At 69.7% G+C, this 222727-nt stretch carries 210 protein-coding genes, 5 tRNA genes, 8 pseudogenes and 3 riboswitches (2 of these 226 cut by a window edge); of the genes and pseudogenes, 97 read left to right on the top strand and 126 right to left on the bottom strand.

The annotated features are described in order from the left end of the window. Together ABCR94_RS06915 and ABCR94_RS06910 are read right to left on the bottom strand one after the other, a co-directional pair. A protein-coding gene (locus tag ABCR94_RS06915) for a DUF2637 domain-containing protein (RefSeq protein WP_347118155.1) crosses the window boundary here: on the bottom strand, nt 1–132 show its start. 768 nt of this gene lie to the left of the window's left edge; only the first 132 of its 900 coding nucleotides appear in the window; its start codon is at nt 130–132; its stop codon lies beyond the left edge, outside the window. Continuing rightward, nucleotides 129–446, bottom strand: a complete 318-nt coding sequence (locus ABCR94_RS06910; protein ID WP_347118151.1) for a hypothetical protein — start codon at nt 444–446, stop codon at nt 129–131. The genes ABCR94_RS06915 and ABCR94_RS06910 overlap by 4 nt, the downstream gene beginning before the upstream one ends. A gap of 680 nt (nt 447–1126) precedes the next feature. Between ABCR94_RS06910 and ABCR94_RS06905 the strand changes: the two genes are divergently transcribed. Then, nucleotides 1127–1885, top strand: coding sequence for a helix-turn-helix domain-containing protein (locus tag ABCR94_RS06905; protein WP_347118489.1), 759 nt, complete (start codon nt 1127–1129; stop codon nt 1883–1885). A gap of 2 nt (nt 1886–1887) precedes the next feature. Continuing rightward, nucleotides 1888–2361, top strand: coding sequence for an NUDIX domain-containing protein (locus tag ABCR94_RS06900; RefSeq protein ID WP_347118150.1), 474 nt, complete (start codon nt 1888–1890; stop codon nt 2359–2361). On the opposite strand, the gene ABCR94_RS06895 is transcribed toward ABCR94_RS06900, so the two are convergent. Together ABCR94_RS06895 and ABCR94_RS06890 are read right to left on the bottom strand one after the other, a co-directional pair. Then, nucleotides 2349–2921: an HD domain-containing protein gene (locus ABCR94_RS06895; protein ID WP_347118149.1), complete on the bottom strand. Its 573-nt coding sequence runs from the start codon at nt 2919–2921 to the stop codon at nt 2349–2351. The genes ABCR94_RS06900 and ABCR94_RS06895 overlap by 13 nt on opposite strands. Beyond that, nucleotides 2918–3175 carry a GntR family transcriptional regulator gene (locus ABCR94_RS06890; protein ID WP_347118488.1) on the bottom strand — a complete coding sequence of 86 codons (258 nt, stop codon included), beginning with the start codon at nt 3173–3175 and terminating at the stop codon, nt 2918–2920. The genes ABCR94_RS06895 and ABCR94_RS06890 overlap by 4 nt, the downstream gene beginning before the upstream one ends. Between ABCR94_RS06890 and ABCR94_RS06885 the strand changes: the two genes are divergently transcribed. Further along, nucleotides 3107–3289 carry a hypothetical protein gene (locus ABCR94_RS06885; RefSeq protein WP_347118509.1) on the top strand — a complete coding sequence of 61 codons (183 nt, stop codon included), beginning with the start codon at nt 3107–3109 and terminating at the stop codon, nt 3287–3289. The two genes, ABCR94_RS06890 and ABCR94_RS06885, sit on opposite strands and share 69 nt — an antisense overlap. A 557-nt stretch (nt 3290–3846) precedes the next feature. Here ABCR94_RS06885 and ABCR94_RS06880 read toward each other — a convergent pair. After that, nucleotides 3847–4164: a 4a-hydroxytetrahydrobiopterin dehydratase gene (locus tag ABCR94_RS06880; RefSeq protein WP_347118148.1), complete on the bottom strand. Its 318-nt coding sequence runs from the start codon at nt 4162–4164 to the stop codon at nt 3847–3849. 494 nt (nt 4165–4658) lie between these two features. Between ABCR94_RS06880 and ABCR94_RS06875 the strand changes: the two genes are divergently transcribed. The 3 genes from ABCR94_RS06875 to ABCR94_RS06865 all read left to right on the top strand — a co-directional run bounded on the left by ABCR94_RS06875 (nt 4659) and on the right by ABCR94_RS06865 (nt 6337). Beyond that, nucleotides 4659–4958, top strand: a complete 300-nt coding sequence (locus ABCR94_RS06875) for a hypothetical protein (protein ID WP_347118147.1) — start codon at nt 4659–4661, stop codon at nt 4956–4958. Between the two features lie 205 nt (nt 4959–5163). Next, on the top strand, nt 5164–5718 hold the full coding sequence (locus tag ABCR94_RS06870) for a hypothetical protein (RefSeq protein ID WP_347118146.1): 555 nt from the start codon (nt 5164–5166) through the stop codon (nt 5716–5718). A 31-nt stretch (nt 5719–5749) separates the two neighbouring features. Beyond that, nucleotides 5750–6337 carry a class F sortase gene (locus ABCR94_RS06865; RefSeq protein ID WP_347118487.1) on the top strand — a complete coding sequence of 196 codons (588 nt, stop codon included), beginning with the start codon at nt 5750–5752 and terminating at the stop codon, nt 6335–6337. A gap of 110 nt (nt 6338–6447) precedes the next feature. Here ABCR94_RS06865 and ABCR94_RS06860 read toward each other — a convergent pair whose 3' ends face one another. The 5 genes from ABCR94_RS06860 to ABCR94_RS06840 all read right to left on the bottom strand — a co-directional run bounded on the left by ABCR94_RS06860 (nt 6448) and on the right by ABCR94_RS06840 (nt 14071). Then, nucleotides 6448–7923 carry an FG-GAP-like repeat-containing protein gene (locus tag ABCR94_RS06860; RefSeq protein WP_347118144.1) on the bottom strand — a complete coding sequence of 492 codons (1476 nt, stop codon included), beginning with the start codon at nt 7921–7923 and terminating at the stop codon, nt 6448–6450. Between the two features lie 128 nt (nt 7924–8051). Next, nucleotides 8052–8516 carry an anthrone oxygenase family protein gene (locus ABCR94_RS06855; protein ID WP_347118143.1) on the bottom strand — a complete coding sequence of 155 codons (465 nt, stop codon included), beginning with the start codon at nt 8514–8516 and terminating at the stop codon, nt 8052–8054. Nucleotides 8517–8619: 103 nt separating this feature from the next. Then, on the bottom strand, nt 8620–10332 hold the full coding sequence (locus ABCR94_RS06850; protein WP_347118141.1) for a vWA domain-containing protein: 1713 nt from the start codon (nt 10330–10332) through the stop codon (nt 8620–8622). Between the two features lie 140 nt (nt 10333–10472). Beyond that, nucleotides 10473–11315 (bottom strand): ABC transporter permease, encoded by an 843-nt coding sequence (locus ABCR94_RS06845; protein ID WP_347118486.1) that lies wholly within the window; start codon nt 11313–11315, stop codon nt 10473–10475. Nucleotides 11316–11398: 83 nt separating this feature from the next. Further along, a complete protein-coding gene (locus ABCR94_RS06840) occupies nt 11399–14071 on the bottom strand; it encodes an alpha/beta fold hydrolase (protein WP_347118140.1) in 2673 nt (890 codons plus the stop codon). Between the two features lie 141 nt (nt 14072–14212). Here ABCR94_RS06840 and ABCR94_RS06835 point away from each other — a divergent pair, with 141 nt between their 5' ends. Continuing rightward, a complete protein-coding gene (locus tag ABCR94_RS06835) occupies nt 14213–14647 on the top strand; it encodes a GNAT family N-acetyltransferase (RefSeq protein WP_347118138.1) in 435 nt (144 codons plus the stop codon). Nucleotides 14648–14772: 125 nt separating this feature from the next. Then, the gene (locus ABCR94_RS06830) at nt 14773–15390 is read left to right on the top strand and encodes a DinB family protein (RefSeq protein WP_347118137.1); all 618 of its coding nucleotides are present in this window, start codon (nt 14773–14775) and stop codon (nt 15388–15390) included. Between the two features lie 22 nt (nt 15391–15412). On the opposite strand, the gene ABCR94_RS06825 is transcribed toward ABCR94_RS06830, so the two are convergent. From ABCR94_RS06825 to ABCR94_RS06805, 5 genes are all read right to left on the bottom strand, one after another. Next, nucleotides 15413–16336, bottom strand: a complete 924-nt coding sequence (locus tag ABCR94_RS06825) for an alpha/beta hydrolase (protein WP_347118136.1) — start codon at nt 16334–16336, stop codon at nt 15413–15415. Between the two features lie 169 nt (nt 16337–16505). Beyond that, nucleotides 16506–17093, bottom strand: coding sequence for a DUF4291 domain-containing protein (locus ABCR94_RS06820; RefSeq protein ID WP_347118135.1), 588 nt, complete (start codon nt 17091–17093; stop codon nt 16506–16508). Nucleotides 17094–17124: 31 nt separating this feature from the next. Continuing rightward, nucleotides 17125–17793, bottom strand: a complete 669-nt coding sequence (locus ABCR94_RS06815; protein WP_347118134.1) for a nucleotidyl transferase AbiEii/AbiGii toxin family protein — start codon at nt 17791–17793, stop codon at nt 17125–17127. Next, a complete protein-coding gene (locus ABCR94_RS06810; RefSeq protein ID WP_347118133.1) occupies nt 17790–18137 on the bottom strand; it encodes a transcriptional regulator in 348 nt (115 codons plus the stop codon). The genes ABCR94_RS06815 and ABCR94_RS06810 overlap by 4 nt, the downstream gene beginning before the upstream one ends. A 72-nt stretch (nt 18138–18209) precedes the next feature. Then, entirely contained in the window at nt 18210–18698 is a 489-nt protein-coding gene (locus ABCR94_RS06805) for a GNAT family N-acetyltransferase (RefSeq protein WP_347118132.1), read from the bottom strand. Nucleotides 18699–18865: 167 nt separating this feature from the next. Between ABCR94_RS06805 and ABCR94_RS06800 the strand changes: the two genes are divergently transcribed. Further along, nucleotides 18866–19558, top strand: a complete 693-nt coding sequence (locus ABCR94_RS06800) for a VC0807 family protein (protein ID WP_347118131.1) — start codon at nt 18866–18868, stop codon at nt 19556–19558. Between the two features lie 18 nt (nt 19559–19576). Here ABCR94_RS06800 and ABCR94_RS06795 read toward each other — a convergent pair whose 3' ends face one another. From ABCR94_RS06795 to iolC, 6 genes are all read right to left on the bottom strand, one after another. After that, nucleotides 19577–19909 carry an antitoxin VbhA family protein gene (locus ABCR94_RS06795; RefSeq protein WP_347118130.1) on the bottom strand — a complete coding sequence of 111 codons (333 nt, stop codon included), beginning with the start codon at nt 19907–19909 and terminating at the stop codon, nt 19577–19579. Between the two features lie 121 nt (nt 19910–20030). Beyond that, nucleotides 20031–21530: a CoA-acylating methylmalonate-semialdehyde dehydrogenase gene (locus tag ABCR94_RS06790; protein WP_347118128.1), complete on the bottom strand. Its 1500-nt coding sequence runs from the start codon at nt 21528–21530 to the stop codon at nt 20031–20033. Nucleotides 21531–21561: 31 nt separating this feature from the next. Further along, the gene (iolD, locus tag ABCR94_RS06785; protein WP_347118127.1) at nt 21562–23478 is read right to left on the bottom strand and encodes a 3D-(3,5/4)-trihydroxycyclohexane-1,2-dione acylhydrolase (decyclizing); all 1917 of its coding nucleotides are present in this window, start codon (nt 23476–23478) and stop codon (nt 21562–21564) included. Further along, on the bottom strand, nt 23475–24377 hold the full coding sequence (gene iolB / locus ABCR94_RS06780; protein ID WP_347118485.1) for a 5-deoxy-glucuronate isomerase: 903 nt from the start codon (nt 24375–24377) through the stop codon (nt 23475–23477). The genes iolD and iolB overlap by 4 nt, the downstream gene beginning before the upstream one ends. A gap of 72 nt (nt 24378–24449) precedes the next feature. Further along, nucleotides 24450–25316 (bottom strand): Cgl0159 family (beta/alpha)8-fold protein, encoded by an 867-nt coding sequence (locus ABCR94_RS06775; RefSeq protein WP_521976469.1) that lies wholly within the window; start codon nt 25314–25316, stop codon nt 24450–24452. A gap of 14 nt (nt 25317–25330) precedes the next feature. Further along, nucleotides 25331–26437: a 5-dehydro-2-deoxygluconokinase gene (iolC, locus tag ABCR94_RS06770; RefSeq protein ID WP_521976320.1), complete on the bottom strand. Its 1107-nt coding sequence runs from the start codon at nt 26435–26437 to the stop codon at nt 25331–25333. A 125-nt stretch (nt 26438–26562) separates the two neighbouring features. Between iolC and ABCR94_RS06765 the strand changes: the two genes are divergently transcribed. From ABCR94_RS06765 to ABCR94_RS06750, 4 genes are all read left to right on the top strand, one after another. Continuing rightward, entirely contained in the window at nt 26563–27489 is a 927-nt protein-coding gene (locus ABCR94_RS06765) for a sugar phosphate isomerase/epimerase family protein (protein ID WP_347118124.1), read from the top strand. 276 nt (nt 27490–27765) lie between these two features. Further along, nucleotides 27766–27963: a helix-turn-helix transcriptional regulator gene (locus ABCR94_RS06760; RefSeq protein WP_347118123.1), complete on the top strand. Its 198-nt coding sequence runs from the start codon at nt 27766–27768 to the stop codon at nt 27961–27963. A gap of 183 nt (nt 27964–28146) precedes the next feature. Further along, entirely contained in the window at nt 28147–28464 is a 318-nt protein-coding gene (locus tag ABCR94_RS06755; RefSeq protein ID WP_347118122.1) for a heavy-metal-associated domain-containing protein, read from the top strand. 91 nt (nt 28465–28555) lie between these two features. Continuing rightward, nucleotides 28556–30778 (top strand): heavy metal translocating P-type ATPase, encoded by a 2223-nt coding sequence (locus ABCR94_RS06750; RefSeq protein ID WP_347118121.1) that lies wholly within the window; start codon nt 28556–28558, stop codon nt 30776–30778. Nucleotides 30779–31241: 463 nt separating this feature from the next. Here ABCR94_RS06750 and ABCR94_RS06745 read toward each other — a convergent pair whose 3' ends face one another. Next, on the bottom strand, nt 31242–32531 hold the full coding sequence (locus ABCR94_RS06745) for a citrate synthase (protein WP_347118120.1): 1290 nt from the start codon (nt 32529–32531) through the stop codon (nt 31242–31244). Between the two features lie 182 nt (nt 32532–32713). After that, a complete protein-coding gene (gene recD2 / locus ABCR94_RS06740) occupies nt 32714–34954 on the bottom strand; it encodes an SF1B family DNA helicase RecD2 (protein ID WP_347118119.1) in 2241 nt (746 codons plus the stop codon). Between recD2 and ABCR94_RS06730 the strand changes: the two are divergent. The 3 genes and pseudogenes from ABCR94_RS06730 (at nt 34953) to ABCR94_RS06720 (ending at nt 36643) form a co-directional block, all read left to right on the top strand. Further along, nucleotides 34953–35688 (top strand): annotated as a pseudogene (locus ABCR94_RS06730) (DUF5753 domain-containing protein). The gene recD2 and the pseudogene ABCR94_RS06730 overlap by 2 nt on opposite strands. Next, nucleotides 35675–35899, top strand: coding sequence for a DUF397 domain-containing protein (locus ABCR94_RS06725; protein ID WP_347118116.1), 225 nt, complete (start codon nt 35675–35677; stop codon nt 35897–35899). The pseudogene ABCR94_RS06730 and the gene ABCR94_RS06725 overlap by 14 nt, the downstream one beginning before the upstream one ends. Before the next feature lie 276 nt (nt 35900–36175). Further along, a complete protein-coding gene (locus ABCR94_RS06720; protein ID WP_347118115.1) occupies nt 36176–36643 on the top strand; it encodes a DUF937 domain-containing protein in 468 nt (155 codons plus the stop codon). Between the two features lie 211 nt (nt 36644–36854). Here ABCR94_RS06720 and ABCR94_RS06715 read toward each other — a convergent pair whose 3' ends face one another. The 4 genes from ABCR94_RS06715 to ABCR94_RS06700 form a co-directional block, all read right to left on the bottom strand. Then, nucleotides 36855–37481 (bottom strand): hypothetical protein, encoded by a 627-nt coding sequence (locus tag ABCR94_RS06715; protein ID WP_347118114.1) that lies wholly within the window; start codon nt 37479–37481, stop codon nt 36855–36857. Between the two features lie 411 nt (nt 37482–37892). Next, a complete protein-coding gene (locus ABCR94_RS06710; RefSeq protein WP_347118113.1) occupies nt 37893–38753 on the bottom strand; it encodes a sugar phosphate isomerase/epimerase family protein in 861 nt (286 codons plus the stop codon). After that, nucleotides 38746–39909, bottom strand: coding sequence for a dihydrodipicolinate synthase family protein (locus ABCR94_RS06705; RefSeq protein WP_347118112.1), 1164 nt, complete (start codon nt 39907–39909; stop codon nt 38746–38748). The genes ABCR94_RS06710 and ABCR94_RS06705 overlap by 8 nt, the downstream gene beginning before the upstream one ends. Then, a complete protein-coding gene (locus ABCR94_RS06700) occupies nt 39906–41057 on the bottom strand; it encodes a Gfo/Idh/MocA family protein (protein WP_347118111.1) in 1152 nt (383 codons plus the stop codon). The genes ABCR94_RS06705 and ABCR94_RS06700 overlap by 4 nt, the downstream gene beginning before the upstream one ends. A gap of 95 nt (nt 41058–41152) precedes the next feature. On the opposite strand from ABCR94_RS06700, the gene ABCR94_RS06695 reads away from it, so the two are divergent. Beyond that, nucleotides 41153–42223 (top strand): LacI family DNA-binding transcriptional regulator, encoded by a 1071-nt coding sequence (locus ABCR94_RS06695; RefSeq protein WP_347118110.1) that lies wholly within the window; start codon nt 41153–41155, stop codon nt 42221–42223. A gap of 31 nt (nt 42224–42254) precedes the next feature. On the opposite strand, the gene ABCR94_RS06690 is transcribed toward ABCR94_RS06695, so the two are convergent. Then, a complete protein-coding gene (locus ABCR94_RS06690) occupies nt 42255–43127 on the bottom strand; it encodes a substrate-binding domain-containing protein (RefSeq protein ID WP_347118109.1) in 873 nt (290 codons plus the stop codon). 99 nt (nt 43128–43226) lie between these two features. Between ABCR94_RS06690 and ABCR94_RS06685 the strand changes: the two genes are divergently transcribed. Both ABCR94_RS06685 and ABCR94_RS06680 read left to right on the top strand, forming a co-directional pair. Continuing rightward, nucleotides 43227–44162, top strand: a complete 936-nt coding sequence (locus tag ABCR94_RS06685) for a bifunctional helix-turn-helix transcriptional regulator/GNAT family N-acetyltransferase (RefSeq protein WP_347118108.1) — start codon at nt 43227–43229, stop codon at nt 44160–44162. Continuing rightward, nucleotides 44159–44971 (top strand): sugar phosphate isomerase/epimerase family protein, encoded by an 813-nt coding sequence (locus ABCR94_RS06680; RefSeq protein WP_347118107.1) that lies wholly within the window; start codon nt 44159–44161, stop codon nt 44969–44971. Before ABCR94_RS06685 ends, ABCR94_RS06680 begins: the two co-directional genes overlap by 4 nt. 80 nt (nt 44972–45051) lie before the next feature. Here ABCR94_RS06680 and ABCR94_RS06675 read toward each other — a convergent pair whose 3' ends face one another. Continuing rightward, nucleotides 45052–46122 (bottom strand): EamA family transporter, encoded by a 1071-nt coding sequence (locus ABCR94_RS06675; protein WP_347118106.1) that lies wholly within the window; start codon nt 46120–46122, stop codon nt 45052–45054. A gap of 111 nt (nt 46123–46233) precedes the next feature. Here ABCR94_RS06675 and ABCR94_RS06670 point away from each other — a divergent pair, with 111 nt between their 5' ends. The 3 genes from ABCR94_RS06670 (at nt 46234) to ABCR94_RS06660 (ending at nt 50241) form a co-directional block, all read left to right on the top strand. Then, nucleotides 46234–47154, top strand: a complete 921-nt coding sequence (locus tag ABCR94_RS06670; RefSeq protein ID WP_347118104.1) for a LysR family transcriptional regulator — start codon at nt 46234–46236, stop codon at nt 47152–47154. Nucleotides 47155–47616: 462 nt separating this feature from the next. Continuing rightward, complete coding sequence (locus tag ABCR94_RS06665) at nt 47617–49443, top strand: glycoside hydrolase family 3 protein (RefSeq protein ID WP_347118103.1); 1827 nt, start codon at nt 47617–47619, stop codon at nt 49441–49443. Between the two features lie 183 nt (nt 49444–49626). After that, nucleotides 49627–50241 (top strand): hypothetical protein, encoded by a 615-nt coding sequence (locus ABCR94_RS06660; RefSeq protein WP_347118102.1) that lies wholly within the window; start codon nt 49627–49629, stop codon nt 50239–50241. Nucleotides 50242–50308: 67 nt separating this feature from the next. Here ABCR94_RS06660 and ABCR94_RS06655 read toward each other — a convergent pair whose 3' ends face one another. From ABCR94_RS06655 to ABCR94_RS06645, 3 genes are all read right to left on the bottom strand, one after another. Next, a complete protein-coding gene (locus ABCR94_RS06655; protein ID WP_347118101.1) occupies nt 50309–51733 on the bottom strand; it encodes a S28 family serine protease in 1425 nt (474 codons plus the stop codon). A 168-nt stretch (nt 51734–51901) separates the two neighbouring features. Further along, a complete protein-coding gene (locus ABCR94_RS06650) occupies nt 51902–52282 on the bottom strand; it encodes a hypothetical protein (RefSeq protein ID WP_347118100.1) in 381 nt (126 codons plus the stop codon). 133 nt (nt 52283–52415) lie between these two features. Further along, nucleotides 52416–56147 (bottom strand): ABC transporter ATP-binding protein, encoded by a 3732-nt coding sequence (locus tag ABCR94_RS06645; RefSeq protein ID WP_347118099.1) that lies wholly within the window; start codon nt 56145–56147, stop codon nt 52416–52418. A 166-nt stretch (nt 56148–56313) separates the two neighbouring features. Here ABCR94_RS06645 and ABCR94_RS06640 point away from each other — a divergent pair, with 166 nt between their 5' ends. Beyond that, nucleotides 56314–56697 carry a type II toxin-antitoxin system RelE/ParE family toxin gene (locus tag ABCR94_RS06640; RefSeq protein WP_347118098.1) on the top strand — a complete coding sequence of 128 codons (384 nt, stop codon included), beginning with the start codon at nt 56314–56316 and terminating at the stop codon, nt 56695–56697. Next, nucleotides 56697–57038, top strand: coding sequence for a type II toxin-antitoxin system RelB family anti-toxin (gene relB, locus ABCR94_RS06635; RefSeq protein ID WP_347118097.1), 342 nt, complete (start codon nt 56697–56699; stop codon nt 57036–57038). The genes ABCR94_RS06640 and relB overlap by 1 nt, the downstream gene beginning before the upstream one ends. Before the next feature lie 232 nt (nt 57039–57270). Here the strand turns inward: relB and ABCR94_RS06630 are convergent, their stop codons facing one another. Both ABCR94_RS06630 and ABCR94_RS06625 read right to left on the bottom strand, forming a co-directional pair. Continuing rightward, entirely contained in the window at nt 57271–58185 is a 915-nt protein-coding gene (locus tag ABCR94_RS06630; protein ID WP_347118096.1) for an IS982 family transposase, read from the bottom strand. Between the two features lie 27 nt (nt 58186–58212). Continuing rightward, on the bottom strand, nt 58213–58767 hold the full coding sequence (locus ABCR94_RS06625; RefSeq protein ID WP_347118095.1) for an ABATE domain-containing protein: 555 nt from the start codon (nt 58765–58767) through the stop codon (nt 58213–58215). Nucleotides 58768–58871: 104 nt separating this feature from the next. On the opposite strand from ABCR94_RS06625, the gene ABCR94_RS06620 reads away from it, so the two are divergent. From ABCR94_RS06620 to ABCR94_RS06610, 3 genes are all read left to right on the top strand, one after another. Next, complete coding sequence (locus ABCR94_RS06620; RefSeq protein WP_347118094.1) at nt 58872–59165, top strand: hypothetical protein; 294 nt, start codon at nt 58872–58874, stop codon at nt 59163–59165. Between the two features lie 25 nt (nt 59166–59190). After that, entirely contained in the window at nt 59191–60276 is a 1086-nt protein-coding gene (locus tag ABCR94_RS06615; RefSeq protein ID WP_347118093.1) for a DNA alkylation repair protein, read from the top strand. A gap of 190 nt (nt 60277–60466) precedes the next feature. Further along, nucleotides 60467–62059 (top strand): IS1182 family transposase, encoded by a 1593-nt coding sequence (locus ABCR94_RS06610; RefSeq protein ID WP_347118091.1) that lies wholly within the window; start codon nt 60467–60469, stop codon nt 62057–62059. 78 nt (nt 62060–62137) lie between these two features. Here ABCR94_RS06610 and ABCR94_RS06605 read toward each other — a convergent pair whose 3' ends face one another. The 4 genes from ABCR94_RS06605 to ABCR94_RS06590 all read right to left on the bottom strand — a co-directional run bounded on the left by ABCR94_RS06605 (nt 62138) and on the right by ABCR94_RS06590 (nt 63848). Next, nucleotides 62138–62707 (bottom strand): hypothetical protein, encoded by a 570-nt coding sequence (locus ABCR94_RS06605; RefSeq protein ID WP_347118090.1) that lies wholly within the window; start codon nt 62705–62707, stop codon nt 62138–62140. 165 nt (nt 62708–62872) lie between these two features. Continuing rightward, nucleotides 62873–63190, bottom strand: a complete 318-nt coding sequence (locus tag ABCR94_RS06600) for a hypothetical protein (RefSeq protein ID WP_347118089.1) — start codon at nt 63188–63190, stop codon at nt 62873–62875. Next, entirely contained in the window at nt 63190–63531 is a 342-nt protein-coding gene (locus tag ABCR94_RS06595) for a hypothetical protein (RefSeq protein WP_347118088.1), read from the bottom strand. Before ABCR94_RS06595 ends, ABCR94_RS06600 begins: the two co-directional genes overlap by 1 nt. Nucleotides 63532–63614: 83 nt before the next feature. Further along, nucleotides 63615–63848 carry a hypothetical protein gene (locus tag ABCR94_RS06590; RefSeq protein ID WP_347118087.1) on the bottom strand — a complete coding sequence of 78 codons (234 nt, stop codon included), beginning with the start codon at nt 63846–63848 and terminating at the stop codon, nt 63615–63617. Nucleotides 63849–63962: 114 nt separating this feature from the next. Here ABCR94_RS06590 and ABCR94_RS06585 point away from each other — a divergent pair, with 114 nt between their 5' ends. Beyond that, nucleotides 63963–64757, top strand: coding sequence for a helix-turn-helix domain-containing protein (locus tag ABCR94_RS06585; RefSeq protein WP_347118086.1), 795 nt, complete (start codon nt 63963–63965; stop codon nt 64755–64757). After that, nucleotides 64750–64971 carry a DUF397 domain-containing protein gene (locus ABCR94_RS06580; RefSeq protein WP_347118085.1) on the top strand — a complete coding sequence of 74 codons (222 nt, stop codon included), beginning with the start codon at nt 64750–64752 and terminating at the stop codon, nt 64969–64971. The genes ABCR94_RS06585 and ABCR94_RS06580 overlap by 8 nt, the downstream gene beginning before the upstream one ends. 76 nt (nt 64972–65047) lie before the next feature. Here ABCR94_RS06580 and ABCR94_RS06575 read toward each other — a convergent pair whose 3' ends face one another. The 4 genes from ABCR94_RS06575 to ABCR94_RS06560 all read right to left on the bottom strand — a co-directional run bounded on the left by ABCR94_RS06575 (nt 65048) and on the right by ABCR94_RS06560 (nt 70361). Then, nucleotides 65048–65965: a serine hydrolase gene (locus ABCR94_RS06575; protein ID WP_347118084.1), complete on the bottom strand. Its 918-nt coding sequence runs from the start codon at nt 65963–65965 to the stop codon at nt 65048–65050. A gap of 185 nt (nt 65966–66150) precedes the next feature. Then, nucleotides 66151–67836 (bottom strand): thiamine pyrophosphate-binding protein, encoded by a 1686-nt coding sequence (locus tag ABCR94_RS06570; RefSeq protein WP_347118083.1) that lies wholly within the window; start codon nt 67834–67836, stop codon nt 66151–66153. After that, the gene (speB, locus tag ABCR94_RS06565; RefSeq protein WP_347118082.1) at nt 67833–68810 is read right to left on the bottom strand and encodes an agmatinase; all 978 of its coding nucleotides are present in this window, start codon (nt 68808–68810) and stop codon (nt 67833–67835) included. Before speB ends, ABCR94_RS06570 begins: the two co-directional genes overlap by 4 nt. A gap of 42 nt (nt 68811–68852) precedes the next feature. Further along, nucleotides 68853–70361, bottom strand: coding sequence for a sodium:solute symporter family protein (locus tag ABCR94_RS06560; protein WP_347118081.1), 1509 nt, complete (start codon nt 70359–70361; stop codon nt 68853–68855). Nucleotides 70362–70582: 221 nt separating this feature from the next. Between ABCR94_RS06560 and ABCR94_RS06555 the strand changes: the two genes are divergently transcribed. The 4 genes from ABCR94_RS06555 (at nt 70583) to ABCR94_RS06540 (ending at nt 75415) form a co-directional block, all read left to right on the top strand. Beyond that, a complete protein-coding gene (locus tag ABCR94_RS06555) occupies nt 70583–72196 on the top strand; it encodes a PucR family transcriptional regulator ligand-binding domain-containing protein (RefSeq protein WP_347118080.1) in 1614 nt (537 codons plus the stop codon). 104 nt (nt 72197–72300) lie between these two features. After that, nucleotides 72301–73458 carry an acyl-CoA dehydrogenase family protein gene (locus ABCR94_RS06550; protein WP_347118079.1) on the top strand — a complete coding sequence of 386 codons (1158 nt, stop codon included), beginning with the start codon at nt 72301–72303 and terminating at the stop codon, nt 73456–73458. Between the two features lie 45 nt (nt 73459–73503). Then, nucleotides 73504–74376: an acyl-CoA thioesterase II gene (gene tesB, locus ABCR94_RS06545; RefSeq protein WP_347118078.1), complete on the top strand. Its 873-nt coding sequence runs from the start codon at nt 73504–73506 to the stop codon at nt 74374–74376. Between the two features lie 64 nt (nt 74377–74440). Beyond that, nucleotides 74441–75415 (top strand): cation diffusion facilitator family transporter, encoded by a 975-nt coding sequence (locus tag ABCR94_RS06540; protein WP_347118077.1) that lies wholly within the window; start codon nt 74441–74443, stop codon nt 75413–75415. On the opposite strand, the gene ABCR94_RS06535 is transcribed toward ABCR94_RS06540, so the two are convergent. The 3 genes from ABCR94_RS06535 to ABCR94_RS06525 form a co-directional block, all read right to left on the bottom strand. Next, nucleotides 75385–76164, bottom strand: a complete 780-nt coding sequence (locus ABCR94_RS06535; RefSeq protein ID WP_347118076.1) for a phosphatase — start codon at nt 76162–76164, stop codon at nt 75385–75387. The two genes, ABCR94_RS06540 and ABCR94_RS06535, sit on opposite strands and share 31 nt — an antisense overlap. 917 nt (nt 76165–77081) lie before the next feature. Further along, nucleotides 77082–77549 (bottom strand): hypothetical protein, encoded by a 468-nt coding sequence (locus tag ABCR94_RS06530; protein WP_347118075.1) that lies wholly within the window; start codon nt 77547–77549, stop codon nt 77082–77084. A 23-nt stretch (nt 77550–77572) separates the two neighbouring features. Continuing rightward, a complete protein-coding gene (locus tag ABCR94_RS06525; protein WP_347118074.1) occupies nt 77573–82186 on the bottom strand; it encodes a DUF6531 domain-containing protein in 4614 nt (1537 codons plus the stop codon). Nucleotides 82187–82522: 336 nt separating this feature from the next. Here ABCR94_RS06525 and ABCR94_RS06520 point away from each other — a divergent pair, with 336 nt between their 5' ends. Both ABCR94_RS06520 and ABCR94_RS06515 read left to right on the top strand, forming a co-directional pair. After that, nucleotides 82523–83176, top strand: a complete 654-nt coding sequence (locus ABCR94_RS06520) for a hypothetical protein (protein ID WP_347118073.1) — start codon at nt 82523–82525, stop codon at nt 83174–83176. Then, entirely contained in the window at nt 83164–84189 is a 1026-nt protein-coding gene (locus tag ABCR94_RS06515) for a hypothetical protein (RefSeq protein WP_521976301.1), read from the top strand. The genes ABCR94_RS06520 and ABCR94_RS06515 overlap by 13 nt, the downstream gene beginning before the upstream one ends. 32 nt (nt 84190–84221) lie before the next feature. On the opposite strand, the gene ABCR94_RS06510 is transcribed toward ABCR94_RS06515, so the two are convergent. Continuing rightward, nucleotides 84222–84827, bottom strand: coding sequence for an SACE_7040 family transcriptional regulator (locus ABCR94_RS06510; protein WP_347118071.1), 606 nt, complete (start codon nt 84825–84827; stop codon nt 84222–84224). 55 nt (nt 84828–84882) lie between these two features. After that, the gene (locus ABCR94_RS06505) at nt 84883–86073 is read right to left on the bottom strand and encodes a DUF418 domain-containing protein (RefSeq protein ID WP_347118070.1); all 1191 of its coding nucleotides are present in this window, start codon (nt 86071–86073) and stop codon (nt 84883–84885) included. Nucleotides 86074–86331: 258 nt separating this feature from the next. Between ABCR94_RS06505 and ABCR94_RS06500 the strand changes: the two genes are divergently transcribed. From ABCR94_RS06500 to ABCR94_RS06485, 4 genes are read left to right on the top strand one after another with little or no spacing between them, the layout of a single operon-like run. Next, a complete protein-coding gene (locus ABCR94_RS06500) occupies nt 86332–87948 on the top strand; it encodes a carboxyl transferase domain-containing protein (protein ID WP_347118069.1) in 1617 nt (538 codons plus the stop codon). Between the two features lie 13 nt (nt 87949–87961). After that, nucleotides 87962–90061: an acetyl/propionyl/methylcrotonyl-CoA carboxylase subunit alpha gene (locus ABCR94_RS06495; protein ID WP_521976467.1), complete on the top strand. Its 2100-nt coding sequence runs from the start codon at nt 87962–87964 to the stop codon at nt 90059–90061. Further along, the gene (locus ABCR94_RS06490) at nt 90058–90987 is read left to right on the top strand and encodes a hydroxymethylglutaryl-CoA lyase (RefSeq protein WP_347118068.1); all 930 of its coding nucleotides are present in this window, start codon (nt 90058–90060) and stop codon (nt 90985–90987) included. The genes ABCR94_RS06495 and ABCR94_RS06490 overlap by 4 nt, the downstream gene beginning before the upstream one ends. Before the next feature lie 6 nt (nt 90988–90993). After that, entirely contained in the window at nt 90994–92154 is a 1161-nt protein-coding gene (locus ABCR94_RS06485; RefSeq protein WP_347118067.1) for an acyl-CoA dehydrogenase family protein, read from the top strand. A 225-nt stretch (nt 92155–92379) separates the two neighbouring features. On the opposite strand, the gene ABCR94_RS06480 is transcribed toward ABCR94_RS06485, so the two are convergent. From ABCR94_RS06480 to ABCR94_RS06465, 4 genes are all read right to left on the bottom strand, one after another. Next, entirely contained in the window at nt 92380–93180 is an 801-nt protein-coding gene (locus ABCR94_RS06480; protein WP_347118066.1) for an amino acid ABC transporter ATP-binding protein, read from the bottom strand. Nucleotides 93181–93187: 7 nt separating this feature from the next. Beyond that, a complete protein-coding gene (locus ABCR94_RS06475; protein WP_347118484.1) occupies nt 93188–93976 on the bottom strand; it encodes an amino acid ABC transporter permease in 789 nt (262 codons plus the stop codon). A gap of 38 nt (nt 93977–94014) precedes the next feature. Then, a complete protein-coding gene (locus ABCR94_RS06470; RefSeq protein WP_347118065.1) occupies nt 94015–94848 on the bottom strand; it encodes a transporter substrate-binding domain-containing protein in 834 nt (277 codons plus the stop codon). Between the two features lie 436 nt (nt 94849–95284). After that, nucleotides 95285–96409 carry a PLL family lectin gene (locus tag ABCR94_RS06465; protein ID WP_347118064.1) on the bottom strand — a complete coding sequence of 375 codons (1125 nt, stop codon included), beginning with the start codon at nt 96407–96409 and terminating at the stop codon, nt 95285–95287. A 227-nt stretch (nt 96410–96636) separates the two neighbouring features. On the opposite strand from ABCR94_RS06465, the gene ABCR94_RS06460 reads away from it, so the two are divergent. The 7 genes and pseudogenes from ABCR94_RS06460 (at nt 96637) to ABCR94_RS06430 (ending at nt 103482) form a co-directional block, all read left to right on the top strand. Further along, nucleotides 96637–97677: an ABC transporter substrate-binding protein gene (locus ABCR94_RS06460; RefSeq protein ID WP_347118063.1), complete on the top strand. Its 1041-nt coding sequence runs from the start codon at nt 96637–96639 to the stop codon at nt 97675–97677. A gap of 11 nt (nt 97678–97688) precedes the next feature. Next, nucleotides 97689–97910: pseudogene (locus ABCR94_RS06455) on the top strand (SIP domain-containing protein); the annotation flags it as partial. 12 nt (nt 97911–97922) lie between these two features. Then, nucleotides 97923–98096 (top strand): annotated as a pseudogene (locus tag ABCR94_RS06450) (pyridoxal-dependent decarboxylase); the annotation flags it as partial. A 118-nt stretch (nt 98097–98214) separates the two neighbouring features. Next, the gene (locus ABCR94_RS06445; protein WP_347118483.1) at nt 98215–99639 is read left to right on the top strand and encodes a pyridoxal phosphate-dependent decarboxylase family protein; all 1425 of its coding nucleotides are present in this window, start codon (nt 98215–98217) and stop codon (nt 99637–99639) included. Further along, complete coding sequence (locus ABCR94_RS06440; RefSeq protein ID WP_347118062.1) at nt 99636–101123, top strand: lysine N(6)-hydroxylase/L-ornithine N(5)-oxygenase family protein; 1488 nt, start codon at nt 99636–99638, stop codon at nt 101121–101123. The genes ABCR94_RS06445 and ABCR94_RS06440 overlap by 4 nt, the downstream gene beginning before the upstream one ends. Before the next feature lie 47 nt (nt 101124–101170). Next, nucleotides 101171–102928: an IucA/IucC family protein gene (locus tag ABCR94_RS06435; protein WP_347118061.1), complete on the top strand. Its 1758-nt coding sequence runs from the start codon at nt 101171–101173 to the stop codon at nt 102926–102928. Then, on the top strand, nt 102925–103482 hold the full coding sequence (locus tag ABCR94_RS06430; RefSeq protein ID WP_347118060.1) for a GNAT family N-acetyltransferase: 558 nt from the start codon (nt 102925–102927) through the stop codon (nt 103480–103482). The genes ABCR94_RS06435 and ABCR94_RS06430 overlap by 4 nt, the downstream gene beginning before the upstream one ends. A gap of 51 nt (nt 103483–103533) precedes the next feature. On the opposite strand, the gene ABCR94_RS06425 is transcribed toward ABCR94_RS06430, so the two are convergent. Then, a complete protein-coding gene (locus ABCR94_RS06425) occupies nt 103534–105111 on the bottom strand; it encodes a beta-N-acetylhexosaminidase (protein ID WP_347118059.1) in 1578 nt (525 codons plus the stop codon). Nucleotides 105112–105372: 261 nt separating this feature from the next. On the opposite strand from ABCR94_RS06425, the pseudogene ABCR94_RS06420 reads away from it, so the two are divergent. From ABCR94_RS06420 to glmS, 3 genes and pseudogenes are all read left to right on the top strand, one after another. Further along, nucleotides 105373–105512 (top strand): annotated as a pseudogene (locus ABCR94_RS06420) (DUF4429 domain-containing protein); the annotation flags it as partial. Nucleotides 105513–105609: 97 nt separating this feature from the next. Further along, complete coding sequence (locus ABCR94_RS06415; RefSeq protein ID WP_347118058.1) at nt 105610–105894, top strand: hypothetical protein; 285 nt, start codon at nt 105610–105612, stop codon at nt 105892–105894. Between the two features lie 65 nt (nt 105895–105959). Further along, nucleotides 105960–107777: a glutamine--fructose-6-phosphate transaminase (isomerizing) gene (glmS, locus tag ABCR94_RS06410; protein ID WP_347118057.1), complete on the top strand. Its 1818-nt coding sequence runs from the start codon at nt 105960–105962 to the stop codon at nt 107775–107777. Nucleotides 107778–107905: 128 nt separating this feature from the next. On the opposite strand, the gene ABCR94_RS06405 is transcribed toward glmS, so the two are convergent. Next, nucleotides 107906–108487 (bottom strand): acetate uptake transporter, encoded by a 582-nt coding sequence (locus ABCR94_RS06405; protein ID WP_347118056.1) that lies wholly within the window; start codon nt 108485–108487, stop codon nt 107906–107908. 170 nt (nt 108488–108657) lie between these two features. Then, nucleotides 108658–109179 carry a universal stress protein gene (locus ABCR94_RS06400; protein WP_347118055.1) on the bottom strand — a complete coding sequence of 174 codons (522 nt, stop codon included), beginning with the start codon at nt 109177–109179 and terminating at the stop codon, nt 108658–108660. A 321-nt stretch (nt 109180–109500) separates the two neighbouring features. On the opposite strand from ABCR94_RS06400, the gene ABCR94_RS39025 reads away from it, so the two are divergent. The 4 genes from ABCR94_RS39025 (at nt 109501) to ABCR94_RS06380 (ending at nt 112361) form a co-directional block, all read left to right on the top strand. After that, entirely contained in the window at nt 109501–109983 is a 483-nt protein-coding gene (locus tag ABCR94_RS39025; RefSeq protein ID WP_521976293.1) for a hypothetical protein, read from the top strand. A 368-nt stretch (nt 109984–110351) separates the two neighbouring features. After that, nucleotides 110352–111587, top strand: a complete 1236-nt coding sequence (locus ABCR94_RS06390) for a helix-turn-helix domain-containing protein (RefSeq protein WP_347118054.1) — start codon at nt 110352–110354, stop codon at nt 111585–111587. A 5-nt stretch (nt 111588–111592) separates the two neighbouring features. After that, on the top strand, nt 111593–112195 hold the full coding sequence (orn, locus tag ABCR94_RS06385) for an oligoribonuclease (protein ID WP_347118053.1): 603 nt from the start codon (nt 111593–111595) through the stop codon (nt 112193–112195). A 93-nt stretch (nt 112196–112288) separates the two neighbouring features. Then, nucleotides 112289–112361, top strand: a tRNA-His gene (locus ABCR94_RS06380). 70 nt (nt 112362–112431) lie between these two features. Here ABCR94_RS06380 and ABCR94_RS06375 read toward each other — a convergent pair. Together ABCR94_RS06375 and ABCR94_RS06370 are read right to left on the bottom strand one after the other, a co-directional pair. Beyond that, the gene (locus tag ABCR94_RS06375) at nt 112432–112644 is read right to left on the bottom strand and encodes a hypothetical protein (protein ID WP_347118051.1); all 213 of its coding nucleotides are present in this window, start codon (nt 112642–112644) and stop codon (nt 112432–112434) included. Between the two features lie 79 nt (nt 112645–112723). Then, nucleotides 112724–113779 carry a LacI family DNA-binding transcriptional regulator gene (locus tag ABCR94_RS06370; RefSeq protein WP_347118050.1) on the bottom strand — a complete coding sequence of 352 codons (1056 nt, stop codon included), beginning with the start codon at nt 113777–113779 and terminating at the stop codon, nt 112724–112726. A gap of 261 nt (nt 113780–114040) precedes the next feature. Here ABCR94_RS06370 and ABCR94_RS06365 point away from each other — a divergent pair, with 261 nt between their 5' ends. The 5 genes from ABCR94_RS06365 to ABCR94_RS06345 all read left to right on the top strand — a co-directional run bounded on the left by ABCR94_RS06365 (nt 114041) and on the right by ABCR94_RS06345 (nt 119391). Further along, nucleotides 114041–115372, top strand: a complete 1332-nt coding sequence (locus ABCR94_RS06365) for an ABC transporter substrate-binding protein (protein WP_347118049.1) — start codon at nt 114041–114043, stop codon at nt 115370–115372. Further along, entirely contained in the window at nt 115372–116391 is a 1020-nt protein-coding gene (locus tag ABCR94_RS06360) for a carbohydrate ABC transporter permease (RefSeq protein ID WP_347118048.1), read from the top strand. Before ABCR94_RS06365 ends, ABCR94_RS06360 begins: the two co-directional genes overlap by 1 nt. A 140-nt stretch (nt 116392–116531) precedes the next feature. After that, a complete protein-coding gene (locus ABCR94_RS06355; protein WP_347118047.1) occupies nt 116532–117344 on the top strand; it encodes a carbohydrate ABC transporter permease in 813 nt (270 codons plus the stop codon). Between the two features lie 36 nt (nt 117345–117380). After that, on the top strand, nt 117381–118802 hold the full coding sequence (locus ABCR94_RS06350) for a GH1 family beta-glucosidase (RefSeq protein ID WP_347118046.1): 1422 nt from the start codon (nt 117381–117383) through the stop codon (nt 118800–118802). A 148-nt stretch (nt 118803–118950) separates the two neighbouring features. Continuing rightward, complete coding sequence (locus tag ABCR94_RS06345; protein WP_347118045.1) at nt 118951–119391, top strand: CBS domain-containing protein; 441 nt, start codon at nt 118951–118953, stop codon at nt 119389–119391. Nucleotides 119392–119485: 94 nt separating this feature from the next. Here ABCR94_RS06345 and ABCR94_RS06340 read toward each other — a convergent pair whose 3' ends face one another. The 4 genes and pseudogenes from ABCR94_RS06340 to ABCR94_RS06325 all read right to left on the bottom strand — a co-directional run bounded on the left by ABCR94_RS06340 (nt 119486) and on the right by ABCR94_RS06325 (nt 123365). Continuing rightward, nucleotides 119486–119779, bottom strand: a complete 294-nt coding sequence (locus ABCR94_RS06340) for a hypothetical protein (protein WP_347118044.1) — start codon at nt 119777–119779, stop codon at nt 119486–119488. Nucleotides 119780–119979: 200 nt separating this feature from the next. After that, nucleotides 119980–120876 (bottom strand): annotated as a pseudogene (locus ABCR94_RS06335) (chitinase); the annotation flags it as partial. 384 nt (nt 120877–121260) lie between these two features. Then, nucleotides 121261–122679: a sensor histidine kinase gene (locus tag ABCR94_RS06330; RefSeq protein ID WP_347118043.1), complete on the bottom strand. Its 1419-nt coding sequence runs from the start codon at nt 122677–122679 to the stop codon at nt 121261–121263. Then, the gene (locus tag ABCR94_RS06325) at nt 122676–123365 is read right to left on the bottom strand and encodes a response regulator transcription factor (RefSeq protein WP_347118042.1); all 690 of its coding nucleotides are present in this window, start codon (nt 123363–123365) and stop codon (nt 122676–122678) included. The genes ABCR94_RS06330 and ABCR94_RS06325 overlap by 4 nt, the downstream gene beginning before the upstream one ends. Before the next feature lie 99 nt (nt 123366–123464). Here ABCR94_RS06325 and ABCR94_RS06320 point away from each other — a divergent pair, with 99 nt between their 5' ends. Next, nucleotides 123465–124025: a superantigen-like protein SSL4 gene (locus ABCR94_RS06320; protein WP_347118041.1), complete on the top strand. Its 561-nt coding sequence runs from the start codon at nt 123465–123467 to the stop codon at nt 124023–124025. Nucleotides 124026–124050: 25 nt separating this feature from the next. Here the strand turns inward: ABCR94_RS06320 and ABCR94_RS06315 are convergent, their stop codons facing one another. Further along, nucleotides 124051–124920, bottom strand: coding sequence for a spermidine synthase (locus tag ABCR94_RS06315; protein WP_347118040.1), 870 nt, complete (start codon nt 124918–124920; stop codon nt 124051–124053). Between the two features lie 15 nt (nt 124921–124935). Further along, nucleotides 124936–125448, bottom strand: coding sequence for a hypothetical protein (locus ABCR94_RS06310; protein ID WP_521976285.1), 513 nt, complete (start codon nt 125446–125448; stop codon nt 124936–124938). A 337-nt stretch (nt 125449–125785) separates the two neighbouring features. Between ABCR94_RS06310 and ABCR94_RS06305 the strand changes: the two genes are divergently transcribed. Then, complete coding sequence (locus ABCR94_RS06305; protein ID WP_347118039.1) at nt 125786–127165, top strand: NsdA family TPR-like regulatory protein; 1380 nt, start codon at nt 125786–125788, stop codon at nt 127163–127165. Between the two features lie 40 nt (nt 127166–127205). Here ABCR94_RS06305 and ABCR94_RS06300 read toward each other — a convergent pair whose 3' ends face one another. Beyond that, nucleotides 127206–127802, bottom strand: coding sequence for a histidine phosphatase family protein (locus ABCR94_RS06300; protein ID WP_347118038.1), 597 nt, complete (start codon nt 127800–127802; stop codon nt 127206–127208). Nucleotides 127803–128068: 266 nt separating this feature from the next. On the opposite strand from ABCR94_RS06300, the gene ABCR94_RS06295 reads away from it, so the two are divergent. The 6 genes from ABCR94_RS06295 to ABCR94_RS06270 all read left to right on the top strand — a co-directional run bounded on the left by ABCR94_RS06295 (nt 128069) and on the right by ABCR94_RS06270 (nt 133771). Then, complete coding sequence (locus tag ABCR94_RS06295; protein WP_347118037.1) at nt 128069–129331, top strand: hypothetical protein; 1263 nt, start codon at nt 128069–128071, stop codon at nt 129329–129331. Then, complete coding sequence (locus ABCR94_RS06290; RefSeq protein WP_347118036.1) at nt 129322–130911, top strand: hypothetical protein; 1590 nt, start codon at nt 129322–129324, stop codon at nt 130909–130911. Before ABCR94_RS06295 ends, ABCR94_RS06290 begins: the two co-directional genes overlap by 10 nt. After that, nucleotides 130911–132266 carry an AAA domain-containing protein gene (locus tag ABCR94_RS06285; protein ID WP_347118480.1) on the top strand — a complete coding sequence of 452 codons (1356 nt, stop codon included), beginning with the start codon at nt 130911–130913 and terminating at the stop codon, nt 132264–132266. Before ABCR94_RS06290 ends, ABCR94_RS06285 begins: the two co-directional genes overlap by 1 nt. A 122-nt stretch (nt 132267–132388) precedes the next feature. After that, on the top strand, nt 132389–132730 hold the full coding sequence (locus ABCR94_RS06280; RefSeq protein ID WP_347118035.1) for a DUF8844 domain-containing protein: 342 nt from the start codon (nt 132389–132391) through the stop codon (nt 132728–132730). 287 nt (nt 132731–133017) lie between these two features. Continuing rightward, nucleotides 133018–133707 (top strand): hypothetical protein, encoded by a 690-nt coding sequence (locus tag ABCR94_RS06275; RefSeq protein ID WP_347118034.1) that lies wholly within the window; start codon nt 133018–133020, stop codon nt 133705–133707. After that, nucleotides 133698–133771: transfer RNA gene (locus tag ABCR94_RS06270), tRNA-Lys, on the top strand. Before ABCR94_RS06275 ends, ABCR94_RS06270 begins: the two co-directional genes overlap by 10 nt. 101 nt (nt 133772–133872) lie before the next feature. Here ABCR94_RS06270 and ABCR94_RS06265 read toward each other — a convergent pair. Beyond that, a complete protein-coding gene (locus tag ABCR94_RS06265; RefSeq protein WP_521976282.1) occupies nt 133873–135150 on the bottom strand; it encodes a M6 family metalloprotease domain-containing protein in 1278 nt (425 codons plus the stop codon). 316 nt (nt 135151–135466) lie between these two features. Between ABCR94_RS06265 and ABCR94_RS06260 the strand changes: the two genes are divergently transcribed. Further along, a complete protein-coding gene (locus ABCR94_RS06260) occupies nt 135467–137281 on the top strand; it encodes a putative bifunctional diguanylate cyclase/phosphodiesterase (protein ID WP_347118033.1) in 1815 nt (604 codons plus the stop codon). 263 nt (nt 137282–137544) lie between these two features. On the opposite strand, the gene ABCR94_RS06255 is transcribed toward ABCR94_RS06260, so the two are convergent. The 3 genes from ABCR94_RS06255 to ABCR94_RS06245 all read right to left on the bottom strand — a co-directional run bounded on the left by ABCR94_RS06255 (nt 137545) and on the right by ABCR94_RS06245 (nt 140295). Beyond that, nucleotides 137545–138621: an LLM class flavin-dependent oxidoreductase gene (locus tag ABCR94_RS06255; RefSeq protein ID WP_347118032.1), complete on the bottom strand. Its 1077-nt coding sequence runs from the start codon at nt 138619–138621 to the stop codon at nt 137545–137547. 130 nt (nt 138622–138751) lie between these two features. Next, the gene (locus ABCR94_RS06250) at nt 138752–139471 is read right to left on the bottom strand and encodes a maleate cis-trans isomerase family protein (RefSeq protein ID WP_347118031.1); all 720 of its coding nucleotides are present in this window, start codon (nt 139469–139471) and stop codon (nt 138752–138754) included. After that, nucleotides 139468–140295, bottom strand: a complete 828-nt coding sequence (locus ABCR94_RS06245) for a maleate cis-trans isomerase family protein (protein WP_347118478.1) — start codon at nt 140293–140295, stop codon at nt 139468–139470. The genes ABCR94_RS06250 and ABCR94_RS06245 overlap by 4 nt, the downstream gene beginning before the upstream one ends. 98 nt (nt 140296–140393) lie before the next feature. Between ABCR94_RS06245 and ABCR94_RS06240 the strand changes: the two genes are divergently transcribed. Both ABCR94_RS06240 and ABCR94_RS06235 read left to right on the top strand, forming a co-directional pair. Then, on the top strand, nt 140394–141344 hold the full coding sequence (locus tag ABCR94_RS06240) for a D-2-hydroxyacid dehydrogenase (RefSeq protein ID WP_347118029.1): 951 nt from the start codon (nt 140394–140396) through the stop codon (nt 141342–141344). Next, complete coding sequence (locus tag ABCR94_RS06235) at nt 141337–142746, top strand: amidase (RefSeq protein WP_347118028.1); 1410 nt, start codon at nt 141337–141339, stop codon at nt 142744–142746. The genes ABCR94_RS06240 and ABCR94_RS06235 overlap by 8 nt, the downstream gene beginning before the upstream one ends. On the opposite strand, the gene ABCR94_RS06230 is transcribed toward ABCR94_RS06235, so the two are convergent. After that, the gene (locus ABCR94_RS06230; RefSeq protein ID WP_347118027.1) at nt 142721–143233 is read right to left on the bottom strand and encodes a DUF3830 family protein; all 513 of its coding nucleotides are present in this window, start codon (nt 143231–143233) and stop codon (nt 142721–142723) included. The two genes, ABCR94_RS06235 and ABCR94_RS06230, sit on opposite strands and share 26 nt — an antisense overlap. Before the next feature lie 151 nt (nt 143234–143384). Here ABCR94_RS06230 and ehuB point away from each other — a divergent pair, with 151 nt between their 5' ends. From ehuB to ABCR94_RS06200, 6 genes are all read left to right on the top strand, one after another. Continuing rightward, nucleotides 143385–144317: an ectoine/hydroxyectoine ABC transporter substrate-binding protein EhuB gene (gene ehuB / locus ABCR94_RS06225; RefSeq protein ID WP_347118026.1), complete on the top strand. Its 933-nt coding sequence runs from the start codon at nt 143385–143387 to the stop codon at nt 144315–144317. Then, on the top strand, nt 144314–145054 hold the full coding sequence (ehuC, locus tag ABCR94_RS06220; RefSeq protein WP_347118025.1) for an ectoine/hydroxyectoine ABC transporter permease subunit EhuC: 741 nt from the start codon (nt 144314–144316) through the stop codon (nt 145052–145054). Before ehuB ends, ehuC begins: the two co-directional genes overlap by 4 nt. After that, on the top strand, nt 145054–145704 hold the full coding sequence (gene ehuD / locus ABCR94_RS06215) for an ectoine/hydroxyectoine ABC transporter permease subunit EhuD (RefSeq protein WP_347118024.1): 651 nt from the start codon (nt 145054–145056) through the stop codon (nt 145702–145704). The genes ehuC and ehuD overlap by 1 nt, the downstream gene beginning before the upstream one ends. Further along, entirely contained in the window at nt 145694–146518 is an 825-nt protein-coding gene (gene ehuA / locus ABCR94_RS06210) for an ectoine/hydroxyectoine ABC transporter ATP-binding protein EhuA (protein ID WP_347118022.1), read from the top strand. Before ehuD ends, ehuA begins: the two co-directional genes overlap by 11 nt. A 170-nt stretch (nt 146519–146688) precedes the next feature. Continuing rightward, nucleotides 146689–147447 carry an IclR family transcriptional regulator gene (locus tag ABCR94_RS06205; protein WP_347118021.1) on the top strand — a complete coding sequence of 253 codons (759 nt, stop codon included), beginning with the start codon at nt 146689–146691 and terminating at the stop codon, nt 147445–147447. 56 nt (nt 147448–147503) lie between these two features. Further along, nucleotides 147504–147577: transfer RNA gene (locus tag ABCR94_RS06200), tRNA-Lys, on the top strand. A 168-nt stretch (nt 147578–147745) separates the two neighbouring features. On the opposite strand, the pseudogene ABCR94_RS06195 reads toward ABCR94_RS06200, so the two are convergent. From ABCR94_RS06195 to ABCR94_RS06165, 7 genes and pseudogenes are all read right to left on the bottom strand, one after another. Further along, a pseudogene (locus ABCR94_RS06195) lies at nt 147746–147907 on the bottom strand (DNA-binding response regulator); the annotation flags it as partial. A 29-nt stretch (nt 147908–147936) separates the two neighbouring features. After that, a pseudogene (locus ABCR94_RS06190) lies at nt 147937–148053 on the bottom strand (hypothetical protein); the annotation flags it as partial. A gap of 162 nt (nt 148054–148215) precedes the next feature. After that, on the bottom strand, nt 148216–149127 hold the full coding sequence (locus ABCR94_RS06185) for an SGNH/GDSL hydrolase family protein (protein ID WP_347118020.1): 912 nt from the start codon (nt 149125–149127) through the stop codon (nt 148216–148218). 194 nt (nt 149128–149321) lie between these two features. Further along, nucleotides 149322–150995, bottom strand: a complete 1674-nt coding sequence (locus ABCR94_RS06180; RefSeq protein ID WP_347118019.1) for an AMP-binding protein — start codon at nt 150993–150995, stop codon at nt 149322–149324. 26 nt (nt 150996–151021) lie between these two features. Then, the gene (locus tag ABCR94_RS06175; protein ID WP_347118018.1) at nt 151022–151612 is read right to left on the bottom strand and encodes a lytic polysaccharide monooxygenase auxiliary activity family 9 protein; all 591 of its coding nucleotides are present in this window, start codon (nt 151610–151612) and stop codon (nt 151022–151024) included. Between the two features lie 136 nt (nt 151613–151748). Beyond that, a pseudogene (locus ABCR94_RS06170) lies at nt 151749–153020 on the bottom strand (SPFH domain-containing protein); the annotation flags it as partial. Nucleotides 153021–153055: 35 nt separating this feature from the next. Then, on the bottom strand, nt 153056–154360 hold the full coding sequence (locus ABCR94_RS06165) for a peptidoglycan-binding protein (protein WP_347118017.1): 1305 nt from the start codon (nt 154358–154360) through the stop codon (nt 153056–153058). Nucleotides 154361–154527: 167 nt separating this feature from the next. Here ABCR94_RS06165 and ABCR94_RS06160 point away from each other — a divergent pair. From ABCR94_RS06160 to glxA, 3 genes are all read left to right on the top strand, one after another. Next, nucleotides 154528–154601 (top strand) — tRNA-Lys (locus tag ABCR94_RS06160). 435 nt (nt 154602–155036) lie between these two features. Next, complete coding sequence (locus ABCR94_RS06155; protein ID WP_347118016.1) at nt 155037–156968, top strand: glycosyltransferase family 2 protein; 1932 nt, start codon at nt 155037–155039, stop codon at nt 156966–156968. Next, entirely contained in the window at nt 156965–158899 is a 1935-nt protein-coding gene (glxA, locus tag ABCR94_RS06150; protein WP_347118015.1) for a radical copper oxidase GlxA, read from the top strand. The genes ABCR94_RS06155 and glxA overlap by 4 nt, the downstream gene beginning before the upstream one ends. Before the next feature lie 97 nt (nt 158900–158996). Here the strand turns inward: glxA and ABCR94_RS06145 are convergent, their stop codons facing one another. After that, complete coding sequence (locus tag ABCR94_RS06145) at nt 158997–160022, bottom strand: glycoside hydrolase family 6 protein (RefSeq protein WP_347118014.1); 1026 nt, start codon at nt 160020–160022, stop codon at nt 158997–158999. A gap of 481 nt (nt 160023–160503) precedes the next feature. After that, nucleotides 160504–160631: riboswitch (cobalamin riboswitch) on the top strand. A 33-nt stretch (nt 160632–160664) separates the two neighbouring features. On the opposite strand from ABCR94_RS06145, the gene ABCR94_RS06140 reads away from it, so the two are divergent. Together ABCR94_RS06140 and ABCR94_RS06135 are read left to right on the top strand one after the other, a co-directional pair. Then, on the top strand, nt 160665–160883 hold the full coding sequence (locus ABCR94_RS06140) for a CbtB domain-containing protein (RefSeq protein ID WP_347118013.1): 219 nt from the start codon (nt 160665–160667) through the stop codon (nt 160881–160883). Between the two features lie 17 nt (nt 160884–160900). Next, nucleotides 160901–161674: a CbtA family protein gene (locus ABCR94_RS06135; protein ID WP_347118012.1), complete on the top strand. Its 774-nt coding sequence runs from the start codon at nt 160901–160903 to the stop codon at nt 161672–161674. A 10-nt stretch (nt 161675–161684) separates the two neighbouring features. On the opposite strand, the gene ABCR94_RS06130 is transcribed toward ABCR94_RS06135, so the two are convergent. The 13 genes from ABCR94_RS06130 to ABCR94_RS06070 all read right to left on the bottom strand — a co-directional run bounded on the left by ABCR94_RS06130 (nt 161685) and on the right by ABCR94_RS06070 (nt 174845). Beyond that, nucleotides 161685–162377, bottom strand: coding sequence for a class F sortase (locus ABCR94_RS06130; RefSeq protein ID WP_347118011.1), 693 nt, complete (start codon nt 162375–162377; stop codon nt 161685–161687). Between the two features lies 1 nt (nt 162378). After that, the gene (locus tag ABCR94_RS06125) at nt 162379–162942 is read right to left on the bottom strand and encodes a hypothetical protein (protein WP_347118010.1); all 564 of its coding nucleotides are present in this window, start codon (nt 162940–162942) and stop codon (nt 162379–162381) included. Nucleotides 162943–163079: 137 nt separating this feature from the next. Further along, a complete protein-coding gene (locus tag ABCR94_RS06120) occupies nt 163080–163859 on the bottom strand; it encodes an HAD-IIA family hydrolase (protein WP_347118009.1) in 780 nt (259 codons plus the stop codon). Nucleotides 163860–163935: 76 nt separating this feature from the next. Further along, nucleotides 163936–165471 (bottom strand): alkaline phosphatase family protein, encoded by a 1536-nt coding sequence (locus tag ABCR94_RS06115; protein WP_347118007.1) that lies wholly within the window; start codon nt 165469–165471, stop codon nt 163936–163938. Nucleotides 165472–165631: 160 nt separating this feature from the next. Beyond that, a complete protein-coding gene (locus tag ABCR94_RS06110; RefSeq protein ID WP_347118006.1) occupies nt 165632–166693 on the bottom strand; it encodes a 2-aminoethylphosphonate ABC transporter substrate-binding protein in 1062 nt (353 codons plus the stop codon). Nucleotides 166694–166722: 29 nt separating this feature from the next. Further along, entirely contained in the window at nt 166723–167520 is a 798-nt protein-coding gene (locus tag ABCR94_RS06105; RefSeq protein WP_347118005.1) for an ABC transporter permease, read from the bottom strand. Continuing rightward, nucleotides 167507–168319 (bottom strand): 2-aminoethylphosphonate ABC transporter permease subunit, encoded by an 813-nt coding sequence (locus ABCR94_RS06100; protein ID WP_347118477.1) that lies wholly within the window; start codon nt 168317–168319, stop codon nt 167507–167509. The genes ABCR94_RS06105 and ABCR94_RS06100 overlap by 14 nt, the downstream gene beginning before the upstream one ends. A gap of 238 nt (nt 168320–168557) precedes the next feature. Then, nucleotides 168558–169610 (bottom strand): ABC transporter ATP-binding protein, encoded by a 1053-nt coding sequence (locus tag ABCR94_RS06095; protein ID WP_347118004.1) that lies wholly within the window; start codon nt 169608–169610, stop codon nt 168558–168560. Further along, nucleotides 169607–170347, bottom strand: a complete 741-nt coding sequence (locus tag ABCR94_RS06090) for a phosphonatase-like hydrolase (RefSeq protein WP_347118003.1) — start codon at nt 170345–170347, stop codon at nt 169607–169609. Before ABCR94_RS06090 ends, ABCR94_RS06095 begins: the two co-directional genes overlap by 4 nt. A gap of 5 nt (nt 170348–170352) precedes the next feature. Further along, a complete protein-coding gene (locus ABCR94_RS06085) occupies nt 170353–171474 on the bottom strand; it encodes a TIGR03364 family FAD-dependent oxidoreductase (protein WP_347118002.1) in 1122 nt (373 codons plus the stop codon). Between the two features lie 103 nt (nt 171475–171577). Further along, nucleotides 171578–172366 carry a GntR family transcriptional regulator gene (locus ABCR94_RS06080; RefSeq protein ID WP_347118001.1) on the bottom strand — a complete coding sequence of 263 codons (789 nt, stop codon included), beginning with the start codon at nt 172364–172366 and terminating at the stop codon, nt 171578–171580. Nucleotides 172367–172559: 193 nt separating this feature from the next. After that, nucleotides 172560–173465: a hypothetical protein gene (locus tag ABCR94_RS06075; protein ID WP_347118000.1), complete on the bottom strand. Its 906-nt coding sequence runs from the start codon at nt 173463–173465 to the stop codon at nt 172560–172562. A 270-nt stretch (nt 173466–173735) separates the two neighbouring features. Then, on the bottom strand, nt 173736–174845 hold the full coding sequence (locus ABCR94_RS06070; RefSeq protein ID WP_347117999.1) for an ROK family transcriptional regulator: 1110 nt from the start codon (nt 174843–174845) through the stop codon (nt 173736–173738). A 56-nt stretch (nt 174846–174901) separates the two neighbouring features. Between ABCR94_RS06070 and ABCR94_RS06065 the strand changes: the two genes are divergently transcribed. Both ABCR94_RS06065 and ABCR94_RS06060 read left to right on the top strand, forming a co-directional pair. Continuing rightward, nucleotides 174902–176044, top strand: a complete 1143-nt coding sequence (locus tag ABCR94_RS06065) for a Gfo/Idh/MocA family protein (protein WP_347117998.1) — start codon at nt 174902–174904, stop codon at nt 176042–176044. Beyond that, complete coding sequence (locus ABCR94_RS06060) at nt 176041–176538, top strand: heme-degrading domain-containing protein (protein ID WP_347117997.1); 498 nt, start codon at nt 176041–176043, stop codon at nt 176536–176538. Before ABCR94_RS06065 ends, ABCR94_RS06060 begins: the two co-directional genes overlap by 4 nt. Nucleotides 176539–176645: 107 nt before the next feature. On the opposite strand, the gene ABCR94_RS06055 is transcribed toward ABCR94_RS06060, so the two are convergent. The 4 genes from ABCR94_RS06055 to ABCR94_RS06040 form a co-directional block, all read right to left on the bottom strand. Beyond that, on the bottom strand, nt 176646–177503 hold the full coding sequence (locus ABCR94_RS06055) for a fumarylacetoacetate hydrolase family protein (RefSeq protein ID WP_347117996.1): 858 nt from the start codon (nt 177501–177503) through the stop codon (nt 176646–176648). Between the two features lie 132 nt (nt 177504–177635). Beyond that, nucleotides 177636–178409: a YidC/Oxa1 family membrane protein insertase gene (locus ABCR94_RS06050; protein ID WP_347117995.1), complete on the bottom strand. Its 774-nt coding sequence runs from the start codon at nt 178407–178409 to the stop codon at nt 177636–177638. 166 nt (nt 178410–178575) lie between these two features. Beyond that, a complete protein-coding gene (locus ABCR94_RS06045) occupies nt 178576–178887 on the bottom strand; it encodes a DUF6412 domain-containing protein (protein ID WP_347117994.1) in 312 nt (103 codons plus the stop codon). A 183-nt stretch (nt 178888–179070) separates the two neighbouring features. Continuing rightward, nucleotides 179071–179892, bottom strand: a complete 822-nt coding sequence (locus tag ABCR94_RS06040; RefSeq protein WP_521976268.1) for a class E sortase — start codon at nt 179890–179892, stop codon at nt 179071–179073. 156 nt (nt 179893–180048) lie between these two features. On the opposite strand from ABCR94_RS06040, the gene ABCR94_RS06035 reads away from it, so the two are divergent. Further along, a complete protein-coding gene (locus tag ABCR94_RS06035) occupies nt 180049–181074 on the top strand; it encodes a YecA family protein (protein WP_347117993.1) in 1026 nt (341 codons plus the stop codon). Between the two features lie 197 nt (nt 181075–181271). On the opposite strand, the gene ABCR94_RS06030 is transcribed toward ABCR94_RS06035, so the two are convergent. The 3 genes from ABCR94_RS06030 to ABCR94_RS06020 all read right to left on the bottom strand — a co-directional run bounded on the left by ABCR94_RS06030 (nt 181272) and on the right by ABCR94_RS06020 (nt 183522). Beyond that, nucleotides 181272–182252, bottom strand: a complete 981-nt coding sequence (locus ABCR94_RS06030) for a YDG/SRA domain-containing protein (protein ID WP_347117992.1) — start codon at nt 182250–182252, stop codon at nt 181272–181274. 157 nt (nt 182253–182409) lie between these two features. Further along, nucleotides 182410–182724, bottom strand: a complete 315-nt coding sequence (locus tag ABCR94_RS06025; protein ID WP_347117990.1) for a hypothetical protein — start codon at nt 182722–182724, stop codon at nt 182410–182412. Between the two features lie 156 nt (nt 182725–182880). Beyond that, nucleotides 182881–183522 carry an ATP-binding protein gene (locus ABCR94_RS06020; protein WP_347117989.1) on the bottom strand — a complete coding sequence of 214 codons (642 nt, stop codon included), beginning with the start codon at nt 183520–183522 and terminating at the stop codon, nt 182881–182883. A gap of 213 nt (nt 183523–183735) precedes the next feature. On the opposite strand from ABCR94_RS06020, the gene ABCR94_RS06015 reads away from it, so the two are divergent. Beyond that, the gene (locus ABCR94_RS06015; protein ID WP_347117988.1) at nt 183736–184581 is read left to right on the top strand and encodes a helix-turn-helix domain-containing protein; all 846 of its coding nucleotides are present in this window, start codon (nt 183736–183738) and stop codon (nt 184579–184581) included. Beyond that, nucleotides 184581–184781 (top strand): DUF397 domain-containing protein, encoded by a 201-nt coding sequence (locus tag ABCR94_RS06010; protein WP_347117987.1) that lies wholly within the window; start codon nt 184581–184583, stop codon nt 184779–184781. The genes ABCR94_RS06015 and ABCR94_RS06010 overlap by 1 nt, the downstream gene beginning before the upstream one ends. A gap of 107 nt (nt 184782–184888) precedes the next feature. Here the strand turns inward: ABCR94_RS06010 and ABCR94_RS06005 are convergent, their stop codons facing one another. The 5 genes from ABCR94_RS06005 to ABCR94_RS05985 all read right to left on the bottom strand — a co-directional run bounded on the left by ABCR94_RS06005 (nt 184889) and on the right by ABCR94_RS05985 (nt 189775). After that, on the bottom strand, nt 184889–185857 hold the full coding sequence (locus ABCR94_RS06005; protein WP_347117986.1) for a hypothetical protein: 969 nt from the start codon (nt 185855–185857) through the stop codon (nt 184889–184891). 252 nt (nt 185858–186109) lie between these two features. Beyond that, on the bottom strand, nt 186110–187141 hold the full coding sequence (locus ABCR94_RS06000; RefSeq protein ID WP_347117985.1) for an NAD(P)-dependent alcohol dehydrogenase: 1032 nt from the start codon (nt 187139–187141) through the stop codon (nt 186110–186112). Continuing rightward, the gene (locus ABCR94_RS05995) at nt 187138–187407 is read right to left on the bottom strand and encodes a helix-turn-helix transcriptional regulator (protein WP_347117984.1); all 270 of its coding nucleotides are present in this window, start codon (nt 187405–187407) and stop codon (nt 187138–187140) included. The genes ABCR94_RS06000 and ABCR94_RS05995 overlap by 4 nt, the downstream gene beginning before the upstream one ends. After that, the gene (locus ABCR94_RS05990; RefSeq protein WP_347117983.1) at nt 187401–187829 is read right to left on the bottom strand and encodes a hypothetical protein; all 429 of its coding nucleotides are present in this window, start codon (nt 187827–187829) and stop codon (nt 187401–187403) included. Before ABCR94_RS05990 ends, ABCR94_RS05995 begins: the two co-directional genes overlap by 7 nt. Nucleotides 187830–188470: 641 nt before the next feature. Next, nucleotides 188471–189775 carry a DUF445 domain-containing protein gene (locus ABCR94_RS05985; RefSeq protein ID WP_521976463.1) on the bottom strand — a complete coding sequence of 435 codons (1305 nt, stop codon included), beginning with the start codon at nt 189773–189775 and terminating at the stop codon, nt 188471–188473. A gap of 310 nt (nt 189776–190085) precedes the next feature. Between ABCR94_RS05985 and ABCR94_RS05980 the strand changes: the two genes are divergently transcribed. Further along, nucleotides 190086–191378, top strand: coding sequence for an SGNH/GDSL hydrolase family protein (locus ABCR94_RS05980; protein ID WP_347117982.1), 1293 nt, complete (start codon nt 190086–190088; stop codon nt 191376–191378). A 36-nt stretch (nt 191379–191414) separates the two neighbouring features. Here the strand turns inward: ABCR94_RS05980 and ABCR94_RS05975 are convergent, their stop codons facing one another. The 4 genes from ABCR94_RS05975 to ABCR94_RS05960 all read right to left on the bottom strand — a co-directional run bounded on the left by ABCR94_RS05975 (nt 191415) and on the right by ABCR94_RS05960 (nt 194785). Then, a complete protein-coding gene (locus tag ABCR94_RS05975) occupies nt 191415–192128 on the bottom strand; it encodes a DUF1707 SHOCT-like domain-containing protein (RefSeq protein WP_347117981.1) in 714 nt (237 codons plus the stop codon). A gap of 68 nt (nt 192129–192196) precedes the next feature. Continuing rightward, nucleotides 192197–193162, bottom strand: coding sequence for an ABC transporter ATP-binding protein (locus ABCR94_RS05970; RefSeq protein WP_347117980.1), 966 nt, complete (start codon nt 193160–193162; stop codon nt 192197–192199). Nucleotides 193163–193167: 5 nt separating this feature from the next. Then, a complete protein-coding gene (locus ABCR94_RS05965) occupies nt 193168–193980 on the bottom strand; it encodes an ABC transporter permease (protein ID WP_347117979.1) in 813 nt (270 codons plus the stop codon). 4 nt (nt 193981–193984) lie between these two features. Then, nucleotides 193985–194785: an ABC transporter permease gene (locus ABCR94_RS05960; RefSeq protein WP_347117978.1), complete on the bottom strand. Its 801-nt coding sequence runs from the start codon at nt 194783–194785 to the stop codon at nt 193985–193987. A 208-nt stretch (nt 194786–194993) separates the two neighbouring features. On the opposite strand from ABCR94_RS05960, the gene ABCR94_RS05955 reads away from it, so the two are divergent. After that, nucleotides 194994–197435 carry a transglycosylase domain-containing protein gene (locus ABCR94_RS05955; RefSeq protein ID WP_347117977.1) on the top strand — a complete coding sequence of 814 codons (2442 nt, stop codon included), beginning with the start codon at nt 194994–194996 and terminating at the stop codon, nt 197433–197435. A gap of 14 nt (nt 197436–197449) precedes the next feature. Here the strand turns inward: ABCR94_RS05955 and ABCR94_RS05950 are convergent, their stop codons facing one another. The 3 genes from ABCR94_RS05950 to ABCR94_RS05940 form a co-directional block, all read right to left on the bottom strand. After that, nucleotides 197450–197770 carry a DMT family transporter gene (locus ABCR94_RS05950; protein ID WP_347117976.1) on the bottom strand — a complete coding sequence of 107 codons (321 nt, stop codon included), beginning with the start codon at nt 197768–197770 and terminating at the stop codon, nt 197450–197452. Between the two features lie 35 nt (nt 197771–197805). Then, nucleotides 197806–197873: riboswitch (guanidine-III (ykkC-III) riboswitch) on the bottom strand. A 46-nt stretch (nt 197874–197919) separates the two neighbouring features. Beyond that, nucleotides 197920–198255: a GroES family chaperonin gene (locus ABCR94_RS05945; RefSeq protein ID WP_347117975.1), complete on the bottom strand. Its 336-nt coding sequence runs from the start codon at nt 198253–198255 to the stop codon at nt 197920–197922. 53 nt (nt 198256–198308) lie between these two features. Further along, nucleotides 198309–198629 carry a DUF3618 domain-containing protein gene (locus ABCR94_RS05940; protein WP_347117974.1) on the bottom strand — a complete coding sequence of 107 codons (321 nt, stop codon included), beginning with the start codon at nt 198627–198629 and terminating at the stop codon, nt 198309–198311. Between the two features lie 137 nt (nt 198630–198766). Between ABCR94_RS05940 and bcp the strand changes: the two genes are divergently transcribed. The 4 genes from bcp (at nt 198767) to ABCR94_RS05920 (ending at nt 200857) form a co-directional block, all read left to right on the top strand. Further along, the gene (bcp, locus tag ABCR94_RS05935) at nt 198767–199234 is read left to right on the top strand and encodes a thioredoxin-dependent thiol peroxidase (protein WP_347117972.1); all 468 of its coding nucleotides are present in this window, start codon (nt 198767–198769) and stop codon (nt 199232–199234) included. Nucleotides 199235–199387: 153 nt separating this feature from the next. Beyond that, complete coding sequence (locus ABCR94_RS05930; RefSeq protein WP_347117971.1) at nt 199388–199726, top strand: hypothetical protein; 339 nt, start codon at nt 199388–199390, stop codon at nt 199724–199726. Then, complete coding sequence (locus ABCR94_RS05925; RefSeq protein ID WP_347117970.1) at nt 199719–200720, top strand: HNH endonuclease signature motif containing protein; 1002 nt, start codon at nt 199719–199721, stop codon at nt 200718–200720. The genes ABCR94_RS05930 and ABCR94_RS05925 overlap by 8 nt, the downstream gene beginning before the upstream one ends. 52 nt (nt 200721–200772) lie before the next feature. Continuing rightward, nucleotides 200773–200857 (top strand) — tRNA-Leu (locus ABCR94_RS05920). 60 nt (nt 200858–200917) lie between these two features. Here the strand turns inward: ABCR94_RS05920 and rdgB are convergent. From rdgB to ABCR94_RS05900, 4 genes are all read right to left on the bottom strand, one after another. Next, entirely contained in the window at nt 200918–201520 is a 603-nt protein-coding gene (rdgB, locus tag ABCR94_RS05915) for an RdgB/HAM1 family non-canonical purine NTP pyrophosphatase (protein WP_347117968.1), read from the bottom strand. Between the two features lie 61 nt (nt 201521–201581). After that, nucleotides 201582–201968: a DUF8711 family protein gene (locus tag ABCR94_RS05910; RefSeq protein WP_347117966.1), complete on the bottom strand. Its 387-nt coding sequence runs from the start codon at nt 201966–201968 to the stop codon at nt 201582–201584. Between the two features lie 116 nt (nt 201969–202084). Then, a complete protein-coding gene (gene rph / locus ABCR94_RS05905) occupies nt 202085–202825 on the bottom strand; it encodes a ribonuclease PH (RefSeq protein ID WP_347117964.1) in 741 nt (246 codons plus the stop codon). A gap of 81 nt (nt 202826–202906) precedes the next feature. Continuing rightward, nucleotides 202907–203140: a PTS sugar transporter subunit IIB gene (locus ABCR94_RS05900; protein WP_347117962.1), complete on the bottom strand. Its 234-nt coding sequence runs from the start codon at nt 203138–203140 to the stop codon at nt 202907–202909. A 223-nt stretch (nt 203141–203363) separates the two neighbouring features. On the opposite strand from ABCR94_RS05900, the gene ABCR94_RS05895 reads away from it, so the two are divergent. Beyond that, the gene (locus ABCR94_RS05895) at nt 203364–204674 is read left to right on the top strand and encodes a PTS transporter subunit EIIC (protein WP_347117960.1); all 1311 of its coding nucleotides are present in this window, start codon (nt 203364–203366) and stop codon (nt 204672–204674) included. Between the two features lie 287 nt (nt 204675–204961). Next, nucleotides 204962–206266, top strand: a complete 1305-nt coding sequence (locus ABCR94_RS05890; protein WP_347117958.1) for a PTS transporter subunit EIIC — start codon at nt 204962–204964, stop codon at nt 206264–206266. Between the two features lie 73 nt (nt 206267–206339). Here ABCR94_RS05890 and ABCR94_RS05885 read toward each other — a convergent pair whose 3' ends face one another. From ABCR94_RS05885 to ABCR94_RS05845, 8 genes are all read right to left on the bottom strand, one after another. Then, entirely contained in the window at nt 206340–207092 is a 753-nt protein-coding gene (locus ABCR94_RS05885) for an MBL fold metallo-hydrolase (RefSeq protein ID WP_347117956.1), read from the bottom strand. Nucleotides 207093–207645: 553 nt separating this feature from the next. Continuing rightward, on the bottom strand, nt 207646–208596 hold the full coding sequence (locus ABCR94_RS05875) for a PLP-dependent cysteine synthase family protein (RefSeq protein ID WP_347117954.1): 951 nt from the start codon (nt 208594–208596) through the stop codon (nt 207646–207648). After that, on the bottom strand, nt 208596–208874 hold the full coding sequence (locus tag ABCR94_RS05870) for a MoaD/ThiS family protein (RefSeq protein ID WP_347117952.1): 279 nt from the start codon (nt 208872–208874) through the stop codon (nt 208596–208598). Before ABCR94_RS05870 ends, ABCR94_RS05875 begins: the two co-directional genes overlap by 1 nt. A gap of 105 nt (nt 208875–208979) precedes the next feature. Further along, nucleotides 208980–209108 (bottom strand): putative leader peptide, encoded by a 129-nt coding sequence (locus ABCR94_RS05865; RefSeq protein ID WP_347117951.1) that lies wholly within the window; start codon nt 209106–209108, stop codon nt 208980–208982. 44 nt (nt 209109–209152) lie between these two features. Continuing rightward, entirely contained in the window at nt 209153–209962 is an 810-nt protein-coding gene (locus ABCR94_RS05860) for an ABC transporter ATP-binding protein (protein WP_347117950.1), read from the bottom strand. Beyond that, complete coding sequence (locus ABCR94_RS05855; RefSeq protein WP_347117948.1) at nt 209959–210999, bottom strand: FecCD family ABC transporter permease; 1041 nt, start codon at nt 210997–210999, stop codon at nt 209959–209961. Before ABCR94_RS05855 ends, ABCR94_RS05860 begins: the two co-directional genes overlap by 4 nt. Before the next feature lie 4 nt (nt 211000–211003). Next, complete coding sequence (locus ABCR94_RS05850; protein WP_347117947.1) at nt 211004–212014, bottom strand: ABC transporter substrate-binding protein; 1011 nt, start codon at nt 212012–212014, stop codon at nt 211004–211006. 50 nt (nt 212015–212064) lie between these two features. Continuing rightward, a riboswitch (adenosylcobalamin (AdoCbl) riboswitch) is annotated at nt 212065–212156 on the bottom strand. A 126-nt stretch (nt 212157–212282) separates the two neighbouring features. Beyond that, on the bottom strand, nt 212283–213392 hold the full coding sequence (locus ABCR94_RS05845) for a helix-turn-helix domain-containing protein (protein ID WP_347117946.1): 1110 nt from the start codon (nt 213390–213392) through the stop codon (nt 212283–212285). 139 nt (nt 213393–213531) lie between these two features. Between ABCR94_RS05845 and fabI the strand changes: the two genes are divergently transcribed. Further along, nucleotides 213532–214308, top strand: coding sequence for an enoyl-ACP reductase FabI (gene fabI, locus ABCR94_RS05840; protein WP_347117944.1), 777 nt, complete (start codon nt 213532–213534; stop codon nt 214306–214308). A gap of 181 nt (nt 214309–214489) precedes the next feature. Then, complete coding sequence (locus tag ABCR94_RS05835) at nt 214490–215053, top strand: dihydrofolate reductase family protein (RefSeq protein ID WP_347117943.1); 564 nt, start codon at nt 214490–214492, stop codon at nt 215051–215053. A gap of 364 nt (nt 215054–215417) precedes the next feature. Here ABCR94_RS05835 and ABCR94_RS05830 read toward each other — a convergent pair whose 3' ends face one another. The 4 genes from ABCR94_RS05830 to clpS form a co-directional block, all read right to left on the bottom strand. Beyond that, nucleotides 215418–215834: a M67 family metallopeptidase gene (locus ABCR94_RS05830; protein WP_347117942.1), complete on the bottom strand. Its 417-nt coding sequence runs from the start codon at nt 215832–215834 to the stop codon at nt 215418–215420. 109 nt (nt 215835–215943) lie between these two features. Then, nucleotides 215944–217377, bottom strand: coding sequence for an amino acid permease (locus ABCR94_RS05825; RefSeq protein ID WP_347117940.1), 1434 nt, complete (start codon nt 217375–217377; stop codon nt 215944–215946). A 335-nt stretch (nt 217378–217712) separates the two neighbouring features. Further along, nucleotides 217713–218312: a DUF2017 domain-containing protein gene (locus ABCR94_RS05820; protein WP_347117939.1), complete on the bottom strand. Its 600-nt coding sequence runs from the start codon at nt 218310–218312 to the stop codon at nt 217713–217715. After that, nucleotides 218312–218626 (bottom strand): ATP-dependent Clp protease adapter ClpS, encoded by a 315-nt coding sequence (gene clpS, locus ABCR94_RS05815; RefSeq protein WP_347117938.1) that lies wholly within the window; start codon nt 218624–218626, stop codon nt 218312–218314. The genes ABCR94_RS05820 and clpS overlap by 1 nt, the downstream gene beginning before the upstream one ends. Before the next feature lie 81 nt (nt 218627–218707). Here clpS and ABCR94_RS05810 point away from each other — a divergent pair, with 81 nt between their 5' ends. After that, entirely contained in the window at nt 218708–220036 is a 1329-nt protein-coding gene (locus tag ABCR94_RS05810) for a nicotinate phosphoribosyltransferase (RefSeq protein WP_347117936.1), read from the top strand. Nucleotides 220037–220248: 212 nt separating this feature from the next. Next, nucleotides 220249–220842: a nicotinamidase gene (locus ABCR94_RS05805; protein ID WP_347117935.1), complete on the top strand. Its 594-nt coding sequence runs from the start codon at nt 220249–220251 to the stop codon at nt 220840–220842. Nucleotides 220843–220919: 77 nt separating this feature from the next. On the opposite strand, the gene ABCR94_RS05800 is transcribed toward ABCR94_RS05805, so the two are convergent. After that, on the bottom strand, nt 220920–221237 hold the full coding sequence (locus ABCR94_RS05800; protein WP_347117934.1) for a hypothetical protein: 318 nt from the start codon (nt 221235–221237) through the stop codon (nt 220920–220922). Nucleotides 221238–221359: 122 nt separating this feature from the next. After that, a protein-coding gene (locus ABCR94_RS05795) for an immune inhibitor A domain-containing protein (protein WP_347118474.1) crosses the window boundary here: on the bottom strand, nt 221360–222727 show its 3' portion. It continues 990 nt past the right edge of the window; only the last 1368 of its 2358 coding nucleotides appear in the window; the start codon falls outside the window, past its right edge; the stop codon is at nt 221360–221362.

Genomic DNA, 222727 nt, shown 5'->3' with positions numbered 1-222727 from the left:
GAGCAGTGCGGCCGTACCGTCCGCGCCAACCGTCCGGGCCACATCGTGCTGCGCGTTCCACGAGACCCGGAAAGCCATCCCGACCACACCAACCAGAGCAGCGACCAGCAGGCTTTTGGAGAAGCGGTTCATGCCGCTTCCTCCATCCCGGCGGAACGGCCGGCGGCGCGAGCTGCGCGCAGAAACGGCACGGTGCGGGTGAGTGCGTCGGCGTACAGCGCGTCCCACGCGGCGACCTCGTCGCCGCCCTCACCAAGTTCGACCAGGTCCGCGATGACCTCGCGGGCCACTGTCTCGCGGGCTTCCCGCTCCTCCGGAGACTCGAAGGTGAGCGGGCCGCGAAACAGGACGCGGTCAAGGCCCATGGGCAGTTCGTCAAAGCCGAGGGCCAGCTCTTCGAACTCGATCGGATTCAGCACCTGGTGACTACCGATGTATGTACGCATGTCGATCTCTCCTGAGAGCGAAGGGACGGAGAAACCGGGCGTGGTCGCGGTCTTGGAGAGAGACGACCAGCCCGGCGGGGAAGTCCGGACCGGTAAAGGGGTCCGGTAGTGCCCCGGCCGGGAGTCGAACCCGGCCTTGCGACCATCGGGGCGGTAGTGCGAGACGAGCAGGGGAGGTAACCGGCCACAGCGCCGAAGCGCTCGCGGTGTGGTTGAACGTGCGCGGATCTCCTGTTCGCACGGCGCTGCTCGGTCCGGGGAGTGCCGAAATCCCGGAGTTCGTCGCAGCAACAAGGTGGGCCGTGCGGTTCTTTTGAGTCGGTGGCGTGTCCCCCTACGGGGTGTGGGACCCGGTTGTGACGGGGGTCCGGTCTCGGCCGACTGGTCTCCACTCGCCATCGGCCGGTGTGCTCACGGCCGTCTCGCTGCGGTGGATCACGCTGTTGAGTTTTCGACCGGTATGCAGTCCGAGGACCGCGAACCGATGCGGTACCTGTATTAGAGGTACTGCATGAGGGTTCCGTCAAGTAGCTAGCGGAACTTCTTGCTTTCGCGCCGGGACTCCCTGGCGCACCATCAGAATCTCTCCAGGTCAGGGGCGTTGGTTACCCCACCCATGGACACGTTGGTTCGATCTGGCTACCGTCAAGAGCTCCCAAGAAGTCCCACCGGGGGTGGAGATGCCCAACGAACGCTTACGCTCGGCGCTCTTGGCTCAGGGCCTGACCGTGCAGCAACTCGCAGAAGCGATCGAGGTCAACCCGAAGACGGTCGAACGCTGGATCACGCAGGGGAAAGTGCCGTATCGGCGTCACCAGTACGCCACCGCGTCCACGCTGAAAGTCGACGTCACAACGCTGTGGGAAGACGCTCGCGCCGTCGACACTTCGGCGGACCTGAGCCGCGCGGAGATCCTCACCGTCTACCCGCATCGCCACATGGTCCCGGCTGGCTTGTGGCGCGAGATGTACGGGCGCGCATCGCACCACATCGATCTACTTGCCTACGCCGGGCTGTGGATGTCCGAGGACCCGCAGTTCATGGGACTTCTCCGCATGAAGTCGGAGGCCGGGGCGCGGGTCCGCATTCTGCTTGGGGACCCGGGTTGCCCTGCTGTTCAGCAGCGAGGCATAGACGAGGGACACCGCATCATGGACGGGAAGATCCGCAACGCCCTGATGAACTACCGGCCTCTCTTCACCAGCCACCCCGACATCGACTTCCGTCTCCACGACGCGACGCTCTACAACTCACTCTTCCGCGCCGATGACGAGATGTTGGTGAACACGCATGTCTACGGCATCGGCGCGTACCTGGCGCCGGTCCTGCACCTGCGGCGACTCCCCGGCGGCGGTCTCTTCGACACGTACGCGAATAGCATCGAACACACCTGGACCGGCGGTCGCCAGGTCACGGACAACGACATCTCGGGAGCTTGAGCATGGGACGCATCGACTATCTGCACGACCCTGACGCCCCGCCGGCCAACTCGGTTGTGCCGTCCGTCGTTGCGTTCGTGCAGAAAGACACTGGCCAGGTGTTGATGATTCAGCGCTCGGACAACGGACGTTGGGCCCTCCCCGGTGGCGGCCATGACGTTGGCGAATCCATCAGCGACACAGTCGTGCGTGAGGTCTGGGAAGAGACCGGCATCAAGGCCGAAGTCGTCGGGATGTCCGGGATCTACACCGACCCTGGGCACGTGATGCTCTACGACGACGGTGAGGCCCGGCAGCAGTTCAGCATCTGTTTCCGCGCACGGCCAGTCGGCGGCGAGATCCGTACGAGCGACGAGACGACACAGGTCCGCTGGGTGGACCCAGCGGACCTGAAGTCGTACGACGTTCACCCCACGATGCGGCTCCGCATCGAGCACGCGATGGACCAGGGGCGGAGCACTCCCTACATCGGCTGACGCTGGACAGCTGCGAGACGTTCGAGGACGCGCGCCGTGCTGGCCAGGATCTCCGGCTCGGCGCGACGAATGAACGTCCCAATCAGACTGTCAGTCCCGTAGCGACCGGCGATCTCGTTCACCCGATCCACGGGATTCGTCGGCGCTCCGTCGGGAGTTGTATTCATGTCGCAGTAGCAGAGCGCGTCATTGAGGTGGCCGTGCTCGCGCGGAAACTCCTCTTCCAGTTCCTCACGCATGCCGCGCGCCTCCGCTTCCATCCACGCGCAGGAGTGGTGAGCGACGAGACAAACGAGACGCTCATCAGCATGGGCCACATCACGGAGGTACCGAGCGCCGTCCAACGGGTGGAAGCCAGTCTTGGCTAGGTCAGGTGAGTACCCGACGTCATGGAGAACCGCAGCAGCCTCCATCAGGTCCGCGTCGGCACCGAGCATCGGGGCGAGCGAGCGCGCCCGCTCCGCCACTCCTTGCGAATGTGCCCAGCGTCGCGGCAGGGGCTCGGCAAGCAACGACTCAGCGATCGGATAGGCCCAGTCGACCAGTCCTGTGGTGCTCAAGATGGGGAACGCTCCTCTCGACTGGGCAAGGCCCGTACGGTCCGTACCTTGCCCTGCCCACCTTCTGACAGCAGTCCGGCCGCTTCCAGCTTGTCGAGCGCCTTACTGATCGTTGGTCGCGCAACTCCGAACCTAGCGCTCAACGTTGAGGCGCTCGGAACTGCCGCCCCAACCTCTAGCCGCTCATGTTCGATCAGCTCCGCGATCCGGTCGGCCAACGGCCGGCGGTCCTCCGCCTGACCGTCCCGGAGCACTCTCCATCGGGCGCCCGGTACGGGCTCGGCTACCCCTTCCTCGCGCAGTACGCGGAAGGCTCTCAGCGCCACTCCGCGCGAGACGTCGTACTCGCGCATGATGTCGGCCAGTGACGGCAACTCCGTCATGCCCGAATCCTTCTCGATGTCCGCCTTCACTGCCTCAGCGATCTGCAAGAAGGTTCCCCGCGGGCTTGGCTGCGTCGACACTCGCTCTCCTTCTTCCGACGTCCGCCGTTCGTCTCCAGAGTCCCATGCGCCCGGGTGTACGTGGGGGGCCGCCTTGGCTTCTGGACTGACTGGCAGCCCGACCACGACGGCTCGCGGTATCCCTCAGCCGTATCCTGCCCCCACTCTTTTGATCTTCCTCCGGTCGATTGCGGGTCGAAGCGCCGCCAGCGCCGCCGGGAAATCGAAACAAACGCGCAGGTCGCAGGCTTGATCGCGGTGCAGTGTCCGCACGCCTTCTAAGCGCTTGGCCGCAGGTTCGAGTCCTGCCGGGGGCACACACTGGCTCTGACCAGCATCTTCGCTGGTCATCTTGCTTTTCGCGGGCACGCACACCGCACATACGCCACGCGCTTCCGCCGATTCGTGAATCGGCTACGGCCCTGTCACACCGCGCCCCCTCCCACCCGCAGGTGAGAGAGGGCGCCTTCGTGTGTCCGAGGTCAGTCGAGCGGCGTTGCCTGGTGGAGACCGGCGATCGTGTCGATCCGCGCCGCGAGGTCGAAGTCCGCCGCCGTCAGCACGTGGCCCGCGTCGTGCGTCGTGATGGCGAAGCGCACGTGGTCCCACCGCAGATCCATGTCCGCGTGGTGGCCGATCAGCCGCTCCACGTCGGCAACGTGCACGATCAGCGCCACACCACCGTGGTACCGAATGTCGACCGTCCGCGTGATCTCGTTGCCGACCTGCTCCCATGCGGGCAGCTGCTCCAGGCGCTCCGTGATCTCCTGATCATTCAGCGGTACCAGTCCTTGCGCCACGTCTTCCCCTCTCGGTCAATGGGGCCAGCAGCTCGCCGAGCTCCAGGCCGATCGGGGCATCCTGAAGTGCGGGTCATCGAGCATCTGTTGCCCGCGCGCTTGGAGCCCTGTGGCGGCGGCTTCAACGGTGCGCCAACCGCGACGGAGCCGAGCGGCTCTCAGCGCGTCGTTGCGGCCCATGACGTCAGTCTGCGGTGTCATTGCCGGTGCTCCTGGCCGTGGCCGCGACAGCAATTCGGGGCCGCCCCGCCTCATCCCGGCCTGCCAGAACTGCCGCAACCAGGTCGCGGCCGATGCTGCGGCGGCGCTGGCTCGGGAACACACTCGGGCCGAGTCGTGAGCGCCTGCGAGCGGGGCCGCCTACACATCCCCGGCCTCTGCTGGATCCCGAAGCCCGGCACCCCGAGGCGCTGCACCGAGCACGAAGGACACACAAACGCCCACTTCCACACCTACTCGCGCGAGGAGTGGCCGCACTACGAGGGTGAAACGCAATGAGCGCCCAGACGAAGCCACACGGCAGCGCGCACATCACCGGCGTGTGCCGCATCGGCGAGCACAAGGATTGCCACGGCAACGACGACATCAAGGCCGGCGGCGTTGTCGCGCTCAAGCTCCGCTGCGCGTGCGACTGCCACAAGCCGCTGCCCCGGCCGGTGGCCCGGCGGCGCCGACCGGGGCGCAAGACGCCCGCCCGCTACCGGTTCGGGGTCGTCCCGGTGGCGAGCAGGTCAAGATCCCCAGCTCGGCCCTGGAACTCCGTGAAGGACCCCTCGGGGCTAAACGTAGATTGATTCTTACGTAGAACTGATCTTACTTAACTGCGCCAGAGACAACCAACCCACACCGACGGCCCGTCCGGATGAGCCGTTCGGACGACGTGAGCTGTACGAACGACGTGAGCCGTTCGGACGACCCGAGTGGTGGCCCCCCGCGCGCAAACCTAGCCTTCTGGGAAGCAAAGGGGCATTCCCCCCCTTGGGATCTGGAGGAGTCGCTGTGCGTTCCATAGGTGCCCTACGTGTCGCTGCCACCGCTCTGCTCGGTGTCGCCGCCCTTTCCTTCCCCGTGCCGGTGGCTGTTGCCGAGGACGGGAACAACGACGTCACCTCCTTCGGCTTCACCGTCACCCCCTCGACCATCGCGGCTGGCGGCACCGTCACCCTGAACGCCACCGAATGCCAGGTGCCGACCGTGAAGGTGATGGCGCCGGTCTTCGACGACGTCACGCTGAACGAGGGGAAGCCGGGGACCGCGCAGGTCTACCCGGATGCCAAGCCCGGCGCCCAGTACGACGTGACCTTCGAGTGCAAGGGCGAGAAGGGGACCACGACCCTCACCATCGCCGGGGGCGAGCAGCACACGAACACCAGCACGGGTACGGGGACCGGCGATGTCCACAAGGGCGTCAAGGCCGGTGCGGGCGGTAGTTTCTCCGATGCCGATGGCGATCCCGTGCAGATCGCGGCGGGTTCCGCCGTGCTGGCCGGCGCCCTGGGCTTCGGGGTGTATCTCAGCCGCCGCCGGAGCGGCAACGCCGGTGACAGCGCCTGAGCCGGTGTCGCGACGGCGTGGTTCCTGGACGATGGTCGTGCTGGCGGTGCTGGCCGGGATCCTGCTCATACGCAACGGCACCTCCGAGGCCACCGACGGGCCACCGCAGCCCGACGCGGGAGCCGCGGTGCTCCGTACCGACACGCCGCCCGCCGATGCCCTCCCCCGGTCCCGGCCCGAGCGGGTCAGGATTCCGGAGATCCAGGTCGACGCGCCCCTCACCGACGTCGGCCTGGACGCCGACGGCTGGCTGGACGCGCCGCCGAAGGACGCCAAGAATCTCGCGGGGCTCTACACCGGGGCCGTCACTCCCGGCGAGGGCGGTACGTCGGTACTGGTCGGGCACGTCGACAGCGACGCCGGTCCCGCCGTCTTCTACGGCCTCGGCGCGTTGAAGAAGGGCAAGCACATCGAGGTGGCCCGCGCGGACGGCCGCGTCGCCGTGTTCGAGATCTACGGCATCGAGGTCGTCCCGAAGGACGGCTTCCCCGCCAAGCGCGTCTACGGCAACACGGGCCTGCCCGAGCTGCGGCTCATCACCTGTGGCGGCGGCTACTCGAAGAAGACCGGGTACGAGGGCAACGTCGTGCTCTACGCCCTGATGACAGAAGTGAGATAGCCGGCGCATACCCGGCCGTACCCGGGGCACCCGAGTGTGGAGCCCCGCCGCGCATCCCCCCGTCGCGGCGGGGCTCCACGCTCTCTCCCCCCGTCACCCCGTGTACGACATCAGCGGTTGAAGGACGCCCCCAGGGCCGCGCCCGGCGCCACCGTGCCCAGCGTTCCCGCGCCGAAGGTGAAGGACCCCGTGGCGGTGATGCCCGCCTTGGTGCCCGGCAGGACCCATACCGAGCCCGCGCCCGCGTTCTCGCCGGGCGCGCCCACGACCAGCTCCGAGCGGCCGTCACCGTTCGTGTCCACCAGCTTGACCGCGCCGCCGAAGCGGTCCCCGGCCTCGGCCGCGCCGCCGATCAGCGGCGTGTCCTGGTTGAAGCCCTGCGCCTTGGTGCCGGTCGGTCCGCCGGCGGCGCCGCGCAGGATGGCGACCGTACCGGCGGCCTTGAGGGTGCCCAGTGCCTCGCTGGGGACGCCGATCGCGATGTCGCCGTAGCCGTCGCCGTTCATGTCGTTGACGGAGACCGAGAAGCCGAAGGCGTCGACTCCGGCCTCGGCCGTGCCCGGGACGCCGGGGCTGTCCTGGTTGAAGACCTTCGTCCTGGCGCCCTGCGGGCCCGTCGCGCTGCCGGGGACGTAGGTGACCATGCCGCCCTTGTGGAGCGGGGTGTCGAGGTCACTGTCGTAGCCGTCGACCGCGCGGCCGGCAACGATGTCCGCGAAGCCGTCCTTGTTGACGTCACCCGTGGCCAGGTGCTCGCCGCCCTGGATCGAGCGGCCGTTGGCGCCGTTGACCGTCGAGGCGGGGGCCAGGCCCTGTGACGTACCGCGCCAGTAGAGGATGCGCCGGGCGTCGAATTCTTCGCCGTCGTTGACCACGGCCACCAGGTCGGTCGTACCGTCGCCGTTCACGTCGGCCGCGGCGGTGTCGAGGAAGCGGAGGTCGTTCATGTCGCGGATCTCGGCGGTGGCGCGGGCCGAGCCGTCGCGGCCGAACGGGCCCGAGAGGACCCGGACATGGTGGGATCCCGCGATGGTCACGACGTCCGCGGCGCCGTCGCCGTCGAAGTCCCCGGCCTTGGTCAGGCTGCCGACCGCGTCGTACTCCTCCTCGCCGGTCGCCAGCGTCGCACCGCCCGACAGGCCCTTCGCGCCGCCCCAAATAACGGACAGGGAACCGGCGTTGGACAAAGTCCCGTTGTCCTCGCCGATCGCCCCGACGACCAGGTCGGCGTAACCGTCACGGTCGAGGTCGGCCGTGCTGACCGACCCTCCGAAGGTGTCGCCCACCTCCGCGGTGTCCGGTATCCCGGCGGTGTCCTGGTCGAAGACCTGCTTCGACGCGGCCTTCAGGCCGGTCGCCGAGCCGTACATCACCGCGACATAGCCCGCCTTCGCCTTGCCGTTGACGGTGGCCGAGGGCGCGGCGAACGCGACGTCCGCGTAACCGTCGCCGTTGAAATCGTCCGCCCGGGTGGGGGCGGCGGGAGGTGCGGCGGAGGCGATCGTCGGCACGGAGACAACAGCGGACACTACGGCGGCGGCGAGGGCCGCGGCGGTCACACCGGTTCGGAACACTTTGGAAGGCACGCTGGCTCCTTGCATCAAAGAGGAGGCAGCTCGGACCGGTGCCCCCGCACACGTCACACCAGACACACGGAGTCGGCGGAAGGTTGTACGGAAAGCGCTTCCCCCAAGGCAACAGGGCTGTAACCGAGCTACAGCGCCGAGCCGACCACCAGCGCGAAGCCCGCCGTCACCAGCAGCGTGCGCATCAGGTGCAAGCGGTTCCAGCGGACCTCGAAGGCCTCGCGCACCTCGTGGTCGGCGGTGCCCTGGACCTCGGAGGCGGCGAGTGCGTTGTTGAGGGGGATGTTCCCGGCGGCGGTGATCAGGTGGTTGAGGAACACGCACACCGTCCCGGCGGCCAACAGTGCCAGCTCGGTGCCCGTCCGGTCGTCGACCGGGACGAGAAGCGCGGCCACCGGGAAGGCCACCGAGGCGAACATGACCGTCACGAACACGGCGCGCGGAATATCCTCGTTGATACGCCGCATCGCCACCACGAACTGCTCGTCCGTCAGCCGACCGAGGGCAGGCATGATCCCGGTCAGGAAAACGAGCATGAATCCGGCGTACAGGCCGGCAGAAACGATCGCGAGACCGAGCAGAAGAGGGGCCATGCCGGACATCATCGCCCGGCGGGGGGCGAGGGCGCAGCTCCCTTTTCGAGAGTTCGAGAGTTCGAAAGCTCGGGCGTATGGCTCCCCGCCCTTCATCGACCGCTCAGCCCTTCAGGCGGCTCGCCTGTCCGACCGCGTCCGCCAGCTTCCGCACCGCGCCGTCCTCGGTACGTCGCGCCAACGCCTCGGCCCGCTCGCGCAGTTCACTCAGCCCTGGTGATCCCGGGAGTGCGCCGCCCCGCAGTTCGTCCGCGAAGTACGCAGCGACCGCTGTGACTTGGAGACGCGAAGACGACGCCTTCCCGTCACCGCCCCCGTCGCCCTCGTCGCCCCACAGCGCGCCGTCGATCGCGTTCGTCTCGACCCGGCCCGACTCCTCGTGCGGGGAGCGCGACTTCGGGTCCAGCCAGCGGACGCTCGCCGTCGCCACATGTCCCGAAGCGCCGGGACGCATCCGTACGGCGTACAGCGCGGTCACCGTGTGGCCGGGCCCCACCTCGCCGCCGTCCACCCGGTCGTCGCGGAAGTCCTCGTCCGCGACCTGCCGGTTGTCATAGCCGATCAGCAGGAACTGCTTCACCGTCTGCGGGTCGAACGCCACCTGCGCCTTGGCGTCCCGCGCGCGCAGCTCGATGTGCGCGGGCAGTTGGTCGCAGAAGACCTTCCTGGCCTCCTCCTCGTTCGACACATACGTCGTGTGCCCGTCGCCCTTGTCGGCGAGCCGCTCCATCAGCGCGTCTCCGTACTGGCTGCCGACGCCGACGCCGAAGAGCGTGATGCCATGCTTGCGGCGGGCGTTGTCGATCCGGTCCAGGATCGCGTCGGCCGAGGTCTCGCCGGTGTTGGCGAGGGCGTCGGACAGGAGCACAACACGGTTGGTCGCGCCGGACCTTCGGCCCTCGACCGCCTCGTCGTAGCCGGTCCTGATGCCCGCCTCGACGTTGGTGGAGTCGGTGGGCTCCAGGTCGTCGACGATGTCGTGGATACGGTCGCGGTTGTCGCCGACGCGGGTCATCGGCAGCCGGGTCTCGGCCCGGTCGCTGAAGGTGACCAGGGCGATCGAGTCGTCGGGGCGCAGCTCATCGGTGAGGATGCCGAGCGATGTGCGTACGAGGTCCAGGCGGCCGGGCTCGGCCATGGAGCCCGAGATGTCGACGACGAAGGTGAGGGCGGCGGGCGGGCGTTCGCGCCCGGACCGCTCTCCCCTGGTCGCGAGTCCGACGCGTACGAGCGACCATTGCGCGCCGCTGTCCCTGCCGGTCTCCCCGTCGCTCTCCCCGTCGGCGTACTCAGCGGGGCCGTCGGTACGGTCCGCACCCGGCATCCGCGCCCCGTCGACCGTCACGGAGAAGCCGTTGCCGTCCGGCCGCGGATAGTCCTGCCGAAAGCTGTTGACGAACTCCTCCGGCCGTACGGTGTCCGGCGCGGGCAAGCGGCCGTCGGCCAGGGCGCGTCGGGCGTAGCCGTACGACGCGGTGTCCACGTCCAGCGCGAAGGTCGACAGATAGTCCGGCGGCGGTACGACGTCCTGCGCGTCCGGGGCCTTACGCTCCCCTTCCGCGCCGTCCTGCTGCCCCGGCGCGGCGGACGGCTGTGAAGGGCCGGGTGCGTACTGGCCCCCGTTCCCACCACTGCCGCCCTTCCCGCGGTCGGCCTGACTCCCGCCCCCACGTTGGCTCTTGGCCGCTTCACCGTCCGTGCCGGTGCAGCCGGTGAGCAGCAGACCGCCCGCCAGCACCCCCGCCACGAGTCCCCTGTACGTCCTCGTGTACGTCCTTGTGTACGTCGTTGCGTACGTCCTTGCGCAGAACTTCATCCCGCACCCCCTGGGTCGTCAGCACTTGCCCATGTGACGTACGGGGTGGCCCGAAAATGCAGTCGAAGGAGTTGCGGATGGATCTCGATGCGGCAACGGCGCGTGAAAAGCGGGGCGGTGGAAGTCAGCGGCCTCCCGGCTCAGGACACGATGTCCTTCCGGCTGAACCCCCGGAAGGCGAGGGCGAAGAGCACCAGCGCGTACGCCACCGAGACCGCCCCGCCCTTGAGCATGCCGCTCCATTCCAGGTCCGGCTGGAGCGCGTCCGCCCAGGCGTACTGCCAGTGCGCGGGCAGGAAGTCGCGCCAGGAACCGAGCGCGGTGACCTGGTCGAGGACATTGCCGACGATCGTCAGCCCGACCGCGCCGCCGACCGCACCCAGCGGAGCGTCGGTCTTCGTCGACAGCCAGAACGCCAGTGCTGCGGTGACCAGTTGGGAGACGAAGATGAAGGCGACCACGATCGCGAGGCGCGGCAGCGCGTCCCCGGCGGGCAGTGAGCCGCCCGTGGGCAGCTCCAACGGGCCCCAGCCGTACGCGATCGATCCCGTCACCAGCGCCACGACCGGCAGCAGCACCATCGCCGCCAGGCTGAAGCCCAGCGCCACGGTGAGCTTGCTCCACAGCAGCCGGGCGCGGGGCACGGGCGCCGCCAGCAGATAGCGCAGCGAGGACCAGCCGGCCTCGGACGCCACGGTGTCCCCGCAGAACAGCGCCACCGGCACCACCAGCAGGAAGCCCGCCGACACAAACAGGCACGTCGCGGCGAAGTTGGCGCCGGACGCGGTGGCGGTGTCCATCAGGGTCACCCGGCCGCCCTCGGCCTCGGGCGAGCCGCCGATCGCGAACGCCACGATCAGCACGAAGGGCAGGGCGCCGAGGATCAGTGCCATGACCATGGTGCGGCGCCTGCGCCATTGCCGGATCGCCTCCACGCGGAGCGGGAGGGTGTGACGGGCCCGGTATCCGGGGGCGGACAGCACGGGCTCGGCGGGCTCGACGGACTCAACCGGCTCAACCGGCTCGGCGGGCTCGACGTCAACGCTCTTGGTGCTGCTACTGCTGCTCACGCGGAGCCTCCGATCAGGGTGAGGAACGCGTCCTCAAGACGACGGTTCGGCCCGACACCCGTCAACGGCACGTCCAGCCGGACGAGTTCGCCGATGAGTGCGCTCGGCGATGCGCCGTCCAGCCGTACCAGCAGGCCTTCTTCGGTCCGTACGGCGGACACAATGCCCGGCAGCGCGGCGACCTTCCCGGCCACCGCGTCCGTCACGTCACCGTCCAGCGTCACCAGCAGCGTGTCGCCGCCGCCGGTGATCTCCGCGACAAGGCCGGCCTGCATCAGCCGTCCGCGGTCCATCACGACCAGATGCGTACAGGTCTGCTCGACCTCCGCGAGGAGGTGGCTGGAGACGATGACCGTCCGGCCGCCGGCCGCGTAGTTGGTCATGACGTCGCGCATCTCGCGGATCTGCGGCGGGTCGAGGCCGTTGGTCGGCTCGTCGAGGATGAGCAGGTCCGGCATGCCGAGCATGGCCTGCGCGATGGCGAGGCGCTGCCGCATGCCCTGCGAATACGTCCGTACGGCCCGCTCCAGCGCATCGCCGAGCCCCGCGATCTTCAGGGCCTCCTCGATGTGGGAGTCCTCGGCGGGGCGGCCGGTGGCCTGCCAGTACAGGTCGAGGTTGGCGCGGCCCGTCAGGTGCGGCAGGAAGCCCGCACCCTCGACGAACGAGCCGACGCGCGACAGGACGGGCGAGCCGGGCCTGATGGCCTGCCCGAAGACGCGGATCTCGCCGCTGTCGGGCCTGATGAGGCCCATCAGCATGCGCAGGGTGGTGGTCTTGCCCGCGCCGTTCGGCCCGAGGAGCCCGAGCACCTGGCCCTTCTCGACGCGGAAGGAGAGGTCGCGTACGGCGTACCGGTCGGCGGACTTCGCGTACCGCTTGGTCAGGTCCGTGATCTCCAGCGGCACCTCGGCGAGCGCCGGGTCGGGCGCGGGTGCGAGGGTGCGTCGCCGGGCGGTGAGCAGCAGCACGGCGGCCACGGCCAGGCCCGCTGCGGGCATCCCCCAGACCCACCAGGGCAGCGGGGTCGCCTGAGTCTTCGCGCCGGGCGCGGTGGGCACGGTGAGCGTCGAGCCGCCTTCGAGCGAGACGGTGTACTTCGCCGGTTCGACCGGGGATGCGTATCCGAGGTCGGTGGCGGCGAGGACGACGCGCAGCCGGTGTCCGGCCCTGATCTCGCGGTCGACGGCGGGGAGGGTGAGGTCGACGGCGGCGCCGTCCTTGGCGCCGGAGCCGGTGACTCTGATGGGCGCGACGAGCTGGTTGGGCAGCACCTGCTGGCTGCCGTCGGCGCTCACGTCGTACACCTTGGCGAACAGCACCGCGTCGGCACCGTCGGACGTGACCCTGGCCTTGACGGTGGGGCTGCCCGTGATGCGCAGGTCGGAGGTGAGCGGCGCGGTCTCGAAGCGGGCGTTCTGGCCGGGGAAGTCGAGGGAGAGCCCCACGCCGAGCCCGGACAGCTGGGAGAGGGCTCCGACGCCCGGTACGGCGGAGATGGCGGGGGGCGCGGCACCGGCAGGGTTGGCGAAGGTCTGCTCCGGCTTCCCGCCGAGCTTCAGGCCCTTCCGGTCGCTTTCGAGTCCGGGGTAACTGTCGCTGGACGCGCCGCGCAGCTGGGCGGAACCGTTGGTGGAGTCGACGCCCCCGGTGCGGGTGACGCGGAAGGACGGGCCGGTGTCGGCGCCCTTGTCGTCCTTGAGGTAGCGGTCGAACCACTGGGTGATCCGCCCCTCGACGCGGGCCGTCTCGCGGTCGCCGCCGTCGTGGCCGCCGGAGATCCAGTCGACGGCGACGGGTGCACCGTTGTCACCGATGGCCTTGGCCATGGCGTCGGCCTGGCCGAGCGGGAAGAGGGAGTCGCTCTGGCCCTGCACGATGAGCGCGGGCACCTTGATGCGGTCGCCTACGGCCGAGGGGCTGCGGGCCTCCAGCAGGTCGCGGGCGGCGGCGTCCGGGTTTCCGGCGACGGCGACCCGTTCGTACATCTCGCACAGCTGCTTCTCGAACTTCTCGCAGCCGCCGCCGGTATTGATGAAGATCCCGGCCCAGAGTTTCTTGAAGACCCCGTCGGGGAACAGCGCATCCGCGAGGTTCCAGTAGGTGATCTGCGGGGCGACCGCGTCGACACGCTTGTCGTGACCGGCGGCGAGCAGCGAGATGGCCCCGCCGTACGAGGAGCCGCTGACGCCGACACGCGGGTCACCGGCCGAGTCGAGCCGCACCCCGGGCTGCTCGGCCAGCCAGTCGATCATCTTGGATACGTCCTTGACCTCACCATCCGGGTCGTTGAGCCCGACCTCGCCGGTCGACCGGCCGAAGCCGCGCGCCGACCAGGTCAGCACGGCGTACCCGTTGCGCGCGAGGTCCTCGGCCTGCGCTTTTACGTCGTTTTTGCTGCCGCCGAAGCCATGCCCGAGGAGGACGGCAGGCCGCTTGCCGTCACTCCCACTGCTACCACTGCCACCGCCGTCACCGCCGCTCGCGGTGAAGTACGAAGTGTCGATTTTCGCCCCGTCCACGCTCATCGTCCGCTGCTCGTGATGCACGGCGGGCTGCCCGTCGGATGCGACGGCTGTCCAGGTGCCTGCGCCCACGACAACGGCGAGGGCGGCGGCCGTGCTGAGAAGCACCCGTCGCCCGGGCCGGAGGGGGAATCGAAAATCCATACTTGGAGCCTAAGCTCCCGCGCCCCCGCCCTAAGCTGCCAGCAGGGGGAGCCCGCAGACCTCCCCAGGGAGTACGGCGCCGCGCCCGACTACAGCGGCCGTGGTACGCCACACCCCCGGTCGCCCCCGAGGAGGCACGTCATGACGAACGGCACGGAGCCCCGTACGGAGATCCGGCGCGCGACGACGGTCGCCGAGCTGACCGCCGCCGAGCACCTCTACGACGGCCCGGCCCGCCCCGAGTGGGCCGAACGCTTCCTGGCCGCCCCCGGCCATCTGATGCTCATCGCGTACGTCGATGGGGAGCCCGCCGGCATGGTCTCGGGCATCGAGATGCACCACCCGGACAAGGGCACCGAGATGTGCCTGTACGAGCTGTCGGTCGACGAGCGCCACCGCCGCCGCGGCCTCGGCCGCGCCCTGACCCAGGCCCTGGCGGCGTACGCACGCGAGCTCGGCTGCTACGACATGTGGGTCGGGGTGGAGCCGGACAACAACGCGGCGCTGGCGACGTACCGCTCGGCGCAGGGGAAGGACGACGGGGAGTTCACGATGCTGACCTGGACGTTCGGATAGGTGCATGCGGCGCCAGGCCAGGTCGCCGAAAAGGGGATGCAGCGGGGTGTGGCCTGTGCCAGGGTGTCGATCCGGCGGCTCCTCGGCTCCTTCGAGGACCGGGCAGCGCACCCTAGGAGCGTCCTGTGATCCCACCCCGGCTGGTCCCGTTGCTGGAGCAGTTCGACTTCGCCTGCGAGCGCGTGGTCGGCCGCCTGTCGGGGCCTGTCATGGACAGCGGTGACGGCGCGGACACCAAGGTCGGCCCCCTCACCGACGAGGAATACCTCTGGGAACCGGTACCCGACTGCTGGTCGGTCCGACGGCGTACGAACGGCCCGGGAGCACGCGCGACGACCCTGGCCGGCACCGGCGACTGGGGCCGCGACGCCGCCGCGTACCCGCACCCGTGGCCGCCCCCCTTCACCACCATCGCCTGGCGCCTGAGCCACATCAGCGAGATGGTGGCGCTCCGAGCCGAGCACACGGCCGGTGAGCACACGAAGACCCGCGACGACTACCCCATCAGCGGGGACGCCCCAGGGGCGATCGCGGCCTTCGAGGAAGGCGCCGCAGCCTGGCGCAACGCACTGCTGAGCGCCGACGACACCGCGCTCGACACCTTGGGGTACTGCACCTATCCGCACGGCAGCGACGCCGAGGGCCCATTCATCGACATCGTGTGGTGGGTCAACCAGGAGCTGCTGCACCACGGAGCGGAGATCGCCCTGCTCCGCGACCTGCACCGGTCGTGGCAGCGCTGACGCGTGCTCCCGAATCAGATCCCTACGATTGCGTTTGCGTAATTCGGTCGCGCAGCCAGGACTCGACGCCGCTGAGCGCCGTCCTGGCCATGGCCGTGGGGTGGCCCGTGAAGCCGTGGGGCGACTCGGGGTAGACCCGGATCTCGACGTCATTGCCGGCCGCCGACAACCGACCTGCCAGCGCCAGATTGTCCTCCAGCAGCACGTCTGTGCTTCCGACGATCAGCAGCGTCGGGGGTAGCCCGCCAAGGGCGCCGTAGAGGGGCGAGATGTCGGGAACTGTACGGTCTTCCACCTGGCCGACGTACGCCTGAATGAAGTACTCATCCGCGATACGACGACCGGCCGGGGTCCGTGCGCTCAAGTCGTAGGTCCCGAACTGGAGCGCAGCGCCGACGAATTGACCAACGGCGCCTCTGTCCCTCAGCCGAAGCAGGGTCGCCAGGGCGAGTGTGGCTCCCGCGGAACTCCCGCCGATCGCAAGCCGGGACGTCCCGAAGCGAGCCTCAGCTTCCTCGACGAGCCAGAGCGCCACTGCTTCACAGTCGTCGGGCGCCGCCGGCCAAGGATGCTCGGGAGCCAGCCGGTAGTCGACGCTGACCACGGCGAGGCGCAGGGCGTCTGCGAGCGCGCGGTTGCGTTCGTCTCCTCGCGCTGCGGAGTCCATGTAGAAACCGCCGCCGTGTATGTCCAAGTAGACACCGCGCGGCGGACCGCCGACCGGCATGAAGATCCTGACGGGAACGCGCACTTCCGCGACCTCGACCGTCTCTTCGACGGCAGGCGGATCGGCGGCACGAGGAGCAGCCCTCCTCGCTCGTACGTCCTTGAGCTCCTCCAGCGTGCTGGGACCACGGCCTGCCGCCCTCAACCGGTAGAAGTCACGAGCCTCATCGACCTGTTCCGCGGGCACATCAGCGAACAGTGCGTCCAGCGCGAATCGCACGCGCCCTCCTCATCACTAGGGATCACTCGGGCCCCCTCGAAACCACTCGGTCTCAACTCCACGCTATCGCCGACCTACGGAGCCGGTTCCGCCGCACGCGAGGAACCCGCCGCAAGCCGCCGAGGGCGGCGCTTCGGGCTGCAGCCCGCCCTGAATTGCCTTCCGCTCCTCACCCCGCCGTGAGGTGCCCCAGCAGCTCTTCCCCCGCCGGGTACGGCGTTTCCTTCGGCAGCAGGGCGGACGCGGCGTCCAGGTCGCCGGACCGGACCAGGGCGTGGATCTCGTGGGCGACAGGCGTGACGTCCGTGATGGACACCGTCCACTCGTCCGCGTAACGGCCCGCTGCCTCGCCCGCCAGGCCGAGCTGGAGCGAACGGTGCGGCAGCGGGTTCAGGTGCAGATCGCGCTCCGGGTCCCACTGGACACGGGCCGGCGCCTGCCTCAACTCCCTCTTCCAGGAAGCCTCGTCGGGGTGGAGCCCACGTACGTAATGCGACATACAGGCGTTGCGCAGGGCCCACTCGAAGCCGTCGCGGGCGATCTCCACGGCCAGGACCGTCTCCTGGTTCTCCTTCTCGCCCCATCCGCAGCGGTACATCATCCACAGGAACGACGGCTTGACCCACGTCATGCGCTCCCGCTTCCAGGCCGCCGGGAAGCGGCCGTCGCGGGCTGCCGGGAGGCCGAGGGGCGGGGCATACGCCTGGTAGACGGTGACGGTCGTCTCCGTGTGGAGCGCGCGTATCACGTGCGTCATGCGCTACACGCACTCCTCTCGAAACCGCTCGTCATTCGTCATCCACGGTCAGTTCGTGCAGCCGTTCCGCGATGTCGTCGGCCCACATCTGGGCCCACCGGCGCAGGTCTGTGATGTCGGTGTCCTCAAGCCCGTACACCGCGAACTCGGTGTCGTCGATCCAGTCCGCACCGACGAGACGGGCCTGGAGATCGGTGAGGTCGAAGGTGTCGCGTGCATGTCTGCGGCCAAGCCCTTCGAGCTCGCTGTTGCTCCAGCGATCGGTGGCCGCACGGACATCGATCAGGTCGCGGGCGAGTCCGCGGTCGGCCAGTGCTCGGACCTTGGTGCCGATCACATCTTCGAGCGAGAGCACCAGGCCGTGCTCGGTCAGAACGGGTGGACGCCAGAATGTCTCCTTGAGGAGGTCCACCTCGCATTCATCGCCATTGGTGGGGTCGGTAACGATCAACCGAGCAGAGAGCGGATCAGTCTCCAACGCCCTCACGTGCCACCCTCGCTCTTCCAGCCCGGCACGCACTGTGGTGGCGATGTTCTCCATACGGGCGGGGCTCTCGGTGGCGACGTCGATGTCTTGGCTCAGTCGGTCGACCAGGCCGTGCGCCTGGACGGCGTACCCGCCGGTGAGTGCAAGCGGGTAGGCGTCGCCAACGGCGAGCACGTCGGCCAGGAGGCGCCGGTGCAGCTCTGTGAGGCTCACGCGGCAGCCGTCGCGCCAGGGGCAAGTTCGATGAAGGCGCTTTCCCAGACAATTCGGATGTCGCGGCTGATCAGCGAGCGCAGTACCGGCCAGATGTCCAGGAGCAGGTCCCTGTTGAGGTAGTGCACCAGATCGTCATGCATGCCCTCGGCCAGAACGATGCGGTAATAGCTCATCCGCAGCCTCGGCTGGTCGAGGTCGAACCGGGTGAGCCCTGACCACGCCAGGTGCAAGGGCAGGCTCACGGTGCCGTGGGCCGGGCCCATGAGCCTCGACAGATCGACCGGAAGCCGCCGCGTGAACTTGGCGCGACGGAGCTCTGAGACGTTGGGCGCTGTTGCCATGTCTCGATTATCCCGCAGGGGCGAGTCGGTCGCGTGACTTCGCACTGCATGTCCACGGCGCGCTGTCGTGGCTCAGAGAGCCAGGTGCATCGAGTGCACGCCCACGTAGCCCTTCGTGGGGTGGTTGAAGCCCTCGGGGAGCGTGCCGATCACCTTGAAGCCGAGCGATTCGTACAGCTTCACGGCGTACACGTTCGACTCGACCACCGCGTTGAACTGCATCGCCCGGTACCCCTCCACCCGCGCCCACGCCACGCTGTACTCGACGAGCGCGCGGCCCACGCCACGGCCGGAGTGCTTCGGGTCCACCAGGTAGGTGGCGCTCGCGATGTGCGAGCCGTTGCCCTGGTGGTTGCGGTTCATCTTGGCGGTGCCCAGGATCGTGCCGTCGTCGTCGACGGCCACGACCGTGCGGTTCGGGGCGGCCAGGTACCACCAGCCTCGGCCGTCGTCCTTGCCCAGCTCCAGCGGGTACGTGAGGGTCTCGCCCGCGGCGACGATCTCCTGGAAGAACGGCCAGACGGCGGGCCAGTCCTCGGGGGTGGCTTCTCTGATCAGCATGTGGACAGCATGCCCGCACCCGCCGTGTGGCCGCCAACCGTTTCCCCGCGCCTCCCGTGACAAATGTCCTGCGCAGGTCAGGACACGTGGCTCTGCGCCGCCAACAGGTCGGACTGACAGGCTCGTTCGTATCGAGGACGCAGGACGACAACACGGGGAGCAACACCATGAGCAGCAATCGGGAGCACACCGGCAGAACCGCCACCGGCGCAGGCATCATGCCGCTGATCGTCGACGCCGTCCTCCCGATCGCCTCGTACTACCTGCTCAAGGCGGGTGGCGCGAGTACCCTCGCCGCGCTTGCCCTGAGCAGCGTCGTCCCCGCCGTACGGACCGTGTGGAGCCTGGTCAAGGACCGCCGCGTCAATGGGCTGGCCGCGCTGATCCTGGCCGCCAACCTCGTCGGGCTGCTGCTCAGCCTGGTGGTGGGCGACCCGCGTCTGATGCTCGCCAAGGACAGCGGCATCACCGGCACGGTCGGGCTCGCCATGCTCGTATCGGCCTTCGGTGGACGGCCGTTGGCCTCGGCGCTGCTCACGCCACTGCTGACCCGGGGTGACGCGGCCAGGGTCGCCGTCGTGGGGCGGCTGCGGGCGGGCTCGGAGCGGTTCCGGCGGACCGAGACGCTGTTCTCGCTGATGTGGGGCGGCGCGCTGCTGGGCGAGAGCGTGGTGCGGGTCGTGGGCGCGTACACCGTGCCCATCGACACCATGGTGGGACTCGGCGGCCTGATCGCCGCGGTGACGATCGTGGTCTCGGGCCGGCTGGCGGTCGCCCCGATGGAGAAGGTGATCGCGAGTGAGATGAAGGCGGGCGCGGAGCCGATGAGTGGGACTGACGTTCCGGTCGACGCCCGATAATCTGTCCGCGCAGGGACGTCATCGTGCTCGAAATACCGTCGCACGCGCCACCGCTTCGTCGGCACTCAGCTCGCCGTCGACATATGCCTCGGCATCGCGGTCGGCCTCGGGTGAGGTGCGGAGCCCTTCGACTGCCACGGAAGCCGTAGCCGAGTCGACCCGCGCGCGTCTGGCTGTGCGGCCCCTCAACGCCTCGTACGCCTCGATCGAGAGCAGTACTCCCTGCGCCTTCCGGTGTGACCCGATGAGGACAGGCTCGGCCGCCGCACCCTCTTGCTCCAGATCAGCCAGTATCCGGGACAACCCCGCACGGGCATCGGTGACAGTAACTACCTCAGGGATCAGCTGCATACCGGTAAGGGTGCCGCTTTACGTACCACATTCTGTACAGATTTCGGAGTGTGGCGCGGCGGCCCGTACGGAGGGGATCCGTACGGGCCGGAGACCGGAGGCCGGGGGTGCCGGCAGCGGATCAGTGGTTGCGCGGGAATCCCAGGTCGACGCCGGAGGGCGCGTCCGCCGGGTCCGGCCAGCGGGTCGTGACGACCTTGCCGCGGGTGTAGAAGTGCACGCCGTCGTTGCCGTAGATGTGGTGGTCGCCGAAGAGCGAGTCCTTCCAGCCACCGAAGGAGTGGTAGCCGACGGGGACCGGGATCGGCACGTTCACGCCGACCATGCCGGCCTCGACCTCCAGCTGGAAGCGGCGGGCGGCGCCGCCGTCGCGGGTGAAGATCGCGGTGCCGTTGCCGTACGGGGATGCGTTGATGAGGGCGATGCCGTCCTCGTAGGTGTCGGCGCGCAGGACGCACAGGACCGGGCCGAAGATCTCGTCGCGGTAGGCGTCGGAGTCCGTCGGGACGTGGTCCAGGAGGGACAGGCCGATCCAGTGGCCTTCCTCGAAGCCGTCGACCGTGTGGCCCGTGCCGTCCAGGACGACCGTGGAGCCCTGGGCCGCCGCGCCCGTGACGTACGAGGCGACCTTGTCGCGGTGGGCCGCGGTGATCAGCGGGCCCATCTCGGAGGCCGGGTCGTTGCCGGGGCCGATCTTGATCTTCTCGGCGCGGGAGCGGATCTTCTCGACCAGCTCGTCGCCGACCGCGCCGACCACCACCACCGCGGAGATCGCCATGCAGCGCTCGCCCGCCGAGCCGTAGGCCGCGGACACCGCCGCGTCGGCGGCGGCGTCGAGGTCGGCGTCCGGGAGGACCAGCATGTGGTTCTTGGCGCCGCCGAGGGCCTGTACGCGCTTGCCGTGGGCGGAGGCCGTCGCGTGGATGTGGCGGGCGATCGGGGTGGAGCCGACGAAGGAGACGGCGGCCACGTCCGGGTGGGCGAGCAGCGCGTCGACCGCGACCTTGTCGCCGTTCAGCACGTTCAGTACGCCGTCGGGCAGACCGGCCTCGGACGCCAGCTCGGCGAGCTTCATCGAGGCGGACGGGTCCTTCTCGCTGGGCTTGAGCACGAACGTATTGCCGCAGGCGATGGCCAGCGGGAACATCCACATCGGCACCATGGCCGGGAAGTTGAACGGCGTGATGCCCGCGACGACACCGATCGACTGGCGGATCGAGGAGACGTCGACCCGGCTGGAGACCTGGGTGGACAGCTCGCCCTTGAGCTGGGTGGTGATGCCGCAGGCCAGCTCCACGATCTCCAGGCCGCGGGCGACCTCGCCGAGCGCGTCGGAGTGCACCTTGCCGTGCTCGGCGGTGATGAGCGCGGCGATGTCGTCGCGGTGGGCGTCGAGCAGCGCCCGGTACCGGAAGAGGATGGCGGTACGGGTCGACAGGGACGCAGTGCCCCAGGTCGCGTACGCGGCCTTGGCGGACGCGACGGCCGCGTCCACCTCTTCGACGGAGGCGAGCGCCACCTGGGTGGTCACGGCGCCGGTGGCCGGGTCGGTGACCGGGCCCCAGTTGCCCGACGCGCCCTCGACGGCCTTGCCGCCGATGAAGTGGTTGATCGTCTTCATCCCAGAACTCCTTGTATCGCAGGCGGGTCGGTCAGAGATGGCGGCGTCGCGCTGCGGCTTGACGGTCGTACTCCTCCCGGGCCTTGATCGTCGACGGTCGGGTCGCGGTCTCGGCCACAGGAACATCCCACCATGCCTGGGCCGGCGGCGGGCCCGACACTGTGTCTGCCGTTTCGGTCTCGACGTAGACACATGTGGGACGGTCCGACGAACGCGCCTCCGCGAGGGCTTCCCGCAGGTCACGCACGGTTTTGGCGCGGATGACATGCAGCCCGAGGGAGGCGGCGTTGGCGGCCAGGTCGACCGGGAGCGGCGCGCCGGTGTACGTGCCGTCGGGGGCCCGGAAGCGGTACGCCGTGCCGAAGCGCTCGGCGCCGACCGACTCGGAGAGGCCGCCGATGGAGGCGTAGCCGTGGTTCTGCAGGATCACGACCTTGATGGGCAGGCTCTCCTGGACGGCGGTGACGATTTCGGTGGGATTCATCAGATACGTACCATCGCCGACCAGGGCCCAGACGGGCCGGTGCGCGGCGGCGAGCTGCACGCCGATGGCGGCCGGGATCTCGTAGCCCATGCAGGAGTAGCCGTACTCGACGTGGTACTGGTCGCGGGACCTGGTCCGCCACAGTTTGTGCAGGTCACCGGGGAGCGATCCGGCGGCGTTGATGACGATGTCGTCGTGCGTGACGAGACTGTCGAGTACGCCGAGGACCTGGACCTGGGTGGGGCGGGCGTCCTCGTCGGGCACGGCGTACGCGGCGGTGACCCGCTCCTCCCACCGCGCCTTCGCCTCGGTGTACGCGGCCACGTGGGCGTCGGGGACGCGGTGGCCCTTGAGGGCCTGCGTGAGGACCTGGAGCCCGGCGCGGGCGTCCGCGACCAGGGGCAGCGCGGCCATCTTGTGGGCGTCGAAGCCGGTGATGTTGAGGTTGAGGAAGCGGACGTCCGGGTCCTCGAAGAGGGTCGAGGACGCGGTGGTGAAGTCGGAGTAGCGGGTGCCGACGCCGATCACCAGGTCGGCGGTGCGGGCGAGTTCGTCGGCGGTGGCGGTGCCGGTGTGCCCGATGGCGCCGACGTCGCAGGGGTGGTCGTACGGGAGCGAGCCCTTGCCCGCCTGGGTGGAGGCGACGGGGACGCCGGTGGCCTCGGCGAAGATCGCCAGGGCGGACTCGGCGCCGCTGTGGTGGACGCCGCCGCCCGCGATCAGCAGGGGCCGCCGCGCTTCCTGCAACGCCCTTACCGCTGCGGCGAGTTCATGCTGGTCGGGCTGCTGGGCCCGGACCCGCCAGACGCGTTCCGCGAAGAACTCCTCCGGCCAGTCGTACGCCTCGGCCTGTACGTCCTGCGGCAGCGCGAGCGTGACCGCGCCGGTCTGCGCGGGGTCGGCCAGGACGCGCATCGCGGCGAGCGCGGCGGGGATCAGCGCCTCGGGGCGGTTGACGCGGTCGAAGAACCGGGACACCGGGCGCAGACAGTCGTTGACCGAGATGTCGCCGGCGTACGGGACTTCGAGCTGCTGGAGTACGGGGTCGGCGGGGCGGGTCGCGAAGGTGTCGCCGGGCAGCAGCAGCACCGGGATGTGGTTGATGGTCGCGAGGGCGGCGCCGGTGACGAGGTTGGTGGCGCCGGGGCCGATGGACGTGGTCACCGCGTGCGCGGACAGCCGGCCGCTCTGGCGGGCGTATCCGACGGCGGCGTGCACCATGGCCTGCTCGTTGCGGCCCTGGTAGTACGGCATGTCCGCTGAGCCGGGCTCCAGGAGTGCCTGGCCGATGCCCGCCACATTGCCGTGGCCGAAGATGCCCCAGGTGCCGGCGATCAGCCGGTTGCGGACGCCGTCGCGCTCGGTGTGCTGCACGGCAAGGAAGGCGACCAGGGCCTGGGCGGTGGTCAGTCGGCGGGTGCGGCCCTTCGGGGGTCCGCCGGTGTCGGCTCGGGGAGTGGTCATCGTGGGTCCTCCGGTCCGTACAGCGGCAGGCGCGGGTCGACGGGCTGTGCGGGCCAGGTGTCGCGGATCCACCCATGGTCGGGGTGGTCGCGGATCAGCCACTGCCGCTCCTCCCCCGGGCCCGCCATGACGTTGAGGTAGTACAGGGTGTGGCCGGGCGAGGCGATGGACGGGCCGTGCCAGCCGTCGGGGATCAGGACGGCGTCGCCGGTGCGGACCTCGGCGAGTACGTCCGTACCGCCGGGGCGGGATGGCGAGACGCGGTGGTAGCCGAGACCGTCGCCGCCACCGGTTTCTGCGGTCTCCCTCCCCTCGATCTCGAAGTAGTAGATCTCTTCGAGCTCGGCCTCCTCGCCGGGGCGTTGCTCGTCGTGCTTGTGCGGGGGGTACGAGGACCAGTTGCCGCCGGGGGTGAGGACTTCGACGGCGATGAGCCGGTCGCAGTCGAAGGTGTCGGCGGCGGCGAAGTTGTTGACCTGGCGCGAGCAGTTGCCGGTGCCGCGCAGCTCGACGGGTACCTCCGGCGCGGGGCCGTAGCGGGCGGGGAGCTGTCGCTCGCACCTCGCTCCTGCCAGGGCGAAGCGGCCTCCCGCACCGGAGGCGATCTGGGCGTGGGCGTCGCGCGGCACGTACGCGAAGTCAGTGACTCCGCTGAACACGCTGTCTCTGCCCCGCAGTTCGATGATCTCTCCATCGACGAGGACCGTACAGCCGCCGGTCAGCGGCAGCACGATCCACTCGCTGTCCCCGGCGGTGAGCAACTGGGAGCCACCGGCGGCCAGTTCCAGCACGCGCAGGCTTGAGCGGCTCCAGCCGGCCCGCTCGGGGTCGATGTCGAGGGCGTACGGCCCGCGGGCCGAGGTCCCGGCCCGTACATGCATGTCGTTCATGTCATTCATGTCGTTGCCACCGGGGTGTTCATGGATCCTGTCGTCCGTCATGACTTGTCCCTACCCGTCCCTCACCGTCTCCTACAGCAGCCCTACGGCGGTGTCGACCGCCCCCGTCACGTCTCCGTCGGCCGGATAGAGCAACGAGCGGCCGACGACCAGACCCTGCACGGTCGGCAGCCGCAGCGCCTTGCGCCACTTCTCGTACGCGCCGTCCTGGTCGGCGCCGACCTCGCCGCCCAACAGCACAGCGGGCAGCGTCGAGGTCTCCATGACCCGGGCCATGTCGTCGGGGTCCGCGGTGACGGGGACCTTCAGCCAGGTGTACGCCGATGAGCCGCCGAGCCCGGAGGCGATGGCGATGGAACGGGTGACGGCCTCGGGGCTCAGGTCGTTGTGCAGCTTTCCCGCCACGCGGCGGGAGATGAACGGCTCCACGAAGACCGGAAGCCGCCGCTCCGCCATCGCGTCGACCGTACGGGCGGCGGAGTGGAGGGTGTCGAGGGATCCGGCGTCCTCGTAGTCGATGCGCAGGAGCAGTTTGCCCGCGTCGAAGCCGTGGCGCTCCAGGTCCTGGGGGCGGTGGCCGGTGAAGCGGTCGTCGAGCTCAAAGGCGGCGCCCGCGAGCCCGCCGCGATTCATGGAGCCGACCACGACCTTGTCCTCTAGAGCGCCGAGGAGGAGCAGGTCGTCGAGGATGTCGGCGGTGGCGAGCACCCCGTCGACGCCGGGGCGGGAGAGGGCGAGGCAGAGCCGCTCAAGGAGGTCGGCGCGGTTGGCCATGGCGAACACACGGTCGCCGACCCCGAGTGCACCGCGGGCCGGGTGGTCGGCGGCGACGATCATGAGCCGCCCGCTGTCGCCGACCAGTGGCCGGCGGCGCCGACGCGCGGCAGCCTCGGCGATGGCCTCGGGGTGACGGGTGCGCACCCGTACGAGCTCGGAGATGCGAATGCCGGCACTCACGACGCGGCTCCGGGGGCGGGGGGTGATGTGGGCGGGTGAGGCTGTGCGGGTTGCGGCGGGACTTCGCCACCCGCGAGCACCTCGGCGACCTCCGCCGGATACGGCATCGCGGAGGAGCAGGCCAGCCGGGAGGCGACGATGGCACCCGCCGCGTTGGCGTACCGCATGGTGGCCTCCAGGTCCCAGCCGGCCAGCAGCCCGTGGCACAGGGCCCCGCCGAATGCGTCGCCCGCGCCGAGCCCGTTGAGCACCTCCACGGGGACGGGCGGCACCTCGGCCGTCGTACCGTCGCGGTGGACGGCGAGGACGCCCTTGGGCCCCTGCTTGACGACGGCGAGCTCGACCCCGGCGGCGAGCAGGGCGCGGGCGGCGGCGTGCGGCTCCCGCTCGCCCGTGGCGACCTCGCACTCGTCGAGGTTGCCGACGGCGACGGTGGCATGGCGCAGGGCCTCGGCGTAGTACGTACGGGCCGCGCCCGGGTCCGCCCAGAACATCGGCCGCCAGTCGAGGTCGAAGACGGTGATCCCGGCGGAGCGCTCCTCCGCAGATCGCGCCCCCGCATCCTCAGTCCCGCTCCGCGCGGCCAGCGCCGCGAGCGTCGCCGCGCGGCTCGGCTCGGCGCTCAGGCCCGTGCCCGTCATCCAGAAGATCCGCGCCGAACGGATCGCGTCGAGGTCAAGATCGTCGGCGTAGATCTCCAGGTCCGGGGCCTTGGGCTGCCGGTAGAAGTACAGCGGGAAGTTGTCGGGCGGGAAGATCTCGCAGAAGGTCACCGGAGTCGGCAGGTCCGCGACGCCCGTCACCCACCGGTCGTCGACCCCGAACCGCCCCAGCTCCTGGTGGAGATAGTCGCCGAACGGGTCCTGTCCGGTGCGGGTGATCACGGCCGTACGGCGGCCCAGCCTGGCCGCGGCAACCGCGACATTGGTCGCGGAGCCGCCCAGGAACTTGCCGAAGGTCTCGACCTCCGCCAGCGCGACCCCGGCCCGCAGCGGATAGAGGTCCACTCCGATCCGGCCCATCGTGATGAGGTCGTACGAAGGCACGCCCCGAGAGGGCGAGTCGCTCGAATGTGAGCCGTACGAGTGCGAATTGGGCGGCATACGCGTCCCTCCGGTTCTGCGACGGATCCAGGTCTAGTCGGCCCGGCCGCGCCCTGTCAACATTTTGTCCTGACATTCGGACTAACCCTTGACACCCCTCTCGAACGGCCGGAAAGCTGGCGGCCATGAGCACTTCCCCCGCACCCGCTTCCGTGCCCGCGCTGACCCGCATCCGGATCGGTTCCGCCCCCGACTCCTGGGGCGTGTGGTTCCCCGAAGATCCGCAGCAGGTGCCGTGGGAACGTTTCCTCGACGAGGTCGCCGAGGCCGGTTACCCCTGGATCGAGCTCGGCCCGTACGGCTACCTGCCGACCGATCCGGCCCGCCTCACCAACGAGACCGCGCGCCGCGGCCTCCAGGTCTCCGCCGGCACCGTCTTCACGGGGCTGCACCGCGGGAGTGAGGTCTGGGACGAGACGTGGAAGCACGTCTCGGACATCGCCGAGCTGACCCGGGCCATGGGCGCGGAGCACCTGGTCGTCATCCCGTCCTTCTGGCGCGACGACAAGACAGGCGAGGTCCTGGAGGACCGCACGCTCACCCCCGCGCAGTGGCGGTCGCTCACCACGCAGACGGAGCGGCTCGGCCGTGAGGTGCGTGAGCGGTACGGGCTGAAGATCGTCGTCCATCCGCACGCGGACACCCACATCGACAGCGAGGAGAACGTCAACCGCTTCCTGGACGCGACCGACCCCTCCCTGGTCTCGCTCTGCCTGGACACCGGCCACTACGCGTACTGCGGCGGGGACAGCGTCAAGCTGATCGAGACGTACGGGGAGCGGATCGGCTATCTGCACCTCAAGCAGGTGGACCCGCGGATCCTGGCCGATGTGGTCGCGGACGGGGTGCCGTTCGGGCCGGCCGTCGGGCGGGGCGTGATGTGCGAGCCGCCGACCGGGGTGCCCGCGCTGGAGCCCGTACTGGCGGCGGCGCAGCGGCTGGACGTCGAGCTGTTCGCGATCGTCGAACAGGACATGTACCCGTGCCCGCCGGACAAGCCACTTCCGATCGCACGGCGCACCCGCCGATTCCTTCGCTCCTGCGGCGCGTAGACAGGACCTGCGGCGCGTGGACAGGACCTCCGGCGCATGGACAGGAGTCGCCCTGCACCCTCCCTCCCCATGCATCACAAATGTCTCATCCATGCGGTTCCTGTCACACATGTCTCGATTACGCGGGTCTTACGTCACAGGCCCTCAACAGCCCCTCCCTTCCCGTCACTCTGCGTCGTTCATCGGGCACAGGCTGAGTGATCGCCAGCGTTCGCGCCCCAGATCCCCCGATGGCCCCCCGGCCAACGCTGAGGCGCACGCAAGGAGGTGCCACCGATGACTGACCGCAGGCTCTGGTCGTACAAGGAGATCGCCGCACACATCAGCGTGCAGCCGGACACCGTGCGTTCGTACCGGAAGCACGGACTGCTTCCGCCACCCGATCACGTCGAGGGGGGCAAGCCCTACTGGTACGCGGACACCATCCGGACCTGGGTGTCACGCAGGCCTGGCAACAGAGGCCGCAAGGAGTGAGCTCGACGCGGGGCCCCGCACCACTCCTCCGAACGCCGGCACGGGCCCCGCGACACGATCCGGTGATTTGTCGCAGCCATACCCCCGAGGGGTATAGTGTGGTGTGCGTCAGTGAGTGACACGTACGCCGTGACACGTATGCAGTGACGTACGCCGTGACACGCCTTCGAAGAGGAGAACGACATGACCGCCGAGACCGAGACGACGACCGAGGCAACCCCGACCGGCTCCTGCTGCTCGCCGACCGGGTCCTGCCACGACAGTCCCTCGTCGGAGGCCGAGTCGGGCGCCGTCACCACCGTCTACCGGGTGACCGGGATGACCTGCGGTCACTGCGAGGGCGCCGTCGCCGCCGAGGTCTCCGAGATCCCCGGTGTCACCTCCGTGCAGGCCGTGTCCGCCACCGGTCTGGTGACCGTGGTCTCCAAGGCCCCGCTCGACGAGGAGGCCGTACGCGCCGCGGTCGACGAGGCGGGCTACGAGCTCGCCGGACAGGCCTGACCACTCCGCGGCACCCCGTCAGGCCGGGCCGTACCGGACCAGCTCATACTGGTCCCCGTACGGCCCGGCCTGCTTTCTGGAGCAACACATAGTGGACACCTCTCAGGTGGAGCTCACCATCGGCGGGATGACCTGCGCCTCGTGCGCGGCCCGCGTCGAGAAGAAGCTCAACCGCATGGACGGCGTTTTCGCCACCGTCAACTACGCGACGGAGAAGGCGCGGATCAGTTACGTCGACGGGGTGCTGATCCCCGACCTGATCGCCACCGTCGAGAAGACCGGCTACACGGCCGAGGAACCGCCGCCGCCCACCGCAGCGCCGCAGGAGCCCGCGACGGCCGGCCAGGACGCCGGGCTCGCCTCGCTGCGGCAGCGGCTGCTGGTCTCGCTCACGCTCTCGCTGCCCGTCATCGCGATGGCGATGATCCCCTCGCTCCAGTTCGACAACTGGCAGTGGCTCTCGCTGACGCTCGCGTCGCCGGTCGTCGTCTGGGGCGGGCTGCCCTTCCACCGGGCCGCCTGGACCAACGTCAGGCACGGCGCGGCCACCATGGACACCCTCGTGTCCATCGGCACGCTCGCCGCGTACGGCTGGTCGCTGTGGGCCCTGTTCTTCGGCCAGGCTGGCATGACGGGCATGCGCCACGGCTTCGAGCTGACCGCGTCACGCACCGACGGGGCGTCCGCGATCTACCTCGAAGTCGCCGCCGGAGTCATCACGTTCATCCTTCTCGGCCGCTTCCTTGAGGCGCAGTCCAAGCGGAAGGCGGGCGCGGCCCTGCGCGCGCTGCTCGACCTCGGCTCCAAGGACGTGGCGGTGCTGAGAGGCGGCAGCGAGGTACGTATCCCGGTCGCCGGCCTCTGTGTCGGCGACCGCTTCGTCGTACGCCCCGGGGAGAAGATCGCCACCGACGGCACGGTCACCGAGGGCTCTTCCGCGGTGGACACGTCCATGCTGACCGGCGAGTCCGTACCGGTGGAGGTGACCGTGGGCGACGCCGTCACCGGCGCCACCATGAACACCTCGGGCCGCATCGTCGTCGAGGCCACCCGTGTCGGCGCCGACACCCAACTCGCCAGGATGGCCCGCCTCGTCGAGGACGCCCAGAACGGCAAGGCGCAGGTGCAGCGGCTCGCCGACCGCATCTCCGCGGTCTTCGTACCCGTGGTGCTGCTCATCGCTCTGGGCACGCTCGTCACCTGGCTGCTGGTGACGGACGACCCGACCGCGTCCTTCACCGCCGCCGTGGCGGTACTGATCATCGCCTGCCCGTGTGCTCTGGGCCTGGCCACCCCGACCGCCCTGATGGTCGGCACGGGGCGCGGGGCGCAGCTCGGCATCCTGATCAAGGGGCCCGAGGTGCTGGAGTCGACCCGGCGGGTGGACACCGTCGTCCTGGACAAGACAGGCACGGTCACCACCGGCCACATGGAGCTCCAGGGCGTCTTCGCCGCACCCGGCACCGACGAGGCCGAACTGCTGCGCCTGGCGGGCGCCTTGGAGCACGCCTCCGAGCACCCGATCGCCCGCGCGATCGCAGCCGGCGCCGCCGCACGCGGGCCGCTGACCGTCCCGGAGAGCTTCGAGAGTGTCGCGGGGCACGGGGTGCGCGGTGTGGTCGACGGGCACCGCGTGCTCGTCGGGCGCGGTGAGCTGCTCGCCGAGGCCAGCCTGAAGCTGCCGGACGAGCTGGCCGCCGCGAAGGCCGACGCGGAGGCGGAGGGCCGTACGGCGGTGATCGTGGCCTGGGACGGGGAGGCGCGCGGCGTCCTCACCGTCGCCGACGCGGTGAAGGAGACCAGCGCGCAGGCCGTCACCCAGCTGCGCGCCCTGGGCCTCACCCCGGTCCTGCTGACCGGCGACAACCGGGCCGTCGCCGAGTCGGTGGCGCGCGCGGTCGGCATCACCGAGGTGTACGCCGAGGTCCTCCCCCAGGACAAGGCCGACCTGGTGAAGCGGCTCCAGGCGGAGGGCCGAAGCGTCGCGATGGTCGGCGACGGGGTGAACGACGCGGCCGCACTGGCCACCGCCGACCTGGGGCTCGCGATGGGCACCGGGACGGACGCCGCGATCGAGGCGGGCGATCTCACGCTCGTACGTGGAGATCTCAGGGTGGCGGCGGACGCCATCCGACTGTCGCGCCGGACCCTCGCCACCATCAAGGGGAATCTCTTCTGGGCCTTCGGCTACAACGTCGCGGCACTGCCGCTGGCCGCCGCCGGGCTGCTCAACCCCATGATCGCCGGATTCGCGATGGCCTTTTCCTCGGTGTTCGTAGTGACAAACAGCCTCCGGCTGCGTACCTTCACATGACGCACACAAAGTGACTCAGGTCACCGTGATTTGAGGGTAACCATATGGGCCACTCGCGAGTCTAAGTGGGCGATGCCAAGGACGTCTTGGGGGACGTTCACGAAATGTCTTGGGGGACATTTCGGGCAAGCGTAAGCCGGGGCACGTGCAACCGGGGAGCTTTGAGCGGCCCTCCCGTACGTACGGGTCCCGGCAGACCGCGCAAGAAGAGCTCCCGCAACCCACAGACGCCCGGCCGGATCCCGTGGGGGGAATCCGCTCGGGAAATGGGAAGCGCCCCGTATTGTCGACCCGTGGGGGGATCGGCAGCGGGGCGCTTTCCGCATTTCAGCGGGAGACGCGGTGGTGCGTCAGCGAGGTGGTCGGGGCGCGTCAGTAACCCTCGACCGGGGTGAACTCCCGCAGGACCTCACCCGTGGCTGTGCCGGCCCGGGGGATGCCCCCGGACCTCCAGCCGGTCGCGTCAGCGACCCTCGACCGGAGTGAACTCCCGCAGGACCTCACCCGTGTAAATCTGGCGCGGGCGGCCGATGCGCGACCCCGGCTCCTTGATCATCTCGTGCCACTGGGCGATCCAGCCCGGGAGACGGCCCAGCGCGAAGAGCACCGTGAACATCTCGGTCGGGAAGCCCATGGCCCGGTAGATCAGGCCGGTGTAGAAGTCGACGTTCGGGTAGAGCTTGCGCTCCACGAAGTACTCGTCGGCCAGCGCGTGCTCTTCGAGCTTGAGCGCGATGTCGAGCAGCTCGTCGTCCTTGCCCAGGGCGGAGAGAACGTCGTGCGCCGCAGCCTTGATGATCTTCGCCCGGGGGTCGAAGTTCTTGTAGACGCGGTGCCCGAAGCCCATGAGCTTCACGCCGTCTTCCTTGTTCTTCACCTTGCGGATGAAGTTGTCGACGTCGCCGCCGTCTGCCTGGATGCCTTCCAGCATCTCAAGGACGGACTGGTTGGCGCCCCCATGAAGCGGGCCCCACAGCGCGCTGATGCCGGCGGAGATCGAGGCGAACATGTTCGCCTGCGAGGAGCCGACCAGACGCACGGTGGACGTCGAACAGTTCTGCTCGTGGTCCGCGTGCAGGATCAGCAGCTTCTCCAGCGCGGAGACCACGACCGGGTCCGGCACGTACTCCTGCGCAGGCACCGAGAAGGTCATGCGCAGGAAATTCTCGACGTACCCGAGGTCGTTGCGCGGGTAGACGAAGGGGTGCCCGATCGACTTCTTGTACGCGTACGCCGCGATGGTCGGAAGCTTGGCGAGCAGACGGATCGTCGAAAGGTGACGCTGCTGCTCGTCGAACGGGTTATGGCTGTCCTGGTAGAACGTGGACAGCGCGCTGACCACCGAGGACAGCATCGCCATCGGGTGCGCGTCACGCGGGAAGCCGTCGAAGAACCGCTTGACGTCCTCGTGCAGCAGCGTGTGCTGGGTGATCTCGTTCTTGAAGGTCGCAAGCTCGTCGACCTTGGGGAGCTCACCGTTGATCAACAGGTAAGCCACCTCGGCGAAGGTGGAGCTTTCGGCAAGCTGCTCGATCGGGTATCCCCGGTAGCGCAGGATGCCCTGCTCACCGTCGAGATAGGTGACAGCGGATTTATAGGCGGCGGTATTGCCGTACCCACTGTCCAACGTCACCAGGCCGGTCTGCGCCCGGAGCTTCCCGATGTCGAAGCCCTTGTCGCCGACGGTGCTGTCGATCACCGGGTAGGTGTATTCGTCATCGCCGTACCGCAGTACTACAGAGTTGTCGCTCACGTCATCCCTCACCGACGTAGTGCCTCTTCTTCGAGGTGCCCTGACTGTCTCTACCATCCCCCACTTGGCTCAGGAGAGTGCACTCGGGGTCGACCATCAGGCCTATTGGCGGCACTCAGTGCCGCCAACCTGGTCATCCTGCCCTCTTCGCCCCAGTTACGAGAAGTCCTGGATGGCGTTTCCTACCAATGGTCCTCTATGAGACGTTTTGAGAGTCGGTGGTCGAGAGCCGTGCACCGCCTGCCCGCGGAGACCGTGCGGACAGCCTGGCCGATCGCTTTTCTGGAGCCGACGAGGACAACCAGCTTCTTGGCTCTGGTCACCGCCGTGTACAGCAGGTTCCGCTGGAGCATCATCCACGCTCCGGTGGTGACCGGGATCACCACCGCGGGATATTCGCTTCCCTGTGAACGGTGGATCGTCATGGCGTACGCGTGCGCCAGCTCGTCCAACTCGTCGAAGTCGTACGCGACCTCCTCGTCCTCGTCGGTCAGCACGGTCAGGCGCTGCTCGTCCAGGTCGAGCGAGGTGACCACGCCCAAGGTGCCGTTGAAGACCCCGTTGAGCCCCTTCTCGTAATTATTGCGAATCTGGGTGACCTTGTCTCCGACGCGGAAGACCCTGCCGCCGAATCTCTTCTCGGGAAGGTCGGGCCTGGCGGGCGTAATCGCTTGCTGGAGCAGGGCGTTGAGGTTGCCGGCGCCCGCCGGGCCTCGGTGCATCGGAGCGAGGACCTGGATGTCGCGCCGCGGATCGAGGCCGAACTTGGCGGGAATGCGCCGGGCCGCCACATCCACCGCGAGCTTTCCCGCCTCCTCCGACTCCTCCTCCACGAAGAGGAAGAAGTCCGGCAGACCCTGAGTGATGGGCTGGACACCGGAGTTGATGCGGTGCGCGTTGGTGACGACACCGGACTCCTGGGCCTGCCGGAAGATCCGGGTGAGGCGGACGGACGGGACCGGGCCGCCGTCCGCGAGCAGATCGCGCAGCACCTCACCGGCGCCGACCGAGGGCAGTTGGTCGACATCCCCGACGAGCAGCAGGTGCGCGCCCGGCGCGACGGCCTTCACCAGCTTGTTGGCGAGGAGGAGATCAAGCATCGAGGCCTCGTCGACGACGACCAGATCGGCGTCGAGCGGCCGGTCCTTGTCGTACGCCGCGTCGCCGCCCGGCTTGAGTTCGAGCAGGCGGTGCACGGTGGACGCGTCGGCGCCGGTCAGCTCGGCGAGGCGCTTGGCGGCGCGCCCGGTGGGGGCCGCGAGGACCACCTTGGCCTTCTTGGCGCGGGCCAGCTCCACCACCGACCGGACCGTGAACGACTTGCCGCAGCCGGGACCGCCCGTGAGCACCGCGACCTTCTCGCTGAGCGCCAGCTTGACGGCCGCCTCCTGCTCGGGCGCGAGACTGGCGCCCGTACGCTCCCCCAGCCAGGCCAGCGCCTTGTCCCAGGCCACGTCCCGGAAGGCCGGCATCCGGTCCTCGTCCGTGCGCAGCAGCCGCAACACCTGGGCGGCCAGGGAGATCTCGGCGCGGTGGAAGGGCACGAGATAGACGGCGGTGACGGGCTCGACGCCGTCAGGCCCGGGGACCTTTTCCCGTACGACGCCCTCCTCGGCGGCGAGTTCGGCGAGGCAGTCGATGACCAGGCCCGTATCGACCTGGAGCAGCTTGACCGCGTCGCTGATCAGCCGCTCCTCGGGGAGGTAGCAGTGGCCCTGGTCGGTGGACTGCGACAGCGCGTACTGGAGCCCGGCCTTGACCCGCTCCGGGCTGTCGTGCGGGATGCCGACGGCCTGGGCGATGCGGTCGGCGGTGAGGAAGCCGATGCCCCATACGTCGGACGCCAGCCGGTAGGGCTGGTTCTTCACCACGGAGATCGAGGCGTCGGCGTACTTCTTGTAGATCCGCACGGCGATCGAGGTGGAGACGCCGACCCCCTGGAGGAAGATCATGACCTCCTTGATGGCCTTCTGCTCCTCCCAGGCAGCGCCGATCAGCTTGGTGCGCTTGGGGCCCAGGCCGGGGACCTCCACGAGGCGCTTGGGCTCGCGCTCGATGATGTCGAGGGTGTCGACGCCGAAGTGTGTGGTGATCCGGTCGGCCATGACGGGACCGATGCCCTTGATCAGGCCGGAGCCGAGGTAGCGGCGGATGCCCTGGATGGTCGCGGGGAGGATGGTCGTGTAGTTCTCGACGGTGAACTGCTTGCCGTACTGCGGGTGCGACCCCCAACGGCCTTCCATGCGCAGCGATTCACCGGGCTGGGCGCCGAGCAGCGAACCGACGACGGTGAGCAGATCGCCGGCGCCTCTGCCGGTGTCGACGCGGCCGACCGTGTAGCCGGATTCCTCGTTGGCGTACGTGATCCGCTCCAGGACGCCTTCGAGGACGGCCTGGTGGGGTGCTGGCGCTGGGCTGGACATGATCCGACGCTACCGGGCGGCGCTGACAGCCCGGTACGGGGCCGTCAGCGGGATCATGGTCGCGGGGCCGCCCACACGCCTTCCGGGCTCAGGTCTCTCGGCATTCCTGGCCGGCCCCGGGGGCGATCCGCACCGCGTCCAGCCGGGCCCCCCGGCTCTCCGCGACCCGCGTGACGTCATGAAGCGACTCGCTCAACCGGCTCGCGAGGAAGTGCGCCGATGGCTGGTGGACCTGGAGACGAAGTATGCCGATCACTTCGCGGCTGTGGCCGAGCTGGAGCAACAGGCAATCTGTATCCGGCAGTTCGGACAGAGACGTTGTCATTCGAACGGAGCGTGCCCGGGTTCTCGACGGGCCGTTGCGTCCCGTCATTTGGACGCTGCTGGACGAGTCGGTCCTCCGGCGCCAGGTCGGGGGGCCACTCGTCATGGCAGAGCAGCTGCACCGGATCGCGGACCTGGCGGAGTCGGGGCGCCTGCGGTTGCATGTGCTGCCGTTCAAGGTGGGGGCACACGCACTACTGGAGAGCCTGCTCACTCAGATGGATTTCCAGGACTCTGCGCCACTCGCCTACGTCGAGGGCCTCTTTACCGGCCACTTGATGGACGATCCAGCCCTGGTGGCTGGGTGCCGCACGGCCTACGATCTTGCGCTGAGTGACGCGTTGTCCCAGCAGGAATCACTGGCCCTCGTCAGGGCGGTAGCAGAGGAATACGAACATGGTCCGCAGTGAACACACCGTTCCCGACTCCTCCACGCTGACCGGCTGGTACAAGTCCAGCTTCAGCGGCGGTGGGCAAGGTGAGTGCCTTGAGGTCGCGCGCGGATATGGCGACGTGCCGGTGCGGGACAGCAAGGCCTTGACCGGCCCCGCGGTGGTTTTCCCTGCGGAGGTCTGGTCATCGTTCCTCACTGCCGTCAAGGGCGGCTCTTTCATCGCCTGAATATGGCGACGCCAGGGCGGCATCCGGGCCAGGGACTTGACGAGGCAGCCGTAAAGTCCGGGCAAGGAACCCTGCAACTGCAGAGGCCCGGTCCGTCGACCGGGCCCCCCAGATCCCCCTCCGTCACAGGCCTCCCTGAATCCCCCCGGATCCACCCCCGGAAGCCCTGATGCCAAGTAGGACCCGCGTAGCGCGCGAAGGGTTGCACGGTGGATGGGATTTATTTGATTCGGGCACAAGGTGCCGACAAATGGTCATGGACGTAGCGTTTCGGTCATGAATGATGACTCGTTGCAGAAGGATGTACTCAGCGAGCTCGGCGACGACAAGCTCCAGGAGATCGCCGGGCTGCTGGGTACGGACACCGCCGGGGCTCAGGACGTCGTGCAGAGCAGCGTCAGCGCGCTCTCCGGCGGCCTGGAGGAGAAGGCGGTCACCGCGACGCCGGAGGAGGCCGAGGAGGTCCGCCTGGCCATCGCGGACGCCGCGGAACCTCCCCTCCAGGGCGTGGCCACGCTCGGTGGCGGCCTGGGCGGGATGCTCTCCGGCGGCCTGATGGGCGGTGTCCTCGCCAAGATCGCCAGGCCGGCCGCGACGGCGGTCGCTAAGCGGACGGGGTTGCCGGTGGCGTCGGTGACGAAGGCGTTCGAGATCGTGCTGCCGGTGGTGGTGGCGGTGCTTTCGAAGCGGGCCGCGCGGGGGAGCAACCAAGCCGGCAGTCACACCAACAGTGACTTCCACTAGGACCCCTAACAGACTCGCTGGACGCAAAGCGCTCGGCTGGGAAATCCCAGCCGAGCGCTTGTCCGAACTCTGTTCACCGCGCGTCAGTGATCACGTGGTGCGACGCCCTCCAGAAACCGCCGTCTCCTTGGGGCCCTTCTCACATCCATGTCCGTTCTCCAAGCCCCGAAGGGGTCGGAACGCGGGACTGGGTCCTCGCCCGGCGATCCGCTCAGCAGGGGAGAGTGCTGCGGCCGGCAGCCCCGGTGGCGCCGGTGGTGCCGTCTGCGCTGAACGTGGCGGCGGTGCCGTTGCCGCCGGGCTTGCCGGGGCATACCGGGCTGGCCGCCCCGCCGACGCCGCCAGTGCCGCCGGTGTGGCTGCCGCCGGCCGTGGAGGCGCCGCCGTTGCCGCCCTTGCCGCCGGCGATGCCGGTACCGGCATCGCCGACGCCGCCTACGCCACCTTTGCCGCCGGTGCCACCGAGGGTGGCGCCGCCGCCGGAACCTCCGCTGCCGCCGTTGCCGTTGGCACCGCCGGCGCCACCCGCGCCACCGGCGCCGCCGGTGCTTCCGCTGCCGTCGCCGTTGCCGCCGGAACCTCCGCTGCCGCCGTTGCCGTTGGCACCGGCGGCGCCACCGGTGCCGCCGAGGCCGCCGAGGCCGCCGTTGCTCCCCACGCCGTTGGCACCATTGGCACCGGGGAAGCCGAGGGCGCCGAGGCTGATGTGGGTCCGGGCGCTGCCCGCGTCGGCCTGGGCCGTCGCGGAAGCGAGGGCTGGGGTGGCGGCGAGGCCGACTACGGCGATCGCGGCGAGCACGATGGTCCGGGAAATGGCGGTGGTGCGCGTGAAGCGCATGAGGTACGCCTTTCGGTTTACGCAGTCGGAGAAAATCTCCAACTGACAAACGATCAGCTTAGGTTGGAATGACTTGCCTCACGCTCCACAGGATGAGCAAATGTCCAGAAATAGATGGATTGACCGAACTTTGGCCGGAAGTTCCTGTATCTGGTGCCGACACGGCCTCATGGAAAGTCCCAGTCCGCGGATATACCGGGCCAGTTGCGTCCTGTACTGCCCGACCATGGTGGCGGCCCCGTTCTCGCAGCGCCCCGTTCATCTGTTGTGATAGTCGGAGCCGGGGTGCGTGGGCGGGCGCGGCTGGTGGCGCGGCGCGGGTTGCCTGCGGCGTTTTCCCCTACCCGCCCCTTCCCGAACTGGGGCTCCGCCCTCGACCCCGGTCCTCAAACGGCGCTCAAAGACTCACAGTCAGCCCGTCCGAGAGCCCGGGGTTACCCCTACATGCGCCACGAACCGCTCCGCCACCTCCGCCAGGACCTCCGCTCCGTCCCGCGCCCACAGTGCCTCGTTGAAGATCTCGACCTCGATCGGGCCGTCGTAGCCCGCCGCGTCGACCCGCTCCCGGAACCACCGGAAGTCGACCGAGCCGTCACCCAGCTGCCCCCGGCCGAGCAGCACGCCCGCAGGCAACGGCGTGACCCAGTCGGCCAGTTGGAAGGCGGCGATCCGCGAGCCCGCCCGCGCGATCTCTGCCCCCACTTGCTCGTCCCACCACAGGTGATACGTGTCGACGACCACTCCCACCCGCTCCACCGGGAACCGCTCCGCCAGATCCAGCGCCTGCCCCAGCGTCGAGACCACGCAGCGGTCCGCCGCGTACATCGGGTGCAGCGGCTCGATCGCGAGGCGCACACCGCGCTCCGCCGCGTACGGCGCCAGCTCGGCCAGGGAATCGGCGATGCGTTCGCGCGCGCCGTGCAGGTCGCGGCTGCCCGGGGGGAGGCCGCCTGACACCAGGACCAGCGTGGCCGTGCCCAGCGTCGCCGCCTCGTCGATCGCCCGGCGGTTGTCGGCCAGGGCCGGGCCCCGGTCGTCGCCGGTCAGGAAGCCGCCCCGGCACAGGCTGGTGACGGCAAGACCCGCGTCGCGCACCAGCCGCGCGGCGCGCTCGACGCCGTACTCCTGGACCGGCGTCCGCCACAGGCCCACGCCCGTGACGCCCGCCTTGACGCAGCCCTCGGCCAGCTCCGGCAGCGACCACTGCTTGATCGTCTCCTGGTTGAGGCTGAGGCGGGAGATCAAGAGGGGAGAGAGGGAAGGGTCAGGCATTGGGGACTCCATGGACCGTTAGAAGTGCACGCATTCGGGACTCCGCCAGCCCCGGGTCCGGGAACAGGCCCAGCCCGTCCGCCAGTTCGTACGCACGAGCCAGATGCGGGAGCGAGCGCGCCGACTGGAGGCCGCCGACCATCGTGAAGTGGCTCTGGTGGCCCGCCAGCCAGGCGAGCAGCACCACGCCCGTCTTGTAGAAACGAGTGGGCGGCTGGAATAGATGCCGGGACAACTCGACCGTCGGGTCGAGGAGTTCACGGAAGCCCTTACTGTCGCCCGTGTCCAGCACCCGCACCGCCTCCGCCGCGAGCGGCCCCAGCGGGTCGAAGATGCCGAGCAGCGCATGGCTGAAGCCGTGGTCGTCGCCCGCGATCAGCTCGGGGTAGTTGAAGTCGTCCCCCGTGTAGCAGCGCACGCCGCGTGGCAGCCGGCGCCGCACCGCGATCTCGCGTTGGGCGTCGAGCAGCGAGATCTTGATGCCGTCGACCTTGTCCGGGTGGGCCGCCACGACCTCAAGGAAGGTCTCGGTCGCCGCGTCCAGGTCCGCGCTCCCCCAGTAGCCCTCCAGCGCCGGGTCGAACATCGGGCCCAGCCAGTGCAGCACTACCGGTTCGCGCGCCTGACGCAGCAGATGAGCGTACGTCGCGAGGTAGTCCTCGGGGCCGCGTGCCGCCGCGGCCAGCGCCCGTGACGCCATCAGGATGGCCCGCGCCCCGGTCGACTCGACGAGGGCGAGCTGCTCCTCGTACGCCGCCGTGACCTCGGCCAACGACCGATCCCCGACAGCCAGTTGGTCGGTGCCGACGCCGCACGCGATCGCGCCGCCGACCGCCTTCGCCTCTGCCGCCGAGCGCCTGATCAGCTCCGCCGCGCCCGCCCAGTCCAGGCCCATCCCCCGCTGCGCGGTGTCCATCGCCTCTGCGACGCCGAGGCCGTGCGACCACAGGTGGCGCCGGAAGGCGAGTGTGGCGTCCCAGTCGACCGCCGCGGGCGAGTCGGGCGACACGTCGGCGTACGGGTCGGCCACCACATGGGCAGCCGAGTAGACCGTCCGGGAGGCGAGCGCCGAGCCGCCCAGCGGGAGCGCGAGCGGCACGGCCCTGGGTTCGTACGGGCGGGTGCGCCCGTCGGCGTACGGCAGGAGGATCGTCACAGCGAGAGCTCCGGTACGTCGTAACGGCGGCCCTCGGCCGAGGACTTGAGGCCCAGCTCCGCCAACTGCACACCACGCGCGCCCGCGAGCAAGTCCCAGGTGTACGGCTCGTCCAGAGCGATGTGGCGCAGGAACAGCTCCCACTGCGCCTTGAAGCCGTTGTCGAAGGTGGCGTTGTCCGGGACGTCCTGCCACTGCTCGCGGAACGACTCGGTCGCGGGAAGGTCCGGGTTCCAGACCGGCTTCGGCGTGAAACTTCGGTGTTGGACACGGCAGTTGCGCAGACCGGCGACGGCCGAGCCGTGGGTGCCGTCGACCTGGAACTCCACCAGCTCGTCGCGGTGCACCCGCACCGCCCACGAGGAGTTGATCTGGGCGACCGCGCCGCCCTCCAGCTGGAAGATCCCGTACGCCGAGTCGTCGGCGGTCGCCGCGTACGGCTTGCCCTGCTCGTCCCAGCGCTGCGGGATGTGCGTCGTAACGTGCGACTGGACCGTCCTGACCCGGCCGAACAGCTCGTGCAGGACGTACTCCCAGTGCGGGAACATGTCGACCACGATGCCACCGCCGTCCTCCGCCCGGTAGTTCCACGAAGGGCGCTGCGCGTCCTGCCAGTCGCCCTCGAACACCCAGTAGCCGAACTCGCCGCGCACCGAGAGAATTTCGCCGAAGAAACCGCCGTCGATCAGGCGCTTGAGCTTGAGCAGGCCCGGCAGGAAGATCTTGTCCTGTACGACGCCGTGCTTGATCCCGGCGTCGCGCGCGAGCCTGGCCAGGCCGAGCGCCGCGTCGAGCCCGGTGGCCGTCGGCTTTTCCGTATAGATGTGCTTGCCCGCCGCGATGGCCTTCCTGACGGCCTCCTCGCGGGCGGAGGTGACCTGCGCGTCGAAGTAGATGTCGACGCTTTCGTCGGCGAGGACGGCGTCGAGGTCCGTAGACCATTCGGTCAGCCCGTGCCGCTCCGCAAGCTCCTTCAGTGCATGCTCCCGCCGCCCCACCAGGACCGGCTCCGGCCACAGGACTGTGCCGTCGCCGAGGTCCAGGCCGCCCTGCTCGCGGATGGCGAGGATGGAGCGGACGAGGTGCTGGCGGTACCCCATCCGCCCCGTGACGCCGTTCATGGCGATGCGCACTGTCTTGCGTGTCACGAATGTTCCCTCCGTACGGCCATAGCAAGCGCTTTCTATAGGCTATGAAGCTAGCCTGCGGACAGCGACTCGGACAAGACCCGGAGGACGACCAGATGACAGTGACCTTGGCGGACGTGGCAGCCCGCGCCCAGGTGTCGCCGGCCACCGTCTCCCGTGTGCTGAACGGCAACTACCCGGTCGCCGCCACCACCAGGGAGCGGGTGCTGCGCGCGGTCGACGACCTCGACTACGTACTCAACGGGCCGGCCAGCGCACTGGCCGCCGCCACCTCCGACCTCGTCGGCATCCTCGTCAACGACATCGCGGATCCCTTCTTCGGGATCATGGCCGGGGCGGCGCAGTCGCAGATCGGCGGCCAGGAGGGCACGGGCCGGGCGGGCGGCGAGAAACTCGCGATCGTCTGCAACACGGGCGGCTCCCCCGAGCGCGAGCTGACCTACCTCACGCTGTTGCAGCGCCAGCGCGCCGCCGCGGTGATCCTGACCGGCGGCGCGATCGAGGACCCCGGGCATCTGGCCGCGGTCGCGTCGAAGCTGGCGAAGCTCACGGACGCGGGCACCCGGGTGGTGCTGTGCGGCCGGCCGCCGCTGGGCGGGGACGACGACGGATCGTCGATCACCGCCGCACTCACCTTCGACAACCGCGGTGGAGGGCAGCGGCTGACAGAGCATCTGCTGGCGCTCGGCCACCGGCGGATCGGTTACGTCGCCGGGCCCGTGGAGCGCACGACCACCCGGCACCGGCTTGAGGGCCACCGCGACGCGCTGGCCGCTGCGGGACTCGACGCGGACCAGGAGCGGCTCACACTGCACGGCCCGTACGACCGCGCTTCCGGCTACGACGCCACCATCGAACTCCTGCGCCGCGCACCCGACTTGACCGCGATAGTCGCGGCGAACGACACGGTGGCACTGGGCGCGTGCGCGGCCCTGCGCGACCGGGGCCTGCGCATCCCGGCCGACATGTCGGTGGCGGGCTTCGACGATCTGCCGTTCGCGGTGGACGCGGTGCCGGCGCTGACGACCGTACGGCTGCCGCTGTACGAGGCGGGCGCGCGGGCGGGCCGCCTGGCCATGGGCCGCGAGACGCCGCCGCCCGGCGGCATCGCGTCGGTACCGGCGGAGCTGATGGTGCGGGGATCGACGGGGGCACCGCGGGGCTGAGGCGCCGACCGCCCGGCCCATGGCTTACGACTTACGGCGCCAGCGCCCGCGCCACCGCGTCGAAGAATCGGGCGTGCGCCGCGCGGCTGGCCGGGAGTTCCGGGTTCCAGGGGATGACGCGGGCGTCGCCGACGCGGGCCGGGTCCAGTGGGGCCGCGTTGGAGCGGGCGTCCGCCAGGGCGAGGTGCGGGGCGAGCGAGACGGCTTCGGACCAGCCGGTCGTCGACCAGTTCGCGCCGCCGCCCGGGGGCGGGTCGAGCAGCCGTACGCCCAGGTCGGCCAGGGCCCGCAGGTCGGGCCAGGCGTGCGGCCTGGCCAGGTGGACCTGGTCGGCGCCGGCCGCGGAGAGGGCCAGTACGCCGGGCGGGTCCGGTTGGGCCGCCGCGGTGCGCAGCCGCTCGCGTGCCGCGTCCAGGGCGGCCGTGGCCGCGGGGTCCTCCGTACCGCCGAGCGAGGCCGCGAGCGCGGCGAACCGCTCCCTGACCTCGTCGAGCGACCGCCCCTGGCCCACGTCGAGCACCACCAGCGGCACCTGCTCCTCCAGGTGCTTGGCGGCCTCGGGGGCGATGCCGTACGCGAGACTCCCGCCGTAGCTGACGGCCACGACGAGATCGGGAGCGGCGGCCAGCAGCCGCTCCGGGTCGAGGCTCTCGCCCGCCCCGAAGTAGGCCACTTCGTCGAGCGCGAGCAGACCGGACTTGGCCCGGTCGGGGGCGTCGCCGTCGTGGTAGGAACCGAAGATGCCCAGGGGGGTGATGCCGTGGTCCAGGAGGGTCGCTCCGGCCTGTATGTACGCGACGACCCGGGTGGGGCGTCGTGGGGCCGACGAAAGCTGTCCGCGGTCGTCGGTGAAGGTCCAGTTGCCTGCGCCTGTGGGTGCGGGTGTTGGTGTGGGTGCTGTCATGGTCCAGTCCTGCCCCACCGGGGTCTTCCGTACGCGGGCGAGCCGCCGTACCGTTGACTCAGTCAAAGAAGACACGCAAGCCCCGGAGTGGATCCGAGCATGCCCATTCATGAAATCCGCGCGTTCAACCGCTTCTACACGAACCTCATCGGCGCGCTCGACTACAGCAAGCACCTCCGCGCGCCGTACACGCTGACCGAATCCCGGGTCCTGTACGAGCTGGCCCACTCCTCCCGCACGGACGCGGTGGACCTGCGTGTGACGCTCTCCATCGACGCGGGGTATCTGAGCCGCCTGCTGACCAAGTTCGAGCGGGCGGGCCTGGTGGAGCGAGGTCCGTCCAGGACCGACGCCCGCCGCCAGCGCGTCACCCTGACGCCGCGCGGGCGGGAAGCCGCCGCGCTCCTCGACGAACGCTCGCGCGAAGCCGTGGGCTCGCTGCTGTCCGGCGTATCGCCCGAGGACCGGCCGCGCCTCGCGGCGGCGATGCGCATGGTCCGCGACCTTCTCGGCCGGACCGGGACCCGACCCCCCGAAGGGCCCGTTCTGCGCGACCCGGTCCCCGGCGACCTGGGCTGGATCGTGCAGCGGCACGGCGCGCTGTACGCCGCCGAGTTCGGCTGGAACACCGACTTCGAGGGGCTGGTGGCCCGCATCGTCGCGGACTTCGCCCAGGATCACGACCCGTATCTGGAACGGGTGTGGATCGCCGAGCTGGACGGACGCCCGGTCGGCTCGGTGATGTGTGTACGGGACGACACACCCGGCACCGCGCGCCTGCGGCTGCTGTTCGTCGACCCGGCCGCGCGCGGCCACGGCCTGGGAGAGCGCCTGGTCAAGACGGTGGTGGAATTCGCATACGAGGTGGGCTACCGGGAAGTCGTGCTGTGGACCAATGATGTGCTCGTCGCCGCGCGCAAGATTTACCAGCGAGCCGGCTTCACGCTCGTCGCCGAGAAACCGCACCGGTCGTACGGCGTGGATCTGGTCGGCCAGGACTGGCGACTGACCCTGCAGAAAGGAACAGCAACATGAAGTACGCCTTCTCCACCCTCGGGGTGCCGGGCATGCCGATGCGTGACGTGGCGCGCCTGGCGACCGCCACCGGCTACCAGGGCGTGGAACTGCGCGCCCACCCCGAGGAGCCGATCCACCCGGGCAGCAGCGTGAGTGAACGCGCGGACGCCGTGGCGGAGTTCGCCCGTGAAGGCATCGAGATCCTGACCGTGTCCGGATACGCGCGGGTGGCGGCGCCGGGTGAGGACCTGCCCGTGCACGAGGAGATCGACGGCCTGTTGCGTCTCGCCCACGACCTGGGCGCCTCCTACATCCGGGTGTTCCCCGGCGGCGGCGACGAGCAGAGCGCGGAGGAGGCCGACGCGACGGCGGCCCGCCGGCTGGGCGTGGCGGCCGAACACGCGGCGGACCTCGGCGTACGCATCCTCATGGAGACCCACGATTCGCACCGCACCGGCGCAGCCGCAGCCCGCGTGCTGGGCCCGGTCGGCCACAAGAACGCGGGCGCGCTGTGGGACGTGATGCACACCTGGCTGGGCGAGGAGACCCCGGCGGCCTCGCACGCGGTCCTGGCCCCCCAGCTCGGCTACACCCAGGTCAAGGACATCGCGTCGGCGGAGGACAAGACCCCGCTGGCCCTGGGCGCGGGCGTGCTGCCGCTGGCCGACTGCGTGGCGCAGCTGGCGGCGGCCGACGGCGGCCACGCGGACACCTGGCTGTGCTGGGAGTACGAGAAGCGCTGGTACCCCCAGGCGGCGGAGCTGCCCCCGATGCTGGCGGCGGGGCGGGAGTATCTGGAGGGGCTGGTGGCGGCGGCGCGGCGCTGAGGTGGGGCGCGGGCGGCGGGCGGCAACCTGAGTGGCTCACGCCCGGGCCCCGCGCCGCCTCCCGCGCCTGCTCGTGCCGCTCAAAGCGATTCGCGGCTGCCCGAGTTTCCGTACCTTTGATGCATGAGCACCTTGCGGGAAGAGCTGCATGCCCTGGTCGACCGGCTGCCCGAGGAACAGGTGGCCCCGATACTGGCCATCGTGCGGGAGAGCAGCCCCGCCGAGGACGGTGGCACGGAGTGGCCGCTGCCTGATTGCGTAGGCACGCTGTCCAGTGGCAAGGGTGACCCGGGCCGCCCCCGCCCCGCGAACGAGGCCAGTGCCACCCCGCTCACCAGCAGCGCTGCCGCGCACCAGCGCAGCGGGCCGACCGGCTCGCCCAGGAGCAGCGCCGCCGAGGACATTCCGAAGACCGGCACCAGGAGCGAGAACGGGGCGACGGACGACGCGGGGTAGCGGCGCAGCAGGTAGCCCCAGGCGCCGAAGCCGAAGATGGTCGTGACCCAGGCGACGTACAGGATCGCGCCCGCGCCGCCCCAGTCCAGCGCGCGCAGGGCGGCCAGGTCCGCCTCCGGGCCTTCGAACAGCAACGACAGGGCGAGCAGCGGCAGTACGGGCACCACACTCACCCACACCATGAAGTTGAGCGCGTCGGGCGCGCTCGCCTTGCGGGTCAGCACATTGGAGACGCCCCAGCAGGCCGCCGCGGCAACGACCAGCACGAAGCCGAACAGTGGCCCCGACGCACCCTCGTCCACGGCGGCGACGACGATCCCGCCGAGCGCCACGGTCATACCGAGAACCCTCAGGCGGCCGGGCCTCTCACCGAGGGCGAGCGCGGCGAACAGGACCGTGAACACCGCCTGGACCTGTAGCACCAGCGAGGAGAGCCCGGCGGGCATTCCCGCGTCCATACCGGTGAAGAGCAGCCCGAATTTCCCTACGCCCAGAGCGAGTCCGACGCCGATCACCCATTTCCAGGCGACCTTGGGACGGCCCACGAAGAAGACCGCGGGCAGCGCCGCGACGAGGAAGCGCAGGGCGGAGAAGAGCAGCGGCGGGAAGTGGTCGAGGCCGACTTCGATGACCACGAAGTTGACCCCCCAGAGGGCGGCGACGAGCGCGGCGAGAGCGATGTGTGCGGGGCGCATGCCTTGAGGATCGCCGCCTGCGACCATGTAGCACCAGCACGGATTCCTTCATGATTGAATTCAGTGTTGCTTATGAGTGAGCACGAGTGAGTACGAATGAAGGGGTGCGGGGTGCTCGATCTGTCCCGGCTGCGCGCACTGCACGCGGTCTCCGTCCACGGCTCGGTCGGCGCGGCCGCCATCGCGCTCGGCTATACGCCCTCCGCCGTGTCGCAGCAGATAGCCAAGCTGGAGCGCGAGACCCGTACGACCCTGCTGGAGCGGCAGGGCCGGGGGGTGGCGCTCACCGAGGAGGCGCGCCATCTGGCCGATACCGCGCAGGAGTTGCTCACGATCATGGAGCGGGCCGAGACGACCCTGGAGGAGCGCAGGGGGCGACCAGGCGGCCGGCTCTCGATCGGCGCCTTCGCCTCGGCGGCCCGCGGCCTGCTCCCCGGCGTACTGGCCGAACTGGCGCACCGACACCCCGCGTTGGACGCCCGGATGACCGAGGTTGACCCGCACCTCTCGGTGGATCTGGTGGCTCGGGGCGTGATCGACCTGGCTGTGGCGCACGACTGGGACATCGCCCCGCTGCCCGCCCCGGAGGGCGTGGAGCAGGCGGTCATCGGCGATGATCTGTGCGACCTCCTCGTGCCGGAGCGGCACCCGCTGGCCGCGCGGAAGTCCGCACGGCGTGAGGACCTTTCGGGCCAGCGGTGGATCTGCCAGCCGCCCGGCACGGTCTGCCACGACTGGCTGGTACGCACCCTGCGCGCCGCCGGCTGCGAACCGGACCTGGTGCATCAGGCGGAGGAGAACCACACCCAGATCGCCCTGGTCGCGGCGGGCCTGGGGGTCGCGATGATCCCCCGCCTGGGCCGCGGCCCGCTCCCGCCCGGCGTGCACGCCGTCTCGCTGGACCCGGTGCCGGTCCGCCGCCTCTACGCCCTGTGGCGCACGGGCGCGGCCCGCCGGCCCGCGATCACCGAGACCGTACGCACGCTCCAGGAGCACTGGCCGCAGGTGGGCGCGCAGGAAGGTCAGCAGTAGCCCGTCTCCCTGTCCGGCATCAACAGAACCATCATCAGAACTATCAACAGAACCATCCGTAACATTTCCGGAAATCCCCGCATTCCGGGGAACCTTAGGCGAACCGTTTCCGTCCAACATGCGTGCTGCCGGTGAGTCTCCGCAGAGCGGTGTCGGCCCTCGCTGCTGGCTGCGATCGCTGACTCCCCTCTCCACCCGCCTGCGGGCGGCAGCACAGCCGCCACCGGTGCGCCCCCCTTCGTATGCGCCGGTGGCGGCTCCCTGCCCGGCACGGGTTCTGGCGCGGGTCCCGGCACCGGATCCGCGCGCCGGTCCCCCGTTCGGCCGCTTCCTGGGGTCGGCAATGCCTTTCTCCTGCCGCGCCTCTTGACCTGGCAGTTATTTTCCGGATATCCGTGAGTCATTGGCAGTTTCTTTCAACTCCCTTGCCAAGCTTGTCGAGTACGGCCGGAAGGAGCTCACGTGCAACATCACCGCACCTCCAGACGCACCCTGCTCACCGCGACCGCCGCGGTGGCCGCCGCAGTCGCCACCGCGCCCGTCGCGGTCGCGGACACCTCATCGGCTTCGGTCAAGGACCGACCTCAGGGCCATCTGAAGCGGCTCATCTCCCGGATGAGCCTGGAGGAGAAGGTCGGCCAGCTCTTCGTGATGCGGGTGTACGGGCACTCCGCCACCGCGCCCGACCAGGTCGACATCGATCTGAACCTCAAGGAGATGGGGGTCAGGACGGCTGCCGAGCTCATCGCGAAGTACCACGTCGGTGGCATCATCTACTTCGTCTGGGCGCACAACACCCGCTCCCCGCACCAGATCGCCGACCTCTCCAACGGCATCCAGCAGGCCGGGCTCGCGCAGCCCACTCCCCTGCCGCTGCTCATCTCCACCGACCAGGAGCACGGCATCGTCGCCCGGGTCGGCAAGCCCGCCACGCTGATGCCCGGCGCGATGGCGCTCGGGGCCGGCGGCTCGCGTTCCGACGCGCGCAAGGCGGCGCAGATCGCGGGCGCCGAGCTGGCCGCGATGGGCATCGTGCAGAACTACGCCCCGGTCGCCGACGTCAACGTCAACCCGGCCAACCCGGTTATCGGCGTACGGTCCTTCGGCTCCGACCCGCAGGCCGTGGCTGAGCTGGTCGCCGCGCAGGTCAAGGGGTATCAGGGCGCCGGGGTCGCCGCGACGTCCAAGCACTTCCCGGGCCACGGCGACACCAAGACCGACAGCCACTACGGGCTGCCCAGCATCGACCACACCGCCGAGCAGTGGGAGCAGTTGGACGCCCCGCCGTTCCGGGCCGCGATCGCCGCCGGTATCGACTCGATCATGACCGCGCACATCCTGGTCCCGGCCCTCGACCCGGCCGAGGACCCGGCCACGCTGTCGCACCCGATCCTCACCGGGGTCCTGCGCGAACAGCTCGGCTACGACGGGGTCGTCGTCACCGACGCCCTCGACATGGCGGGCGTGCGCAAGAAGTACGGCGACGACCGTGTGCCCGTCCTCGCGCTCCTCGCGGGCTGCGACCAGCTGCTGAACCCGCCGAACCTGCCCGTCGCCTGGAACGCCGTACTCAAGGCCGTCCGGGACGGTGAGGTGAGCATGGCCAGGGTCGACGAGTCCCTGCTGCGGATCCTGCGGCTCAAGGAGAAGCTGGGGCTGCTGCGTGACCCGTATGTCTCGCACCGGGGGGTGGACCGGACCGTGGGGACCCGTTCGCACCTGGCGACGGCGGACCGGATCGCCGAGGAGACCACGACTCTGCTGGCGAACAAGGCGCGGCTGCTCCCCCTCAACCGGCGGCAGCACCGGAAGATCCTGGTCGTCGGCGCCGATCCCGCGTCCCCGTCCGGGACGACGGGACCGCCGACCACCGTCCTGGCCGACGCACTGACCGAGCTGGGCTTCACCGTCACCAGGCTGCCCACCGGGACCGCCCCGACCCAGGCGAAGATCAACGAGGCGGTGGTGGCGGCCGCCGCGGTGGACGCCGTGATCGTGGGGACGTACAACGTCTCGGCCACCAGCACGCAGCGCACGCTGGTCAGCGCGCTGGGGGCGACCGGGGTGCCCATCGTGACCGTCGCGATCCGCAATCCGTACGACATCGCGCAGCTCAGCGGGTTCGCCGCCAGTGTGGCGACGTACTCCTGGACCGATGTCGAACTGCGCGCCGCCGCGCGGGTGATCGCGGGCAGGGCGGATCCCGAGGGACGGCTGCCGGTGCCGGTGCAGCGGGCGGACGACCCGACCAAGGTGCTCCATCCGGTCGGGTACGGGCTGTCCTACTAGAGGTCGGGGACGGGCTGTCCTGCTGGAGCCTGCCGAGGGCACTGGGCAGGACTGCCCCATCCGGCGTACGCGCCGTACGTCACGCCCCCGGCGCACCGCCCCCGAGTGACGCAAAGCCCCCCGTGCGTCTGGCGTGCGCCCACCCCCACGGGCCACGCTGGGGGGAGGTATCGGGGGTTCGGCATGAGAATAGACCGGTTCACGGGGGTGGTGTGCGCCCTGCTGCTCGCCCTGGCGGCGCTGACCTCGTGTCAGAAGCCGTCCGGGCAGGACGGCTCGGCGAACGGTTCCACCGGCACGGTCACCCCTTCCGGGTACGGCGCGACCTTCCTCGGCGTCGGCGAGTGCAGCTCGCGCGGGCGTGACTTCCGCGAGGTGTCCTGCGGCAGCGAGAAGGCCTCGGCGCGGGTGCTCGACCGCCAGGACGGCCGCCCGGCCGAGGGGGCGCTGTGCCCGCCCACCACGGACTTCGTGCTGCACATCTCGGAGAGCAAGCCGGCCTTCGACGAGGACGGCGACGGCGCGGTGCCGCGCGGCTCCGCGTGCATGCGCAACCTCGAAGAGCCCCACCCGGGCGACCCGGGCCGCGGCGGCGGGCCGCGCACGGTGGTCGGCGACTGCCTCTACACGGCGCGCGCGGGCCAGGTGAAGGAGACCGCCTGCGACGGGTCGGGCGAGATCGCCCCGAGGTTCGAGGTGACGGACGCGGTGGTGCGGCGCGCGCAGTGCCCGCCGTCGACCCAGCTGTTCGTGCAATTGGGCGGGGCCAAAGCAGTGGGCTGCGCCCGCCGGGTGTGAATCCACCACGGCGGGCACAGCCCAGCAGCTCGGGCGCTACAGCCATACGGCTCTACAGCCGTACGTCTTACGGCCGCAGCATCGGCTCGCGCTCGATGTCGCGCTTGTCGAGCTTCGCGTCGAACTTCGCCAGCGGCTTCGCCTTCGCCGCGTCCTCCTGGACGGCCGCCGGAGCGACGCCCGCCCAGTCGAGGATCTCGGCGGTGGCCTTCGCCTTCTCGTCCGGCGCGAGACCCGCGACGTTGGCACCGTGGTTGGCACCCGGCGCGGTGTAGACGTAGGAGTCGCGCGCGCCCTTGCCGAGGCGGAACGGCTCGGCGCTCCACGGGTCGTTCTGCCCGTTCACGAACAGCATCCGCGTGGCGTTGTGCCGCACCCAGCTGTCGACGTCGCGCATGACACCCGGCTTGAACTTCATCGGGATGTCCCGCGGTACGTACGCACGCGGCGTGAAGTACTCGGGCCCGTACTTCATCAGGCCCTTGAGGTGCGGGTACTTGACCATCGGGGCGCCCAGCTCGGTGCCCGCCTGGTAGTAGTACGGCGTATACGTGTTCAGGCCCTGGTCCGTGTACGCGGAGAAGCCCGAGATGGAGTCCACATAGTCGTAGATCTCCTGGTCGGAGACGTCCGTCGCGGGGACGGCCGCACAGTCGGCGACCAGGCTGTACTGCCAGAAGGCCCAGACGAAGTCGAGGACCGTGGACTCGTACGCCTTGTCCAGGCTGCCGATCGTCTGGAAGGTGGCGCCGTTCGCGGTCGCCCACTCCTGGTACTTGTCGCGCAGCGGACCACGGCGCTCCAGCGCCTCGCGCTGCACCCCGTTCAGCTTGTCGCGGCACTCGCGGGTGCCGACGTCGCGGAAGAACCGGTCGTACGCCGAGTCCTCGTTGTTCACCACGTCGTTGGGCGCGACGTACGCGACGACGCCGTCCATGTCACGCGGGAAGTGGCGCTCGTAGTACGTGGCGGTCATGCCGCCTTTGGAGCCGCCCGTGGAGAGCCACTTCTTGGAGTAGATCTTCTTCAGGGCGGTGAAAATGCGGTGCTGGTCGCTCGCAGCCTGCTTGATGTCGAGCTTCGACCAGTCGGCCGGGCTGGGCCGGGACGGGGTGAAGAAGCGGTATTCCATCGACACCTGGTTGCCGTCGACGATCCGGGTCGGCTCACTGCGGCTGGGGTTCGTCGAGACGTTGTAGCCGCTGGTGAAGAAGACCGTCGGGCGGTTGGTGTCCTTGTGCAGCAGGGTTATTCGCTGCTTGAAGGTGCCCTTGGACGGGTGCCGGTGGTCAACCGGCTGAGTGTAGTTCAGTACGAAATAGCGGTAGCCGGTGTACGGCTTTTCCTCTATGAGGCTCATCCCCGGTATCGCGAGGATCTTGTCCTTGATGTCCGGCTCGGCGGCGGTGGCCGCTCCGGCCGGTGCGCTGCTGATTCCGACGGTGCCTATGAGCACCGCGAACGACAGCAGCCATCTGAGCGCTTTGCGCATTCGTTCTCCCCTGTAGTCACAGACGACCACGTGAACCTAGCGGCGCAACTGTCGCTCCACCAGACCTTGTTACGGGGAGGGTGAATGGGATACAGGGGACAACGGGAACAGCCGGAATCAGAAGAATTCAGAAGGAATCAGCGGGTATTGGCGGGTAATTGGCGCGAATCAGCAGAGAATCCAGCCGGTTGAAGCCTTCTTGTTGCCGACGAAGCCCACGGCCCGTACACAGCGGTTGAGGGCGTAGACCGTCACCGGGCCTGCCCGGACGGTGAAGATGCCGCTGTCCTTGGCGACTCGGCTGCCGCGCGCCTGGAGGGCGATCGACATCTTCTGCCGTACGCCGGGCCGCTTGGCCACGGTCATGGCGCACACGTACTGGCGGCTCTTGTAGATCCGCAGCTCGCCGGTGCGGAAGGGAACCGTTCTGACCTTGCGGCCCGAGCAGCTGGCCGCCGCTGCCTCCGCGCCCTGGCTGCCGGGACCCGCCAGGGCCAGGCCCGAAGCCGCGATCACCACGGCAAGTCCGTACGCCAGCTGCTTTCTCATTGCCCCGCCCGCCCCACTCGACCCGCTCGACCCTCTTGCCGTACCGAACACCCGTACCCCAATCCCCTCAGGAGCGTACGTGCGTACGGACGCATGGAGGGTGGGGGGTGGTTGCACCGGCGTGGCGGGCCGTTCAGACCGCCGCGGGCTCGTCCTCACCTATGAAGGCCCGCCACAGCCGCGCGTAGCTGCCGTCCAGCGCGAGCAGCTCGTCGTGCGTGCCGTCCTCGACGACCCGCCCGTGGTCCATGACCACCACCCGGTCCGCGCGCGCCGCCGTCGTCAGCCTGTGCGCCACGACCAGCGTGGTGCGGCGGCCGGTGAGGCGGTCCGTGGCCTGGTTGACCTGGGCCTCGGTGGCCAGGTCGAGGGCGGCGGTCGCCTCGTCGAGCAGCAGGACGTCCGGGTCGACGAACTCGGCGCGGGCCAGCGCGATGAGCTGGCGCTGGCCGGCTGACAGATTGCGGCCGCGCTCGGCGACCTCGTGGAGGTAGCCGCCTTCGAGGGTGGCGATCATGTCGTGGGCGCCGACCGCGCGGGCCGCCGCCTCGACCTCCGCGTCGCTCGCGCCGGGCCGCCCGTACGCGATGGCGTCACGGACCGTACCGGCGAAGAGGTACGCCTCCTGCGGGACGACGCCCAGGCGGTGGCGGTACGCCGTCATGTCGAGGTCGCGCAGGTCCGTGCCGTCGGCGGTGACCCGGCCGCTGGTGGGGTCGTAGAACCGGGCGACCAGCTTGACCAGGGTCGACTTGCCCGCGCCGGTCTCGCCGACGAACGCGACGCTCTGGCCCGCCGGGATGCGCAGGGAGATCCCGGTGAGGGCCTCCTCGGGCCCGTCGGCCGTCCCGTACTGGAACGACACGTCCTCGAAGGCGATCTCGCCGCGCAGCGACAGGACGTCCAGCGGCTCGGTGGCGGCCGCGGTCGATGTGGGCTCCTGGAGGAGCTCCTGGATGCGCCCCAGCGAGACGGTCGCCTGCTGGTAGCCGTCGAAGACCTGGGAGAGCTGCTGCACGGGCGCGAAGAACAGCTCGATGTAGAGCAGATACGCGACGAGCGCGCCGGCGGTGAGAGTGCCCGCCTCGATCCGCCCGGCGCCGACGATCATCACCGCGGCGGCGGCCACCGACGAAAGCAGCTGGACGAACGGGAAGTAGATGGAGATCAGCCACTGGCCGCGGACCCGGGCCTCGCGGTAGCTGCCGCTGCGGGCGGCGAAGCGCTCGGCGCCGCTGCGCTCGCGGCGGAAGGCCTGCACGATGCGCAGCCCGGCCACCGACTCCTGGAGGTCCGCGTTGACGAGGCCGACGCGGTCGCGGGCCAGTTCGTACGCCTGGACGCTCTTCCTGCGGAAGAAGTACGTGCCGAAGACCAGGATCGGCAGCGTCGCGAAGACGACCAGGGCCAGCTCCACGTCGATGACCAGGAGGGCGACCATGATGCCGAAGAAGGTGACGACGGAGACGAAGGCGGTGACCAGACCGGTCTGCAGGAACGTCGACAGGGCGTCCACGTCGGTGGTCATGCGGGTCATGATGCGGCCGGACAGCTCACGCTCGTAGTAGTCGAGGCCGAGCCGCTGGAGCTGCGCGAAGATCTTGAGTCGCAGCGAGTAGAGGACGCGTTCACCGGTGCGTCCGGTCATGCGCATCTCGCCGGTCTGCGCCGTCCACTGGATGACGACGGACAGCAGCGCGAGGGCGGAGGCCGCCCAGACGGCGCCCAGCGAGAGCTGGCTGACGCCCTCGTCGATGCCGTGCCGGATCATGACCGGCAGGAGCAGGCCCATGCCCGCGTCGATGGTGACGAGCAGCAGGCTGATCAGCAGCGGCAACCGGAAGCCGCGGAGTAGCCTGCGCAGCCCGTAGGACTCCTCGGCCTGCACGGCGCGGGCCTCGTCGATGTCCGGTACGCCGTCGGCGGGCGGCAGTGCGTCGACCTGCGCCAGCAGCTCGGGCGTGGCCGTCATGCCGGGGGCGTGGTCGGTCGCGGTGTCGGGCGCGGTCTCGTCACGCACCCACAGCTCGGGCGTGAGGCCGCGCTCGGCGTCGAACTCCGCGTCGAGCTCCGCCTGCACGGAGCGATCGTCGGGCTCCGCGACGGCCACCGGCGGCACGTGCCCCGGTGATACGCCGCCGAGCTCGTCGGGGTCGGTGAGCAGCCGCCGGTAGAGCGCGGAGCGGCGCTGGAGCTCGTCGTGGGTGCCGATGTCGGCGAGCCGGCCGCCGTCGAGGACGGCGATGCGGTCGGCGAGGTTGAGGGTGGAGCGGCGGTGCGCGATCAGCAGGGTGGTGCGCCCGGCCATGACGGATTTCAGCGCCTCGTGGATCTCGTGCTCCACGCGCGCGTCCACGGCCGATGTGGCGTCGTCGAGGAGGAGCAGGCGCGGGTCGGTGAGGATGGCGCGGGCCAGGGCGAGGCGTTGGCGCTGGCCGCCGGAGAGGCTGAGCCCGTGCTCGCCGACCGTCGTGTCGTAGCCGTCGGGCAGCTCGGAGATGAACCTGTCTGCCTGGGCGGCGCGGGCGGCGGTCTCGATCTGTTCCTGGGTGGCGTCGGGGACGCCGTAGGCGATGTTGGCGCGCACGGTGTCGGAGAACAGGAAGCTGTCCTCGGGTACGAGCCCGATGGCGGCGCGCAGCGATTCGAGCGTCAGCTCGCGCACATCGTGGCCGCCGATCAGGACCGCGCCGCGTGACACGTCGTAGAAGCGGGGCAGCAGCAGCGAGACGGTGGACTTGCCGCTGCCCGACGAGCCGACGACGGCGACGGTCTCGCCGGGCGCGATGCTCAGCGAGAAGCCGTCGAGGACGGGGCGGTCGGTGTCGTATCCGAAGGACACGTCGTCGAATTCGACGGTGGCGGGGGCGTCGGCGGGCAGTTCCTTGGTGCCGTCGGCGATGGCAGGCTCGGTGTCGATGAGCTCCAGGACACGCTCGACGCCGGCCCGTGCCTGCTGGCCGACGGTCAGCACCATGGCGAGCATCCGGACGGGCCCGACGAGCTGGGCGAGGTAGGTGGAGAAGGCGACGAACGTACCGAGGGTGATCTCGCCCCGGGTCGCCAGCCAGCCGCCGAACGCCAGCATCGCGACCTGCCCGAGGGCGGGTACGGCCTGGAGGGCCGGGGTGTAGCGGGAGTTCAGCTTCACGGTGCGCAGGCGCCCGGCGAACAGCTGGCGGCCGACCTCGCGGAGCTTGCCGATCTCCTGGTCCTCCTGGCCGAAACCCTTCACGACGCGTACGCCGGACACGGCCCCGTCGACGACGCCCGCGACGGCGGCGGCCTGGCCCTGGGCGTACCAGGTGGCCGGGAAGAGCCTGACGCGGCTGCGCTTGGCGATGAACCACAGCGCGGGGGCGACGGCGAGCGCGACCAGGGTGAGCGGCAGCGAGAGCCACGCCATGATCACGATGGAGATGATGAAGAGCAGCACGTTCCCGATGGTCATCGGGAGCATGAAGAGCAGGCTCTGGATCAGCTGAAGGTCGCTGGTGGCGCGCCCGACGACCTGGCCGGTGGACAGCTCGTCCTGCCGCCTGCCGTCGAGGCGGGTGATGGTCCCGTACATCTCGGTGCGCAGATCGTGCTGGACGTCGAGGGCGAGCCGCCCGCCGTAGTAGCGCCGGATGTACGTCATGACGTACACGACCAGGGCTGCGACTACCAGCAGCCCGGTCCATACGGCGAGGGAGCGGGAGTGCTCCCCGATGACGTCATCGATGACGATCTTGGTGATCAGCGGCACGAGGGCCATCACCGCCATGCCGCCGAGCGAGGAGCCGAGCGCGAGCATCACGTTCCGCCGGTACCGCCAGGCATAGCCCGCCAGCCGCCGTGCCCACCCTTGATCTGCCGCCGCCACTGCTGCCTCCCGGTCGTCCTGTGCTGCCGGAAGTCACCAACGCGGTGAAGTGCGGATTTCATCCCGCCGCAACAAACGTCAACCGTCGGACCGGCCGCCACCCGTCTGGTGGACTTCCCGATCATCCCATCGGGTCATACACTGGAGCATCTATACGTTCCAGTGTATGGACGAGTCCTTTGTGATCGAGATCGAGCCGGAGGTCCGGCTGTGGTTGATGAACTTGTCGGAGCACGACTACGAAAGAGCAGAACACGCCGCTGCCCGGCTGGCTGAGAGCGCGACGACGCTGTGCGAGCCTCACTCGCGCTATTTGGGGAACGGGGTGAGGGAGCTGCGATTCGACCTCGGCCGCAACCGCGACGCTGTCAGACTCACATACTGGCTCGCTCCGGGACGCCGGGCCGTGCTACTGACGGTCTTCCGCAAGACGAAACAACGCGAGGAAGCAGAAGTAGCCCGCGCCAAGCGGGCAAAGGCCGTCTGCGAGGCAGAACACGAACCTGCGCACGAAGCATTCGTCCGCGACGCACAGCGAGGAGAGCTGTAATGGTCAGTCACGCCCAGTGGAAGCTCACCAGGGACCGGAAGGTCGCTCAGGGCATCTCCGAAGATCCGGAAGTGGCCAAACTGCGCGAGGAGATCCGCATGTCCTGGGACCTCGGTCAGGCGGTCTACGACCGGCGGACCGAGCTGGGAATTTCCCAGACGGAGCTGGCGCAGCGCGCGGGCATGACCCAGCCGCAGATCTCCAAACTGGAGCTGGGCGGGACCATGCCCACGCTGCCGCTGCTCGCCCGGCTGGCGCGGGCAATGGAGGCCTCGCTCAGCGTGGAACTCGACGGGGACAGCTCCGTCGTCACATTCCGCGCCCGCACGACGGCCGCCTGACAGCGCGGTCCGACACCGCGGTCCGACACCGCGGTCGGACATCACGGCGGGACACCGCGGTCCTGACGGCACGGACCCGACGCCACGAATTCCTCGATGTCGAGGCCCGGGTCCTTGAGGCCCCCGATCGTGAGAACTTGGGCACTCTGATCATTCAGGCCGCCCTGATCCGAGCTGCCGTACGCCCTGCCTCGGCACGTTCATTACTGCCTAGATGATCGATCCCAAGGGGTCAGTGGTCATAGGCGGTCAGCGAGCGCAGGACGGGCTGTCCCGTGTAGTCGTTGTGCCAGATCGCTGCGGTCAGCGCGAGGATGCGCTGCATGACGCGGGCGATGACCCCGCCGGGTGTGTGTCCTCGATGCTGTTCGAGATCGAGCTGTCCCTTGAAGGTCTCGTTGACTGACTCGATGACCTGCCGCAACGGCTTGAACAGGGGTGCGCCGGGCCGTTCCGGCTGGCCCTTGCGGGCCGGCCGCAGTAGCCGGATGTCCTGCTCAGCCAGTTGATGTTCGAAGTCACGGCCGAAGTAGTTCTTGTCGCCGATCAGCGTCTGGCCGGGTCGGCTGGCGAAGAGGGCCGGTTCGGCGGCGAGCAGGTCCAGCAGGGGCTCGCGCTCGTCGGCCTTGGCTCCGGTCAGGGCGAAGGCGACGGGCAGGCCCTGGAGGGTGCAGACCAGGTGCAGCCGAAGGCCCCAGAAGAAGCGGCTGTGGCTGGCGCAGTACCCGTACTCGGCCCATCCGGCCAGGTCGGAGCGTTCGACGGTCTCGCGTGAGCGGCCACACTCCACCGGCGTGGAGTCCACGATCCACACGTCGTCGCTCCACACGGTGGTCTCGGTGGCCAGGAGCCGGGTGACCCGGCGGAGCAGCTCGGCCGCCTTGCGCAGGCGCTTGTTGTAGCCGGGCTGCTTCGGCAGGTACGGGAAGAGATGCCGTAGGTGGGAGCGGGCATGGCGGAGCCAACGGGCCTCGGAGGTGAAGCCGAGCATGGCTTGCATCATCGCGAGCGTGACCAGCTCGGCGTCGGTGAGTTTCGGGGCGATACCCACCGCCGGCCGCCACGGAGCAAGCTGCGGCGAACCCTTCAGCAGGTCGTCGGTCTCCGCATAGAGTGCGGTCGCGAGGGAGTCCAAGTCTGGTGTCACAACCTGACTTTGGGTTCCCTTGTCTCATCAGCTGTGGGTTCCCGTTTCTCGTGGCTGGCGCCGGGTGGACCTCGCCCGGTTGCCGCAGCCGAGGGAACACCATGCCTGGTCACGGCGCCTGGCCAGGAAGAACATGCCGCAACTGGGGGCGTGGCAGCGCCGCACCCGCTGACGGTCTGGACCCGCGGCCAGGACGAGCGTCTCGCGGGCGACGACGGCGTCGGCGCCGCCACCCTGTTCCTGCTGTGCGAGCAGGCCGTCGCCGGTCATCCGGAAGACGACGGGGGCGGACGAGGCGAGTTCGTTCAGGCGGGTCCGCAGGCTGTCGGTGAGCGGCCGCTGTCCGGCTGTCGCGTCCAGCGCGTCGCGGACCAACCCACGCAGCCGCTCCAGCTCCTCCAAGGAGAGGGCGGCCAATCTGCGGTCGGCGGCGCGGGCGCGCCACAGCCTGGTGAGTTCCCGATCGGCGAGGAAGTCGACGTCGCCGCGCCCCGGGCCTGCGCCGACGACGACGGTGTTGGCCAGGTCGAGGACCGGGTCCTCGCCGATCCACGGCATTTCCTGCAGGTCCCGGATGGTCATGCCCCTCAATCTACTGGATTCAGGTCAGCGAACCCGTGATAACTTCAACTCACGGATTTGATCCACCAAATCCGTGGGTCACGTGGTCGACGAAGGGTGATGCCATGAGTGCAACCATCGAGTACGTCAGGTTCGACGCCGACGACCCCGCCGCCCTCACCGCCCACCGAGAGCAGCTCGTCGAACTACTCAAGGGGCACTACGGCGACGGCTTTCAGGGCGCCTACCTCGCCCAGTTCGACGACGGCACCGTCCTGGACTTCATCATCTGGTCGTCCGCCGACGTCGCCGAGCGCGCGGCCAAGGAGATGCCGACCGACCCCCGGGCACAGGGCTTCTTCAGCCGAATCGGCACAGTGCACGAGATGCGGCACGCTCAGGTACTGCACACCGCATAGCCCCGAGATCAAGGAGAATGACGCTGTGCCCTCGGCAGACGAACTACTCAGCGCGGACACCGTCGCCGACCTCACCCGATGCCTTACGCGAGCCGGTGACGGGATCACGGCGCATGAGACCCGGGGGTGCGGCGCCGTCCTGGACGGGCTGAGCTTCACCGAGCGTGTCGCCCTGATCAGAAATGCCGTCCTAGCTGATCTTCCGGCGGACTACCCGGCCTTCGCGAACGTGTTGCGCGCCGCACTGAGGGACAGCGATTTCACCGGATGGATGATCTTCCCTGTCACCGAGGCCGTCACCGTACGGGGCCGGGACGCCTTCGAACCGGCGCTCGCCCTGCTGGCAGAACTCACCCCGCGCCTGACCGCGGAGATCGCCGTCCGGCCCTTCCTCCGTGCCGACCTGGAACGCGCGCTCCGGGTCATGACGCCGTGGACCGCGCATCCCGACCTCCACGTCCGCCGACTGGCCAGTGAGGGCACGCGGCCAAGACTGCCCTGGGCGCCCCAGCTTCCGGAGCTGATCGCGGATCCGACACCCGCACTGCCCCTGCTCGACGTGCTGTACCGGGATGACTCCGAGTACGTCCGCAGATCAGTGGCCAACCACCTCAACGACATCAGCCGTGACCACCCCGACATCGCCGCTGGTGTCGCGGCGCGCTGGCTGAGCGACCCGGCACCGACGACGACCCGGTTGGTACGGCACGGCCTGCGGACCCTGATCAAGTCCGGCCACGCCGGGGCCCTTACGCTGCTCGGCCACTTCCCGGACAGTCCCGTCGCTGTCGAGGGCCCGCACGTCCACGCCTCAGAGATCCGGGTCGGCGACTATCTGCTGTTCGACTACTCGGTGACCAACACTCACGATCAGACCGCTCACCTCGTCGTCGACTACGTCGTCCTCCACATGAAGGCCAACGGGACCCGCACCCCCAAGGTCTTCAAACTCACCACGCGGTCCCTGGCTCCCGGCGAGACGTGGCGCGCGACACGCAGACACTCCTTCAAGCCGATCAGCACACGGCGCTACCACCCAGGTGTCCATCTGGTGCAGCTCCAGGTCAACGGCCGACCCCACGGGGAAGCCTCGTTCACGCTGCACTGCTGAGGGCAACCGCCTCGCATCCCGCTTCGGTGGCGTATCCGCCATCGCGCCGCCACCCCAATGGGGCTTCCGCCACCAGAAACGGGAACCTGCATCCGCGCAGCTACCCCTTGGAATCAATCATCTAGAAGGCTGCTGAAAATCTTTTGCGTTCTGGCCCCGGGCCGGCAGGTCCGGGGCCAGCCTTGTAGGCATGCAGGGGGAATGGGCCGGGGAGCCGGTCGGGCCGGATGTGTGGGAGACCTGCCGGGAGTTGATCCCGGCAGGGAGCGTGTACGCGTTCCTGGCCGAGTACCGGGAGGCGTTGTTCCCTGCGGAGTTCTTCGCGGACATGTACCCGTCGGCCAACGGGCGGCCGTCGCTGCCGCCGCAGGTGCTGGCCTCGACGGTGGTGCTGCAGTCCCTGACCGGGCTGTCGGACTTCGAGTCGGTCCAGGAACTCCGCTGTGATCTGCGGTGGAAGGCGGCTTGCGGGCTGGGCCTGCACGACATGGCCTTCGATCCGTCGTTGCTGACCTACTTCCGGCGTCGGCTTGCCCGCTCCGGCGACCCGACGCGGATCTTTACCAAGGTCAAAGAGGTCGTGGCCGCGACCGGGGTGCTGAAGGGCAGGACGCGGCGGGCGCTGGACTCCACCGTCCTGGACGACGCTGTGGCCACCCAGGACACCGTCACCCAGATCGTCTCGGCGATCCGCCGGGTGATCCGCGAGGTCCCCGGCGCCGTCACGGTCGCCGGACAGTGGTGCACCGCCCACGACTACACCGACCCGGGCAAACCGAAGATCGCCTGGAACGACGGGGCGGCCCGGGCCGCGCTGGTGGACGCCTTGGTCACCGACGCCCTCAACCTCCTGGGCCGTCTGCCCGAACGCGAGCTGGGCGAGAGAGCGGCGAACGCGATGGGCCTGCTCGCCCTGGTCGCCGGGCAGGACGTGGAGCCCGCCGAGGACTCCGACGGATCCGACGGACGCTGGCGCATCACCCGGGGCACCGTGCCCGACCGCACCGTGTCCACTGTCGACCCCGACGCCCGGCACATCCACAAGAACCGCACCCGCCACCAGGAGGGCTTCCGGGGACACGTCTCCTTCGAGCCCGAGGCCGGACTGTTCACCGCCGTCGCCCTGACCAGCGGCCACGGCCCCGGCAACCACGAAGCCGCCGTCGCGCTCGACCTGCTGGCCGACGAGGACACTGCCGACGGCCAGACACTGACCGTGCTCGGGGACGCCGCCTACGGCACCGGCGCCCTGCGCGAACAACTCACCGAGGCCGGCCACACAGCGGTGATCAAACCGCCACCGCTGCGGCAGACCGTCCCCGGCGGCTTCACCATCGACGACTTCCACGTCGACACCGAGGCCGGCACGGTGACCTGCCCGGCCGGCAACACCGCGAACCTGGGCCGCGTCAAAGCCGACGGCAACCGGACGGCCCAGTTCAAGCGCCAGTGCGCCGGCTGCCCGCTGCGGGAACGCTGCACGACCTCCAAGACCGGACGCGCCCTCAACGTCCACGCCCAGCACGCACTCCTCGCCGCCGCCCGGCACCAGGCCGCCACCGACACCACCTGGCAGGAGGAGTACCGCCGCTGGCGGCCCCCGGTCGAACGCGCCATCGCCTGGCTCGTCGCCCACGGCCACCGCCGCGTCCGCCACCGAGGCGTCATCGCCAACAACATCGCCCTCCACCACCGCGCCGCCGCACTCAACCTCCGCCGACTGATCAAACTCGGACTCACCCGAGTCAACGGCACTTGGACCCTCATCCCGGCCACCCCATAACAAAGAGGGCCACCCGGCCCACGGCCGGACAGCCCCCTCAACAAGATTTTCAGCAGCCTTCTAGGCAGGCCTCGGTGATCAAGAAGTCAACTTGAACACCCGGCACACGTCCGGGTCCCCGAGCTTGGCGAAGAGCACGGTATGCCCGTCCGACCTGCCGACCTGGAGCTGGTCGACAGGCGGCCCCCCGCGCCGGCCGTAGAGGTCTTCGAATTGTAGCTCGATCTCGGCGTCTTTCCCGGGGGGATTCGGCATCTCCCAGTATCCGCGGCCGTCGAACGCGGGAGCACCCTTCTTCAGGATCTCTACGGCGTTCTCCTTGGGCCAGTTCTTCACAGTGAGGGTGAGACGTGCCCCGTTCGGGCCCGTGTAACTCCCGTACAGATCCGCCTGACTGACCTCGCCCGCCGGAGCGGGCCCGCACCGGGCGGCATCGCCGGAACACCCCGTGGTCAGCGACGCGAGGGCGGCGAGCACGAGGATGGCGGGGGCAGTCCTGCGCCGGCGGGCCCCGCTCACGGCGCTCAGGCCGAGCGAACCGGGGGTGCCGAGGGGCGCCGGGTCGAGCGGCCCCCAGGCGCCCGGAGGCAGCGGCACAAACGCCGTCGGTATGTCGTCGCTCGATTTCTTGTCCGGGCTGTCGCCCATCCGGCGCCACACCTTCATTCGTCCGGACGCCCCCGCGGGCGATCTTTCACAGAGGCTAACGCGCAGGTGAGGTGGGCAGGGCTCCGGGTTTGGGTTCAGGGGCTGCCGAATGGCCGGTCGTGTGAGGCCGCAAGTACGGATACGTCCCCGGGTTGGGCGAACCGGTCAGGCCCGGACCGCGGGGTCGCCGTTCGCGGGCACGAGAAGGCGTGCACCTCGGCTCTTCGCGACGCGGTGCACCGCGCAGAGGGATTCGGTCAGCTGGACGGCGAGGAGATGAAGCTCCCCGGGCGTCCACGCCCGCTCCTCCAGCATGCGCTGGGCCTCGTCGATGAGATCTGCGGCCAGGCCGAGCTGGATCGACTCCATGCTGTCGGCCACGCGGGAGACGGGCCCGGCGCTGTCGCTCACGAGGTAGCACGGCTTGCCTTCGGCACTGACCCAGGGCAGCAGCCGGGCGGAGGCTGTGGAGTAGACGTCCATCAGGAGACTCCCAGGCCGTGGATGTCGCGGGTGTCGAGGTCGATCCCGTAGAGGGCGAACCACAGATCGCGCCGCCGCTGCCGTTGGAGGCGTGCCTCTTCGCGGAGTTCGCGAAGTTCATGGACACGGAGATACGGACGTACGAGAGGGGAGTCCTCGCCGCGCAGGAACGGCCAGGCGGGCGGCACTGGTGGCGGTGGCGGTGGCGGAACGAAGGTGGCGGCGGTCACTGACGCGGCGACGCGATGGCGCCCGCGTGCGGGGAGGAGCAGCCTCAGCAGCGGCTCGAAGATACGGGCGATACGGTGGCTCATGTCGACCTGCTTCTTCAGGTGGGCCATGCCCCCGGATCGTTGGCTCGATCGCGGGGGTCCTTACGTGGGTGGCGGGTGGTCTCGTTGCGGCAAGCGGCCCATTGGCGCAGCTACTTGGTCGCACCCTTCGCGATGACGGCCGCCAGGGCGCGGGCCACGGGCGGCGAGCAGCGCCCCAACTCCACGAGGGCGTACGAGGGGTTTTCACCGCAACCGGCCGGCTTGACGTCCATGGCCGGGAACTGAATCCCGGCGAGCCGGAGGGCTCTGGCCAACTCGTCGCGCGCCACCTCGGCTTCGCCAACCTTGCCGGCTGCCGCTTGTCGTTCGGGTTCTGCTGCCATCGCCCAATCCCTTCGCTTTCGCTGTGTAGCGATCCACTCACAGGGTGAGATGGCGCGAGCTAGGCTCGCTAGAGGGCAGAGAGTGACGAAGCTTTTGTCGCACGGGAGTTGGCCATGACTAACACGTACGGTGACTGGCTGAAGGAACAGCGGAAAGCGGCAGGGCTGACGCAACAGCAGCTGGCCGACGCGGCGGTGATGACCCGCTCGCACATCTCGCACATCGAGGCGGGCCGCCGCGTCCCCTCACAGGAGGACGCTCGCCGCCTGGACAGGTCTCTGAACACGGGAAACGTGCTGAGTAGCTTTCTGCCGCAGGACGACTCGGCAGTCGCTGATCACTTCGAAGCAGCGCGCCAACTGGAGCAGCAGGCAGCAATCATCCGCGAGTTCGCTCTTTCTTACATGCCTGGCATCTTTCAGACGGAGCGGTACATGCGTGCGGTCTTGAGCGTCGCTTTCCCTCCCTGGAGTGACGAGGAGAGTGACAGGATCGTCGTCACACGACTTGAGCGCTCGAAGATCCTCACCAATCCAGTGACGCCCGTAGTGTGGGCACTGTTGGACGAAGCTGTACTGCGCCGCCCCGTGGGCGGTCCAGACGTCATGGCCGAGCAGATCATGCACGTAGTCCGCCTGGTTGAGAGCAGGCGCGTGCGTGCACACGTATTGCCTCTCGGCCTTGGCGCTCACCCGCTCCTGCACAGCATGGCGACCCTGATGTGGTTCGAGGATCAGCCCCCGGTGGCCTACACCGAAGGCCTACACATGGGCCAGGTGCATGATTCCCCGGCCCTGGTCGAACGGTTCCAGGGCGCCTACGATCTTGCGCTGAGCGACGCACTGCCGCTGAAGGAGTCACTTGCCCTCATGAGGGCGACAGCGAAGGAATACGGACACCATGACTAAGCGCACCATCCCGAACGCTGCCATGCTGAGCGGCTGGCGCAAGTCGTCCTATAGCGGCTCAGATGCGGGAAGCTGCGTCGAGGTGCTGGACAGCCACCCGTCGGGCGTTCCCGTCCGTGACTCCACGTTCCCTCACGGGCCGGCCCTGCTGTTCTCGGTGGCCGATTGGTCCTCGTTCGTCGCCGCAATCAGGACCAGCACCTTCCCCGCCTGATCCGGTTCGCCCCGAGCGGCCTCTGTCGTGTGACGGAGACCGTGTCACATCCCCAACGGCCGGTCTGACGAGCCGCTCAGGCCTTCGGCACCGCCGGGATCGCCTCGTGCGGGGTCTGCGTCGGGGTGTACAGGGTCGATGCGGCGGCCGTGGGGTTGAGGGCCTTGTGGATCGCCTTGGACACGGCCTGGATGGTGTTCACGCCGTCCTTCATGGCCGGGTTGTCGTGGGTGAGGACCGTCATCGCGTAGTTGTGGCGACCGCCCGTGAACGCGCCCATGGAGTGCACCCGCCAGCCGTGTGTGGAGCGCGGCAGCCAGCCGTTCTTGACCTGGATGGTGGCGGAGGAGGGGGCGCCCGCGGGGGTGCCCCAGCGCTGGGAGGAGATGACCTTGCGCATCAGGCCGAGGATGTACGCGCGCGAGTTGTCGCTCAGTACGGTGTTCTTCGCGGTCAGCAGGTCGAGCAGCTTCTGCTCGTCGCGCGCGGTGATCTGCGTCAGGCCCCAGTAGCGGCCCGCGCCGGGCACGGTGTCGGTCATCTTGGCCGCCGTCAGGAACTTCTTGATCCTCGTCGGGCCGAGCTGGGCCCACAACGCGCTGGTGGAGTCGTTGTCGGACTTGGTGATCATGGCGGTGGCGAGCTTGGTCTCGCGCGCGGTCAGGTAGCGGTTGGTCTTCTTGGCGTCCCAGAGCAGCGCGGCGAGGACGGTCGTCTTGACCACGCTCGCGGAGTCGTACTTCTGCGTGGCGCGCAGGGTGCAGGTGGTCTTGGTGGTGCGGTCGTGCAGCGAGATCGCCGTCAGTGACCTGCGCCCCCTGAGCGCCGCGGTGATGTCCTTGGTGAGCTTGTCCGCGAGCCCGGCCTTGGCCGAGGTGCAGGCCACCGTCGGCGCGGGAGCGGCGGCGGCGGGCGCCGCGGCGGACAGCGGCACAAGAACGGCCCCGGCCAGGGCAGTGGCTATTGCGGCGCGTGTTATTCGGTGGTGCGTCATGGTGTGGTTCCCCGTCCCCGTTGGTTACTGATTCAGATGACCCGCAGGGGGCGGAAAGGTTGTACGGGACGCGGATGTCCGTTCGATACAGGTTTGTAACGGGGGTTCGTAACGGGGGTTTATGACAGGGGCGGACGCCCGTGTGGGTGTGGGTGCGAGGAACGCCCCCGCACCCACACCCCACTTCAGCTGTCGCCGTTCTCCAGGTGCGTCGCGGCGAACATGCGCAGCAGCGCCGGGAGTACGACGACCGAGGGGCCCGGCTCCGACAGGGCCTTCGCCAGGTCGTCGCGCAGGGTTTCCGGGGTCGTGCGGGTCGCCGGGACGCCGAAGGACTCGGCCAGGGCCACGAAGTCCGGGCGGGACAGCTCCGTGCCGGTGCTCTCGCCGAAGGCGTCCGTCATGTACTCGCGGAGGATGCCGTAGCCCCCGTCGTCGACGATCAGCCAGGTGACCGGCAGGTCGTACTGGCGGGCCGTGGCGAGCTCCGCGATCGAGTACATCGCGCCGCCGTCGCCGGAGACCGCGAGGACCGGCTTCGTACGGTCGGCCGCCGAGGCGCCGAGCGCCGCCGGGAAGCCGTAGCCGAGGCCGCCCGCGCCCTGCGCGGAGTGCAGCGCGCCCGGCCACGCGGACCAGGCCCAGTAGGCCAGGATCGTCATGTCCCAGAAGCTGGGCGACCCGGCGGGCAGGGCGTCGCGCACCGAGGCGAGAATGCCCTGCTCCAGGTCCAGGTCCTGGGACGCGATCCGGGCCCGTACGGCGGTGAGGACGGTACGTACCCGCTCGGCCGCCGTCGGGTCCGGGCGCTCGGGGGCGGTCTCCAGGAGGGCGGAGAGCGCCAGGCGCGCGTCGGCGTGGATGCCCAGCGCCGGGTAGTTCGACTCCAGCTTGCCGAGGTCGGCCTCGATCTGGACGATCCGGCCGCGCGGGCGGAACGTGCCGTAGTTCGAGGACAGTTCACCGAGGCCCGAGCCGACCACGAGCAGGACGTCGGCGTCCTCCAGGAGGTCGGTGGTGTGCCGGTCCTCCATCCAGGACTGGAGCGACAGCGGGTGCTCCCACGGGAACGCACCCTTGCCGCCGAAGGTCGAGACGACCGGTGCGTTCAGGCGTTCGGCGAGCGCGAGGAGCTTGCCGGCCGCGTCGGAGCGTACGACTCCGCCGCCCGCGATGATCGCCGGGCGGGCCGCGGTGGACAGCAAGTGGGCTGCCAGCGCGGTCAGTTCGGGGCGCGGGGGCAGCTCGTGCGGGGTCGCGTCCATGGCCGTGACGACCGGCAGTATCGTCTCGGCGAGGAGTACATCCTGCGGGATCTCGATCCACACCGGGCCGTGCGGAGCGGTCAGCGCCGACTCCCAGGCCTCGGCTATGGCGGACGGGATCTGCGAGGCCGAGCGCACCGTGTGCACGGACTTCACGATGTCGCGGAACGACGCCTTCTGGTCGCGCAGTTCGTGCAGATAGCCGTGCCGGCCGCCGCCGAGACCCGCGGTGGGGATCTGGCTGCTGATCGCGAGGACGGGCGCGGAGGCCGCCGCCGCCTCCTGGAGCGCGGCCAGCGAGGTGAGCGCGCCGGGCCCGGTGGACAGGAGCAGCGGCGCGGCCTCACCGGTGACGCGGCCGTAGGCGTCGGCGGCGAAGCCCGCGTTGTTCTCGACACGCAGTCCGATGTACGTCAGCGAGGAGCGGCGCAGCGCGTCGAACATGCCGAGCGCGTGCTGGCCGGGCAGCCCGAAGACGGTGGTCGCGCCGAGTCCCTGGAGCGTCTCGACGACGAGGTCGCCACCGTTGCGGCCGGGGGGAGCGTTGAGCGCCGCGGTGGTCTGCGCCTCGGTGGGGCGCAGCACCAGGTCGTGGTCGTGGGTCACTTGGCCGCCCTGGCCGCCGAGATCTGACGGGACATGATCGTGGTCAGCTCGTACGCCGTGTGGGAGGCGGCGACGGAGGTGATCTCGGCATGGTCGTACGCCGGGGCGACCTCGACGACGTCCGCGGAGACCAGGTTGCAGTCGGCGAGACCGCGGATGATCTCCAGGAGCTCGCGCGAGGTCAGGCCGCCCGCCTCCGGGGTGCCGGTGCCGGGGGCGTGCGCCGGGTCCAGGACGTCGATGTCGATGGAGATGTAGAGCGGGCGGTCGCCGATGCGCTGGCGCAGCTGGTCGGCCACCTCGTCGACGCCGCGTCGCATGACGTCGGCCGATGTGACGATGCCGAAGCCCATCTTGGCGTCGTCGTCCAGGTCCTTCTTGCCGTACAGCGGGCCGCGCGTGCCGACGTGGCTGAGCGCCTCGGTGTCGAGGATGCCCTCCTCGACGGCCCGGCGGAACGGGGTGCCGTGCGTGTACTCGGCGCCGAAGTACGTGTCCCAGGTGTCCAGGTGCGCGTCGAAGTGCAGCAGCGCGACCGGGCCGTGCTTCTTGGCGACCGAGCGCAGCAGGGGCAGCGCGATGGTGTGGTCGCCGCCGAGGGTCATCATGCGGGCGCCGTTGCCGAGCAGTTCGTCGGCGGCGGCCTCGATGGTGTCGACGGCCTCGTTGATGTTGAACGGGTTCGCGGCGATGTCACCGGCGTCGGCGACCTGCGCGAGCGCAAACGGCGAGGCGTCCTGCGCCGGGTTGTACGGGCGCAGGAGCCGTGAGGCCTCGCGGATGGCGTTGCCGCCGAAGCGGGCTCCGGGCCGGTAGGAGACCCCGGAGTCGAAGGGCACGCCGACCACGGCGACGTCGGTCCTGCCGCCGACCTCGTCGAGGCGCGGCAGCCGGGCGAACGTCGCGGGTCCTGCGTACCGCGGGATGCGGGACGAGTCGACGGGGCCGCGCGGCTGCTGCTCGTTGCTGCTCATGTGAAGTGCCTTCTTTCCTACGCTTCGTTGCGTTTTGTGACTCTACCCGCGGGTGGCGGCGGGCTCCGACTCGGGTGCCGACTCGGGCTCCGACCCTGGTACCGACTCGGGTGCCGGTTCCGTGCCGCGGCCCGCCAGCCGCTCCCGCCAGGCCGCGAGCACCGCGGCGTCGGTCGGCGGAGTGAGCAGGCTGACGACGACGTACGTCGAGAGCGAAAGCAGCAGCCCGTAATAGATGGGCTCATTGGCGAGGATGCCGTAGACCGACATCAGGCCGACAACCGCGGTTCCGCCGACGACCACCGCGGCCAGCGCCCCGTGCACCGTGCCGCGCTTCCACAGCAGGCCGCCGAGGATCGGCACCAGGAGGCCGCCGACCAGCAGGTTGTAGGCGACGGTCAGTGCCTCCACCACATTGTTCAGCATGATCGCGATACAGACGACGCCGATGCCCATGATGAGGATGAAGATGCGGTTGCCCCGCACCTCGTCGTGATCACTGTCGGCGTCCCGGGTGACGGCGCCGCGCAGCCGCTGCCAGATGTCGTTGTTCGCGACGGTGGCACAGGCGATGAGCGCGCCCGACGAGGTGGACATCACGGCGGCCAGTGCCGCGGCGAGTACAAGTCCCCTTACGCCCATGGGCAGTTCGTCGCGCACGATGGTCGCGAAGGCGTCGTCGGCGTTGGCGAGGTCCGGGTAGAGGACCTTGGCCGCGGTGCCGATGACGGCCCCGGCCAGGGCGTACACCAGGCAGTACGTACCGGCGACCGTGCCGCCGTAACGCGCGACCTTGTCGCTGCGGGCCGTGAAGACGCGCTGCCAGATGTCCTGCCCGATCAGCATGCCGAACGTATAGATCAGCACATACGTGAAGATCGTCTCGCCGCCGATGCCCAGCGGGTCGAAGTACTCGGTGGGCAGCGTGGCCTTCATCTCGCTGAAGCCGCCGGCCTTGATCACCGCGATCGGCAGCAGCAGAATCAGCACGCCGATCGTCTTGACGACGAACTGCACCATGTCGGTGAGGGTGATCGACCACATGCCGCCGAGCGTCGAGTACGCGACGACGATCGCGCCGCCGAGGATGATCGACAGCGTGCGGTTCAGGTCGAAGATGACGTCGAAGATCGTGGCGTACGCGATGGTCGAAGTGACCGCGAGCATCAGGGTGTACGCCCACATGACGACGCCCGAGATGATGCCCGCCTTCCCGCCGCCGTAGCGCAGGTCGAGCATCTCGGAGACGGTGTACACCTTCAGGCGGGCGATGCGCGCCGAGAAGAATACGGAGAGCGCGAGGAGTCCGAGGCCGATAGCGAAGACCATCCAGGCGCCGGACAGGCCGTACTTGTAGCCGAGGCCGACGCCACCGATGGTGGAGGCGCCGCCGAGGACGATGGCGGCCATCGTCCCGGAGTACATGGTGGGGCCGAGGCGGCGGCCCGCGACCAGGAAGTCGCTCTTGGACTTGGCGCGGCGCATGCCCCACCAGCCCATCGCGAGCATGCCTACGAGATAGACGAAGATCACCGCGTAGTCGACAGCCATGGGCTTTCCTCCGCTTCGTGCACTTCGGGGACGGGGGGAGAGTGCGGGTGTTCGGGGAGTACGGGGTGCACGGGACGTACGGGAGCGTGGCGGCTGCTGGGGGTGTGGGGGGGCAGGGCCACGGCCCGTTCTCCGTGCGGTTGACCCTAGGTGGCCGAGAAGCGACGCTGAAGTGTACGTTTCATCCACTCCCAGCACCCTTTATGGATGGACCATCCACCATGCCGGATCAGACCTCACCGACTCCGCCGACCCCACCGACCCCACCGATCTCCCTCGCGGCGCTGCTCGCCCGCGAGGAGCTGGGGCTGCGCCAGGTGGCGGGGCCGACGAACACAGCCACCGGCGCGGACACGGACGCGGACGCGGTGGTCCACGCGGACACGGTGATCCACTGGGTGCACACCTCGGAGATGGCCGATCCGTATCCGTATCTGCTCGGCGGCGAACTGCTGCTGACGGCGGGCGTCCTGCTCAGCGACGCCGACCACTACGTGTCCCGCGTGGTGGCGGCGGGCGCCGCGGCGCTCGGCTTCGGCGTGGCGCCGGTGTACGACACGGTGCCGGACGCGCTGGTCGAGGCGTGCGGGCGGTACGGGCTGCCGCTCATCGAGGTCCCGCCGCAGACGCCGTTCACGGCGGTCGCCCGCGCGGTGTGGCTCCTGATGGCCCAGGCCCGCCACCACGAGCTGCGCCGGGTGTCGCAGGCCCAGCAGGGCCTGGCCACGGCTGCGGCCCGCCCCGACCCGGTCCCGGCGGTGCTGCACCAGCTGGCGACCCGGCTCGGCGGCGCCGGCGGCTGGACGGTGCTCCTCGGGCCGGGCGGCGCGGAGATCGCCTCGGCGGGCGGGGTCCCGGCGCCGGAGACGCGCGCGACGCTGAACCGGCTGGCGCATGTGGTCAACCCGTCGCTACGCGATGCGGTGGGGGGCGGGGGCGCGGGCACGCATTCCGGGGGCGCAAGCGCCGCCGAGGGCGCCCCGCCGCAGCGCCCCGCGCCCGCCTCCGCCACCGACTCCGTCGGTGACACCCACCTCGCCGCGTACGCACTCGCCGGCGGCCAGGATCTCGTCCTGGGTGTCGCGGCCGACCGGCGCGAAGGCGGGGACCACACCATCGCCGGGGTCGCCGCCGTCCTGCTCTCGCTGCTGACCACGCCCCACCAGGGCTCCGCCGAGGCCGGCCGCACCACCGCCCTGGTGCGGCTGCTGCTCGGGGCGGACGCCACCGCCGTGGCTCCGCTGCTCGGCGCGGGCGACTGGACCGTGGTGCACGCCCGCCCCGCCGCGCCGGGCAGCCCCGATCCGCTCTCCGCAGCCGCGCTGGCCGCCGACCTCGGCAGCGCACTGCTGGCCCCGGACGCGAACGGCGCCGTACAGATCCTGCTGACCGGGGACCGCGACATCGCCCCGCAGCCCGGCTGGACCCTGGGCGTCGGCCCGCCCGTACCCCCGCATGACCTGCCCGCCTCCGCCACCCGTGCGGCCCAGGCCTCGCACCGGGCCGAGGCGACCCGTCGCGACCTGGTGCGCGACCGGGGTGAGGCGGGCGCCGGGGTCACCTCCCTGGTCGCGCCCGACGAGGCCCGCGCCCACGCGCGCGTGCAGCTCGCCCCGATCTCCGCCTCCCCCGCACTGACCGGGACCCTGCGCACCTGGCTCTCGCTGCACGGCAGTTGGGACCGTACGGCCGTCGCACTGAACGTCCACCGCAATACGGTCCGCCAGCGCATCGCCCGCTGCGCGGCCCTTCTCGGCGCCGATCTGGACGACGCGGACGTACGGATGGATCTCTGGTTCGCGCTGCGCTGGCTGGAGGAGCCGGGCAAGGTGTGACGCACGGCGTACCACTTTGATCTGGACAGCCTCTGTGACCCACGGGTAACTTAAGCTGAGCAAGCGCTTAGCCGCGTCGACCGAAGCCAAAGGGAGGGCGTCCCGTGCGCCGTACTGTGTACAACGAGGACCACGAGGCGTTCCGGGACACCATCCGGGCATTCATCGAGGCCGAGGTCGTGCCGGTCTACGACGAGTGGTTCGCGGCGGGCCAGGCGCCCCGCGACTTCTACTACAAGCTCGGTGAGCTGGGCGTCTTCGGCATCGAGGTGCCGGAGGAGTTCGGCGGCGCGGGCATGGAGACCTTCAAGTTCGAGGCCGTCATGGCCGAGGAGACCGCCCGCGCGGGCGTCAGCTTCGGCGGCTCCGGTGTGCACGTACTGCTCTGCCTGCCGTACCTCAAGGCGTACGCGACCGACGAGCAGAAGAAGCGCTGGCTTCCCGACTTCGTCTCCGGCGCCTCGATGTACGCCATCGCCATGACCGAGCCCGGCACCGGCTCCGACCTGGCCGGCATGAAGACCACCGCCAAGCTCTCCGAGGACGGCACGCACTACGTCCTCAACGGTGCCAAGACCTTCATCACCGGTGGCGTCCACGCCGACCGCGTGATCGTCTGCGCCCGCACCGCCGCGCCCACCGCCGAGGACCGCCGCCACGGCATCTCGCTGTTCGTGGTGGACACCAAGGCCGAGGGCTACGCGGTCGGCCGCAAGCTCGACAAGCTGGGCCTGAGGGTCTCCGACACCGCCGAGCTGTCCTTCTCCGACGTCAAGGTCCCGGTCGACGACCTGCTCGGCGAGGAGAACAAGGGCTTCTACTACCTCGGGCAGAACCTGCCGCAGGAGCGCCTGGGCATCGCCGTCGGCGCGTACGCACAGGCCAAGGCCGCGATCCGGTTCGCCCAGCAGTACGTGCAGGAGCGCACCGTCTTCGGCAAGCCGGTCGCCGCGTTCCAGAACACCAAGTTCGAACTGGCCGCCTGCAAGGCCGAGGTGGACGCCGCCGAGGCGGTCGTCGACCGCGCGGTCGAGGCCATCGACGCCGGTGAGCTGACGGCGGCCGAGGCCGCGTCCGCGAAGCTGTTCTGCACCGAGGTCGCGCACCGCGTGATCGACAAGTGCCTCCAGCTGCACGGCGGCTACGGCTTCATGAACGAGTACCCGATCGCCCGCCTGTACGCGGACAACCGGGTCAACCGCATCTACGGCGGCACCAGCGAGGTCATGAAGATGATCATCGCCAAGGACATGGGCCTGTAGACCGGTAGATCAGCAACCTTTCCTCCGACCTGTAGAACTGCCTTCATGAATCCGGCACTTCACTCCCTCCTCGATCTGCTCGACCTTGAGCAGATCGAGGAGAACATCTTCCGGGGCGTGAGCCGCTCGGCCATCGTGCCCCGCGTCTTCGGCGGCCAGGTCGCGGCCCAGGCCCTGGTCGCGGCCGGCCGCACAGTCCCCCAGGACCGCACGGCGCACTCCCTGCACGCGTACTTCCTGCGCGCGGGCGACCCTGGAGCGCCGATCGTCTATACGGTCGACCGCATCAGGGACGGCCGCTCCTTCGCCACGCGCCGCGTTGTCGCCGTCCAGCACGGGCAGCCGATCTTCCACCTCTCCGCGTCCTTCCAGACGTACGAGGAGGGCCTGGAGCACCAGGCGGCCATGCCGCCCGCACCGGACCCCGAGACGCTGCCCACCGCCGCCGAGATGCTGCCGCGCTACGCCGAGCACTTCCGCGACCCGGGTGTCGTCGAGCGCCTCCTCGAAGCCCGCGCGGCGGTCGATCTGCGCTATGTCGACGCCCCGCCGTACGGCAGCGTCGGGCAGCCGCGCGAACCGAGGTCGCAGGTCTGGTTCCGTACGAACGGCAAACTTGCCGACGACCCACTGCTCCACCTCTGCCTCGCCACGTATGTCTCCGACATGACACTGCTCGACTCGGTGCTGCTCGCGCACGGCCGCGGCGGCTGGGCGACCGGTGACGTCGTCGGCGCCTCGCTCGACCACGCGATGTGGTTCCACCGGCCCTTCCGGGCGGACGAGTGGCTGCTGTACGACCAGGAGTCGCCTTCGGCGTCGGGCGGCCGGGGGCTGGGCCAGGCCCGGATCTACACACGGGACGGGCAGCTGGCGGTCACCGTCATCCAGGAGGGCGTGGTGCGCGTACCGCGCTAGCCCGGGACGGCGCCCAGGGCGGCATGGTTCGCGTCCGCCCCTGATCGGACATACGGTCCAAGACATGACCGAACCGGGCGAGCAGGGCCCACCCGTCCCTCAGGGTGAAAGCACCACCACCGTGATCGTCGCGGCGGTCACGAACCTCGGCATCGCCGTCGCGAAGGCGGTCGCCGGTGTCATCAGCGGCTCCAGCGCGATGCTCTCGGAGGCGGCCCACTCGGTCGCCGACAACGTCACCGAGCTGATGCTGCTCACCGCGCTCAAGCGCAGCGAGAAGCCCGCGGACGAGGACCATCCGCTCGGCTACGGCCCGGAGCGCTACATCTGGGCGATGCTCGCCTCCGTCGCCACGTTCGTCGGCGGCGCGGTCTTCGCCATGTACGACGGCGTCCGCACCCTCACCCACGGCGAGGATCTTGGCGACCCGCTCATCTCGTACATCGTGCTCGCGGTCGCCTTCCTCCTGGAGGGCTACTCGCTGCGCACGAGCATCAAGCAGGTCCGCAGCGAGGCGGCCCGCTTCGGCACCCCGGTCGGCCGCTATCTGCGCTTCACCCCCGACACGGCGGTCAAGGCCGTCGTGATGGAGGACTCGGCGGCGCTGGTGGGACTGCTGCTCGCGGCGGGTGGCCTGCTCGGCGGGCAGCTCACCGGTTCGGGCGTGTGGGACGGCCTCGCATCGATCCTGATCGGCCTGCTGCTCGTATACGTCGCCTGGGTCCTGGGCAGCAGCAACGCCCAGCTGCTGATCGGCCGCGCGCTGCCGAGGGAGATGCGCGAGATCGTACGGGCGGAAATCCTGTCCGTACCGCACATCATCGGCGTACTGGAGCTGACGACGCTGGTCCAGGGGCCGCACGAGGTACTGATCGCCGCGAAGATCGACTTCCGGGACGTGTCGAGCGCCGGGCAGATCGAGTGGGCCTGCGAGGAGGCGGAGCAGCAGCTGCGCGAACGCTTCCCCGCGATCCGTCGCGTCTATCTGGACCCGACGCCGGGGTCCGGTCAGAGCAGACCGGCCGCGTCCAGCAGGTAGGCCGTCATCGGGTCGTAGTAGCGCGGGTCGGTGACGTGGTCGTCCAGCGGGACGGTGACCTGGAGCGTCCCCTCGGCCTCGGCGAGGAAGAGCGCCGGATCATTGGAGTCGGCGTACCCCATGGCATCCAGCCCACGCTGCCCCGCGCAGCCCGCCCACCCGTGGTCGGCGACCACGAGGTCGGGCAGCGCCCGGCCCTCGTGCTCCATCCCGTTGAGAATGGCGCGCATCGGCTCCGGCGAATGGGTGTGCCACAGCGTCGCGCCGCGCTCAAGGACCGCGACCCGGGCGAACTGGAACACCATGCCCTCGTCTGCGGTGAGCCCACCCGGAATCTGTACGATCTCGCACCCTGCGGCCAACAGCGCCTCGGCGGTCTGCCGGTGTACGTCGAGCAGCCCACCGGGGTGCCCGGTCGCGAACAGCACCCGCTCCTTGCCGGCGGCGGCCTTGCGCAGCCGCGCCGCCATCCGCTCCAGGGCGTCGACCGTCAGCTCGGGGTCGATGGTGTCCTGCCCGGCGCGGTGCCCGGGATCGTCGCTGACCCCACAGCGCTCGGCCATCACGGCAAGCACGTCCTGCTCGTCCGCCCACCGGTCACCGAGCTCAAGCCCGAGCCAGTAGTGACGGTCGCCGTTGGCGAGCTTGCGGTAGTGGGAGAGGTTGTTGTCACGTGGAGTGGCGACGTCTCCGGCGATCCGGCAACGGACAAGATGGTCGACAAGGGCGTCTCGGCTGGGTATCGGCATAGGCCCATTGTGCCGCGCGGTACGCGGAGCGTGCCTGCTGTCTTGGAAGGTGGACGCGCGAAGAATCTCACCCCGGGACCGGGCTCCTGGGGACGAGCCTCACCGGGACCCTGCCGCCCACACGATCACCGGGACCTGCCCATACGAGCCGCAAGCGCGCGCTGCCCGCGAGCCGGCTGAACCACTGCAGGGCGCGCTGGGGCGACCGGAGCGACAACCGCAGCCCGCCGGAAACGGCGGACACATCGGCGCTCCCGTCGGCGTGAGCCAGCCCCTTCCGGCCGACCGGGGGTGGGCTGCGGCGGGGATACGGTTGCCATGCGAAGTCTCCGGTCCGGAGGAGGAGTTGGGGTGCTTTCCAAACCTAGCCAGTCGACGATAGAACTATCTCTGATCCGGCGATAGATTCTCAAACCGGCGAGCGGCACAGCGCCAGAGAAACTTGAGACCACTTCCCGGATCTCCACGTTTCTGATTCCTTCCTGATCCACAGCATCAGCTGCACGAATCCTGGTCTGAGGGGAGCAAGAGTGCCGACCGACACTGTCTGGCAGAAATCATCGTTCAGCGGGGAAGCCGCGAACTGCGTGAACGTCGCGATAGCAAGGCCTACGGGAGAGCGACGCACCAAGGACGGTCCTGTCCGAATTCCCCGAGCAACTCGGCGCGTTTCTCAGGGCGACCAAACGGGACCAGGCGTTCACGGACACAAGGGGCATCCACAAGCTTGCTGGATCGTGAGCTCCCAGCTTGCACCCCTCGGGCAGTCGACGGACCTCAATCCCGAAGTCCGGCTTCGGGAAATGCAAGCAACTCGCCCAGGCCAACTCCTCGGGGCGCGCTTCCCTCCGCCCCCCACCCGTGGAAGTGCCGACCAGATCGGTGACAATGGCGAAGAAGCGGGAGCCGATCTCCTTCTACGACCGTCGTCTGCGCAGGGCCCGCCAGGCATCCCCGACTGCTTCCACGGACCGTAGCCACCAGCCCTCCACCTGGTCCCGCACCTTGGTCAGCACCTTCCGTCGCTTGAACCACGGCGGCAGTTGCCGGAACGGCACAAAGTACAGCGTGTCGTTGATGGCGTTCTCGGCGAAGCCACCGGGGCCCTCAGCTCGCAGAGCGGCGTACAACTCCGGCGTCAGCTCGCCGTGGAGCCGCGCCACGATGCCCGCCGCGGTGAACGCGAGCTCCCGCCGAGTGGGGTCCAGCACCCGCATCGCTCGCACGATCCGCGGCGACGCCACCTCCGGCGGGCACCTGAACGCCAGCCCGATCACCGCCGAACCGAGGTGCTCCTCGCCGCGCTCGAATGCGGCGTCCACTGCGGTCGGGTCGTCGATGCCCGACAGACCCTCACCGCTTTCCCAGTCCCATTCGGACGCCATAACCAACCTTCGCACTTCGTCTGTCACCCGTCGCACTTGGGCGGGAGCACGCGCTGCTTCTTGGTGTTATTGATCATGCCTGCCCTTTTCAGCTTGGTCAGATGCCCCTCGGTGATGCCGTCTGACGGGTACGCGGACCGGACGTGGCCGTGGTAGATCTCCCTGACGATATTGCCGTCCTTGTCCATAATCGGCCGATGCCGGTCCAGGACCACGATCTCGTTGTTCACATGGTCCACCCCGAGACGCCGGGTGACATTCGGGTTGTTCGGATCCAGGTCGATGGACCTGTCCAGCGCTGCCTGGCCGTCGGAGGGCGCGCGGCTGACCTCGCCCTTGGCCGACGAGCTGCTCCCTGAACCGTGCTTCTTGTACTCCGAGTCGTCGTAGACGCGGATCGGATCGTCGCCCTCCAGGCCGAGCGGGTCGCTCCAGCGCAAGGGGTTGTCGACGTACGCGTGCTGGTTCGGGTCGGGTGCCAGGCCGAGCGGGGCGGGTGAGAGGTAGCTCGCGGTGTCCGGGTCGTAGTAGCGGGACAGGTTGTAGTGCAGGCCGGTTTCCGCGTCGCGGTACTGGCCGGGGAAGGCCAGCGGGCACAGGCCGTCGTCGCCGTCGGCCAGGGGCCTTCCCCACAGGCTGGTGGCGGAACGCCAGGCGATCGTGCCGTCCTCGGCGACGAGTTCGCCGGGGGTACCGACCACGTCGGTGACGATCGCGTAGAACTGCCTGCTGACCTCGTCCGGGTCGGCGGTGCGCCACCGGCTGCGCACCTGGGCCGCCGCGCGGTGGGTGCCTGGCTCCCAGTCCCAGGTGTCGGCCTCGGCCAGGCCGTCCCGGACCGTCTGCCGCTCGGCGAGGTTGGCGCGGTCCCAGGTGAAGAGCGTCTCGTCAGTGACCGAACCATCTTCGGCGAGACGTGACTTGACGGTGCGCCGGCCAAGCGCGTCGTACCGGTACCGCCACCTGCCGCTGTCGGGCGTCGCGGCCTCGGTCAGCCGGTCCTCGGCGTCCCAGGTGTACGCCCAGATCCGGCGTAGTCCGGAGAGCGTCCGGCGGATCACGCGGGTCACGCGCCCCTGGTCGTCGTGCTCGTACGTCGTGCGGCCCGCCGAGGTGACCTTCGTGCCGGAATGCTGCGCCGGGCCCTGAGCGTCCTGACCGGCGGGAGCCGGGTGGGAGGCCGCGGTGAGGTTGCCGAGGTCGTCGTAGGCGTAGGACTCGGTCCAGGTTCCGGCCGACACTCGCGTGACACGGCCCGCACGGTCGAGGTCGAAGCTGCGGCTGCCACCGAGCCGGTCGGTGATCCCGGTCAGGTGGCCGTCCGCACGGTAGGAGTAGGAGCGGGACTGCCGCACGACCGCGCCCTCGGGACGGCCGTCGTCGGCGCCGCCCGAGCGGATGACCTGCTCGACGAGTCGATGGCCGGCGTCCCAAGCCTGCGTCAGTGTGGCGGCGCCGCCCAGGCTCCGGGCGGTCTCTCGGCCCGCTGCGTCGTACGCGAAGGCCAGCTCGCCGCCTGCGGTGACGAGCGATGTGGGCAGGCCCGCGGCGTCGTACGACCAGCGGGAGGTGGCGCCGGAGGGCGTGGTCCGCTCCAGGCGTCGGCCCAGCGGGTCGTACGCGCTGGTGACGGTCCGGCCGTCGACGGACTCGGCGACGATCCTGCCCACCGCGTCGTAGGCATAGGCAACGCTGCTGTCGGGGTTCACGGCCTTGAGGAGGCGTCCGGCCGCGTCGTAGAGCAGGGATGTGACCGCGCCGTCGTCAGTGCGGTGCGACACCACTCGGCCTGCGGCGTCGCGGGTCAGCCGTACGGTCTGGCCGCTGCCGTTCGCCCGCTCGACCTGGCGTCCGGTCGGATCGCAGACATAGCTGAGTGTGCGGCCGTTGAAGTCGGTCTCGCCGGTCAGGCCGCCCGACGCGTCGTAGCGGTAACTCCATTCCTCGCCGAACGGGTTGGTTACCGCGGTGAGCCGCAACTCGGTGTCGTGGGTGAAGAGGTAGCGGGTACCGTCCGGGTCGGTCCTGGCACTGGGCAGATCGAACGCCCCGTACTCGAACGCGGTGGTGGACCCACCCGCGTCGCGGTGCTCGACGAGGTTTCCCTCCGCGTCGTACGACCAGGACTCCCGGCCGCCGTCGGAGTCCTGCCTCCACAGCAGCAGGCCCTCGGCGCTCCAGCCTTGGCGTACGGTCCCGCCGACCGGGTTCTCGATGCGCAGCACACGCCCGAACGCATCCCTGTGCACGGTCACGACACTGCCGCGCGGATCGACGACCCGGACCGGAAGCCCGGCCCCGTTGTTGTCGAACCGGAAGGTGTTGCCCAGCGCGTCCGTCTGCGTGATCCGGTGCCCGCGCTCGTCGTACGTGTACGAACTCACCGCGCCCAGCGGGTCGGTGGTGGTGAGCAGGTTGGTCCGGTCGTCGTACGCGCACTCCCAGCGCGTTCCGTCGGCTTCCGTGATGGCGACCGGCAGGAGGTCGTCGTTGTAAGCGACCTGGACGGTGGTGCCGTCGGGCCGGTCCTCGCGCACCGGCTGCCCGTTCTCGCCGAGGGTGAAGCGGGTCGTGCTGCCCAGTTCGTCGGTGTGGGACAGCAGTCGCCCGTACGCGTCGTGCGTGGTGTGAACGGCGAAGCCCAACGGGTCGACGACACGGGTGAGGTGAAGTTGCTCGTCGTGGTGGTACTCGGTGCGGTGACCGAGGCTGTTGGTCATCGTGGTCACGCGCCACACGTCGTCGTACGCGAACTGCGCGGACATCGCGCCGTCCTGGCCGATGCCGTGCTCCACACGGTCGGTGGGGCCGTCGTATCCGTAGCGGTACGAGCCGTTGTTCCGGTCGGTCCAGGACGTGATGCGACCGAGTTCATCGTACGTCAGCCGGTAGGGGCGGCCGGCGGAATCGGCTATCGCGGTGAGCTGGCGCTGCGGCTCCTCGTAGGAGTACGTGCGCAGGACTGTGGCGGGGTGCGAGCCGGTCGTGGTTTTGGCGGGCTCCATCAGTCGCAGGGCAGTGATCCGCCCGTCCTCGGTGTCGACCGCGAGGTGGTAACCACCGGAGTGGCGGACCGCGACGGGCGTGCCGTCGGAGGTCCGCTCGAAGTCGAGACGGTCGCCGCTGCGGTCGGCGACGGAACGCAGCGGGAGCACAACGGCCGCCGTCCCGCTGTCGTCGGGGGCGTCGGAGGCTTCCGGGACGAGCGCGGGGCCGTAGTGCCGGGTGAGCCCCGTGAAGGGGTCGCTGACGGTGACGGTGCCGCCGGAGGTTCCGTCCCAGGTCAGCGGGCGCCGCGGACCGTGGCTCGGCAGCACCGGGCGGTCCGGCTCGGGCACGGGGTAGACCTGGAGCATGCCGTCCGCACTGGCACAGACGGCGCCGTCGCCGTCGAGTTCGAGGCGCTCGTCGAAGGTCGACATCCACGCCGGACCGAACCAAAGCCCGGAGCGGAAGCTCGAAACGTGGTGGCGCTCGATCACCAGGGGGAGCAGGCCCGGCAGGCTGACGTCCGTGTGCGACATGAGCATCTCGCCGGTGACCATGTCGACGGGGTCGCCGCCCTTGCAGCGCTTCTTCATCTGCTGGCCCGCCTTGGCCCCGTCACCGGACCCCGAGCGCAGCCCCTTGTAGAGGTTCTTCATCTGCTGGGCACCACCCTTGCCCAGCCCGCGCACTGCCGCGCCCATGCCCTTGAGGCCCTTCATCGCCGCCATGCCGCCCTTGGCGAGCCCGCCGAGCGTGGTCAGCCCCTTCATCCCCGGGATGCAGTCCAGGGCGGCGAACGCCACATCCCACAGCGACGCTTCACCCTTGCGGTATTTGTTGAGTGTGTCCGCAAGGACAACCAGCGCGGCAGCCAGGACAAGGAGGGCGATCGGCCCACCGATGATCATCGCGACAATGCCCAGGACCGCCACCACGACTTTGCAGACGGTGACGATGGTGTCCCAGTTGTCGGTGACCCAGTCCCCGACCTCCTCCCACCACTTCCGGTTCTTGATCCCCGCATCGGAGGCCTCGTCGAGCTTGTCCTTCGCCTCCCGCGCCGCATCCTCACGCATCGTGCGCGCATCAGCGGCCATCTTCTTCGCCGCATCCAACGCACTGTTCGCCGAACTCACATCGGACTTCGCCGAACCCTGCGCACTCTTGGCCGACTGCGCATTACGGGTCGCCGCCCGCACCTTGTCCTCATCAGGCGCCGGCGCGTCCTTCTTCTCCTTGTCCTTCTGGAAGTCGTCGGACTCCTTCGTCGCCCGCCCCACCCACGAATCCGCATCCGTCAAACGGGCGGTGGCCGACTTCAAGTCCGCCTGCGCCTCACGCCCGTTGACCAGAGCCTTGTCCGCCAGCGCCTGCGCCCGCTCCAACTTCGGCCAGTACGCCGCCAAAGCATCCCCGGCCATCCCGTAGGACTTCTCCAACTTCTTCAGACTCTTCGGAACATCCTCGAACTCATCCTGAAACACCTTCGCGGACTTCCCCGCCCACGTCAGGACCGCATCCTCACTGGCCATCCCCTTGACCAGCCGCAAAGCATCCGACACGTCATCGGCGAAGTCCTGCAACTCCCGCGACAGCGCCTTCACCCGCAACGGATCACCCGGCACCGGATCCGACTCCAGATCCAACACATGCCAATCACCCGGCCGATTCGCCGCCATCCCCACAACCCCCGTCACACCCGCATCACCAGCAACCGTACGCACCAGCGAAGCTACTAGGCCCGAGCTCGCGACGTGAAGGACCCTGCCCCGAAGGTGCCTGGCTTGGAGCCGGGCAGAGGCGGCCGGGCACAAGATCTCCACAATGAAGCCCCCGGCGCCCCACAGTGTCCGGAGCCACACACCTACTGCCCGATTTCACCCGCATCGCGCCACGAGACAAGTCAGTTCGCTCTAGCGAAACCACTGACCCCATGACTAACGTCATTTCCTTGACTGATCCGCTGTCTCAACCCGGAGTCGCCCGTGAAGCGCCGTACCTTGCCCGCTGCTGCCGCATTCGCCGCAACCGCAGCCCTGCTCCTGACGGCCTGTGGCGGCGGAGACGAGAAGCCCGAAGCCGACGACAAGATCGCGGGCGCGGAGCAGGGGGACAAGAAGTCGGCCTCGCCAAGCGCGACGCCGTCGAAGGCCGACGGGCGTCCCAAGATTGAGCTGCCGCCGGACGACAAGCTCGTGTTCGTCCCCGAGAAGACAGGCCATGCCGTGAAGGACGCCGTCCTCGCGGACAATGCCGAGCGAATGCGCGCTTCCGATGCTGCAATTACAGGAAAAGACCCGAAGTACGTTGCACTCAATTTCTACAACTCAGGACGGGCCCTGGAAGCCGCAGCCAAGTGGGTTGAGGGATTCAAAACGGCAGGGCTCACCGTCACCGGAACGGTCCGGTTCCACGACCGGAACGTGACACTGAACAAGGACGGCAGCGCTTCCCTGACTTACTGCGCCGACGAGAGTAAGGGATCCACCAAGAAAATCAAGACTGGAAAGGTCGACACCAGTCCGCCGAACAAGGACAGTTACGTGTTCTACAACACCAGGCTGGAGAAGAATTCGGACGGAGTTTGGCAGACCACTCGGATCATCTCAAGCAGGGGGGCGGCACAATGCCAGCCGTAAGGAATTCATCGCTTTGCTTCATGATGCTGGTTCTTGGGGGAGCCATGTTCATGGGTACACCTGCTGCCGGGGCGGACCGCGACTCCGGACAGGGATCCGAGACCGATACACAGGTCAAGAGCGACGGGCAGGATCTCTCTGTAGCCACTTCCGGCAAGGGATACAAAATTGACGCTGCCAAAAACGGACAAGGCAGCGCTGTCGGCGCACTGAAACCGATCGGCAATTGGACGCCACCTCCCTGCTGGTACGCACCCAAATACACGCCGGCCCAGCTGAAGAAGGAACGCGAGGGCATCTGGTCGGCTGAATCCACCGGGCACGAGTGGGAGAACTCCGAGCGCGACCACTACAAGGACTTCAACGCTGACAAGACCGACAAGGGGTACTGGTGGGGCTCGTATATCGACAAGTCACGCTTCGGTGACCCCGGAATCCTTGCCTGCGACAAGCCGCCCTTCTGGGTTGATATCGGCGATCCGCCGCCCGCCGAAGTCCCTGAGGTCATTACCCCGAAGATACTCGCGGACCTCGCATACGCCGAGGTCCGCGTCCCCGACACCAAAGTCGATCTCGCCCCTGCGGCCAACACCAAAGTCAACCTCCCGACCTGGGCGTGGCTGGACAAGGCCGAGTTCAAGCCGGTCTCGGTCACCGCGTCGGTCCCCGTCCTGAACCTGCAGGCAACCGCCACCGCCGTCCCCGACTCCCTACAGATCGAGCCCGGCACCAAGGACGCCGTGCTTCACCCCGCCTCCGGCGAGTGCCTCCTCAACGACGACGGGTCGTCCATCGGGACGCCGTACGCCAAGGGCTCCGCAGAGGAGACCCCGCCCTGCGGACTCACCTACCTCCGCGCCTCCGGTGACGGCCCGTACAAGCTCCAGGCCACCATCACCTGGAAGATCAGCTGGACCGGCACCGGAAACCCCGAGCCGACCAACCTCCCCGACGGCACCTTCGGCACCACCCAGGACATCACCGTTCAGGAGATCCAGGCCATCAACCGCTGAGCCAGGGGGTCAGAAAGTCACCGGCTACCGAGCTACGCGCCCACGGCAGTGAACGCCCCGTGCGCCAAGCGGCGCAGCAGCGCTTCCATCGTTGCGCGGCCCGGCAGGCCGTTGCCGTACGAGCCCAGGTGCGGGGTCGAGTTGAGCAGGCCGAACACCGCGTGCACCGCCGAGCGCGCCTCCGTCTCCGGGGTGGTCGGGTTCAGCTCTCGTACGACGGTGACCCATAGCTCGACGTACTGGCGTTGCAACTGCCGGACCCGCTTGCGGTCGCTCTCGCGCAGCCGGTCCAACTCGCGGTCGTGCAGGGTGATCAGGGGGCGGTCGTCGAGGGCGAAGTCGATGTGGCCGTCGATCAGCGAGGCGAGGACGGCTTCGGGGCCCTCGGCCGCTGCCGCTACGCGCAGTTTGCCGCCGTCCAGGAGGCGCTCGCTGATGCCTACGAGCAGTTCGGCGAGCATCGCGTCCTTGCCCGCGAAGTGGCGGTAGAGGCCGGGGCCACTGATGCCGACGGCGGCGCCTATCTCGTCGACGCCCACACCATGGAAGCCGCGCTCGGCGAAGAGGCGGGCGGCCTCCCTGAGGATCTGCTCGCGGCGGGTCGGGGCCGCGACGCGGGCGGCGGCATTGGTACTCATGGGGTCATTCTAGACCGGGTGGTTAGCGGTCGTTAACCTGAACGAAACACAGCCCCTACGGCCGGCCCGCCACCGTCACCGCGCGCAGCAGCCACTCCACCGGGCCCAGCCGGTGCCGCCGCATCAGCCTCGCGCTGAGGGCCAGCTGTGCGGCGTACAGGACCAGCGCACCACACAACACGGCCGCCGCGCCCATCCTGCCGTACAGGCCGAATCCGTAGCCGGTGAAGACCAGCGCCATGACGAGCGACTGGGCCAGGTAGTTCGTGAGGGCCATGCGGCCGGCGGGGGCCAGAGCAGCGGCCGCGCGGGCGCCGCGCGGGGTGCGGAGCCACAGCAGCAGGGCGCTCGCGTACGCGGCGGTCAGGGCGGGCGCCGTGACCGTGCCGACGGCGAGCGCGAGCATCTCCCAGCGCGGCGGGAGCGGGCCCACGATGCCCGCCGCCAGCAGGACCCCGCCGGGCAGGCCCACACACAGGCCGGTCACGCACATGCGGCGCAGGCGGGCCGGGGTCGTGTGGGTGATCCACTGCCGCTTGCCCGCGGCGAGGCCCGTCAGGAACGCGGCCACGACGAAGCCGCCCATCAGCAGGATTCCGGCGAGGTACTCGGGCCAGAAGCTGATGTTCTCGGCGACGATGTCGGTGAAGCCGCCACGGTACGCAGCGATGAGCCGCGCCGCTTCCGGGCCCGCTTCAGCGGCGACGGCGGCCTCGCTGGCCGGGTCGTCGATGAGCAGCCCGAGCAGGCCGACCAGTAGCAGCACGCTGCCCGCGACGCCGAAGATCCAGAGTGCGGCGGTGCGCGCGCCGACGGGTGCGGCGCGGCGGGCCGCGAGCAGGATGATGCCGAGCAGGGCGTACGTCATCAGAATGTCGCCAGTGTAGAGGAACACCGCGTGCAGCAGGCCGAGTACGAACAGGCCGAGCAGGCGCCGTGACATGCGAGGGGCGAAGCGGGCTCCGACGCGGGCGGCCGACTCCATCTGGAGGGTGAAGCTGTAGCCGAAGAGGAAGGAGAAGAGGAGGTAGAACTTGGCTTGGACCAGGGCCACGACCAGCCATTCGGCGATGCCGTCGGCGTCGAGGTGAGTTCCGGTGTCCGGCAGGCCGTAGCCGGGGCCCGCCATGGACAGCGCGTTGACCAGAAGGATCCCGCCGAGCGCGAAGCCCCGCAGCGCGTCCACTTCCAGGATTCGCCGCCTCGCCGGTGGCAGCGGCGCGGGCCTGGTGGCGTGCTCGGTCATCGGTCATCCCCCCGCGGGTCTTGCGCTGTACCTCTTGGGTCAAGCGGCTCGGGCGCTCGAAGCGTGGCACCTGACGATCTTGGGCGCGTCACTCCGCAGTACGACAAGGGTCATCCCGGCGCACGAAATCCGCAGCAGAATCCGCCGGAAAATTCACCCTGGACAGAGCGGTTAGCGCTCGTTAACCTGAAGGCGCGCGTTAACGCTCACTAACATCACTTCGGTAGGCACAGCCGACCGGCAAGGGGGCTCGACGAGATGCGGCAGGCACCGGTGCTTTCCAGCACCGCCGATCCGGCGACCGAGGCATGGCGGGCCAATGAAGCGGCCCATCGGAAGCTGGTGGACGAGCTGCGCGGGCGGCTGTCCGCGGCCTGGCTCGGCGGCGGTGAGAAGGCACGCGCCCGGCACACCGCCCGCGGCAAGCTGCTGCCCCGCGACCGGGTGGACACGCTGCTCGACCCCGGATCGCCCTTCCTGGAGCTGGCCCCGCTGGCCGCCGAGGGCATGTACGGCGGGGCGGCCCCGGCCGCCGGTGTCATCGCCGGGATCGGGCGGGTGAGCGGTCGCGAGTGCGTCATCGTTGCCAACGACGCCACCGTCAAGGGCGGTACGTACTACCCGATGACGGTCAAGAAGCATCTGCGCGCCCAGGAAGTGGCGTTGGAGAACCGGCTGCCGTGCCTGTACCTGGTGGATTCCGGCGGTGCCTTCCTGCCCATGCAGGACGAAGTCTTCCCCGACCGTGAGCACTTCGGGCGGATCTTCTACAACCAGGCCCGGATGTCGGGCGCGGGCATTCCGCAGATCGCGGCGGTGCTCGGGTCCTGCACGGCGGGCGGGGCGTACGTTCCCGCGATGAGCGACGAGGCCGTGATCGTGCGGAATCAGGGCACGATCTTCCTGGGCGGCCCCCCGCTGGTGAAGGCGGCGACCGGCGAGGTCGTCACGGCCGAGGAGCTGGGCGGCGGCGAGGTGCACTCGCGTACGTCCGGTGTCACCGACCACCTCGCGGAGGACGACGCACACGCCCTGCGCATCGTGCGCAACATCGTCGCGACGCTGCCGAAGCGCGGTCCGCTGCCGTGGTCGGTCGAGCCCGTCGAGGAGCCCAAGGTCGATCCGGCCGGGTTGTACGGCGCGGTGCCTGTCGATTCCCGCACCCCGTACGACGTGCGGGAAGTCATCGCCAGGACGGTCGACGGCTCGCGGTTCCAGGAGTTCAAGGCGGAGTACGGACAGACCCTGGTCACCGGATTCGCCCGTATCCACGGCCATCCGGTCGGCATCATCGGCAACAACGGCATCCTGTTCTCCGAATCCGCCCAGAAGGGCGCGCACTTCATCGAGCTGTGCGACCAGCGCGGCATCCCCCTCGTCTTCCTGCAGAACATCTCCGGCTTCATGGTCGGCCGGGACTACGAGGCGGGTGGCATCGCCAAGCACGGCGCCAAGATGGTGACGGCGGTGGCGTGCACGCGCGTGCCGAAGCTGACGGTCGTCGTCGGCGGTTCGTACGGCGCGGGGAACTACTCGATGTGCGGCCGGGCGTACTCGCCGCGCTTCCTGTGGATGTGGCCCAACGCGAAGATCTCGGTGATGGGCGGCGAGCAGGCCGCGTCCGTGCTGGCCACCGTCAAGCGCGACCAGATCGAGGGGCGCGGCGAGGAATGGCCGGCGGAGGCCGAGGAGGCCTTCAAGGACCCGGTCCGCGAGCAGTACGAGACCCAGGGGAACGCCTACTACGCGACGGCGCGGCTGTGGGACGACGGGGTGATCGACCCGCTGGAGACCCGGCAGGTCCTTGGCCTGGCCCTGACTGCGTGCGCCAACGCCCCCCTGAATGAGTCCGCTTTCGGCATCTTCCGGATGTGAGTGACCGATGACCATGTTCGACACAGTGCTGGTCGCCAATCGTGGCGAGATCGCGGTCCGCGTCATCCGTACGCTGCGGCAGCTCGGCGTGCGCTCGGTGGCCGTCTTCAGCGACGCGGACGCCGACGCCCGCCATGTCCGGGAGGCGGACACGGCGGTACGGATCGGTCCTGCGGCCGCGTCCGAGAGCTACCTGTCGGCGGACCGGCTGCTGGCCGCCGCCGCCCTCAGCGGCGCCCAGGCCGTCCACCCCGGCTACGGCTTCCTCGCCGAGAACGCCGCCTTCGCACAGGCCTGCGCGGACGCCGGGCTCGCCTTCATCGGCCCGCCGCCGTCCGCGATCTCCCTCATGGGCGACAAGATCCGCGCCAAGGAGACGGTGCGGGCGGCAGGTGTGCCGGTGGTGCCCGGATCGTCGGGCAGCGGCCTGACCGACGACCAACTGGCCGCCGCGGCACGCGAGATCGGCATGCCGGTGCTGCTGAAGCCCTCGGCGGGCGGCGGCGGCAAGGGCATGCGCCTCACCCGTCTCGAGTCGGCGCTGGCCGACGAGATCGCGGCGGCCAGACGAGAGGCACGGGCGTCCTTCGGCGACGACACACTGCTGGTGGAGCGGTGGATCGACCGCCCCAGGCACATCGAGATCCAGGTCCTCGCCGACGGCCACGGCAATGTGATCCACCTCGGCGAGCGTGAGTGCTCGCTGCAACGCAGGCACCAGAAGGTGGTGGAGGAGGCCCCCTCGGTCTTCCTCGACGAGGCGACCCGCGCTTCGATGGGTGAGGCGGCGGTCCAGGCGGCGCGCAGCTGCGGGTACCGGGGCGCGGGCACGGTGGAGTTCATCGTGCCGGGGACCGACCCCTCCTCGTACTTCTTCATGGAGATGAACACCCGCCTCCAGGTCGAGCACCCCGTGACGGAGCTGATCACCGGTATCGACCTCGTCGAGTGGCAGCTGCGCGTCGCGGCTGGCGAGGAACTGCCCTTCACGCAGAAGGACATCACGCTCACCGGCCATGCCATCGAGGCCCGCATCTGCGCGGAGGACCCCTCGCGGGGCTTCCTCCCGTCCGGCGGCACGGTGCTTTCCCTGCACGAGCCGCAGGGCCACGGCGTACGGACGGACTCGGGCCTCGCCGAGGGCACCGAGATCGGCAGCCTCTACGACCCGATGCTGTCGAAGGCCATCGCGTACGGCCCCGACCGCGCGACCGCGCTGCGCAAGCTGCGGGCGGCGCTGGCGGACACCGTCACCCTCGGCGTCCCGACCAACGCGGGCTTCCTGCGCCGCCTCCTTGCCCACCCCGACGTCGTCACCGGCAACCTGGACACGGGCCTGGTAGAGCGCGACGCGGACAGCCTGATCCCGGGCGGGGTGCCGCCCGAGGTGTACGAAGCGGCCTCGGCCGTACGGGACTTCGGCCTCCGGCGTGCCGCCCGGGAGGACGGCGGCGGCTGGACGGACCCCTTCGACGTACCGAGCGGCTGGCGGCTCGGCGGCACACCGGCGCCCGTCAGGCACTGGCTGCGCGTGGCCGGACTCGACCCCGTCGAGCACCGGACGGCGGACGGCAGCAACGCCCAGGTGTCCGACCGCCGGGTGACCGTCACGGTGGGCGGCGTCGTGCACACCTTCCGGCGGGCGGGCAGCTGGCTGGGCCGGGACGGGGACAGTTGGAACGTCCTGGACCACGACCCCGTGGAGGCCACGCTCAGCGGCGCCGCGCGGGGCGGGGCGGACACGCTGGCCGCGCCGATGCCGGGGACCGTGACGGTGGTCAAGGTGGCCGTCGGGGACCGGGTCGAGGCCGGGCAGAGCCTGCTCGTCGTCGAGGCGATGAAGATGGAGCACGTCATCTCGGCGCCGCACGCCGGCACGGTCACCGAGCTCGATGTGCGGCCCGGCTCCACGGTCGCCATGGACCAGGTCCTGGCGGTGGTCGCCCCGGCGGAACCGGCGGAGCCAGGGACCTCCACGGCATCGGCCGAACCGGGTGAACCGGCCGCGCCGTCCGAAGCGACCGCACCGGCCGCACCGGCCGCCCGGGCTGAACCGGCCGACCCCGTACCCGTACCCATGCCCGCCACCGCACCCGCCGAGGAGGAGAAATGACGCTGCCCATGGTCGTCCCGGCGGACGGGCTGCCGCCCCGGGTCCGTATTCACGAGGTGGGCCCGCGCGACGGGCTGCAGAACGAGAAGACGGTCGTCCCCACCGAGGTAAAGGCCGAGTTCATCCACCGGCTCGCCGCCGCCGGCCTCACCACCATCGAGGCGACCAGCTTCGTGCACCCCAAGTGGGTGCCCCAACTGGCCGACGCCGAGCAGCTGCTCCCGATGCTGGCCGACCTCGACATCGAGCTCCCCGTGCTCGTACCGAACGAACGCGGCCTGGACCGCGCCCTCGCCCTGGGCGCGCGCCGCATCGCCGTGTTCGGCAGTGCGACCGAGACCTTCGCGAGCCGCAACCTCAACCGGACCGTGGACGAGTCGCTCGCGATGTTCGAGCCGGTCGTCGCCAGGGCCCGCGCGGACAAGGTCCAGGTCCGCGGCTATCTCTCCATGTGCTTCGGCGACCCGTGGGAGGGTCCGGTCCCGATCCATCAGGTCGTCAGGGTCGCCAAGGCCCTCATCGACCTCGGCTGCGACGAGCTGAGCCTCGGCGACACCATCGGCGTGGCCACCCCCGGCCACGTCGGGGCCCTGCTGGCAGCCCTCAACGAGGCGGGCGTGCCCACCACCGCAATCGGTGTCCACTTCCACGACACCTACGGGCAGGCCCTCGCCAACACCCTCGCCGCCCTCCAGTACGGCGTTACCACCGTGGACGCGTCGGCGGGCGGCCTCGGCGGCTGCCCGTACGCGAAGAGCGCCACCGGGAACCTCGCCACCGAAGACCTCGTATGGATGCTCCAGGGCCTCGGTGTCGAAACCGGGGTCGATCTCGGCCTGCTCACCGCCACCAGCGTGTGGATGGCCGAACGGCTGGGCCGCCCCAGCCCCTCCCGTACTGTCCGCGCCCTCTCCCACAAGGAGTAAGCAGCAATGCCGCTCGACCACCGGCTCTCCGCCGAGCACGAGGAACTCCGCCGCACCGTCGAGGCGTTCGCGCACGATGTCGTCGCCCCCAAGATCGGCGACCTCTACGAACGCCATGAATTTCCGTACGAGATCGTCCAAGAGATGGGCCGCATGGGCCTGTTCGGGCTGCCCTTCCCCGAGGAGTACGGCGGCATGGGCGGCGACTATCTCGCCCTGGGCATCGCTCTCGAAGAGCTGGCCCGCGTCGACTCGTCGGTGGCGATCACCCTCGAAGCGGGCGTCTCGCTCGGCGCGATGCCGGTCTTCCGCTTCGGCACGGAGGAGCAGAAGCGCGAGTGGCTGCCCCGGATGTGCTCCGGCGAGCTGCTCGGCGCGTTCGGGCTGACCGAGCCGGACTGCGGCTCGGACGCGGGCGGCACGCGGACCACCGCGGTGCGCGACGGCGACGAGTGGGTGATCAACGGTTCCAAGTGCTTCATCACCAACTCCGGCACCGACATCACCGGCCTGGTCACGGTCACCGCGGTCACCGGCCGCAAGCCCGACGGCAAGCCGCTCATCTCCGCGATCATCGTCCCGTCCGGCACCCCGGGCTTCACGGTCGCCGCGCCGTACTCAAAGGTCGGGTGGAACGCGTCGGACACCCGTGAGCTGTCCTTCTCCGACGTACGGGTCCCCGCCGCGAACCTGCTCGGCGAAGAGGGCCGTGGTTACGCCCAGTTCCTGCGCATCCTCGACGAGGGCCGGGTCGCCATCTCGGCACTCGCGACAGGCCTCGCGCAGGGCTGCGTGGACGAGTCGGTGTCGTACGCGAAGGAGCGCCACACCTTCGGCCGGCCCATCGGCTCCAACCAGGCCATCCAGTTCAAGATCGCCGACATGGAGATGCGCGCCCACATGTCCCGCATCGGCTGGCGCGACGCGGCCTCGCGTCTGGTCGCCGGTGAGCCGTTCAAGAAGGAGGCGGCGATCGCGAAGCTGTACTCCTCCACGATCGCCGTCGACAACGCGCGTGAGGCCACCCAGATCCACGGCGGGTACGGCTTCATGAACGAGTACCCGGTGGCCAGGATGTGGCGGGACTCCAAGATCCTGGAGATCGGCGAGGGCACGAGCGAGGTCCAGCGGATGCTGATCGCGCGGGAGTTGGGCATGACGGGCTGACGCGACGGTCGTACGGAGCCGGAGCCAGGGCCGGAGCCAGGGCCGGAGCCGGGGCCGGGGCCAAGCCGACGGCCGGTTCGGGAGCCGAGCCCGGGACCTGTTCGGGGTGCCGGGACCCAGGCCCAGCTCCGGGCGTCGGCTTGGCCCCGCGCCCCAGCCCCGCACCCCGGGTCAGCGCATCAGGCGCGGGCGCGCATTCGGACCCGGGCACCCACCGCAGCGCCCTCAGGCCCCCGCAGCCGCGTCGGGTGCGGCGGGTGCAGCAGGCGCATCGGTCACCACGGCCACATCCGGGTGCAGCACCCGCGCCAGGAAGGCTTGTGTGCGCACGTGCTTCGGCCGGCCCAGCACCTCCTCCGGCGTGCCCTCCTCGACGACGCTGCCCTCGTCCATGAAGACCACCCGGTCCGCGACGTCCCGCGCGAAGCCCATCTCGTGGGTGACGACCAGCATCGTCATGCCCTCGTCTGCGAGCTTGCGCATGACGCCGAGGACATCGCCCACCAGCTCGGGGTCCAGCGCGCTGGTCGGCTCGTCGAAGAGCATCAGCTCGGGGCCCATCGACAGCGCCCGCGCGATGGCGACGCGCTGCTGCTGGCCGCCCGAGAGCTGCGCGGGGAAGCTCTCCTCGCGGTCCGCGAGGCCGACCTTGGCGAGGTTCTCGCGGGCGACGCGGCCCGCTTCCGCCTTGTCGCGGCCGAGCACCCTGCGCTGGGCGATGGTGAGGTTCTCCAGGACGTTCAGGTGCGGGAAGAGGTTGAACTGCTGGAAGACCATGCCGATCCGGCGGCGTACCGCATCGAGGTCGACGTCCGGGTCGGTGAGGTCGACGCCGCCGACGGTCACCGTGCCGGCGGTGGGCTCCTCAAGGAGGTTCACGCAGCGCAGAAGGGTCGACTTGCCGGACCCGGAGGGGCCGATGACGCAGACCACCTCGCCGCTCCCGACGGTGAAGTCGATGCCGCGCAGCACTTCGAGGTCGCCGAACGACTTGTGCAGGCCCTGGATTTCGATCGCCTCGGTCATGACGCGATCACCTCGCCTTTGCGTGACGGGCCTCTAGGCGCCGAACGAGATGGCCGAGCGGGATGGTGACCAGCAGGTAGCACAGGCCCGCAACGAAGATGGGGGTGGTGTTCGCCGTCGTACTGGCCAAGTCCCGGCCGAACTTGGTGAGTTCGCGCTGCTGGAGCGTGACTCCGAGGAAGAGCACCAGCGAGGAGTCCTTGAAGAGCAGGACCAGTTCGTTGGTGAGCGGCGGCACGATGACCCGGAAGGCCTGCGGGATCACGATCGAGCGCATCGCGGTGGCGTGGGACATGCCCAGGGTGCGGGCCGCTTCCAGCTGTCCGCGCGGGACGGCCTGGATGCCGGCCCGGATCGTCTCGGCCATGTAGGCGGCGGCGACCAGGCCGAGGGCGACGGCGACCTGTCCGTACGCGCCGCCGGGGAACGAAATCCCAGGGAAGGCGAGCGGGACGCCCACGCCGACGAAGATGAAGATCAGCAGGGCGGGCAGGCCGCGGAAGAACTCGATGTACACCATAGCGATCCAGCGGTACGGCGCCACGGAGGAGAGCCGCATCAGCGCGACGACGAGCCCGAGGACGAGGCCCACGCCGAAGCCGGTGAGGGTGTACACCACGGTGTTCAGCAGGGCGACCGTGATGATGTCGGGGAAGAGCTGCTTGGCGACGGACGGGTCCAGGAACTGCTCCTGGAGGACGTTCCAGTCGGCGAGCGCGCCGACGACCACCACGATGACCGCGAAGACGCCGTACTGCACACCGCGCGAGATCCGGCGGCGGCGGCGCGGCGACATGCGCTTGCGCAGCGCCGGCTTCTCGGGGGTCAGGGTGGTCACTGGGCGTCGACACCCTTCGGCATCGGGCCGATCCACTGCTCATAGAGCTTCTTGTACGTGCCGTCCGCCTTGGCCGTCTTGATGGCCTTGTTGATCAGCTCGACGAGCTTGGCGTTGCCCTCCTTGCGGACCGCGAAGCCGTACTCCTCACCGGTGTCGAGGTTGCCGACGATCTCGTACTTCGCGGCGGTGGCGGGGTCCTTGAGCCAGTTCTGCACGACCGGGTAGTCCTGCACGATGACATCGACCTGTCCGGTGCGCAGCCCGTTGAGCTCGGCGTCGGAGCTCTCGAAGGACTGCGGGTCGGCGCCGTGCTTGTGGGCGAAGTCCTCACCGGTGGTGGAGGACTGCGAACCGAACTTCAGCTTCTGCTTGGTGATGTCCTCGACGGTCGACGCCTTGATGCCCTTGCGGGCCAGCAGGGCCTGGGTCGCCTCGAAGTAGGGGGAGGAGAAGGCGAGGTTCTGCTTGCGCTCCTCGGTGATCGTCATGCCGGCCGCGGCGACGTCACAGACGTTGGCGTTGAGGTCGGCGCCGGTCTTGATCGTCTCGAAGGACTTGTCGACGATCTCCTGCTTGACGCCGAGCTCCTTGGCGACCAGGTCGATCATCGAGACGTCGAAGCCGACGACCTTGCCGTCCTTCTCCGACTGGAAGGGCGCGTACGGGAGGTGCGTGCAGGTAGTGATCTGGCCGGCCTTGACCAGTTTTGCGCCCTTTACTGTCGCGCCGTCGTCGCTGCTGCTGCACGCACCGAGCGACAGGGCCAGCGAGGCGGCGGCACACGCCGTCGCGGTGCGGCGGAAGGGCAGGCGGCGGGACGGGCTCATCAGTTCCCCTTGGGGGCAGGAGGGTCGGACCTGCGGATCACCATTGATTCGCGATCAAGGGTCCACACACTGTCGGAGCGGCAGAAGAAAGTCCACCACTTCTTTATGTCCCCGAAACACTCGCCGCCTTCGAGGGTTTGCGCCTGCCCGACCCACGGCGCTCACGGCGCCACCGCGTAGCGCCGGAAGCCGTACGAACAGGGACCTGCCGCGGGCGGGCGCCGGCGCGACAGGCCGGATCCCCACCGGCCCGTGGAGCGGGCCGGTGGGGATCCGTATCGCGGCGGCGCCGGGCGGAGAAACGCTGCAGATACGGCAAGGAGTACACGTTCGGCCGAGGCCGCCGCTGCGAGGTGGCCGGCTCCGACAGACCCGCCGCCGCCGACGGCGGGCCGTCGGTCGGCGGCGAGTACGGGACCACGCTCCGCGACAGCCGCTACGGCAGGGACCACCAGTTCACGTACAGGTCGGAGTCATCGGTGATGACGAAGGCGTACGGCCGCTGCGGCGCGCCGGTCGTGTCCTGGACCGTCGTCACCTCGCCCGGCCGTTCGATGACCCGTCCGGGCGGGGTGCCCTGGGCCGCCCAGTTCCACTTGCTGCCGTCCCACCAGTTCACGTACAGCTTCGAGTCGTCGGCGATGACGAAGGCGTACGGGCGGGTGAAGGCGTTGGGGTCGTCCTTCATCGTGACCGTGCCGACGGAGTCGAGGATCAGGCGGCCGGGCGGGGTGCCCTGCTCGCTCCAGTTCCACTTGCTGCCGTCCCACCAGTTCACGTACAGCTTCGAGTCGTAGCCCTGGACGAAGGCGTACGGGCGGTCCGCCGCTTTCGGGTTGTCGCGGACGCTGACGACGCCGGCGCCCTTCTTGACCCGCGTGGCGGCCGGGGCGCCCTGGTCGCTCCAGTGCCACTTGGCGCCGTCCCACCAGTTCACCCAGAGAGCGGAGTCGTCCGTGATGACGAAGGCGTACGGGCGGTCGGCGGCGTTCGGATTGTCGCGGAGGTTGGTGACGCCGAGAGGGCGCGAAATGGTGCGGCCCGGCGGGGTGCCCTGGTCGCTCCAGTGCCACTTGCTGCCATCCCACCAGTTGACCTGGAGGTGGTAGTCGTCGGTGATGACGAACGCGTACGGGCGCTGCGCGGCCTGCGGACTGTCCTGCATGGTGAGGACGCCTACGCCCTCGCGGACCCGGCGACCGGCCGGCGCCTCCTGGTCGTTCCACTTCCACTGCTTGCCGTCCCACCAGTTGACGTGCAGCTTCGAGTCGTCGGTGATGACGAAGGCGTAGGGGCGCTGCGCGGCCTGCGGACTGTCCTGCACCGTCACTGCGCCGACGGACTCCAGGATGGTGCGGCCGGACGGGGTGCCCTGGTCGTTCCAGTGCCAGCTCTTGCCGTCCCACCAGTTGACGTGCAGTCGCGAGTCGTAGCCGCGCACGAAGACGTACGGGCGCTGTGCGGCCTGCGGGTCGTCCTTCATCGTGACGATGCCTGCCGTGCCTCGGACGCCTACTGCCGTGGTGGGCCTCTGTTGGCCGTTCCACTTCCATGAACCCATGTCGTTCCATCTCTGAGTGAAGAGCTGGAAGAGCGTTGGACAAGCTGAGCGGGCTCACCATGGCATCGGCGCCACCATCTGTCATCGCCGCAGGGCGGAGGGTGACGGTCCGCAGGGGGTTTCAGGACACCACCCCTCCCCGCCGAAACGTGTGAGGTTAGGCTAACCTACCCTCGGACTTGCCCCCCGTGGTGGACCTCGCCGCACATACGAAAGCAGACAGCACCATGCCTCAGGCCCGAGCTTCCCGACTCCCCCGCCTCTCCCGCCGCGGCCTCCTCGCCGCGGGCGGCGCCATCGGCATCGGCGCCGCGCTGACCGCCTGTGGTGAGACTTCGGCGAAGAGCGGCGAGGCCGAGGGCACGAGCGCCAAGAAGTCGGGCCCCTGGTCCTTCAAGGACGACCGTGGCAAGACGGTCGAGCTCAAGAACACCCCGAAGAGCATCGTCGCCTTCACCGGCACGGCCGCCGCCCTCCACGACTACGGCGTCGAGGTCAAGGGCGTCTTCGGCCCGACCCGGACCAAGGACGGCAAGGCCGACATACAGGCCGGCGACCTCGACATCTCCAAGGTCGAGATCCTCGGCAACACCTACGGCGCGTTCAACGTCGAGAAGTACGCCGCGCTCAACCCCGATCTGCTGGTCAGCGCGATGTGGGAGAAGGACGTGCTCTGGTACGTCCCCGAGCAGTCCGCGAAGAAGATCTACGCGGTGGCTCCGAGCGTCGCCCTGTGGGTCTCCCAGACGAACATGCCCAAGGCGATCCAGCGCCACGCGGACCTCGCCGAGTCCCTCGGCGCGGACCTGAAGGCCAAGAAGGTCACCGACGCCAAGGCCCGCTTCGAGAAGGCCGCCGCGCGACTGCGGCAGGCCGCCAAGTCCCGGCCCGAGATCACCGTCATGGTCGGCTCGGCCAGCCAGGACCTCTTCTACGTCTCCCTCGCGAAGACGTCCGCCGACACGCTCTACTTCGAGGAGCTGGGCGTGAAGTTCGTCAAGCCGAAGGTGGACGCGGCGGGCTTCTTCGAGGGGCTCAGCTGGGAGAACCTCGGCAAGTACAAGGCCGACATCATCATGATGGACAACCGCACTTCGGCCCTGCAGCCCGCCGCCCTCAAGGACAAGCCGACCTGGACCGGGCTGCCCGCCGTCAAGGCCGGACAGGTCATTCCGCGCACCACGGAGCCGATCTTCTCGTACGACAAGTGCGCCGTGATCCTTGAGGACCTCGCCAAGGCCGTCGAGACGGCCAAGAAGACGGGCTGACCCCGCCGCACGCGCTGGAAGCCATCAGCGCGGTGCCCGCCGCCGAAGCGCCTGGTGGGCTGCCCGAGGGGACGCCGTACACCTGGATCGCCGGTGAGGCCTCCTGCGTACGGGCGCTGGGCCGCCAGCTCGTGAGGGAGCGCCAAATCGACCGCGGGCGCGTCACGTTCGTCGGGTACTGGCGGCGTGGGCTCAGCGAGGGGCAACTGAGGGAAGAGGCAGAGGAAGCGTAGGGAGCCGGAGACCTGTTCGCGTTGGGTGAGGCCGTAGTGGCCGGGGCGAAGGCCGGTGGGCACCAGAATTTGAAGTTCGCCCTGCCCGATTCCGAGCCGACGTCCACGGACCTCGTGGCCGTCCTGGACCTGATCGCCGGCCATGCCGAGCAGTACCCGGGAGACTCTCTTGACAACGCCTGCTGACGCGCCCCTCGACGGACACGGCCACCCCGGCCACCCCGGGCAACACGAGGGCGCCTTCACGGGGTCGAAGCCCCGCTTCGGCCCGTCCGCCGTCGCAGGTGGCACCCAAGGCCCCGCGATTCTGAGTGAGTTGACCGGCATCGTGATCGACGCGCTGGCCGAGGGCGCCGCGGATCGGGGCGGGCCGCTGCCGGCCGGCGGGCCCGACACCGTCGCCGCGCAGGTACGGGCCCTCTGCTCGCCCGCGCTGCCCACGCGAGGCACCGGGGCCGAGGACGCGCTCCGTACCCTCGTCAGGGCCGTGACCAAGGGCGCCGCCGATCCCGCCGACCCGTACTGCGTAGCGCATCTGCACTGCCCGCCGCTGGCGGTCGCCGCCGCCGCCGACCTGGCCGCGTCCGCGCTCAACCCGTCCATGGACTCCTGGGACCAGGCGCCCGCCGCCGGCGTCATCGAGAACGAGGTCACCGGCGCGCTCGCCGCGCTCGTCTACCCGGGGCAACCGCGGCCCGACGCCCTGATCACCAGCGGCGGCACCGAGTCCAACCTGGTGGCGCTGCTGCTGGCCAGGGAGCGGGCGCGGGCCGCCGGAGAGCGCACGGTGCAGGTGGTGTGCGGCACCAACGCCCACCACAGCGTGCAGCGGGCCGCCTGGATGCTGGGGCTGCCGACCCCCGCCACCGTCGAGTGCCGGGGCGGACGCATCGTGCCCGAGGCACTGGACCCGGTGCTCGCGGAGTACGAGGGGATGCCGATGCTGGTGGTGGCCACCGCGGGCACCACCGACGAGGGGCTGATCGACCCGCTGCCCGAGATCGCGAGGATCACGGCCGCGCACGGCGCCGAGCTGCATGTGGACGCCGCGTACGGCGGACCGCTGCTGTTCAGCGACCGGCTCGCGCCGCTTCTGGCGGGTATCGAGTCCGCGGTCTCCGTCACCTTCGACCTGCACAAGCTGGGCTGGCAGCCAGTCGCGGCCGGGCTGCTCGCCGTCAGCGACACGCGCACCCTGGACCATCTCGCCTTCCAGGCCGACTACTTGAACGCCGACGACGACACCGAGGCAGGGCTCCCCGACCTCCTCGGCCGCTCCATCCGCACCTCACGGCGCCCCGACGCCCTGAAGATCGCGGTGACCCTGCGGGCCCTGGGCCGCGAGGGGTTGGGCGCCCTGGTCGAGCACTGCGTCGACACGGCACAAGGGTTCGCCTCGGCGGTCGCCGCACAGCCCGGACTGCGGTTGCGCCCCGGCGCGCCGGGCATCAGCACCGTGCTGTTCCGCCCGGTCGCCGCCGACCGGCTGCCGGCCGCCGCGGGCGACGAACTCGTCGCGGCGATCCGGCGCAGGCTCCTCGAAGAGGGGCGCGCGGTCGTCGGCCGCGCGGTGGCCGAGGACGGCGACGGGCAACGGAAGTTGTGGCTGAAGGCCACGCTGCTGCACCCGGAGTTCCACCCCGCGGACCTCACCGGGCTGCTCCAACTGGTCTCCGACTGCGCGGCGGACCGCGCGCACTCCCCCCACCTCCCTGGAGCGACCGGATGAACGCCCCAATCGCCGAAGAAGAGATTCTCGACCTGCTCGGTGTGGGCATCGGGCCCTTCAACCTCTCGCTGGCCGCGCTCGCCGACGGCGTACCGGAGCTGAGCACCGCGTTCCTGGAGCAGAGCACCGCGTTCCAGTGGCACCCGGGACTGCTCATCGACGGCGCCACCCTCCAAGTCCCGTTCCTGGCCGACCTGGTGAGCCTGGTCGACCCGACCAGCAAGTGGTCGTTCCTGAACTACATCCGGATCAGGGAGCGGCTCTTCCCCTTCTACTTCGCCGAGCGCTTCCATCTGGACCGGGCGGAGTACGACGCGTACTGCCGCTGGGTCAGTGAGCAGCTGCCGTCCTGCCGCTTCGGCCACCAGGTGGACACGGTGCGCTGGGACGCCGAACGCGGGGCGTTCGAGGTGGACTTCACCCGGATCGATCCGGACGGTGGCGCGGAGGGCTGCGGCCGCTATCTCGCGCGCAATCTGGTGCTCGGCGTCGGTACGGCGCCGAAGATCCCCGAACCGCTGCGAGATCTCACGTACGACTCGTCGGCGCCGGTCTGGCACTCCGCCGAATACCTGGACCGGCGCGCGCAGTTGCTGGCCGCCGACCATGTCACGGTGATCGGCTCCGGGCAGTCGGGCGCCGAGGTCTTCCTCGATCTGCTGCGCCACCGGCCCGAGGGCGGCGAGGGGTTGACCTGGCTGACGCGCACCCCGGCGTTCGCGCCGATGGAGTACAGCAAGCTGGGCCTGGAGCAGTTCACGCCCGACTACACGCGGTACTTCCACCGCCTGTCCGAGCCGGTGCGCGACCGGCTGCTGCCGCAGCAGTGGCAGTTGTACAAGGGGGTCAGCGGCGACACGCTCGGCGAGATCCACGACGAGCTGTACCGGCGCACGCTGGGCGGCCGGTGGCCGGACGCCGCGCTCACGCCCGGGGTGGCCGTGCGCTCCGCGCGGCGCGGAGCCGACGGCCGGATCGAGCTGAGCGTGACCCATGCACAGCAGGAGGCGGAGGCGCGGCTGATGACGGACGCGGTGGTGCTGGCCACCGGTTACGCGGAGCGGCCGATGGAAGGGGTGATCGAGCCGCTACTGCCGTACCTGTCCCGTGACGGGGCGGGGCGGCCCGACATCGACGCGGACCACCGGCTCGTTCTTGACGAGAAGGTGGGCGGGTCGGTGTTCGTGCAAAACGCGGAGCGGCACACCCATGGGGTCGGCGCCCCGGACCTGGGGCTGGCCGCCTGGCGCTCAGCCGTTGTCCTCAACGCCCTGACCGGGGGCGACGCTTACCCCCTCCCTTCGCGTACCGCCTTCACCACCTTCGGCCTGGGCGGCGCCACCGCGACGTCCGCCGCTTCGACCGCCCGGCGTGTGGCGGACCGAGCCTCACAGGCGGACCGGCCGTCACAGACGGACCGGGCGTCACAGGGCGAGGGTCTGCACACCAGGCCGTCACAGGGCGAGGGTCTGCACATCAGGTAGGGCTTGTCAGAATCATCACCCGGCTTTCCGTCAGAAAGGGATCCGTCATGAGCCCGCCGCTGAACCACCGCCATTCGACTGTTCCGCGGCCCATGGGCCGGCCGGCCGCGGACTCCGTCGCCGATGCCGCCGCCACCGAGTGCCTGTTGCGCTGCTGGGTGCGCGAGACCGGCGTGCCGCGGCCCGCCGGTGGTGTCCTGAGGCTGGACCTGCCCGCAACCGGCACCGCCGTCGAAGTCCCGGTCGCGTACTGGTCGGCCGTCGGCTGGCACCGCTTCGGCCCGGCCCGTATCGCCGGAGTCGGTACGCCGCTCGCCGCCCCCGCGCTCGCCGCGCTCATCGCCGTCGAGACGGCGGCCGCCGACCCCGCCGCCGTCGCGGATCTGACCGGCCGCGTCAGCGACTCCACGCGCCGCGTCGCCGATTTCGTGGCGGCCCGCGCCGCCGCCCCGCAGGACCCCGAGGGCACCACCCCCTTCCTGGCCGGCGAGCAGTCGCTGATCTGCGGCCACCCGCTGCACCCGACGCCCAAGAGTCGCGAGGGCATCACGGATGCCGAACTGCGTTCGTACTCGCCCGAGTTGCGCGGTTCCTTCCCGCTGCACTGGTTCGCCGCCGACCCGTCCGTTGTCAGCGCCGACTCGGCCCTCGGCCGCAGCGCGCAGGACCTGATGGCCGAGCTCGCCGGGGAACTGTCCGCGCCCGAAGGCACCGTCCTGGTGCCCGCCCACCCCTGGCAGGCCAAGGACGCCCTCAGCCGCCCCGGTGTGCGGGCGCTGCTCGACGCGGGGCTGCTGCACGACCTCGGCCCGGCGGGGCCCTGCTGGTCGCCGACCTCCTCGGTGCGGACCGTGTACCGGGCCGACGCACCGGTGATGCTGAAGTTCTCGCTGGGCCTGCGCATCACCAACTCCCGCCGCGAGAACATGCGGATCGAGCTGAAGCGCGGCACCGCGATCGACCGGTTGCTCACCGCGGGCCTCGGCGAGGCGCTGCGCGCCGCACACCCGGGCTTCGACATCGTGCGCGACCCCGCCTGGATCGCGGTGGACGCCGCGGACGGATCACCCACCGGCCTGGATGTCGTCGTACGCGACAACCCGTTCCCCGGCGGCGATGACGGCGTACGCGCCTTCTGCGTGGCGGGACTTGTCTCGGTACGCCCCGATCTCCCGTCGGGCCGCTCCCAGTTGGCGGACCTTGTGCACTCCATCGCCGGGAGCACCGGACGCCGGGTCGCCGAGGTGGCCGAGGACTGGTTCGACCGCTACCTGGAGGCGGTCGTCACGCCGGTGCTGTGGCTGTACGCCACGTACGGCCTGGGCCTGGAGGCGCACCAGCAGAACTCCCTGGTCGTGCTCGACGACGAGGGCATGCCGGCGGGCGGCCGCTACCGCGACAACCAGGGCTACTACTTCTCGCCCACCCGCTCCGCCGCGCTCTACCCCTGGGTCCCCGACGTGGGCCGCGATCTGGGCACGTATGTCGCCGACGAGGTCATCGACGAGCGGCTCATCTACTACGTCGGCATCAACAACCTGCTCGGCCTCGTCGGCGCCCTGGGGTCCGAGGGCCTCGCCGACGAGCGGGCCCTGCTGCGGCGCGCCGCAGCGACGCTCGACAAACTCGCCGCGGAGCACGGCGACCGGCTCGGCCTCGCCACCGCCCTGCGCACCTCGCCCACCCTGAGCTGCAAGGCGAATCTACTGACGCGGGTGCGGGGCCTGGACGAGCTGACGGGCCCGTTGGAGTCCCAGTCGGTCTACATCGACATCGTCAACCCCCTTGCGGAGGTACACCAGTGACCACTACTCAGAGCCTCCCGATCACCCTGGCCGACCTGGAGGACGGGATTTTCACCCTGCGGGCCGTCGATCCCGAAGCCGACCTGGCGACGGTGCACGCCTGGATGAACGACCCGCAGGTCGCCCGTTTCTGGGAGACGGCCGAGCCGGCGGAGAAGATCGGGGAGTATCTGCGCGGGCAGCTCGCCAGCAGCTACTCCACGCCGTACATCGGCTGCCTCGACGGCACACCGATGAGCTACTGGGAGCTGTACCGCGCGGATCTCGACCCCCTGCTCGCGGGCCGCTACGACGCCGTGCCGCACGACGCGGGCGTGCATCTGCTGCTCGGCCCGTCCGATGTCCGGGGCCGTGGGCTCGGCGCCGACCTGCTGCGGGCGGTGTCCGGCTGGCAGTTGACGAGCCTGCCGGACGCGCAGCGGGTGGTGGCCGAGCCGGACGTACGCAATGTGCGCTCGGTGCGGGTCTTCGAAAGGGCCGGTTTCCGTAAGGTGCGGGAGCTGGAACTGGCCGACAAGCGGGCCGCGCTCATGGTCCGCGAGCGCACCGCGTGACGGGTGGGGGCGGCGGCAGGCCGGGAAACATGGCCCGCCGCCGCCCTCACCTCACCGCGCGGCCCAGGGCACCTGCGACGAACGGTAGAAGTCGATGCCGAGCGCGGCCATCCGAGGCCCCTGCGCCCCCAGCCGCACCTTGTACGTGTCCCAGTCGTGCGTCGACGCGGGCGACCAGCCGAGCTCGGCAATGCCGGGCAGCCGCGGGAACGCCATGAACTCGATGTGGTCGTTGGTCGAGATGGTCTCCGACCACAGCGGCGCCTCGACCCCGAGGACGGATCCGTCGGGAACACCCGGGAGATACGTCTGCGGGTTCCAGTCGTAGGACCGCTGCACCTCGACGAAGCCCGCCCAACTCAGGCCCAGCGGCGTGTCCTTGTTGTACTTCATGTCGAGGTACGCCCGGTCGGCCGGCGAGAGGACCAGCTTGGTGCCCTTCTTCGCCGCGTCGACGACCTTCGCCTTCTCCGCCGCCGAGGTCGCGTCGTAACCCCAGTACTGGGCGACGGCGTCCTTGACCGGCCTGGCGCCGGCCAGCTGGTGCCAGCCCATGACCTTCTTGCCGTACTTGCCGACGACGGCCTGTGCCTTGTCCATGAAGGTCACATAGTCGTCGTGGCTGGTGGAGTGTGCCTCGTCGCCCCCGATGTGGATGTACTTGCCCGGCGTCAGCGCGGCGAGCTCGCGCACCACGTCGTCCAGGAACCTGTACGTGACGGCCTTCGCCGCGCAGAGCGAGCTGAAGCCCACTTCCGTACCCGTGTAGAGCGGCGGCGCGATCCCGTCGCAGTTCAGCTCGGCGTAGGAGGCGAGCGCGGCGTTCGTGTGGCCCGGCAGGTCGATCTCGGGGACGACCTCCAGGTAGCGCGATGACGCGTACCGCACGATCTCCTTGTAGTCGGCCTTCGAGTAGTAGCCGCCGGGGCCGCCACCGACCTGCGTCGAGCCGCCGTACGTCGCGAGCCGGGGCCAGGAGTCGATGGCGATCCGCCAGCCCTGGTCGTCGGAGAGATGCAGATGCAGCTTGTTGATCTTGTAGAGGGCCATCTGGTCGATGTAGCGCTTGACCTGCTCCACCGTGAAGAAGTGCCGCGAGACGTCGAGCATCGCACCCCGGTAGCCGTAGCGCGGTACGTCCTTGATGGTGCCGCCGACCACCTTCCACGGCCCCTGCTGCCTGGTGTCCTTCTCGACCGCCGCGGGCAGCAGCTGACGGAGCGTCTGAACACCGTGGAAGAGCCCTGCGGCCTTGCCCGCGGTGATGGTGACCCCGTACCGCCCGGACGACAGCCGGTAGCCCTCCGCGCCCAACGAGCGGTCGGAGCTCAGCCGGAGGCGGATGCCGTCCTTGGCGTCCCGGTTGGTGACGGGCAGCGCGTATCCGGTGGACGGACGCAGGACGTCCGCCAGATAGGAGCCGATCCGGTGCACCTCGTGAGAGTCGTCGTCGACCCTGATCCGAGTCTTGTCCGAGAGGGCATACGAAGGCCCGCCCTCGGAAACGGAGGCGGGCGCGGGGACCACTTGGCCCAACGGTCTTGGCTTGGCCGCTGGTTGGGCGTTGGCTGGGGCGGCCGCGATGCTCGTGGCGCCGGCCGCGACAACGAGCAGCAGCGGGGCAAGCATGCGGGAAATCGATCTGCGGTGTCTCACAAGCGGTCCCTTCAAGGGGGCTGCGCAACTGTGGCGTGATACAGGCGAACGGTCACCATGGGTACCGTGCGCCCCACTTCGGGTCAAGGGTGTAGACCACTTCTCGCCCCCAGGAGGGAGGATCCCCGGTCTCCGGCGCGAGAATCCCCGCATGGCGGAAATGTGTCGGGCGGCGACGGGGACGGCACGGCCTCCTTCGACGGGGACGGCGTCCGGCTCACCCTGACGAAGGCCGGCCCCGCGCCGCGGGCCGCCGGGGACGATCATGACGCGCTGCTGCGCAGGCTGCGTGAGCTCGGGGAGCTGCATCAGGCCGGGTCCTCACGGATGACGACTTCAGCACCGCCAAACAGGCCGTCCCGAAGCGTCTCTGAGCCAGTAAGGTGGCTTCTCTGAGCCAGTACGGCATAATCCTGCCCGATTGCGGGCAGGATTCTTGCTAAAGCCGCATCAAAACAGCAGTATCGATGGGTGCTCGAACGCCGACCGTCCAGCTCGTCGCACGACGACCTCATCGATCACCTGGTACGCAGCACCGCGCTCCCGCGCGGTGAGGCCGCCCGGGTGGTGCTGGACGTGCTGGCGTACTTCGACGAGACGACCGAGGATTTCGTCCGCCGCCGCCACCGCGAACTGCAGTCCGGCGGCCTGGTGAACACCGAGATCTTCGAGCGGATCGCGGCCGAGCTGCCGCACCGCGCGGTGGCGCCGCCGGAGCTCTCGCTCCGGCAGCTTCGCCGCCTCGTCTACGGCTGAGCCACGGCCGCGCGACCGCCAGGCGAGGGCCAGGCACCCACCGGCAAACACGGAGGCAATACTTTATGTGCGGAATCGTCGGTTACATCGGCAAGCGTGACGTCGCCCCTCTGCTGCTCGAAGGCCTGCAGCGGCTGGAGTACCGGGGTTACGACTCCGCGGGCATCGTGATCACCAGCCCCAAGGCCGCCGGCCTGCGAATGGTCAAGGCCAAGGGCCGCGTCCGCGAGCTGGAGGCCCGCGTCCCCAAGCGCTTCGCCGGCACCACCGGCATCGCGCACACCCGCTGGGCCACCCACGGCGTCCCGAGCGACGAGAACGCGCACCCGCACCTGGACACCGAGGGCAAGGTCGCCGTCGTACACAACGGCATCATCGACAACGCCACCGAGCTGCGCGCCAAGCTGATCGCCGACGGCATCGAGTTCCTCTCCGAGACCGACACCGAGGTCCTCGTCCACCTCGTCGCGCGCTCCGAGGCCGAAACGCTGGAGGAGAAGGTCCGCGAGGCGCTGCGGCACGTCGAGGGCACGTACGGTCTCGCCGTCATGCACGCCGATTTCTCCGACCGCATCGTCGTCGCGCGCAACGGTTCGCCGGTCGTTCTCGGAATTGGCGAGAAGGAAATGTTTATCGCCTCCGACATCGCGGCGCTCGTTTCCCACACCCGCCAGATCGTCACCCTTGAGGATGGCGAAATGGCGACCCTCAAGGCCGACGACTTCCGTACGTACACGACCGAGGGTTCGCGCACGACGGCCACGCCGACCACCGTGGAGTGGGAGGCCGAGTCGTACGACATGGGCGGCCACGACACGTATATGCACAAGGAGATCTCCGAGCAGGCCGAGGCGGTGGACCGCGTGCTGCGCGGCCGCATCGACGACCGCTTCTCCACCGTGCACCTGGGCGGCCTGAACCTCGACGCCCGCGAGGCACGCGGCATCCGCCGGGTGAAGATCCTCGGCTGCGGCACCTCGTACCACGCGGGCATGATCGGCGCCCAGCTGATCGAGGAGCTGGCGCGCATCCCCGCCGACGCCGAGCCCGCCTCCGAGTTCCGCTACCGCAACCCGGTCGTGGACCCCGACACGCTCTATGTCGCGGTCTCCCAGTCCGGTGAGACGTACGACGTGCTGGCCGCCGTGCAGGAGCTCAAGCGCAAGGGCGCCCGCGTCCTCGGCGTGGTCAACGTCGTCGGCTCCGCCATCGCCCGGGAGGCCGACGGCGGCATGTATGTGCACGCGGGACCCGAGGTCTGCGTCGTCTCCACCAAGTGCTTCACCAATACGGTGGTCGCCTTCGCGCTGCTCGCCCTGCACCTGGGCCGCATCCGCGACCTGTCCGTCGCGGACGGCAAGCGGCTCATCGCGGGCCTGCGCAAGCTGCCCGGCCAGATCGCCGAGATCCTGGAGGGCGAGGCCGAGATCAGGAAGCTCGCCGAGGAGTACGCGGGCGCCCAGTCGATGATGTTCATCGGCCGGGTCCGCGGCTATCCGGTGGCGCTGGAGGCCTCCCTCAAGCTGAAGGAGATCTCCTACATCCACGCCGAGGCGTACCCGGCATCGGAGCTCAAGCACGGCCCGCTCGCGCTGATCGAGCCCGCGCTGCCGACGGTCGCGATCGTCCCCGACGACGATCTGCTGGAGAAGAACCGGGCGGCACTGGAGGAGATCAAGGCGCGCAGCGGCCGGATCCTGGCGGTCGCGCACCGCGAGCAGGAGAAGGCCGACCACACCATTGTGGTGCCGAAGAACGAGACCGAGCTGGACCCGATCCTGCTGGGTATCCCGCTCCAACTGTTCGCGTACCACACGGCTTTGGCCATGGGCCGGGACATCGACAAGCCCCGTAACCTCGCCAAGTCCGTAACGGTCGAATAGTCGTAGGGCGGTTACCGCAACCGCACGCAAGGGCGGTCTCCGTGCGCGCCACCATGCGCACGGGGACCGCCCTTTCGCATACCGGCATGCCCAACGCCGGCGTGTGGTCCGGGCTCAGCCCGCGGACGTCATCCCGCGGCCGTCATCCGGTGGCCGGGAGCGTGGCCGGGCAGGGCCTTCGGCCAGTGGGCGAGAGCCGCCGTCGCCGCGTACCAGGACGCGGCTCCGGCCACCACGGCCACCCAGCCGGCGGCCTTCGCGAGACCGGCGCTGTCGGCGAACTGCGCGATGCCGAGGAGCAGGAGCGAGACGCAGAGCATGCCGTACATGCCCTGCGTGAGCATCCCGCTGCCCGCCGCCCCGAGGGTGAGGCTCAGGGCGAGCAGCGCGAACAGGAGCAGGAAGAGACCGGCGGCCTCCGCCGAGACGGCCGCGCCGCCCGCGTCCGCTCCCACGCCCCAGGTGAACCAGAAGGCAGCGAGCCCGGCGAAGGCAGTACCGGTGAACGCGCTGCCCGCGCGGAACTCGAACAGTCCGGCGACGAAGAGCGCGATGCCTCCGACGAAGAGGCCGAACGGGACAGCGTCCGCCGCCGTTACGCCGTCGATGATTTCGGTGTGGCCGATACCGAAGGCCAGCAGGGTCAGTCCGAGTGCGAGATGTCCGAGGACGGTGGTGGTGCTTCCCGCAGAGACGTCGTTGGTGTCCACGGCGGGCTCCCTTCACAGTGCTTGGTGCGTGTACTGCTGTGCGCCCGTTATCTACCCTTCACAAGCGCACAATCCACCCCTACCCGTGGGTAGATTTATCGCCGGGCACACACCGGCCCATGCCCTCCCACCTGGAGGTAAGGGCATCCGGGCGGCGGGGCGCGCAGGCGCTACGGGATCACGATGACCGGGCGCTGCGCGCGCCGCGCGAGGCGGCCCGCCACCGAGCCGAAGATGCGGCCCACGATGCCGTGCGTGGAGCCGACCACGATGCCGTCGGCCGAGTACTCCTTGCCGACCTCTTCGAGCTCGTGGCAGATGTCGCCGCCCCGCTCGACGAGGATCCACGGCACCTCGGCCAGATAGTCCGCGCAGGCGAGCTCAAGCCCGAGCACCTCGGTGCGGTGATCCGGTACGTCGACGAAGACCGGCGGCTCGCAGCCCGCCCAGACCGTGGTCGGCAGCCGGTTGGCGACATGGACGATGATCAGGCCGGAACCGAGCCGCCTGGCCATGCCGATCGCATACGCGAGCGCCCGCTCACTGGATGTCGAGCCGTCGAAGCCGACGACGACACCGTGCTGGAAAGCGGGGTCGCAGGAATGGCGCGTTTGTTCCGCCGCACGGAGGTCGTCCAGGGGATCGGCGACCTGCTTGCGGTCTGCGGGTTCTGGGATTTCGTGACCGGCCATCGGTGTCTCGGCGAAGAATCCTCTGGGGATTGGGTCGCTTACTGAGGGAGGGAGTGGCTAGGGGTGGTGGAGCTGTGTCCGGGAATCATCTTCCCAAGCCCTACCCACAAGGGTACGGCGACACTCCTCTCCTGCCCAGAGCCGGCCGCCCTTCTCGCGGCGTTTCAGGGGAGCATGCCCGAGCCCGGCCCGTAAGGCAATGCCGGTTGCCCCGTACAGCCGTCTGCTGAGCGACGCGAGTGATCCCCGGCGATCCGAGTGACCCCCAGGATCGCCGCCCGTTAGGCCCGGCACCGACCCGCGTACGTGAGGGAGCCCGCCGTGTCCGGAATTCCGACCGCCCCCGCGCCCGTGCCCGCCCCGCGCGGCCGCCAACGCGCACCCGGCCGCCCGACGCCCCGCACAGCGCCGCGCACGGCGCCGTACGGGCCACCGCCGGCCGACGCCGGCACCGGGGACCGCGCCACCGGGGACCGCACCACCGGGGACGCGGCCGGTGATGTGGTCCGCTGGGCCGCGTTCAGCTGCGCGCTCGTCCCCATGGTGCTCGTCGCGTACGGAACCTCGCTCGGCGCCGCCGCCGCGGCCGCGCTGGGGCTGGCTGCCGTGACGACGGTCTGCCGGGTGCTGCTGCGCCAGTCCGAGCGCGCCGCCGCCGGGGCGGAACAAGTGGGACAGATCCGGCAGACCGACCGGGCCGAGAGGGCCGGGCCGGTCGAGCCGCAGCCCGGCTGGCGCGGCCGGAACGCTGCGGGGGCGCACTGGGGCGGACGTCACTCCGGAGGAAGTACGCCGGGAGAATGACGTGATCGCACACGCACTCCCGTATCTTTTCAGCCAACTTCGGCTCACTACCCCACCCTTGGCGGAATGAGTTCCCAACCCCCGTGCCACCAGGGATGAAAGGACCGAATCCGGCTCTCACACCCTACGGGGACGGGCCATGAGCGCGAGGCCCACTTCCCTGTGGGGCCCGTGAGTGGAACGCTTCGTGATCGAATGCTTCGCGCCAAGTTGCCTTGTCGACATTGTGCCGGATACCGAACTTGTCACGCCAACAGCACGGAACGCAGTAGATTCGATCATGGGTATACACGGCGGGGGAATCGTGCAGGACCGAGGGGAAAAGTGCAGGACCGAGAGGACGCGAACACCAAGGGGGGCTTAGCGCCATGAGCCAGGACTCCACTGCTCTACCGGAGGCCGCACGCAAGCTCTCCGGGCGCCGCCGCCGGGAGATCGTCGCCGTGCTGTTGTTCAGCGGCGGCCCCATCTTCGAAAGCTCCATCCCGCTCTCTGTGTTCGGCATTGACCGGCAGGACGCAGGAGTGCCCCGTTACCGACTACTGGTGTGCGCGGGCGAGGACGGCCCGCTGCGCACCACCGGGGGGCTCGAACTCACCGCGCCCTACGGGCTGGAGGCGATGAGCAGAGCGGGCACCGTTGTCGTACCGGCATGGCGGTCGATCACTTCGCCGCCGCCGCCGGAGGCGCTGGAGGCGTTGCGCCGCGCGCACGAGGAGGGGGCCCGGATCGTCGGCCTGTGCACGGGAGCCTTCGTGCTCGCCGCGGCCGGGCTGCTGGACGGCCGGCCCGCCACCACGCACTGGATGTACGCACCGACGCTGGCGAAGCGCTATCCGTCCGTGCATGTCGACCCGAGGGAGCTCTTCGTCGACGACGGCGATGTGCTCACCTCGGCCGGCACGGCGGCCGGAATCGATCTGTGCCTGCACATCGTGCGTACGGATCACGGCACCGAGGCCGCGGGCGCCCTGGCGCGCCGGCTCGTCGTGCCGCCGCGCCGCAGCGGCGGGCAGGAGCGCTACCTCGACAGATCCCTGCCCGAGGAGATCGGCGCCGATCCGCTGGCCGAGGTCGTCGCCTGGGCGCTGGAACATCTCCATGAGCAGTTCGACGTGGAGACGCTGGCCGCGCGCGCCTATATGAGCCGGCGGACCTTCGACCGGAGGTTCCGCTCGCTCACCGGGAGCGCTCCCCTGCAGTGGCTGATCACGCAGCGGGTGCTCCAGGCGCAGCGGCTCCTGGAGACGTCCGACTATTCGGTCGACGAGGTCGCGGGCCGCTGCGGCTTCCGCTCACCGGTCGCGCTGCGCGGGCACTTCCGGCGTCAGCTGGGGTCCTCCCCTGCCGCCTACCGGGCGGCGTACCGGGCCCGCAGGCCGTCGTCGGGCGAGGTCCAGTCCGCCCAGGTCCAGGTGGCCCAGATCAGCGCCCAGGCGGCGGAGGCCGTGCCGCACCAAGCCAGGCGGACGGCGGCGGCGAGCATGCAGTCAGGTCCCACCGCGACCAGCTCCGCGGCGCACGATCCGGGCAAGCCGACCTCCGACGTCTACACCCACGGTCGCCCCGCGCTGCCCGGCCAGCGGGAACGCCCCGTAGGGTGAGGCGCATGAACGACCGCATGGTGTGGATCGACTGCGAGATGACCGGGCTCTCGTTGACGGACGACGCACTTATCGAGGTGGCCGCACTGGTCACCGACTCGGAGCTCAACGTGCTCGGCGACGGGGTGGACATTGTTGTCCGCCCGCCGGACGCGGCCCTGGAGACCATGCCCGAGGTGGTGCGGCAGATGCACACCACCTCGGGGCTCCTCGACGAACTGGCGGGGGGCACCACCCTCGCCGACGCCGAGGAGCAGGTCCTGGCGTACGTACGCAAGCACGTCAAGGAGCCCGGCAAGGCGCCGCTGTGCGGCAACACGGTCGGCACGGACCGCGGCTTCCTGCTGCGCGACATGGCGACGCTGGAGTCCTACCTCCACTACCGGATCGTCGACGTGTCGTCGGTCAAGGAGCTGGCCCGCCGCTGGTACCCGCGGGCGTACTTCAACAGCCCCGAGAAGAACGGCAACCACCGGGCGCTCGCCGACATCCGGGAGTCCATCGCCGAGCTGCGCTACTACCGGGAAGCGGTGTTCGTACCACAGCCGGGACCCGACTCCGAGACGGCGAAGACCATCGCGGCGAAGTACGTCCTACCTGCGGAATAAGGGCACGCCAGGGCCCGGATAAACCCGGGCGCGAGCACCCTCGGGGACCCTGTACACTTTTTCTCAGCCGGTCACGGGAAACGACCGGTCATGGTGGGTGTAGCTCAGTTGGTAGAGCACCTGGTTGTGGTCCAGGTGGCCGCGGGTTCAAGTCCCGTCACTCACCCTGAAGAAGAAGCCCCGGTCTGTGGAAACAGGCCGGGGCTTCTTCGTGTTCGTACGAAGCCGGACACTCCCTAATCGGCAGGGGTCGCCCACTGTTCGGGGCCGACGCCGCGCCAGTCGATGAGGTCCGTCTCCTCGATCTCGATCTGGTCCAGGCCGGCCCGGCGCAGGAACTCGACCACGTCCTCGACGCGGTGCGCGCGGCCGAGCGGTTCGCCGCCGACCACGACCCGGCGCCCGCCGTCCGGCTCCGGCGGATACACGGTCACAGGCTGTCCGTCCATGGTCCCAGCGTGCGGCGCGGTCGGCGGCGGCGCACATCGGCGAGTGCCCCGGCGGGCCGACCACCGCCCCCGCCGGGTGTCAGGACGAGGCGCGGGCGACGAGCCGGGTCGGGAGCATGATCTGCCGGTGCTGGGTCCCGCGGGGGCCCGCCGGGCGCTCCTCGGCGATCTCCGTGAGCAGGACGCGGGCCATCTCGCGGCCCATCTCCTCGATCGACCAGTGGACGCTGGTGAGCGGCGGGTCCATGTGGTGGGCGATGGCCGAGTCGTCGAAGCCGACCAGCGCCACATCACCGGGGACGCCGCGGCCCCGCTCGCGCAGCACCTGGCGGGCGCCCGCCGCCATCACGTCGGACGCGGCGAAGACGGCGTCCAGCTGCGGGCGGCGCTCAAGGAGGTCGGCCATGGCGCGGCGGCCGCCCTCCTCGGTGAAGTCGGCGGGGGCGATCAGGCCCTCGTCCCCGTCGAGTCCTGCCTCGGCCAGGGCCAGCCGGTAGCCGTCGAGGCGGCACTGGGCGCCGTAGACATCGAGTCGTCCGGTGATGGTGGCTATCGAGCGCCGGCCCCGGGATATGAGGTGGTCGACGGCGCTCCGCGCGCCCGCCACATTGTCCGCGTCGACCCAGGCGAGCGGCTCGTCCTCGGAGCGGCGGCCGCTGAGGACGGCCGGGATGCCCAGCTGGACGAGCAGCTCGGGCAGCGGGTCGTCGGCGTGCACGGAGACCAGCAGTACGCCGTCGACGCGGTGTCCCGCCAGGTAACGGGCGAGGCGGCCGCGCTCGCGGTCGTTGCCGACGATGGTCAGCAGCAGCTGCATCTCGGTGTCGTCGAGGGCCGCGCCGACCCCGCGGACGATTTCGGAGAAGTACGGCTCGGCGAAGAAGCGGGCCTCGACCTCGGGGACGACGAGGGCGATCGCGTCGGTCCGGTTGGCCGCGAGCGCGCGGGCCGCCCGGTTCGGTACGTATCCCAGCTCGGCGACGGCCGCCTCCACCACGGCCCTGGTCTCCTCGCTGACGCTCGGCGAGCCGTTCACCACCCGGGAGACGGTGCCACGCCCGACACCCGCGCGAGCGGCCACTTCTTCCAGGGTCGGCCGCCCACCGCTGCGGCCCCTGATTCCACGAGTCACCATGTCCCGACCTCCCCACACTGTGCGCCTGTCCGGCGCTGCGCAATATCTCATAGAGGTCTCGGACCTCAACTCTCGCCGTCCGGTGCCTTGACACCCCTGCGGGTAGCCGCGACCCTTCAACACATCACAGGTGGGAGCGCTCCCACGGTACCCGACCCATAAATACCCCGCATCTGCTCCGCCCACCCTCGTGGCCGCAACTCGCTGGCACATCGCAGCAGTTGACTGGGCGGAAAGCAGTTCGGGCTCAAGGAGGACGCCATGCCAAACAGCACCCGTTCGTCCCATCGGGTGGTGGTCGTTGCCGCGATCGTCGCACTCGGCGCCGGTCTGCTCGGCGGCTGCGCCGAGGACAGCGACGGAGGTGGTGGGGCCGGAGGCGGCAAGAAGGACAGCGCCGGCAAGACCACGATCGAGATCGGCACCTTCGGCGTCTTCGGCTACAAGCAGGCCGGGCTCTATGACGAATACATGAAGCTGAACCCGAAGATCCTGATCAAGGAAGACGTCACCGAGCGCAACGACACGTACTACCCGGAGCTGCTCACGCACCTGGCGGCCAACAGTGGCCTGCAGGACATTCAGGCCATCGAAGTCGGCAACATCAACGAGGTCGTCACCACCCAGGCCGACAAGTTCGAGGACCTGTCCAAGGCCGAGGGCGTCGACAAGGCGAGCTGGCTGGACTGGAAGTGGGCGCAGGGGTCGTCGAAGGACGGCAAGACCATCGCGCTCGGTACGGACATCGGGCCGATGGCCATGTGCTACCGCAAGGACCTCTTCAAGAAGGCCGGTCTGCCGACCGACCGGGAGGCCGTCGGCAAACTGTGGGCGGGTGACTGGCAGAAGTACGTCGACACCGGCAAGAAGTACAAGACGAAGGCGCCCAAGGGCACCACCTTCACCGACTCGGCCGCCGGACTGTTCTCCGCCGTCAACAACGGCTTCGCGCAGCGCTTCTACGACGAGCAGGGCGAGCTGATCTACAAGGACAGCCCGGCCGTGAAGACGTCCTGGGGCCTGGCGATGCAGGCCGCCGAGGGCGGGCTGACCGGCAAGCTCAAGCAGTTCGACAAGTCCTGGGACCAGGCGTACGCCAACGGGACCTTCGCCAGCGTCGCCTGCCCGCCGTGGATGCTCGGCTACATCAAGGAGAAGGCCGGCAAGGCGGGCGAGGACCAGTGGGACGTCGCCGCGGCGCCCAAGCCCGCCAACTGGGGCGGCTCCTTCATCGGGGTGCCCAAGGCCGGCAAGAACAAGGCCGAGGCCGTCAAACTGGCCGCCTGGCTGACCGCGCCCGAACAGCAGGCGAAGCTCTTCGACAAGCAGGCGAGCTTCCCCTCCACGCCGTCCGCGTACGACATGAAGGCCGTCGCCGGTGCCAAGAACCCGTACTTCGGTGACGCCCCGACCGGCCAGCTGTACGCCACCGCCGCCAAGGGCATCCCGACCCTGGTGATCGGCCCGAAGGACCAGCAGATCGGCACCGCCATCAACGATGTCGGCATCCTTCAGGTGGAGCAGCAGGGCAAGAGCCCCCAGCAGGGCTGGGACGCGGCCATGAAGGAGATCGAGAACGCGGTGGACGGCTGATGCGTCCCGTCACCCCGCAGGCCGCGCCCCCCGCAAGTACGGGGGGCGCGGTCCCCGACCGCCCGTCGAAGGAACCACGGGAGGAACCGCGGGAGAGCGCCCGCGGCAAGGCCTGGCGCAGTCGGCGCTATCGCTGGGACATCAAGTACAGCCCGTACGCCCTTGTCGCGCCCTTCTTCGTCTTCTTCGCGGCCTTCGGGGTCTTCCCGCTGCTCTACACGGGCTGGACCTCGCTGCACCGGGTGTCGCTGGCCTCGCCCAACGACATGGAATGGGTCGGGCTCGGCAACTTCACCCGGCTCCTTGAGGACGAGTTCTTCTGGAACGCGCTGCGCAACACCTTCACCATCGGGATCATCTCGACGGTGCCGCAGCTGCTGATGGCGCTGGGCATCGCGCATCTGCTCAACTACCGGCTGCGCGCGTCGGGTTTCTTCCGGGTCGCGATTCTCACTCCGTACGCCACTTCGGTGGCCGCCGCGACGCTGGTGTTCGTGCTGCTCTTCGGGCGCGACTACGGGATGATCAACTGGGCGCTCGACGCGGTGGGATTCAGCAAGATCGACTGGCAGAGCGGCACGCTGTCCTCGCAGATCGCGGTCTCCTCGATCGTCATCTGGCGGTGGACCGGCTACAACGCGCTGATCTATCTGGCGGCAATGCAGGCCGTACCGAACGATCTGTACGAGTCGGCGGCGCTGGACGGGGCCACCCGGTGGCAGCAGTTCATCCATGTCACCATCCCCTCGCTGCGGCCGACGATCCTGTTCACCGTGGTCGTCTCGACGATCGGCGCGACCCAGCTCTTCGGTGAGCCGCTGCTGTTCGGCGGCGCCGGCGGCCAGAAGGGCGGCGCGTCGCACCAGTTCCAGACACTGGGTCTCTATCTGTACGAGCAGGGCTGGTTCAACTTCCACCTGGGCCGGGCATCGGCCATCGCCTGGGCGATGTTCCTGCTGCTGATCATCATCGCGGCCGTCAATCTGCTGATCGTCCGCCGGCTGAGGAAGAGCCAATGAATATGCCTTCGCTTGCCCGGGAGTCACAGGATTCACGGGATTCACGGGATTCACGGGGATCAGAGGTTCCCGAGGCCCCGAAGAGCCTCAAGGACCCCAAGGGCCGAAAGGGTTCGAAGCGTTCAAAAGCCGGGCGCACGATGCACGGCGGTGCCCTCACCTACGCCGTACTGATCATCTTCACCGTCGGGTCGCTCTTCCCGCTGGTGTGGACGGCGATCGCGGCCTCCCGCAACAACGAGCGGCTGTCCCAGACCCCGCCGCCGTTCTGGTTCGGCGGGAATCTCTTCAAGAACCTCGAAACCGCCTGGGTCGACGCCAATATGGGGCTCGCGCTGCTCAATACGGCGGTGGTGGCCGGCACCATCGCGCTGGGCACGGTGCTCTTCTCGACGCTCGCCGGATTCGCCTTCGCCAAGCTGCGCTTCCGCTTCAAGAATCTGCTGATGCTGCTGGTCATCGCCACGATGATGGTGCCGCCGCAGCTCAGCGTCGTACCGCTGTTCATGACCATCGCCGAGCTGGAGTGGACCGACCAGCTGCAGGCCGTCATCCTGCCCACCCTGGTGAGCGCCTTCGGGGTGTTCTTCATGCGCCAGTACCTCGTGCAGGCGCTCCCCAGTGAGCTGGTGGAGGCCGCGCGGGTGGACGGTGCGAGCAGCATGCGGGTCATCTGGCACATCGTCTTCCCGGCCGCCCGGCCGGCGATGGCGGTCCTCGGCATGCTGACGTTCGTGGCCGCCTGGAACGACTTCTTCTGGCCGATCATCGCGCTGACCCAGGACAACCCGACCGTGCAGGTGGCGCTCGCCAACCTCGGTCAGGGGTTTGTCCCCGACCAGTCGGTCGTCATGGCCGGCGCACTGCTCGGCACCCTGCCGCTGCTGATCGCCTTCGTGCTGTTCGGCAAGCACATCGTCGGCGGGATCATGCAAGGCGCGGTCAAGGGCTGACGCCACCCCACCCCTTCTTCTACCGGGAGCACTTCCATGCCTGCTGAGAGCTTTCCGCCCGGCTTCCTGTGGGGCGCCGCCACCGCCGCGTACCAGATCGAGGGCGCGGTCCGTGAGGACGGCCGCACTCCGTCGATCTGGGACACGTTCAGTCATACGCCGGGCAAGGTGCTCGGCGGTGACACCGGCGACAACGCCGTGGAGCACTACCACCGCCGCAGCCAGGACGTCCGGCTGATGGCCGACCTGGACCTGACCGCGTACCGCTTCTCCGTGTCGTGGTCGCGGGTGCAGCCCACCGGCCGGGGGCCGGGCGTCCAGCGCGGCCTGGACTTCTACCGGGGGCTCGTCGACGAGCTGCTCGAACAGGGCATCGCGCCCAGCCTGACGCTCTACCACTGGGACCTGCCGCAGGAGCTGGAGGCCTCGGGCGGCTGGCCCGAGCGCGATACGGCGTACCGCTTCGCCGAGTACGCGCAGATCGTCGCCGAGGCGCTCGGCGACAAGGTCGAGATGTGGACCACCCTCAACGAACCCTGGTGCAGTGCCTTCCTGGGGTACGGGTCGGGGGTGCACGCGCCGGGCCGCACCGACCCGGTGGCCGCCCTGCGCGCCGCCCACCATCTGAACCTGGGGCACGGCCTGGCCGTCCAGGCGCTGCGGGCGGCCCTGCCGGCCCGTGCGCGTCTTGGCGTCAGCCTCAACCCGAGCGCGGTCAGGCCGCTGAGCCCGTCGCCCGAGGACGCGGACGCGCAGCGCCGGATCGACGCGCTCGCCAACCGGGTCTTCACGGGGCCGATGCTCAAGGGCGCGTACCCGGCCGACCTGCTGGCGGACACCGCGCACCTGACGGACTGGTCGTTCGTGCAGGACGGGGACACGGCCGCGATCAAGCAACCGCTGGACATGCTGGGCATCAACTACTACGCGCCGGCCGTGGTCTCGGCGCCGCCGGAAAACGCGTCGGCCAAGGGCCCGCGCAACGACGGTCACTCCCCGAGCGAGCACTCCCCCTGGCCGGGCTCGGAGTCCGTCTGCTTCCACCAGCCGCCCGGTGAGCTGACCGCCATGGAGTGGTCCGTCGACCCGAGCGGGCTGTACGACCTGCTGATGCGCTACGCCAAGGAGGCGCCGGGCACCGCGCTGCTGATCACCGAGAACGGTGCGGCGTACGACGACAAGCCGGACGCCGAGGGCGCGGTGCACGACCCCGACCGCATCCGGTATCTGCACGGGCACCTGGCCGCGGTGCACCAGGCGATCGAGGACGGGGCCGATGTGCGCGGCTACTACCTCTGGTCGCTGATGGACAACTTCGAGTGGGCCTACGGCTACAGCAAGCGCTTCGGCGCGGTGTACGTGGACTACGAGACTCAGGCCCGTACGCCCAAGTCGAGCGCCCGGTGGTACGCACAGCTTGCCCGGACGGGTGAACTGCCCGGGATTCCCGCCGGGTGAGCCGTGCGTGCGGGCCGCCAGCGGTCCGTACAACGGTCCCGGACATGGCAGCACAACGGCTCCGAGGGGCGTCGATGCGCCATTCGTGTTGTGATCGATGGAGGAGAAAACAACAGTCGAAAGCGGGAGGAATCGAGGAATCATGGCGATGACCAAGCAGCTCAAGGCCCGCGACATCATGTCCAGCGGGGTGCAGTGCATCGGTGCACACCAGTCGCTGTTCGACGCGTCGAAGATGATGCGCGACCTGAATGTCGGTTGCCTGCCCATCTGTGGTGACGACAACAAGCTCGCGGGCTTGATCACCGATCGTGACATCGTCGTCATGTGCTGCGCCGAAGATATCGACCCGGGAACGGTGCAGGCCGGCTCCCTGGCCGGGCATGTGCACTGGATCGATGCCGATGCGGACGCCAGCGCGGCTCTGGAGACCATGGAGACACACCAGATCAAGCGGCTACCGGTGATCGACGTCCAGCAGGGCCACAGTCTGGTCGGAATGATCACGGAGGCCAATCTCGCCAAGAACCTCAGCGACACCCAGATCGCCGAGTTCGCAACTCGCGTGTACGCCGCAGCCGACGGCTAACCCGCGGCCGGCCCGACGCACAGTGAATGAGCAGCGGTATCCCGGGGCTGCCCGTCGGCCGTCCCGGGGCGCCACCATCCATCGGTCCATCCTTCTACCCCTGCAGGGCGGCCAGGCCCTTCCGCAGGTCGTCGGCGTTCATGATCGGGTGGATCTCGATCCTCGCGCCGAGTTCCTGGAAGAGCGGCTCCGCGATGGCCGGCATCTCGGAGCTGTCCTTCATGTCGAAGACAAAGGTGCAGGACCGGCCGCCCTCGCTGGGGCCGAAGTAGGCCGCCTCGGGCTTGTGCCGTTGGATCATCGCTTCCATGAGCTTCGGCAGTGCGCCGCTCTTGATGGCCTCATTCGAGACCTCGGTGTCCATACAGGCTCGCAGCATGACCCTCATCGCGCTCACTCCTTCGGCGCGCCAGGGCCGGCGCGGTCCCAACCGCGCTCAGTGAAGCCCGTGGCGTCCCGCTCAGCCTCGCTCCAGGTGATCAAGGCGGCAACATCTCATCCTCCGTCCGAGCCACGACGCGCGCCCCGGCCGGGTGGGGGGAAGGCCGGCCGGGGCGCGCGAGTCGGGGGAAGGTGCTGGTCAGAGGGCTACTTGTACGCCGCGAACGCCTTGGTGAAGGTCAGCGGCTCCTGCAGGATCGAGCTGCAGGTCGCGTCCGCGGTGGGCTGCGCGCCGCCCGCGCACTCCTTGTCGCGGGTCGACGACCACATCGACAGCCAGCCGAGCTTCTTCTCCTGGGCGAACTCCACCAACTGCGCGGCGTCGTCGGCCTTGAAGATCTCGGTGGCCACGTCATTGACGCCGATCATCGGGGTGACGGCGATCGTCTGCCACGCCGCCGCGTCGTCGAGCCCGAGCGCGTCCTTGAGCTGCGCCTGCGTCGCAGTCGCCGCCTCGATGGCGTACGTACCCATGTCGTCGCTGTAGGCCGGGCCGTAGTCCATGGCCATGATGTTCACCGCGTTGATCTTCACGCCGTTCTTCTTGGCGTCGGCGATCAGATCCACGCCCGGCTGCGTCAGCCCCTCGGGCATCACAGGCAGGGTGAAGGAGACGTCCAGACCGGGGTGCTCCTTCTGGAGCTGTGTGATGGCCTGGGCGCGGCGGGTGTTGGCGGCGGTGTCCGGCAGGGCCGCGCCCTCGATGTCGAAGTCGACCTTGGTCAGCTCGTACGCGTCCACGACCTTGCCGTACGCGGCCGCGAGCTCGGAGGCCGAGGAACAGTTGAGCGCCAGTTCCTTGCCCGCCGCGCCGCCGAAGGAGACCCGGACATCGCCGCCGTCGGCCCGCAGGGCGCCTATCTGGGAGGCGACCTTGTCGTCGCCCAGGCCGGTGACGCCGCCCCACAGCGGGGCGCAGCCGCCGCCCGAGGTGATGAAGGCCAGATTGAACTCCTTCACGCCCGTCTTGGCCGCGGTGTCAAGCAGGTCGTACGCCGGGTTGAGGGAGGTGTCGACGTACGGGGCGAATCGCGCGTCCGCGGCCGCGGGGGTGCCGTCCGAGGCCTTGGAGGCCTGGGCGGTCCCGGTGAACGCGAAGGCCGCCCCACCGATCATCGCCGCCGCGGCGACCGCGCCGAGAACCTTGGTCTTGCCGTTCGCCCTGCGCCGGTGCGTCGTACTGCTCATCGCGTGTATGCCTCTGCCTCGTGGGGGGATTCCGTGGGGGGATTCCGTGGGGGGATTCCATGGGGGTGGGCAGCACGCTAGTGGCACCGAAACGGACAATCGGCTTGTTCCGTACGGGAGTTCGCGATCTTAGGGTGGGGTTAAGGAAGGGATGGGGCCCACGAAAGGTTCGGGCCCGTCGCGACCGCCACCGGGTGCGGGGCCCGGGCCCACCGGGCGGCCACCGGGCCCGAGCACCCCCTAGCGGTTCAGGCCCGCCGACCGCTTGCCCGCGCCGCGCTTGCGTCGCCCCAGCCGGTGCCCGTGCCGGCCGTCCGTGGCGCGTCGACCGTCGAGGCCGATCCAGATCCGGACCTCCGTGCCGCCGAGCACGGAGTGCCCGATGCGTACGTCGCCGCCCGTCGACTCGGCGACTCGGCGCACGATGTCCAGGCCGAGACCCGTGGACCCGGCCCGCTCGCCGCTGTTGCCCCGGGTCATCGCCGCCTCGGGGTCGGTGATGCCAGGGCCCGCGTCCGAGACGAGGACGATGACGGCGTCGTCGCCGTTGTGCACATCGACGGAGAAGGCCGTGCCTTCGGGGGTGTGCCGGAAGACATTGCCGAGCAACGCGTCGAGTACGGCGGCCAGTTCGGGCCGTCCGACCGGGATGCGCACCGGGCGGTCGACGCCCGCGAGCCGGACCTTCCTGCCCTGGTCCTCCGCGAGCGCCGACCAGAAGGCCATCCGTTCGCGTACGACCTCGGAGGCGTCGCAGCCCGCCCCGGCGCCGGGCGGGCCCTGGGTCTGCGGGCGCTGGTCGCGCGCGGTACGGATGATCGTGTCCACCTCGCGTTCCAGCTGCTGGACCGCGGCCCTGGTCTGCTCGGCCGCGGGACCCTCGCCCAGCGAGGCGGCGTTGAGGCGCAGCACGGTGAGCGGGGTGCGCAGTCGGTGCGACAGGTCGGCCGCCAACTCACGCTCATTGGCGAGGAGTTGTACGACCTGGTCGGCCATGGAGTTGAACGCGACGGCGGCGGACCGCAGTTCGGTCGGCCCTTCCTCCGGCACCCGCACCCCGAGCCTGCCCTCCCCCAGGTCGTGCGCGGCGCCCGCGAGCCGCTGGGCGGGCTGGACCATCCGTACACCGAGCCGGTCGGCGACCGCCACCGAGCCGACGATCAGCGCGATGCCGACGCCCGAGAGGACGAGCCAGGCGGTGGCGACCCCGTTGGAGACGTCCTCCTCGGGCACGAAGACCTCGACGACCGCGATCTGGCCGCTGGCGAGCGCGGTGGGCTGGAGCAGGGCGGAGCCGCCGGGCACCTCAGAGATGGAGGCGCGGCCGAGCCGCCGGGTGGCCTCCAGGTCCCGCTGCGAGGCCCGGCGCTGCCCGATCTCCAGCGGGACACCGCCAGCCTTGCCCGCCTTGTCCGCGGCCGGGATGTGCACGGCCATATGTCCGGCCGAGCCGACGTCGGTGGACATCACGGCCTTCTCCAGCGAGCCCCGGTCGGTGGCGATGGAGAGGGTGGGCCCGATGGTGGCGGCCCAGCGCTCCGCGTTGGAGAAGGCCCGGTCCTTGGCCATCTCCTTGATGACAAGTCCGAGCGGCACGGCGAAGGCCAGCACGACCATCACGGTCACGGCCAGGCTCACCCTGACCAGCGCCCACCTCATCGGGGCGGTTCCAGCTTCACGCCCACCCCGCGCAGCGTGTGCAGATAGCGCGGGCTGGCCGCCGTCTCGCCGAGCTTGCGGCGCAGCCAGGACAGATGCACATCGATGGTCTGGTCGTCGCCGTAACTCTGCTGCCAGACCTCGGCGAGCAGCTCCTTGCGCGGTACGACGACACCGGGCCGCCCGGCGAGAAACGTCAGTAGGTCGAATTCGCGGCGGGTCAGGTCGAGTTGCCCGCCGTCCAGCTCGGCCTGCCTGCGCAGCGGGTCGATGGACAGGCCGCCGACCTGGATGAGGCGCGACGGCGGCTCGGCGCCCGCCAGCGTGCGGGAGCGGCGCAGCACGGCGGCCATTCGGGCCGACAGGTGCTCGACCGAGAAGGGCTTGACGAGGTAGTCGTCGGCGCCGTCGTTGAGCAGCCGGACGATCTCCGCCTCGTCGTCGCGCGCTGTGGCGATGATCACGGGTACGTCGGTGATGCCGCGCAGCATCTTCAGCGCCTCCGCCCCGTCCAGGTCCGGCAGGCCGAGGTCGAGAATGACCAGGTCGAAACTGAGATGCGCGACCTCGCGCAACGCCTCCAGGGCCGTACCGACGCTGCGCACCGTGTGGGAGGCCTCGGTCAGGTGCCGGATGAGGGCGGAACGTACGAACTGGTCGTCCTCGACCACGAGCACACTTGCCATGCGCGGCACCGTACGCCATGTGGGGAACCTCGGACCCCTGGGGGACAACCGTGCGACCCATGGGGACAGCCGTGTGACGGGTGGGGCAATATGGCCCGGATGCAACGAGGACTCGTACACGGCATAGCGTGGTCGTTCGCCACCGGCGCGGCGGTCACGCTGTCGTGGTGGGGCGTGCACACGGTGATGGCGGGTACGGCGTACGACCCTCCGCAGGCCCTGCCGATCCCCTCCGAAGTGGCGCGAAACAGCACCCCACAGGCCGCGAAGCCGCAGTCGTCCTCCACCCGGCGGCCCGAGGACAAGCCGTCCGCGAAGAAGCCGGAACGCCCCGCCGCGTCGACCGGCGCGCCGCAGGACAGGAAGACACCGCCCCCGCCGAGCCCTATACCCGACGCACCTGCCGGTTCCGGCGCGGGTCCGTCGGGGTCGGCCGGCACGGTGAAGAGCTACAACACCGCCGGGGGCCGGGTCGTACTCGACATGGGCGAGAAGTCCGCAACGCTGGTCTCGGCGACGCCCGCGACGGGCTGGTCGATCCAGGTCTGGAAGGATCCGACTTGGATCCGGGTGCAGTTCACCGAGGGTGCGACGGCCGTCACGGTCTTCGCCACCTGGCACGACCACGCGCCGTCGGTGCAGATCATCAACAACTCCTGACCACCGCGCCGCCGGTGACGGACCGTCACTTCTTGAATGCGGACTCCGGCGGAACGGGTGAGGGCCGCGCGCTCGCGTCGGTGACCACCGCCGCACCGCCCGCGAAGGCGACCAGTTCCCGCCCGTGCTCCACCCGCCCGGGGTGCGGGTCGCTCGCAATGCGGCGGGTCAGATCGGCGACCGGCAGCGCCCGGTCGGAGGCCAGCAGCACCGCGTTGCCGAAGCGCCGGCCCCGCAGCACCGCCGGGTCGGCGGCCAGGGCCAGTTCGGGGAAGACGGCGGCTGCGGTGGCGATCTGGCCGCGCAGATGCGCGAGCGGCGGCCCGTCGGCGAGGTTCGCGGCGTAGAAGCCACCGGACTTGAGCGCCCTGCGTACGTCGGTGAGAAACTCGGCGCTGGTCAGGTGGGCCGGGGTGCGGGCGCCGCTGAACACGTCCGCGATCACCAGGTCCGCCCAGCCGTCCGCGATCCTGCCGAGCCCGGCGCGGGCGTCGGCGGAGCGGACGCGGATGCGCGCGTTGGTGTCCAACGGGAGCTGTTTGCGGACCAGTTGTACGAGCGCCGCGTCCAGTTCGACGATCTGCTGGGTCGAGCGGGAGCGGGTGGCCGCGACGTAACGGGCCATCGTGAAGGCGCCGCCGCCCAGGTGCAGGACGTGGACCGGCTGCCCCGGCGGTGCGGTGAGGTCGACGACATGGCCGAGCCTGCGCTGGTACGCGAAGTCGAGGTACGCGGGGTCGTCGAGGTCCACATGGGACTGCGGGGCGCCGTCGAGCAGCAGCGTCCAGCCGCGCGGACGGTCCCGGTCGGGTATCAGCTCGGCGAGCCCGCCGTCGACCTGCTCGACGACAGTCTCGGGTGCGGCGCGTTCGCGCCGTCCTTTGTTCTTTGCCACTGGGCCAGTATCGGCTCAGCGGCAGCGGTCGGCCGCCTCGATGAGCCGGGTGGCCTCGCCGAGGGCCGCCCGCAGCGCCGCCGGGTCGGTGACCGGACCCGCGTCGGTGGGCGGCAGCAGCCACCCGGTGCCGGAAACCGGCGGCTCCGGGATGTCGACGGCGGAGATCCGCAGCCCGCGCCCGGAGGTCTGCGTACAGGCGCTGCCCGGCAGGTCCCAGGCGTCGGCGGTGCCCGGGGGCACCAGGAAGCCGAGGGTGTCGCAGGGGCCGTCGTGCAGGACGGGGCCGACCGCGGGGGCGGAGACGGCGCCGCGGCGCAGGATGTCCACGGCCTCCAGGCCCTGACGTACGGGGACCGTCACCAGGTCGCAGGGCTCCGCGACGCTTATGTCCACCGGGGCGGGGCCGACCGGTCCGACCGGCTCGACCATCGCGCACGGCCCCGGCGGGACGGCGCTGAACTCGTACGTGGGCCTGTGCTGAGCAGTCGTTCGTGAGCCGCTGATCTCGATGTCGGCGTCCAACAAGGGAACCCCTCCTCGCTCAAGTGGGAGCGAGACTCCCACTCCACATGGTTCAACGCGCGGAGTTGTCAACAGCTACGGCGGCAAGCCGCCGCAAAGGATGGCAGTTCATGGCAGATCGCGGGTGAGATATCCGTTTTGTAGGCAAACTCCGTGTGTAGGGGTCGTCACAGAGGGTACGTTTTTGCTCCGCCGAAGCACGCGAACCTTGCGGGAGGGCCGACCCATGACGTCGCCACCAGCGCACCGTCGGTCGACGGAGCCGACGCCCCATCGGTCGGCAGAGCCGACGCATCATCGGTCGGCAGAGCCGACGCATCATCGGTCGGCAGAGCCGAACATGCTCTTCCGCCGACTGCGAGGGCCGCGTTCACCGGGTGAATTCGCCGCCGCCGTACGCCGGGCGGCGCGGGAGATCGGCGAGCAGGTCGCGTGCGACGCCCGGTACATCGGGCGCGTCGAGGCCGGCGAGATCCGCTGTCCCAACTACGCGTACGAGCGGGTCTTCCTGCATATGTTCCCCGGCCTCGCGCTGGCGGACCTGGGCTTCTCGGCCCGCGAAACGGTTCGCGGCAGGGGGGCGCATGTCGGGGGCATCACGCCCCCGACGCACACCACGATCCATAGCGACGAGGAGAGCGACGTGCTGCGTCGCGCGTTCATGACGAGCGGCACCACCACGGTGGCAGCCGCGTCCCTGGGACTCGGCAGTGCGCCGAGTGCTTCCGGCACATCGAGTGCGTACGGCATCACGTACGACCTGCGGCGTCCTTTCGCCGCTTCCCCGTCCGTGTCCGTGCCACCGCCCCGCCGCATCGGCGAGGCCGAGGTCAGCGCGGTCGAGGACGCCGTGCGCTCCATCCGGCTGCTCGACGACCGGCACGGCGCCGACAGCCTCTACCAGCGGGCCGCGCAGCCGCTGCGCACCGCGTACGCCATGCTCGACACGGGCGCCACGGCCCGCAGATCGATGGCCGAGCGGCTGCACACCGGCGCCGGTGAACTCGCCCTGTCGGTGGGCTGGCTCGCGCACGACTCGGGCCGCTTCGACGACGCCCGCTCCCACTACACGGAGGCACTGGCGACGGCCCGGGTGTCCGGGGACCCGGCGCTTGAGGCGCACGCGTTCAGCAACTCGGCGTTCCTGGCGCGGGACACCGGCCGGCCGCGCGAGGCGGTGCGGGCGGCCCAGGCGGGGCAGCGGGCCGCGGCGCAGGTGGCATCGCCGCGACTGCTGTCGCTGCTCACGCTGCGCGAGGCGGGCGGCTGGGCGGGGACCGGCGACCGTGCGGGCTGCGAGCAGGCGCTCACCCGTGCCCAGTCCCTCTTCGCGCGCGGCCCCGCGCCGGCCGACCCGGAGTGGATGAGCTTCTTCGGCGAGGCCGAGCTTGAGGGCCTGGAGGCGCAGTGCTGGTCGGCGCTGGGCGACTGGCCCCGCGCGGTGCGGCACGCCCGGCGCGCGGCGGACCTCCAGGACCCCCACTTCGTACGGAACCTGGCCCTCTACAGCGCGGAACTCGCCGACGACCTGGCGCACTCGGGGGCGCCGGACGAGGCGGCGGCGGTGGGGCTTCGGGTCCTCGACCTGCTCGCCGAGGTCCAGTCGTCCCGCATCCAGACGATGCTCACCGGCACGGCCTGCACGCTGCTCCCCCACCACGGGTCGCCCTCGGTGGCCCCGTTCCTGGCCCGCCATGCGGCGGCGCGGATGAGTGCCTGAACGGGCGGTGTGCGGGGCCGGCACCCAGGGGCCTGCCCGGTCAGGTGGACAGGTGGCCCGTGTCGTTCCAGCGCTCGATCGCCGGGGCGTCGTAGGCCCAGCCCAGGACCGACAGGGACGTCGGGTCAAGCCGGATGCGGGCCCCGAAGGACACGTCCTCACTCAGCCAACGCGCGCCGATCGCACGCAGGATGTGGCCGTGGGCGAAGATCAGCACATCCCGGTCGGCCGACCGCGCCCAGGCGACGACCTCGTCCGCGCGGGCCGAAAGCTCGGCGAGCGTCTCCCCGTCCGGCACCCCGTCGCGCCAGATGAACCAGTCGCTCTGCAGCGCCTTGATCTCGGGCGGGGCCATCCCCTCGTACGCGCCGTAGTCCCACTCCATCAGCGCGTCCCACGGCTGCGCCCGCTCCCCGAACCCGGCGAGCTCGCAGGTCTCGCTCGCCCGCACGAGCGGGCTGGTGCGCACCTCGACGCCCGGCAGCCCGTCGAACGGCGCCTTGTGCAGCCGCTCGCCGAGCAGCTTCGCGCCGCGGCGGCCTTCGTCGAGCAGGGGGATGTCCGTCCTGCCGGTGTGCTTCCCGGACAGCGACCACTCGGTCTGTCCGTGCCGGGCCAGCAGGATGCGCGGTGCCATGACGGTGTCTCCCTGGGGCAGCGGTGGTGCACGAGGTGCGTGGGTGAAGCCTGGTCGAGCATGGGTGGATCAGTTGTTGCGCGTTGACGGCGCGTTGATGGCGCATTTACGGGCAGATCGTTCCGCCCCCACCATCATCGCGCACCTGATCCGCCGCCGACCCCCGGGGCGATCGCGGCGTCCCCGTACCCACGAGCACGCCACGAAGGTCACTGGAGTCGGTGGAGTCGGTGTTGTTGTCAGTGGTGGATGGGAGACTTCGCCGGGTGAGCGATTCCCTGGGCGGCGGACCCGCGCCAACACCTCCGCAGGCACCTCCACAGGCACCTCCGCGGTTGGCGGCGCGAAAGACACCGGCGACGTCGACCACCGCGCTGCGGCAGCGGCTCGCCGAGCTGCGCGGCCCCGCGGTCCCGCCGTTGCCGCTCGACGCCCGCGCCCTGGCCGCCCTCGCCGCCAACCCGGGCTGCGAGCGCCGCGCACTGCTCGACGGCGCGGGGGTGGACAAGACGGCGCTCGCCGCCGCGCTCGGCGCCCCCTCCGCGTTCGGCCAGTCCCAGTTCGCCTTCATGCGGGGCAACGCGTTCGAGGCCAAGGTCAAGGCGGACGGCGCCACGGTGCTGATGCGGTTGCTGTACGAGCGGATGGGCGCGGGCAGCGAGCCTCCGGCCCCCGGCGGGACACACCTTCCCGACCTGACGGCGGCCGGCCCCGAGGGCCGCGCGGCCCGCACGGCGCTGGCGCTGCGCGAGGCGACGGCGGCCGGGGCCTGGACCCTGCTCGACCACCCGATGCTGGCCCTGGAGGTGGCGGGCTCCCCCGCGTATCTGGAGCCGGACGCGGTGGTGGTGCACCCCGACGGGCGCTGGACGGTCATCGAGATCAAGTCCTTCCCGATGATCGACGATTCGGCCGACGCGGCGAAGGTGGGCGCGGCGGCCCGCCAGGCCGCGGTGTACGTCCTGGCGCTGGAGCGGGTCGCGGCGATGGTGTCGGGCGTGTCCGCGGAGAGCGGTGCGGACGCCGCTCCCGCCGCCGGCGTGGAGGTGGCCGTGGACCATTCGGTCCTGCTGGTCTGCCCCAAGGACTTCTCCAACCTCCCGACTGCCTGCGTCGTCGACGTACGCAAGCAGCGCTCGGTGACCCGGCGTCAGCTGGAGCGGCTGGCCCGCATCGAGGACCTCGCCGCCGCGCTTCCCGAAGGCACCACCTTCGACCTGGAGCGCCCGGCGCAGGAGCTGACCGCGGCCGTCGATTCGGTCGACGCGGCGTACGCGCCGGAGTGCCTGGCCGCCTGCGAGCTGGCCTTCCACTGCCGCGCGAAGGCGCGGGCGGCGGGCGCGGTGGAGGCGCTGGGCCGCAGCGTGCGCGGCGAGCTCGGCGGCCTGACCACGATCGGCGAAGTGCTCGCCGCCGCGGAGGGCGCCGCGGGCGACCCGCTGGACCCGACCGTCGTGGCCCTGCGCCGCGCGGCGGCCCTGCGGTCCGAGGCGCTGGCCGTCGCCGGGAGGGCCGCCGCATGTCGCTGATCGGCACGCTCGCGCGGCTGGACGCCGTGCGGACCGGGCGGGCGCAGCCCGTGGCCACCGTCCGGCACCGGCATCTGGCCAAGCACCCCATGGTGTTCGTGCCGCTCACCACCGCGGGTGAGGCGGGCGCGCCCCTGGGGGCGCTCGTCGGCACCGACCGGGAGTCGCCCCGGCTGCTCACTGTGGCGCAGCCGCGCGACCGCGACCTGCGCTTCGCCTTCCTCGCGGAGCTGGCCGAGTGCGTCCTGCCGTACTTCGACGGGTACGCCGACGACATCGAGACGGCCGAGCGCAACGAGACCGACCCCGAGACCGGCAAGCGCGTCAAGGTCGAGGTCGAACTGTGCGCGGACGCACCGCAGTTGATCGTGCCCAGCCGGGCCGGCGTCGAGTACGTACGACTGCTCGGCCGCTCGATGCGCTTTCGGCGTACGGCCGAGCAGGACCCGGACACGCCCTACCCCGCGCCCCCGCACATCCCGTTGCTCGGCCGCTGGCTGACGCACTACGCCGAGCGGGCCCGGGTGCCCGGGTCCTCGCTCCTGCTGTCGGCGACCGATCTGCTCGGCCGGCACTGGGCGACCGGCCAGTCCCAGCTGGAGGACCAGCACCTGGGCGCGCTGCTCGGCTGGATCGACCCGCCCGAGGGCGAGTCGGGCGCCGAGCGCGCCCTGCACGCGGAGCTCGCGCGCGACGCGCAGGGGCAGTTGGAGTGCCCCCCGGCCGGTCCCGCCACCGACCCGGCCTTCGACAACAGGCTGCTGGCCCCCGCCATCGACCGTTACGACCTGGCGCGCAGGGCGCTCGCCGCCGCCGAGGACGGTCTCGTGGCCGATGCCCGCCTGGGCGAACTGTCAGCGGCCGAGAGCGACATACGCGCACTGCTCGCCCGCCAACTGCTGCCCACCTGGGACGCGGTGTGGCGCGGCCTCGACCTCGTGCGGGCGCTGCCCGAGGGCCCCAGGGCCACCGACCGCTGGACGCGCGACCGCTGGTCGTTCACCGGGCACCGCGACCGGGTCAGGGCGGGCGAGCCGCCGCAGCCCCGCCATGACGGGGCGGTGTCCGCCGCGCAGAAGCTGGCGTCCCGCGAGAGCGCGCAGGCGCAGCTGGAGGCGCAGGAGGCTCTCGACGACCCGCTGGTGATGGCGGGCCGCAGGCTCGCGGGCGAGGCGTTCACCAGCGAGGTGCTCGCCGTGGAGATGGCGATGAGCGAGGGCAGGCGGCCGAGCCCCCGCCCGCTGCTCACCGTCCGCACCGACGACCACCCGCACCTCGCCGGGCGCGTCAAGGTCTATCGCTCGCTGGACGGCAAGGCGCAGAGCGCCGAGTTCGTACGGCACGAGGAGGAGACGGGCGTCCTGGTGCTGCGTGTGACGGACAAGATGGGCCGTGGCAAGGAGCCTGCGCCCGGGTCCGTGCCGGAGAAGGGCGAGCAGGTGTGCTGGACCCTCTTCGAGCACGACCAGCGCGGCGGGCCCCAGTTGCCGGACCCGGAGGAAACCCCGTGGACCCACGGCGGTCCGCCCACCGCGAGCGCCGAAAGCCCCGACCCCGTGACCACGGAGGACATGCTGTGATCCGCCCCGCCCCCGCCGGGTCCGCCGCGGCGTTCGATCCCGGCGCCGCGGCCGGCCGCGCGACCGCGGCGATCCTGCACGACACGCTGCACGGCGCGCACCGCGGCGTCGTGGTGGACTCACCGCCCGGCGCGGGCAAGTCGACGCTGGTGGTGCGCGCCGCGCTCGAACTGGCTGCGGCGGGCTCCCCGTTGATGGTGATCGCGCAGACCAACGCGCAGGTCGACGACCTGGTCATGCGGCTCGCCGAGCAGGAGCCGGGACTGCCGGTCGGCCGGCTGCACAGCAACGACACCGACCCGTACGACAAGGCCATCGACGACTTGGAGAACGTACGCAAGTCCGCGAAGGCCGCCGATCTGGCGGGCCTGGACATCGTCATCTCGACGGCCGCGAAGTGGGCGCACGTCAAGAGTGTCGAGCCGTGGACACACGCGATCGTCGACGAGGCGTACCAGATGCGTTCGGACGCGCTGCTCGCCGTCGCCGGGCTGTTCCAGCGCGCGCTGTTCGTCGGCGACCCCGGGCAGCTCGACCCGTTCTCCATCGTCGGCGCCGACCAGTGGGCCGGGCTGTCGTACGACCCGTCGGCCAGCGCGGTCTCGACGCTCCTCGCGCACAACCCGGAGCTCCCGCAGCACCGCCTGCCCGTCTCCTGGCGCCTCCCGGCGTCCGCGGCGCCCCTGGTCTCCGACGCGTTCTACCCGTACACGCCGTTCCGCAGCGGTACGGACCACGGCGACCGGCGGCTGTCCTTCGGCGTCCCGTCCGACGGCTCCGGCGCCGACCGGGTCCTTGACGAGGCGGCCGATGCGGGCTGGGGTCTGCTTGAGCTGCCCGCCCGGCACACCCCGCGCACGGACCCGGAGGCGGTCCGGGCGATCGCCCGGGTCGTACGGCGTCTCCTGGACCGCGGCGGCGCGGCGGTCAGCGAGCGCTCGGCGGACCCGGTCCCGCTGACGGCGGACCGCGTCGCGGTCGGCACGGCCCACCGCGACCAGGCGGCGGCGGTCCGGGCGGCGCTGGCGGAGCTGGGTGTCACGGGCGTCGCCGTCGACACGGCGAACCGGCTCCAGGGCCGCGAGTTCGACGTGACGGTGGTGCTGCATCCGCTGTCGGGGCGGCCCGACGCGACGGCGTTCCACCTGGAGACGGGCCGCCTGTGCGTCCTGACGTCGCGCCACCGCCACGCGTGCATCGTGGTGTGCCGCGCGGGCGTCGCGGACCTCCTCGACGAGCACCCGTCGACGGAGCCGGTCCAGCTGGGAGTGACGGTGAAATTCCCGGACGGCTGGGAGGCGAACCACGCGGTGCTGGCCCACCTCACGGAGCACCGGGTCGCGTGGACCCCATGACCACGGACGCCGGACACCCCGGAGCAGCGCGCGGCGCCCGGCCCTGAGGCGCACTTGCGGTCACCCGGACAATGGAGGGTGGTCATCGAGCCCTGGTGGCTTGTGAGAGGGAGGAACGACACATGGCGGAACCCGAGCGCACCGAGCGGCGGCTGCGCCCCGCACCGCTGCTCTTCGAGCCTTCGGAGGCGGCCACCGATCCCGAGCACTTCTTCGACCTGGAGTCGATGGACGACCCCGGGGAGCTGCTTGAGCGTGCCACGGAGCTCGCGCTGGCGTTCCGCGCGGCGACCGACCGGGCCGTGGAGTTCCAGGCGGTCGCGGCCGCGCAGCTCGCCGATCCCAAGCGGTTCGACCGGCTGTCGGCGGCGGACATCGCGGAGCGGGGGCAGTGGACCGAGGACTACGCGAAGAAGATGGTCGAGTTCGGCCGCGACCTGCTGCGCAACGCGCCGCCGCGCTGAGCGGGCCCGCAAACGCGGGCCGAGTCCTTGCGCGGCGCTGAAAATCAGCCCGTCCGGCGTTTGAGGACACGCCCGAAGGGCGTCCCGGGGGCCTGGGGGCTCGCCCCCAGTTTCGGGAAGGGGCGGGTAGGGGACCAGCCCCGCGCAGCGGCCCACCCGCACCCCACCCCGCACCCCCCGGGGGGCTTGGCATATGCCGGGCCGCAAGATACTCCCCACCGCCCCGTCCTGTCCTGGTTTCCGCCAACCGTAAGAAACCGAATCGTCACTCCCGGTACACCTGAGTCATGACCGCATGGAAGCGAGACACCGCGCCTCTGTCCGATCCCCCGTCGGGCGACGACGACCCGCGCTTCGGGGACGCGGACATCTTCAGCCTCCTGCGGGACCAGGACCCCCCGCACGCCACGCAGGTCACCGCTGCGGGCGCCGCCTGGCTCGCGTCCGCCGCCGTCTGCCCCCGCAGCACACTCTCGCTCTGGGACACCCGCCCCGCCGCCCCAGGCGTCCTGCCCTGCGGTTCCGTTTTCGACGTGGTGAACGTGCCCACCATCTTCGGCCGCCGGATGCTCGACCGCTTATGGACCGAGGGCCCCGGCTCGGGCCCCGTCGCCATCCATCGCGGCCGGATGCTGCTCTTCGCCTGCCCCGGCACCGCCCAGCGGCTGCCCTCCCTGCTGAACTGGGAGGAGTGGGGCACCGCGGGCGAGAGCCCCGTACCGCCGATGCTGTGCCACGGCACGAGCGACGCCGTCACCGTCCCCCCGCTCACCACCCCGGCCACCTCATCCGCCACCTCGGGGCCGCGCTGGGTGGTCGCCCCCGACGTCCGGCATCCGTGGCTGCCGGGGCCCGAGGTGATGCTCTGGGCGTGCGTACGGGCGGCCAGGTCCGCGCCGGTCCCCAAGGCGCGGATATCGATTTTTCCTCCCGCCGATCGTGATGCTAAGGTCTACGACGTCACCAGGCGCCGTTAGCTCAGTTGGTTAGAGCAGCTGACTCTTAATCAGCGGGTCCGGGGTTCGAGTCCCTGACGGCGCACAGACAGGAAAAGCCCCTCGCGAAAGCGGGGGGCCTTTTCGTTGCCCCAGCGGGCTCCGGCGGCCGGGTCGGCGGGCTCCGGCGGCCGGATCCCGGCCGGGTCAGGCGCCCGGCGTGATCCGAACCGTCCACGCCCCCGAAGGCGTACGGTCCGCCACCTCAACCTGCGTCCCGTCCCCCGGCACCGTGAACGTCTCCCCGACGCCCAGCGGCGCGTCCGCCAGCGGCGGGTAGACGGAGCTGCCCCAGCACGCCTCGGTGTCAGGGTGGGCGTCCACCACCTCGATCGGCCCGCCGCCCGAGGCCGTCTCGTTGCGCACCCGGTAGATGAGCACGCCCTCGGTGCAGGTGGACCGGTCGTTGCCGGCCGCGCCCCGCGCCTCGACGGCGATCGCGCTGCCGTCCCCGGTCCTGACGACCGCGAGCCGGGTCCCGCCGGCCCCCGCCCGCACCGGGGCTGCCAGCGGGTCCAGGGTGAGCAGGGTCCCGCCCGCGTCCGACACGCATGCCACCTGCCGCCGGTCCAGCCAGCCCAGCTTCCACTTGTGCCAGCCGAAGAGTTCCGGAGCGAGCCCGAACTGGCTGCCCATGACGTCCCAGTCCCCGACGTACGTGTCCCAGTCGCCCTTCCCGTCCACCGGCCGGTGGTACAGGTCGGGCAGGTCGAAGACGTGGCCGGTCTCGTGCGCCAGCACATTGCGGTCCGGCGGGTGCTGCTCGAAGACCGTGACGATGCGCCTGATGTCCCGGCCGTCGGCGCGCAGCGGCCGGTCGAAGTTGACCACCTTGGTCGCGTCGGAGTCGACGCCCGGTGCGTCCGGGTCGGCGACGAAATAGACGATGTCGTACTTCGAGAAGTCCACCCGGCCGTCGGCGGCAGCGACCGCGTCGCGCAGATAGGCGGAGCGCCGCTCCGCGCCCCAGTCGCGCCGTATCCCGTACGCCGTCGAGGTCTCCGGCATCTGCACCCACTCGCGCTGCGGGTGCGGGCGCAGGGTGAACTTCCCGTACGAGGCACGCTCGAAGAAGCGGCTGGTGGCCGGGAAGTGGTCGGCCGCGAGCTCGTCGGTACGGAGCGTCGGCGGCGAGTCCGGGAACGAGAGGAAGATCATGACGGCGTCGAGGGTGCGTTCGGGGCGGGGGTAGGACGCGTTCCAGGTGTCCAGGCCGAGCGAGTGGTGCGCGAGGGTGCGGGGCAGCATGCAGGGCGCGCCGACATCGGCGGCCACCGCGGGCCCGACGGCGAGCGAGGTGGCGGCGAGCGCCGTGAGGGAGGTGAGCACGGCCGCCGTACTGCGCAGGCGCAGGCGGGACCGGTCGACTCCCCCGGGGGTCAGCTGACGATCCACATCGACCTCCGGGTGCGGAATGCGGGACACCCCACCCACCTTGTGCCGATTTGGCTACAAACGCCCTGTTCCACTGCCCCACTCGGGTGACCGGCCGACACCCCGAAGAGATCACAGATAGTCACAAACGGTCGCATTGGAACACCTCAAGGCACACCCGTGCAGAAACGATCATTCGTGGGCATGCGCCACCCTGTCCCGCGGCGACGTAGCTGGATCGGCCGAGGCGCCAGCCTCTATGATCGGCACACTTTCTTGCGTGGAGCCCGTCCCCCGTACGGCGGCCCTCCACCCGGCCGACGACCTGACGAAACCTGTACGCGTCAATGCACTGCGGGAGCGAGCAGTGAGCCGAACCCCCGAAGGGCCGGGATCAGTCCCCGACACACTCAGCCCGGCCGTCACTGAGCGTCATGCACTGCCGGTTGGTCGTACCGCGTCCGAACTGCGTGACTACCGGGCCGCCTTCCAGGCCGCCCGCCCCGCGATGGCCCTCATCGACCGCGAGGGTCTCGTCGTCTCCGCCAACCACTCGCTGGCCTGCCTCTTCGGCACCGAGCCCGCCCAGCTCCACGACCGGGACACGGCCGATCTGGTCGAGCTCAACGCCGACGCCCGCAGCCTGCACGCCTACCGGGAGGTCCTCGCCGGCCGGCGCGCCCGCTTCCGTTGCACCCGCAGGCTCAAGCATCCCGACGGGCGGTCCCTGTGGGCCGAGGTCACCCTCACGCCCATGGCGGACAGCAGCAGCGTGCTGCTCCTGGTGTCGGACATCAGCAACCGGCGCGAGCTCCAGGCCCGGCTGCGCCATCTGCGGATGCACGACCCGGTGACCCGCCTGCCCAACCGCACGCTCTTCTTCGAGCGGCTCACGTCGGCGCTGGAGAATTCGACGTACGACACCGGGGGCACGGGCCGGATCGGGCTCTGTTATCTGGACCTCGACGGCTTCAAAGCGGTCAATGACACCCTCGGCCACCCGGTCGGCGACCGGCTGCTGACCGCGGTGGCCGCCCGGCTGTCCCGGTGCGCCGACCAGTACGACCACGCCGGCAGCGGCGGCCATCTGGTCGCCCGGCTCGGCGGCGACGAATTCGCCCTGCTCGTCGAGGACTCCACCGGCACCGAACAACTCGCCGATCTCGCCCAGGCCGTCCTGACCGCCCTCCAACAGCCCTTCGACCTGGCAGGCCGGCGGCTCTCGGTCTCCGCATCCATCGGGGTCGTCGAGCGGGCGGCGGCCGGCACCACGGCGACCGGTCTGATGCAGGCCGCGGACACGACGTTGTTCTGGGCGAAGGAGGACGGCAGGGCGCGCTGGACGCTCTTCGACACGGAGCGCAACGCGAACCGGATGACCCGTCAGGCACTGTCCAGCACCCTGCGGCCCGCCGTCGAGCGCGGCGAGTTCACCCTGGAGTACCAGCCGCTGGTCGACCTGGAGGGCGGCCGGGTGCGGGGCGTGGAGGCGCTGGTCCGCTGGGAGCACCCGCAGTTCGGCATGCTCGCGCCGAATCGGTTCATCTCCATCGCCGAGGAGGACGGCTCGATCGTCCAGCTCGGCCGGTGGGTCCTGCGTACGGCCTGCCGGCAGGCCAGGCAGTGGCAGACCGAGCATCCCGACGCGCCGCCGCTCTTCGTCAGCGTCAATGTCGCGGTGCGCCAGGTCTGGGACTCCGACCTGGTCGCGGACGTCGCGGCGATCCTCGACGAGACGGGGCTCGCGCCGGAGCTGCTCCAGCTGGAGCTCACCGAGTCGGCGGTGATGGGCTCGGCCGGCCGCCCGTTGCAGGCCCTGCAGGCGCTGAGCGACATGGGCGTACACATCGCCATCGACGACTTCGGGACCGGATACTCCAACCTCGCCTATCTGAGCCGGCTGCCGGTGTCCGTGCTGAAGCTGGACGGCTCGTTCGTACGGGGCTTCCGGTACGACGAGGGCGCGCATCCCAACCCGGCCGACGAGATGATCGTCGAAGCGATGGTCCAACTCGCCCACCGGCTGGGGCTGACCGTCACCGCGGAGTGCGTGGAGACCTCCGGTCAGGCGGCCCGGTTGCGGCGGATCGGGTGCGATACGGGGCAGGGGTGGCTGTACTCACGGGCGGTGGCGCCGGAGCGGATCGCGGAAATGATCGAAGCGAGCGCGCTGCGGGTGTAGGGGGGCGGGGCGGTGGTGCGGTGCGGGTGCCGCTGCGCGGAGCTTTCCCCCACCTCGCCCCTTCCCGTAACTGGGGCTCCGCCCCAGACCCAGGTCCTCAAACGCCGGACGGCTGAAAGGTTGCCGCAAGCGGCAACATCCAGCCCGTCCGGCGATTGAGGACACGCCCGTAGGGCGTCCCGGGGGTCCGGGGGCATCCCCCGCCACGCGGCGGCAGCCGCAAAATGTCACAGCGGGAAGGGGCGGGTAGGGGAGAGACCAGCTCAGCCCCGACCCCCCGCACCCACCGGCAACCCATACGCGTCCGCGATCAGCTCATAGCTCCGCAGCCGCGCCCCGCCGCCGTGCGCGTTCGCCGTGATCATCAGCTCGTCCGCGCCCGTCCGCTTCGTCAGGTCGTCGAGCCCCGTCCGTACCTCGTCCGGCGTGCCATGGATGACGTTGGCCAGCCAGCTGTCGACGAAGTCCCGCTCCATCGCGTTGAATTCGTACGCCTCCGCCTCCTCCGGGGTGGGAATCAGCCCCGGGTTGCCGGTGCGCAGCCGGAGCATCGACAGGGCTCCGGTGAGGACCTGGCGGCGGGCCTCCTTCTTGTCCTCGGTCGCCAGCGCCGAGACGCCGATGACGGCGTACGGGGCGTCCAGGTCGGCCGAGGGGCGGAAGGATTCGCGGTAGAGGTCGAGCGCCGGGATCGTGTTCTGCGCCGAGAAGTGGTGGGCGAAGGCGAACGGCAGGCCGAGCGACCCGGCCAGGCGCGCGCTGAAGCCGGAGGAGCCGAGCAGCCACACCGACGGGCGTCCCTTCGGGCCCTGAACGGGTCCGGGCACCGCGTGGATGCGGGAGTACGGGTGGCCGTCGGGGAAGTCGTCGTCCAGGAACCGGGTCAGCTCGGCGAGCTGCTGCGGGAAGTCGTCCGCGCCCTCGCGCAGCCGGTCGCTGCGCCGCAGCGCCGCCGCCGTCCCGCCGTCCGTGCCGGGCGCACGGCCGAGACCCAGGTCGATGCGGCCGGGCGCGAACGCCTCCAGCGTGCCGAACTGCTCGGCGATGACCAGCGGCGCGTGATTGGGCAGCATGACACCGCCCGAGCCGAGCCTGATGCGCTCGGTGTGGGCGGCGAGGTGGGCCAGGATCACCGCCGGGGACGAGCTGGCGACGCCGGGCATCGAGTGATGCTCGGCGACCCAGTAGCGATAGAACCCGCGGCTTTCCGCGAGCTTGGCGATGTCGACGCTGGTGCGCAGCGCCTCGGTCGCCGTGTGACCACTGCCGACCGTCGCGAGATCGAGTACGGACAGGGGTACGGGCGCGCTTCCGCTCGCCGTGCCTCGAATCGCGTTCACCGCTGGCCCCTCCTAGTTCGGTACGTACAACACCAGACAGAACAGGAGGGGCTCTCCGGTTATTCCCTTCCTTTCCGGATGGGATCTGGATGAGCATCCGGATGGACTCCGGGTGGACTCCGGATGGACCTCAGGGCCGCCGGGAGAACAGCGTGCCGAGTTTCGGTCCCCGCACCCGCCGCTCCACCAGCCGCAGCCCTTCCCACACCGTCACCTGGTTCGCGGTGAGGACCGGTTTGCCGAGCACCTCCTCCAGCTCCGGGAGGTGCTCGGCGGTGTGCAGCGCGGTGTCGGGCAGCAGTACCACCTCCGCGTCCGGATGGTCGCCCGCGCGGGCCAGGGCCAGTACCTCGTCCCGGCCCCAGGTGCCCACCTCGGCGGCCGTGATGATGCCGCTGCCGTGCGCCGCGACCACCTCGATGTCCGAGGACTTGAGGAAGTCGGTGAAGTACGCCGCCACGTCCTGCGGATAGGTCGCGGCGATCGCGACCCTGGTCGCGCCCAACTCCCGTACCGCGTGGGCGAAGGCGAAAGACGTACTGGACGCCGGCAGGCCCGCCGTCAGCGCCAGTGTGCGCACCTGTTCGTGCGCACCGTCCCAGCCGAGGACGAAGCTCCCGCTCGTGCAGGCCCAGACCACCGCCTCCGCGCCCGCGAGCCGCAACTCCTCGACCCCCGCCGCGAGACGGGGCGCCGAACCCATCTCAAGGAGGGCGTCGAGCCGATGTGCGTCCTCGCCGATGTCGGTGTGGACCAGGGGCAGTCTCACATCGCTGTCGAGAAGCGTTTCGATGCGCGGGTAATCGTCCTCCGCGGAGTGTCCCGGATAGAGAAATCCGACCGCTGTCATGCCCACCCTTCCTGTCCTTCTGGCTGCCCCTGCGCCTGCACCGGTGATTGCGCGCGGGGCTGCTCCTTCGGCTCTGCTTCGACCGGCGCCGTGCGTTCGAACAGCAGTTGCTGGTACGGGCCGACGGCACGCGAACCGATCTGCCGCAGCGCGGACCACATGGTGACCTGATTTGCGGAAATCACCGGCATGCGCAGCTCCGCCTCCAGCTGAGAAATCACGTCGTACGTCGGCAGATTGGTGCAGCTGATGAACAGACAGTCGGCGGCTCCCACCACCGCCTGTCGCGCCATGTCCACCACGTCCCGGTAGGGGACTTTCCAGATATGCCGGGTAAGGCCGAGAAATGCCCGTCCCGTCACCGCGATTCCGGCCTCCGCCAGGTACTCCTCCAGGGAGCTGGTCACCGATTCCGTGTAGGGCGTGACCAGCGCGATACGCCGGGCACCGATCTCTCCGAGTGCGTCGAGCAACGCTCCCGATGTGGTGACCGAGGGGAGTTCCCCGGCCTGAGACATGGCCTCGCACATGGCACGCTCCCCGGCGACCCCGCCGACGAAACTTCCCGAGGTGCAGGCGTAGGCGACGACTTCGGGGGCAACCGCGATCAGGGCCCGTACCGCGTCGCGCAGCGTCTCGTGTTCGCTGACCAACCTGGCGAGGTCAAGACTGACCTCGACGGGCACGAAGGGGGTACGGGTGAGATGCAGCGAAACCCCGTCCGGAGTCCAGCGCCACAATTCCCGGTCGAGTGCGAAGTCGAAAGGGGCCACAACGCCTACTCCACGTTGTGGCCTCGGTCCGCCCAGGAAAGAGATGTCCAATGCGACCCCCAGGGAGGTGCGGGTATTGACGACGTTAGTTTCTGGTGCGAGCGTGGTCAATCCGTACATCTCAGACGTTGCGAAACGGTTTCCACTCCATGTCTGAAGCAACTCTTCTTGTCCTAGACGCCGATCCACCACCACGTCTCGGCCGATTGGCCGGACGGGCCCACATCCTGCACGGTGACGAGCGGACGCTCGCGAGTCAACTACCCCTGGCAGACGTGCTTCTGGTCTGGGACTTCACTTCGAATGCGGTGTGTCGCGCCTGGCCCGGGGACGGCCCCAGGCCACGCTGGGTGCACACCGCCAGCGCAGGTGTCGACCATCTCCTGTGCCCCGAACTGGTGGCCTCCGACACCGTGGTGACCAACGCCCGGGGGATCTTCGATCTGCCCATCGCGGAGTACGTGGCGGGGCTGGTCCTGGCCATGGCCAAGGACTTCCCCGGCAGCCAGGAACTCCAACGTCAGAGGCGCTGGCGGCATCGCGAGACCGTGCGGGTGGCGGGCAGTCGCGCGGTGGTCGTGGGGTCCGGGCCGATCGGCCGGGAGAGTGCCCGGCTACTGGGGGCGCTCGGGATCATCACCGCGCTGGTGGGGCGCACCGCACGCCCCGGCGTGCACGGCACCGACGAGCTACCCGCCCTGCTCGCACGCGCCGACTGGGTGGTGTGCGCCGCGCCGCTGACGGACTCCACCCGCGGCATGTTCAATGCGGCGGTCTTCGACGCCATGCAGCCGTCGGCCCGTTTCATCAATGTGGGGCGCGGGCAGCTCGTCGTCGAGGACGACCTCGTCGCGGCGCTGACGAAGCGGTGGATCGCGGGCGCGGCGCTGGATGTCTTCAGCAGTGAACCACTGCCGCCGCAGAGCTCACTGTGGGATGTTCCCGGCCTGATCGTCTCCCCGCACATGAGCGGCGACATCGTCGGCTGGCGCGACCGGTTGGGCACGCAATTCATTGAGCTGTACGAGTTGTGGGCGGCCGGCAGCCCCCTGCCGAACGTGGTCGACAAGAAACGTGGGTACGTCCCCACACATGACTGAACTGAGCGCATTGACCGCCCGCCAACTCCTGGCAGGTTACGAGAAGGGCGAGTTCACCCCCGTCGACGCGACCCGCGCCGCGCTGGAGCGGATCGAGGCCGTCGAGCCGCTGGTCAACGCATTCGTCCGAGTGGACGCCGAGGAGGCCTTGGCGCAGGCGGAGGCAGCCGCCGGGCGTTGGCGCGCGAAGGAGCCGCAGGGGCTGCTCGACGGGGTGCCCGTTTCGGTGAAGGACATCTTCCTGATGCGCGGCGGCCCGACCCTGCGGGGTTCCAGGACCGTACGCGCCCAGGGCCCGTGGGAGGAGGACGCGCCCGCGGTGGCCAGGCTGCGCGAGCACGGCGCGGTCCTCCTCGGCAAAACGACCACGCCCGAGTTCGGCTGGAAGGGTGTCACCGACTCTCCGCTGACCGGTGTGACCCGCAATCCGTACGCCCCCGCGCGCACGGCGGGCGGCTCCAGCGGCGGCAGCGCGGCGGCCGTGGCGCTCGGCGCGGGCCCGCTCTCGCTCGGCACGGACGGCGGCGGCTCGGTGCGCATCCCGGCTTCGTTCTGCGGCATCTTCGCGCTGAAGCCGACGTACGGGCGGGTGCCGCTCTACCCGTCGAGCCCCTTCGGCACGCTCGCGCACGCGGGCCCGATGACCAGGGACGCGGCGGACGCGGCGCTGCTGATGGACGTCATCAGCGGCGCGGACTGGCGCGACTGGTCGCAGCTGGGCCCCGGCGAGAGTCTCAGCGGGGCGCTGGAGGGCGGCGTCAAGGGGCTGCGGGTGGCGTACTCGGCGTCGTTCGGCGTGCAGGTGGCGGTGCGGCCCGAGGTCGCGGCGGCGGTGCGGCGGGCCGTGGAGAAGCTGGCCGATCTCGGGGCGTACGTCGAGGAGGCCGACCCGGCCCTGGGAATCGAGCACGGCGCCGACCCCGTGGAGGCTTTCCACACGCTGTGGTTCAGCGGCGCCGCCCGGCTGGTGCAGCACTTCGGCCCCGAGCAGCGGGAGCTCCTCGACCCGGGGCTGCGCGAGGTGTGCGAGGCGGGGGCCCGGCTCAGCGCGCTGGACTACCTCGCGGCCGTCGACGCCCGGATGGATCTTGGCCGGCGCATGGGCCGCTTCCACTCGACGTACGACCTGCTGGTCACCCCGACCCTGCCGATCACCGCCTTCGAGGCGGGCGTCGAGGTGCCGAGGGGGTCGGGGCACCGGCGGTGGACGGGGTGGACCCCGTTCACGTACCCCTTCAATCTGACCCAGCAGCCCGCCGCCACCGTGCCCTGCGGCACGGACGTGGACGGGCTGCCGATCGGGGTGCAGCTGGTGGCCGCGCGCCACCGGGACGCGCTGGTGCTGCGCGCGGCGCACGCGCTTTACGGGAGCGGGGTCACGGAGATTCGCCGGCCCGCCTGAAGCTGAGGGTCTCGCCCAGCGCCCCCGAGCGCCAGAGGTCCTGGCAGGCCTCGGCCATCCGGTCGAGGCCGTCGACGACGGTGCCCCAGACGATGCCGGGGACCCAGCCCGTATCGCCGTTGAGCAGCAGATTGTTGCGTTCGTAGAAGAGCGCCAGGTCGACGACGCCCTGGCCGTCCTTGAGGGCGGCCTTCGGTCCGTAGCCGTGCGACGCGGTGCCCAGCTGGGTGTCGGAGAAGGCGAAGTAGCAGAGGTCGCCGGGGATCGGGGTGACGGTCGGGTTCTCCAGGGGCGGTTCCTGCGCGGCGAAGGGCGCCACCAGGGCGTAGATCTCGTTGCGCGCGTACTTCGCGTGGTAGACGTCGCCGCCCAGCGGGAGCGCCTCCCACACTGCCGCGCAGGTCAGCGGCGCGCGGTCGTCGAGGAGTTTCGCGGTGCAGCGCACACCGCGCTTGTCGAGCGAGACTTCGATGAAGCGGTCGTTCATGCGCTCTCCTCACAGTCCTGTTCCTGCACGTTAGGGCACCTCGACAGCGACGCAACACCTCATCGGGTACGTGCCGTTGTGTCCCCATAACGACAGGTCGGGGCCGGAAATGATCGGCATACCTTTTCCCGACTCGGGTAGTAGCGCGCCCATGGCTCCACCACAGGGGAACAATCCAAGAAGCACAGGAAGCACAGGAAGCGGGCTACGCCGCCGCTCGCTGCTCGCAGGAGCCGCGGCGCTCGGCGCCGTCGGCGCCATGGGCGCGACGAGCGCGTGCAGCCGGGTGGCCACCGCCGACATCGGGGACGGGGGAACGCTGCTGGACCAGCTGCGCGCGAAGAAGACCGTGCGGCTGGGGCTCGCGGGCGAGCAGCCCTACAGCTACATCGGCAAGGACGGCGAGATGACGGGCTCCGCCCCGACCATCGCCAAGCGCATCTTCAAGGAGCTCGGGGTCGAGAACGTACAACCGTTCGCGACCGAGTTCGCCTCATTGATCACCGGCTTGAATTCGCTGCAGTTCGATGTGGTCGCCGCCGGGATGTACATCAATCCCGAGCGTTGCGAGCAGGTGATTTTCGCCGATCCCGAGTACCAGATGCTCGATGCGTTCCTCGTGCGCAAGGGGAACCCGAAGAACCTGCACACCTACAAGGACATCGCCAGGTCCGGAGCCAAGATGGCGACCGGTGCGGGCTACGCGGAGATCGCGTACGCCGAAGAGGCGGGGGTCAAGAACGTGACGACCCTGCCCGACCAGCTCGCGGGCCTGCTGGCCGTCGAGCAGGGCCGCGTCGACGTGTTCGTCGGCACGGCGGTCACCGTGCGCAATGTCGTGGAGGAGACCGAGACGACGAAGGCCGAGGCGACCGACGAGGTCACGCCCCTCGTCGACGGCAAGCCCGTCATCGACGTCGGCGCGTTCGCGTTCCGCACCCCGGAGACCAACCTCCGCGACGCGTTCAACCGTGAGCTGCACAAGCTGAAGAGAAGCGGTGAACTGCTGGAGATCATGCGGCCCTTCGGATTCGGGAAGGACCAGATGACGACCATCACGGCCAAGGAGAAGTGCAAGCCATGAGCGAAATCAGCGCTGGTTTGTGGGAACTCCTGTTCAAAGGCGTATGGATCACGGTCCAACTGACCGTTTTCAGCGCCGCTCTCGCCGCCGCGGTGGCCTTCTTCATCGGTCTCGCCCGCGCCCACCGGCTGTGGATCGTGCGGTTCCTGTCCGGTGTCTACTTCGAAATTTTCCGCGGTACGTCCGCGCTGATTCTGATGTTCTGGATCTTCTTCGTGCTGCCGCTGGGCTTCGGCTGGCAGCTCGTACCGATGTGGGCGGCCGTACTGGCCCTGGGGCTCACCTACGGCGCGTACGGCTCCGAGGTCGTGCGCGGCGCCATCAACGCGGTGGCGCCCGCTCAGCGCGAGGCCGGGGTCGCGCTGAGCTTTAGCCCCGCGCAGCAGCTGCGGAAGATCATCCTGCCGCAGGCCTGGCCCGAGATGATCCCGCCCTTCAACAACCTCCTGATCGAGCTGCTCAAGGGCACCGCCCTGGTCTCGATCATGGGTGTCGGCGACATCGCCTTCGCCGCCTCGCTGGTGCGCAACGCGACCGGCCAGAGTGCGCCCGTCTACACGATCATCCTGGTCATGTACTTCGTGCTCGCCTTCGTCCTTACCCGCGGCATGCGGGCCCTGGAGCGCCAGGCGAAAGCCGGCATCGGCCAGCGGCCCGAGAAGACCGGCGGCCTCACCCGCAAGCTCGGCATCCGCCGTCAGAACGAGGTCTCGATCAGCGCGGGAGGTGACGCCTGATGGCGTGGGACTGGTCCGCGGTCGGCGATTTCATGCCGAGGTTCTTCGACGGTCTGCTCGTCACCCTGCAGGCCCTGGTGCTGGGCGCGCTCGTCGCGTTCACGCTCGGCCTGGTGTGGGCGATGGCGCAGCGCTCCAGCCTGGCGGTGGTGCGCTGGCCGGTGAACATCCTCACCGAGTTCGTGCGCAACACCCCGCTGCTGGTGCAGCTGTTCTTCCTCTACTACGTCCTGCCGGAGTGGGGCATCACGCTCAGCGCGATGGTCACCGGCGTCATCGGCCTCGGCCTGCACTACTCGACGTACACCGCCGAGGTCTACCGGGCCGGCATCGACGGCGTCCCCGCCGGGCAGTGGGAGGCGGCCACCGCGCTCAGCCTGCCGCGCATCCGCACCTGGGGCGCGGTCATCCTGCCGCAGGCAATCCAGCGCGTCATCCCGGCGCTGGGCAACTACGTCATCTCGATGCTCAAGGACACTCCGATGATCTTTGTGATCGGAGTGATGGAAATGCTCGGTGAGGCGCGCCAGTTCGCCTCCGAGACCTTCCTGACGGTCGAGGTCTTCACCGTCGTCGGTGTCGCCTTCATCGTCATCTCCTACCCGGCATCCCTTCTCATGCGAGCACTGGAGCGTCGCCTTGTCCGCTGACAGCAATCCCCCGAACACGTCGAAAGAGACGGCCAACCCCGCGGCGGACGGCAGTGAGCTGATCCGCTTCGACAAGGTCACCAAGCGCTTCGGCACCAACACGGTGCTGGACTCGCTGGACTTCACGGTCTCCTCCGGCAAGCACGTGACCCTGATCGGCCCGTCAGGCTCGGGCAAGACCACGATCCTGCGGCTGCTGATGACGCTGCTGAAGCCGGACGAGGGCCACATCAAGGTCGGTGGCGAGTACCTCACGCACGAGGAGAAGGCCGGCAAGCTCGTGCCGGCCGGCGAGAAGCATGTGCGGGAGGTCCGTAAGAACATCGGCATGGTGTTCCAGCAGTTCAACCTCTTCCCCAACATGAAGGTCCTGCGCAACATCACCGAGGCTCCGGTGCACGTCCTGGGGCTGTCCGAGGACGAGGCCGTGGAGCGGGCGAAGGGGCTGCTCGACCTGGTCGGGATCGGGAACCGCTGCGACTCGTACCCCTCCCAGCTCTCCGGCGGTCAGCAGCAGCGCGTGGCCATCGCCCGCGCGCTCGCCATGCGCCCGCAGGTGCTGCTCCTCGACGAGGTCACGTCGGCGCTCGACCCCGAGCTGGTGACCGGGGTGCTCGACGTGCTGCGGGACATCGCCCGCACCACCGACATCACGATGCTGTGTGTCACCCACGAGATGAGTTTCGCCCGGGACATCTCGGACGACGTGCTGATGTTCGACGCGGGCCGCGTCATCGAGTCGGGACCGCCGGAGAAAATCTTCAGCGACCCGGACCACGAGCGCACCCGCGAGTTCCTGAGCGCGGTGCTCTGATCCCCCCGTACACTGGCCGGTAACTCTGCCCCTGGCATATGCCAGGGTGGCGCGCCCCAGCTTACGGGCATGGGGCGCGCCACCAATCTTGTCAACACCGGCCCCTGAGGCGTGCCTTGGCGGCTATCGTGGACGGGATGCAAGCGGTCACAACCTGCTAGGGGGAAACCGTGGCGCTGAAGCCGGAGTCCACCGCGCCGTTCCACTCGGTGCAGTACGCCCTGCGTGTCCTGGAGGCCGTCTCCAAGCACGGGGGCGGCGTCACCGACGCGCAGATCGCCCGTGAGACCGGGCTCCCCACCGTCCACCTGTCGTCCCTGCTGCTGATGCTCCACCGCGAGGGGTACGTCGAGCAGGTCACCGGCGGCGCGTACATAGTCGGCGACTCACTGGTGCTGCTCGGCTCGGGCGCCACCCGCCGCGAGGCGCTCCAGGCCAAGCTCCAGCAGACCCTCGACCACCTCCGCGACTCGGTGGGCGCGGCGGTCTACATCAGCCGCTACATCGACGGCGAGATCCGGGTCACCGAGGTCGCCGACGGCCCGCTGACCCCCGCCGTGAACGAGTGGGTGGACTTCAGGTCCGCGGCGCACGCCAGCGCGATCGGCAAATGCCTGCTGACCCAGCTCGATCAGAACGGCCGCCGCGACCACCTCTCCCGGCACAAGACGGCCCGGCTCACCTCCAAGACGATCACCAACGAGCGCGTGCTGTTCTCCACCCTGGACAGCCAGCCCGCGACGGTGCCGATGCTCGACCTCCAGGAGTACGCGTTGGGTACGGTCTGCGCGGCCGTGCCGCTGACGGCCGGCTCCACGGTGGGCTGCCTGGCCCTGTCCCTGCCGGTCGAGCACGCCCACCGGCTGCGGGCGGCGGCGGACGCCCTCAACCGCAGGGCGGCGCCCATGGTCCTCTCGCTGGCGCTCTGAGGCGGCCGAAGGCGGTCGAAACCACCTCTGCGGACCAGGTACTATTTAAGAGTCGCGCGCCGTTAGCTCAGTTGGTTAGAGCAGCTGACTCTTAATCAGCGGGTCCGGGGTTCGAGTCCCTGACGGCGCACCGACGAAAGGCCCCATGCGAGAGCGTGGGGCCTTTCGCATGCCCGCCCCCGGCGGGTGGTGCCCGGCCCAGGGCCGGCGTGCCCGCCCTTCGCGTCGGCCTTACGCCCGCAGATAGGCGAGCACAGCGAGAACCCTGCGGTGAGTCTCGGCGGCCGGCGGCAGGTCGGACGGGCAGCGAAGGGCGTTCGGCGCGCAGCGCGACGGCGGCGCGCAGGCCCTCGTCCTGGAAGCCCGGCGGCATCCGGACATCGGTGACCACGATGTCCGGGTCGTGCTCGGCGACGGCCGTGTGCAGCGCGCCTGTTCCCGCAGCCGCAGCCGCGCCCAGGCGCCGAGGCCGGGCTCGGCGGGGGTGCGGTGCGGGTCGGCGGCCGGCTCCCGGTCGACGAGCAGCAGCCGACGCCGCTCGACGGCGGCCAGCGGCAGCCCCGCGAGCAGCAGCAACGGCAGCCCGACGAGCGCCAGCGAGAACACGCCGAGCACGAGCAGGACGAGCAGCGCCGGGAGTCCGGTGAGCACACTGCCGAACAGGTACGCGGCGGAGCGCCAGGGCCAGCCGGAGCGGAGGTAGCCGGGGCTGGTCAGGGCCTGCCAGGGGGTGCCGGGGTGGTGGGCCGCTGCGCGGGGCTTGCCCCCCTAACTCCCCACCGCCGCCAGCACCGCCCGCGCCTGGTGATCCGCTCCGAGCTTGTTCGGGTGGAACGGGACCGCGAGCCCCGGCGGGTTCGTCGTCACCGGGATCAGGCCCTCCACCCACTTGACCCCCGGCGCCCGGCACACATCGTGTCCGACACTCGCGCTGTACGTATCGACGAAGCCCGCCCCGGACTCCCGCGCCGCCCGCCCGAGCATCGCGTTCAGTTCCACCAGCCGCGCTCCGAACCACCGCAGGTCCGTGTCCAGCATCTGCACATAGGGAAAGCAGCCGCGGTCGGGCGAGATACCGGCCAGATAGTCCACCACCAGGACGGTCGCCCCGGGTGAGCGCCGCTTGATGCCATCGACCGCCGCCACGATCTTCGGCTGCGCCGCGACGATCCGCTCCGACATGAGGTCCTTGCCGCCGGACTCCCAAGCCGCCCGGCAGGGCTTGGCGAGCGGCGTGGGCAGCAGGCTGACGCAGTCACCGATCGCCGCTGCGAGCCCGACGTCGTTGCCGCCCATGCCCATGGTGACCAGGTCGGTGGTGGGCGTCAGCCGGTCGAACTGCGGGTCGTTCACGCCGTCGGCCAGCACCGGAACGCGGTTGACGTCCTGCGACGCGGTGAGGTGCACGGTGGTCGCCGCGCCGCAGGTGGCGTCCCGGAAGGTGGTGACGCCGAGCTTCTCGGCGACCTGCTTGGGGTAGTTCCAGGTGCTCTGGGCGCAGCCCACCGGAGCGTGCTCGGTCGCGACGTTCAGGACGGTGACGTCGGCTGACCAGGAGTCGCCCAGGGCGACGTACTCGCTGAAGCGAGGTTTCGCGCTGTCGGCGTGCGCGGGCATCGCGGCGGCGGTCAGCGCGCTGGCGGTGGCGAGAGCGACGAGCAGGCGACGGCGTGGCTTCAAGGGATACCTCCGGGCGGCGGAAGAAATGAGGAGTGAGCAGCAAAGGAAGAAAGGGTGATCAACAGAAAGCCAGTCACCGCCCGGGCACCGCCCGCACCACATTCCCGGCGGATTCACCCGCGTGCGCCGCACAATCGCCCGTCAGTGCGCGGCCCGCCCGCATCCGCGCGAGCAACCCATGCCCGCCCCACCCGTCACCGCGTCAGCTCCGCCTCGCGCCCCTGCGCCCGGTACTCCGCCAACAGCCCTGCCACGTCGTCCCCGGTCAGCAGCCGGTAGTCGCCGCCGCCGTGCGGCGCCCACCACACCGGGTCCTCGCAGCGAAAGCCCTCGCGGCGCAGCGCGACCCGGTGGACCTTGTTCGTCGCCGTCACCGGCATCCGCGGTACGACACGTACGAAGCGCGGTGTCATCTTCGTCCCCAAGTCCGCCTGGGAGGACAGGAATCGGCGGAAAGCCACCGCCGAGAACACCGCGCCCTCGCGCAACGCCAGCGTCGCCATCACCTGGTCGCCCGCCACCGGGTCCGGCACCGCGTAGACCGCGGCGCCCGCCGCGTCCTGCCAGCGCGCGAGGATGCTCTCGATCATCGCGGCGGCGAGGTTCTCGCTGTCGACGCGCAGCCGGTCGTCGGTGCGGCCCGCGAAGTGCAGGAAGCCGCCGGTGTCGCGGAAGAAGAGGTCACCGGTCCAGTACCAGCCGCCGCGCCTGCGGTCCGCCTCGGCGGACTCGTTGCGCCAGTAACCCTCGAAGGGGTTGGGGCCACGGTTGACCAACTCCCCTATCGCCGCTGTCCCGTTGACGAGTAGTCCGTTCGCGTCGAACACCCCGGGCGGTCGCTCCCGGCCCGTCTCCGGGTCGACCACCGCCAGGTCGTCCCCGGGCGCCGCCCGGCCGATCGCGCCCGGCGGGGTGTCGGCGGTGCGCTGGATCGCGGCGCCGCCCTCGGAGGAGCCGTAGCCCTCGACTAGCCGCGCTCCGAAACGCTCGGTGAACCGGGCCGCGTCGACCGCGCCCGCCTCCGTCCCGAAGCCGGTCCGCAGCGGGTTGTCCCGGTCGTCGGGCCGCTCGGGTGTGGCGAGCAGATACTGGACGGCCCGCCCGACATAGGTGAAGTACGTCGCGCCGTACTCCCGTACGTCGTCCAGGAACCGGGACGCGGAGAAGCGCCGCCGCAGGGCGACGCCCGCGCCGCCCGCGAGGGCCGGGGCCCAGTCCGCGATCACCGCGTTGCCGTGGAACATGGGCATGCAGATGTAGTGGACGTCCTCCCGGCGCACCCCGAAGTGGGCGACGAGCGAGTGTCCCACCGCCGCGAGTCGCCCCTGGGTGCAGATCGCCGCCTTGGGCGCGCCGGTCGAGCCGGACGTGAAGTAGAGCAGCAGCCGGGCGGACGGGCCGACGGAGCCGGAGCGCCCGAGGGTGGCCTCGCCGGGCTTGGCGTCGGCGTACGGGGCGAGCAGTTGCGCGTACGCCTCGGTGCCGGTGACCAGGATCCGTAACCCGGGCAGGTCGAGGCCGTCGAGCAGCGGCAGGTGGGCCTGCTCGGTGACCAGTACCCGGCAGTCGGTGTGCAGGATGTCGCGGGCCAGTTCGGCGCCGCGTCGGGTGGGATTGATGCCGGCGACGGCGGCCCCGGCAAGGGCCGCCGCGCTCAACCACAGCGGGAATTCAGGGGTGTTGTCGAGCAGCACGGCGACGTGCGGCTCGGCGTCCCGTGGCAGCAGCTCCACGAGGAGCGCGGCCCGCGCGGCAGCGCCGGCGGCCACCAGGTGGTGGCTGAGGGTGAGGTCCTCGAACCTCAACCCCGGCCGGTGGTCGCCCCATTGGCGCTGTACGAGCTCCGCGACGGTGCCTGCGCTCTCCATGGCGCCGCACCATAGTTGACACTCCGTCAGAACTGAACGTCCGAGCACGCGTAGAAGGCGTTGGTCGTGTCCGCGACGTTCCAGACGGCCAGGATGATGTGGCGCCCGCTCTTCTGGGTGGGGACCGTGCCCTGGTGGGTCAGCGTGGCCGGCGGCTGCTGGTTCCCGTACGGCACGGTCATGAACGGCTGTGACTCCAGGGCCGCGCGGGTGAGCGGCTTACTGGAGTCCCATCCGTTCTTGGTGATGTAGTAGCGGAAGTCGCTCGTCGCGTGACGGGCGGTGAACTGCCAGCGGAAGCCGTAGCCCTGACCGGCGGTGAGCTTGGTGGCGGGCCAGGCTCCATTGCGCGGGTCGTCGAGCTGGGCGAACGTACCGTTTCCGCCGGAGCAGATCTTGCCGTCGGCGGGTCCGGCGCCGGGGAAGCCCTTGGGGCCCTCGACACTCTGCGGTTCCCATTGGATGTTGCCGCAGCCGGTCACTGTGCCGTTGGCGCAGAGCTTCTGCCGGCTGATGGGTGAATCGGTGTAGCCATGGCTGGTTGCGCTGCCGGTAGCGAGGAAGGACACACCGGCTACCGCGAGGCCGACCACGGCCGCACCTATCTTGATTCGCATGCTGGGCTCCTGAACGTGGGGGCAGTTCCGTGAGCTGTGCTGCGCGCATGTTGTGCGGTCTAGACCAAGTGTCAATGTATTAACGGGACTTGACTATGTCTAGACCATTGCGCGTCCAGTCCCATAACAGATGCGTTCACGAACCTTCCGCGCGCCCCGTATAGAAGGCGACCGTCAGATCCTTCACGAGGGCTTTGCGCTCGTAGTCGTCCAGCTCGACGAGTCCGCGCGAGGTCAGCCGCGTCACCGTGTCGTCGACCGCGTCCACCACCGACGTCAGCACACTGTCCCGGTGCTGCGCGTCGAGCGCCTCGACCCGCCTGCGCTGCATCGCGGCGGCGACCTCGGGGGCGTACTCGATCCGCGTCGGCTGCGCGGAGAAGACATCGATGCCCACCGGCGCCGCCTCCGCCGCCAGCATCCTGGTCAGCGCGTCGCCGACTGCCTCCGCGTCGCGCAGGGTCGGCATGTCGTTGTGGAAGGCGTCGGCGGGCAGCTGCGAGAGCACCCGGGCCATCGCCGCCTCCACCTGTTCGCGCAGATACGTCGTGTGGTCCTCGACGGCGAGCATCGCCCGCGCCGTGTCCCTGATCCGCCACACCACGAGCACCACGACCCGCAGCGCGACCCCGTTCGCGTCCACGGACGGCATCGGCTCGCTGCGCCAGTGCCGCAGCCGTACGTCGATCCGGCGGCGCAGCAGCAGCGGGCTCACCCAGACCAGGCCGCTGCGCCGCACGGTCCCCCGGTAGTCGCCGAACAGCGACAGCACCCAGGCGTACCCGACGCGCCCGCGGCCCAGGCCGCCGAAGGCGAAGACCACGACGACCACCAGGGCGGCGAGCACCGCCCAGATGCCGAGCACGATCCCGTTGTACGGGCGCACCGGCAGCCCGAAGAGTACGGCGGCCGGCGGCGGCACGACCCCCGTCCACCACACCACCGCCGCGCCCGCCGCGAGAGCGGCCGTCCCCACGAGGACCGCGCCCCACCCGGGCAGCGCGGCGCCGGGCCGCTCGGAAAGTCCGGGGTCGGCGGGTGCGGCCGGCCGCACGGAACGGGCGGGTACGGGGGCGGGCCCGGGGCGCCGGGGCGCGGCGGTGGCGCGGCGCACGGTGCGCGGCTGGTCCCCGGCGCCGGGGCCGCGGCCCGCCGCCGCGCCACCGGGCGGCAGGGTCACGGCGGTGGGGCCGGTGTCGTCGCGGAAGAGCAGGTGCACCGGGATCTCGGTGGTGGCCTCGTTCCGGATCACGGGCGCCCGGCGCGCGGCCTCACCCTGGGCACTCGGCATCCCCCGCTCGTCCCGCACGCCCCGCACGCCCCGCTCGTCCCGCTCGTCCCGCGCGTCCGTCTCCGGGGCCGGGGCCCGGTCCGAGGCCGGGGTCGAGGCCGAAGGCTCGTCCGGCTGCTGCGTAGAAGTGGTCGGTCTCATCCTTGCCTCCGTCATGCGAAGAGCCGCTTCCAGGTCTGGGGTCCGGGGTAGCCGTCGGCCGCCGCGCCCCGCCAGCCCTGGGCGCGCTGGAACGCCTCGACATTGCGCCGGTCCGCCTCGGTCCAGCGCGGTCCGGGGCCCGACCCGTAGTGCTTGGCGAAGCCCTTCTTCACCAACTGCTTGCCGAGCTTCTCGACGTATACGTTCGACTGGCCCGGCTTGAAGTACCCCATGCCGGGAAAGGCCGCCCCGGCCGTCGGCGCGGGCGCGGGCGCAGTACCGCCGCCCGGCTTCGGGATGTCCCGGCCCTCGCCACTGACCAGCAGACCCCAGGTCCGCGGCCCCGGCAGCCCGTTCGCCTCCTGGCCGCGCCAGCCCTGCGCGCGCTGGAACGCGGCGGTGGCGCCGCGGTCCGCCTCGCCCCAGCGCGGCCCGGGACCCTGCTTGTAGTAGCGCGCGGCGCCCCGCTCGGAGAGCAGTTGGCCCAGGCGCGTGACGTGCTTGTTGTTCGCGCCGGGCCCGAAGGACTGCGCGCCCGGGTAGGAGGTGGAACTCGACGCGCCGCCCGAGCCGGCCGACAGGCCCTTGTAGCGGTACGCGATGTAGCGCGAGGAGTTATGCCAGTACGCGTACGGCGTGGCCTGTTTGCGGGTGTGCGGCCTGGCCTGCTCGTACGCCGTGTAGTAGGTGTGCGTGTAGTCGGTCCAGCCGCCGAAGATCGTGACGTGCGAGCCCTTGTTGGGGTCGGCCGGATTGTGGAACAGCAGCATGTCGCCGGGTTCGAGCTCCTCGCGAGTCATCCGCGTCCCGAACTGGGCCAGGCTTCCTGTCCACTCGTTGCCGCCGAGGTTCCAGGCTATCGAGACGAAGCCCGAGCAGTCCTGCCGGTATCCGTCGGACCAGTACTTCTCCATGCTGTACGGGACCTGCGCGCTCACCCACCGCTTGGCCCGGTTGATGATGTCGGCCCGCGTGACGGCCTTCAGCTTGGGCGGGGCGACCGGCAGCACGGGCCGGGACGGGCTGCCGTGCAGCGGGCCCGACCCGCCCTGCGGACCGACCGGGTCGTGATCGGCGTCCGTACGGGCGGGGGCGTGCCCGGGGGCCGTGGCGTGCGCAGCGCCCGCTCCGCCGCCGCCGCCGAGAACCACGCCCGCCGCGGTGGCGAGCACCAGGGCGCGGCGGGCGCCGTGGGCGGCCGGGTGTCCGCCCTCGCCGACCGGCAGGCCGAGGGCCGCTGCGCGGCGCTGCTGGGCGCACCCCGCACAGCCGCAGTCGCCAGCGGGTTCGTACTCCTCGAAGACCGGCGTCTGCATACGGTTGCCCTCCCGTGGGTCATTCCTGCACATGTGCACGGACGTAAGTGTTTCAACTGTCGGGGCAAAACGCATGTTGACGGTCCGAATGATAATTAAAAGGACATAAACGGCGCGGCTGGTTCGGGGCATCGCCTCCCTTCGGGTAAAGTTCCGCAGGTCGGTACGCGCCGTTAGCTCAGTTGGTTAGAGCAGCTGACTCTTAATCAGCGGGTCCGGGGTTCGAGTCCCTGACGGCGCACGCGGCACTGGAGCCCTCTCACCTCGCGTGAGGGGGCTCCAGTCGTTTCCGGCCACTGCGAGCACATACGAACCAGGTCACAGACCGGTCCCAAAGCTCTCGTTTGACCGGTAAACAGCTTGTATTACCCTTGCGATCACAGCAGGGGTCGGGGACCCTATCCTGAAGCCAATGGCTCCAATGAGGCGCGCGGTTCGAGTGGTTGAGGACTCGGCCGGTGCACTTGGGGTGCCACGGGGGGCTGTCAGTACACAGGGGTGGGGGCCCCTTTGATGAACAGATGTAGAGACGGGCATCATGCAACCGGAAGGTTGTCGTCCTATGTCTGTAGGGATAACGGCAGGCCAATCACGCGTCCGAGTTGGTCGAGGGGGACCAGCGTCGGGCGAAGCGACGACGAAACACGCAGCCACCATGCGTGCGGGGGGATGACTCATGACGGCGACGCCATCCGGCGCCCGGCACAACAACGACCCTTCCCGGACGGCTCAGCTTCGGATACCCCCGCAGCTCAAGCCCTCAGGGTCACGCACGCGTGCCACGAAGGCGCTGCCGCGATACGACTACGAGCACTACAGCAGGCTCGCGGGTCCACTGACCCAGCCGGACCCGACCAAGCCGTACAAGGTCCAGTACCGCTCGCTGCTCTCCCAGGAGCCGCACCGCATCCGCGCCGCCCTGCTCCTGGGCGCGGCGCCGCTGCTCTCGCTGGGACTCTTCGTCTGGCTGATGCAGCCGGCGCACTGGACCGAGCGCGACCCCAACCTGAAGAACGACACGCTGCTGATCCTCGACATCGTCATGCTGGTCTCGATCGGTCTGATCGAGCTCTTCCGCACGATGAATGTCCTGTCGAACGCACACGCGACCCTGGTCGCCCGCGACCCCGTTCCCGTGGTGCCCGAGTCCGGCACCAAGGTCGCCTTCCTCACCTCCTTCGTGCCCGGCAAGGAGCCGTTGGAGATGGTGACGAAGACGCTGGAGGCCGCGGTCAGGATCCGGCACCGCGGGCTGATGCATGTCTGGCTGCTCGACGAGGGCGACGACCCCGCCGTCAAGGACGTCTGCGCGCGCCTCGGGGTGCACCACTTCTCCCGCAAGGGCGTCGCGAGGTGGAACCAGCCCAAGGGCCCGCACCGCGCCAAGACCAAGCACGGCAACTACAACGCCTGGCTCGACGCCCACGGTGACAACTACGACATCTTCGCCTCGGTGGACACCGACCACGTGCCCCTGCCGAACTACCTGGAGCGGATGCTCGGCTACTTCCGCGACCCGGACATCGGTTTCGTCATCGGCCCGCAGGTCTACGGCAACTACGACACCTTCGTGACCAAGGCCGCCGAGTCACAGCAGTTCCTCTTCCACGCCCTGATCCAGCGCGCGGGCAACCGCTACGGCGCCCCGATGTTCGTCGGCACCAGCAACGCCGTGCGCATCAGGACGCTCAAGCAGATCGGCGGCCTGTACGACTCGATCACCGAGGACATGGCGACGGGCTTCGAGATCCACCGCGCCACGAACCCGGCGACGGGCAACAAGTGGCGCTCGGTCTACACCCCGGACGTCCTGGCCGTCGGCGAGGGCCCGACCGCCTGGACCGACTTCTTCACCCAGCAGCTGCGCTGGTCGCGAGGCACATACGAGACGATCATCAAGCAGTACTGGAGAGGCTTCGGCACGCTCCCGCCGGGCAAGCTCTTCAACTACACGATGATGATCATCTTCTACCCGATGTCCGCCATGAACTGGATCCTCGCGGCGCTCAGCTGCGCCCTGTTCCTGGGCATGGGCGCATCGGGTGTGCAGATCGACCCGGCGATCTGGATGATGCTCTACGGCAATGCCTCGGCGCTCCAGATCGGCCTCTACATCTGGAACCGCCGCCACAATGTCTCGCCGCACGAACCCGAGGGCTCCGGCGGCCTGGCCGGCATGGCGATGTCCGCGCTCTCCGCGCCGATCTACGCGCGCTCGCTGTTCGACGCGGCACTGCGCCGCAAGTCCAGCTTCGTCGTGACGCCCAAGGGCGACTCGTCCAGCCCGGACACGCTGTTCGGCACCTTCCGCATCCATCTGTTCTTCATCCTGATCTTCGGCGGGTCGCTCGGCTCCTCCTTCTACTTCGGGCACAACCACCCCGCGATGATCACGTGGGCCACGCTGGCGCTGCTGATCACCGCGGCGCCGATCATCGCCTGGCGCCTCGGCATGCGCCAGGAGAAGAAGCGCAGGCGCGACGCGCCACCGCCCTCCACACAGCCCCCGGCCAGCCCCCCGCCGGAGGCCCACCCGCCGCAGCACAAGCCCAGTTGGGCAGCGAACGACCAGACCATACAGATCGCCCTTGGGGGACGTAAGAAATGAACTACCGACCGAGCCGCCGCACCCGTCGCCTGGCGATCGGTGCGGCGGTGGTGGTTGCTCTGGCGGGGATGAACGGGCCCGCGCTCTACCGCTTCGGCTCCGACCAGTACCACGACTACAAGATCAACAGGCCCGAGTACAAGGCCGACAACGGTCACTGGGACTTCCTGGACATCCCCGCCGAGTTCAGGATCAATACGATCCATGCCGCCCTGCTGCACACCGGCAAGGTGCTGCTGATCGCGGGCTCGGGCAACAACCAGAAGAACTTCGACGCCAAGAAGTTCGAGTCGGTGCTGTGGGACCCCGGGACCAACAAGTACAAGATGATCCCCACCCCCAAGGACATGTTCTGCGCCGGGCACACCCAACTGCCCGACGGCAAGCTCCTGGTGGCGGGCGGCACCAAGCGATACGAGAAGCTCCAGGGCGATGTCTCCAAGGCCGGCGGCCTGATGGTCATCCACAACGAGGACCCGGACGCCCCCAAGACGCTGCCCGCGGGCACGATCTTCACGGGCAAGAAGAACGGGAAGACGTACGTCTCCAAGGACCCGGTCCTGGTGGAGAAGGCCAAGAAGATCTTCGACAAGCAGACCGGCAGGTTCCTGCGTACGGAGGCGGGGCTCGGCCGGATCTATGTCGAGGCCAGGGCGTCGGGCAAGAAGTTCGAGTCGGGCACCGAGGACAACTACCGGATCCATGGCCTCAAGGGCACCGACGCCAAGAACGTCTATGGCATCGCCCAGAAGCTCGCGCTCGACAAAAAGGACTTCCAGGGCATCAAGGAGTCCTACGAGTTCGATCCGGTCGCGGAGAAGTACATCACCGTCGACCCGATGAACGAGGCCCGCTGGTACCCGACGCTGACCACCCTCAAGGACGGCAAGGTCCTCTCGCTGTCCGGCCTGGACGAGATCGGGCAGATCGTCCCCGGCAAGGACGAGGTCTACGACCCCGAGACCAAGAAGTGGGAGTACACCGGCGTCATCCGGAAGTTCCCGACATACCCGGCGATCTTCCTGATGAACAACGGCAAGCTCTTCTACTCGGGCTCCAACGCCGGCTACGGACCCGCCGACGAGGGCCGTGAGCCCGGTGTGTGGGACCTGGCGACCAATAAGTTCAAGAAGATCCCCGGCCTGAGCGACCCGGACAGGTTGGAGACCTCGGCCACCGTACGGCTGCCTCCCGCCCAGGACGAGAAGTACATGGTCATCGGCGGCGGCGGGGTCGGCGAGTCCGAGAAGTCCAGCGAGAAGTCCCGGCTGGTCGACCTGAAGAAGCCCAACCCGCGCTTCAAGGACGGCGATTCACTCGCCGAGGGCACCCGCTACCCGAGCGCCTCGCTGCTGCCCGACGACAGCGTCCTGGTCACCGGCGGCTCGCACGACTACCGGGGCCGCGGCGGCTCCGACGTGCTGGAAGCCCGGATGTACGACCCCAAGACCGACAAGTACCGCAAGGTGGCCGACCCGGCGGTGGGCCGCAACTACCACTCGGGCTCGCTGCTGCTGCCCGACGGACGCGTCATGATCTTCGGCTCCGACTCGCTGTACTCCGACAAGGCCAACACCAGGCCCGGCGTCTTCGAGCAGCGCGTCGAGATCTACACCCCGCCGTACATGTTCAGGGACGCGCGGCCGGCGCTCACCGGTGGGCCCAAGAGCGTGAAGCGCGGCGGAACGGCGACGTTCAAGTCAGCGCACGCCACGGCCATCAAGGACGCCAAGCTGATGCGGCCGAGCGCGGTCACCCATGTCACCGACACCGACCAGCGGACCGTCGCGCTGGACCTGAAGAAGACGAAGGACGGCATCTCGGTCACCGTGCCGAAGAACCGGGCGCTGGTGCCGTCCGGCTACTACATGCTGTTCGTGACGGACGACCAGGGCACGCCGTCCAAGGGCACCTGGATCGAGGTCCCGTAGCCCGGTGACCCCATGTCCCCATGACCCCGTGACCGGCTGAGACAGCGAGTGGGGGGCGCCCGGCCGGGCGCCCCCCACTCGCTGTGTACACGGACCGCTACTTCGTATTGCGGGCCAGTTCTAGCGCGTACTGCGGGTACCACTTGCCCGCCGTCGGGCCACCCTTGCAGTCGCCGTCCGACTCGCCGGGGCGCTTCACCCAAAGATAGGCGTCGATCAGCTCGTCACCCGTCTTGGTCGTCGGCGGCTCACCGAGCGCGCGGCCGGGCGGGTTGCACCAGTTCTCCTTGGGATCACCCTTGGTGTACGGCCCGTTGCCATTGCGGCTGGTGTCGATCACAAAGGGCTTGTTGCCGATCTTCTGCGAGAGCTTCTTGCCGAAGTCCGCGCTCGTCGTCGTGGTCTGGAAGTTGGAGACGTTCACCGAGAACCCGTCGGCCTGCCCTATACCCGCCCGCTGGAGCGGATCGAAGAGCGCGTCCGGCGACTGCCATCCCGCGTTGCCCGCGTCCAGGTACACCTTGGTCGCGGGCTGCTGCTTCAGCCGCTCGACAGCGCCCTTGAGCAGGTCGAAGCGCTCCTCGTGGAACTCCTGGGGCGTGCAGCCGTCCACGAGGTGCAGCAGCGCGTCCGGCTCCAGGATCACGGTGGCGCGGCGGTCACCGATGCCCTTGGCCACCTGGTCGACCCAGCCGCGATAGGCGTTGCCGTCGGCGGCGCCGCCCTTGGAGAACTGCCCGCAGTCGCGGTGCGGGATGTTGTAGAGGACCAGCAGCGCGTCCCGGTCGGCCTTGGCCGCCGCCTCGGTGAAGCCCTTGGCCTCCGCCTCTGCGTTCTCCGGCCCGATCCACTCGCCGACGGGCTGCTCGGCGATCTTCCTGATCAGCTCGGCCTTGTCGTCGTCGCCGCCCTTGGCATACGTGGAGACCTGCTTGGCGGCGTTTCCCTCCGGATTGACCCAGTACGGATCGCTGCCCTTGGGCTGCTGCTTCACCGGTTCCTGCTGCGCCCCGCCGTCACCGTCCGACGAGGAACAGCCCGTCAACAGCAGCGCGGTCCCCGCCGCCGCCATCGCGGCCATCCGGACACCCACACGCCGACGGCCGCTGTAACTGCCGTACATCCACTCCCCCTTGGTGCACCTGAAATGTGTAAGGACCCCCCGGCGCCTCCCCGGACACAACCGGTCCAAACCATCCTGACACACCCCTGCCCAGCGCCAGGGGCCCTCTGCTCTTCGTGGGTGAGCTGTTACGGCGCGTACGCACATACCGCGTAACAAAGGGTGCACCGTGGGCGACAATGCGATGACTTGGCATCAAAGTGCCCCTAGGAACATCCGCTTGTCCGTTCTACAGTGGCAAGCACAGGCCCGAGCCCCCGGCCCCAGTCTCCCCCGACACATCTGCACCTCCCGCATCGGCGCCGGACTTCTCCCGCAGTCCGTGCACCGGCGGTCGAGGACCAGCCCGGTCGGCGGCTCCGGGGGGAGCGGGCCGCCGACCGGGCCAGGTAGCCGGCCTACGCCCGGTGCCCGTCGGTTTCGCCACGCACAGGCCCTGTTGACAGTGTCCGGCCAGGACTGGGACTCTCCCGATGACAACTCCACACATCGAGACGACGGTGGACAGGAACCCGGTGCGATTCCGGGGCGGTCCCGCCACTGTGACCGTACGAGCAAGCTCTGCGCCCGTACGGAAGCCAGGAACTGACCCGTCGTTCTCCTGCCATGGGGCGTGGAAACCCCAGAAGGAGGTTCACCGGTATGTCTTCGCACACCGCGCCGCACACCGACACCGCAGCGGCAGCGTCCGCCGCGACCAGCACCCGCGACTGGCTGATCCTGGCCGCCGCGGCGATCATCGCCCTGGTCGCGCTCTACGCGGTCTTCATGGACAACGGGACCGTTGTCTCCGCGACCGGCGACTATCTGCACGAGTTCTCGCACGACGGCCGGCACCTCTTCGGTGCCCCTTGCCACTGATCGGGGCCGTACGCACCATGTCCACACCTGTACTCCCCCTGCTCGGACGCTCCCTCGCGGCGGGCGGGGTGGCCGGTCTTGCCACCGGCCTCTTCTCGCTGCTCCTGGCCGAGCCGCTGATGGACCGCGCGATACGTCTCGAAGAGGCACGCTCCGCCAAGGAGCACGCGCACGACGCGGCCGGTACGGCCGTCCAGCACCACGAGGAGCTGTTCTCCCGCTCCACCCAGCACTTTGGCCTGGTGGTCACCGCGGTGGTCGCCGGTCTCGCGCTCGGCGTGCTCTTCGCCGTCGCCTACGCACTGGTCCACCGGCGCACCGCCCCGGGCGACCGCCCCTGGTCGCGCGCCCTGGTCTTCTGCTCGGCGGCCTTCGTGGCCGTGTCCCTGCTGCCCGGTCTGCGCTACCCGGCCAACCCGCCGGGCGTCGGCGACTCCGGCACGGTCACCGACCGCCAGTCGCTGTGGCTGGCCGCCGTCGTGATCGGCATCCTCGGCATGCTGCTGGCCTGGCAGGTGTACGTACGCCTCGCCGACCGGTCGGTGCCGGTGCGCCAGGTCGCGGTGGCCGTCACCGCGGTCGCGACCCTGGCGGTCCTCTTCGCACTGCCGGGCAACCCGGACGAGGTTCCGGTGGCGGCGACACTGCTGTGGGACTTCCGGGTGCTTTCGCTGGGCTCGCACGCGCTGCTGTGGGCGGTGTTCGCCGGAGTGTTCGGCGCGCTCGGTCTGCGCGCGGCGGCCCGCAGCGCGCCTGCTGCGACCGTGCCGGCCGTGGGAGTGACGGCGTAACGGGGACCGGTCAGCTCCGACCGGAGCTTCCCGTCCCCGTCAGGTAGGCCGACACCACCACATTCGCGGTGTAGGTGCGGGCCTTCTTGTCGTACGTGCCCCCGCAGGTGATCAGGCGCAGCTCCGCCCGGTCGCTCTCGCGGGGGCCGTACACCTTCTGGGGGTCGAAGCGTTCTCGGGTGAAGACCTGAACGTCGTCGACGGTGAACTCCAGGTCCGAGCCGTCCGCGCCCGTCACCCGGATCCGCTCGCCGGGGCGGGTGGCGCTCAGGCCGTAGAAGACGGCCGGTTTGCTCTCGGTGTCGACATGGCCGACGAGCAGGGCCACGCCCGCCGCCCCCGGCCGGGTGCCGTTGCCGTACCAGCCGACGGTGGCCGGCCAGTCGTACGGCGGAGGGTCGACAGCGCCCGACGCGTCGAGACCCCGCTCCACGACGGGCGCCGTCACACCTATCGAGGGCACGTCGACGCGCTGCGGGCGCACGCCCTTCTGCGGTTCGTGCGCGGGAGGCAGCGGCACCCCCAGCGGACGGCCGACCGCGGCCACATCGCCGGTGGTCGGGGCGGAGCTGCCGCCGGACCCTTCGGTGAGCCCACGCCCCCACAGCGACAGGCCGAGCAGCAGCACCGCCCACGCGACCCCGGTCAGCAGCCGTCCGGAGCCTGCGGGACGGCTCGCGGCGGGGGCGTCCTCGGCGGACACGTCAGTCCGCGTCCGTGGGGCGGCGGCGGACACTGCGGAACGCCACGGCGACCGCGGCCACACCCGCGAGCACCAGGCCGATCACGGTGTGCCGGGTGCCGGGACCGTCGCCCTCGGCGGTCTCCGACGCGAGCTGCGCCGTACCGCCGCCGCCCGCGTGCACGGGAGAGACGGGAGTGGCGTGCTGGGTGGGCTGGTGGGTGGGCTGGTGGTGGACGACCGTGACGGTACCCACCTTGTTGTGGTTGTGGCCGTCGCAGTCGACGCTGATCTCGTATGTGCCGGCGCCGATCGACGAGTTGATCCTCGCCTCCCCGTAGAGGGGGTTCTCGCGTCCGTCCTTGCCGTTGAGATTGGTCTCCCCGCGGCTGAAGGCGCTGGAGCGGGCGACGCCGGTGGTGCCCTTGCAGTCCGAGACGCGCAGCTCCACCTCGCCGCCGGGTGCGATGGTCGACGGGGTGACCTGGATCGAGACGGAATCGTGGGCGTACGCCGCGGTGGCCGGGGCGGCCATCAGCACGGCGGCCACTCCTGCGGCACGCAGAGCGAGCAGAGCTGAACGCATCGTGAACCTCCTGGTACTCCGAAGATCCACGGACCCGGCCGTTCCCGCATCCCCAGGGGCCCGTCACTGCGCCGTACGGGCCCCCTGAGGTGTCGTGCGAGTGCTCTGCGAGGGCCCCGGGGGTGTCGTGCGGGGCCTCAGATCCGCTCGACGAGGTCCGCGATCGAGTTGACGATCGTGGAGGGCCTGAACGGGTAGCGGTCGACGTCGGCGGGCCCGGTCAGGCCGGTGAGTACCAGGAAGGTCTCCATGCCCGCCTCCAGGCCGGCCAGCACGTCGGTGTCCATCCGGTCGCCGATCATCGCGCTGGTCTCGGAGTGCGCGCCGATCGCGTTGAGGCCCGTACGCATCATCAGCGGGTTGGGCTTGCCCGCGAAGTACGGGTCACGGCCGGTCGCCTTGGTGATCAGCGCTGCGACCGAGCCGGTGGCGGGCAGCGGGCCCTCGGCGCTGGGGCCCGTCTCGTCCGGGTTGGTGCAGATGAAGCGCGCACCGGCGTTGATCAGCCGGATCGCCTTGGTGAGGGCCTCGAAGCTGTACGTACGGGTCTCACCCAGGACGACGTAATCCGGGTCGTGGTCGGTCAGGACGTAACCGATGTCGTGCAGCGCGGTCGTCAGACCGGCCTCACCGATGACGTACGCCGTGCCGCCGGGCCGCTGGTCGTCCAGGAACTGGGCGGTGGCGAGCGCCGAGGTCCAGATATTCTCGACGGGCACGTCGAGGCCCATCCGGGCGAGCCTGGCGTGCAGGTCACGGGCCGTGTAGATCGAGTTGTTGGTGAGCACCAGGAACGGCCTGCCGGACTCGCGCAGCCGCTTGATGAAGGCATCGGCGCCAGGGATGGGCGTGCCCTCGTGGATGAGAACACCGTCCATGTCGGTGAGCCATGATTCGATCGGCTTGCGCTCTGCCATGTGCCGGACTCCTGCCGTACGCGATAACGCTGAGAAGGGGCGCCCGGACCACACCGTCCGTGCGCCCCCACCTTAATCAGAGCGCTGTGATCTTGACCGCGTCGACGGTCCAGTACCAGTTGTTGGAGCCGGTGTAGCGGAAGCGGAAACTGACGCTGGAGGCCCCGGACGGGACATCCACGGTCAGCGACTGCGGCTGGGAGATGACATCGGCCGTGTAGCTCTTGACGACGACGGGCGTCCCGCCGTTGAAGGAGGCGAGCACCTCGGCGCGCTGGCTGCCCTCCTGGCGGTACAGCGTCGTGAAGTCGAGCCGCGCCTTCGCCTTGCCACTGACGCCGTACGCCGGGGTGACCAGCGTCGAGTCGTACGTTCCCGAGGTGGCCCGGTCGGCCCACTCGTCGGAGTCGGCGACCGCGAAGACTCCGCGGGAGCGGACATTGAGCTCACGGGACTGGTCCCGTTGGGTGCGGCTCCAGAACTCGTCGGTGGCGAACGCCCAGCCGCGCCACTCCGTCATGCCGCCGGTGCCCATCGCGCTGTTGATGACGGACCAGCCGCTGGGCGCGGTGTGGGTGAAGCCGAGGACCCCGGCCGGGATGCCGGTCTCGTCGACCCTCGCCCCGAGGGAGGACTGCAGGCTGTCGAAGGGGTCGGTGGAGCGCTGCTGGACGGGCTTGCCGTCCAGTCCCCAGGCCGGGTCGGGGGTGATCCCGAGCTGGTGGAAGACGGTCGCGGCGACATCGACGAGCCGGGTGTCGGTGGGGCGCGCGCCGGCCGCGATGCCGGGGCCCTGGGCGAGGACGAACGTACGCCGCTCCTCGATGGAGCTGCCGCCGTGGCCGCCCGCGTCGGCGTGCCCGTGGTCGGTGGCCACGATCACCGTCCAGCGCTCGGCCGCGTAGGTGGGGCGGGCCTTGATGGCCGCCTGGAGCCGGCCGACGTAACCGTCCTGTACGGCGATGGCGTCGAGGTACTTCTGGCCCGTGCCGGAGTTGTGCGCCACGATGTCCGTGTTGCCGAAGTAGGCGAAGACGACATCCGGGTTCTGGTGACACAGGATCGACTCGGTCTCGGTGGCGATGGTCGCGTCGTGGCCGGTGTAGCCGTCCGCGTCCCCGTCGAGGACAAGCTTGGTGTCGGCGCCGGGGGTGACGGTGCCCTGCGTGTCCAGGGGCTTCCAGTCGAGGGCGGCGTACGTCGACAGACCGGGCCGCACCTGCGCGAGACGGGCCAGGAAGCCGGGGTACTTGGCGTAGTCCTTGCCGGCGAAGGAGTTGTCCTTCACGCCGTGCTTGTCGGGCCAGACACCGGTGGAGATCGTGGACCAGCCGGGGCCGGAGGAAGTAGCCGCCATCGGGGGCGCGTACAGCAGCGAGACGCCGAACGTCCCATTCGTCATCAGCGACTTGAGGTGCGGCGCGCTCGCCGCGTCGATTCTGTCGTGGCGCAGCCCGTCCATTCCGATGACCAGGACCTTGTCCGTGCTGGTGCCGTTCGGCAGGGTGGGGGCGGCCTGGGCGGGGGCCGCGAGGGTACCGGTCGCGGCGATCGCGGCTGTCGCAGCGCCGGCGGCGAGCACGGTGCGTCGGGATATGCCGTTGAGCGGCATCGGGATTCCTCCGTCAGGGGGGCGATGGGCGAGGGTCTGTACACGGCCAACGCCCCTGAACGTGCAGGGGCGTTGGTCCATACTCGTTATCCTTCCGCGACAGATCTCCGACGGATACGCCGCGGCGGTGAACTCTTGGGGACGTCCGGTCGGACGCCCCTTAGCTGCCTGTCGCGGACTTCCAGGCATCGACGTAGTCGTCGAGGTTGGCGCTGACGTCGTTCCAGTCCGGCTCGAAGATCTCAACACCCTTGATCAGCTTGGCCAGTTCGGTCGCGTTGGCGTCGGTCGGCTTGATGTCCGTGCGCGCCGGGAAGCCGCCGCCGATTTCGCTGACCTGCTGCTGCGCACCCTCGGTGAGCATGAAGTCGAGGAGCTTCTTGCCGTTCTCGGTGTGCGGGGCCTTGTTGATCAGCCCGGCGGCGTACGGCAGCGCGAACGTGGTGGGCTTCGAACCGTCCTTCGCCGGGAACCAGATGCCCAGGTTCGGCATGGACTTGGACTGCGCGAAGTTCATCTGTACGTCGCCGTTGGCGACCAGGATCTCGCCCTTGTCGACCTTGGGCGCGAGCTTGGAGGTGGAGGAGGACGGACCGACATTGTTGGCCTGCAGCTTCTTCAGGTACGCCATCGCAGGCTCCTTGCCGCCGAAGTCGTGCATGGCCTTGATGACGACCGCGGTGCCGTCGCCCGCGACGCCGGGCGTAGAGTACTGGAGCTTGTCCTTGTAGGAGGGGTCGAGGAGCTGCTCCCAGGTCTTGGGGGCGCCGTCCTTCAACTCCTTCTTGTTGTGGATGAAACCGAAGTAGTTGTTGACGACCGAGGTCCACTTGCCGTCGGCGGCCTTGTTGCCGGCGCCGACCTGCGCGGAACCCTCGGGCTCGTACGCCTGGAGCAGGCCCTTCGCGTCGGCCTGCTGGATGAAGGGCGGCAGGGTGACCATCACGTCGGCCTGGGTGTTGGACTTCTCGCGGACGGCGCGCTGCACCATCTCGCCGGATCCGCCCTCCACGTACTTCACCTTGATGCCGGTCTTCTTCTCGAAGTCCTTGAAAACCTGGTCGTACCAGCCGTCGCCGCTCTCGCCCTTGAGGCCGTCGGCGCTGTAGACGGTGACGATCTTCTCGTCGGACGCGGCGGAGGACCCGCCGCACGCGGTGAGGGAGGCGGCGAGAGCGAGGCTGCCGGTGACGGCGGCGATCGGCTTGAGGTTGCGGTGCATAACGTGTCGTACTCCTGACGTGAAGAGACTCAGCGGTAAGAGGCTTTGGTGCGGATACGGGATACGGCGAGCAGCACCAGCAGCGTCGTGGCCATCAGGACCACGGCGACTGCCGAGCCGGTGAAGAGGGAACCGCGGTCGGTGGCCGTGAAGATCCGCACGGGCAGCGGCATCCAGTCCGGCGGGTAGAGCATCATCGTGGCGCTCAACTCGCCCATGGACAGGGCGAAGCAGAGCCCGGCGGCGGCGTTGAGCGACGGCAGCAGGAGCGGCAGCTTCACCTTGCGCAGGACGTACGAGGGGCGCGCGCCCAGGGACGCGGCGGCGTTCTCGTACATCGGGTCGAGGCGCAGGATCGCGGCCGAGACCGACTGGTGGGCGAACGCCGTGACCAGAACGGTGTGCGCGAGGATCACGATCCAGCGGGTGCCGTTGAGCAGGATCGGCGGCTGCGAGAACGCGACGAGGACCGCGAGACCGACGACCACGGACGGCACAGCCACCGGCAGCATGAACAGCGCGTCCAGGACCCGCTTGCCCCGCTTGTTGAGCGCGGCGGCGGCGAGGGCGGCCCAGGTGCCGACGGTCAGCGCGAGCACGCTCGCGGTGACGGCGGTGACCAGGCTGGTGGTGAGCGCCTGGAGGGAGTCTCCGCGTACGGCCGACGCGTAGTGCTCGGCGGTGGGGCCCGAGGGGAAGGCGCCGGACCAGTTCGTGGAGAACGACGCCGCGACGATGACGAGGAGAGGCAGCGCGAAGATCGGGAGGAAGAGGACGAGGAACAGAACCCAGGCCGCCCACTTGCCCGTTCGGCTATGCACCAGCACGGCGGCGTCCTCCTGAGGTCCGGGTCAGGGTCTTGTACACGGCGTAGAGGCCCACGGAGATCGCGATGTTGACGACGGCGACGACGCAGGCGGCCGGGTAGTCGGATTCGAGAATCGCCTTGCCGTACACGAGCATCGGCAGCGTCGTCACGCCCTTGGCGCCGGTGAACAGGACGATGCCGAACTCGTTGAGGCACATGACGAGTACGAGGCTGCCGCCGGCGGCGAGGGCGGGCAGCGCCTCGGGGAGTATCACCTTGCGGATGATCCGGGCGGGCCGCGCGCCGAGCGACGAGGCGACCTCCAACTGCGCGGTGTCGAGCTGCGAGAACGCGGCGAGCAGGGGCCGCATCACGAAGGGCGTGAAGTAGGTGATCTCGGCGAGCAGGACGCCCCAGGGCGTGGTCAGGAAGTGGAAGGGCCCCTCGGCCGCGCCGGTGAGGTCGGTCCAGGCGCCGTTGGCCATTCCGACGGTGCCGTAGATGAACAGCAGGGCGAGGGTGATGAGGAAGGACGGGAAGGACAGGAAGACGTCGATGAACTTCGCGACCGCCTTGCCGCCGGGGAAGGGCACGAAGGCGATGACGAGAGCGAGTACGAACCCGAGGACCAGGCACCCCACGGTCGCCCCGACGGCGAGCCACACGGTCGTGGCCAGCGCTTCGCGGAACGCCTCGGATGCGAAGACCTCGGCGTAGGGCTCGACGGAGGTGCCGCCCTCGTCCGGGGTGAAGGACTGCTGGACGACGAGGGCGAGGGGATAGAGGAAGACGAGCGCGAGAAAGGCGACGGGCGGCAACGCCCATACCCAGCGGGGGAATTGACTGCGATGCGGGGGCCGGCCCGTACGGGGCCGGAGCTCACCGGGGCCGGGCTTGGCCGGGCCGGGCTGCCGGGACCCGTCGGTGCCGGGCCGCGGCTCGCCCGTACGGGGCCGGGGCTCACCGGGGCCGGGCTGCCGGAACCCGTCGGTGCATGGCTTGGGCGGGCCGGAGGCCGGGCGCACCGCTCCCCCGCCCCCGCGTACCGCGTCCGCGCTAGCCACCGGACACCCCCGCCCCCAGCAGCACCGCGTCCTCGGACGCGAAGTGCACCGTGACCTCGGTGCCCAGCTCCGGCGTCTCCCGCAGCTCCCGCAGGTCCGCCTTCAGCCGGTGGCCGGCCACGTCGACGTACAGCCGGTGCGTGGCGCCGCGCCACTGGACCTCGGTTATCGTGCCCCGTAGCGCGTTCGGCCCCTCGCCGAGCCCGACCAGGTGCGGGCGGACGCACAGCGTCGCCGTGGCGCCCGGCGCGGCCTCGTCGGTGGCGACCAACAGGTCCTGGCCGCCGAAGCGCACGCTGCCCGAGCCGACCGTGACCGGCAGCAGATTCGCGTTGCCCACGAACGACGCGGTGAACTCCGTGGTGGGGCGCCGGTACAGCTGCTGCGGGGTCCCGCAGTCCTGCAGCCGCGCCTTGTCCATGACGGCGATACGGTCCGCGAGGGTCAGCGCCTCGACCTGGTCGTGCGTGACGTACAGGATGGAGACCTCGGGCAACTCCCGGTGCAGTCGGGCCAGTTCAGCCAGCATGCCGGATCTGAGCTGTGCGTCCAGCGCGGAGAGCGGCTCGTCGAGCAGCAGCACGCCGGGCCGGATGGCCAGCGCGCGGGCGATGGCGACGCGCTGCTGCTGACCGCCGGACAGCTCGCGCGGATAGCGCTTGGCGTACGACGCCATGCCGGTCATGTCCAGCGCCTCGGCGACCCGCCCCGGGATCTCCGCCTTGGGCGCCTTCTGCGCCTTCAGCCCGAAAGCGACGTTGTCGTCGACCCTCAAGTGCGGGAAGAGCGCGTACTGCTGGACGACCATCCCGATGCCGCGCCGGTGCGGCGGCAGAGCGGTGACATCGCGGTCCCCGATGAACACCCGCCCGGAGACGGGCCGGACGAATCCGGCGACGGCCCGCAGCGCGGTGGTCTTGCCCGAGCCGGACGGGCCGAGCAGGGCCATCACCTCGCCGGGCTCCACCGTCAGGTCCAGGGAGTCGAGGACGGTGTTCGCGCCGTACGCGACCGACACCCGGTCGAAGCGTATGCCGCTGGTCACCGGCCCTCCCGCGCCAACAACCCGGGCAACTCGGCGACGGAGCCGAGCACATGGGTCGCGCCGTGCGCCACCAGCTGGTCGCGGTCGTGCGCACCCGTCAGCACCCCGGCGACGATGCCGGCGCCGGAGCGTACGCCGCTGAGCATGTCGTACGACGTGTCCCCGGCCACCGCGATCTCCCGGACCCCGTCGGCCGCCCCGGTCCGCAGGAACGCGGCGAGCACCATGTCCGGGTACGGCCGCCCGCGCCCCGCGTCGGCCGGGCACAGCGTCAGCTCGACCAGGTCCTGCCAGCCGAGCGCGGCGAGGATCGCGTCCTGCGTGACGCGGGCGAACCCGGTGCTCAGGGCGACGGTGCGGCCGTCGGCGCGCAGCTTCTCGACGGCTTCGCGGGCGCCGGGCAGGGGTGCGATGTGTCCGGCGCCGACAAGCTCGCCGTACGCCTCCTCGAAGGCGGTGTTGGCCCGCTGGGCGAGCGTCTCGTCGCCGAAGAGGTGCCGGAAGACGGAGATCTTGGACTCGCCCATGGTGGCGCGTACGTAGGTGAGCTTCTCGGCGTGGTCGGCCGATCCCGGCTCGACGCCGAGCCGCTGGGCGGCGGCGGAGAAGGCCTGCTCGACCAGCCCGCCGTCGGCGACGGTGGTGCCTGCCATGTCGAGGACGACGAGCTTGATCGGGTTGATCGGGTTGATCGGGTCGATCGGGTCGATCGGGTTCGTAGAGTGCGCTTCATTCATGCTCGTCACCAGCCCAGTTCGTTCGCGGTTGTCTCGGCGATCGCCGGTGAGCAGGTCATGCCGCGCCCGCCGGGCCCGGTCACCAGCCACACCCCGTCGCGCACCTGCTGGCGGTGGACGACGCGGCTCTTGTCGGTGCACTGCGCGTACACCCCGGCCCAGCGGTGCCTGATCTTCGGCAGCGGGCGGCCGAGGAAGGACTCGACGACCCGGGTGAGGTGCTCGTACGGCTCCTCGACGACGTCGAAGGCGAAGGGGTGCTCGTACTCGTGGGTGTCGCCGATGGTCAGTCCGCCGTCGCGGCGCTGGACCATGAGCAGCTGCATCTTGTGCGCAGCGGCGGTCGGCGTCTGGGCCTGTCCGGCGTTGAGTGCGTCGAGGGCCCCGCTCGCGTACGCCGGGTAGTAGCGGAAGCTGTCCGCGTCGGCGACGGAGGTGGTGAGCGCTTCGCCGAGCGGCTCGGTCTGCATCATCTGGAGGCGGACGCGGCGTACAGGCAGGTCGGGCACGAGCTCGCGGACAAGACCGGAGAGCGCGGCGCCCGGACAGAGCACCACCGCGTCACCGGTGTGTACGTCGCCGTGGTCGTCGCGAACCGCGTTCTCCCCGACGACTTCGCGGACCTCGCGACCACCCAGGTAGGTGTACCGCCCGGACTCCAACAGCTTCGCTTTGAGGGCGAGTTGCGCGGTGCGCGGCTCGACGGCCGCGTCCCGCTCGCACCACAGCGCGGCGGTGAACTCGCCGCGCAGCGCCGGGTTGAGGCCGCGCGCCTCGTCGGCCGTCAGCAGCTTGTAGCCGCGGTCGGCGGCGTCCGCCCTGCTCAACGCGGCCTCGGCGACGGCCAGTTCCAGGTCGTTGCGTACGGGCGTGAGCGACCCGACGGCCCGGAAGCCCAGGCCCGGCACCCGCTCCCCGATGCCTTCCCACAGCTCGCGGGCGCGCAGCGCGGTCCGGAGCTCCTCGCCGCCCGCGCGCCCACTGACCCATATCTGGCCGAAGTTACGAAGGGAGGCGCCGCGTGCCTCGCTCTCGCGCTCGATCTGTACGACCTCGTGGCCGCGTTCCACCGCATGCCAGGCGTGCATGGTTCCCACGACGCCGGCTCCAACAACTATGACTCTCACGGCGGCAACGCTCCTCGGAGCGCATGGCCCGCAACGATCCGCGCAGCAACGGCGAGGTGAACAGCCACCCAAGGTTGGACCAGACCCGTTATGTTTCCGTGATCTACCCCTGGCTGCCCAGCCGCACGGTGAAGCTGAAGCGGTCACCCCGGAAAAGCGTGCGCACCCGCTCCAGCGGCCGACTCGCGACGTCCCGCGAAAGCCGGTGGATCAGCAGCATGGGGAGGGCCGGCGGGGTGCCGATGAGCAGCGCCTCGCGGGGGGTCGCGAGGACCGTCTCGATGCGCTCGTCCGCTTCACCGAAGGACACGCCGACCCGGTCGCGGAGGTAGGCGTAGAACGACGAGTCGGGCTCGAAGTCGGTGTCCAGGCGGGGCACCCGGGAGACCGCGACGTACGTGCTCTCCAGACCGACCCGCTCGTCGTCCGCGAGCAGCACCCGCTCCAGGTGCCAGACCGGTTCGCCGGGTTCGGCGCCGACCTCGGCGGCCAGGGATTCGGGGCAGGGGAAGCGGTCGAGGCCGATGAGGTTACGGCCGGGCCTGCGGGACTGGCGGCGTACGCCCTCGGTGTAACTGGCCAGGGCGAGGGGCTGTTCGAGCTTGGGCCCCGCGACGACGGTGCCACGGCCACGGCGGCGCAGCCGGCCCTCCAGGAGAAGCTCGCGCAGCGCCTGACGCACGGTCTCGCGCGAGACCTCGTAGCGCAGGGCGAGGTCCCGTTCCGTGGGGAGCAGCCCGCCCTCGCCCAACTCGCTTATCAGGGCGGCGACATGCGCCTTGACGACGTAGTACTTGGGAACGCGGCCGTGCTCCGGGATGCCGGAGCGGATCGGTGCGCCAGGGGTCTGGTGGTGCGCGTTCGGCTGGTCGTGCGCGTTCGGGTAGTCCACAGATGGATGTTCGCAGACGAAGACGAACGGCAAGGTGAACGCGCGATGTCGCTCACTGCCCGGCCCACCGCTGAACGCACGATGTCCCTCACCACCCGGCCCGCCGCTGAACGCAGCGGTGCCCGCGTCGCCGTTGATGACTCGGCTGCGGCGACGCGGGCACTGCCTTCCGGAGGGCGGTGGGGGCGGCTGCTCAGTACCTCCCGGTACGGAAACGCCGATATCCCACCACGAGTGCACCGCCACCGAGGAGGAGGAGAACGCCGGCGGTGACTCCGAGCCCGAGCAGATGCTCCGAGCCGGTCTTGGCGAGCGAGGATGGCGGCTGCGCGGAGCCGGTGCCGTCGCTGCGGTTGGTGTCGCTGTCCGTGTCACTGCCGCTGTCGCTGCTGTGGTCGCCACCGGTTTCGGCGGCCATGGTGAAGCGGTAGTCGTTCGACTCGCCGACCCAGTCGCCGTCGTCGCCCTGCCGCTGGACGGTCGCGGCGTTGGCGACGACCTGGCCGGGGACCACGTCGGTGGTGAAGGCGAGCCTGACCTTTACCGGGACGGTCCTGCCCGCAGGGACGGCGAAGCCCGGGAAGCCGTCGTCGAAGGCGCCGACGAGCTCGTCCTCTTCGGTCTTCTCGAAGCGGACGGGGTGCCAGCGGTCCGCGGCCGGGTCGTGGAACTCCAGCCGGATCTGGGCCGGGGAGAGGGTGCGGGCCTGGTCGATGAGGACGACGACGGGGTGGATGTTCTGGCAGGGCCGGGTCGTCGTATTGGCCAGATCGACGTACCAGGCCTGGAAACCGTCGCCGGGCCGGTAGGTGGCGGGCCCGCCGTAGATACGGGTATCGATGGGGAATCCGGCGGAGGAGGGATCGCCGCACGAGGGGGCGAGCGGGTTCCGCCATTGCCGACCCTGGGACTGGGCATGGGTTTGGGCCGGGACCGGGGCCTCTCTCTGCGCGTACCCCTGCGTCTGTCTCTGCGTCTGCCTCTGCGTCACGTAGGCCGTGCTGCCCGCCGTTGTACGGGCGTCCGCCGCGACCGCGACCGCCACCGGGGCGGCCATGGCTGCCGTAACTCCGAGGACAAGGGCACTGCGCAGTCGCATGGTGAGGCCTTTTCAGATCGCGAAGCGGTCGGGCGGGCCGGCCGGTGTCACCCGGTCATGGGCCGTGACCCTGCCACGCGCGCGTGACGGGCCGGGGATGCCACGCCCGCACACCCCCGGCCGCCCGGAGAAACCCACCCGATGGCCTAGGAGGGTGTGCGGACTGCGCGAATCCACAGCCATCCGCCGCCATCCGCCGCCAGGCACTCCACTCCCTCGCCCCTCGCCCCTGGTCCCTGGTCCCCGCTCCCCGGGAAATCCGCGGCTGCCTCACACCCGCCCGAAGAGGGGAGCGAGGACCAACTGGGCTGCCCCGTCGGCGACTCCGCGCCCGCCGTCACCAGCGGCGGCCACCGGCACGGCCGCCGATCGGCCCTCGCGCCGGGCCTGTTCGGTGAGTACGTCGCGCACGCCCCGTACGAATTCACCTTGGTGCGCGGCGACGACCCGGCCGCCGAGCACCACCCGGTCGATGTCGAGCAGACCGACGAGGTTGGCGGCCCCGGTCCCGAGGACGCGCGCGGCCTCGGCGATGTCGCCGCGGGCGACGGCGGCGAGGCAGAGCGCCTCGATGCAGCCACGGTCGCCGCAGCCGCACAACGGCCCGTCCAGCTGCACGGTCTGATGCCCGAACTCCCCCGCGCCGGTGCGCGCGCCGCGATGGAGCGCACCCCCGAGTACGAGCCCGGCGCCGAGCCCCGTACCGAGATGGAGGTACGCGAAGGACTCCCCGGTGGCGGGCCTGGCGCGCAGGGCGAGCCCGAGGGCGGCCGCGTTGGTGTCCTTGTCGAGCACAACGGCCAGCCCGAGCCGCCCGGCCAGCACGTCCCGCAGCCGCACCCCGTCCCACTGCGGAAACCCGGTGACGCGGTGCAACACCCCCTGCCCATGATCAAGCGGCCCGGGAACAGCCACCCCGACCCCGAGCAACGTCTCCGCCCCCGGGAAGGGTCGGGATCGGGGAAAGCCCAGCGCCGCGACCTCCCGTACCACCGCGTCGACCACCACCTCCACCCCCGCCCCGAAGTCCAGCGGAGCCCTCCGCACCGCCACCACATCGCCCGTCAGATCCATCAGCACCGACGTCAGCTCGTCCCGGTCCAGATGCACCCCCACCGCGTACCCCGCGTCCGGCACCAGCCGGAGCACCGTGCGCGGCTTGCCGCCCGTGGACGCGCGGTGGCCCGCTTCCGCCAGCAGCCCCTCCGCCCGCAGCCGTGCGGTGATCTTGCTGACGGCCTGCGGCGTGAGCCCGGTGCGTTCCGCCAGCTCAAGGCGGCTGATGCCGTCAGGCCCCGCCGCCCGCAGCAGGTCAAGGACCAGCGCCGCGTTGTGGCTGCGCAGCCCTGGCAGATTCACGCCCGTACTACTCCTGTTCACGGACCCATTGTCTCCCGCGCTTGCACTTTGGCAACAGCGTTGTTTAAGTGGGGAGCATGACTGGCACCGGAATCGCCCCTGGCACCGAAACCCGCGCCCCGCTGCGCGTCGCACTCGTGGGCTACGGCCTCGCGGGCTCCGTCTTTCACGCCCCGCTCATCGCCGCCACCGAGGGCCTCACCCTCGACACGATCGTCACCTCGAACCACGACCGGCGCGACCAGGCCCGCGCCGAATTCCCCGAGGTCCGCTTCGTGGACTCCCCCGACGAGCTGTGGACCCGCGCGGACGAGCTCGACCTGATCGTGATCGCAGCCCCGAACAAGACCCACGTCCCGATCGCGACCGCCGCCCTCAAGGCCGGTCTGCCGGTCGTCGTGGACAAGCCGCTGGCGGGCACCGCCGCCGAGGCCCGTGAGCTGGCCGCGCTCGCCAAGGACCGCGGGCTGCTGCTCTCCGTTTTCCAGAACCGCCGCTGGGACAACGACTTCCTCACCCTCAAGCAGCTGCTCGCCGCCGGCGAGCTCGGCGACGTACAGCGCTTCGAGTCACGCTTCGAGCGGTGGCGCCCGCAGCCCAAGGGCGGCTGGCGCGAGTCGGGCGACCCGAGCGAGATCGGCGGGCTGCTGTACGACCTGGGCAGCCATGTCGTCGACCAGGCGCTGGTCCTGTTCGGCCCGGCGGTACGCGTCTACGCCGAGGCCGATGTACGTCGTCCGGGCGCCGAGGCCGACGACGACACGTTCATCGCGATCACGCACGCGAACGGCGTCCGCTCGCACCTCTACGCCAGCGCGACCACCGCCCAACTCGGCCCGCGCTTCCGCGTCCTGGGCTCGCGGGCGGGCTATGTGAAGTACGGCCTCGACCCACAGGAGGCCGCGCTCCGCGAGGGCAGGCGGCCCGCCGTCGACGAGAGCTGGGGCGAGGAGCCGGAGGCGCTCTGGGGCCACCTGGGCGCGGGCGACTCCCCGCTGACGGGCGGCGGCACCCCGGTCCCGACGCTGCCGGGCGACTACCCGGCGTACTACGCGGCCGTCACCACCGCGCTGCGCGAAGGCTCCGCTCCCCCGGTCATCGCCGAGCAGGCAGCCGCGGCGCTGGACGTCCTGGAGGCCGCGCGCCGCTCGGCCCGCGAGGGCGTCACGGTGGAGATCACCGCAGAGAGCACCTCGGAGACCAAGGGGGCGTCCGCATGAGCACCCCTTCCACCCCTCCCAGCCCTCCCAGCCCTTCCAGCCCTTCCGTGGCCGAACTCGTCGAGCAGCAGAGCCGCCTGACTCTAAGTCACTTCACCCACGAGGACGCCTGGACATTGGGCAGCCTGCTCGTGGAGCTGGCGCGCGAGCGCGACGCGCCCGTCGCGATCGACATCCGGCGTGGCGCGCAGCAGCTCTTCCACTGCGCGCTCCCCGGGTCGAGCGCCGACAACGACGCCTGGATCGAGCGCAAGCGCCGCGTCGTGGAGCGGTACGCGGAAAGCTCGTTCCTGGTCGGCACCCGTTTTCGCGCCAAGGGCACGACGTTCGAGGACTCCTCGCGCCTCGACCCCGATGTGTACGCGGCGCACGGCGGCGCGTTCCCGATCACGGTCGAGGGCGCGGGAGTCATCGGCGTGGTTACGGTCTCGGGCCTGCCCCAGGCCGAGGACCACGCCCTGGTCGTCAAGGCACTGGAGCGCATGACGGCGTAACGCTCACCGCGTTTCCTCCGTGGCGCGGCGGCGCCGGGTGACCAACACGACCCCAGTGCCCGCCGCGACGAACCCCCACGCCCCCGCCCTCCCCCGCCGGGAGGCGATCACGCGTCCTTGAACTCCTGGCGCTGCCGCCCCAGCCCCTCCACCTCAAGCTCCACCACGTCGCCGGAGCGCAGGTAGGGCTTCGGCTCGGGCTGACCCATCGCGACGCCTGCCGGCGTGCCCGTGTTGATCACGTCGCCCGGGTAGAGCGTCATGAAGCGGCTGACGTAACTGACCACTTCACCCACCGGGAAGATCTGCTCGGCGGTCGTGCCGTTCTGCCTCAGCTCGCCGTTGACCCAGAGCTTCAGGCCGAGTGTCTGCGGGTCCGGCACCTCGTCCGCGGTCACCAGCCACGGGCCCAGCGGGTTGAACGTCTCGCAGTTCTTGCCCTTGTCCCAGGTCCCGCCACGCTCGATCTGGAACTCGCGCTCGGACACGTCATGGGCGACCGCGTACCCCGCGACGTGTGCGAGGCCCTCTTCGGCCGACTCCAGGTAGCGGGCGGTACGCCCGATGACGACGGCGAGCTCGACCTCCCAGTCGGTCTTGACGCTCCCGCGCGGTACGAGCACGGTGTCGTCGGGGCCGACCACCGTGTCCGGGGCCTTGAAGAAGATGATGGGCTCGGCGGGAATCGCCGCGCCCGTCTCGGCGGCATGGTCGTGGTAGTTCAGCCCGATACACACGATTTTGCCGATCCGGGCGAGCGGCGGCCCGACCCGCGTCGCTTCGGCGTCTATCACCGGCAGGTCACCCACGGCGGCAGCCGCGCGGACCCGGCCGAGGGCGGCCTCGTCGGCGAGCAGGCCGCCGTCGATGTCCGTGACGACGCCCGACAGGTCCCTGAGCGTCCCGTCCTCGTCGAGCAGCGCCGGACGTTCGGCTCCCGCTGTTCCTACCCGCAGCAGCTTCATGGTCAGTCTCCTCTGGTCGAGTGGTCGAGTTGTCGCGCCCGGCCCCGGCCGATGGAGTGCGGCCATCGGAGGATTGGCTGATCCTCCAAGGTCGAGGTCCACTCCGCAAGACCCCGTTCACGGACTGGACTCTTACGCGGCAGTAGCAAGCGCAGCACCGCTCACCGGAATGTCCCGGTAGAGGTAGGCCCGCTCGATGGCGCTCCAGGTGCTGCTGGTGACGACGTACAACGCGGCGGCCAGCGGCACCACGGCCACCGTGATGAGCGTCGCGAAGGACATCAGCGGCATGATCTTGGCCATCGCCCCCATCGCGCCCATGCCCGGCATGCCCGGCATCTGCTGACTGCCCTGCCCGGCGGGAAGCACGGGGTTCGCGGCCATCTGGAGCTTGGTGCGCCGGTAGTTGAAGGTGGCGACCGCCGCGACAAGCACGAACAGGGCGACGTACACGAGCCCCTGCGCCCCGAAGACCCCGCCGTCCGCGAGCGCGTCGGACCAGCGGTCACCGAGCGGGCTGGCGAAGAGCTTGTGGCTGAGGAGCGAGTTCGCCTCGCCGCCGATCCGCTGGTTCGAGAAGAGGTGGTACATCAGGAAGAAGGCCGGGATCTGGAAGAGGCTGGGCAGGCATCCCGACAGCGGCGAGACCTTCTCGGCGGCATGCAGTTCCATGATCGCCTTCTGCATGCGCTCCGGGTTCTTGCTGTGCTTCTTGCGCAGTTCGGCGACGCGCGGCGCAAGCTTGGTACGCGCCTTCTGCCCCCGGGCCGTCGCCCGCGACAGGGGGTGGATGGCGAGCCGTACGAGCGCGGTGAAGAGGACGATCGCGGCGGCCATGGCGGAGGCGTGGAAGAGCGGGTTGAGCAGGTCGGCGAGGTGTTCGACCAGGCTGGCGAAAACGGACATGGGGAGCCCTCCGAGGGGTCTCGTCGTGCCGGAAGAGAGGAATCTCGGCATGACGACCCGCGAGGGGTGCGTACGGACGTACGGACTTACGCGCGCTCCAACTCCCGCTCCGGCCCCACACGAGCAAGGAGGGCAGGAAGGTAAGGAGAGTGATGAGCTGCGCGCCCTACGCGGTCGTCAGAAGACGACGCCCCGGGGCTCGGGGCCTGGTCCGCCCTCGCGCATCGGGATCTCGCTGGGGCAGGAACGCGGTGCGCAGCTCACGGTCGCGTATCGCCGTACGGACCCGGGTGAGCGGGACGGCGGGCACGCGGCGTGCGGTGATGAGCGCGCAGGCGGTGAGCGCGGAGCCGGCCGCGGCGGTGGCGGCGACCGCGACGGCTGCGGAGAAGCTGCCGTTCTCGACGAGCAGGATCTCGGAGAGGAGGAAGAGCACAAGCCCGAGGGGACGCAGCATCCGCGTGCAACAACCGATCATGCCTCCCCCTTCCTTACCTCTGTGTCGCCTCATCGAAATGGTCGACCTCATCGAACGGTCTTCCGATGCTATCGCCCACCACTGACAACGGACCCTGCGGGATCCATCACACCTTCAAGTCTTGGCACCCTCGACGGACACCGCGTCCGGCCCGCGTCCGGCCCGCGTCCCGCTACGGTCCCGCTAGCGCGGCCGCATCGAAGTCAACGTCGCCCACACCACGAGCCGGTACTTGGAGGTGTACTCGGGCGTGCAGGTGGTGAGCGTGAGGTAGTACCCGGCCTCGGTGTAACCGACGCCGGTCCGGATGTTGCTGCGCGGCACCTTCGCGATGACACCGCTGTCGCGCGCGGTGGTCTGGGCGAGGGTCTTGCCAACGGCGTACGTATAGACCGCGTCCTTGGTCTCGACCCTGATCTCGTCGCCGCCGCGCAGCCGGTTGATGTAGCGGAACGGCTCCCCGTGCGTGTTGCGATGCCCGGCGAGCGCGAAGTTCCCGGCGCGGCCCGGCTGGGCGGTCTGCGGATAGTGCCCGACGTACCCCTTGTCGAGTACGCCGTCCTTGCTGACGCCCTGAGCGACGGGGGCGGTCACCTTGAGCCGGGGGATGCGGAGGATCGCGTACGCCTGATCCCACCGGGGCGCGGAAGGCTTCCGCACGGCGCGCGAAGCACCGGGCGCGCCCCCACCCTGCTCCTCACCACCCACTTCCACCTCCTCCACCTCCTCCACCGGCTCCGCCGGAGGATCCGCTACGGAGCCACGGTCCCCACCACTCTCTGCTCCCTCTCCCGTGACCCACTCCCGTTCCAGAGCCTGGACTTTGCGCTCGGCGGCGTCGCGGGCCTGCCGGTTGGTCCACCACAGTTGATGTACGACGAGGAGCAGCACGACGACTCCGAACGTCACCGCGATCTCCGCACCGGCCCACAGCCCGCGCGCGGCGGCAACACGCCCCCTGGAGGCGCGCTGCACCACAACCGGAATCCGCCTCTGCTTACGCACGGCGCGCACGATAAGCCCATCAACGCCAACTCTCCATACAGGGAGACACCCACGGACGATCTCCCTCTCCTACTCGCTCTCCTGGCCAAAACACCTCACCGCTGTGACGCTGTGCGCCCTCTCATTGATGTGCCGCACAGCAGTACGGTGTGGAGCATGCGCCCCGACACGCCTGCCGATCACGCAGACCACACCGAGCACGCCGCCGAAGCCGAGCGACTGCTGCGCACCGCGGCGCAGTACCCCGAGGACCAGGAGCCGTTGCTTCTGCAGGCCGCAGCCCACCTGGAGCTGTCCGGCGACCGCTCCCGCGCGGCCACCCTGTACGACAGCCTCCTCGCGGGCACCCCCGAGCGCCCCTACTTGGTCAAGGCCCTGAAGGCCGCGAACCTCTGGGAGTACGGCCACGAGGCGGAGGCCCGCGCGATCATCGACGGCATCCGCGCCGCGGCCCCGCGCGAGGCGGCGCCGTGGGAGATCATCGCGGAGGCGCTGGAGTCGCACGACGAGCTCCAGGCGTCCCACGAGTGCTTCTCGACAGCGGTGGACCTGCTGATCGACCCGGCGGAGGAGGTCCCGTACACGGCCCAGTCCCTGCTGGCCGGCCGCCACCGGGTACGCCGCCTGCTGGGCCTGCCGCACGACGAGTGGGACACCCAGGCCGACATCATCCACCCGGGCGCGATCGCCCTGGACGAGCTCCACGACCCGAAGCGCCTCTGGGCCCTGGGCTCGGACAACCCGGCGGAGCTCCAGGCCGAGATCGCCCGCCTCCGCGCGGAGCTGGGCACGTACCGCACGGCGCTCTCACGCCCGTTCCCGGTGGCGATGCTGCACTGGTCGGAGCCGGAGCTCCGCGAACTCCTCACGGCGTACCCCACGCTGGCCTCGGAGTACCCCTCGCACGACGCACACCTGACGGCAATCGAGTCGGCCCTGCGCGACCTGGCATCGACGGGCACCCTGAACCTGGGCATCGTGACGGGCACAATCCCGTCGTACGAAGCCTTCGCAGCCTCGGAGCAGTCGTCCCCCGCGGAGGCGTCCCTACTCCCCCAGTACGCCACGACCCTGGCAGCGCGGGGGCGGGCGAAGCCTTGGCCGCCGGCGCGGAACTCGCCTTGCTGGTGCGGGTCGGGGGTGGCTTATCGGGGGTGCCATGGGGCGCAGCAACGGGCCTGATCCCCAACTGCTGTTGGGGATCAGAATCACGGCAACGCAGGCGCCGACATCAGCAATGCATCGCATGCCGGGAAGACTTCAGCGGCATCGTCGACCCGGCGTACCGCCAGGGTGAGTCGATCGCCACGACGGGGAGGTCATCGATTGGCACGGCACCATCGTCCGCTGGGACGATGGTGCCGTCGAATGGCGACTGTCTATGGCCGGTTCGGATTCAACTTCGCGTCCCACCATTCACGTTGGTAGCGAATATAGTCCAGGTGAACTTCATGCCCCTTACGTGACATGAGCTTCCGTGGTTCCGCACCCAGCGATTCATCCTGAACGCGGTCAATTATTGTCTGGTCATCTGCTACCGATATGGCACCAATATCGAGTCGCACATGACAGTTGGGGCACAGGCACAGGATGTTCCGCTCAACATCCGGGCCACCATGAGGCCGCCCCAACGGCTTCACATGGGCACCTTCGCCATGCACCACGTCGTCTGGCCCTATGACGCGTGTCTCACAGACCTGACACTGGCCTCCATAGAGGTCCTTAATGCGCCGCGCCGCCGCCGTGTCGCGAACCAGGCGTTGCACCTGTGTCGTACTCGTCTCAGGAAACTTCTCAGGTTCGTCGAAACTCAAGATCTCGGCAACCTGCTGCTCAAGCGCGGTCAGCTCCTGCTTCGCATCCGGCAGCCGCTTCAGGTCGAACTGGCAGATCTTTATCCCCCGACCGTCAGGCGCTGGAGTTTTGGAGACAGCCGTCCTTATCTCGGATATCTCATACAGCCCGTCATACCTATAGTTGTCGTGCAAAGAGAATCGGCGGTCACCGTTATACCCGCGGATGATCCGAACTTGATGCTTCCGCTCGTAACTCAATTTCAGCGCAGCATTATCGTCATACGCCCAGTCTTGGTCCCTGAGCAACGCCTTCGTGACCGGGTCGCGATCCTTATCTGGCGATGCTCCCGTATACCGGATCGACGTCCACTCATCCTCATCGTCCACGTAGCCGCCGTTGAGGACGATGGCGTCGCCGACCAACTTGCCGTCGACGTCTCGCAACTTGGAGATGCCTCGCTGCATGTCGCCATGCAATTTCGCCCGCTGGACATCGATGCGTCGATGCAAGACCGCGCCAGGAACGACGCCCGCTATGTGCCCAATCTTTCGCTCGGATCCCATAGCTCCATGATGAAGCGAACCGGATCACTCAAAGGTAAAAACGAAGCAAACTCGATCACCCTTCGGTCAGCTCCAGAAGTGGTTCCGCACACACCCGCCGAGAACGCCCCACCTCCACCGAGCTTGCCCACGCACCCAGTCGCCGACCTTGCCCAAGTCACACCCCGTCGGACCGTAGATCGTTCCATGAGTAGCCGCAGCCATGGGGAGGTAGCCCCTCATGCGACTCCGCCGTCACAACGAAAGCGTCGATGTCCTCCCGCTCGACCATGTGCCAAGCCAGCGCCTTTGCCCATGCGCGCCTGGTCATACGCTCCCGGACCACGTATGTGTAGGGCTTCTCCCCGTCGTGCCGCTCGCCTCCAGCAATCGTCACAGTAAAGTCCCGTGGATCTGAGGCGACTTCATCATCCAGCCCCTCGTACAGCGGCTCGCCGAAGCGCTCAGGGGTAGTGATGCTGCCGATCGCCATGGATCCCCCTCCCTCTCCGATTGCGAAACCCGGTACACCCGGTCCGGCCGGCACGATGTCACCGATGAGGCCCATCGCCACTCTGGCCAGAGGTCGGTGTTGCCGAGCCCATCGATGGGCTCGGCAACACCTCTGGGAATAGGCCACTCAACGGGCCTATTCCAGCTCAGCCTCAAAATGCATCTGGGCTCGATCAAGGACGTCGTCAGAGTCGCAGCCCCGCGCTGCAAGCCAGTGGAGGAGGTCGGCGATGAGATCAGCGGCCACCTGCTCCATCACCGACGTCCCGTGTGCGAGAAGGTGGGTGGGGGCGCCGGACTCTCGCCCGTATACCTCGATGACAGTCGTCGCACGCCGGAGCCGAAGCTGAACGCTCTCGGGCACTTCTTCTCGGGAGTCCAGAGCAAGCTCCACCGACACGGCTTTGCCTGTTGCCGTACGAAACCACCCCCATCGCAGGTCAAGGGCGCTCAGGAGAGCCAAACCGCGACCTGCCTCCTCACCCTCACCAGCCAGGCGAAGTACGGGCAGTTGGCTACCTCGGTCGTGAACCTCGATCCTTAGCAGGCCATCTTCGATCGCGAGGATCAGCGTGGCAGGCTCCCCCTCCCCCACGTGTTTGATGACATTGGTCGCGAGTTCCGTAACGGCCAGTACGGCCTGATCCGCGAGGCCAGGCCTCCCCCACACAACTAGTTGAAGACTCACTACGCGGCGGAGGCCAGACAGCACCTCCGGCTCGGCAGCGAAGGGAAGTACGAAGTGCCGCTGGGTCTCGATGGCGCCTTGACGAAGCATGGGGTCCCAACCCTCCTTACAGCAGCATCACAGGATGCTGGCTACAGACCACTCTCTGTGTGCGAGTGTGGACCCTGAGACATCACTTCGCGCAACTTCTCAGTGAGATTTCCCTCAAACGAAGTGCTGGATCATGAACTTTGGGTGGAATGAGATGAGTTACGCCACCAACAACTCGTCTCGACCTGGCTAGAGATTGGGGAGACTCAACACATGACTTCCGGACCGACCACACGTCGCCGTCAACTCGGCTCAACACTAAGAAAGTTGCGTGACCGCAAGGACATGACCTTGGAGGAGGCAGGCAAGTTGATCGACGTCTCCAAGGCCACCATCAGCCGCTACGAGACAAAGGAAGGGCCGATCAAGTGGCCGATCGTGGATGCCCTTTGTCGCGCCTACGGGGCTAGCGAGGCCGAGCGCCAGGCCATCGTCTCCTTGGCCAAGGATGCCAAGGTTCAGGGCTGGTGGACGTCGCTTGGCAGCAAGATCCCTGAGTCCATGAACTTTCTCCTGACTCTTGAGGATGAAGCCGTCCGCGAGGACCACTTCGCGTGCACGTATGTACCCGGACTGCTCCAGACCCGCGGCTACTCAGAAGCCATCATCCGAGCCTCCGATATGCGTCAGCCCGCCAAGGAGGTTGAGCGCCAAGTCAGCATCCGCCTGAAGCGGCAGGAAATCCTAAATCGACCCACACCGCCGCATATCTGGGCGATTCTTGATGAGTCAGTGATCCGGCGAACTGTCGGCAACACCAGCGTCATGCGCGAACAACTTGGACACCTTCTGAGCTGCATCGATAGCCCTCATGTGACCTTGCAGGTCCTGCCGTTCGCGTCGGGTGCCCATGCTTCCGCCATGGGCAGTTTCGTTATCCTGGGCGGCGCGGAGCCCTCCCTGGATGTCATCTACTTGGACATCCTTACGGGGGCACTCTTTCTCGAAAAGGAGGAAGAGCTGGACCGCTACCGCCAAGCCTTCGACTACCTGCGCGCCCAGGCACTCAGCATCACCACCTCGGCGACGTTGATCGAGAAGGCCCACAAGGAGATGTGATGACGAACGACGCCCTTGAGTGGTTCAAGTCCTCATACAGCGCGGGCGCCAACACCGAATGCGTCGAGGTGGCCGCACTGACCACCCGTACCGCCGTCCGCGACTCGAAGGTCCCCGGCGGCCCCCGCATCGCCGTCGCCCACGCCGCCTGGGTTGGCTTCGTACAGGCCGTCCAGCGTGGGGAGTTCAGCGGGGGCTGACGCAAATCGGCGCGAGCCGTTCGGGCTGACGCCAGTCCGGCTCAGGGCGCTCGGGCTCAGGGCGGGCTGACATCGGCCGAGGCGAGGGCATCCAGGCCGAGGGCGCCCTACGGCTCGACCACCACCCTCGGCGGCTCCGCGCGCCCCTCCCCCCGCCGCAGCTTCGCCGCCACCGCTGCCAGCAGCTCCGCCGGGTGGTCGCGGACGATGGCTGGGGCCACGCTGACCACCTCCACTCCATGCGCCTCCAGGCGCAGGCGGCGGCGTAGCGTGGCGCGGTATTCGGCGGGGCCCAGGTGGAACTCCTCCGAGTCGACCTCCAGCGCCACTCCCTCGCGGGGCCAGTACGCGTCCGGGCGGGCCAGGAATTCGCCGCCAAGCGTGCGCAGCGTCGGGTTCCACAGCGCGTCCGGGATGCCGCCCGCGCGCAGGGCTTCGCGGGCCTGCGCCTCCGCGATCGAGCGGACGCCGGCGGTCAGTGCCTCCATGGCGTTCGCGACCCCGGGGGCGTTCCCCAGCTTCGCCGCGCGCAGTTCCGCCAGCAGCTCCTCCACCGTGCAACGCCCCCGCTGCACCAACTCCGCCAGCAGCGCGGTGACCCGCTCCCCGTCGGTCAGGCGCGGCACCGTGCACGAGACCGCGCGGAGGAGTGGCGCGCAGGGCAGGCCCTGCACGGGGAGCCTTCGGCTCGGGCGGCGGGTGCGTTGGATGCGTACGTACGAATGGCCGCGCGGGCGTTGCGCGTTGGGGACCAGCACGTCCACCGGGCCCACCCGCGTCAACGGCGGCGCCGCCCGTACCGCGTACAGCGCGAGCGCCGCCGGGCCCGTGAGCAGCGCGTCCTCGCCCGCGTAGAGAAGCGCGGCGCGTAAGCGCTGGTGCGGGGTCGGCGATCCGGGGCGCAGCAGGACCACACGCGGCAGCACGCGTTGCCAAGGCCCGTCCGGACGGCAGCGGTTGGTGATCGTGGGCCACGGGCTGCCCAGGGCCAGGAGTTGCCCGGTCGTCGCGAGGCCGTCCTGGGCGAGGACGAGCGGGTGGTTCGCGAGGCGGTGCGCGAGAGTACGGGTACGCATGCCAGGTGAACGCCCCAGCAGGCCCACAATTACCCGCCGTTACGATCTCGGAGCCACCCCGCACACAGCTCGTAACGGGAGGCCCTGGGGTCCGCCCTCCTCCGAGGCCGGTGCGTGGACCCGTTCTTCCGGTGGGGTGGAGGAACGGGTCCGCAGTCACCCCGCCCCACCCCCACCCCCTGGACCTACCAAGCCCCGACCGGCCGAGCCCTCCGACCCCCGAGCCCACGCCCCGGGAACCCGCCGACCCCGTTACGTGCCCGGCGGCGGAGGCGGGGCGGTCGCTGCCCCCACCGCGATGACCACCTTCCCCCGGGCGTGGCCCTCCTCCAAGTACCGCATCGCCGCTGGGGTTTCGCTCAGCGGGTACGTCCTGTCGATGACCGGGGTTACCTCGCCCGACTCGATCAGGGTCTTGAGCGTGGTCAGGTTCTCCGCGTTCGGCCTGACCGCCAGCGGGCGCAGCTTCTGGCCCACGAAGGGCGACACCACCAGCGCCCTGACCAGGCTTCCCAGCGGGCCGAACCAGCGGCCCCCGTCCCCGTTCGAGAGCACCAGCGTCCCCTCGGGCGCGAGCACGCGTCGGCAGTCCGCGAGCGTGCGGTTCCCTATGAGGTCGAGGATCACGTCGTACGGGCGGCGGTCCGTGACCCGGGTGAAGTCCTCGCGGGTGTAGTCGACCACCTCGTGCGCGCCCAGCGAGCCGATCAGGTCCACGTTCCGCGTGCTGCACACGCCGGTCACGTGCGCGCCGTACGCCACCGCGAGCTGCACGGCGTACGTGCCCACGCCTCCCGAGGCGCCGTTGATCAGGACGCGTCGGCCCGATTGGCCCGGCCGAATGCCGCCCGCGTCGCGCAGGCCCTGGAGGGCGGTGGATGCCGCCTCCGGTACCGCCGCCGCCTGCTCGAAGGTGAGGTTCGCGGGTTTGGGGGCGAGGGCGCTCTCGGGGGCCGTCACGTATTCGGCGAAGGTGCCGTTGCCCTGGCCGAAGACCTCGTCGCCCTCGCGGAACCGGGTGACGTTCGCGCCGACCGCGGCCACACGGCCGGACACGTCCAGGCCCCGGATCTTCGTCCTCGGGCCCCGCGGGCCGAAGCCCATTCCGTACCCCACCAGGCGTACGACGTAGGCCTGGCCCCGCATGAAGTGCCAGTCGGCGGGGTTGAGGGCCGCCGCGCGGACCTCGATCAGGACCTCGTCCGGGCCGGCCAGCGGGGTGGGCAGGTCCCGGAGCTCCAGGACGTCCGGGGAGCCGTAGGTGTCCTGGGCTATCGCCCTCATGGCTGGCCCCCGGCGCCCGAACCAGCGTCAGCCCCATCGGCGTCACTGTCCCCTGCCGGGTACTGGAACACGTCGTTCAGCGGGACCTTGAAGGCGCGGGCGATCTGGAACGCCATCTCCAGGGACGGCGAGTAGCGGCCCTGCTCGATGGCGATGATCGTCTGGCGCGATACGCCGACGCGCTCGCCCAGTTCGGCCTGTGTCATCTCGCCGTGCGCGAAGCGGAGGGAGCGGATCGCGTTGGTGACCCTGGTCGGCTTCACCATGGCTGGAAGCCCCGGCGGTAGGCGAAGATCTTGGCGGTGGACGCGAGGATCGACGACAGGACGAACGCCAGGTAGATCACGTTGGCGATCCAGAAGTAGCTCAGCTCGGCCATCGCCATGCAGAGCGCGCTCACACCGCCGATGACGACGAAGGCCTGGCCGACGTACTCGCCGAACCGGTTGATCTCCCGGTCGCGTACGTCCTTCTTGCCCGCGCCCTCGGGAGACGTGGCTGCCGCCGCGATGTTGAGCACGATCGCCGCCACGATCGCGGCGCCCACGCACCACAACAGTGGTGCGGCGTACGACACTTCGGTGAGGGGGGTGCTCCCCGCTCGGCCGAGGACGATGGCGAGGTACGCGGCGTAACCGGCCACCGCGACCACGGCCATGATCCAGGCCCGTTTCTCTTCGAGGGCCATCTCTGCTCCCCTGCTCCGAGGCTCCGCGTTTCCGCGTTTCCCGTGTTAAGTAACCTTGACATCACGAATGTATGGCATGGCTGACATGATGTAAAGGATGCTTGACTTTGGAGCGTGGCCGAAGCGGCGCGTCGGCCCGGTCAGCACAGATCGGTGCAGGCCAGCGCAGGTCAGTGCAGGCCCGCGCCAGTCAACGCCGGTCAGTGGCGGGCCACCGGGTCGCGCGGCACCCGCTCCTTCTGGATCCGCCCCGCCGCTTCCGCCTCCATGGCGTACCCACCCTCCCGGCCTTCGTCCCAGGTACCCCGGAAGCAGGCACGGAAGCAGCCACGGAAGCAGGCGTATCCCACAACGACCCATGCAGGCAGGGGAGTTCGGGCGGCGTGTTGCGCATCTCGGCGGACTCCGCACCGGATCAGCGCTACGGGGCCTTCGGCATCGGGACGCGAACGGGCCCTCGGCACCGGGTCACGGAACGAGATCCTCGGCACCGGATCACCTTGCGAGCAAACGGAGTTGAACACCCGCCGCACCCCGTACGTACTAAGGGGTGCAACTCCCCCCTGGCTGGGCGTGCGACCTCCGTAACAGGAAGACAGCGGTCGCGCGCCCAGCCCTTGCGTGGGGCGCCGAGGGGCGGGTCAGCCGCCCACGGCGTGCGAGATCGTGTAGATCAGCAGGCCGGCCAGCGCACCCACCACCGTGCCGTTGATGCGGATGAACTGGAGGTCCCGGCCGATGTTCGCCTCGATCTTCTTCGACGTCTGCTCCGCGTCCCAGCCCGCGACCGTGTCGCTGATCAGGGACGTGATCTCGCCGCGGTAGGTCGTCACGACGTACACCGCCGCGTCCTCGACCCAGCCCTCCAGCTTCGCCTGGAGCCGGCCGTCCGTCGCCAGGCGCGCGCCCAGCGAGATCAGCGAAGCGCGGACGCGCAGGCGCAGTTCGCTCCGCTCGTCCTCCGCCGCCGAGATGATCATGGTGCGTACGGCGGACCAGGCCGAGGCGATGACGTCCTGGACCTCGCCGCGGCCCAGGATCTCCGACTTCAGGCGCTCCACCTTCGCGCGGGTCTCCGTGTCCGACTGGAGGTCGGTGGCGAAGTCCGTCAGGAAGCGGTCGATCGCGCCGCGCGCCGGGTGGGCCGGCATGTCGCGCATCTCGCTGATGAAGCGCAGAAGTTCCTTGTAGACGCGGTCGCCGATCTTCTTGTCCACGAAGCGCGGCGTCCAGCCGGGCGCCCCGCCCTGCACCGCGTCCATCACCGAATCACCGTGCAGCACCAGCCAGTTGTGGGCGCGGTTGCAGATCAGGTCGACGGCGCGGTGGTGCGCCCCGTCGGCGACGACCTTGTCCAGGGCCTTTCCGATGCCCGGGGCGATCGCCGCGGAGTCCGCGCGGCGGGTGATCGCCTCGCCGACGACCGCCTGGACGTCGGCGTCCCGCAGGACCGTCAGGGCGCCCCGCAGGGCTGTGGACAGCTCGGCCGTGACGCGGTCCGCGTGGGCGGGCTCGGCGAGCCAGGCCCCCACCCGGCCGCCGATTCCGATGCCGCGCAGGCGGGCCCGTACGACATCCGCGGAGAGGAAGTTCTCCCCGACGAAGGAGCCGAGTGTGGCGCCGAGCTGGTCCTTCTTGTTCGGGATGATCGCGGTGTGCGGGATGGGCAGGCCCATCGGCCGCTTGAAGAGCGCCGTGACGGCGAACCAGTCGGCGAGCGCGCCCACCATGCCCGCCTCGGCCGCCGCGGCAACGTACGCGGGCCAGCCCGTGACGCCCTCGTTCTTCGCCCAGGTCGCGAGTACGTAGATGAGCGCGACCAGCAGCAGGAGCCCGGTGGCCATCGCCTTCATACGGCGTACGCCCTGACGCTTCTCCTCGTCCAGCGCGCTGTAGGCGAAGGGGGGCAGGGGTGAGGGGGCGGTGGGGCGGGAAGCATTCTTCATGTCGGCCATTTCGTTCATATCGGCGATATCAGCGATATCAGCGATACCGGTGCTATCAGCCATGTCGTTGATGTCGTTCGCACCTTCCGTGCCTGATATGTCCGCAACTTCCGTAGCTTCCGCTTTACCGCGATCCATCCGCTCCACCCGTCCACCGTGCACGCACCCACTCGTACATATTTTTCTTACCTGCCCTACTCATGGAACGCACTTCAAGTTCCCGGCGTCTGTACAGAAGGTGCAATGGCGCATCATGGAGTGAGATCAAATGGAGCCTCGGGCTCCCCGCGCCCGAGGAGATAGACCGAGCATGACCAAGCGCAACGGTTATGCCTTGCTCGCCGCGCTCGCCGCGGTGGTGGTCCTCGTCTCGGGGGCCATATTCGCCGGGGCGACGCTGAGTGGTGCAGGCAAGGACACCCGGGCGGACCCCCGCCCCCATGCACCGCTGCGTTCCGCGGCGCCCGCCACCTCCGGCACCTGGATCGGCACCTGGGCCTCCGCGCCCACCGGCGCCGAACCCGGCACACGCAACGGCTTCCCCGGGCGCTCCATCCGTAACGTCGTGCACACCAGCATCGGCGGCACCAGCGCCCGCATCACCCTCTCCAACCTCTACGGCACCCGCCCGCTGCGCATCACACACGCATCGATCGCCGTCGCGGCCACCCCCGGCGCCCCGACCGCCGCGACCGGCACCATGCGCCGGCTGCTGTTCGGCGGCTCCCCCGCCGTGATCATCCCGGCCGGCGGGCAGGCGCTCAGCGACGCGGCGCCGCTCAGGGTCCCGCAGGACGGTGACCTGCTGGTCACCACCTTCTCCCCCACGCCCAGCGGCCCGGCCACGCACCACCCCCGCGCCCGCCAGACGTCGTACATCGCGGAGGGCGACCGCACCCAGGACGTCCTCGGTGACCTGTACGCCGGGCAGACGCCGTACTGGCGCTACCTCACCGCCGTCGACGTACTCAGCGGCAAGGCCCAGGGCGCGGTCGTCGTCATCGGCGACTCGATCACCGACGGCGTCACCTCCACCGCGGGCGCCAACCGCCGCTGGACGGACGTGCTGGCCGACCGCCTCGACGGCCGCTACAGCGTCCTCAACCAGGGCATCAGCGGCAACCGCCTGCTGCTGGACGGTACGGGCCCCAGCGCGCTCTCCCGCTTCGACCGCGACGTCCTGTCCCGCTCCGGCGTCAAGGCCGTCGTCATCGCCGTCGGCATCAACGACATACTCCGCCCGCCGCACGAGGCGGACCCCGCCCGGATCACCGCAGGCCTGGAGCAACTGTCGCGCCAGGCACGCGCGCGTGGGCTGCGCGTCGTCGGCTCGACCCTGACGCCCTTCCAGGGCACCCGCGTGCACACGCCCCAGCTCGAAGCAGTGCGGGACGCCGTCAACGACCGGATCCGCGCGGGCGGTATCTTCGACACGGTGGTGGACTTCGACCGCGCGCTGCGCGACCCGTACGCCCCCGACCGGCTCCTCCCGGCGTACGACTCGGGCGACCACCTCCACCCGAGCGACGCCGGCTACCGCCGGATGGGCATGGCCTTCGACCCCACGACGCTGGGCAGGAGCACCGCCCCGGCGGAGTTGTGACCCGACCGGCGGGACTGTCCCGTCCCGCCGGTCCGCTCAGCCGAGCTCCTTGCGCTCGCCCTTCCCGATCTCACGGTCGTTCTTCTTCGCGAGCTTCTGCTGCTTGCGCTCCTCCTTGAGCTGCTGGCGCGCCGCCTTCGTCAGCCTGCGCTCGACGCCGACGCCGCCCATCATCGCGAAGCCCGTGACCCGCACGCGGGGGGCGCCGGGGGCCACCGGGTCGTCCGATTCCGTCGTCGCGTCGCCGAAGCCGCCCATGAAGCCGAAGCCTCGGACGTCGACCTCTACGCCGGGCGGCACCACTACGCTCACGCCGCCCATCAGGACGAAGCAGCGGATCACGACATCGCGGTCCTCGAAGTTCGCCTCGCGCAGGTCGATCTCGCCGCCGCCCATCAGCGTGACCGCGGTGAATGTGCGGCCGACCGTCCAGGTGCCCCGGCGGCCGAAGCCGCCCCAGACGGCGACGGCGGCCTTCGAGGTGGCCGATCCGCCGATCCGGGCGGGCCAGGAACGCTGCGTACCCGCCGATGCGGGGGCGAGCGGCGCCACAGGGGCAGTACCGGGCGCGGGCAGGTCACGGACCAGGGGGATCAGCTCACCCTGGGTACGTGCCTTGTACACCGCGTCCAGTCGCTGATCGAACTCCTCCATGTCGAGGCGCCCCTCGGCGACGGCCTCGCGCAGCACCTCGGCGAATCGTTCACGCTCCGCGTCGGAAGCGCGCATCTCTGGCAGTCCACTCGTCATACGGTCACAGTAGCCACCGTGTGGCTACAGTCACAGCCACGATCGACCAGCCGCGGTCACAGCCGCCGTCACAGCGCCGAGCGGTCCGCGTACATCTTCGCGATCACCGCTTCGATGTCCGGCTCCCGCACCGACAGGTCCACCAACGGGTACCTCGCCGCCACCGCGGCGACCAGCGGCGCCGCCGAAACCGACGCGGGGAACGCCAGCCACTGCCGCGGCCCCTCCACCTTGATCACCCGGGCGCCGTCCACCGTCACCGGCGGCAGCTCGCGCTCCAGGTCCACCACCAGCGTGCGCTCGCTCTCCCCCACCTCGTGCAGCCCGGCGAGCGCACCGTCGTACACGAGCCGCCCGTGGTCGATGACCATCACGCGCTTGCACAGCTGCTCGATGTCGGTCAGATCGTGCGTCGTCAGCAGGACCGTCGTGCCGCGCTCGGTGTTCAAGTCCCTGAGGAAATCACGGACCTTGGCCTTGGAGATGACGTCGAGGCCGATGGTCGGCTCGTCGAGGTACAGCACCTCGGGGTCGTGCAGCAGCGCCGCCGCGATGTCGCCGCGCATCCGCTGCCCCAGCGAGAGTTGACGTACCGGTACGTCCAACAGGTCGCCCAGATCAAGGTGTTCGACGCAGCGCGCCATGTTCTCCTTGAACCGCGCATCCGGGATCCGGTACATGCGGTGCACCAGCCGGTACGAGTCGCGCAGCGGCAGGTCCCACCACAGCGTCGTGCGCTGCCCGAAGACGACGCCGATGCGCTGCGCGAGGCGGGTGCGTTCGCGGGAAGGGTCGATGCCGGCGACGCGGACCGTGCCGCCGCTGGGCGTGAGGATGCCCGTCAGCATCTTGATGGTGGTGGACTTGCCCGCGCCGTTGGGCCCGATGTAGCCGACCATCTCGCCGCGCGGCACCGAGAAGCTGATCCCGTCGACCGCGCGCACCTGCGTCTTCTCGCGCCGCAGCATGCCTTTCCTGCGGCGTACGTCGAAGACCTTCTCGACGCCGTCAAGCTCGATGAAGTCCGTGCCCATGTCTGTCAGCTCCCCGTGCTCCGGTACGAACGAAGGCCGGCCCGCCACGCCACCCCGGCCAGCGCACAGCACACCACCGCGACCAGCGGCGACGCGAAGGCGAGCCAGACCGGCAGGTCCAGCGGATAGTCGCGGTCCAGCACATAGAGGGCGGGCAGCCAGTTGACGAAAGCCAGCGGCAGAATGAAGGTCACCCCGCGCACCAGGTCCTTCGCGAACAGTGACGGCGGGTACTGCAGGAGCGTAGTGCCGCCGTACGTAAAGGAATTCTGCACCTCGGATGCGTCCTGCGCCCAGAACTGGAACGCCGCCCCTGCCACGAACACCGCCGCGAAGATCGCTGCCCCGCTGAGGATCATCATCGGCAGCACCAGCACCTTCAGCGGGGTCCACGCGATGTCCAGCACCGTCACCGCGTACCCGAGCACCAGCAGACCCTGGGTGATCCGCCCCAGCCTGCGCAGCGCGAAGCGGTCGGCCGCGATCTGCGCGAGAACCGGCACCGGACGGACAAGGAGGGTGTCCAGCGTGCCGTCGCGCACCCGGCTCCCCAGCCGGTTCACCGTCCCCACCACCAGGTCGGCGAGGCCGAACGCGGTCGCGGACGTCCCGTACAGGAAGGCCACTTCGGGCAGCGTGTAGCCGCCCAGCGTATCCACGTGGGAGAACATCAGCAGGATGCCGACGAAGTCGAGGCCGTTGGCGAGGAAGTTCCCGAGGGCGGTCATCGCGAAGGACGCGCGGTACGTCATCGTCGAGCGGATCCACATCGACGCGATCAGCCCGTACGCCCGCACGCCGGTCCGAAGGGTGCCCATCGGCTCAGCCACCCTGGACCACCACCCTCCGCGTCGCCGCAGTCTGGAGCAGCCGCCCCGCCATCAGCAGCGCCGCCGCCCAGCCGAGCTGGAAGGCGTACGCCCCCGCCAGACCCCACCCGGAGTACTCGCCGAGGAAAATATCCGCGGGCACCTGGAGCAGCGAGGACCACGGCAGAGCCCGCGCCACCTCGCCCAGCACGCCGGGGAAAACATTGAGGGGCAGCACCATGCCGGAGAAGAAGAGCCCCGCGATGAAGGTCATCTGCGCGACACCCACGCCGTCGAGCAGCCAGAACGCGGAGAGCACCACCAGGAAGCGGATGGCGAAGCTGACGACCACGCCGAACAGCACGGCGATCAGGAACGCCGCCCACACGAGCGGGTTCGCGGGCAGCGACAGATCGAAGGCGAGGGCGCCGAGCGCCATCGGTATGACGCCACGCCCCAGTAGGTGGAAGGCGGCCCGGCCCAAGTCGCCTGCCAGCCAGAAGAGTTGAAGGTCGACGGGCCGGTAGAGGTCGATCGCGATGTCACCCGTACGGATCCGCTCGATCAGCTCGTCCTCGAACCCGCAGCCCATCATCGCGGCCGTCATCAGCAGCGCCTGCCCCAGCCACACATAGGTGAGGGCCTGCGACAGGTCGTATCCGCCGAGCTGCGGGCGCTGGTCCCACAGGGCGGTGTAGGTGTAGGCCATAATGAAGCCGAATACGGTGTTGGTGAACACCCCCGCCGCCGTCGCCACCCGGTACGTCGCATAGCGTCGGAAACCACCCGCCGCGACGACCGCATACAAGCGCACGCCGGCCCCCTCACCTTGTGTCAGCCCCGCCAGGCACCAAAGCGCATGACCCTAGCCCAAGGGGGTCGGCCGCCGCGACCGGATTGCGGTCGCGTCCGGGAGCTGTGGTGCGACAGTGTTTTATGGTCGCTACCACGTGAATCGCCCGATACGACACCGTTATGCCGGAGAGTGAACCTCTGGCCGGGGCCAGGGAGTCTCCATAGACATGAGCGACGAGCCGCAGCAGCCCCAGGGCTGGGCACCCCGGGACCCCTCCGCCCCCGTCACCGGCCCCACCCCCGGCCCCGACGAACCGCAGGAACAGCCGGAACAGCCGACGGAGGGGAAGAAGGGCAAGAAGAAGCGCCCCAAGCGCACCGGCCTGCGCCGGCTCGTCCCCACCTGGCGCATGCTCCTCGGCACCTTCGTGCTGCTCGGCCTGATCCTGTGCGGCGGCTTCGTGGCCGGCTACAAGCTCGTCGACATCCCGCCCGCCAACAGCGCCGCCCTCGCCCAGAGCAACGTCTACCTCTACGCCGACGGCAGCCAGCTCGCCCGCGACGGCGAGGTCAACCGGGAGAACGTCAAGCTCGCCCAGATCCCCAAGACCGTCCAGCAGACCGTACTGGCCGCCGAGGACCGCGCGTTCTACTCGGAGCCGGCCGTCGACCCCAAGGCCATGGTCCGCGCCGCCTGGAACACCCTCACCGGCAAGGGCAAGCAGTCCGGCTCCACCATCACCCAGCAGTACGTCAAGAACTACTACCTCGGCCAGGAGCAGACCGTCACCCGCAAGGTGAAGGAGTTCTTCATCGCGATCAAGCTCAACCGCGAGGAGAGCAAGGGCCAGATCCTGGAGGGCTACCTGAACACCAGCTACTTCGGCCGCAACGCCTACGGCATCCAGGCCGCCGCCCAGGCGTACTACGGGAAGGACATCGACGAGATCACCACCGGGCAGGGCGCCTACCTCGCGTCCCTGCTCAACGCCCCCAGCGCGTACGACGTCGCGACCCACCCCGAGAACAAGCCCCAGGCGCTGGCCCGCTGGAACTACGTACTCGACGGCATGGTCAAGGAGAAGTGGCTCAGCCCCGCCACCCGCGCCACGACAAAATTCCCCGAGCCGCAGAAGGCCAAGCCCGCCTCCGGCCTGTCCGGGCAGCGCGGCTACATCGTGCAGGCCGTCGAGGACTACCTGGCCAACAGCGACATCATCGACGAGGAGACGCTGGCCAGCGGCGGCTACCGCATCACCACCACACTCGACAAGAAGAAGCAGGCCTCCTTCGCCGAGGCCGTCGACGACAAGGTGATGTCCCAGACCAGCAAGGACCGCAAGGCCGACCGCAATGTGCGCGTCGGCGGCGCCTCCATCGACCCCGCCACCGGCAAGGTCGTCGCGATGTACGGCGGCATCGACTACACCAAGCAGTACGTCAACAACGCCACCCGCCGCGACTACCAGGTGGGCTCCACCTTCAAGCCGTTCGTCTTCACCTCGGCCGTCGAGAACGACTCCACCACCCAGGACGGCCGCCCGATCACCCCGAACACCATCTACGACGGCTCCAACAAGCGGATGGTGCAGGGGCCCGACGGACCGACCGGCTACGCCCCCGAGAACGAGGACGACGGCTCGTACGGCCCCGTCACCGTGCGCACCGCCACCGACAAGTCCATCAACTCGGTGTACGCGCAACTGGCCCAGGACGTCGGCCCCGCCAAGGTCAAGGAGACCGCCGTCGAGCTCGGCCTCCCCGACAAGACCCCGGGCTTGAGCCCGTACCCCTCCATCGCACTCGGCGTCGCCACCGCCAGCGTCCTCGACATGACCGAGGCCTACGCGACCCTCGCCAACCACGGCAAGCACGGCACGTACACCATGGTCCAGAAGATCACCAAGGACGGGCTGAACATCGGCCTGCCGAAGCAGGACGCCAAGCAGACCGTGAGCCGCGAGTCCGCCGACACCACCACCTCCGTCCTGCAGAGCGTCGTCGAGAGCGGCACCGGCACCGCCGCCCAGTCCGCGGGCCGCCCCGCCGCCGGCAAGACCGGCACCGCCGAGGAGGACAAGGCCGCCTGGTTCGCGGGCTACACGCCCGACCTGGCGACCGTCGTCGCGGTGATGGGCCAGGACCCGAACACGGGCGTACAGAAGCCGCTGTACGGAGCGCTCGGCCTGCCCCGCATCAACGGCGGCGGCGCGCCCGCCGAGATCTGGGGCCAGTTCACGGCCGCCGCGCTCAACGGCAAGGAGGCGCAGGACTTCGACCTGGAGACGGAGGCCGGCTCCGAGGAGGAGGTGGCGCCGCCCGAGGAGGACACCGATACGCCCGAGCCCCCGCCGAGCCAGACGCCGGACCCCGGCGCGGCGACCGGGGGCCAGGACCAGGGCGGCCAGACCCAGGGCGGCCAGACGAACGGCGGCACCACCGACACCGGAGGCGCCACCACGGACACCGGAGGCACCACGGCCACCACGGGCGGTACCACCGCCACCGGGGGCACCACCGCCACCACCGGCGGCACGACCGACACCGGGGGCGCCACGGACACGGGCGGCGGCACGACCGACACCGGAGGCGCCACCGACACCGGGGGCGGGGACGGTGGCGCCGACGACCCCGCCGGAGGCTTGCTGGACGGCGGCCGGGGCGACTGACCCGGGCCGCACCCTCAGTGCCCGGAGGTCGCCTTCAGCCCCACGACGGCAACCAGCAGCAGACAGACGAAGAAGATCCGGGCGGCAGTGGCGGGCTCACCCAGCGCCACCATGCCGACCACCGCCGCACCGGCCGCACCGATACCGACCCAGACGCCGTACGCCGTACCGATCGGCAGCGTCCTCGCGGCATGCGACAGCAACAGCATGCTCACCACGATGCCCGCGCCCGTGAACACGCTGGGCCAGAGCCTCGTAAAACCGTCGGTGTACTTCATACCGATCGACCAGCCCACTTCAAGCAGACCGGCGACAACAAGCAGGACCCATGCCATGACGGCACCTCCGGAGCGAAACGCGGAATCAACGGGGTGCGTCGTCTTTGCGTACAACCCGGTACGGCGCGTCTCGTCGGGGGTGCTTCCACGATAGCAAAGGGCAGCCAAAAGGCCCGGTGACCTCGGTCACCAGGCCTCACCAGCCACTACAGGTACAACCCGGTCGAGTCGTCAGAGACCCGCTCGGACGCGACCGCGTGCAGATCGCGCTCCCGCATCAGCACGTACTGGACGCCGCGCACCTCGACCTCGGCGCGGTCCTCCGGGTCGTACAGGACCCGGTCACCCGGCTCCACGGCCCGCACGTTCTGCCCGACCGCGACGACCTCGGCCCAGCCGAGCCGCTTGCCGACCGCGGCGGTCGCCGGAATCAGGATGCCGCCGCCCGAACGCCGCTCGCCCTCGGGAGAATCGGACCGGACCAGCACCCGGTCGTGCAGCATCCGGATGGGCAGCTTCTCGTGCGTGGGGTTCTCGCTCACGCATCGAACCTACCCGCCCGCACACCGGCTGTACGCAGGAGGGCGAAGCCTCGTCAGCCCCGCCGGCGCCGCACCGACACGGCGAGCAGGCCCAACAGACCCACGGCCACCAGCGCCACCGGAACGAGTCGCTCCAGACGCGGAGCGCCGTCCTCCGACACGAACTGCGCCTTCACGTCGGACACTGCCCGGTTCACCGCGACGAACGCCCGGCCGGCGCTCTGGTCCACGGCCGAAGCGACCTTGGCCTTCGCGTCACCGACGATCGTCTTCGGGTGCAGGCGCACCCCGATCTCGTCGAGCGTTACGGCCAGCTGGTCGCGCCGGCTCTTGATGTCCGCCTCGATCTGTGCGGGGTTCCTGGCATCCGACACTGCGCTGCCTCCGTGGTCGTGGGCCGAATCCGGTAGTCCGTCGCCGACAGTCTGTCAGCTCGGGCCGCCCCGCACCCCACGGCACCCCCATTACGCTCAGAGGCGCGCACCCCCTATCTCAGCACCAGGAGACCTTGATGAGCGAGCGACTTGAGCCCGGCGACACCGCCCCCGCCTTCACCCTGCCCGACGCGGACGGCACCGAGGTCTCCCTCGCCGCCCACAAGGGCCGCAAGGTCATCGTCTACTTCTACTCGGCCGCCCTTACTCCCGGATGCACCAAGCAGGCCTGCGACTTCACCGACAACCTCCAGCTGCTGGCCGGCGCCGGTTACGACGTCATCGGTGTCTCCCCGGACAAGCCGGAGAAGCTCGCGAAGTTCCGCGACCAGGAGAACCTCAAGGTCACGCTGGTCGGCGACCCGTCCAAGGAAATCCTCGCCGCATACGGCGCCTATGGCGAGAAGGAGCTCTACGGCAAAACGGTGACGGGCGTGATCCGCTCGACGATCGTCGTCGACGAGGACGGCAAGGTCGAGCACGCCTTCTACAACGTCAAGGCGACCGGCCACGTGGCGAAGATCATCAAGGACCTCGGCATCTGACGCCGCACCCAGGATGTGTGTGACCACGGTCCGTACCGCCTGAAGACCACTTCAAGCGGTACGGACCGTCCTGTATTCCGGACGTAACCATCCGATAAGCGGTTCGTTGATCCGTACGAGGCTGCGAACGCGCGGTCGGTTACGGAGGGGGCCATGGGCGCTGCCAGGTACACACATGAGCTGCTGGAAGAGGCGGCTCGGGAGACGACAAACTTGGACGACGCGGTGCGGTGGTGCGGGGGTACCCCGACACCGGGGAGCAGGACCTACCTCCGGGCCAAGATGGCCGAAGCGGGGGTGGACACGTCCCACTTCACCACTGCACGGGTGCGCCACAGTGAGACGTTGCTGGCCGAACTGGTCGCCTGCTCGATGAGCGTGGCCGAGGTCGTACGGCGGCTGGGCATCAGCCCGGTGGGCGGGAACCAGGCCCGCGCAGCCAAGCGAATAGCGGCTCTCGGCCTCAGCACTTGGCGGGGGATCCATGTCTGAGCCGTACGAGCATGACCGGCTGGCCGCGGCCGTCGCCGAGTCCAAGGGGTGGGCCGACCTGATGCGCCGCCTTGGGCTCAAAGAGAGCGGCGGCCAGCGTCGCGTCCTCCAGGAGAAGGCAGCCGCACAAGGTCTCGACACCAGCCACTTCAAGAAGCGCAGCCCCTGGCGCAAGTACCCCGACGAGGCCATCGCCGCGGCCGCTGCATCTTCCTCGACGCTGCGCGAGGTCGTCACCAAACTCGGCGCGCCACCGGCCACCGGCACGTTGTCGCACATCGGCCGCCGTATCGCAGCGGCGGGTATCGACATCAGCCATTTCCCGGGCATGAGCCGCGTCCAGACCGAACTGCCGTTCACGACCGAGGAGCTGAGCGCGGCTGCGGCATCCAGCAACAGCATTCGCGGAGTGGCCCGCACGCTGGGCGTACCCGACGACAGCCGGTCACGCACGGCGCTCGGCTACATGCTGAGGTCCCGAGGGATTGACACCGCCCACTTTCTCAACGCACGGCTGCGGATCCCCGAGAAAGCTCTGATCGCAGCCGTGCCCGCCGCTACGAGCTACGCCGACCTCATGCGCGCACTCGACCTTCCGGTCAGCGACACCAACCACCGACGGGTGCGACGCAAGGTCGCTCAACTTGGCCTGGACACCGGCCATTTCAAGCGACGCGCCTGGGGTTCAGCGCAGGTGAGCGAGCCCCGGTCGATAGCTGTGACGACGCTCGTCATGCTCGCCGATGGCTCGTCCCGAACAAACCGCCCACGCTTGCATCGCGCGCTGCAAGAGATCGGCGTTCCGTATCGCTGCACCTCGTGCGGGAACACCGGTGAATGGCTGGAGCAGACGATCACGCTTCAGATCGACCACATCAACGGGAACTGGCTCGACAACCAGCCCGAGAACCTCCGCTACCTGTGCCCGAACTGCCATGCGCTCACCGAGACGTGGTGCCGCAGCCGGAAGAAGGAGTCGCACACCTCCGCATAACCGCCGCCGGATGCCCCGCTAGCCGCCTGCCCGGTACTATGGCACGCGGCTAGCGGCGGTGGTGCATCTGGCGACACAACAGACTTAGGATCTGTGGCCCGTGAAACGGCTTGAGGGTTCGAATCCCTTCCGCCGCATACCAAACGGCCTGCGAATCGAAGGTTTGATTCGCAGGCCGTTTTCCTGCGTTTCGGCGCCTACGCCACCAGCTCCCGCACCACCGGAACCAGCGCCCGAAACGCCTTCCCCCGGTGGCTGATCGCGTTCTTCTGCGCCGGAGTCAGCTCCGCGCAGGTGATGTCATAGCCGTCCGGCTGGAGGATCGGGTCGTAGCCGAAGCCGTTGGTGCCCTTGGGGGTGTGGCGCAGGGTGCCCGGCAGGCGGCCCTCGACCACGCGTTCCGTGCCGTCCGGGAGGGCCAGGGCTGCCGCGCAGGTGAAGTGGGCCGTGCGGTGCTCGGGGGCGATGTCCGCGAGTTGGGCCAGGAGCAGGTCGAGGTTGGCGCGGTCGTTGCCGTGGGTGCCGGACCAGCGGGCCGAGAAGATGCCGGGGGCGCCGCCCAGGACGTCGACGGCGAGGCCCGAGTCGTCGGCGATGGCGGGGTGGCCGGTGGCCTGGGCCATGGCGTGGGCCTTGAGGAGGGCGTTCTCGGCGAAGGTGACGCCGGTTTCCTTGACGTCGGGGATCTCGGGGTACGCGTCCGCGCCGACCAGGTCGTGGGGCAGGCCTGCGTCGGCGAGGATCGCGTGGAGTTCGGTTACTTTCCCGGCGTTGCGGGTGGCGAGGATCAGGCGGGTCATGGGGCGATTGTCCCAGGCCCGGTGAAGTGGGCCGGTGCAGTGGCCGTGTGAAGTGCCTCGGCTACGGCGTGCAGACCTTGCCGATTTCGGTGGCCGCGCTGGTGACCGGGGTGATGTCGGGGGTCGCGTCGCCGTCCTTGATGGACTGGCGGACGTTGCCGACGCCGGTGTTGAGGTCGTCGACGGCCTTGCTGAGGTCGGCGTTGTCGGTCTTGTCGCCGAGGTCGGTCAGTTCCTTGTCGATGTCGTCGAGGGCCTGTTCGGCCTGGAGGGGGTTCTCCGAGGCGTTGGAGACGGCCTGCTGGAGCTTGTCGACGCTCTGCGCGATGGAGTCTGCGGCCTGGACGCAGTCCATTGCCTTGTTGACTGCGCTACAGCCGAGTGTGATGGGTACAACCAGGGCTGTCGCGGCGATCGCGACGGTCATACGGCGACGACTGGCGGCCATGGAACGGTCCTCCCCGAATCATGCGGATGAGCGAGCGTGTGGGTGGTGCGGACAGGCGCACGGTTCGGCCCGTGCGCCCGTATCCGTTACGACGCCGGTGGGGCGTCGGCGGTTGCTCAGCCCTGGAGGGGCTCGGTCTGCAGTGCGCGGGCCTGGAGTGCGGTGAGGTCGGCGCAGCCGCCGGCGGCGAGGTCGAGGAGTGCGTTGAGCTCCTTGCGGTCGAAGGGCTCGGCCTCGGCCGTGCCCTGGATCTCGACGAAGCGGCCGTCGCCGGTGCAGACGACGTTCATGTCGGTGTCGGCGCGGACGTCCTCCTCGTAACAGAGGTCGAGGAGGGGGGCGCCGTCGACGATGCCGACGCTGACGGCGGAGACAGTGCCGGTGAGGGGCTGCCGGTTGGCCTTGATGATCTTCTTGCCCTGGGCCCAGGTGATGGCGTCGGCGAGGGCGACGTATGCGCCGGTGATGGCGGCGGTGCGGGTGCCGCCGTCGGCCTGGAGTACGTCGCAGTCCAGGACGATGGTGTTCTCGCCGAGGGCCTTGTAGTCGATGACGGCGCGCAGGGACCGGCCGATGAGGCGGCTGATCTCGTGCGTGCGGCCACCGATCTTGCCGCGGACGGATTCGCGGTCGCCGCGGGTGTTGGTGGCGCGCGGGAGCATCGCGTATTCGCCGGTGACCCAGCCTTCGCCGCTGCCCTTGCGCCAGCGCGGGACGCCTTCGGTGACGGAGGCGGTGCAGAAGACTTTGGTGTCGCCGAAGGAGATGAGGACGGAGCCCTCTGCGTGCTTGCTCCATCCGCGTTCGATGGTGACAGGGCGGAGCTGTTCGGGCGTGCGGCCGTCGATACGAGACATGGGGACGAGCCTATCGGCAGATGGGTGAGGGCCCGTTCCGGATACGGAACGGGCCCTCACCGCTGAGCGGGTGTCAGCTGCTCACATCATGTCTTCGATGTCGGCTGCGATGGGGTCCGCGTCGGTGCCGATGACGACCTGGATCGCGGTGCCCATCTTGACGACGCCGTGGGCGCCGGCGGCCTTGAGTGCGGCTTCGTCGACCTTGCTGGCGTCGCGGACCTCGGTGCGGAGGCGAGTGATGCAGCCTTCGATCTCTTCGATGTTCTCGATACCGCCGAGACCGGCGACGATCTTCTCAGCCTTGCTGGCCATGTCTTTCTCCCTGTTTCCCAAAGCGCGAAGTCTCGGCCCACCGTGGTCCGCTTTGACACGGTAACTCACGGTTGGCCCAACTTCGCGGGCGCGTAAACGCCTCGTACCGAATGATGGCGATCACCGGCGCCCTGTCTTCCGGCCGAGCTCCGGACCGTATCGCGACTGGTCTACACCAGTTTCCAACGCCCGCCAAACCTGGCTTGTTCCGGGAGGACGCCGAATGAGTTCGAACAGCGCGGCCGTGCCACAGAACAACGTGCCACAGAAGAAGTGGTGGAACGGTCTCTTCCAGGCTCTGCAGAAGATGGGGCGCAGTCTTCAGCTCCCCATCGCCGTCCTCCCGGCGGCCGGCATCCTCAACCGGCTCGGCCAGCCGGACGTGTTCGGTGACGAGGGCCTGGGCTGGACGAACATCGCCAAGGTCATGGCGGGTGCGGGCAGTGCACTGCTCGACGGGTCGCTGGGTCTGCCGCTGCTGTTCGCGGTGGGTGTGGCGATCGGCATGGCCAAGAAGTCGGACGGCTCGACCGCGCTCGCCGCGGTGGCCGGTTTTCTCGTCTACTACTCGGTGATGCATCAGTTCCCGGTGGCCTGCCCGTCGGGTTCGGCGACGGTCACGGGCGGCTGCCTGGCCGGGGAGGCCTTCACGGCCGCGTCGTACCAGAATCCGGGTGTTTTCGGCGGCATCGTCATGGGCCTGCTGTCGGCGTGGTTCTGGCAGCGCTATCACCGCGTGAAGCTGGTGGACTGGCTGGGCTTCTTCAACGGCCGCCGGCTTGTGCCGATCATCATGGCGTTCGTGGCGATCGCGTTCGCGGCGATCTGTCTGTGGGTGTGGCCGCCGATCGGTGACGGGCTCACGAGCTTCAGCAAGTGGCTGGTGGATCTGGGTGCGAGCGGTTCGGGGATCTTCGGTGTCGCGAACCGCGCGTTGCTGGTGATCGGCCTGCATCAGTTCCTGAACGTCTTCGTGTGGTTCCAGTTCGGCGACTTCACGAAGGCCGACGGCACGGTCGTGCACGGTGACATCAACCGGTTCCTGGCGGGCGACCCGACGGCGGGCCAGTTCACCACGGGCTTCTTCCCGATCATGATGTTCGCGCTGCCGGCGGCGGCGCTGGCCATCACGCACTGCGCGAAGCCGCATCGCCGCAAGGCGGTGGGCGGCCTGATGCTGTCGGTCGGTCTGACGTCGTTCGTCACGGGCATCACCGAGCCGATCGAGTACTCGTTCCTTTTCATCGCGCCGCTGCTGTACGCGATCCACGCGCTACTGACGGGCGTTTCGATGTTCGTGACGTGGGAGCTGGGCGTGAAGGACGGCTTCAGTTTCTCGGCCGGGTTGATCGACTACGTCATCAACTGGAGCCTGGCGACGAAGCCATGGCTGATCATTCCGATCGGTCTCGGCTTCGCGGTGATCTATTACGCGCTCTTCCGCTTCGCGATCATGAAGTTCAACCTGCCGACTCCGGGCCGGGAGCCGGAGGAACTGGAAGAGGAAATCGAACGGGAGAACACAAAGGCATAACGGCGCGACAGCCGCGCGACCGGCGGCAAAGGGCCTTCCCGCCCGTGCCGCCCAAGGCCCCCGCACCTCACGGTCCGGGGGCCTTGTCGTGGGCCTTTGCCGTACGTGTACAGATGTGTCCCCGAGCACGGAAATCGAGGGTTCCTTATCTGTCCTTCACCGTGCTAAAACAGGTCTACACCACCCAGTGGTGTAGACCACGTGGCCTTCGGTCACGTACCCGCGAAGACGCCGCCGTCCCCCGTTTCCATGTCCCCTGGCGGCGCCTTGCCCCATGGAGGAAGTTGATGAGTACGGCCACCGACACGGCGGCCCCCGCGAAGAAGCGGGGCGCCAGCGCATTCCAGGGCCTGCAGAAAGTCGGCCGCAGCCTGCAGCTGCCGATCGCCGTTCTCCCGGCCGCAGGCCTGCTCCTGCGCCTCGGCCAGCCTGATGTCTTCGGTGCCGAGGGCCTCGGCTGGGACCAGGTCGCCAAGGTCTTCGCCGGCGCCGGCGGCGCCCTGCTGGACGCTTCGTTCGGCCTGCCCCTGCTGTTCTGTATCGGTGTCGCGATCGGCTTCGCGAAGAAGGCGGACGGTTCCACCGCGCTGGCCGCGGTCGTCGGCTTCCTCACCTACTACGCGGTGATCCACCAGTTCCCGATCGAGAAGGGAATGGAGGACGCCAAGTACATATCGACCGGCCTCTTCGGCGGCGCCTGGCAGAAGGGCGCCGAAGTCACCGCGGCCGGATTCCAGAATCCCGGTGTCCTCGGCGGCATCATCCTCGGTCTGCTCAGCGCGATCCTGTGGCAGAAGTTCCACCGCACCAAGCTCGTCGACTGGCTCGGCTTCTTCAACGGCCGCCGGCTCGTCCCGATCATCATGGCGTTCGTCGGTACGGCGCTCGGTGTCCTGGTCGTGCTGGGCTGGGAGCCCATCGGCAACGTCATCACCAGCTTCGGCGAGTGGATCACCGGTCTGGGCGCCGCGGGCGCCGGCCTCTTCGGTCTGATCAACCGTGGCCTCCTGCCGATCGGCATGCACCAGTTCGTCAACACCGTCTCCTGGTTCCAGATCGGTGACTTCACCAAGCCCGACGGGTCGATCGTCCACGGCGACCTGACGCGCTTCTTCGCCGGTGACCCGACCGCAGGACAGTTCATGTCGGGCTTCTTCCCGATCATGATGTTCGGCCTGCCGGCCGCCGCGCTCGCCATCGCGCACGCCGCTCGCCCCGAGCGCCGCAAGGCCGTCATGGGCATGATGATGTCGCTCGCGCTGACCTCGTTCGTCACGGGTGTCACCGAGCCCATCGAGTTCGCGTTCATGTTCATCGCACCGCTGCTGTACGTGATCCACGCGATCCTCACGGCCATCTCCATGATCGTGACGTGGGCGCTCGGTGTGCACGCCGGCTTCACCTTCTCGGCCGGCTTCATCGACTACGTGCTGAACTGGAACCTCGCGACCAAACCATGGCTGATCATTCCGATCGGCCTGGTCTTCGCGGCGATCTACTACGCGCTGTTCCGCTTCGCGATCGCCAAGTTCAACCTCACCACCCCGGGCCGCGAGCCCGAGGAAGAGGTCGAGGACATCACCAAGGCGTGAGCATCGGGTGACATGGCGAAGGCCCCCGGAACTTTAAGGTTCCGGGGGCCTTCGCCATGTTCGCCGCTCTGTCTCAGACCTCGTACTCCGCGCCGGCGGTGGCGAGTTCCACCGGGCCGTCGTACACCGCGCGGGCGTCCGCGAGGTTGGCCTCGGCGCTCGTCCACGGCGGGATGTGGGTGAGGAGCAGCCGGCCCGCGCGGGCGCGGGCCGCGTACGCGCCCGCCTCCCTGCCGTTGAGGTGCAGGTCCGCGATGTCCTCCTTGCCGTACGTGAAGGACGCCTCGCAGAGGAACAGGTCGGCGCCCTCGGCGAGTTCGTCCAGGGCCGTACAGACGCCCGTGTCGCCGGAGTACGTGAGGGTCCTGCCGCCGTGTTCGAGGCGGATGCCGAACGTTTCGACCGGGTGGCAGACCTTCTCCGTACGCACCGAGAAGGGGCCGATGTCGAAGGAGCCGGACTTCAGCGTGTGGAAGTCGAAGACCTCGCTCATCGACTTCTCGGTGGGAGTGTCGGCGTACGCCGTGGTCAGGCGCTGCTCGGTGCCTTCGGGGCCGTACACCGGGATGGACGGAGGGCGACCGCCCTCGTGCCGGTAGTAGCGCGCGACGAAATAGCCGCACATGTCGATGCAGTGGTCCGCGTGGAGATGGCTGAGGAAGACGGCGTCGATGTCGTAGAGACCGACGTGGCGCTGCAGCTCGCCGAGGGCACCGTTGCCCAGGTCGAGAAGCAGCCGGAAGCCGTCGGCCTCTACGAGGTAGCTCGAACAGGCCGATTCCGCGGACGGGAACGACCCTGAGCAGCCGACGACGGTGAGCTTCATGGAGCGTGAACCTCCGTGACAAGAGACGGGGAGGGTTCGTGCGGGTTCGTCGAGCGTAAGGCGCGAAAGACCTGGTCGCTCCTCGATGACCGTCCGTTGTGGGGGAACTCACCTGCGCTGTCACCGGTTCGGGCGGGGCGCACGATTCGCGCCGCGCGCCGGTAGCGTCGGGGGCAAGAACACGTCCTGGTGGCCGGCGCTGGTCGCCGTCGTGATGATCGCGCTGGTCGCGGCGCCGGCCGACGGCTGGAGTCGCAAGCGGCGCCCCGGCGGGCGCACGCGGCCGGCCGGCGCGCCCCCAGGGGAGCGGGTCCGGCACCTGGCTCGCTGAACGGGATGCCGCTGCGCGGGGGTGCCGCTGCGCGGGGCTTGTCCCCTACCCGCCCCTTCCCGAAACCGGGGCAAGCCTCAAACGCCGGACGGGCTGAAAGAATCTTTCAGCCCGTCCGGCGTTTGAGGCCCTGCGGCGGAGCCGCAAAATGTCACTTCGGGAAGGGGCGGGTAGGGGACAGCCCGCCGCAGGCGCCCCCCGCCCCGACCCGCTCAGCCCGCGTCACGCCCAGAGCTGACCCTGCAACGCTTCGATCGCTGCCTCCGTCGTCGGCGCCGTATAGACGCCCGTCGACAGGTACTTCCAGCCGCCGTCCGCGACCACGAACACGATGTCCGCGCTCTCCCCCGCCTTCACCGCCTTGTTGCCCACTCCGATCGCCGCGTGCAGCGCCGCGCCCGTGGAGACGCCCGCGAAGATGCCCTCCTGCTGGAGCAGCTCGCGGGTGCGGGTCACCGCGTCCGCGGAGCCGACCGAGAAACGGGAGGTCAGGACGGACGCGTCGTAGAGCTCGGGGACGAAGCCCTCGTCGAGGTTGCGCAGGCCGTAGACCAGGTCGTCGTAGCGTGGCTCGGCTGCGACGATCTTGATGCCGGGGACGTTCTCGCGCAGGTAGCGGCCGACGCCCATGAGGGTGCCGGTGGTGCCGAGGCCCGCCACGAAGTGAGTGATCGAGGGGAGGTCGGCCAGGACCTCGGGGCCGGTGGTGGCGTAGTGCGCGCCCGCGTTGTCCGGGTTGCCGTACTGGTAGAGCATCACCCAGTCGGGGTGCTCGGCGGCGAGCTCCTTGGCTACGCGTACCGCCGTGTTGGAGCCGCCCGCCGCCGGGGACGGGATGATCTCCGCGCCCCACATGGCGAGCAGCTCGCGCCGCTCGGAGGAGGTGTTCTCGGGCATGACGCAGACGATGCGGTAGCCCTTGAGTTTGGCCGCCATGGCCAGCGAGATGCCGGTGTTGCCGCTGGTCGGCTCCAGGATGGTGCAGCCGGGTGTCAACCGGCCGCTCTTCTCGGCCTGTTCGACCATGTGGAGCGCGGGCCGGTCCTTGATGGAGCCGGTCGGGTTGCGGTCCTCCAGCTTGGCCCAGATCCGGACGTCGTCCGACGGGGAGAGCCGCGGGAGGCGCACGAGCGGCGTGTTGCCGACCGCCGCGAGGGGTGAGTCGTACCGCATCAGACCATGCCGCCGGCGACGGCCGGGAGGATCGTGATGCTGTCGCCGTCGGTGAGCTTGGTGGAGATGCCGTCGAGGAAGCGGACGTCCTCGTCGTTGAGGTAGACGTTCACGAAGCGGCGCAGCTCGCCGCCGTCGACGATCCGCTCCCGGATGCCGTTGTGCCGGCTCTCCAGGTCGGTGAAGAGGTCGGCGAGCGTGTCCCCGCTGCCTTCGACGGCCTTGGCGCCGTCGGTGTAGGGGCGGAGGATGGTCGGGATGCGGACCTCGATGGCCATGGCGTTGGGCTCCTGTCGGAAGTGGCGTGGGCGAGTGGCGTGCGACGCGCGCGGCGGTGTCCCCGCGCGGGGATACGTGGTGGGGCGGGCGCTCGGGGCCGCGGCTCAGGCCGTGCGGCGGGAGGGCAGGCTGGGGCCCGTACACATCGCGCTGGAGAGCCTGCACAGGTCGACGTGCAGGCGCGCGACGAGCAGCATGCCCGGCGTCTTTTCGCTCACGTCGTGGAGAACCATGCGGTCATCGTATCGATTCCCGGTCCGGGTTCCGGAATGCGATCTCACATTGTGGTCGAATGATGTTCGACAGGTGGACGCGGGCCTGGTGACGGCAGGTAGACGACCGTGGGAGCGCCCGTCGCGGGGTGGATGCTGACCTCGGCCGATACGCCGTAAACGGTGTGCAGGAGGTCGGCGGTGAGGACCTCTTTGGGGGTGCCCGATGCGACGATCCGGCCGGCCGCGAGGACGTAGATGCGGTCGCAGTAGTACGCCGCGAGGTTCAGGTCGTGCAGGGCGAGGAGGTTGGTGGTGCCCAGTTCCCGGACCAGGCTGAGGATTTCCAGCTGGTAGCGGATGTCGAGGTGGTTGGTGGGCTCGTCGAGGACGACCAGTGAGGGCTGCTGGACGAGGGCCCTGGCCATCAGGGCCCGCTGGCGTTCGCCGCCCGACAGGGAGGTGAACGCCCGCTCGGTGAGGTCCGCGATGCCGACCCGGGCGAGAGCGGATCGTACGAGCTCGGCGTCGGTCTCGGTGTCGGCCTCCCAGAAGCGTTTGTGCGGGGATCGGCCCATGGCGACGAGCTCGCGGACGGTCAGCTCGAAGCCCGCCTGGCCGTCCTGCGGGACCGTCGCGATGCGCCGGGCGCGGGCCTTCGCGCCCATGGCGTGCAGGTCGTCGCCGTCAAGCAGGACCCGGCCGTGGGTGGGCGCCAGCGTCCCGTACACGCAGCGCAGCAGGGTCGTCTTCCCGCTGCCGTTGGGGCCGACCAGGCCGACGGTCTCGCCGTGCGCGGCGGTCAGGTCGACGTCGTCGACGAGGTGGTGGCCGCCGATTCCGTAACTGAGTCCCTCGGTGCGCAGCTCGGTCATGCGGGGGCTCCTTCGGGGCGGCGGCGCAGCATCCACAGGAAGAACGGGCCGCCGGTCAGTGCGGTCAGTACGCCGACGGGGATGTCCTGGGGCGCCGCGACCGTGCGGGCGGCCAGGTCGGCCACCACCAGGAAGACGGCCCCGGCGAGTGCGGTGACGGGCAGCAGTCGGCGGTGTCCGGCGCCGACGACCATGCGGGCGGCGTGCGGGACCATCAGGCCGACGAAGCCGATCGCGCCGCTGAAGGCGACGAGTACGCCGGTGAGCAGCGAGGCGAGCACGAAGATCGCGGCGCGGAAGCGGCCGGTGTCCAGGCCCAGGACGGTGGCGCCCTCCTCCCCCACCAGGAGCAGGTCGAGCGGCCGGGCGACGCCGAGGAGCAGGGCCGTACCTGCGACGAGGACGATCGCGGGCAGCGCGAGCTGGTCCCAGCGGGCGCTGCCGAGGCCGCCGAGGGTCCAGTAGAGGATTTCCTTGAGGTGGTCGGCGCGGGCCGAGGTGACCATGAGGAGGCTGGTCAACGCGGACAGGATGTAGGAGACGGCCACTCCGGCGAGGATGAGCCGGCCGGTCGTCAGGGTGCCGCCGGTGCGGGCCAGCGCGTACACGACGACGAGTGAGGCGAGCGCCCCGGCGAAGGCGGCCAGCGGGATGGTGACGGTGGTGGCGACGCCCGCGCCGATGCCGAGGACGATGACGGCGACCGCGCCCACGGAGGCCCCGGAGGAGACGCCGAGGAGGAACGGGTCGGCGAGCTGGTTGCGTACGAGGGCCTGCAGCACCGTGCCGATGACGGCGAGCCCGGCCCCGACGACCGCGCCGAGCAGGACGCGCGGCAGCCGGACGTCGAGGACGATCGTGCGGTACGGGCCGGGGTCGGCGCCGCCGGTGAGGATCTCCAGGACCCGGTCGGCCGGGATGCGTACGGATCCCAGCGCGAGGCCCGCGACCGTCGCCGCGGCGAGGGCCGCGGCGAGGCTGGCGAGTACCAGGCCGTAGCGCAACCGCCCGCGCGTGGCGGGGGTCTTGCAGCTCATGGCGCTACTTCTTCAGGTCCGGGTGCAGCTGTTGGGCCAGTTTCTCGATGGCGGCGGGGACGCGGACGCCGAGGACCATGTCGGAGAGGGGCACCACGGCGAAGCGCTTGTTCTTGATGGCGGGGACGTCGGCGAGGGCCGGGTCCTCCAGGAGCCGCTTCTTCTTCTGGGCGACGGTGGTGGAGCCGTAGTCGTAGATGACGATGGCCTCGGGCTTGCGGTCGACGACGTTCTCCCAGGAGGCGTCACCGAAGGCCTTGTTGAGATCGGCGAAGACGTTGGCGCCGCCGGCCCTGGTGATGATCTCGTTGCCGATGCCCTTGCCGCCTGCGGTGAAGGCGGTCTTGTCGCCGCTGTCGTAGACGAGGACGCTGACCGGCTTGAGGTCCTTGAGCTTCTTGGTGGTCGCGGCGTCGGTGGCCTTGGCCACGGTGATCCAGCGTTCGGCGCGGTCGCCGACGCCGAAGGTGCGGCCGGTTTCGCGGACCTCGTTGTAGAGGTCGTCGAGGGTGGTTTTGCCCTTGTCGCAGTTCTCCACATTGAGGCGCGACTCGATGCCGGACTTCTTGAGGGCTTCGCGGCTGCGGCCTTCGCTCGCCGTGAACGCGGAGGCGTAGCCGCCGTAGACGAAGTCGGGGTCGGCGGCGAGCAGCTTCTCGTACGAGGGGTACTCCTTGGCCACCACCGGGGTGGCCTCGTACGCCTGCTCGTACTCGGGGAGCACCTTGTCGTCGAGGTAGGCGGTCCCGGCGAGGGACTTCGCGAGGCCGAGCTCCAGCATCACCTCGGTGACGTGCTGGTTCATGGTGACGGCGCGCTTCGGGGGTGCGTCGAAGGTGGTCTTCACGCCGCAGTTGGTGACGGTGTACGGGAAGCCCGCGCCCGCCTTGGCTGCGGGCTTCTTGGGCTCCGGGGTGGAGCTGCACGCGGTGAGCGGGAGCATGACCGCGGCGGCGGTTATGAGCGCGGCGAGGTTGCGGGTACGCGGGCTGCGGGCGCGCGGGGGCCAGGACATGGCGGTATGCCTCCTCCGGGGGATTTCCTCGTCCCCTGGTCGGTGCGGAAGGCGGCAGCTCAGTTCCTGGCTTCCAGACGTTTGGCCTGGTCACAGTGGCGGGACCGTGCCGGATTCACACCGGCTTCCTGGGTCTGCCGCCCGGGTCGGGCACAGTGTCTCACCTGGGCGGGCGCGGGGCTTTCGCGGACCCTGGTCGGCCTCCTGGCCAGCTCTGGCCGGCTGGCTCTGCCCATGGGACCGTCAGCAACGTCATGACCCGCAATACCTAGACGCTTTCGACCTCGCTCATCAGCAGTCTCAGCGTCAGCGAGTGCTTTTCCGGCGGCAGCGCCTCCATAGCAGCCTGCGCGTAGGCGACACCCCCGGTGTGGTCGCCGGAGCGGGCGAGCATGAGCCCACGGTGCATTTCAAGGTGGGTGGCGAACCGGGGAAGTGTGGCGGGCAGTTCGCGACGGGCGGCCTCCTGCGCTGCAACGGCGGTCCCCTCGTCGCCGAGTCGTGCCGCCAGCAGTGAGATGAAGACGTTCATGCGCCACCACGGCACGGCATAGTCCGAGGTCTGCTCGTACGACGCTGCCTTGTCGAAGACCCGCCGCCGCCCCCTGCTGATCAGATGACGTGCCGTGGCTCGGTCGCCCCGGATGGCCGCTGCGTGGGCCTTGCCCATGATCGCGTTCAAGAGCCCCAACGAAGGCTTGTCGCTGATCGCCATGGCTTGATCGGCCAGCACATCGGCGACGCCGAGCGATGCCCCTTCGTACCCCAGGGCGATCGCGGCGCGCCCACGGACCCATACGCGCGCCTGGTCGCCTCCGGACTGGTCCGCCGCCTGGGCGGCCATGCGGTACCAGTTGACGGCCTTGGACCCATCCGGACCGGGAAACGTCTTCGCGTACAACGTCATCAGACGCGAGGCAACGGACCACAGTTGCGGGTTGTCCAACTGCTGCTGCACCACAACGAGTTCGCCAGAAATATGCCGCTGAATGTCGGCAGCGCCCATCGACATGTATTCGGTGCCGTAGGTGGCCAGCTTGGCTTCCCACTCGTCCGCCGACGGCCCGCCCTGGAAGCGAGCGGCAAACCCCACCGACAAGAGGTCTGAAGCCACCACCGGAGCTATCGCGGTGGCGGCAACATCTGAGAGGGACGTGCGTCGGTTCACTTCACCTTCCAAAACGGCCAAAGGAACGTCAAGGGCGGCAGACAGGCACCGGAGGTAGAACGGCCCCGGCGTCACCTTGGAACGCTCCCAGCGGCTCACATACTCCCGGTCAAGGCTCGTCCCGAAGGCAGCGTTCACCTCCGACGCCAACCGTCCTTGACTCCAGCCGCGCGCCGTACGCAAGTCTTTGATCAATTGCCCGATGGCCATGTCCCCATGGTGCCCCTACTGCTGCCAGTGGACAGAGAAGTATGCGGCTTCGACGGCTACTTGCCCCTACGGATGCCCCTACGTTGCCCTGGCTGGACCCCGTAACCCCCATTCGCCTCGTGCATTCAGAAGGACACGTATGGACCTGACCGGAAAGAAGATTCTGGTTTTCGGTGTGCTCACCGAGACCTCGATGGGCTACAAGATCGCGGAGAGCGCGTCGGAGCAGGGGGCCGACATCATCCTGGCCAACGCCCCAGGCACCGCCAGCAACATCATGAAGCGCATCTCCAGCCGCCTGCCCAACAAGCCGGTGGACTGTCTCTCGGCCGACATCACCAAGCCGGACGACCTTGCGGCTCTCGCGCTGAGCATTGGGGCACACTGGGACAGCCTCGACGGCGTCGTACACGCGGTCGCATTCGCCCCCCAGGACGCGCTCGGCGGCAACTTCCTGAAGACGCCGTTCGACTCGGTCGCCAAGGCCATGGAGGTCTCGGCCTTCTCCCTCAAGGGCCTGGTGGCCAGCCTGCTGCCCCTCCTGGAGAAGGCCCCCCGCGCGAGCGTGGTCAGTTTGACGTTCAACGCGCAGGTGGCCTGGCCGGTCTACGACTGGATGGGTCCGACCAAGGCCGCACTGGAATCAATCAACAGGTACCTGGCCAAGGAACTCGGCCCCAGGGGCATCCGTGTGAACGCCGTCGACTCCGGCCCCATCACCACCATGGCCGGCAAGTCCATCCCCGGCTTCGACAAGCTCGCCACCCTATGGCCCGAGCGGGCACCGCTGGGTTGGGACACCTCGGACGCGAAGCCGGTCGCGGACGTGGTGGCCTTCCTGCTCAGTGACAGCTCGCGCGCCATCACTGGCCAGGTCATCCACGTCGACGGCGGGTTCACGGCCGTCGGCGCCTGACCCCGTCCCGCACGAGCGAAAGACCCCGTTTCAGATTGAAGGCTCTGGAGAGTGGTCACTGAGGTTCTCTCAACGAAATGATCACGTGAGGTGACTCGGCCCAGGGGATCCCGCGAGCCGCAATGAGTCCTGCGGCGTCCGGCGGTCGTACTGTCGAACCCGTTACCGAGGAGGACTTCTGATGCGCAGCGTGACCTATTCAATGAGCGTCTCACTCGACGGCTACATCGTCGGGCCGGACGGCGGCTTCGACTGGACGGCGCCCGACGAGGAGGTCTTTCGCTTCTGGATCGACGAGATTCGACAGGTCGGCGTCCACCTGTTGGGACGACGGCTGTACGAGACGATGCTGTACTGGGAGACCGCCGACCAGGATCCATCGCTCGGCGACTCGATGCTTGAGTGGGCCGCTCTCTGGAAGCCGCTCCCGAAGGTGGTGTTCTCCACCACGCTGTCGGCGGTGCAGGGCAATGCCCGTCTGGTCTCCGGTGGCCTGGCGGAGGAGATCGAGCGGTTGCGAGCCGAGCCGGGGAAGGGCGACATCGCGATCGGCGGCGCAACTCTCGCCGCCGAGGCGGCCGCGTTGGGTCTGATCGACGAGTACCAGGCCATGGTCTACCCGGTGCTGGTCGGCGGGGGCATTCCGTTCTTTCCCCAGCGCGAGCGCCGGGTGGATCTCGAACTTGTTGAGACCCGCACCTTCAGCTCGAAAGTCGTCTACCTCCGCTACCGCGTGGCGCGTTAGCCGGCTCGTCCGCCGAGCCCCTACGGGCTTCCAGCCCGTCCCCCCGCCGACGTCGTCGTGCACCTTCGACGGCGTCCGGCTCCTGGACGTGTCCGCCCCGCTGGAGGTCTTCACCACCGCCGCCCGCGGCACCGGCGCCTACTCCGTGCGGGTCTGTACGCCGGACGGGCGGGACGTGACCACCGCGACCGGGCTGCGGATCGGCGCGGCGCTTGAGGCCGGGGCCACCGTCACGGGGGCGGCGGCGCGCAGTGGCCTGGGCAGTGATGAGAGCCTGCGCAGGGCCTTCGCCCGGCACTTCGGGGTGACCCCGTCGGCGTACGCTTTCGCAGCACAGCCCCGGCGGCGGACACAAAATCGACGCTCAGCCTGCGATCGTGACGTCTTCCTCCGTGATCACGCCGTCCACGATGCGGAACGAGCGGAACTGGAACGGGCCCTCGCCGTCGGTGTCGGCGGTGGAGACCAGGACGTAGTGGGCGCCGGGCTCGTTGGCGTACGAGATGTCCGTGCGGGACGGGTACGCCTCGGTCGCGGTGTGCGAGTGGTAGATGATCACGGGTTCCTCGTCCCGGTCGTCCATCTCGCGGTAGAGCTTCAGCAGGTCCCCCGAGTCGAACTCGTAGAACGTGGGAGAGCGTGCGGCGTTCAGCATCGGGATGAACCGCTCGGGGCGGCCCGTGCCCTCGGGGCCCGCGACCACGCCGCAGGCCTCGTCGGGGTGGTCGGCGCGGGCGTGCGCGACGATCTGGTCGTGCAGGGCCTGGGAAAGGGTCAGCATGCGCCCCAGGATAAGCAACCCTGGGACAAGCAAAAGGTCCCGCCCGTACCGAGGAGTGGTACGGGCGGGACCGTATGCCGGACAGGCGGAGCCAAAAGCGCCCTGGCACTCAGCCCTTGCGGGCGAAGCTCTGCGGGTTGCGCTTCTTCATCACCAGGTACGAGACGCCGAGCAGCAGTGCCCAGACCGGCGCGCAGTAGAGCGAGATCCGCGCGTCCTCGTCGATGGCCATCATCGTGATGACCAGACCGATGAACCCGAGGGCGAACCAGCTGGTGTACGGCGCTCCGGGGGCCTTGAACGTGGACTGCGGCAGCTCGCCGCGGTCGGCCTTGGCCCGGTAGCGGAGCTGGGCGCACAGGATCATGATCCAGGCCCACATGCCGGAGATGGTCGCGAAGGAGACGACGTAGTTGAACGCCTCGCCGGGCCACTGGTAATTGATCCAGACACCGACGAGCATCAGCGCGGCCGAGAAGGTGGTGCCGACGAGCGGCAGGCCGTTCTTCGTCAGCTTCCTGAAGGCCTTCGGGCCCTGCCCGTTGAGCGCCAGGTCACGCAGCATGCGGCCGGTGGAGTACATGCCGGAGTTGCAGGACGACAGCGCCGCGGTCAGCACCACGAAGTTCACGATCGCCGCGCCGACGCCGAGGCCCATCTCCTCGAAGGCCTTGACGAACGGGGAGACGCCCGGCTTGAAGGTGCTCCACGGGACGACCGACAGGATCATGATCAGCGCGCCGACGTAGAAGACGGCGATACGCCACGGCACGGTGTTGATGGCCTTGGGCAGGACGGTTTCGGGGTCCTTGGACTCGCCCGCGGTGACGCCGACCAGTTCGACGGCGAGGAAGGCGAACATGACGATCTGCAGGGTCATCAGCGTGCCGGTGATGCCCTGGGGGAAGAACCCGCCGTCGTTCCAGAGGTTCGCCACGGTCGCGGTGTCACCGGCGTCGGAGAAGCCGATCGTGAGGACACCGGCGCAGATCAGGATCATGCCGATGATCGCGGTGACCTTGACCATCGAGAACCAGAACTCCAGCTCGCCGAAGAGCTTCACGGAGATCAGGTTCGCGGCGTACAGGATGACGGTGAAGACCAGCGCGGAGAGCCACTGCGGGATGTCCCACCAGTACGTCATGTAGGTGGCGGCGGCGGTGACCTCGGTGATGCCGGTGACGACCCAGAAGAGCCAGTACGTCCAGCCGGTCACGAAGCCGAAGAAGGGGCCGAGGAACTCGCGTGCGTACTCCGAGAAGGAGCCCGCGACGGGGCGGTACATGAGCAGCTCGCCGAGCGCCCGCATGATGAAGAAGATCACCAGGCCGGCTATGGCGTACGCGAGGATCAGGCTGGGCCCGGCCCGGTCGATGGCCTTGCCCGCGCCGAGGAAGAGGCCGGTGCCGATGGCGCCGCCGATCGCGATCATCTGGATCTGGCGGGCCCCCAGCGCTCGCTGGTAGCCCTCGCCCGGCGCGCCGGGCGCGTCCGCGGCCTCACTGCCGTCGTCGTGTGGCTTGTCGACCTGCACTGAGGTCATGGTGTTGCGCCTTTCTCCATGCGATCCGCGCCTTTCGCAGGCAGCGGATCAGATCCCGATCCCCCCGGATATGGATGGAGTGCGTCCGGCGGTCAGCCGGTCGCAGCGCCCCCGTGGACATGGGTGGCGTCGCCGGGGGTCGTGAAGATCTATCACGGCGAGAAGGGTGATCGACGAGCCCGAATGTGGCGCACAGCACGCGCAAATCGGCGCAAAAGTCCCTAGGGGCGGCAAAGGTTCCGGGTGCGTTCACTCGATCGTTATGCGGATTTGAGCGTCCGTTGAGCGAACACCTTGATCGAAACACCCCGCCGGGTCCGGCCGTCCGGACACCCCTACGGCATGAGCGTCTCGATGAGGCTTTCCTGGAGCGCGCCGAGCCAGAGGTAGGCCATCACCATCGGCTTGCGCGGGTCGCCGTCGGGCAGCCGGTAGAGCTCGCCGGTCTCGTCCTCGTCGGTGACGTCGAGCCGGGTGCCGATGGTCAGCCGCAGGTCGTTGAGCGTGCCCAGCCAGTGCCGGGCGTCGTCGGCCGTCAGCTCAAGCACGGCCCCGCCGTCGCCCTTGGCGCCGAGCGCGTCCAGGGTGCGTACGACGGCCAGCGCGTCGCCGCGCTTGCGGTCGCGCAGGTCGTTCTCGGTGAAGCGGCGGAACTCGGCGGAGGCTTCCCGCAGTTCCTTGTCCTGCGGGTCCGTCCCCGGTCCGGTGTACGCCTCGGGGAACAGCCGCGCCAGGGCCGCGTCGGACGGCGGCTCGCTCGGGCCCTCGGTGAACAGGGCGGCCAGCGGGTCCTCGCCCTCGACCGGCTCCTCGCCGGGGCCGACCAGTTCGAGCAGCTGCACGGCCAGGCTGCGCAGGATGGAGACCTCGACCTCGTCGAGGGCGACGGTGACGGCCGAGCCGCCGCGCTTCTTCTTCTCGAAGAGCCCGGCCATCAGTTGCGGTCCTGCGACAGCGTCGCCCACAGCCCGTATCCGTGCATCGCCTGCACGTCGCGTTCCATCTCCTCGCGGCTGCCGCTGGAGACGATGGCGCGGCCCTTGCGGTGGACGTCGAGCATCAGCTTGTGCGCCTTGTCCTTGGAATAGCCGAAGTACGTCTGGAAGACGTAGGACACATAGCTCATGAGATTGACCGGGTCGTTGTGGACCAGCGTCACCCAAGGGGTATCGGGCTCGGGTACGGCGAAGGTCTCTTGGGCCGACTCGGTCTGTTCGATCTCTGCGGGAGCAACACTCACTTGTCCCATGCTGCCACTGGGAAGGGTTCATCGCACAAACGGCCCCTCTGGATCTCGTCACTCTGACGAGAGCGGGGGTAGCATCCCTGCATGAACACTGCGGACCTCGGGCTGCCGGTGGATGTGCCGTCGACAGCTCTCTTCACCGACCAGTACGAGTTCACGATGCTGCAGGCCGCACTCAAGGCCGGCACCGCCGACCGGCACTCGGTCTTCGAGGTCTTCACCCGCCGGCTGCCCGAGGGGCGGCGCTACGGGGTGGTGGCGGGGACCGGCCGGGTGCTGGACGCCGTGGAGAACTTCCGCTTCGACGCGGACGTGCTGGGCTTTCTGCGTGAGCACGACATCGTCGACGAACCGACCCTGCGCTGGCTCTCCACGTACCGCTTCACCGGTGACATCTGGGGCTACCCGGAGGGCGAGGTGTACTTCCCGGGCTCGCCGATCCTGCGGGTCGAGGGCAGCTTCGCGGAGTGCGTGCTGCTGGAGACGGTGATCCTGTCGATCCTCAACCATGATTCGGCCATCGCGGCCGCAGCTTCCCGGATGGCATCGGCGGCGGGCGGGCGCCCGCTCATCGAGATGGGCGCCCGGCGCACGCACGAGCTGGCCGCCGTCGCTTCCTCGCGCGCCGCGTACGTCGGCGGCTTCACCTCGACCTCGGATCTCGCGGCCGGCTTCCGCTACGGCATCCCCACCGTCGGCACCAGCGCGCACGCCTTCACCCTGCTGCACGACAGCGAGCGCGACGCGTTCGAGGCGCAGGTCGCCTCGCTGGGCAGCGGCACGACGCTGCTGGTCGACACGTACGACGTCACCAAGGCGGTCCGTACCGCCGTCGAGGTCGCCGGGACCGGCCTCGGCGCCGTCCGTATCGACTCGGGCGACCTGCTGCTCGTCGCGCACCGGGTGCGCCAGCAGCTGGACGAGCTCGGCGCCACCGGGACGAAGATCGTGGTGACGAGCGACCTGGACGAGTACGCCATCGCCTCGCTGGCCGCGGCGCCGGTGGACGCGTACGGGGTGGGCACCCAGCTGGTGACCGGCAGCGGGCACCCGACCTGCTCGATGGTCTACAAGCTGGTCGCCAGGGCCCGCAGCGCGGATCCGAAGACGCCGTTGCAGCCGGTGGCGAAGAAGGCGATCGGCGGCAAGACCTCGATCGGTGGCCGCAAGTGGGCCGCGCGCCGGGCGGACGAGCACGGCGTCGCCGAGGCGGAGGTCATCGGGACGGGGGCCGTGCCGCCCGAGCTGGCCGGCCGGCAGTTGCTCGTGGAGCTCGTCAAGGGCGGCGATGTGGTGGCGCGCGAGCCGTTGGACGCGGTGCGCGAGCGGCACATCACGGCGCGCGGCGCGCTGCCGATGTCCGCGATGCAGCTCTCCAGGGGCGAGCCGGTGCTGCCCACCGAGTACGTGTAGGCACGCCCGTAGAGACGTGTGGGCACGCGCGTAGCCACGGTCGTACACATGCATGAAAGCGGGGTGAGCGGGCAGGTGCCACCTGGAACCATTGTTGCTTTTATCAGCCAAATACCCTCTCCCGCAAGGCCGTTGGAGTCTCTACGCTCGAATCACACCGCCCGCGCCTGACTGCCACCACTGCCGCTCGTCCCCACCGAAGGGCACCTGCCATGCACCGCGCCTTGATCGTCGTCGACGTTCAGAACGACTTCTGCGAGGGCGGGAGCCTCGCGGTGCCGGGGGGCTCCGACGTCGCCGCCGCCATCACCGATCTGATCGGCGCGGCACCGGCCGGCTACCGCCATGTGGTTGCCACCCGTGACCACCACATCGACCCGGGCGCTCACTTCGCCACGCCCCCGGTGGTCCCCGACTACGTCCACTCCTGGCCGGTGCACTGTGTCGCAGGTACGGAGGGTGTGGGCTTCCATCCGAACTTCGCACCGGCCGTCGCGTCGGGCGCGATCGGCGCGGTCTTCGACAAGGGCGCGTACTCGGCGGCGTACAGCGGCTTCGAGGGCTCCGACGAGAACGACGTCCTGCTTGGCGACTGGCTGCGGGGCCGCGGGGTCACCGAGGTGGACGTGGTCGGCATCGCGACCGACTACTGCGTGCGCGCCACGGCCCTGGACGCGGTACGCGCGGGCTTCTCCACCCATGTCCTGCTCGACCTGACGGCGGGCGTCTCCGAGGCCACCACCGAGCGGGCCCTGGAGGAGCTCCGCGATGCCGGTGTGAAGCTGTCGGGCAAGCCGGTGGTGTAAGGGGGCCCTGCCCGCTCCGGGAGGCCGCCACGGGCCGCGTGGGAGCGCTCCCCGCCGGACCGTACGAATGAGCATCCTCAGGCGGACCGTACGGATGATCTGAGCAGCGCCCGTATCGGGTGCCAGAGCTCCTCGACCTCTTCCGGGGCCGCACGCCACAGCAGGCCGTCGGGGTGGTGCAGGACGGCCGTGATCTCGTCCAGGGTGGGCGGCGCCGCGTTGCCGCGCAGGTAGACCGCGCGCAGTCCGAGGTTGCGCAGCCGGGTCAGGGCGCGGGCCCGGTTCACCGAGTGCACCAGGACGCGGACCTTGTGGCCGTCGGTCGCGGGGCTGGGCAGCGTGAGGGCGACCACCACGCTGCCTCCTGGGAGCCTGACGAAACCTCCACCGGACATGCCGATCACTCCCCCGTAAGACGCCGTGTCAATAAGAGCTTGCTAAGAGGCATCTAAACGTGATCGGCCGCCGCCCGCTAGAGGGCGACGGCCGATCATGCTCTGACCTGGGCTGATGCGGATTACTTGGTGGAGGGTCCGACCTTCAGGGTCATCGTCTGGCCACTCTTGGGCTCGCTGACGATGGAGATCTTGGTGTTGGTGTCAGGAACCTTCACCCCACCGGTCGGGTTCGCCTTGTCCCAGTACGTCCCCTTGCGGTCGTCGAAGACCGAGACGCCCTTCTGGGACTTCAGCCGCAGCGGAACGTCCGCGTTGTGCAGCGTGAAGGCGTCCGTCCGGTACCGGCTGAACGACGAGTCGAAGGACTGGATCTTGTTGCGCAGCAGCGTACCGTCGGCCCACTTCAGGGCCGTGGCGTGCGCGTCCACGGGCAGGATCAGGCCCTGACCGTGGTGCTGGCTGGTGTTGTTGTCCTTCTGCGAGGTGTCCCAGAACCAGACCATCAGGCCGTTCTGGTACGGGTAGTGCTCCACCCAGCTCGGCCGGGTCTTCGAGAAGCCGAAGTTGTACGGGCCGTTCTTCAGGGTTTTGTCGTACGACACGTACTGGCGGTTCTCGGCCAGGTAGTACTGCTCGTAGTCCTTGGTGAAGGACTCACCGATGCGCGAGAAGCCCTTGGCGGTCCAGCCGTTGTCGTCGCCCTCGGCGCCGTCCGTGAACAGCGGCTTGCCGTCCGCGGTCACGGTGATCGCGTCGGCCGCGAAGCCCTTGCCGCCGGCGCCGCCGTCGGTCTGGTAGCGGAAGCGGACGTCGACCTTCTTGCCCGCGTACGCGTCGAGCGGGAGGGCCAGCTTCTTGTACGCGCCACCCGTGCCGGTCAGGCCGGGCTTGTCGGCGGCGTCGCGCTCCAGCGCCTTGCCGTCGGCCGTGCCGTCCAGCGCGTTCCAGGTCTTGCCGGCGTCGGTGGACGCCTCGGCGTACAGCCAGTCGTAGTTGGCCTCAATGTCCCACCAGCCCTGCAGGCCCAGGGACGCGTTCGCCTTGCCCGTCAGGTCGACGGACCGGGTGAGGGTGTTCTTGAGGTCGTCACCCATGCCGCTCCACCACTGCTTGGAGCCCTCGGAGGGCTTCACAACAGTCGTGGTGACGGCCTTCTTCGGCAGGTCGACGACGAGCGCCTGCGGGTTCTTGGTGTTGTACGCGGCGACACCCAGCTTGTGCGTCGACTTCTTCGCGGCCTTGGCCTTGTCGTAGTCGAGCCAGCCCAGCTGGAGCTTGTCCCAGGCGGTCATGTCGCCCGGCAGGTCGCCGATTTCGTTCTTCGCGGTGCCGAGCCAGGAGCCGGCCGACATCAGGGACCAGAAGCCGACGCCGTTCTCACCGCCGCCCGAGGTGTCGTACAGGTCGGGCAGGCCGAGGTCGTGGCCGTACTCGTGGGCGAAGACGCCGAGCCCGCCGTTCTCCGGCTGCATCGTGTAGTCGCCGAC

This window comes from Streptomyces changchenzhani (assembly GCF_039766235.1).
Lineage (GTDB): Bacteria > Actinomycetota > Actinomycetes > Streptomycetales > Streptomycetaceae > Streptomyces.
The sequence above is the reverse complement of the archived record's forward strand: the minus strand, read 5'-3'. Positions and strand labels throughout refer to the sequence as shown.

What these genes read in the sequence shown, in the direction of transcription:
- ABCR94_RS06595 (WP_347118088.1), bottom strand. Translation starts at nt 63,531, where the DNA reads ATGGCCCACCTGAAGAAGCAGGTCGACATGAGCCACCGTATCGCCCGT.
- ABCR94_RS05860 (WP_347117950.1), bottom strand. Translation starts at nt 209,962, where the DNA reads ATGACCGAGCTGCGCACCGAGGGACTCAGTTACGGAATCGGCGGCCAC.
- ABCR94_RS05800 (WP_347117934.1), bottom strand. Translation starts at nt 221,237, where the DNA reads ATGTCCGGTGGAGGTTTCGTCAGGCTCCCAGGAGGCAGCGTGGTGGTC.
- ABCR94_RS05875 (WP_347117954.1), bottom strand. Translation starts at nt 208,596, where the DNA reads ATGCGGTACGACTCACCCCTCGCGGCGGTCGGCAACACGCCGCTCGTG.
- ABCR94_RS06590 (WP_347118087.1), bottom strand. Translation starts at nt 63,848, where the DNA reads ATGGCAGCAGAACCCGAACGACAAGCGGCAGCCGGCAAGGTTGGCGAA.
- ABCR94_RS06720 (WP_347118115.1), top strand. Translation starts at nt 36,176, where the DNA reads ATGAATGATGACTCGTTGCAGAAGGATGTACTCAGCGAGCTCGGCGAC.
- ABCR94_RS06175 (WP_347118018.1), bottom strand. Translation starts at nt 151,612, where the DNA reads ATGCGAATCAAGATAGGTGCGGCCGTGGTCGGCCTCGCGGTAGCCGGT.
- ABCR94_RS06675 (WP_347118106.1), bottom strand. Translation starts at nt 46,122, where the DNA reads ATGCGCCCCGCACACATCGCTCTCGCCGCGCTCGTCGCCGCCCTCTGG.
- ABCR94_RS06490 (WP_347118068.1), top strand. Translation starts at nt 90,058, where the DNA reads ATGACGCTGCCCATGGTCGTCCCGGCGGACGGGCTGCCGCCCCGGGTC.
- ABCR94_RS06755 (WP_347118122.1), top strand. Translation starts at nt 28,147, where the DNA reads ATGACCGCCGAGACCGAGACGACGACCGAGGCAACCCCGACCGGCTCC.
- ABCR94_RS06855 (WP_347118143.1), bottom strand. Translation starts at nt 8,516, where the DNA reads ATGGCCCCTCTTCTGCTCGGTCTCGCGATCGTTTCTGCCGGCCTGTAC.
- ABCR94_RS06510 (WP_347118071.1), bottom strand. Translation starts at nt 84,827, where the DNA reads ATGAGTACCAATGCCGCCGCCCGCGTCGCGGCCCCGACCCGCCGCGAG.
- ABCR94_RS05820 (WP_347117939.1), bottom strand. Translation starts at nt 218,312, where the DNA reads ATGGCCGGGCTCTTCGAGAAGAAGAAGCGCGGCGGCTCGGCCGTCACC.
- clpS (WP_347117938.1), bottom strand. Translation starts at nt 218,626, where the DNA reads ATGGGACAAGTGAGTGTTGCTCCCGCAGAGATCGAACAGACCGAGTCG.
- ABCR94_RS06235 (WP_347118028.1), top strand. Translation starts at nt 141,337, where the DNA reads ATGACTGAACTGAGCGCATTGACCGCCCGCCAACTCCTGGCAGGTTAC.
- ABCR94_RS06165 (WP_347118017.1), bottom strand. Translation starts at nt 154,360, where the DNA reads ATGCAGACGCCGGTCTTCGAGGAGTACGAACCCGCTGGCGACTGCGGC.
- ABCR94_RS06515 (WP_521976301.1), top strand. Translation starts at nt 83,164, where the DNA reads ATGCCAGCCGTAAGGAATTCATCGCTTTGCTTCATGATGCTGGTTCTT.
- glxA (WP_347118015.1), top strand. Translation starts at nt 156,965, where the DNA reads ATGAACTACCGACCGAGCCGCCGCACCCGTCGCCTGGCGATCGGTGCG.
- ABCR94_RS06810 (WP_347118133.1), bottom strand. Translation starts at nt 18,137, where the DNA reads ATGGCAACAGCGCCCAACGTCTCAGAGCTCCGTCGCGCCAAGTTCACG.
- ABCR94_RS06710 (WP_347118113.1), bottom strand. Translation starts at nt 38,753, where the DNA reads ATGCCTGACCCTTCCCTCTCTCCCCTCTTGATCTCCCGCCTCAGCCTC.
- ABCR94_RS06835 (WP_347118138.1), top strand. Translation starts at nt 14,213, where the DNA reads ATGACGAACGGCACGGAGCCCCGTACGGAGATCCGGCGCGCGACGACG.
- ABCR94_RS06015 (WP_347117988.1), top strand. Translation starts at nt 183,736, where the DNA reads ATGACTTCCGGACCGACCACACGTCGCCGTCAACTCGGCTCAACACTA.
- ABCR94_RS06465 (WP_347118064.1), bottom strand. Translation starts at nt 96,409, where the DNA reads ATGGGTTCATGGAAGTGGAACGGCCAACAGAGGCCCACCACGGCAGTA.
- rdgB (WP_347117968.1), bottom strand. Translation starts at nt 201,520, where the DNA reads ATGACCCGCCTGATCCTCGCCACCCGCAACGCCGGGAAAGTAACCGAA.
- ABCR94_RS06370 (WP_347118050.1), bottom strand. Translation starts at nt 113,779, where the DNA reads ATGGTGACTCGTGGAATCAGGGGCCGCAGCGGTGGGCGGCCGACCCTG.
- ABCR94_RS05835 (WP_347117943.1), top strand. Translation starts at nt 214,490, where the DNA reads ATGCGCAGCGTGACCTATTCAATGAGCGTCTCACTCGACGGCTACATC.
- ABCR94_RS05855 (WP_347117948.1), bottom strand. Translation starts at nt 210,999, where the DNA reads ATGAGCTGCAAGACCCCCGCCACGCGCGGGCGGTTGCGCTACGGCCTG.
- ABCR94_RS06090 (WP_347118003.1), bottom strand. Translation starts at nt 170,347, where the DNA reads ATGAATGAAGCGCACTCTACGAACCCGATCGACCCGATCGACCCGATC.
- ABCR94_RS06065 (WP_347117998.1), top strand. Translation starts at nt 174,902, where the DNA reads ATGACTGGCACCGGAATCGCCCCTGGCACCGAAACCCGCGCCCCGCTG.
- ABCR94_RS05965 (WP_347117979.1), bottom strand. Translation starts at nt 193,980, where the DNA reads ATGGGCACCCTTCGGACCGGCGTGCGGGCGTACGGGCTGATCGCGTCG.
- ABCR94_RS06650 (WP_347118100.1), bottom strand. Translation starts at nt 52,282, where the DNA reads ATGAGAAAGCAGCTGGCGTACGGACTTGCCGTGGTGATCGCGGCTTCG.
- ABCR94_RS06320 (WP_347118041.1), top strand. Translation starts at nt 123,465, where the DNA reads ATGCAACGAGGACTCGTACACGGCATAGCGTGGTCGTTCGCCACCGGC.
- ABCR94_RS05975 (WP_347117981.1), bottom strand. Translation starts at nt 192,128, where the DNA reads ATGACGAGTGGACTGCCAGAGATGCGCGCTTCCGACGCGGAGCGTGAA.
- ABCR94_RS06485 (WP_347118067.1), top strand. Translation starts at nt 90,994, where the DNA reads ATGCCGCTCGACCACCGGCTCTCCGCCGAGCACGAGGAACTCCGCCGC.
- ABCR94_RS06290 (WP_347118036.1), top strand. Translation starts at nt 129,322, where the DNA reads ATGTCGCTGATCGGCACGCTCGCGCGGCTGGACGCCGTGCGGACCGGG.
- ABCR94_RS05970 (WP_347117980.1), bottom strand. Translation starts at nt 193,162, where the DNA reads ATGGGCACGGACTTCATCGAGCTTGACGGCGTCGAGAAGGTCTTCGAC.
- ABCR94_RS06600 (WP_347118089.1), bottom strand. Translation starts at nt 63,190, where the DNA reads ATGGACGTCTACTCCACAGCCTCCGCCCGGCTGCTGCCCTGGGTCAGT.
- ABCR94_RS06300 (WP_347118038.1), bottom strand. Translation starts at nt 127,802, where the DNA reads ATGGCACCGCGCATCCTGCTGGCCCGGCACGGACAGACCGAGTGGTCG.
- ABCR94_RS06765 (WP_347118124.1), top strand. Translation starts at nt 26,563, where the DNA reads ATGAGCACTTCCCCCGCACCCGCTTCCGTGCCCGCGCTGACCCGCATC.
- ABCR94_RS05900 (WP_347117962.1), bottom strand. Translation starts at nt 203,140, where the DNA reads ATGGCCAGCAAGGCTGAGAAGATCGTCGCCGGTCTCGGCGGTATCGAG.
- ABCR94_RS06155 (WP_347118016.1), top strand. Translation starts at nt 155,037, where the DNA reads ATGACGGCGACGCCATCCGGCGCCCGGCACAACAACGACCCTTCCCGG.
- ABCR94_RS06125 (WP_347118010.1), bottom strand. Translation starts at nt 162,942, where the DNA reads ATGCGTTCAGCTCTGCTCGCTCTGCGTGCCGCAGGAGTGGCCGCCGTG.
- ABCR94_RS06575 (WP_347118084.1), bottom strand. Translation starts at nt 65,965, where the DNA reads ATGACGCACCACCGAATAACACGCGCCGCAATAGCCACTGCCCTGGCC.
- ABCR94_RS06695 (WP_347118110.1), top strand. Translation starts at nt 41,153, where the DNA reads ATGACAGTGACCTTGGCGGACGTGGCAGCCCGCGCCCAGGTGTCGCCG.
- ABCR94_RS06625 (WP_347118095.1), bottom strand. Translation starts at nt 58,767, where the DNA reads ATGACCATCCGGGACCTGCAGGAAATGCCGTGGATCGGCGAGGACCCG.
- iolC (WP_521976320.1), bottom strand. Translation starts at nt 26,437, where the DNA reads ATGCCGCCCAATTCGCACTCGTACGGCTCACATTCGAGCGACTCGCCC.
- ABCR94_RS06280 (WP_347118035.1), top strand. Translation starts at nt 132,389, where the DNA reads ATGGCGGAACCCGAGCGCACCGAGCGGCGGCTGCGCCCCGCACCGCTG.
- ehuD (WP_347118024.1), top strand. Translation starts at nt 145,054, where the DNA reads ATGGCGTGGGACTGGTCCGCGGTCGGCGATTTCATGCCGAGGTTCTTC.
- ABCR94_RS06055 (WP_347117996.1), bottom strand. Translation starts at nt 177,503, where the DNA reads ATGAAGCTGCTGCGGGTAGGAACAGCGGGAGCCGAACGTCCGGCGCTG.
- ABCR94_RS05910 (WP_347117966.1), bottom strand. Translation starts at nt 201,968, where the DNA reads ATGGCCGCCAGTCGTCGCCGTATGACCGTCGCGATCGCCGCGACAGCC.
- ABCR94_RS06050 (WP_347117995.1), bottom strand. Translation starts at nt 178,409, where the DNA reads ATGTCCGTTTTCGCCAGCCTGGTCGAACACCTCGCCGACCTGCTCAAC.
- ABCR94_RS06355 (WP_347118047.1), top strand. Translation starts at nt 116,532, where the DNA reads ATGCACGGCGGTGCCCTCACCTACGCCGTACTGATCATCTTCACCGTC.
- ABCR94_RS06865 (WP_347118487.1), top strand. Translation starts at nt 5,750, where the DNA reads ATGGTCGTGCTGGCGGTGCTGGCCGGGATCCTGCTCATACGCAACGGC.
- ABCR94_RS06530 (WP_347118075.1), bottom strand. Translation starts at nt 77,549, where the DNA reads ATGGCGTCCGAATGGGACTGGGAAAGCGGTGAGGGTCTGTCGGGCATC.
- iolD (WP_347118127.1), bottom strand. Translation starts at nt 23,478, where the DNA reads ATGACCACTCCCCGAGCCGACACCGGCGGACCCCCGAAGGGCCGCACC.
- ABCR94_RS06340 (WP_347118044.1), bottom strand. Translation starts at nt 119,779, where the DNA reads ATGAGGGTCATGCTGCGAGCCTGTATGGACACCGAGGTCTCGAATGAG.
- ABCR94_RS05995 (WP_347117984.1), bottom strand. Translation starts at nt 187,407, where the DNA reads ATGGTGAAGCCGACCAGGGTCACCAACGCGATCCGCTCCCTCCGCTTC.
- ABCR94_RS06585 (WP_347118086.1), top strand. Translation starts at nt 63,963, where the DNA reads ATGACTAACACGTACGGTGACTGGCTGAAGGAACAGCGGAAAGCGGCA.
- ABCR94_RS06725 (WP_347118116.1), top strand. Translation starts at nt 35,675, where the DNA reads ATGGTCCGCAGTGAACACACCGTTCCCGACTCCTCCACGCTGACCGGC.
- ABCR94_RS05930 (WP_347117971.1), top strand. Translation starts at nt 199,388, where the DNA reads ATGGGCGCTGCCAGGTACACACATGAGCTGCTGGAAGAGGCGGCTCGG.
- orn (WP_347118053.1), top strand. Translation starts at nt 111,593, where the DNA reads ATGAACGACCGCATGGTGTGGATCGACTGCGAGATGACCGGGCTCTCG.
- ABCR94_RS06365 (WP_347118049.1), top strand. Translation starts at nt 114,041, where the DNA reads ATGCCAAACAGCACCCGTTCGTCCCATCGGGTGGTGGTCGTTGCCGCG.
- ABCR94_RS05895 (WP_347117960.1), top strand. Translation starts at nt 203,364, where the DNA reads ATGAGTTCGAACAGCGCGGCCGTGCCACAGAACAACGTGCCACAGAAG.
- ABCR94_RS06690 (WP_347118109.1), bottom strand. Translation starts at nt 43,127, where the DNA reads ATGACAGCACCCACACCAACACCCGCACCCACAGGCGCAGGCAACTGG.
- ABCR94_RS06470 (WP_347118065.1), bottom strand. Translation starts at nt 94,848, where the DNA reads ATGAGCCCGTCCCGCCGCCTGCCCTTCCGCCGCACCGCGACGGCGTGT.
- ABCR94_RS06120 (WP_347118009.1), bottom strand. Translation starts at nt 163,859, where the DNA reads ATGGCAGAGCGCAAGCCGATCGAATCATGGCTCACCGACATGGACGGT.
- ABCR94_RS06560 (WP_347118081.1), bottom strand. Translation starts at nt 70,361, where the DNA reads ATGGCTGTCGACTACGCGGTGATCTTCGTCTATCTCGTAGGCATGCTC.
- ABCR94_RS06475 (WP_347118484.1), bottom strand. Translation starts at nt 93,976, where the DNA reads ATGTCGCCGCGCCGCCGCCGCCGGATCTCGCGCGGTGTGCAGTACGGC.
- ABCR94_RS06350 (WP_347118046.1), top strand. Translation starts at nt 117,381, where the DNA reads ATGCCTGCTGAGAGCTTTCCGCCCGGCTTCCTGTGGGGCGCCGCCACC.
- ABCR94_RS06030 (WP_347117992.1), bottom strand. Translation starts at nt 182,252, where the DNA reads ATGGGATCCGAGCGAAAGATTGGGCACATAGCGGGCGTCGTTCCTGGC.
- ABCR94_RS06840 (WP_347118140.1), bottom strand. Translation starts at nt 14,071, where the DNA reads ATGGATTTTCGATTCCCCCTCCGGCCCGGGCGACGGGTGCTTCTCAGC.
- ABCR94_RS06140 (WP_347118013.1), top strand. Translation starts at nt 160,665, where the DNA reads ATGTCTTCGCACACCGCGCCGCACACCGACACCGCAGCGGCAGCGTCC.
- ABCR94_RS06005 (WP_347117986.1), bottom strand. Translation starts at nt 185,857, where the DNA reads ATGCGTACCCGTACTCTCGCGCACCGCCTCGCGAACCACCCGCTCGTC.
- rph (WP_347117964.1), bottom strand. Translation starts at nt 202,825, where the DNA reads ATGTCTCGTATCGACGGCCGCACGCCCGAACAGCTCCGCCCTGTCACC.
- ABCR94_RS06360 (WP_347118048.1), top strand. Translation starts at nt 115,372, where the DNA reads ATGCGTCCCGTCACCCCGCAGGCCGCGCCCCCCGCAAGTACGGGGGGC.
- speB (WP_347118082.1), bottom strand. Translation starts at nt 68,810, where the DNA reads ATGAGCAGCAACGAGCAGCAGCCGCGCGGCCCCGTCGACTCGTCCCGC.
- ABCR94_RS06610 (WP_347118091.1), top strand. Translation starts at nt 60,467, where the DNA reads ATGCAGGGGGAATGGGCCGGGGAGCCGGTCGGGCCGGATGTGTGGGAG.
- ABCR94_RS06180 (WP_347118019.1), bottom strand. Translation starts at nt 150,995, where the DNA reads ATGGAGAGCGCAGGCACCGTCGCGGAGCTCGTACAGCGCCAATGGGGC.
- ABCR94_RS06640 (WP_347118098.1), top strand. Translation starts at nt 56,314, where the DNA reads ATGGACGAGTCCTTTGTGATCGAGATCGAGCCGGAGGTCCGGCTGTGG.
- ehuC (WP_347118025.1), top strand. Translation starts at nt 144,314, where the DNA reads ATGAGCGAAATCAGCGCTGGTTTGTGGGAACTCCTGTTCAAAGGCGTA.
- ABCR94_RS06275 (WP_347118034.1), top strand. Translation starts at nt 133,018, where the DNA reads ATGACCGCATGGAAGCGAGACACCGCGCCTCTGTCCGATCCCCCGTCG.
- ABCR94_RS06795 (WP_347118130.1), bottom strand. Translation starts at nt 19,909, where the DNA reads ATGCAGCTGATCCCTGAGGTAGTTACTGTCACCGATGCCCGTGCGGGG.
- ABCR94_RS06505 (WP_347118070.1), bottom strand. Translation starts at nt 86,073, where the DNA reads ATGACCGAGCACGCCACCAGGCCCGCGCCGCTGCCACCGGCGAGGCGG.
- ABCR94_RS06905 (WP_347118489.1), top strand. Translation starts at nt 1,127, where the DNA reads ATGCCCAACGAACGCTTACGCTCGGCGCTCTTGGCTCAGGGCCTGACC.
- ABCR94_RS06390 (WP_347118054.1), top strand. Translation starts at nt 110,352, where the DNA reads ATGAGCCAGGACTCCACTGCTCTACCGGAGGCCGCACGCAAGCTCTCC.
- iolB (WP_347118485.1), bottom strand. Translation starts at nt 24,377, where the DNA reads ATGAATGACATGAACGACATGCATGTACGGGCCGGGACCTCGGCCCGC.
- ABCR94_RS06685 (WP_347118108.1), top strand. Translation starts at nt 43,227, where the DNA reads ATGCCCATTCATGAAATCCGCGCGTTCAACCGCTTCTACACGAACCTC.
- ABCR94_RS06115 (WP_347118007.1), bottom strand. Translation starts at nt 165,471, where the DNA reads ATGCCGCTCAACGGCATATCCCGACGCACCGTGCTCGCCGCCGGCGCT.
- ABCR94_RS06435 (WP_347118061.1), top strand. Translation starts at nt 101,171, where the DNA reads ATGAGCCCGCCGCTGAACCACCGCCATTCGACTGTTCCGCGGCCCATG.
- ABCR94_RS06805 (WP_347118132.1), bottom strand. Translation starts at nt 18,698, where the DNA reads ATGCTGATCAGAGAAGCCACCCCCGAGGACTGGCCCGCCGTCTGGCCG.
- ABCR94_RS05985 (WP_521976463.1), bottom strand. Translation starts at nt 189,775, where the DNA reads ATGAAGAATGCTTCCCGCCCCACCGCCCCCTCACCCCTGCCCCCCTTC.
- ABCR94_RS06535 (WP_347118076.1), bottom strand. Translation starts at nt 76,164, where the DNA reads ATGCCGATACCCAGCCGAGACGCCCTTGTCGACCATCTTGTCCGTTGC.
- ABCR94_RS06460 (WP_347118063.1), top strand. Translation starts at nt 96,637, where the DNA reads ATGCCTCAGGCCCGAGCTTCCCGACTCCCCCGCCTCTCCCGCCGCGGC.
- ABCR94_RS06495 (WP_521976467.1), top strand. Translation starts at nt 87,962, where the DNA reads ATGTTCGACACAGTGCTGGTCGCCAATCGTGGCGAGATCGCGGTCCGC.
- ABCR94_RS06885 (WP_347118509.1), top strand. Translation starts at nt 3,107, where the DNA reads ATGTTCGATCAGCTCCGCGATCCGGTCGGCCAACGGCCGGCGGTCCTC.
- ABCR94_RS06605 (WP_347118090.1), bottom strand. Translation starts at nt 62,707, where the DNA reads ATGGGCGACAGCCCGGACAAGAAATCGAGCGACGACATACCGACGGCG.
- ABCR94_RS05990 (WP_347117983.1), bottom strand. Translation starts at nt 187,829, where the DNA reads ATGGCCCTCGAAGAGAAACGGGCCTGGATCATGGCCGTGGTCGCGGTG.
- ABCR94_RS06790 (WP_347118128.1), bottom strand. Translation starts at nt 21,530, where the DNA reads ATGAAGACGATCAACCACTTCATCGGCGGCAAGGCCGTCGAGGGCGCG.
- ABCR94_RS06875 (WP_347118147.1), top strand. Translation starts at nt 4,659, where the DNA reads ATGAGCGCCCAGACGAAGCCACACGGCAGCGCGCACATCACCGGCGTG.
- ABCR94_RS06580 (WP_347118085.1), top strand. Translation starts at nt 64,750, where the DNA reads ATGACTAAGCGCACCATCCCGAACGCTGCCATGCTGAGCGGCTGGCGC.
- ABCR94_RS05830 (WP_347117942.1), bottom strand. Translation starts at nt 215,834, where the DNA reads ATGCTGACCCTTTCCCAGGCCCTGCACGACCAGATCGTCGCGCACGCC.
- fabI (WP_347117944.1), top strand. Translation starts at nt 213,532, where the DNA reads ATGGACCTGACCGGAAAGAAGATTCTGGTTTTCGGTGTGCTCACCGAG.
- ABCR94_RS06480 (WP_347118066.1), bottom strand. Translation starts at nt 93,180, where the DNA reads ATGACCGAGGCGATCGAAATCCAGGGCCTGCACAAGTCGTTCGGCGAC.
- tesB (WP_347118078.1), top strand. Translation starts at nt 73,504, where the DNA reads ATGAATCCGGCACTTCACTCCCTCCTCGATCTGCTCGACCTTGAGCAG.
- ABCR94_RS06850 (WP_347118141.1), bottom strand. Translation starts at nt 10,332, where the DNA reads ATGAAGTTCTGCGCAAGGACGTACGCAACGACGTACACAAGGACGTAC.
- ABCR94_RS06230 (WP_347118027.1), bottom strand. Translation starts at nt 143,233, where the DNA reads ATGAACGACCGCTTCATCGAAGTCTCGCTCGACAAGCGCGGTGTGCGC.
- ABCR94_RS05850 (WP_347117947.1), bottom strand. Translation starts at nt 212,014, where the DNA reads ATGTCCTGGCCCCCGCGCGCCCGCAGCCCGCGTACCCGCAACCTCGCC.
- ABCR94_RS06375 (WP_347118051.1), bottom strand. Translation starts at nt 112,644, where the DNA reads ATGGACGGACAGCCTGTGACCGTGTATCCGCCGGAGCCGGACGGCGGG.
- bcp (WP_347117972.1), top strand. Translation starts at nt 198,767, where the DNA reads ATGAGCGAGCGACTTGAGCCCGGCGACACCGCCCCCGCCTTCACCCTG.
- ABCR94_RS06660 (WP_347118102.1), top strand. Translation starts at nt 49,627, where the DNA reads ATGAGAATAGACCGGTTCACGGGGGTGGTGTGCGCCCTGCTGCTCGCC.
- ABCR94_RS06655 (WP_347118101.1), bottom strand. Translation starts at nt 51,733, where the DNA reads ATGCGCAAAGCGCTCAGATGGCTGCTGTCGTTCGCGGTGCTCATAGGC.
- ABCR94_RS05950 (WP_347117976.1), bottom strand. Translation starts at nt 197,770, where the DNA reads ATGGCATGGGTCCTGCTTGTTGTCGCCGGTCTGCTTGAAGTGGGCTGG.
- ABCR94_RS06400 (WP_347118055.1), bottom strand. Translation starts at nt 109,179, where the DNA reads ATGGCCGGTCACGAAATCCCAGAACCCGCAGACCGCAAGCAGGTCGCC.
- ABCR94_RS06330 (WP_347118043.1), bottom strand. Translation starts at nt 122,679, where the DNA reads ATGAGGTGGGCGCTGGTCAGGGTGAGCCTGGCCGTGACCGTGATGGTC.
- ABCR94_RS06440 (WP_347118062.1), top strand. Translation starts at nt 99,636, where the DNA reads ATGAACGCCCCAATCGCCGAAGAAGAGATTCTCGACCTGCTCGGTGTG.
- ABCR94_RS05870 (WP_347117952.1), bottom strand. Translation starts at nt 208,874, where the DNA reads ATGGCCATCGAGGTCCGCATCCCGACCATCCTCCGCCCCTACACCGAC.
- ehuB (WP_347118026.1), top strand. Translation starts at nt 143,385, where the DNA reads ATGGCTCCACCACAGGGGAACAATCCAAGAAGCACAGGAAGCACAGGA.
- ABCR94_RS06025 (WP_347117990.1), bottom strand. Translation starts at nt 182,724, where the DNA reads ATGGCGATCGGCAGCATCACTACCCCTGAGCGCTTCGGCGAGCCGCTG.
- ABCR94_RS06020 (WP_347117989.1), bottom strand. Translation starts at nt 183,522, where the DNA reads ATGCTTCGTCAAGGCGCCATCGAGACCCAGCGGCACTTCGTACTTCCC.
- ABCR94_RS06620 (WP_347118094.1), top strand. Translation starts at nt 58,872, where the DNA reads ATGAGTGCAACCATCGAGTACGTCAGGTTCGACGCCGACGACCCCGCC.
- ABCR94_RS06045 (WP_347117994.1), bottom strand. Translation starts at nt 178,887, where the DNA reads ATGATCGGTTGTTGCACGCGGATGCTGCGTCCCCTCGGGCTTGTGCTC.
- ABCR94_RS06540 (WP_347118077.1), top strand. Translation starts at nt 74,441, where the DNA reads ATGACCGAACCGGGCGAGCAGGGCCCACCCGTCCCTCAGGGTGAAAGC.
- ABCR94_RS06715 (WP_347118114.1), bottom strand. Translation starts at nt 37,481, where the DNA reads ATGCGCTTCACGCGCACCACCGCCATTTCCCGGACCATCGTGCTCGCC.
- ABCR94_RS06035 (WP_347117993.1), top strand. Translation starts at nt 180,049, where the DNA reads ATGCGCCCCGACACGCCTGCCGATCACGCAGACCACACCGAGCACGCC.
- ABCR94_RS06345 (WP_347118045.1), top strand. Translation starts at nt 118,951, where the DNA reads ATGACCAAGCAGCTCAAGGCCCGCGACATCATGTCCAGCGGGGTGCAG.
- ABCR94_RS06060 (WP_347117997.1), top strand. Translation starts at nt 176,041, where the DNA reads ATGAGCACCCCTTCCACCCCTCCCAGCCCTCCCAGCCCTTCCAGCCCT.
- ABCR94_RS06135 (WP_347118012.1), top strand. Translation starts at nt 160,901, where the DNA reads ATGTCCACACCTGTACTCCCCCTGCTCGGACGCTCCCTCGCGGCGGGC.
- ABCR94_RS06145 (WP_347118014.1), bottom strand. Translation starts at nt 160,022, where the DNA reads ATGTACGGCAGTTACAGCGGCCGTCGGCGTGTGGGTGTCCGGATGGCC.
- ABCR94_RS05845 (WP_347117946.1), bottom strand. Translation starts at nt 213,392, where the DNA reads ATGGCCATCGGGCAATTGATCAAAGACTTGCGTACGGCGCGCGGCTGG.
- glmS (WP_347118057.1), top strand. Translation starts at nt 105,960, where the DNA reads ATGTGCGGAATCGTCGGTTACATCGGCAAGCGTGACGTCGCCCCTCTG.
- ABCR94_RS06500 (WP_347118069.1), top strand. Translation starts at nt 86,332, where the DNA reads ATGCGGCAGGCACCGGTGCTTTCCAGCACCGCCGATCCGGCGACCGAG.
- relB (WP_347118097.1), top strand. Translation starts at nt 56,697, where the DNA reads ATGGTCAGTCACGCCCAGTGGAAGCTCACCAGGGACCGGAAGGTCGCT.
- ABCR94_RS05810 (WP_347117936.1), top strand. Translation starts at nt 218,708, where the DNA reads ATGAACACTGCGGACCTCGGGCTGCCGGTGGATGTGCCGTCGACAGCT.
- ABCR94_RS05925 (WP_347117970.1), top strand. Translation starts at nt 199,719, where the DNA reads ATGTCTGAGCCGTACGAGCATGACCGGCTGGCCGCGGCCGTCGCCGAG.
- ABCR94_RS06910 (WP_347118151.1), bottom strand. Translation starts at nt 446, where the DNA reads ATGCGTACATACATCGGTAGTCACCAGGTGCTGAATCCGATCGAGTTC.
- ABCR94_RS06425 (WP_347118059.1), bottom strand. Translation starts at nt 105,111, where the DNA reads ATGCTTGCCCCGCTGCTGCTCGTTGTCGCGGCCGGCGCCACGAGCATC.
- ABCR94_RS06555 (WP_347118080.1), top strand. Translation starts at nt 70,583, where the DNA reads ATGCCGGATCAGACCTCACCGACTCCGCCGACCCCACCGACCCCACCG.
- ABCR94_RS06075 (WP_347118000.1), bottom strand. Translation starts at nt 173,465, where the DNA reads ATGCGACTGCGCAGTGCCCTTGTCCTCGGAGTTACGGCAGCCATGGCC.
- ABCR94_RS06900 (WP_347118150.1), top strand. Translation starts at nt 1,888, where the DNA reads ATGGGACGCATCGACTATCTGCACGACCCTGACGCCCCGCCGGCCAAC.
- recD2 (WP_347118119.1), bottom strand. Translation starts at nt 34,954, where the DNA reads ATGTCCAGCCCAGCGCCAGCACCCCACCAGGCCGTCCTCGAAGGCGTC.
- ABCR94_RS05955 (WP_347117977.1), top strand. Translation starts at nt 194,994, where the DNA reads ATGAGCGACGAGCCGCAGCAGCCCCAGGGCTGGGCACCCCGGGACCCC.
- ABCR94_RS05980 (WP_347117982.1), top strand. Translation starts at nt 190,086, where the DNA reads ATGACCAAGCGCAACGGTTATGCCTTGCTCGCCGCGCTCGCCGCGGTG.
- ABCR94_RS06680 (WP_347118107.1), top strand. Translation starts at nt 44,159, where the DNA reads ATGAAGTACGCCTTCTCCACCCTCGGGGTGCCGGGCATGCCGATGCGT.
- ABCR94_RS05890 (WP_347117958.1), top strand. Translation starts at nt 204,962, where the DNA reads ATGAGTACGGCCACCGACACGGCGGCCCCCGCGAAGAAGCGGGGCGCC.
- ABCR94_RS06240 (WP_347118029.1), top strand. Translation starts at nt 140,394, where the DNA reads ATGTCTGAAGCAACTCTTCTTGTCCTAGACGCCGATCCACCACCACGT.
- ABCR94_RS06800 (WP_347118131.1), top strand. Translation starts at nt 18,866, where the DNA reads ATGAGCAGCAATCGGGAGCACACCGGCAGAACCGCCACCGGCGCAGGC.
- ABCR94_RS05865 (WP_347117951.1), bottom strand. Translation starts at nt 209,108, where the DNA reads ATGGTTCTCCACGACGTGAGCGAAAAGACGCCGGGCATGCTGCTCGTC.
- ABCR94_RS06250 (WP_347118031.1), bottom strand. Translation starts at nt 139,471, where the DNA reads ATGACAGCGGTCGGATTTCTCTATCCGGGACACTCCGCGGAGGACGAT.
- ABCR94_RS05805 (WP_347117935.1), top strand. Translation starts at nt 220,249, where the DNA reads ATGCACCGCGCCTTGATCGTCGTCGACGTTCAGAACGACTTCTGCGAG.
- ABCR94_RS05825 (WP_347117940.1), bottom strand. Translation starts at nt 217,377, where the DNA reads ATGACCTCAGTGCAGGTCGACAAGCCACACGACGACGGCAGTGAGGCC.
- ABCR94_RS06110 (WP_347118006.1), bottom strand. Translation starts at nt 166,693, where the DNA reads ATGCACCGCAACCTCAAGCCGATCGCCGCCGTCACCGGCAGCCTCGCT.
- ABCR94_RS06820 (WP_347118135.1), bottom strand. Translation starts at nt 17,093, where the DNA reads ATGACGCACGTGATACGCGCGCTCCACACGGAGACGACCGTCACCGTC.
- ABCR94_RS05885 (WP_347117956.1), bottom strand. Translation starts at nt 207,092, where the DNA reads ATGAAGCTCACCGTCGTCGGCTGCTCAGGGTCGTTCCCGTCCGCGGAA.
- ABCR94_RS06760 (WP_347118123.1), top strand. Translation starts at nt 27,766, where the DNA reads ATGACTGACCGCAGGCTCTGGTCGTACAAGGAGATCGCCGCACACATC.
- ABCR94_RS06325 (WP_347118042.1), bottom strand. Translation starts at nt 123,365, where the DNA reads ATGGCAAGTGTGCTCGTGGTCGAGGACGACCAGTTCGTACGTTCCGCC.
- ABCR94_RS06305 (WP_347118039.1), top strand. Translation starts at nt 125,786, where the DNA reads ATGCTCTTCCGCCGACTGCGAGGGCCGCGTTCACCGGGTGAATTCGCC.
- ABCR94_RS06000 (WP_347117985.1), bottom strand. Translation starts at nt 187,141, where the DNA reads ATGAGGGCGATAGCCCAGGACACCTACGGCTCCCCGGACGTCCTGGAG.
- ABCR94_RS06010 (WP_347117987.1), top strand. Translation starts at nt 184,581, where the DNA reads ATGACGAACGACGCCCTTGAGTGGTTCAAGTCCTCATACAGCGCGGGC.